The following is a 230,686-nucleotide window of genomic DNA, read 5'->3' on the forward strand; positions in this document are numbered from 1 at the left end:
ATAGGAAGAAATATTATTCATTATAATACTATTGACTCAACTAATAAAGCAGCAAAGTCTTTAGCTATAGAAGGTATAGAAGAAGGTACAGTTATTGTAAGTGAAGAGCAGACCAGTGGTAGGGGAAGACTGGGAAGAAGTTGGATATCACCTAAAAGCTCAGGAATATGGATGAGTATTATACTAAAACCTAATATAAGTCCTATGATGGCCTCAAGGGTTACATTAATAGGTGCAGCAGCGGTTCATAAAGCTTTAGAAGAAATTAATATAGTTGCTAAAATTAAATGGCCTAACGATATAGTATTAAACAATAAAAAACTTTGTGGAATTCTAACGGAAATGAGTGGAGAGATGGATAAACTCAATTATATTGTTATGGGTATAGGATTAAATGTAAATGTAAATGAAGAGGAGTTTTCTGATGAATTAAAGAATATAGCTACATCTTTAAAAATAGAAAAAAATGAGCACATAAATAGAAAAGAACTATTTGGTAAGATATTAAATAATTTTGAAATTTTATATGATGAATTTAAAAACCATGGTAATATAGCATCTACAGTAAATATATGTAGAAAAAATTCTTTACTATTAGGTAAAGAAGTAAGGGTAATCAATGGAATGAAAACAGTTACTGTAAAAGCTTTAGATTTAGATGAAGATGGAGAATTGTTAGTAGAATATGAAGATAAAAGTAAAGGTAAAATAATATCAGGAGAGGTATCTGTAAGAGGACTTTATGGATATGTTTAATTAATAATTATCCATATTTAAGAAGTAATTAGTTAATATAGATAAGTTACCTAGAAAATCAATATATCTAATAGCTACACACTTAAATATTTTAATTCACAACTTAAAACAATGCACAATTCAAAATTCACAATTCACAATTGAGGAGGAAATTAGTTTTAATTAAACTAATTTCTTTAACTAATTTTTTCACTAGCAATACAATTGCTAGTTTTTTTATAAGAAGTGACTAGATTACTTAAGAAAAAAATCAATTCTAAATTTCTCAGCTTATGCTGAGAAATGTCTACAATTGTGCATTGTGAATTCAATAGTGCTAAAGAGTATAAATTATAAATAATTTATACAATTAAGAAATATCTACAATTTTTATCCTTAAATTTTAACTTTTATAGTTTTCTTTAGCTTTTTATAGCTGGTATTAATTTAACTGCTAATAATGAGGATAATAAAATTTTTAAACAGTCACCAGGCAAAAATATTAAACAACCAGCTTTTAATGCGCCTATAAAAGTCATAGATACTTTGTTAATCTTAGTTAATATGATGTACATATATGGCACTCCGAATAAATAAACTAGTATTACTCCTAATATACAAGTCAATAGTATATTAAAAAGTGAAATTTTCTTTTTTGTTATTAATTTTTTACAAAATGTACCTACAACAAATGCACATATAATATAACCTATTAAAAATCCGAAGGTAGGAGAAAATATTATACCTACACCACTTTTTCCACCTGCAAAGATAGGAAGACCTACAAGTCCTAAAACTACATAAACTATTTGGGATAATGCACCTAAATTACCTCCTAGTAAAATACCAGATAAAAGAGTGAATAATAGTTGTAAGGTTATAGGTACAGCGCCTAAGGGAATAGAAATAAAAGCACCTATTGCAGTTAAGGCAGCAAATAATGATACAAGTATAAAGTCTTTAGTTTTAATTTTCATGAAAGCCCTCCTAAGAAATTATTGTAAACATGGAAATAAAATTTGTTTACAATAATATCTTATGAGATTTAAAATAAATAGTCAACAATAAAAAATATATAGGTTTACAATACTAAGAATAAAACTTAATATTTACATCTATACCTTCAGGTACAAGTTCTAAAATTATATAGGAATAATATTTTTCTTTTCTTTTGCTAGTAGGTGAACCAGGATTTATTATTAGTGTCTTATTTTTGGTTGTAACAAAAGGTTTATGGCTATGTCCAAAAATAATTACGTCTAAACTGTCATTCTTAAATATTTCATACACATTATCAATGGCATTTTTCTTAGAACCATGTCCATGGTATATTCCTATTTTATACTTATCTAAAGTTATAATTTGCTTTTCTTTTACCTTAGACCTAGTTTCATCTTTATCATTATTTCCATAGACACCAATAAATCTATGATGTTTTTCAATATAGGGTATAACTTTATTACTAGTATAATCTCCAGCATGAATAACTAAATCAACATCTTTTAGAGATTTTGTTATTAACTTTTCAATTTTATCCATATGTTTGCGTACGTGAGTATCTGAAATCACTGCTATTTTCATACTTTATCTCCACCTAAATGTAAATTGTTTACGTTATGCTAAATAACACTAAAATTTAATTCATAAATTATTTATTTTAATATAAAGAGTATAATAACTTTTAATTGCAGTTATTAAATTTGAATGCAACTTTAAATAAATAATTTTTTTCAAAGAGATATACAAGTTCCAATACTTTCTTAGAACTTGTATACTACTTTAAGAAAAACTATTAAAATGTTGTATAAGTCTATCTCGATAATATTTAAAATAAACAGAGCTATTGGGATTTACTCTTCATAGTTTATTCTATTTATAAATGGCATAATATGTTACCTTTATAACATGGGATAATTTATATATTTTTACTCAAAAGGATAAATCCCTAGAGCATTATAAAACTCAGGGGTTATAAAGTCATTTACCTTAAGACCATTATCTTTTTGAAAGTTATGTACTGCATGTTTAAAATCATCTCCATATTTACCACTAAGATATCCTTTAAAGTATCCCTTTTCTTTTAAAATCTTTTGCATTTTATATACATCAGACCCAATCATACCAGGACGTAATTCTTTAAGCTCTCTAGTTGGACCATCATGAATTATAACTGTAGTACCAATAGGAATATATCCATAGATTTTAGCTACATCTTTATTATGCATTCTTATACAGCCGTGAGAAGAGTTCCAGCCAATAGACCCTTCATCTTTATTTCCGTGTATACCATATTTTCCCCAAGGAATGTTTAGTCCCATCCATCTAGCACCGAAACCTCCGCCCCAAATTCCTTTATTGACTATTTTCCATGTACCTATAGGTGATGGAGTAGAAGATTTTCCTCCTGAGCAGCTAAATTCTTCTACAAATACATCATTTTTAAATATTTGCATCTTATTTGTAGTTAAATCTATTATGATAACATAAGGAGATTTATTAGAATTTTCTGTGGATAAAGCAAATATATTTTTAGGAATAATAATAATAACCGTTAATATTAATATAAGGATAAGATTTTTTTTATTCATAAATTTAACTCCTCTGTAATTTTAGTAATTTAACTATATTCTATGAAGAAAAGCATTTTTTATTTAGAATAAAATTTTTATTTTAAATAAAACATTATTAGAATAGTATTTAGAATTGATTACTGGTATTAAGATAAAGATTAAATGGTAATCTTTAAGGAAAGATTAGTTTTAGTAAAATTTTTTAAAATTATTCCTAATTGTAAATTCCAAATTGAAAAATTGGGAATTATATTCTATTTATATATTTGCCCTTTGTTCTATGAAATTATTTATGGTATGATTTATACACAGACATGGGGGAGAGAAGCAATGTTAATTTTAAATTTTTATTTAGTAACAGTGATGTTTAGTATATTAACACTTATGCTTATATTTTATGCAATTAACTATAACGAAAAATTTTATGATAAAATCCTTAGAATGATGATGAGTAGTGATGATAATAAGGATGAATATAATAAGGATAGCAAGCTAGAAACTATTCTTACTTCTTTAGTATCTGTATATTTTATGATACCTATAATAAATATAATAGCTTCTATAGCCTTATTGACAATGTTGTATAGTAAAAATGAAAAATAGGAGTTACAGTAAAGTATAGCTGTAGCTTTTTTGTCTTATATATCTACTTTCATTGTTATAAAAAATGATTCGAAAGAATTGCTATTTATATATTTTTATATTTGATATAATTAAATTAAGAAACGAGATTATGCTCTATTTCGATTTAGAAATAGAGCATTTTTATAGAAAAGTACTTATGGAGGACAAGTATGAAGGTAGATGTTAAAAATTATAAAATAAACCATAAGAATATAGAGATTAATGGTATAGGTCTTCAAAAGGAAAAATCTCTTCATAGAAGCTTAAAGAATATTTATTGTGGTGAATGTGGAAGAATGGAAGTTATGGTTGAGGGATATATAGTAGATGTAGTAAAAGATAATATACTGTATGAAATTCAAAGTAAAAATTTTTATAATATACAAAATAAATTGAAGGATTTACTTGTAAATAATAAGATAGTTTTAGTTCATCCTATTGCTGCAGAAAAAACTATTATACTATTAAGTGAAGATGGACAAGTTATAAGTAAAAGAAAATCTCCTAAAAAGGGAAAAGTTATAGATTTTTTTGATGAATTAGTATCTATCCCCCATTTAGCTTTAGAAAAAAATTTAGAAATAGAAATTTTACTCACTAAAGAAAAGGAAATAAGGATTAAAGATGGCAAAGGAAGTTTTCGAAGAAGAGGAGTTAGTATAGGAGATAAACTATTAATAGACATAATAGATAAATATAGATTTAAAAGTGAAGAAGATTATTACAGTTTTTTACCTAAGGACTTACCTTCAAAGTTTACTAATAAAGAATTATCATTAAATTTAAACATACCAATTAATAAGATAAGAAAAATGACTTATAGTTTAAAAAAGATGGGATTAATTGAAGAAGTGGGTAAAAGCGGAAGAGAGTTACTTTTTTCAAAACGTAAATAGATATACTACCTTAAAAAATAATGTATAACTAACAATTGTGGGATTAAATATTTTAATTCACAACTTAAGACAATGGAGAATTGAGAATGGAAAATTGACAATTGTGGTGGAAATTAATTCTTTATGAATTAATTTCTTAAATATGTTTTTTTACTAGCAATACAATTGCTAGTTTTAAGAAAGTGCTGTGTAACAATAGAAAAATTAATTCAAAATTTTTTCATTGCTAATCATGAATTTTCAATTATGTAAGGGAGGAATTTTTGATAGTTCATATCTATAATACCGTAGGGGCGAACATTGTTCGCCAGTTTTATATCTAATGGGAAGAGTAATTGATAAAGAAGTGAGAAGTGAAAATTGACAATTATAGTGGAAATTAGTTTTACTAAAACTAGTTTCTTTAATTGTTGTTTTGCTAGTAATTTTATTGATAGCCTTTGCAAAAATAGCCATATATTAATATAATAAGGATTTGTTTAAAAATATCGAATTTTGTAGTATAATATTATTAAAATAAGTGAAATTCTATGTTTTTGTTAATTAATAAACAATATTAATGGAGAATTACTATTGAAATTTCACAGAAATATAATTATACTAAAATTATAAAGATATAATAAAAATAAATAAGTGTATGGAGTGATTATATGGAGAAGCAAGTACTTTCAATTATTAAAGATAATACACTGACTTATGGAATGAAGGTTATATCTCTAGCTAAATTAGCTGAGAATAGTGTAAACATTTTAGATATAAGCGATGACATTAAAAAGTATATGGATGAAGGAATAATTTGTGATTTAGCTGAAGGAAATGCTCCTTATAGACCAAGATATATTGTTCCTAACTATGAAAAATTCATGGAAAATGGAAGTGAGTTTTTAAGAATAAAACCAGCTACAAATATTTGGGAAGCAACTCATAACTTATTAATGTTATATAAAAATGTACCATCTGTAACAACTTTCCCTGTATATGTAGGAAATATTGACACTCTTTTAGAACCTTATATAAAAGATGAAGAAGAAGCGTATAATGCAATAAAATTATTTTTAATGCATATTGATAGAACTGTAACAGATTCTTTCTGCCATGCTAATATTGGTCCTGTAGATACAAAAGCAGCAAGATTAATATTAAAAGCAGAAAGAGAACTTCAAAATTCAACACCAAATATAACTTTAAAGGTTAGCGATGAAACTTCTGAAGAACTTATGACAGAAGCTGTACAAACAGCATTATCTTGTGCAAAACCAAGTTTTGCTAATCATGAAATGTTCACAAAAGACCTTGGAAATTATGGTATAGCAAGTTGTTATAATGGATTAAAAATAGGTGGAGGAAGTTACACTTTAGTTAGATTAAATCTTGCTAAATTAGCACCTAAAGCTAAAGATGCAGAAGATTTTATAAATAATGCACTACCTCATGCAATGAAGCTTATGACAGATCTTATGGATGAAAGAGTAAGATTTATAGTAGAAGAAAGTGGTTTCTTTGAATCAAGTTTCTTAGTAAGAGAAGGATTATTATCAAAAGATAACTTTACTGCTATGTTTGGTATGGTAGGACTTGCAAATGCTGTTAACTACTTTATAAATTCAGACAAGCAAGAAGATAGATTTGGATATTCTGATTATGCAAATGATTTAGGAATGAAAATAATAGAAAAGATGCAAGAAATAGTTGATAATCATAGTAATAAACACTGCTCAGCAAGTGATGGAAAATATCTTTTACATGCACAAGTAGGATTAGACAGTGATGAAGGCGTAGCACCAGGATGTAGAATTCCTATAGGTGAAGAACCAGAAATTTATGAGCATTTAATACAAAGTGCTCCATTCCATAAATTCTTCCCATCAGGAATAGGTGATATATTTAAGTTTGATGAAATGTCTAAGAGAAATCCAAAAGCTATAATTGATGTTATAAAAGGAGCTTTTAAATTAAATATTAGATATATATCTGTTTACTGTGAAGACTGTGATGTTATAAGAATTACAGGTTATTTAGTTAAGAAATCAGATATAGAAAGATTAGAAAAAAATCAGCAAGTATTAAATGATACAGTTGTACTAGGATATGGAGCAGCTAAGAATCAAAAAGTACTAGAGAGAAAATTAAGACATAATGAGTAAAACTGCCATAGTAAATAAAATAATACCTTTTAGTACAGTAGATGGAGAGGGAAATAGAACAGCCATATTTCTTCAAGGTTGTAATTATAACTGCCTCTATTGTCATAATCCTGAAACAATAAATCGCTGTATAAATTGCGGGAAATGCGTAAGCTATTGTGAATATGGTGCTCTTTCTATAATAGATGGAAAAGTCAATTATAATAGAGATAAATGTGTAAACTGTGATAGTTGTATTGCAGTTTGCGAGCACAATAGTAGTCCTAAAGTTAGCGTTATGACTGCTCAGGATATATTAAAGGTATTAAATAAAACTAAATATTTTATATCTGGAATAACTGTATCTGGTGGAGAATGTACATTGCAAAGTGATTTTTTAATTGAGCTTTTTAGAGAGGTTAAAAAATTAGGCTTAACTACATTTTTAGATACTAATGCTTCACTTCCTATATATAATAACTTAGAACTTCTAGAGGTTACTGATAAAACTATGATAGATTTAAAAGCCTTTGATAGCGATGAAAATAAATATCTTACTGGCATGAAAAATGAAACTGTTATAGAAAACATAAATAAATTAGCTAAAATGGATAAAATTTATGAAATAAGAACAGTAGTAGTACCAGAAGTTTTAAATAATGAACGTACTGTAGAAATGGGAAGTAAGCTTATAGCAGAACTAAATCCTAATATAATTTATAAGCTTATAAAGTATAGAGCACTAGGTGTTAGAGAAGATTTAATTAAATCCTATACTCCATCTAATGACTACATGGAAAAGCTAAGAAATATAGCAATAAAAAATAATGTGAAAAATGTAGTGGTAGTTTAGTAGACCAATAAAAACTCCTTTAAGCATAGATTAAAGGAGTTTTTATTGATTTATATAACATTACAATAGAATATTCAAGCAATATAAATACTAGAATTCAGAAAACTACTGTAATAATAATTAAACAGTTACTTGAGGGTATCCTTCTAAAAGTTCATCAAGTTCTTTTGATGCTTCGTTAAAGGCTTGGAGTTTAGAAATTACTTCTTGAGCGTCAAAAGTTAGAGAATATTCACATACTGGACAAGTTAGCCCATTATCAACAATATTATCAAAGTTAGATTCTGTAATAATTATTTCAGTATCGCATATACAAGCAATTTTAAAGCTTAATATTTTATTATACATAATAATTAATCCCCCTTTTTTGACGATATTTTACCATATAAGTAAAAATAAATCAAATAGAGATAAAGGTAAAATAATTTAATATTATTAATAATAAGTATTTTATAGAAGAATTGAAGAATAGATAAAGATGCTATAATTAAATCTAAACAATGTTTTTTATTTATATTTGTTATATTAAAAATAGTAGAATTAAAGGGGTAGAAGTTATATGAAAATATGTAACAATATATTTATTAAGAGTATAAATGATGATTATGCAATGCAACTTGTAGATATTTTAAACAATGATTATGGGTTAAAAAATGCTTTGGATTCAAGTGAAAATAAAATATCCAAATCAGAATTTATAGATTATAATAAACAATGGTGTCAAAATAAAAATGCTGAAATATTCGCTATTATTTTAAATGATATTGCAATAGGAATAATATCATTAAGTCATCAAGATATTAAGGAACAAAAGGCACAAATAGGATATTGGATTAGTAGTAAATATTGGGAGAATGGATATACAAGCTGTGCATTTTCACAAGTATTAAATTTAGCAAGAAAAAAAGGAATAAAATATATATCAGCTACTATAAAAAGCGATAACATAGCTTCTAAAAGCATTTGGATAAAAAATGGAGCAAAAATAGAAGAAACAAATGATAAATTAAATGCACTGATAACATTAAAAAACATAGTTTAATTATTATTTAAGATAGAATAAAGCATAGTTTATGTAGGGGCGAACGATGTTCGCCGGGAAATCTAAATAAGTTATAATTGTCAGATATTAAACAGACGAAATATTAACTATTCATATCTAGAATATTGCCATTCCTTGTGCACCAATTTTTGGTAGTCTTGTATCTTGGAATATTTGTAATAGAACTAAATGTCCATCTTCCTCAATTTCAAATACACTGATTGAGCCTTCACCACCATTTAAAACATAAAAGTTCTGGCCACATAGGTCTATTCCACTATCAATTGGAGATCCTGTTCTATTAGGTGTACTTGGTATACTTTCAACAACAGTCAAAACACCTTCATGATTAATATTATAGCGAGTTATTGTACCGTTACCAGCGTTAGAGGTATAAGCACGATTCTCATTAGGAGTAACTGAAACCCAACAAGTTGCTGATTGATTATTTAGGACAGAACCACTAATAACATTAAGAATACCATTATCTGTAACCTTATATGATGATAATGCATTTGTAGTTACCTCAGTAACTAGCAAAAGATTGTTATTGAGATAAGCTGAGCCAAAAGGACCTATACCATTAGAAGGATTTACAATTGGACCTTCTAGACTTCCATCGCGATTTACTTCATAAACGCTGAGATTATTGGTTACTCCTTCGCTTACAACAAGTTTATCACCGAAAACACTTGAAACAATACATTTTGATTGAGCATTATCTGAACTTAATGGCTTTTGAGAACCACTTATAATACTAAGGTGTCCATCTGATTCAATATGAAAACCAGTAACATTGGCAGGAATTTGAGGCGGATTGCCAGAATTAGTTACATAAAGATTGTGGTTATTTACAGTTAAGCTGTTAGGGAAAACTCCACCGGATGGTACTACAGAAACAAGAGTAAGGCCCCATTCACATATATGAAAGGTACTTATGCTATTACTACCAGCGTTAACTACAAAGAGAAACCGGCCATCAGATGATAAAGTAATTGAACCTTGGGATCCTAGGGGATCTACTTGCTGTAAGCCTGTCCCGCTTCCTCCTGTTTTATAAACTTTTGGACAAGAAAGAGTTCCCATACTATCTCTCATTAAGGCAACAACGCTATTATCTAATTCATTAGTCATAGAAAATACCATACTGATACAGAGTTATCTTCATTATAAAACATTTTATCAATCTCCTTTAAATTATAGCTTAATTTCAAATTTAACTATAATTTATTATATGTATTATTTATAAAATGGCATGTTATTAATTAAAAGATTTATTCATTAAATATTTGTATCAGGTCTTCTGCTTTTATCTATAATTTGAATTAGTAAAGTATAGTTATTGTAAAATACTTTCAGCTTTGCAAACATATTTGCTAATGGAAAACATAACATTTAATAAAAATGTTAGAAGTTTTTAAAAAGTTAATTTATTACTTATAGACTATACTCCTTGATTTATAAAGTTTTATAATATATAATATTATTTGTTAAAATTAATTAGACAGTTCGGAAGCCTCCTGTCTTTAAATAAAACTACGGCAGCAATCTTTTTAATCCTAACATTTTATTAGGATTATTAGAGTTATCTCAAAAGAGTAGAAACGCTGTCCTAATGACAGCGTTATTTTATTTTTTAGAAAGCATATTACATTAAAAGTCTACATAACTTAAACAATTTACAATTTTAAATTAGCTATTAATTTTAATTTATATTAAAAAATAAAGATATGATTTTTATTTTGTTAAAAGTAAATTAAAAAGCTTTACTCATATAAATATTTATAATCTTAATATTGAAATTTGTGAATTGTAAAGTGAAAAGTTGGGAATATTATTTCTAAAGTAAATAGGGATATGAAAAGTTATTGAAATAAATAGCTTTATTAGTATTGCGCCGCAGTTAAGTTTAATGTTAAAAGGCTTTGAAATTATTTAATATTTTTTAGGAGGAAAAAGGTATGGATACTAAAAAACTATTAAAGGTTTCATTGGTGGCAGCAATATATGCAGTTATTACATATGTTTTAGCACCGATATCCTTTGGGGCAATACAATTTAGATTATCAGAGATAATGACTTTGTTAGCATTTATAGATCCGTTATATGTACCAGCACTTACTTTAGGATGCGGTATTGCTAATCTTTTCAGCCCTGCTGGTGTTATAGATGTAATTGTAGGAACTGCAGCAACCTTTATAGCAACTTTTGTTATGAGTAAAAGTAAAAATATGATTATAGCATCATTATATCCTACAATAGTAAACGCGATAATGATAGGAGCTATGCTTTATTATGCGTTTAATTTACCATTAGTTTTATCCGCACTTCAAGTTGGGGTAGGTGAGTTTGTGGTAGTAACTATAATAGGGATACCTGTATTTAAATTACTATTAAAGGACAAAAATTTAAGTGATATATTAAAAATCAGTGAATAAAAGCTAAGACCATAGGATTTTTATCTTATGGTCTTAACTTTTTATATGTAAGATTTTATAGAATTAAAAAATTAAATTTATTTTTACTAGTAGATTATTATGAAGGATTGTATATACTATAAAGTATAGGTTACTTAATATTGAAGTAGATGAGTAAAGTCCAGTATATTTTATAAAATATTTGACAACTATATATTTAAGCTATATAATAATTACTAGTATTTAAAAATAATTTTTGTATATAATATAAATAATGTAAATTAAAAGCAATGAAGAGAAGAGTAAATATGAGAGGTAATTTAAGCGAGTTGACGATGGTGAGAGGTCAATATGAAACTTATGTTGAAGAACATCTTAGAGCTTCTAACCGAAATTGTTATGAAAGTAGGCTTAGACGGAATTAAACCGTTATAAATTAAACAGTATCGAATATAATCTGTACTGTAAAGAGGTCATTTTATGACAATTTGGGTGGTACCGCGGAATAGTTAACCTTTCGTCCCTATTAGGGATGAAGGGTTTTTTTATATTTATATAAAGTTTTAAAGGAGGAAAACTGTATGGAAAAAGTATTAGTAAAACAAATTTACAGAGAAAAAGAAAAATATGGTGATCAAACGATCTCTATAAGTGGTTGGATTAGAACTTTAAGAGCTTCTAAAAATTTTGGCTTTATAGAAGTAAATGATGGAAGTTTCTTTAAAAATATTCAAGTAGTATTTGAGGAAGAATTAGAGAATTTTGTGGAAGTATCAAAGCTTAGCGTAAGCTCTTCAATTACTGTAGAGGGAAAACTTGTATTAACTCCAGAAGCTAAACAACCTTTTGAGTTAAAAGCTACTAAAATTATTGTAGAAGGGGAATCATCCTCAGAATATCCACTGCAAAAGAAAAGACATAGCTTTGAATTCTTAAGAACTATTGCCCATTTAAGACCAAGAAGCAATGCTTTCTCAGCGGTATTTAGAGTACGTTCATTAACTGCTTATGCTATTCATAAGTTTTTCCAAGAAAGAGGATTTGTTTATACTCACACCCCAATAATCACAGGAAGTGACGCTGAAGGTGCAGGAGAAATGTTTAATGTTACAACCTTAGACTTAAATAACGTTCCTAAAAGCGAAGATGGAACAATAAACTTTGGAGAGGATTTCTTTGGAAAACAAACTAATTTAACAGTTAGTGGTCAATTAGAAGCAGAAGCTTATGCATTAGCATTTAGAAATGTTTATACTTTTGGACCAACTTTTAGATCAGAAAATTCAAATACTGCTAGACATGCTGCTGAGTTCTGGATGGTAGAACCTGAAATAGCTTTTGCAGACCTTAAAGATGATATGGAACTTGCAGAAGATATGATAAAATATATCATAAACTTTGTAATGGAAAATGCTCCAGAGGAAATGGAATTCTTCAACAGCTTTATAGATAAAGGATTAAAAGAAAGATTAGAGAATGTAGTAAATTCTGACTTTGCTGCTATAACTTATACTGAAGCTATAGAATTATTAAAGAAAGCAGATAAAGAATTCCAATATAAAGTAGAGTGGGGCGCTGATTTACAAACAGAGCATGAAAGATATATTACAGAAGAAGTATTTAAAAAGCCAGTATTTGTTACTGACTATCCAAAGGAAATCAAATCCTTCTATATGAGAGTAAATGATGACAATAAAACTGTTGCAGCAATGGACTTATTAGTTCCAGGTATAGGTGAAATCATAGGAGGAAGCCAAAGGGAAGAAAGACTAGATATTCTTGAAAAGAGAATGGAAGAACTAGGACTTAAAAAAGAAGATTACTGGTGGTATCTAGAGTTAAGAAAATATGGTGGAACAAAACATGCAGGCTTTGGACTAGGATTTGAAAGAATGATAATGTATGTAACTGGTGTAAGCAATATCAGAGACGTTATACCTTTCCCAAGAACTACAGGAACTGCTGAATTTTAATAAAGTTTCAATATATAAGGGTCAAAACCTATGTTTTGGCCCTTATATATTAAGCATAAAAATGCTAATTTTAATAAGGTAAATTTATTTTTGGTATCTTTCATATTTGAAATAGATTTATAGATAGTAGATTTTACTTGTAATTTTATTATTTTAATTTAATGCATTTAACAGAGCATTAAAGCTATCTTGTTTTATATCTCCGCCGACTTTATACATTTTACTGAATTTTTTATTTTTAATTATGTTTTCTTGCTCTTTGGCTAAATTATTGCCAAGTATAATTATAGGCGAATTGTTTTTTGATGCTAAAGGTCCAGCAGTTAAAGCATCTATTAGTGGATTGCTTTTTGTTACAAATAGGGAATCATAATTTGAATTTGAGTAAAACTTTTGTAGTACTTTTGCATTAGTTTCTTCTCTATTAGCACCATTAAGTCTATTATTTAAAACATTGTTTGTAGTTACAGAATTTACTTTACTTATTACAGCATCAGATATAACACCATTTCCACCTATAAAATAAGAATCTTTTATACTTTTGTCTTTTAACCAATTGTAGATATTAGCTGGTAAAGTATTTTTTTCTGTTAATATAATTGGTTGTTTGTCTGAACCAGCCTTCGAAGCAATAGATAATGCATCAGCTTCTCCATTGCCGCCAGCAATATACACCTTATCTATAGATACATATTTTGATATTTCATTAGCTACATTAAGAGAAGTTTCATATCTATTTACTCCTCCAATTCTATTTAATTTACAATTTGGTAGAACTGATTGAATATACTTATATACTGTATTATCTACAACACCATCTCCGCCAACAATTATAATATTATTGGGTTTTAACCTTTTTAATTCATTTTCAGTTGAACTAGGTATATTATTTTTATTAGCTAATAAGATAGGTGCATCTTTAACTGAAGCTAAAGGAGTAGATGTAACTCCATCAATTATTGAATTTGCACTTGTTATAATTACAGTATCTGCTCCAGCTGACCATCCTTCTTTGCTAATTGATACAGCAGTATCAAATCTATTATTACCTTGAAGTGATTTAACAGGTATTGAAGGTGCAGCAACATTACTTAAATATGCAGTAGATACATATCCAATGCCATTATTATAATTAATTTTTGACCAACCATTGCTTTCAGATAACACTTCTACTTTAGCACCTTTATTTAAAGAGCCAATTACAGAATGATTTGTTCCAGAGCCGCTTCTTACATTTAGAGAATCTGTATTAACTATTTGTATTTTTTGTACAGGCTCTGGCTTAGGTACAGGCTCTGGATTAGGTGCTGAATCTGTATAAAGTGATTTTATGTCATTTTGAAGTTGTTGATTTTTCATGATATCTCTAGCTGAAAAATACATACTACCTTTAATTTCTTTATATTTTCTGTTTAAAGTTATTTGTTGTTTTATTTCTTTAGCTACATTAAGACTATCGCTTCCACCTTGTCTATATATACCTTGTCCTATATATAGATCTACATTGGTGTCTTTTACTTCATTTGACCACCATGAAACTAGTTTTGAATAATCTGCTATGTCAAATCCGATTGTCCAATATATTTGAGGGACAATATAGTCAACAAGGCCTCTTTGTATCCAAGCTCTTGAATCAGCATAACTACTTGAATAACTTTCATTTCCACTTGTATCTGAACCAGTTGGATCGCTAGTTTTATTTCTCCAAATTCCACTTGGGCTTACACCAAATGTAACTTTAGGCTTTACGCTTTTTATAGCGGATTTTACATCGTTTAGTAAAAGATTTACGTTTTCTCTTCTCCAATCACTTTTGTTTTTTCCATTGCTATATTTATTATAAGTAGCATCATCATTCATTCCATCTTTGTAGAAGTAATCATCAAAATGTATTCCATCTACATCATATTTTTTTACTACCTCTAATACTGTATCTACAATATGCTTTCTAGCTTCAGGCAGTCCTGGATTATACATCAATGCATCATAAGCACCATTTTTATATTTTATCACCCAATCAGGATGCAATCTTGCAGGATGAGTAGATGCTAATGAATTAAGATCAGCAGAATCAGTTGTTATTCTATATGGATTAAACCATGCATGAAAGTCCATACCTCTTTTATGAGCTTCATCTATTAAGAATGGAAGTGGATCATATCCAGGATTTTTACCTTGACTTCCAGTTAAGTATTCTGACCATGGGTTTATAGAGGATGAATATATAGCATCTCCCTTAGGTCTTACTTGAACAACAACAGTATTTATACCAATGTTTTTTAGCTTGTCCAATAATTTTATATATTCTTGTTTTTGAGCAGATTCATTATTCCTTGTACTAGGCCAATCAATATTATAAACCGTTGATATCCATACTGCCCTCATTTCCTTAGTATCATTTGCTGCAAATACTTCCATATTAAAGCTTGAAAGTATTATACATAGTGATAAAAATATTACCTTTAATTTATTCATTTTACACCTCCAATAGTAATTATATAGATATACCAAAGAGAGCTATCCTATAAAGAAAGCAAACTAAAATAATTACTTTACATAAATATTGTAGAAAATTTAATTAAATTAGAATGAAATATAGGTAAGATATTTAAAAAACTATATTATTAAATATCTAATTATAGATTTAAAATTTATAATTGTGTTCAAAATTAATTAAGGAAATTAGCTTAATTAAAACTAATTTCCTTAATAATTTCCGCTTTATAATCAATATATATGTAAGTTGCTTAGTTTCAATTTTTCATTGATTAAAGTTGCAGAGCTAAATATTTAATAACATAAGCTACTAAACCATATATTAGAATTTTAGCTATTTTATCTATATATCGATTATTATGTAAAATAATTTAAATTTTTACTTGATATATCTGCATATTTAAATAGTACAATGGAAAATTATAAATTTCAACCAAAATATAGAAAATATTTTAACTCAAGTTGCGTGGATATCTGTTCGATACCTGTTTATATTTACCTATAATATATGGTTATAAAGATAAATATGAAATACTATACAATAAAAGTCAATTATTAAGATCATAAAAATGGAAAATAAAGAAATTAAGAATATATAGAAATTACTTGTTTAGCATATTTTAATTAATTATTTTTATAATTTATTTAGGGATTTTTGTATTAAATTATTTAAAAAAATTGTATTTTGTAATAATTACCTGTAAAAATGTAGTATAATAGTTATTAAGCGATTTATATTAATCTATGTAATTGGAGGAAGGAAATATGTACAATTATAAATCTATTCAAATGCCATTATTAGATATTGATGGCGTTAATGATTTTATATATAAAGAATATAAACCCTCCGAAGAACTTACACCTTATATATGTTGTTATTGGTACTTAAAAACTAATAAAGACATAGATGGAGATTATTATATAAGAGTATTACCAGATGGATGTATTAATTTAGTATTCAGCAATTATAATAAGCCTTTTGATGATAATAGTCTGTTAATAGGATTAAATAAGAAACCATCTTGCTTTACAATAAAAAATCATAGAGAACTTTTTGGAATAAGACTTTATCCTGGTACTAGCGGACTAATTTTTAATTGTCCAGCAAGTGAGTTTTTAGATAAAACAATACCACTAAAATATTTTTGGGGAGATATACTTCTTAAGATTAATGACGAATTATCTAAGAAAATATTTATATATGACAAAATAGAATTAATTGAGGCTTATATAAAAAGTTTACTTATAAATAAAATAAATCTTAAATTGGATTCAGTAGTTCAAAATTCTTTAAATTATATTTATGATGCTAAAGGACAAGTATCTATTAATGAGATTGCCAATAATCTAAATATTAGTAGCAAATCCTTATTTCGTAAATATAATAATTGGATAGGGATAAGCCCCAAATTATTTTGCAGGATAGTAAGATTTCAAAATACTTTAAAAGATATTGCATCTTTAAAGGAAGTGCCTCTTTGTGAATTGGCTTTAGAAAATGGATATTATGATCAACCACATTTTATTAAAGAATTTAAGGAGTTTTATGGTAATTGTCCATCAGAACTCTTTAATAAATATAATTAGGTCTTTTTTTTACAATACAAAATATTATCTTTTGTGATATAAAAATACTTATATAAACAAAATACTTCATTGTTTTAAAAAGTTTTATCATAAAATAAATTTAAAAATTTTGATAAAACATTATTAATAAGGGTTGCAATGAAAGGATCATTAGGAGGGATATATAATGAGCTTAAAAGCTAAATTAGAACAAAAAAAGAAAGAAAGAATAAGAAAAGAAAGATTAAATACTGCTAAAAAACTTGCAGTTGGAACGGTTGCTGGTGTAGTTGGGGGATTAATGCTAGCACCTAAATCAGGAAAAGAAACAAGAGAAAATATAAAAGTAAAAGCTAAAGAAGTTAATGAAAATTTAAAAGTTAAAACTGTTGAAGTAAAGGAAAATGCACTTGAAGCTAAAGATAAAATATCTAAATATATAGCTGAAAAGAAAGTTTGTAAAAAGCCTTGTTGTGAAGAAACAACAGAATCTTGCGAGTGTAGTGAGGAAGTAGAAGAAGTAGCTGAAGAAAAAATAGAAGAATAATTTAAGCTAGGTGATATTAATGTATATTTCAGTTGAAAATTTATTTTTTGTAATACTTAGCTTATTAGGTGCTGTTGCTCTAGTTTTTCTTATAATATTTTTAAATAAAGCTATTAAATTTATAGGTAAAATAGATAGCGTTATTGGGAAAAATGAACACAATATAAATAAGCTGATGAGTTCTTTACCAGAAGCATCAGATAATGTGGTTACATTAACTGAGAATTTAAAGGATGTAAGTGAGGTAGTTACATCAACTACCGCAGATGTTATTGATACTAAAGAAAATATATCAGAATATCTTCAAATTGGTAAAGATGTATTTGCAATAATAAAAGATGTATTCTTAAAATAAAAATAGTAATATAGATATTATTTGAATATTTAAAAGTTACATTTTAAAGCTATGATAAATTTATGTAAATTCATAAACTTATCATAGTTTTTTACTTTTATGTGAAATTAGTACTTAAAGTATATATAGAGAGGTGATACCCCTAAATTAGATTTATTCGTTCATAAAAGTACGTTATTAAATTGTTTAAATTTACACTTATACAATTGAGAATTGACTATTGACAATGGACAATTATGGATACTTCTCTTTTACAAGAGAAGTTTTGGGTTTATCTCTTTTTAAAGTGACATAGTCACCTTTATTGAAAAGCCTATTTGAAGAAACTAATTTGCAAAATTAATTTCAACCATAATTGTCCATTCTCAATTCTCCATTGATTAAAGTTGTGAATTGGAATGCTCACTGGTGTAGTTATATTGAGTTATACATTAAATTTAAGATAAGTATGTTTATAAAGGTATATGAACAAAATTTAAAAAAATAAATTTTGCAAGAAAAATAAAAAAATATTTTAAATAATTAATAATTGGTGATAAAATTAAATATATGCAGATTAATTTTTATAAAAATTTAGTTAAAAATATAATCCTTAATTATAAAGCGTGAACTGTCCATTGAAAATTTAATAGTTCTGATTAAAATACTAAAAAGCATCAATTATTTTCACATATATTAATTTTAGAACTATTATATTCATAGGGTTATTAGGATTTTTTATGGATAAAATATATGTGAATGAAAGAAAAGAGATTATATAATATCTTAAAAATTTATTTATATAAGACTTTATAATTGCTTTCATCATATTTTAAATAGAAATATGATAAAAATTAGTATTAGAATTAAAAAGGGAGTAATAGTGTGAATAATAAGAAAAAGCTTTTAAAAGAATTTATATTTATAACAATTGGACTTATTTTTTTAGCTTCAGGACTATACTTTTTCTTAATGCAAAATAAAATAGCTGCTGGAGGAGTTTCGGGATTAGCTATTATTATTAATAACTATATACCTATGCTAAATGTGGGAATAATAATGCTTGGACTAGATGCAATATTATATATTATAGGCTTCATATTTATAGGGGCAAGTTTTGGGGTTAAATCTATATATTGCAGCTTAACTTTAGCTGGATTAATTTCCACTTTTGAAATCTTTATTCCTATGAAGGGACCAATAGCTAACGATATATTTTTAAATTTAGTTTTCGGGATATTAATAAGTGCCATTGGTATGGCAATAGTGTTTAATCAGAATGCTTCTACAGGTGGTACAGATATTATAGCTAAAATACTTAATAAATATTTACATATAGATATAGGCAAAGGATTATTGATTACTGATTTTATTATAACAGTTTTAGCAATAGCTGCTTTTGGTCCACTTATAGGTATGTATTCATTATTAGGAGTTATTATCAATGGGTTTACAATTGATTACGTTATAGGAGGCTTTAATGTAATTAAAAAAATAGAAATAGTAAGTGAAAAGGGACTAGAAATTCAAAGATTTATAATCGAAGATTTGGAAAGAGGAGCAACTTTATACGATGCGAAAGGAGCCTATACACTTGAGAAAAAAGAAATTATAACTACAGTTTTAGGAAAAAAAGAATTTTTAAGACTTAAGAATTTTATAAAGGAAATTGATCCAAAGGCATTTATTATAACATATCATGTTCATGAAATATTAGGCAATGGGTTTACAGATTTAAGAGAATAATAATATGTATATAGATGAACTACCTAAAGAAGTTATTGTATAAATAATAACTAAGCCATTAAATATTTTAATTCACAACTTTAATCAATGGAGAATTGAAAATGGACAATTGACAATTGTGGTGGAAATTAGTTTTAATCAAACTAATTTCTTTAATTGTCTTTTTACTAGCAATATATTGCTAGTCCTTTATAAGAAGTGACTACGTCACTTCAAAAAAGAAATCAATTGAAAACTTCTCTTATAAAAGAGAAGTATCAATAATTCTCCATCGTCCATTGTCAATTCTCAATTGTATAACATTATTCTAAAAATAAAAAACACAAGCTATTAATTTAGTTAATAGCTTGTACTTTTTATATTATATGTTCAATTATTCTTGAACTGGAGCTCCAACTGGGCAAACGCTAGCGCAAGCACCACACTCGATACAAGTGTTTGGATCTATAACATATAATCCGTCTCCAGCACTTATACAGTTAACTGGGCACTCAGATTCACAAGCTCCGCAGCTAATACAAGCATCAACTATTTTATAAGCCATAACAAAAACCCTCCCTTATTTCTAATTCAACAATATAATAACATAACTTTTAACAATAATAAAGTATTTATACAAATATTTTGAATTAAATCAAAACAAGAAGTAATATTAAGAAAATTAAGAATAATCTTAAGATATTAAATTTTATTTATTATAAACCTCAAAATATTAATATAACATATTTAAATAATTGATTTATATGGATTAAATAGAAAAAATTTCAGAAAACTATTTCAAAATTATATAGATTTATATATATTTATATAAAAAATAGATTTTAAATGTTAATAATGAATAGTAAAATTTGTAATGATAAGTTGTTAATTTATTAGCAATATAGGTAGTAATAAAGAGAAAAAAGTAATATTTTGAAGATTTTACTACATAGTTAAAGTAATCTAAAATTGAAAAGACTTAGCTAAGTGCTTTAAAATAGAAATTAATAATGTTGTAGGAGATGAAATGTATGAGCTTAAAAGGGAAGGTAGCCATAATAACGGGCGGAACTAGAGGAATAGGAAAAAGTATAGCTTTAGAATTGTCGAAAGAAGGTGCCAGTGTAATTTTAAACTATAAAAATGATGATGAGAGTGCAAAAAAAACTTTAGAGGAAATTAAATTAATAGGTGGATATGGCATATTAATAAAAGGTGATATTTCAGATTATAACTTTTGTAAGAGTTTAGTAACCAAAGTTATCGAAGACTTTGGTAAAATTGATATATTAGTTAATAATGCTGCTATCTCTAAAGTTGGGCTCTTTATAGATATGGATGAAAAAGATTATGATTCAATAATGAATACAAATATGAAGGCGATTTTTAATATGTGTAATCATGTGTGTAAATACATGATTACAAAGGAAAGTGGAAATATTATAAATATATCATCTATGTGGGGAAATGTTGGTGCATCCTGTGAAGTAATATATTCTGCTTCTAAAGGTGCAGTAAACTTATTTACTAGGGCATTAGCAAAAGAATTAGCACCTAGTAATATAAGAGTTAATGCCATAGCTCCAGGGATTATAAATACAGAAATGAATTCTTGGATGAGTGAAGAAGAATTAAATTCAATGGTGGATGAAATACCTTTAGGGAGATTAGGAGAAGGAGAAGATGTGGCAAAAGCAGTAGTTTTTCTAGCCAGTGATGGATCTAAATACATAACAGGACAAATTATAAATGTAGATGGTGCAATATTATAAGGTTTATTAAAATTTCATTAAACTTTTATGTGTAAAGAGAAAATATAAAAAAATTATATTATAATTAAATTAGTAGAAAGAGTTATTACTTAAAAAGGGGAAAAATACGACATGGATAATAAAAGTATATTATACACTGCATTAGCAGTAGTTTTAATTATTGTATTAGGGCCTAGTATTTTAAGTGTATTAGGTATTGTAATAAGTGGGATATTTACATTAGTTATGATTTTATTATTAGTTATAGTTTTAGCTGTGGCTTATTGGAGATATAAATTTAATAAATCGCAGAAGGAGTTTAATAAAAACTTTAAGGAAAAAGAGGGATATGCTAATAATAATCCACATAATACTACAAGTTCTCATACATCATATAGCAAGTCAAAGGATAACAATATAGATTATGGTAATTCTACTATTATTGATGTTGAATATGAGGATGCTAAAAAAGAGTCAGATAAATAGCAATAATAGACCACAGTTTTGTGGTCTTGTTTTTAATTTTTAAAATATTATACTATACATAGTTAAGAGAAAAAATAGTTTTATAATTGTTATGTTTTTACGATATTTAGGAGGTGCGATATAATGGCTAGAATTTTAATAGTTGAGGATGAAACTTCTATAAGAAAATTTCTTAAAATAAGTTTAAAGAGAGAGAACTTTGATGTTATAGAAGCAGCAAGTGGAGAGGATGGTATAAAGAAAGCAAGAGAAGAATCACCAGATGTAGTTATTCTAGATATAATGCTTCCGGGAATAGATGGATTTAAAGTCTGTGAAATATTAAAAAAAGAGTATGAAGAGTTAGGTATTATAATGTTAACTGCTCGAGGACAAGATACTGATAGAATAATGGGATTAGAATTTGGAGCAGATCATTATCTAGTAAAACCATTTAACCCTTTAGAACTAATTGCTATAATTAACTCACTACTTAGAAGAATTAAATATAGCAAAAAAAATCATGATGGCAACTATCTATATTCTAGTAATTTTAAAATAGATTTATATAGTAAAAAAATTTATAAAGATGATATAGAAATTGATTTAACACCTAAAGAATATATGCTTATGAAGATTTTTATGGAAAATCCTAATAAAGCCTTTAGTAGGGACGAGCTTTTAGATATGGTGTGGGGATATAATTATATAGGAGAAAATAAAATTATAGATGTTAATATAAGAAGAATAAGAAGTAAAATAGAAGATAATCCATCAGAACCTAAATTTATAGAAACTATTTGGGGAACAGGATATAGATGGAAGGAGAATTAAATTGGTATCTATTAAGAGAAGAATTTCAGGCAGTTATTTACTTATTATATTGTTAACTATAGTTATTGTTGAGGTAATAGTAATAACTGCAATCAAAAGTTATTATTACACAGGACTTAATGATACCTTAAAGAACCAAATAATTATTTCCAGTAATTTTTATAATACTCACCTTTCTTCTGAAGGAGTACGAGCTAATACAGCTCATGATGTAGATTTATTTTGGGAAAATACTAGTGCAGAAGTGCAAATTATTGATAAAAATGGTAAGGTACTAATGGATTCTTTAGGAGTAGATGTAGAAAATATTGATTTGCCAGAAAAATTAATGGATGTTATAGAAGGTAAAGAAAAAATAGTGGTAGAAAAATTAACTATTAATGGAGAGTCATCTATAAGTATGATTACTGCTCTTAATCATAATAATAAAATAGATGGTGCGCTTAGATTTATAGCATCTACTGCTGAAGTTGATAAAACTGTAACTAAAGCATCTAAATATGCACTATTAGTAGGATTATTTGTTATAATAGTTTCAAGTATTGTAAGTTTATTTATATCGAATAGTATTACTAAGCCACTAAAAAAAATAAGTTACGGTGCAGAAAAAATGGCAACAGGAGATTTTAGTGAAAAAATACCTAAGTTCTTTGATGATGAGCTTGGAAAATTAGCAGATACTCTTAATTATATGTCAGATGAAATTATGAAGAATGAAAAGCTTAAAAATGAGTTTATTGCTTCTGTATCTCATGAACTTAGAACGCCATTAACATCTATAAAGGGATGGTCAATTGTGCTGAAAGCTTCAGATTTTCAAGATGAAGAAGAAATAAAGGAAGGGTTAGATATAATAGAGCAGGAAGTAGATAGATTAACTCACTTAGTAGAGGATTTATTAGATTTCTCAAAGCTATTATCAGGAAAAATAACCCTTAAAAAAGAGAATACAAATTTAACAGCATTAATTTTAGCACTATCAAAGCAATTAGCACCAAGAGCTAAAAATGAAAATTTAATATTGAAGGTAAATGTTGATGAAAATTTGACTAATATAATTCTAGATAAAAATAGGATAAAACAAGTTCTTATAAATATTTTAGATAATGCTATTAAATTTACTTCCCCGGGAGGAGAAATTATTTTTAATACCAATGTTATAGAAAATAGTATTATAATGAGTATTAAAGATACAGGAATAGGTATTTCACAGGATGAGATATCTAAAGTTAAGGAAAAATTCTATAAAGGAAAAAATTCTAACTCTAGTAATGGTATAGGATTATCTGTTTGTGATGAAATTATCCAAATGCATAATGGAAGCTTAGATATAAAAAGCAAATTAGGCGAAGGAACAGAAGTTATAATAACCTTGCCATTGTAGATTGATAATGATTGAAGGAGGGGATCATGAAGAGGTTTTTTAAAATATTTATAGTAAGTTTAATTGCGTTAGCTTTAGTAGCTTGTAATTATAATGAATTTGTAGCAACTAATAAAATATCATCTCCTAAAATTGAGCCATCTATATTAGGAAAATGGAAGATTGAAACATATAAATATTTAAATACAGATGCACCAGAAGATGCTTCAATTAAATTATGGGTTAATAAAATGATTACATTTAATAAAGATATAATAATATCTCCAAGCGATACTTTTATTAATCCTAAATACAAGCTAAAAGTGGTAAATTCATTAGAATATATATATAACAAATATAATACTATTCCAGAAAATTTAGGAATAGAAGAAAAAGAAATTCAAGTAGTTACTATTGTATGCTCAAATAATTATTTTATAGAGCTTATATTATTGAATGAGGATAAAGCCATTCTTGAGAAGAATAGTACTTTGTATTATTTATCAAGGATAGGAAGCGATGATAAAGGTATTGTTAATAATCATGAACTTAATAGAGGAGTTACTGTAAGACCTAGTGAAGTAATAACCGCTAATAAATTTAAGAGATATCAAAGTGGTGTTATAATTGGACTTAAATCTTATGTAGAAGAAGAATATAATTATCCTTATGGGGATAAAGAAGAGAAGCCTAAAACTCCTGTTTATAGAACATTATGGATTAGTTATGATGGAAAAGTAAAAGAAATAAAAGAATTACCTTATATATTTTTAGCAAGAAAGAATGGATTTTGGAATGTTGATTCTAAACGGATAAAAGGTGACAATTATTTCTATGATTCAATTTCTGCAGCGCCTATAGGAAAGACTTCAAAAATAAAAACACCTTCACAGGATTTTATTAATAATAGCTCATTTTATACTGAAAAAAGTATAAATTTTATTTCAAATGATTATGTATCCTTAGATGTAAAAGGCGAAGGAAATAAAAAGGATGAAGCTGAGCCGTATCAGTATAGTCTTTTAAATACTATACCAATAGATACGATTTACTCTGGAGAGGATCGTGCTATAACTATTTCAGAGGCTATAGGTGATAAAGGAGTAGATGCTCTTAAAGTAGCAATTCAAGGAAGTACTAAAAATAAAGAAAGCAATAAAAAATTTGAATTAAAGGATGCAGAGCAGTTCAATAGTTTTGGACTTGTAAGAAAGAATGGAAAATGGGTAATGAAGGGACGAGTAAATTTTTCTAATGATAATTTATCTTATAATTATGGAGATTTTGAAATTCCTACACTGATGCCTGAAAGTTTATTAAAATATGATTCTATATTTGCACCTTGGTCTCAAATAAAACAATCAATACCACAGGCTAAAGATATATTTTCATCACCGAACAAAAATATGTCTATTGTAGTTACTGATGAAAGTCTACAAGTTTACCCTATAGCTGGAAATACATTAGAAGAAACTCCTATTAAGGAAATTAAACTAAAAGAAGATGAAACTGTTATAATGGCAGAATGGGCAACTGGTGAGTATGTAGATATGTGGGATGATCAAGTAACTAAATCACTGTCTTTAGAAAAGAAAGCAGAAGAACAAAAGAATGAAAAATAAATTAAAAGACCTATGCTATTGCATTAGGTCTTTTCCTGTTATTAAGGTAAATTATTTTCCTTAGCATGTTTAATTATAATTAAATAAAGAATAACATATCATATAAAGAACAAAAAGTCGTGACAAAGAGTCACGACTTTTTCTTAACTACATCCTGTAGTAGTACCACAATCTTGGCAAACTTTACAAGTACCATTCTTCACTAGTCTAGTGCTTGAGCAGTGAGAACAAACTTCAGAGTATATTCTTTCACCAGCAGTTAGTTTATCGTTAACTACTAAACTACTAGATATTTCACTTTGAGCACTAAAATAGTTTTTTTGGTTTATCATCATTATATCTTCACTATCAGGTTTTACTTGGCAACGAGAAAAATCTCCAAGTTCTATATCTATAACCTTGCTGATTAAATCAGAAATAGAGGTTACATGCTTAATGTATGGATGTTTCTGTACAAAGCCATAAGGTTCATATTTTTGACCTCTTAACATTCTAGCAATATCTTGTGCAGGTACATGATATTGAAGCATAACAGAAATTGACTTTGATAGTGAGTTTAATAATCCAGTAATGATCGTTCCTTCTCTATCTGTTGTTATATAGATTTCTGTTATTGCGCCTTGTTCATTTCTATTAACAGTAGTATATATTTTAACATCCTCTATCTGTGCAGGATGAGTAGTGCCAACTCTTATGCCTTCAGGTTTTTCACGAGTTGAGATATTAGAATTTTTTTGTAACTCTTTAGCTTTTTCTAATAATTGTGCATAAGTTAAATCCTCAAGAGTAAGCTTTCTTTCAGAGTTTAGAGTTGTATTTAATGGTTGACTAGCCTTACATCCATCTCTATATAGTGAAATTCCTTTAACTCCAAGTTTCCAAGAATTAATAACAACCTTCTTAAAATCACCTACTGTTGCATTCTTAGGTAAATTAACTGTTTTAGAAACAGCACCAGAAATCATAGGAGTTATGCTTGCCATCATAAGAACGTGCCCCATAGGTCCTATAAATCTATCTCCACTTCCACATTTGTTTGCAGTATCAAATATAGAAAGATGTTCTTCTCTAAGATGAGGTGCACCTTCAATTTTTCCATCTACGATTTTTTCATACTCTAGACCGTCTTCATCAACTATTTCTTTTCTTAGGATATAATCAATTATATCTTTGATTTCATTTTCTTTATAACCTAGATTTTCAAGAGAGGCTTCTATAACTGGATTTACAATAGTCATAAATCCACCACCAGATAGCTTTTTATATATAAAGTGAGAGAAATAAGGTTCAATAGAAGTGGCTCCACAATCCATTGCAAAGGATATAGTTCCTGTTGGTGCAATAACAGATACTTGAGCATTTCTATAACCATATACTTCTCCAAAGGATATAGCTTTAACCCAAAGCTCTTTTAAGGCTTTGCTTATATAATCTAATCCATTATTAGTCAATATTTCATGATTTATTTCTACAGGGGTATAGTCTAAATCTTCATATTCAGAATCTATAGCTTTAGCCACCCTTGCGTGATTTCTTATAACTCTTAACATATAATTCTTATTTATTTCATACTTCTCAAAAGCTCCTAAATCTTTAGCCATAAGTGCCGAAGTAACATAAGAGCTAGCAGTTAGTATACCTATAATACTAGCAGAAAAACTTCTAGCTTCGTCTGAATCATAGGGGTAACCCATCACCATAAGTAGTGAAGCTAAGTTAGAGATTCCAAGTCCAGTAGCTCTAAATAAATATGTTTTTCTAGCTATGTCTTCTGTAGGAAATTGTCCCCAATGTATAGAAGCTTCTAGGGCTAATTGTACAAGTCTTACTAAATGAATATAACCTTCTAAATCGAAAACTTTATTCTTAACATCATAAAATTTATATACATTTATTGATGCAAGATTACAGGAAGTGTCATCTAAGAAAGCATATTCTCCACAAGGATTTGTAGAGTTTATTCTATTATATTTTGCACCATATAAACCGTCTTCTCCAGCAGGACAAGTATGCCATGCGTTGAAAACATCATCAAACTGAGGTGCTGGATCTGCACATTTCCAAGCAGATAAATTGAAAGAATCCCATAATTCTTTAATTTTAACAGTTTTATTCACAGAATTATCCATTCTTCCTTCAAGTTCAATAGTTTCATCTTCATTTTCTGAAAGATTAATAACTTTTTTCATAAATTCATTACTTAGTCTAACAGAGTTATTTCCGTTTTGCCCTGATACAGTTTCATATGCTTCACCTTCAAAGTTTGCATCATATCCCATTTTACCAAGAGCTCTTACTTTATCTTCTTCTTTAGCTTTCCATTCTATAAACTCAAATATCTCTGGATGGTCAATATCTAAGGCAACCATTTTAGCAGCACGTCTTGTAGTACCACCGGATTTTATAGCACCAGCATTTCTATCAAGACCTTTTAAAAAACTCATAACTCCAGAAGAAATTCCTCCACCAGATAATTTTTCTCCTTTTGCTCTAATGGTAGAATAATTTGTACCTGTACCGGAACCACCTTTAAATAATTTAGTTTCTGTTACATATTGTTGAGAAATAGAATGCTCTCCAAGTAACTTATCTTCTATGGAAAGTATAAAACAGGCAGAAGCTTGAGTACGAGTATAAGCATCTTTACTTTTCACTACTTTAGCTTTTTTTTCATCATAGTAGAAAGTATCTAAACTGTCTGTATCTATATCATAGGCATGTTTTAAGCCTGTATTAAACCATTGTGGAGAATTAGGTGCATACATTTGATTTAAAAAGCAGTATGCAAGTTCATCATATAAAATTTCTTTTTCATCTTCATTATTTATAAGTCCTTCATCAACTAAAGCATCACACCAAAAGTTTACTATTCTATGAACTATCATCTTTAAGCTGTTTTCGTATCCAACTTCATTAGGTACTAATGCTTTTTTAAAATACTTAGAGGCAATTATATCACAAGCATTTTGTGAGTAATCTTTAGGAAACTCTAAATCTTTCATATCAACTAATACTGTATTAGTTTTATAGTCTTTTATAAAAACATCAACCTTTTTCCATTCAAATAAATCGTAAACTGTTAAATCCGTATTTTCCGTTAAGGCTTTTGTGTAATATCTTTTTAAAAATTTCTTAATATCGTCCATAATATAATGCTAGAAAATATATTCCTAGCATGGTCACCTCCTGTATTTAAAATCAACTAAGTCGAAATAACACTATATATAGTTATATAATAGCTTATATGCACTATATGTGGTATTATATACCAAGATTATAATTTAATCAATAAAAATTATTATATAAAAATAAGAGGAAATAATTGAAAGTTTCTGAAAATAGCTGTATCCCTTTATTCTTAACATACTAGCTTTTTTATATAATATTCACTAAAATGATTATATAAGGCATCTTCAAAAAAATAATAGACCAGTATATTAGCACATCTTTGATCTATTATTTTCTTTCAGATGCCTAAAGAATGTAAAAAATAATTATTAAAATATACTAGAATTATTTACTCAAAGATGTGTAATATTAAATTAAGAGAAAATATAAGGAGAGATAAATATGATTAAATCATTTAAGGGAATAAACCCTAATATACATGATAGTTGTTTTATAGCAGAAAATGCAGCTATTATAGGAAATGTAGAAATAGCAGAAAATTCAAATATATGGTATGGTACAGTTTTAAGAGGAGACATGGATTATTTAAAAGTAGGAAAGAATACAAATATACAAGATAATAGCACTGTACATAATGATTATAATACACCGACAAAAATAGGTGATAATGTTACTATAGGTCATAATAGTATTATTCACGGATGTAGTATTGGGAATAATGTTTTAATAGGAATGGGCTCTATTATACTTAATAATTCTGAAATAGGAGAAAATACTATTATAGGAGCAGGAAGTTTAGTAACTCAAGGCAAAAAAATACCATCAGGAGTACTATGCATGGGATCTCCAGCAAAAGTTGTAAGAGAACTAACAAAAGAAGAAATAGAACACATAAAAAAATCTGCAGAAGGATATGTTCAAATGGGAATGGAACACAAGCAGGGATAGTTAATTCACAATGCACATTTCACAATTCACAATTGCAGATAATTCTCAGCGTAGCATGAGAATTTTTCAATCTGAAATAATAAAATCTGAAATAATAAAAGATGTTTTTAATTTTAATGATATGTAATCTTTAGTTATAATAGCTGACTAAAACTTTAATTGAAGATTAGAATAAATTATCAATTTCTTAGCATTAGCTAAGAAATGTCCAGAATTGTGCATTGAGCATTGTGAATTGTGAATTGAAAAAGTAAGGGGGCGTAAAATGATAAAGTTAGATAGTATAAATAAAATGACAAATGAACAGAAATATAGATATATGCTAACTCTTTTAGAAGGTCAATTAAGCAGTGAAAGTGATGTTTTAGCAAATCTTTCAAATGCGTCTGCAATTATTTATGCTCTTGTAGATGAAATTAATTGGAGTGGATTTTACTTTACTAGAGGAGATGAATTAGTTTTAGGACCTTTTCAAGGTAGACCTGCTTGTAACAGAATAGCTTTTGGAAAAGGTGTTTGTGGAACAGCAGCAGAAAATAAAGAAATAAAAAGAATTGAAAATGTACATAACTTTCCAGGTCATATAGCTTGCGACTCTGCTTCTAATTCAGAAATTGTAATACCTATAATTAAAGATGAGATAGTTTATGGTGTTCTTGATATAGATAGTCCGATATTTAATAGATTTACTGAATTAGAAGAAAAGTACTTAGTTAAGTTTGTAGATAAGCTAAATGAATATATACATTGGGAAAAATTTTTGAAGAATTAGGAGATTATATATGATAAAAATTGGAGAAATAAATAAACTAAAAGTTGTAAGGATAGCGGAAATTGGATATTATTTAGATGGAAAAACTGATAATACTTCTGACGATATTTTATTACCAACAAAGAGTGCACTAGGCAATGAACTTCAGGTTGAAGATGAAGTAGAAGCTTTTATATATAGAGATTCTAAAGATAGAATCATTGCTACTATGAAAAATCCTTTAGCACAAATAGGAGAAATTGCTTATTTAGAGGTAGTAGATAATAGCAAAGTAGGTGCTTTTATAAGCATAGGACTTGAAAGGGATGTACTAGTACCTTTTAAGGAAATTAAATATAAGTTAGAAGTAGGAAAAAAATACTTGTTTTATCTATACTTAGATAAAACTAATCGTTTAGCAGCTACCACTAACATAGATAAATATCTTCATGACACAAATAGCTACAATATAGGAGAAGAGGTTGAGGGGACTATATATGGATTCCAAACTAATGAAACAGCTATGATAGCTTTAGAAAACATTTATAGGGGAGTAATACTTAAAAATGAGTATTATAATGATCTTGAAACAGGAGAAACCATTAAAGTTAGGGTGAAAAGATATTATGAAGAAGGTCAAGTTGGTGTAACCTCAAGAAAAAGTAGGTTAGTAGAAAAAGAAGATTTAGAAACTGTTATATTAGATTATTTAAAGAAAAATCATGGTTCAATGAAATTAAATGATAAATCATCACCAGAGGATATAAAAAGCACTTTTAATACAAGCAAAAATGCTTTTAAAAGAGCTCTAGGCGGACTTATGAAGAGAAACCTAATAACACAAGATGAGAGTGGAACAAAGCTAATATAGGCAAAATAATTAATAAAAATCATCATGTGTATCATGATGATTTTTTACTTCCTTGAAGTTTATGAAGAATTATTTATAGAGTATGAGAATCTAAATTTTTTACAAAAGATATAAAAGAGGAATTAAAAATGATTTATTGAAATTATATATAGTTAAGTTTTAGGAAAAATTTTTAAATTTTAAAGAAATCTAATCTAGTAAGTTAATTCTTTCTAGTAATATCAATTGAGGTGAGCAAATGAATTATAAAAAATTAACAATAAATTTATTTAAAGTTTTTAGCTTAATGTTAATATTTATGGTTTCAACCTCTATAGTTGTTTACGCCAATGACAAAGAGGTTAAAATTAATGAATTACATTCCACAGTTAATATTTTAAAGGATGGATCATTAAAGGTTGAAGAAACATTAATGATGGATTTCAGTGGAAAATTTAATGGGGCTTTTAAAGATATTTCTACAGAGGGAACAAATGGCATTAATGATTTAAAAGTTTTTCTTATAGAAGATGAGGTAGAAAAAGAATTTAAATATAGTAAAAAGGCTAAAAATGGAGATAGTTTTCTTTATGAAATAGCAGAAGAAAATAAAAATTTATTTAGGGTTAAATTATATATTCCATCAAAAAATGTAAAGAGAAAAATTAGGCTTAGTTATACATTATCTGACGTAACTACGTTATATAATGATGTTGGAGAGTTATATTATAATTTTTGGGATAAAGGTTATAAAAGTGAGATAGACAGCTTTAATGGAGTAATAGCGCTTCCTAAAGATGTATTAGAGAAAGATATTAATGCATTTTTTGATACAGGGGATGGATTTCCTACAGCTAAAATTGAAAATAATAAAATAATATTTGAAGCAACAGATATTAAAAAAGATATGTATCTCACTGGAAGAGTTTTATTTCCAAAAGATATTTTAATAAGCTCTACTAAAACTGAAAATAAAGATGGATTAGCAGAAATACTACAAAAAGAAGAAAGAAAAAGATTAGACTATGAAAAGAAAGTGGAAACTAATAAAAAGATTAAAAAAGGTGTTGATTTTCTAGTTTATATATTTCTAATTATAGGATTAACGCTTATTATTTTTTATATGAAAATTACAAAAAGAATCATAAAAACCGAAAATCTTAATGAATTTCCAGAAAAATGTAGTCCAGCTATACTGTCAAGATTGTATAATGGAACAGTTACAACTAAAGAGTTTATAACTACCTTATTAGATTTGAATAGAAGAGGATTTATAGAGTTAGAGGACAATACAGTAGGAAAAAACGAGGATTATAAAATAATAGTCTTAGATAAGCCATATGAGAAGCTTTTAGCTCATGAACAGTACCTAATAGATTGGTTGATAGATATAAGTAATTATAATAATGAAATAACTATGAAAGAGATAGAAAGAATGGCCAAAGATAAAGAAAAAGGGATTAATTTTACGGCAAGCTACCTTAAATGGGTAAAAAAAGTAAATGATTTAGTGAAAGATAATAATTATTTTGATAAAAGCAATAGAAAATATGGAGTTTTATATATAACTTTATCTGTTATTGCGTTTATTATATCAATCATATCCTTAATTAATGGAAATATTATAGCCATATTATCACTTATAATTAGTGTAATTATATTTATACTAGGAATAGGTCTAATAATAAGATTAAGCGATTACGGATATAGTGAAAAAATGAAATGGAAAAAAGTAAAAACAAGCTTTGAAGATAAAGACTTAGGTTCAATGGCTATGATGTATCCTTTAGATGAATACCTACCTTATATGATAACTTTAAATGTTAGCAGAAAAAGACTTGAAGAGTTCAGAAAATTTGCATTGACTTCATCAATATATGCTACTAATATATGGCTTATAAATTATCTTAATTTTGATAATTTTACAACCACAAATTCATTTATATACTATGGATCTTATGGTGCCTTTTCCAGTACAGTAGATTATGACGGAGGTAGTTCCGCCGGAGGTGGCGGTGGCTGTAGTGGCGGCGGAGCAGGCGGATTTTAATAATGAAAAATTAAAAATAAGATAAAAATCAATTTTGCTAATCAATTTTTTATAAGAATAAATAGCTATATTATAAGAATTAATCGTTATAATCCATATCTAGATAAAATATAATATATTAAATTGTAAAGAATTTTAATATGAAGAGGAGATAAAATATGAAGGTTACAGCATTATTAGAAAACAAGTCACTATCTTCACAATATGATAGTAAACATGGATTATGTATACACATAAAGACTGAAAAGCATAATATATTATTTGATGTTGGACCTAATAATTTATTTATAAAAAATGCTATAAAATTAAATATAGATATTTCGGAAGTAGATATTGTTGTAATATCACATGGACATAAAGATCATGGTGGAGGACTAAAAGAATTTTTAAAAGTAAATAATAAGGCAAAAATTTATATTCATAAAAATGCCTTTGATAAGTACTATAGTAATGTTTTAGGATTGTTTAAATATTATATAGGTTTAGATAGAACTCTAAGAGAAAGTGATAGGATTATCTTAGTTGACGATTTTTATAAAATAGATGATGAGCTTATTATTTTTAGCAAAATAAGCTCAAATAAGATGCTGCCAACATCAAATAAAAATTTATATGTAAAAGAAGGGAATTTGTTTGTTCATGATAAATTTAATCATGAGCAAAATCTTATAATTACATCTGGTAATAAGAGCTATCTTTTTGCAGGCTGTGCTCATCGTGGAATAGTCAATATATTAGAAGAGGCTGAAGATATTACTAAGAAAAACATAGATTTTGTTATTGGAGGTTTTCATTTGTTTAATCCTATATTTAGTAAATGTGTAAATGTAAAATTGATAAATGACATTGGGAAATATTTAAGTGGGAAGAAATCAATATATTATACATGTCACTGTACTGGGGAAAAGGCATATGAACAATTAAAAGGCATATTGCATGATCAGATTAATTACTTATGCTCTGGTCAGGCGATTTCAATATAATTTAAAGTGGAATTAATAAGTCTTAAAAATAAATAATATTATGAAGTACGTTGATAAACGTAATAAGGAAGCCTAGTTCTAGGCTTCCTTATATTATCTCATTCTTAGTCTTTTTATTAATTTAGCAATTTCATTAAATACTAATGGCACTAAACTTAGTAGAAATACGAATTCCCAATCATTAATTGTAAGCTTATATACTCCAAATAAATTTGCTATTGGAGTAACGGATATTACTATTAATTGAAGTAAAAATCCTAGTATTATAGCACCAATTAAATACATATTTGAAAATAATCCTATTTGGAATATAGATTTAGTTTCGTTCCTCATATTTAATGAGTGAATTAATTGGGTTCCACTTAAAACTGTAAAAGCTAGAGTTTGAGCATGGATTAAAACCTGCTTAGGCATAGCTAATAATGAAACATCTGCACCACCATAAGTTCTAGCGCCATAAACGAAAGCAATTAAGGTTAAGGAACCTATTAGGATTCCGTTAGCTACTAAGCTTAAAGTTGATCCTTTAAATATACTTGATTTAGGATTACGAGGTTTTTTATTCATTACATCTTTATCACCTGGGTCCATACCTAATGCTAATGCAGGGAAAGTATCTGTAATTAAGTTGACCCATAATATATGAGTTGCATTAAGTGGAGTAGCCCATCCTAAAAGTATGGCAAAGAATAGGGAAACAATTTCTCCTGCATTACAAGAAATTAAAAATACTACAGACTTTTTGATATTATTAAATATATTTCTACCTTCTTTTATAGCAGAGACTATGGTAGAGAAGTTATCGTCTGTTAATATCATATCAGAAGCACCTTTAGCCACATCTGTTCCTGTAATACCCATTGCAACTCCTATGTCAGCAGCTTTTAATGAAGGAGCATCATTAACACCGTCACCGGTCATAGATACTATATTTCCTTTTGACTTAAAAGCTTTAACGATTTTAACCTTATGTTCAGGTGAAACTCTTGCAAATACTCGTAAGCTATCTATTTTATTAGACAATTCTTCATCAGGTAATTTATCAAGGTCAGCGCCTGAAATAACTTCAGTGATGTCATTTACAATTTCTAATTCTTTTGCTATAGCAAAAGCAGTATTTTTATGATCACCGGTAATCATTATAGTTTTTATGCCAGACTTTTTACATAGAGCAATAGAATCTTTAACTTCAAGTCTAGGAGGGTCTATCATACCAACTAAACCTACGAAAGTTAAATCATTTTCTAGGTTATTGATTTCAACATTAGTTGAAGGGATAATTTTATAAGCACAACCTAAAACCCTGAGTGCATCATCAGACATATCATAAGCTGATTTTAAGAAAGCATCTTTTAATTCTTCAGTTAAAGGTATTATTTCATTATTTATATAAGCATTAGTACAGATATTTAATAAGTTGTCTGTTGCACCCTTAGTCATAACGTAATATTTATTATCGTATTTGTTTACAGTGGTCATTAATTTTCTATCAGAATCAAAAGGAACTTCATCCATTCTTTTATGTGAAGATTCTAGATCTTCTTTATAGATATTGAACATATTTCCTGCTTCTAACAATGCTATCTCAGTTGGGTCACCAGTTTTTGAATTTTCTCTAGCTGTAGCATCGTTACAAAGTACCATATTTTCTATTAACAACTTGTGTATAGGATTATTTATATTTAATTTATCTATATCATCTAAGATATTATCAGAATAAAATTTTACTACTGTCATTTTATTTTGAGTTAATGTACCAGTTTTATCTGAGCAAATTATATTTACTGATCCTAAGGTTTCAACTGAAGGAAGTTTTCTAATTATAGCATTTTGTTTTATCATTTTTTGAACACCAATAGCAAGCACTATTGTAACTATGGCAGCGAGACCTTCAGGAATTGCTGCTACCGCTAGGCTTATAGAGGTCATAAACATTTCCAGTTTATCCCTACCTTGAAGTAAGCCTATTACAAACATAGCTATACATACACCTATAGCTAAAAATCCTAAAATTTTTCCTAACTCTTCAAGTTTCTTTTGAAGTGGAGTTTGTTCATTTTCACTTTCATCGAGCATTTTTGCTATTTTACCGATTTCAGTGTTCATTCCTGTACCAACGGCTATGCCTATTCCTCTACCATAAGTAGCTAAAGTAGACATGAATGCCATATTTTTTTGATCACCCAAAGAAATATCATCACTAGTTATTAAAATATTTGCATCTTTATCAACAGGAACAGATTCTCCTGTAAGGGCAGATTCCTCGATTTTAAGATTTGCACTTTCAATTAATCTTAAATCACAGGGAATATATCTTCCAGCATCTATAATAATTACATCTCCTGGAACAACCTCCTCAGAAGGTATTTCGTTAAGTTCACCATCCCTTTTAACTATAGCTTTGGGCGTAGAAAGTTGCTTTAGTGCATCTAGTGCTTTTTCAGCTTTGGCTTCTTGAACCATTCCTACTATCGCATTAATTAGTATAACAACTCCAATGATGATAGTATCACTAACTTCTCCTACAACAGCAGATAGTATTGCAGCGGCAATTAATATATAAATTAAGATATCTTGAAGTTGAGAAAAAAACATTTGAATTTTAGTTCTAGGTTTTTTTGTTGCAAATTTATTTAGCCCAAACTGCTTTTTTTTCTCTTCAACTTCTTTGGACGTCAGGCCAGTAATGCTATTGGTTTGAAATTCTTTTAAGACTTCTTCTGAACTTTTGCTAAACCACATTAAAAATCACCTCTAAAATATATTATCCACAAAATATACAAAAATTATTATTGCGGAAGATAATGATAAAAATTGAAATAACTGTTATTACAGAAAATATTATAACATAATATGGTTTTAAATACAATATATAATTGAAAAAAATGTAAATGTTGTTATTTATTTTAAAATACTCTTTAATCCTATAGATTATATATATTAGGATTAAAGAGTATTGAGGCATCTTCAAAAAATACCTAGTTAGTATACTCATCTATTTTGCATCTTTAACTAGCTATTTTCTTTCAGATGCCTTAAATTAATCTATGATATAAAATAAACAATTATTCAAAAATGACTTCAATATAGAGATTTAATATAAAAGTTTAAAATGTACTATGGAAAATAAATTTTTTATAAAAATAGCTTAAATCCTTAGAAATTAAGAATTAATAGTTAAGAATGAAGAATTTAGGATGAAGAATTTAGGATGAAATTCACCTTTAGTGAATTGCTTAAAATAAAATTTATTTAAAAAACTCCAAAGCTTCGGCTGTGGAGTTTTAACCATAATTCTTCATTATTCATTCTTAATTTGCATTCATGGTAAAAATTTTATTATGGAAATTAAAATGGTAGTATCCCATAGAATACTATTCCTAAAATTCCTGAAATAACTATTATTAATATTGGATGAATTTTAGTTTTTATTAGCATTAATCCAATTATAAAGGCTATAATTATACTTTTAAGGTCTATGTAAGAAGTACGTCCAAGAGATAAGAATACAGAAATTATTAAGCCTATAAGTGCAGGTCTCATCCCTAAAAGAGCAGAGGTCAATAAATCTGACTCCTTAAATTTTTGAAAGAAGAAATAAGCTAATGTTACTAAAATAAAGGAAGTAGTTATAACACCTAGAGTAGCAACTATACTTCCTAAAACACCATATACTCTATATCCTACAAAAGTGGCAGAATTTATAGCCACTGGGCCTGGTGTCATTTGAGAAATTCCAATTATATCTATAAATTCAGTGTAACTAATCCAACTATTGTTTGTTACTATTTCTTTTTCAATTAAGGATAACATTGCGTAACCACCACCAAATCCAAAGGTGCCAATCTTTAGAAATGCTAAGTATAATTTAAAAAGTATATGCAATTGTTACACCTTCTTTCTATTTGCAATAATACCATAAATTGCTGATAGTAATATAATTATTACAGGGTTTACATTAAATATAGTAATTGCAAGTATTGTTATAATTATTATTACGATATTTATATAATTTTTATTAAGGGATTTACTAAGGCTTATTACTGCCACTAGAATTAATAAAGGTACTGCAGCATTAATTCCTTTAAATATCAATTCAACAGTGTAGAGATTTCTAAATTTTGCAAAGAACATAGCAATTAGAAGTATTATAAAAAAGGAGGGGAGGGTTACACCAAGTAAGCCTAAAATAGCTCCAGGAAAATTACTTATTTTATAACCTATAAATGTACAACTATTTATGGCTAAAGCACCTGGAAAAGTTTGAGAGATAACGATTATATCTAAAAATTCTTCTTTAGTAAGCCATTTGTGTTTATCTACTACTTCCTTTTCAATTAGAGGAATCATTGCATATCCACCACCGAAAGTAAAGCTTCCAATTTTGAAAAAAGTAATAAACATTTGCAGAAGTTTTTTCATATTATTATCACCACACTTTTAGAATATTTTAGTATATAAAAATATAAATTTTATTTAATGAAAGCAATCTAAATTAAAATCATTATCTTTGTAAACTTACAATAATGAATATTTAATATTTGCAAATTAATAATAAAAAATTCGTAATTTAAGAACTGTGGCTTTATTATACTTTTTTCATTATACTCTTACTATTCTTAATAATCAAACAAATTGAAATTAGCCTTAAAGAATGTAGTATTATTACGATATAATTATTATAGAGAGTAAAGCCTATTCAAAAAATAGTCATTAGGAGGTATTTAAATGGAAATATCTAAATTAAGAGGAACGACTCCAATAAAGACAGAAGGGGTTACTATAAATAAACATAATGACTTTTCTAGAAATTTTAATTTTGCGCGTCAAAAAAAGTCAGAAGAACAATTAAAGCAGATGTTAAAAAATATAAAATCTAAGGGAAGCAAATTAGTGGTAACCAAATGTTATGCTGATGTTAGAGCTTATAAGAGAGAAATAAAAGAATATTTAGAATCTGTACTTGCTTTTATGTATTCCGTTAAAAAAGATATAAGCTTTTGGCAAACTCAATATTTTATTACTGTAGAAACTGTAGATAAAAAACTAGAAGAACTTACAGAAATGTTATTAAGTGAAGAAAAAGAAACCTTGAATATAGCAAGTACTATCGATGAAATAACAGGACTTATTGTAGACGTATATAAATAAAATGAAATGAAAAATTACTAAATAAATTTTTATGTTAAAGAAATAATTTTATTGCTTTAAAAACACATTATAAGTATTAATTCATCAAAAATTAAAATTTATCTTAACTTCTCATTCTTAATTTTAAAAAGTCGTGACATTTAGCCACGACTTTTTGTTATATCCAAGAGTTATAGCTTGCATCTGAAGGCATCCTTAGATCTCCTCTAGGAGAAAGACTTATGGAACCTACCTTAGGACCATCAGGCAAACAAGAACGTTTAAATTGTTGAGTAAAGAATCGTCTTAAGAAAGTATTTAACCATTTCTCAATTTCCTCATTAGAATAAATTTCTTTAAAGGCAGCTTTAGCTAAAAATAATAATTTTTCAGGAGTTGCTCCTTCTTTTATAAAATGGTATAAGAAGAAATCATGAAGCTCATAAGGACCTACTATGTCTTCAGTCTTTTGCGCAATGTTACCTTCTTTATCTTTAGGGAGAAGTTCTGGACTAACAGGTGTATCTAATATATCTATTAAAATTTCAGAAACCTCACCACTTAATTCTTTTTCTGCTACATAGTGTACTAGATATCTAACTAAAGTTTTAGGTATAGAACAGTTTACAGAATACATAGACATGTGATCACCATTATAAGTAGCCCATCCTAATGCAAGCTCAGATAAATCACCTGTACCTATTAAAAGACCATTTTCTTTATTTGCTATATCCATTAATATTTGAGTTCTTTCTCTTGCTTGAACATTTTCATAGGTTACATCATGTTTATCTACATCATGACCAATATCCTTAAAATGTTGAAGGCAAGCATCTACTATATTGATTTCTCTAGTTTGTGTATTTAGATGCTTACAGAGATTTATAGCATTATTATAAGTTCTATCAGTAGTACCGAAGCCAGGCATTGTAATAGTTAGTACATTTTTTCTATCAATGCCTAGCATATCAAAGGTTTTAACAATTACAAGCAATGCTAAAGTAGAGTCAAGTCCTCCAGAAATACCAATAACTGCTTTTTTTAATTTTGTATAAGAAAATCTTTTAGCTAGAGCAGCAGCTTGAATATTAAAAATTTCTTTACATCTTTTTTCTCTTTCAATTTCATCCTTTGGCACAAATGGATGTTTATCAATATAACGGTTGAAGTTTATAATTTCTTTGCTTTTAAATTCAAATTCTATAATTTCTGCATCATATGGGCAAAAGTGAATACTATCTCTAAAACTTACATTTTTTAAACGCTCACTTTTTAATTTATCCACATCTATAATTGATGCAATAATTTCATTATGTCTTTGAAATCTTTCATTTTCACAAAGTGTACTACCATTTTCGCATATCATTAAATGACCACTAAACAATAAATCAGTACTTGATTCAAAAACACCTGATGAAGAATAAATATATGCACTCATACATCTTGCACTTTGATTTGAAATTAAATTTCTTCTATACTCTGCTTTACTTACAAGTTCATTTGAAGAAGATAAATTACATATTATGTTTGCACCTAAAAGGCTTAAATAGCTACTAGGAGGTATGGTAACCCATAAATCTTCGCAGATTTCAAAACCTATTTTTGTATCACCACAAGTAAAAATAAGGTTTGTTCCAAAAGGAATGTTTTCACTAAAGCTTAAAGATATTTTTTCGTTAGTTAAATTTAAACCACTATTAAACCATCTTTTTTCATAGAACTCTGAATAATTAGGTAGATAACTTTTAGGAACTATACCTAGTATTTCACCATTAAGTATTATAACTGCACTATTATATAACAAATTTTTATGCTCTATTGGTGCACCTACAGCAATCAATATATCTTTATGTCTAGAAAATTCGCAAAGGTCTTTTAAAGCTTCTTCGCTTTTATCTAATAGTTGTCTTTGGTAAAATAGATCTCCACAGGTATAAGAGGTAATAGAGAGCTCAGGAAACACTACAAGTTTACAATTCTTTTCTATAGCTTCCTCAATACAATTTTTTATATTTTCTACATTGAAATTTACATCTGCTACATTAGTGATAGGGCAAGCAGATGCAACTTTTAGAAATTCCATAGGATTTCACTACCTTTCATAGTATTTAGGCATTTAAAAATAACTATTCAAAAATTCTAAGCAGTCATTTTTAAAGATGCCTTAATTTATCTTTTAATTTTTTTCTTCTTCATAGTTTTCTTCTTCATTACAGAATAGCCAAAGGAACCTAAAGCTTTAGGATTTAATGCAAAATATTCTCCATGACAATAGGAAATGAGATCTGCCTTTTCAAAATGAATTTTACCTTTTTCGTCAATTAAATCACTATTTACATGTGAACAGACTATTTCAGCTAAAAATAAATCATGAGTACCTAAAGAGGTGATACTTTTAACTCTACATTCAAGAGAAATAGGGCAGTCTTCTATCAATGAGGCAGAAATATTTTCGCATTTTGTCATTGAAAAGTTCATTTCTTTAATTTTATCAATAGTTCTACCTGAACGAACTCCACAAAAATCCACTTCCTTAACTAAATTTTTAGAAGGAAGATTAACTACAAATTCCATGGTTTCTTTTATGTACTCGTAGGATAATCTTTCAGGTCTAATTGCCACTGTAATCATAGGAGGTTTAGTACAAGCTGTTCCAATCCAACCTACTGTAAAAACATTATCTTTACCTTCATTATTCTTACAACTAATTAGTACCACTGGCACTGGATTAAGCATAGCACTTCCTTTAAACATAACTTTTTCCATTAACAGTTCACTTCTCTTTCTGTATATAAAATCTTTTATTTTATAAAATTATCTTTAGTATTACACAGTAGGGGGATATGAATTTACATATAGATAAAGTATCTTAAAAACTAATATATAGCTAATATAGCTACGTTATTAGACAATTCAATTCACAATTCACAATGCAAAATTCACAATTGTGGAAATTTCTCAGTAAAACTGAGAAATTTAGAATAGATTCTCTAAATATATTATTGAGAAAATCTATAATTCATATTCGATTATATCAAATAAGGCATCTGAAAGAAAATAATAAACCAAAGATGTTAGTATATTTTAGGCATATGAAAGAAAATATCTAGTTAAAGATGTGAAATATATTTTGCATCAAAAAAGGAGACAGGTTCTGATCATAGTGAAGCTATGTGAGGGTTCTGACAACACAGTGTGATGGAAAATAGGCTAACATACTGGGCTATTATTTTTTTGAAAATTCCTAAAACATTAGTATAAACTAAATAAGAATATGGTATTATAAATAAAAATTAAATATAATTAATTTTATTTGATAACATTAATATGCAATATTAAAAACACTTTAAAACTATATGGAATAGATCTGATGTATAATTAAAGTTGGAAAAAGTATAAGAAACAGTAACATAAGGAGGAAAATCTACATGAAGATAAATAAAATAAGAGATTTAGTATTAGTAGATATAGATGAAAATAAATCTATGGTAATTGCTTGTGATAGCTGTGGAAGTATAGGAGACAAGCCACAGGATGCATTAAAGGTTCCACCTTTTATAACAGGGAAATATACAGTTAGAGTAGGGCTTCTAGAAGTATTATGTAGTGGTGCAGAAGTAGTTACTGTTATTGATAATGTTTGTGCGGAAATGAAACCTACAGGAGAAGAAATAATAAAGGGAATTAAAAGTGAATTAGAATTGGCGGATATTAGCAATGTTGCCCTTAGTGGAAGTACAGAAGAAAATTTCCCTTGTGTTTCTACAGGATTAGGAATGACTATAATTGGAATCGGGGAAAAGTCTAAACTTAGAGTAAATAATATAAAAGATGATGTTATAATTTATTCTATAGGAATACCTAAAGTTGGAGAAGAGATAAGCTATGAATATGATGAAGATATTTTTCAATATGATGTTCTTTCCTATTTAAAAGAATTAAAAGAAGTTAAGGAAATCGTTCCTGTAGGATCTAAAGGGATATTATATGAAGCAGAAGAACTAGCTAAAAATAATGGTATGCAGTTTATCTTGGAAGAAAATCCCAATATAGATGTAAATAGAAGTTGTGGTCCTGCAACGGTGGCTATAATAGCTTTTGATAAAAATATTGAAGAGAGAATAAAAGCTATTAAGAATTCACATAAAATTGGAATTATAAAAAATTAACTCTGTAACATAAGTTACATACCAAAAACATTTAAGTTGATATAATTTAATCATAGATTGAAATTAAATTAACACACTATAGTAGTTAAGTGATCTTAAAAAAGTAATAAACCAGTATGCTAGAATATTTTTCTTTCATATTTCTAAAATAGATTAACATATTTGAGTTATTATTTTCTTTTAGATTTTTAAATTAATGTGTGCTATGGAGGTATAAGTTATGATTAGAAAAATTGTTCATATAAATGAGGAAAAATGTGATGGTTGCGGCATATGTGTAAATGCATGTCATGAAAGAGCTATAGAAATAGTAAATGGTAAAGCAAAGCTTGTTAGTGATATGTACTGTGATGGACTAGGAGATTGTTTAAATTGCCCTCAAGGTGCTATTGAGATAATTGAAAGAGAAGCAGGAGCTTATGATGATGAAGCGGTGAAAAGAAGAATAGAGGATATAGATAAGGTAAAAAAAGAAACTAAAGAAGAAAGTAAAGCTATGCCTTGTGGATGCCCTGGAACAATGGCAAAGAAAATTGAAAGAAAGGCAGGATTAAATCTAAGTACAAAGGCTTTAAAGAATGATATATGTGACTGTAATTCTAAAGAAGAAAACAGTAGCTTTAATTCAGAATTAAGTCAATGGCCAGTACAATTAAGATTAGTAAATCCTAATGCACCATATTTTGAAGGGGCAAATTTATTAATAGCAGCAGATTGTACTGCATATGCTTATGCAAATTTTCATAGAGACTTTATAAAAGATCATATAACTGTAATAGGTTGTCCTAAATTAGATGATAATGACTATTATAGAGAAAAGTTAGCTGAAATTTTAAAAAGCAACAATATAAAAAGTATAACTGTTGTTAGAATGGAAGTACCTTGTTGCTCAGGTATAGTAAGTTCAGTTAAAAATGCAATGCTTCAATCCCAAACTATAGTACCTTATAGAGAGGTAACAGTGGGGATAAATGGAGAATTAATTTAATTGCTAATTTAAAAATAATAAAGTAAGAAAATAATTAGATATTCAATTATTAATATAATAATAAGTGTGACAAAGATTTTATAAAATGATTTCATAAAACCACCCCATTAATAGTTTATGAAAGTTTAATATAAAAAATTTCTTAAATAAATAAAATTCTTATTTAAATATAAGAATTTTATTTATTTAAATAAGAATATATTACTTTTAACATTTTATAGAAAAATTTATATGATAATTTGAAAATAATTATCAGTAATTTATAAAAGTTAAATAAATTGAAAACTTTATAATTATTGGTAATATTATATAAAATTTCCCTTATAATATTGTTGTAATAATATTTAATTCAAGGGAGATAAAATGGAATTATCAAATCGTAATGTGAAAAGGGAATCTTATTTTGATGGAGGATTACTTCAATTAATAGGATGGAGAATACTAGGAATATTAATAACTGTATTAACTTTAGGAATATGCTATCCTTGGGCAGAATGTATGGTTTATGGTTGGAAAATTAACCATACTGTAATAGAAGGCAGAAGACTAAAATTTACAGGAACTGCTGTAGGTTTATTCGGCAATTGGATAAAATGGCTTCTGTTATCTATTATAACTTTAGGCATATATGGTTTTTGGGTTAGTATTGCTCTAGAGAAATGGAGAGTAAAGCATACTATTTTTGTAGATGGTATTTAGTATTGCTTTATTCAAAATAATTTGGAACTAATCATTAATATTATTAGTTTATCTAAAAGCGTGGTGTTTTCGCGACGCTTTATTGTTTTATAGATAAACCACATAAAAAAGTTAATGTATAACGATAACTACGATACTAAACATTTTAATTAACGACTTAAAATAATGCACAATTAAGGTTGAAATTAATTTCTTTAAATAGATTTTGGGGTAGAAATGACTGTATCACCTTAAAAATAAATTAATTTAAAACTTCTTCCGTAAAGGAGGAAGTATCAATAATTCTCCATTCACAATTGTTAATTTTCAATTGTATAAGGATTCCCCTGAGGGGCAGTATAGTTCGGAACTATATCAGTAAGTTTAACTAATATTTTGAATAGACTAAAACTACTAGTTTCTTTATAAGAAGTGAGTATATCACTTTAAAATAAATCAATTCTAAATTTCTCGGTTTCTGCTAGGAAATGTCCAAAATTTGGTGCATTTATAAATTAGCATTGATAATTTAAATTCTAAAGATTAAAGTTTACAAAAGCTATGTGTGATTAATAGTAATTTGTACTAAAGTATATAGTATAATATAAAAAAAGATTTCACAGAAATGGAAGGGTTAAGAATATGAATGATATTATAGATAAGTTAAATATTAAAAAAATAGAAAATGAAGAGTTGTTTCCCTATGACTTACTGTTGTTAGCAGATCCTTCACCTGGTTTAATAAAGGAATACACATCTAGAGGGGATGTTTATATTGCAGAACTACATAATAGAGTAATTGGAGTATATGTATTAATTAAAACAAGACCTGCTACTATGGAGCTTGTAAATCTTGCTGTAAATGAAAGTTTTCATGGAAAGGGAATAGGAAAGGCGCTAATTAAAGATGCAATAGAAACAGCAAAGAAAGCGGATATGAAAACCTTAGAAGTAGGTACGGGAAACTCCAGTATTTCTCAGTTAGCACTATATCAAAAGTGTGGATTTAGAATAAGAAGTATAGATCATGACTTTTTTATAAAACATTATGATGAGCCTATTATAGAAAATGGAATACAGTGTGTTGATATGGTTAGGTTATCAATAGATTACCATTAAATTATAATGTTATAAAATTTAGGAAAATAAATAAATTGTAAATTAATATTATCATACAAAATTAAGTAGCGGTTTATATTATTAGGAGGTATCTCAAAATGGATTATCAATTTAGGTTAGCAAATAAGTCTGATTTAGATAATATAATTAAAATATTTTCTAATGCAATACAAGATATGAAAGAAAAGGGTATTGATCAATGGGATAGCATATATCCTAATAGTGATATTATTAAAAATGATATAAAAAATAAGCAAATGTATGTGCTTATATATAATAATAGATTAGTTTCAACTATAGTAATCAATGAACAACAAGATCCAGAATACCAAGCTGTTAATTGGACGCAAAGAGAAGGAAATGTATGTGTAATTCATCGCATGTGTGTTGATCCTACAGTACAGGGTAAAGGATTTGGTAAGAGGACAGTTAGTTTTGTTGAAGATAAGGCACTCGAAAATAACTATTCAATAATTCGTCTTGACGCTTTTTCTAAAAATCCTTTTGCTATCCATCTATATGAAGCATTGAATTATAAATGTGTTGGTGAAGTGCAGTTTCGTAAAGGTAAATTTTATTGTTACGAAAAAATATTACATAAGTAAATAAGAATTTTTATTAATTACGATAATATGATGGCAATATATTTTTTATAGGTTTTATTGTCTACATTATCGTAGGGGCGAACATTGTTCGCTAGTTTTACTTATAATATCTCCTTTGTATAAGAGTACACTGATATATCAAATATCAACATATATTAGAACATATCTTAAAATTTATATATTTAAAAAAAGCAAAGAGTTTAGTTCTAAAATTAAAATTACTTTAGAATTAAACTCTATTTTAATATTTATAAAATTCGACATAAAATTTTATAAAATACTGTATTAAACAATGATAGTAAAATAAAACACTAATAATACTTTAAAAAATTAAATAATAATAAAAATTTAAAGAAAATTTTTATTAAATTAAAATTGAAAAAATAAATAAATTATGGTAATCTTTAATAGATAAACCAAAAAGGGGAGATAAAGTTAATGAAAAAAAGTGTTTTAAAAATTTTAAGCTGTGGACTATTAGCTACTTTATTGTTTAATAGCAGTGTAGTTTTTGCAACAGAAGCAAAAAATGAAAATGCTATACAAATGATGATGGAAAGCGAGGCTAATAATAGTCCTGAAGATGTTTTCAATTTTTCAGGAGAATGGGTAGAATCTTCAGTAGAAACTACTACTAAGAGACTATATGGAGGCAATAATACGGGAAGATATGAAACAGCAGTGGCTATTTCTAAGGAAAAATGGGCAAATGGATCAGATACAATAGTACTAGTTACTGGAATGGATTATCCAGATGCACTTAGCGCTACACCATTAGCGGCAAAGCATAATGCTCCAATACTTTTAACTGAAAATAAAAAGTTACCTCAATCTGTAAAAGAAGAGATAAAAAGATTAAGTGCTTCTAATGCAATTATAGTTGGTGGAAATGGTGCTGTATCTAAAGAGGTAGAAACAGAATTAAAAGCCATGGGTGTTGCAACTAGAAGAATTGATGGAAAGGATAGATATAACACAGCGGTAAATATAGCTAAAGAAATTGGTACAGAAAATGGAATAGCTGTTGCTTATGGATTAAATTATGCTGACGCATTATCAATAGCTCCAGTAGCAGGAAAACTTTCAATGCCAATTATATTAACTCCAAGTAATTATATGAATGAAGATGTCAAAAATTTTATAGCTTCAACAGAAATTAATGAAACTGTTATTGTAGGCGGAATTGGAGCTATAAGTTATGAAGTTGCTTCCGCATTCCCAAATCCAATGAGAATAGGTGGACAAAATAGATTTGAAACAAATATAAATGTATTATCTATTTTTGGAAATTGGCTAAGTTATGATGAAATTTATGTAGCAACAGGTATGAACTATCCAGATGCATTATCTGGAAGTGCAGCTGCAGCAATGACAGGTTCACCATTAATCTTAGCAAGTGCATATGAAGTAGATGACAATACTGCTATGTATGCTAATTTTTTAAGGGCTAAAAAGGTTTATGGACTAGGTGGACAAGCAATTTTAAGTAACGAAGTTTTATCATATATTGGAGAAGCAGCTCAATATTTTGATATTGAAAATATAAAATCAAAACCTGTAACTGTTAATAAAGATCAATTTGCTATGTTACCAAGTGCAGTGTTTGTTTTACCAGATGGAAAGACAATTAATGAAGTATTACCTAAAATAGTAGAAATACAATGGCAAACTGAAGATTTAGTTATAGATACTTCTATAGTAGGAGAAAAAATCTATACTGGTGTTGTAAAAGGACATGATATAAACGATGATAAATACAAAGTAGAATTAAAAGTCATAGTAAAATAAATTTTAGTTTAATTGTATAGTAAAAATGGAGAAGTAATAAAAACTTCTCCATTTTTGTTTGTAAAATAGTTAAAAAACAATAATATAAAGTAAATATAAAAGAAATAACCAATAAATGCAGAATTATATATAGTAGTAACAATTTAAATATTGGAGGGATTTCCATGGAAATAGAGGGTATGAAGCTATCTGTTATAGATAAAGAAGATTTAGAAAAAATAGCAGAATTTATGGCAGTAATGAATATGAGAAAAGAAAATCATATAGGATACTGTGGAGATAATAAAGATGAAATATTGGAAATTTTACAGGAAGATTTTTTACCAAATAAAAGCTTAATATTTTTAAGTGATGAAAAAGAAATAGTAGCTGTATTAGGTGTAGATTTAGATATTGACAATGAAACAGCAGAAGTTCATGGACCTTTTGTAGATGTAAGATATGGTGTAAATCTTGCTTTAAAGTTGTGGAATAATATACTACCTTTAATACCTAAGAAAATAAATAAAGCAAATATGTTTTTTAACTATAAAAATTCCTTAGCTATGGAATTTTCCAATAGTTTAGATTTTAATTTTAAAAGTAATCAGTTTATACTATCACTAAATAGAGAGGATAGGATAGAGAAGCTTAGTGATGGAGTAAGGATATTAAAAGAGGATGAAAAAGATGAATTTATAAAGCTTCATGACAGTATTTTCCCTAATACTTACTATAGTGGAGACATGATAGTTAATAAAATAAATTCAAAAAATAAAGTTTATATATACAAAGATAAAGATGAAATTCTAGGATATATATATGTAGAGGTATGTCCAGAAGCTCAACAGGGGAATATAGAATATTTAGGCGTTACTCCTAATTCTAGAGGGCGTGGATTAGGAGTTAAATTATTAAATATTGCAATTGATTTCGTGTTTTCACATGATACTATAATGGAGATAATCCTTTGTGTGAATTGTGATAATGAAGCAATTAAATTATATAAAAAATGCGGATTTAAGGAAAAGAATTTCTTGAAATTTTATCAACTATATTTATAGATGATTAGTAAAGATAGATGTATAAAATTAAATAAAATTTTAATCTATGAAAAATACTAGAAAGCTGTTTAACTTTACATTCTAGTATTTTTTATTTTGCAATTTATTTTAATGATTTAAAGATTTTTAATTACTATTTTTAAAAATGCAATAAAGTATTTGAATTTGACTTATTTAGATATTTAATAGATGAGTAGATAATTATATGTATATCCTATTGGAAAAATAATTTAATAAATGTTAACATTACCATGGAAATTCATATTAATGACAACTCAAAAGATAGGTGATAGAGTTTATGAAAATTGCAATAAATAATTTAGCAAAAACATATGAAAATGTTAAAGCTGTGGACAATTTAAGTATAACAATAGAACAAGGTAAATTTGTTACCATATTAGGGCCTAGTGGTTGTGGAAAGAGTACATTACTTTTTATGATATCAGGTATCTTAGAGCCTACAAAAGGAGAAATTTATTTTAACGATATAAAAATTAATGATGTTTCTATTGAAGATAGAAATATTGGAATGGTATTTCAAAATTACTCTTTATATCCTCATATGACCGTTGCGGAAAATTTAATGTTTCCTTTAAAGATGAAGGGAATAAAGAAAAAACAAGCTTTAGAAAAAGCAAAAGAAATTAGTAAGTTGATTCATGTTGAAGAATTGTTAAATAGGAAACCAAAGGAGCTTTCAGGAGGACAGCAGCAAAGAGTTGCAATTGGAAGAGCAATTATTAAAGAGCCTACAGTTTTACTTATGGATGAACCTTTTTCCAATCTTGATGAAGCATTAAGATTGGAAATGAGAGAAGAGATTAAGTTTCTTCAAAAGAAAACTGGCATAACAACTTTATTTGTAACCCATGATCAAGAGGAAGCGCTCAGTATATCAGATAAGATTTTGCTCATGAATCAAGGAAAATGTATACAATATTCTACTCCTAAAGAGCTTTATGATAATCCAAACTCTATTTTTTCTGCTTCATTTATTGGAAATCCAAAAATCAATTTACTAGAAAAGGATGATTACATAACAAATATCATTAAGAAAGATAAAAATCTTAATGAGGGAATTATAGCTATAAGACCAGAGGATATAGAAGTAAGAAAAATAGAAGAAAATATAAATAAAAAGAATCTTCAAGGAATTATTGAAGATGTACAACCTATGGGAAAGGATATTTACTTAAAAGTAAGAGTTGGAGAAAGTCTACTTTGTGTAATTACTACAAAGCATACGAGCTTTCTTTATAAAGATAGAGTGGCTTTAAATTTTAAGAAAATTCATAATTTAAAGGAGTAAAGTATGAATAGAAATAAAAAAGTTATATTTTACTTACTTCCTAGTCTTATTATAATTTTATTGTTTCAAATATATCCCATAATTAATGTATTATCTATGAGTTTCTATATTAAATTTGATTATATAAAAGATATTGTTTATGAAAAAGGACTGGGAAACTATAAATATGTGCTCACAGATCCGGATTTTTATTTAGCATTAAAAAATACTTTTATATATGTTTTAGTATCAGTGCCATTATCTATAACTATAGCTTTAATTTTTGCATTAATACTTAATAGTAATATAAAATTTAAAGAAGCTTTTAGGAGTGTATATTTTTTACCTTTCGTTACATCCGCTGTAGCCATTTCTATAATTTGGCGATGGATATTTAGCAGTGATTATGGTCTTATGAATAATATTATAGGATTATTTAATATAGCACCTCAGGAATTTTTAAATGAAAGTTTTTGGACAATACCTCTTTTAATATTTTTAAATATTTGGAGAGGCATTGGGTATAAAATAGTTATATTACTAGCGGGACTTCAAAGTATAGATAAAAAGTATCAATATGCAGCAATGATAGATGGAGCATCAAAATGGAAATGTCTTAAGGAAATAACTATACCTTTATTGTCGCCAACTATATTCTTTTTGTCTATAACCTCTGTAATTGGTAGTTTTAAATTATTTGATGAAGTTTTTATACTTTATGATAAAAAGCCTGGACCTTTAAAAAGTGGTATGACTATCGTATATTATATTTTTAATAAATTTTATATGAATTGGCAATTTGCTACAGCGGCGGCTGCTGCATTTGTACTTTTTATAATAATTTTTATATTTACTTTGATACAGCTTTTTGTAGGAAAGAAAAAAGTACATTACTGAGGGGGAGAGTCTATTGAAGGGAAAAAAATTACTTAAGGTGCTTAAATATATTTTTCTATTAACAGGTGCAATATTTATTTTAGTACCTTTTATATGGATGATATTGACTTCATTAAAAGATTTAAGTGAGATATTTTCCAAAGATATAGTTTTATTCCCTAAAAGGTTAAAATGGGAAAATTATATGGAAGTATTTAAGTTAAATCAATTTACGAGGCATCTTTTTAATAGCATAATTGTAACAATTTGCATAACTTTAGGAGAATTATTTACTACAATTTTAGCTGCGTTTGCTTTTTCAAATTTTAAATTTAAAGGTAGAGATTTATTGTTTACATTGCTTTTAAGCACAATGATGATTCCAAGTGAAATCCTTGTAATACCTAACTTTGTTTTATTAAGTAAGTTAGGATGGATAGATACTTACAAAGCATTAATAATTCCTTGGTGCGCAAGTGTATTTGCAATATTTTTTCTTCGTCAGTACTTTTTGGGAATACCGAAGGAGCTTTATTATGCAGCCAAGGTAGATGGATGTAGTGATTTTAAATATCTTTGTACTGTAATGGTACCAATGGCTAAACCAGCTATAATTACTTTAGCTATATTAAAGATAATAAATAGCTGGAATGCTTTTATGTGGCCGCTTGTTGTAACAAATTCAGAAGAAATGAGAACTCTTCCTACAGTACTTGCTAAATTTTCATCAGAAGTAGGGATGGATTATAATTTATTAATGGCAGCGACAACAATAATAATTTTACCTATGATAATTATTTATATACTACTATCTAAATATATTATAAATGGTGTAAGTAGAAGTGGTATAAAAGGTTAATTATATAAAAGGAAAGAAGGGGTTTAGGTGAAGAAAAAATTACTAGCTATAATTTTAGCTGGAATTACAACCTTATCAGTAGTAGCCTGTAATAAGGTTGAAGTTAATAATGATAAGGACACAAAATCAGCAATTTCTACTGAAATTAAGGAGAATGTAGAAATTCAATTTTGGCACTCGATGAAAGGCGAAAATGAAGAGGCATTGAAGAAAATAACAGAAGATTTTGAAAAGGAAAATACAAATATTAAGGTAAAGCTAGTAAATCAAGGTGGATATAGAGATTTATTTGAAAAACTTATGGGAGCGGCAAAGAGTAATACATTGCCTAACATAACTCAAATATATTGCAATAGATTATCTTGGTATATTGATAAAGGTTTAGTAGAAGATTTAAAACCATACATAAATAACAATCAAGTAGGGCTATCTAAGGAAGAAGTAGAGGATATTTATCCTATATTTTTAAGTGATGGTCTCTGGGGAGAGAATCAATATGCGCTTCCTTTTAATAAAAGTCAAATGGTACTTTACTATAATGAAGATATGCTTAAGGAAAAAAATGTAGAGGTCCCAAAAACATGGGATGAATTTAAAAAAGCAGCGGAAAAATTAACTGTAGATAGTGATAAAGATGGAAAACCAGAGGTTTATGGAGTTGCTTTTCCAAATAATATTTCAACAGATATAGCCATTTGGGTTAGACAAGCCGGTGAAGAAGTTATAGATGAAGAGTCAGATAAGATTAATTTTAATAAAGAAGAAACTAAAGAAGCAGTTAATCTTATTAATGATATGATTCAAAGTAAAGTTGCTAGACTTGCTGGAGAGGATAAAAATCCCAATAATACCCTAACACAAGAAAAATCAGCAATGTGTATAGCATCAACTTCAGCAATTCCTTATATTGAAAAATCAATGAGAGGAAATTGGTCTTTAGCGCCATTACCAACTCATAAAGAAGATGCACAGCTTTATTATGGAACTAATGTTGCAACTTTTAATACTGGCAGTGAAGAGGAAAAATTAGCTTCTTGGCTATATGTTAAATATTTAATCAACACAGAAAATACTGCATACTTCTCAATGAAAACTGGTTATATACCAGTTAGGAAATCAGCTTTAGAACTTGATAATTATAAAAAGTTCTTGCAAGAAAATCCACGAAAGGAAATTCCAATGAAAACATTAGATAAAGGATATAGTGGAGCTAGATCAATAGGAGTTATTCCAGCTTTAGATGTATTAGGAGAAGAACTTGAAAAAGTATTTGCCAATGAAAAGTCAGTAGACGAAGCTTTAAAAGATGCACAGGAAAAAGGGGAAAAAGCAATGCAAGAAGCTAGAAGTAACTAATCTTTAAAAACAAAATTAGGTATATTTAAAAAATAATTAGTTAATATAAAATTGAGAATTGACGATTGACAAAGGAGAATTATTGATACTTTTCCTTTATGGGAGAAGTTATAAATTGATTTCTCTTTGAAGTTATGGAGTAACTTCTTATAAAGAACTAGTAGCTGTAGTCTATCCATAGTATTAGTTAAATTTATTGGCGTCGTTCCGAGATATACTGCACCTCAGGGGAACCCTAAAGGGCTTCACTACTGTTCCCCTGAGGTGGAAAATTAGCAATTGTATTGCTAGTAAAAAATCTATTAAAGAAATTGATTTGATTAAAACTAATTTCAACCTTAATTGTCAAATGTCCATTTTTAATTCTCCATTAATTAAAGTTGTGAATTGAAATATTTAAGGATAGTTTATCTATATATGTAAAGGAATATAATGAGAAGTTTAAAAAGTACAAATTAAAACCCTTGTTATTACTAAATTCAAGTCTTAAATTCAGTAATAACAAGGGTTTTTAATAGTCTAAAATAACAAGACTAATTTTTATTTTCTTCTAGTAGATAATTCTATTCTAACTTTTCTTTGATTAATTTTTTTACCAGAGCTTCTCTCAATTATATTATCTACTAAATTGCTTGGTACATCTACAAATGTAAACTTATCTAATATGTCTATACGACCTAATTCTTTAGATTTAACTTCAGCAGTATCATCTAAGAATTTAACTAAATCTCTAGTGGATACACTATCTAATCTTCCAACAGAGAAGAATAATCTAGACATCTCATCATTTTTCATAGTATCGTCTGTGTATTCAAAATTTAGTTCTCTATCAAATAATATTTTAATTAAGGATGCAGCAACATCTTCTGCACCAAATTCATTTATAAGATCTTTAGATATTTGAATAAAGTTTTCATAAGAATTTTCTTCTAATGTCTCTCTTATAGAGTCTAGTATTCCTTCAGATTTTGAAGTAAATATTTCAGCTAAGGTAGGTACTTGTTTTCTTAAAAGTTTACTTTTAGTATCATTTTCTATTTGTCTTATCATAGACATTTCCTTACGAGTGGCAAAGCTATAAGCAGTACCCTCTTTATTTGCCCTTCCTGTTCTTCCTATTCTGTGAATATATGATTCACTATCTTGTGGAAGATCATAATTGATAACATGAGTTATATCTTCAATATCAATACCACGTGCAGCCACGTCTGTTGCAATTAAATAATTTAAATGTCCAGTTTTGAATTTTTTAAGGGTATTTAATCTTTGAGTTTGCTTCATATCACCATGCATTCCTTCTACAATGTATCCCTTACCTTGTAGAGCGTCTACTAACTCATCTACACCTCTTTTAGTCTTACAGAATAATATAGCACTTTTAGGTGCATCTACGTCCAATATTCTGCATAGAACTTCAAATTTATTCTTTGGATTAACTTCAAAATAGTATTGTTCAATTTTAGAAACTGTTAAAGATTTTTTAGCTATAGCAACATGTTTTGCATCAGGCTTCATATAATTTTTAGCTAAATTCTTTATTTGTTTTGGCATTGTAGCAGAGAATAGTAAAGTTTGCCTATCTTCTTTTAAATTACTTATTATAGCTTCAATATCTTCTATAAATCCCATATTTAACATTTCATCTGCTTCATCTAAAACTAAGAACTTAGCATCTTCTAGCTTTAAAGTTCTTCTATTAATATGGTATAAAACTCTTCCAGGAGTTCCAACTACTATATCTACGCCTTTTCTTAATGGAGTTAATTGTTTTTCAACGGATTGACCTCCATATATAGGAAGTATTTTATATTTTTCATATTTATTTATACGGGATAATTCTTCACTAACTTGTATTGCAAGTTCTCTTGTTGGTGCTAATATTATAGCTTGAACCTTTCCATTTGAAGGAGCCATTAAGCTTAAAAGTGGAGCTCCGAAAGCTAACGTCTTACCTGTTCCTGTCTGAGCCTGACCTATCAAATCATATCCTTCTAAGCTAACAGGGATACTTTTAGCTTGTATTTCTGAAGGAACTTCAAATTTTAAGTCATTTATTGCACGTAGTACAGAAGGTTCAAGACCTAAATCGTCAAATTTTATTTTATTCATTAACATTCCTCTTTCTATTATTTGGTTTAAATGTGTGTATATTACATATTCGTTACGTTAAAATACATCTAATAGTAACATAGTATTTCCATAATAGCAATTGATAAACCAAAAAAACATAAGTTATAAAAATATATATATAAAGATACAAAATAAAAAAGAAATAAATAATTTTAATTAAAGGTTAATTTGATTTACAAAAACTAATATATTATAGTATTCTAGAGAGATTATAATAATTTTAAAAAAAGGAGCAAATATGAAAAAGCATATTTTTGATACTTCTGAAATAACACTAATAAATGGAATAAAATTAATTACTATAAAAAGAGATACTCAAATATCTTCAATTCATGTAGGGGTAAATATAGGAGCACTATATGAAAGGGAAGAAGAAAGAGGAATTGCACATTTTATTGAGCACATGCTTTTTAAAGGAACTAAAAACAGAGATAATGAAACTTTAAATAATGAACTTGAAAATTTAGGAGGAGAGTATAATGCTTATACGGATTATAATTGTACCGTATTTAGTAGTACTACTTTAAGTGAAGAAATGGAAAATTCTATGAAGCTTTTAGGAGATTTGGTATCAAACTCCATTTTCCCAAAAGAGCAGATTGAAAAGGAAAGAGGCGTAATTGTTGCGGAAATAAAAAGTGTGAAGGATGATTTAGAAGAGCTTAGCTTTGAAGAAGTTAACAAGGCAGCCTTTACAAATAGCCCTTTAAAATGTGATGTTATAGGTAAGGAAAAATATATAAGAAAAATGACTAGAGAAGCATTAGTTACATTTTATAATACTTACTATGTACCAAATAATTGCTATATAACTGTTGTTTCTAATCATGAGCACGAATATATAAAATCATTGGTAAAAAAATATTTTGGACATTGGAAAGAGAAAGATTTTATAAAACCTCCAGTAAGCTTAGAAAAAAATCTTCATAAAACTAAGATATCCTATAAAAAAGATATTGAGCAAAGTACCATAGTTTATCTCTATTCTTTTGATAATCTTACAGAAGAGGAAGAACTTGCTCTAAGAGTATTAAATCATAAGCTAGGGGAAAGCTCTAACTCGATATTATTTAGGGAATTGAGAGAAGAAAGAGGACTTGCTTATGATATTTATACAATGTTAGATTTAAGCGATAAAATAAAAACTTTATATATATATACTTCTGTGTCAGAAGAACATGTAAAAGAAGCTATAGATACTATAGATAATTGTATTTGTGACATTGTGGAAGAAAAAGTAGTGTTCGATGATAGTACTATAAATCTTATGAAAAAAGTATTTAAAACTGCAGTGGCTTCTACAGTTGAAGATTCAACAGACCTAGGAAACTATGTGCTTCATCAGGCTATGGAAGAAGAATATATTTATCAATTTGTAGAAGACATGAAAAATATGGATAGAATAAGAAAAGAAGATCTTTATAATGTGGCTAGAAAGGTCTTACAAAAACCTACAGTTCATATTTTATTACCTGAAAAGAGTGAAAATGATGAGTAATGTTATAACTAAAATTGAAATTCAAAAGAAAAATAAAGATAGAGTAAATATATATTTAGACGGTGATTTTAGTTTTGCTTGTAGTAGTGAACTTGTTTACTATCATAATCTTAAAAATGGTATGATAGTTGATTTAGAAAAACTTTCCGACATAGTTGAAGAAGACAACTATATAAAGGGAAAAAACTCTGCATTAAAAATCTTAGAAAAGAGCTTTAAAACTGAAAAGGAAATGTATAATAAATTATTACAAAAGGAATATGATATAAAAACTATAAATAGAATTATAGAGTTTTTAAAGAGCTATTCCTTTATAAATGATGATAAGTATGTAGAGCTATATATAAAAGAAAAAATTAAAGCTCAAGGAAAAGGCAAGATAAGATACTCTCTTTTAAATAAAGGAATAGATGAAGAAAAAATAAACTTTTATTTGAATAATATTTCTTCTGAGGAAGAAAGAGATATAGCTTATAAATTAGGAGAAAAGAAATACAAGATATTGTGTAAAAGTGAAAATAATGTACCTAAGCTAAAGAAAAAGTTAGGAGATTATCTTTTGAGAAATGGCTATAACTTTGAGGTAGTGAATGAAGTATTAAATAAAGTGATTAAGGAAGAAGAAGAAAAAGAAGTAATAGAAGAAGTTGAAGACAATTTTGATGAGCTAGTAAATATTGCTTCTAAACGCTTTAATATAATCATAAAATCTGAAAGTGATAGTAAAAAGCAATACAAAAAGCTTCATGATTATTTACTGAGAAGAGGATATAAATATGATGAAATAAAAGAAGTCTTAAAGGAAATTTTCTAGAATTGCCATTAATTGTGAATTGAATTTCCCTAGAAAGATGGTTATATTTAATTTTAAGATTAAAACTAATTTCTTTAATAGATTTTTTTACTAGCAATACAATTATTAGTTTTCACCTCAGGGGAACAGTAGTGAAGTCCCTTAGGGTTCCCCTCAGGTGCAGTATAGTTTGGAGCAACATCCATTGAATTTAATTAGAATAATGGAGATACGTAATATAACTAAAATTTTAGTTAATGTATTAAATATTCAATCATATCATACTGCACCCTCAGGGGTATATTTTAGAATGTAGTTTATACTATTAGTTTTATGTATATACTTTTAGTTTTTTATGTTTTTTAATTTATAGTATACCCCAGCGGTGGAGAGATATAAAAAATTGTGAATTTATATATCCATGTAAGTAAAGGACGGTGAATAAAGTGAAATATAATGTAATTACAATAGGATTAGTTGCTGCATTATTATATCCTATTTTGAAAGGATTTTTATTAAAATATTCCACTTCTGCTTTAAAAGAAACTATTAACTCTGTAATAGGAAGCTTGTCTTTTGTTGCCTCAATTTTTATAGGGGGACATTATATAAATGAAGTTTTTACATTACATAATCAAGGTTCCTTCAATAATATATATAAATATATGCCCAATTTTATAATGAGTTTTGGAGAAAAAAATCCTACAATAATTAGATGGCTAACTGGAATAGCCTTAATTATTATAATTCATAGTATTATTATTTTTATATTTCACCTTATAAATAACATAACTTTATATCCTCTTTTTGATGGTATAGATAATAATTTAAAAAGAAAAAGTAATTTTACTAGAAGAGTTTTTGGTGGAGTATTTCAAATTCCAAAAGGAATATGCTATTCTATTATTTTAGCTTTTTTACTAAGCTTTGCTGCTATGTTAAATAAAAATGAAAATTATTTAAAAGCGCTTAGTGAATCAGAACTTTATACTTATATATCTAATAAGGTGATAACACCAATAACTAATTCTGAGGTTATAAAAAATTTACCTAATGCATTGAATGACTCATTTAAAATAATAGTTGAAGACAAGGAAGGAAAACAAAAGTTACCTTTTAGTAATTATATTAATAAAAATGTCATAGTTTATTATAATGGTGTTACTTTAGAGGATGGTATAAAGTCAAATGAGCAAATTAATAATTTTGCTATAAATTTAGTAAGTCAATATAATATGAACTATGATAAAGCAAAGGCTATATATAAATGGGTTGGTAAAGAGATAGAATATGATGATAATAAAGCACTAAACGTTATAAATAATAATATGAACATAAAATCTGGAGCTATTGAAGCTTTTAACACTAGGCAAGGTGTATGCTTTGATTATGCATGCCTTTTTGTTGCTATGTGTAGAGCAAATGATATAAAAGTGAGAATGGTTATAGGTGAAGGTTTTAATGGAAAACAGTGGGTAAACCATTCTTGGAATGAATTTTATGATGATAGTGAACAGAGATGGATAAAGGTAGACCCTACCTTTTATAGCGGAGGGAACTATTTTGATAACAGTAACTTTGATAGAGATCATAGGGATGCTACTATTGCTGGAGAATGGTAATACAATTGAGAATTGAAAATTGACAATGGACAATTGAGGGGATTTCTCCTTGATGGAGAATTTTTCGATTGATTGTTTTGAAGCTATAAGTAACTTATATAATTGAAAATTGACAATGGACAATTGGGGATACTTCTCCTTGAATGGAGAAGTTTTCAGTTGATTACTTTAAGACTACATGTAACTTATATAATTAAAATTTAATAAATGTGAACCCTTATTAAGTAAGGTTAAAATATAAAAATTAATATTTTTGGGGGCGCTATGAAAAGTGAGGTTAAAAGAAATTTAATTATAGTAATAGCTATAATTGGATTTTTTTCTTTAGGTTTGATCATAGGATTATATAACAATAAGGTAAAAGCTATACATTTTACCACTGATACATCTAGTGAAATTAATGAAAAAGATCAGAAATATAATTTTGTAGATGAGAAACTAGATAAAGAAGAAAACTCTAATACCCCTAAAGAAGAGATAATGGAAGAAACTGAAGTTGATGGAGAAAACATAGAAAAACCTATAGAGAAAAAAACAGTTTATTTAACCTTTGATGATGGACCTACAACTAACATTACACCTCAAGTATTAGATATATTAGATAGATACAATATAAAAGCAACCTTTTTTGTAATAGGGTCTTTAGCAGAAACTAATAAAGAAGTATTAAGAGACGTTGAGATAAGAGGTCATACTATAGGAAACCATACTTATAGTCACGATTATGATTTAATTTATTCATCTGTTAATACATTCATTGAGGACATAGATAAAGCTGATGAAGTATTAGAGGATATACTTACAAACTACGAAAGAGGGCTTTTTAGATTTCCAACTGGGTCCTTTAAAAAATATCAGTTTATTGAAGCGGTTAAAGATAAAGGATATAAACACTATGATTGGAATGCATTAAATGGAGATGCTGAAGCACTTAATGTCCCAGTTAATAAGTTAATTCGTAATATTAAGAAAACAGTAGGTGACAAAAATAAAGTTATTATATTGATGCACGATTCTCAAACAAAGCAAACTACTGTAGATTCCTTACCACAGATAATTGATTACTTAATAGAGGAAGGATATTCTTTTGAAACTTTAAACAACTATGAATGATGATTAAAGTATAGATCATATTACTTATTATAATTATTTTAATGTAATAAAAAATAAGACTTTCCTAACTAGGAAGTCTTATTTTTGTTGTAATAGGTTTCAAGTATTATACTTATAGCCTTTTCACATTCTTTATCGCCATGATTTAAGGCCCAAGCAGTATTGAAGTAGTTTAGAGCTTTATTATTATTATTTAGCATCGCATGACAATAGCCTAAGTTAAAAAAGTAAGAGCTTTCCCTTTTTAATCTTATAGCACAGTGCAGAGTAGCAATAGCTTTTGGGAAATCTTTAAGCTTAATAAAACACACTGCTGTATTATATAGCGAAGCCGCTTCATTCTCTTTCATTTCTACTGCTTTTGTATACATAGAAATTGCCTTTTCATATTTCTTATTATTATAAAGCTCATTTGCTTTATCAAAATAGCTCATTTATAACCCTCCAATAAAATGTTCTTTATTATTTGTAATAATTACCATAAAAAGATTTTTTATACTAGGTTTAAAAAATATTTACATTTTATTTTTATATTTATGTATTTAAATTAAATTAATTAGCATAATTTACGAATATAAAAACTCCAACAAAATATGTTAATCTTTCATTGAAAACAAAGAATTAATAAAGATAACATATATGTTAGAGTTTTGTAACACAAATGCTACTACAACAATTGAAGATTTAAAAGACTTTTTTACTATAATTGATGATACTTACTAAACTAAGAATTATTAATGTCTTATATAAGTCTTTTAAGTAAAAAGTAATAAAATAGGAAATTTATTTACTACTCAAGGGGAAACTTTTTACAATATGTGTAATAATATAAAATAAGAGCTTATATAATTTATAATTAGTAGACAGAGATAACTATTTCGTATAATTAATTATATTTTAGATGATTGCAGAATTGATAATTAAAAAAGTGTGGATAATTTTTTCAAAACAGCAATTTTTTTAGATAAACTTATGTGTACCTAAATGAGGGAATAATAATCTAAGTTGAAATTTTATAAAATTTATTTACAAATCTACAGAAATTTAATTAGGTGAGTATATCATATTCGGAGGTTAGTGAAGTAAAATATACAATAGATATTTTGTAACATCAGTAATATGAATGGTTGTGCTATTCTGAAATCGACTAATTAATTATATTTTACTAGGAGGGAAAAATGAAAGTTAATATTCGTTTAAAATATTTTGCTTTCTATAATACTATTATTTTTTGTAGGATTTATAATTATAGGTTTTGATATCATAAGAAATCCACTAAAAGAAAAGATAACTTTAACACGCTCTCAGATTGAAGTTGTAAACTTAAATTTAAAAAAGATTATATCACTAGAAAACATGATTGACCCCAAAAATTCTAATCCATATGAACAAATAAAAGCTAATAAAATGGAATATGATGAAATTATTCAAATGGGTGAACCAGTTGTAGATTTTTTCATATCAGAATTTAAAAGAGGTAATTTAAATGATGCAAATTATTGGATAACAGCATGGATTTGCAACGAAATCCTTGGAGATAAGAATCCAGTAAAGATTTGGTCAGAGGATAATAATAGTGGATGGAGTTCAGGAGAAGATTGGTTTGAAAAGTATATAGAGATTGAAACGTCACGCACATTATATGAAAAAATAAAATTGATAGCTATAGTTATAGCTATTATAACTATATGTTGTGTCACTTATTTTCATCAAAAGCAAAAATGTGATGGTAGAAAATAGAGGTATTGATTATGAATACATTTTTATAGCATCAATTTGTATTTTTAGATCATTTTATGATTTTTAAAGAGCACGAAAAAGACAAACAAAGTAAATAATTCAACAAATAATAAAGTTTATAGTAAGAAAAAATGAGAAAGTATTTGTAACGTCAAATGGTCAAAAGCATTATACAAAAGAATTTAAAGATACAATAGTAGAGCTTTATATAAAAAGAATACATGGAAGTGTAGTTTATATTAATTATAAAAAAAATGTGAATATTTAGCTGAAAATTTGCGTGAAAAGTCCAATTTTTTGAGCTTAAGGCATTGACATAGATTCACTTTTGCAGAAAAAATTTAAAAAAATTGTTTCATAAATTTTGTAATAGAACTCAATTTAATTATACAAATATATTTATTAAAGTTATAGAATTAATTCGTAAAAATTTACTAAGATATTAGACTGTTATTCAGATTTACATAATCATAGTAGATAGCCTATATATACTTGTAAATTTGAAAAAAAAATATATATATATTTATATAAGTGTATTAACACGAATGGAAAGTAAAATATAGCTCATAATCTTTGCTATTTTATTGATTAGATAATATTTTTAAAACACACTTTAGCTATAGAATATTCATGTTTAATTTTATTGGATAATATATGTTTAATACATATTTATCTAACTAATATTATATAGCATAACAGGTTAAATTATTAAAATAGTATTGACTTTTTATTAGTTATTCTATATAATGTACTAATAATTAAACAGTGATAAAAGCGTTGAAGAAGAGGAGTAGGATTTGGAAGTATTAAGAGAGGAAGGCTCTGCGGCTGAGAGGTCTTCTATATGGAACAATCTGAAGGTAGCTTTGGAGCTTCTTTATCGAATATATTTTTAGTAGATAAAGCCGGTTGTCAAATCGTTAGTTTATATGAGCCTGTAATTTTGCAGGGAAAAAAGGTGGTACCACGAGTTTTTCGTCCTTTTGGGGATGAAAGGCTCTTTTTTATTTTTTTATAAATTTTTACCTTGTGAAGAAACATTTTAATTTTAAATTCATTATGAAAACACAGCTTTTAGGAACAATACCGTAACTCTTTATGGCTCCATTTAGGTGTATTTTCAGTTACGTGAGAAATAAAAATTGATAGGAGGACTTAATATGGAAGATAATAAGAACTTAGCTAAAAATTATGATCCGAAAGACTTTGAAGAAAGATTATATGCATGGTGGCAAGAAAAGAAATTTTTTACTCCAGAAGTAGATAAAAGTAAAAAGCCTTATACAATAGTGATGCCACCACCAAATATAACAGGTCAATTACACTTAGGTCATGCTCTTGATAATACGCTTCAAGATATTCTAATAAGAACTAAGAGAATGCAAGGATATAGTACTCTTTGGCTTCCAGGTGAAGATCATGCCAGTATTGCAACAGAAGTAAGAGTTGAAAATGCACTGCTTAAAAAAGGCCTAAAAAAGAAAGAGATGGGAAGAGAAGCTTTCCTTGAAAAGGTTTGGGAATGGACAGATGAATATAGAGATAGAATAAGAGAACAGCTTAAAAAAATGGGATGTTCAGCAGATTTTACTCGTGAAGCCTTTACTATGGATGAAAACTTAAATAAGGCAGTTAGAGAAGTTTTTGTAAAACTATATAATGATGACCTTATATACAGAGGAAATAGAATTACTAATTGGTGTCCAAAATGTATGACAGCACTTTCAGATGCTGAAATAGAACATGAAGAGCAAGAAGGATTTTTCTGGCACATTAACTATCCTGTAGTAGGTAGTGATGAAAAAGTTGAAATTGCTACTACAAGACCAGAAACATTATTAGGAGATACAGCAGTTGCAGTAAATCCTAAAGATGAAAGATATAGTCATTTAATTGGTAAAATGCTTAAGTTACCATTAGTGGATAGAGAAATACCAATAGTTGAAGATGATTATGTTGATATGGAATTTGGAACAGGAGCAGTTAAAATAACTCCAGCCCATGATCCAAATGACTATCAAGTAGGAAAAAGACACAATCTTCCACAGGTAGTTGTTTTAGAGGAAAATGGAACTATAAGTGAAGGCTATGGAAGATATTCAGGACTTGATAGATATGAAGCTAGAAAGCTTATGGTAGAAGATTTAGAAAAACAAGGATATTTAGTAAAGATAAAGCCTCATAGTCATAACGTTGGAACTCATGATAGATGTAATACAACTGTTGAACCAATGTTATCAAAACAATGGTATGTTAAAATGGAATCTCTTGCAAAGCCAGCTATAGAAGTGGTTAGAGAAAAGAAAACTAAGTTTGTTCCAGAAAGATTTGAAAAAATCTACTTTAACTGGATGGAAAATATTCAAGATTGGTGTATTTCAAGACAGTTATGGTGGGGACATAGAATTCCAGTTTGGTACTGTAAAGATTGTGGTGAGATAATAGTTAAAGTAGATGCACCAGAAAAATGTACTAAATGTAACTCTACAAATTTAGAGCAAGATAAAGATGTTTTAGATACTTGGTTCAGTTCAGCACTATGGCCATTTTCAACATTAGGATGGCCTGAAAATACAGAAGACCTAAAATATTTCTACCCAACTAGTACTTTAGTTACTGGTCCAGATATTATTTTCTTCTGGGTTGCTAGAATGATATTCTCAGGATTATACAATATGGAAGAAGTACCTTTTGATACTGTACTTATTCATGGTATTGTAAGAGACGATCAAGGAAGAAAAATGTCTAAGTCTCTAGACAACGGTGTAGATCCACTAGAAGTAATTGAAAGCTATGGAGCAGATGCACTAAGATTTTCATTAGTTACAGGAAATGCACCAGGAAATGATATAAGATTCTATGAATCAAGAGTTGAAGCTGCTAGAAATTTTGCTAATAAAATTTGGAATGCGTCAAGATTTGTTATGATGAATTTTGATGAAGAATTAATGGAGAAGTTTAAAGATAATAAAAACTATTCAATAGCAGATAAGTGGATATTATCAAGATTAAATGCTGTTATTAAAGAAGTTACTGAAAATATAGAGAAGTTTGAAGTTGGAATAGCACTCCAAAAAGTATATGACTTTATGTGGACAGAATTCTGTGATTGGTATATAGAATTAGTGAAGCCAATATTATATAGTGAAGATGATGAAGCTAAGGGTGTAGTATTAAATGTTTTAAATAAAGTATTAGTTTCAGGATTAAAATTACTTCATCCTGTAATGCCTTTCATTACAGAGGAAATATACACTCATTTAAAAGTAGAATGTGAATCTATAACTATTTCTAACTGGCCAGAATTTACAGAAGAACTTGAAGATAAAGTAGCAGAAGAATATATGAATTATATTATAGATGCTATAAAAAATACTAGAAATGCTAGAAGTGAAATGAATGTACCACCTTCAAGAAAAGCTAAAACCTATATCTATGCTACAGAAGCAATGGAAGCTTTTAAAGAAGGAATAACTTACTTTGAAAAATTAGCTTCAGCAAGTGAAGTTATAATATTATCTTCTAAAGAAGAAGCTCCAGAAAATGTAGTTACTGTGGTTTCCAAAGGTGCAGAAATCTACATGCCACTTTTAGAACTTGTAGATGTAGAAAAAGAGCTTGAAAGATTAAATAAAGAAAAAGCTAAATTAGAATCAGAAATAGATAGAGTTGAGAAGAAACTATCTAATGAAAGATTCGTATCAAAAGCTCCAGCAGAAGTTGTTGAAGAAGAAAAAGCTAAAGGTGAAAAATACAAAGAAATGTATAAGGCTGTACTTGAAAGTATAGAAAACTTAAAATAAGAAAAAGCATGGGAAACCATGCTTTTTTTGAGGAGTATTTTAAGAATATTACATTAAATTGTAGTAAAATTAAAAAATATGTAGATTTACTATTAAATCCATAATATACTATAAGTATACATTTATGATATATAATTACCAATGAAAAGCATACAAATTAGAATATACTTATTACTTAACAAACCTTTCAATACACATCAGACAGATTTTCCTAAAAATATAGATACATAAGATTTATAGTTAATAATTTAATAAGCTTAAGAGCCAATGGTGAAATACCACAGATGATGTCATATAAAATAAAGAAAATAAAATGTTAGGGGGACTATAATCTATGAACAAAAACAAAATTGATGAAGAAAGATTAGATGAAGCTATAAGATTAGCTCAAGGAAATACAAAACATGAAGGAATAGTTTTAAACGAAGAAGAGAAAAAACTTATAAAAGAGCATTTAACAGGCAACATTTCAGATGAGGAATTTATTGAAAAAGTTCGTAAATATGCTATGGAAAAAGAATAATCAATATAATTCTTAAAAAATAATAAATATTATGGGGGCATATATAGAGATGTATAATTTAGAGAAAGATTATAAATCACCTTATTGTTATGAAGGTACTTACGTTTTAAAAAACAATTTAAATATAAGAGATAAGGAAAAACTAGATATAGTTGAAGGGGTTATTTCACTAGACAGAATAACTTTTCTGCAAGAAAATCCTATAAAAGGTAAGTTTGATGTTAATCATCTTATGAAAATTCATAAATTTATTTTTGGCGATATTTATCCCTTTGCAGGAAAGTTTAGAAATGAGGAGATAAGTAAGGGGGGAGAATTTGCGCCAACCTATTATCTGGGCGAAAGCGTAAAGGATTTACTCGGTAAACTAAGTAAAGAAAAATACCTAAAAGGCTTAGATGTAGACAAAATATCTGAGAGGTTAGCTCATTATATGTCGGAATTAAATTTTGCACATCCCTTTAGGGAAGGAAATGGAAGAACTCATAGGGAGTTTATAAGAACATTAGCATTAAAAAATGGATATGAATTAGATTGGGATAAGATAGATAGTAATGAACTTCTAAATGCAACTATAACTGGAACAAGAGAATATAATTTAAATCCATTGACCCAATTGATAAAAGATTGTTTTGTCAACAAAGAGCCGAATAGAAATCTTTCCAAAATACTTAATAAAGAAATAGAATATGAAAGATAGCTTGTAAGCAAATATAAAATCATATATTGAAAAGACTACTTTATTTTTTAAATATAAAGCTTATATTGAGTAAAAATAATATAGGACAAGCGATTATCTTTTATTATAAATTTAAAAATAAAAATTAGTAGCTTTTGCTTTTTATTTTGTAATGATTATATTAAAACAAAGGCTACTAGTTGTTTTAAATATCATTCTAGAATCTCTTACAAGTCGATAAAGTAGGTAAATTTTAATTATGAACTTTATGTTGAAGAAAGCTATAAGCTTCTTTTAATATTTCTTTTTGATTATTATAGGTTAATAAGTTAAGCATGTTTTCGAAGTTCTCCCATTTATATTCATGAATTTCTTTATAATTAATAGTTGCTGTTTCTTTTGATAATTCTGCTAAAAAGAATATTACTTCTTTTTTAATATTTTCATTTATGTTATAGTCTATTTTCATCCTAAATCCATCATGAATATTAATATTTATACCTGCCTCTTCAAGAACCTCTCTTTTTGCAGTTTCCTTTTCAGTTTCTTCAAATTCTACATGTCCTTTCGCAAATCCCCAACGATTAGAAAGCTTACTCTTAACCGCTAGAAATTCTAAATTTTCATCTGTTTTTCTATATACTACTGCACCGCATGATTTTTCAAATTTCATAACATATCCTCCCTGTTAAGTAAATCTATATTTGAAATATTAAAAGTATATTCTGTTTTTATAGATATATTTCCTTTAATAAATAAAAAATATTACTAATTTATTATCTTAGTAATTAACAGCTACATAAGTGCGATAAAATTAAAAGCAAAGAACTTATAATTTTTTGAATTTCTTACTATTTTGTAATCTATAATTAATTTATTTGTAAGATTAAAAAGGTATAATATTAAAAGGACATATTATTTTTAAATTTAATATTTTAAAATATTTTAATTTATTGTATAAATATATGGTTTATATTTGCACATAATTATCTTTTGAGATTTTACTTTAAACCTGTTAAAATTAGTTTTTTTATAAATTTGAAAGTGATTTAGCTAAAAAATTATAAACTTTTTATAAACAAGTTTAATTTTTTTTACTTTATAACTTACAATATTTATAATAAATATAAACTTATTCTATAAAATGGTGGTTTTTAGTAAAGAATGTAAAATTTTTTCTGTAAATTTAAGTCTATTATATTTAAAAAGAAAAATTAGGTATTTTAAAAAAAAATTAGTAAAAAGGGAGGTGTTTTTATTATGAATATAGAAAAAGCTAATAGACTTTTAAAAAAAATGAAGAAATGGAGAAAAGTAGGAAAGTAGATGGTGAGGTTTAACTTTGGGGAAAATAATTGAATTAAAAAATGTAAGAAAACTCTACAGGATGGGTGATGAAAAAATTGTAGCTCTTGATAATATAGATTTAGAAATATATCAAGGGGAAGTAGTATGTCTTTTAGGGACCTCAGGGTCTGGTAAAAGTACCTTACTGAATATGATGGCTGGCTTAGAAAAGCCTTCTAGGGGACAAATAATCATAAAAAATAAGAATATTGAAAAGATGAGTGAAAATCAGCTAGCAGCTTTTAGACAAAAATATATAGGATTTGTGTTTCAATCTTATAATTTATTACCAACTCTTTCTGCACTGGAGAATGTTACTTTACCTTTAATATTTAGGAATATTTCAACTTCAAAACGAAATGAAAGAGCTAAGAAAATGTTAGAAGCTGTAGGGCTAGAAAAGAGGCTTAATCATAAACCATCTCAAATGAGTGGAGGACAACAGCAAAGAGTTAGTATAGCAAGAGCCTTTGTAGGAAATCCCAATATAGTTTTTGCGGACGAGCCTACTGGAAACCTTGATACTAAGACCACTCTAGAAATAATGGAATTAATAACTAAAATGGCTAAAGAGCAAAATCAAACACTAATAATAGTAACTCATGACATTGAAATTTCTTGTTATGCAGATAGGGTCATACATATACGAGATGGAAATGTAGACAAGATAGAAATAAACAAAGACAATACGGGGGATAAAGGAGAAGAATAAAAATGAAAAAAATTATAGGGTTATTACTGGGGATAGTAATGATATTAACTAGTATACCTTTTGAGGTAATGGCAAGTGAACCAACTGAGGATAAAAATGTAATAAGAATTAGTTCATATAACTTAAAAGAAAACAAAAATACTATATATGAGAATAATGAATTTGGAATTTATATTAATTTTGAAGTGAGTGGTAAGATAGAAAAAGATAACGTAAGTATAGCTATTGATGAAGGCTCAGCCTTTATACATAAAGCTAACGATAAAGATAAATGGATAAAACTTGATTCAGAGTGGAAAACAAAGGAATTTAGGTTAAAATATACCGGACAAGGCAATAAGTTACCTATTATAATCAGATACACTCAAGGAGATAAGCAAATGACTACAAAAGATAGCATTGTAATATCAGAAGCTGTATCTAAGAGTACAGAAATAGAAAAAGAAAAAGAAGAAAAACCAGTAGATACAACAAAATATATTCCAAGACTTAATTTAGTAAATAAAAGTATTCCTACTATTTCAGCAGGACAAAGTGAAACAATTACCTTTACTATAAAAAATACCGGTGGATATACTGCAGAAAATATAGTAGTAACTCCTGAATTTGGAGATGGAAGTACTCCATTAACTCTAGAGGATACAAGTGCTACTAGAGTTATAAAAAAGATTTCTTCAGATAAATCCGAAAACATAAGTTTTAAATTGACAGCAAATTCAGATGCAGCTGAGAAAAGTTATCCTATTAAATTAAATTATAGCTTTACAAATGCTTATGATAATCCCTTTACTCATTCTGAAACTGTATATGTAAAAGTAGTAAATAAAAATACTCCTACTACATTAGTAGTTGATAGAGTAGTGACTAATCCAGCTACTATTACTGCAGGGCAGAAGTTTAAAGCTAGTTTTACCATTAAAAATAAAGGAAGTCTTCAAGCTAGAGATGTTAAATATAGCCTTGATGGATTTGCAGAAAGTGGTTTTTCTATAGTAGGGGGTTCTAATAATAAGCATAGTGAGGTACTAGCTGGATATGATCAAACTGTTATAGAATATGATCTTCAAGCATCAAAAAACATCAAAAATGGAAGTCATGCCTTAGAGCTTAAAACTAGTTACAAGGATGCTCAAAATCAGAAGTATGAAGAAAGTCATAAAGTTTTTATAACTGTAGGGGGATCTACTGCAACACTATCTGATTTATCTATACAAAATATCAATTATCCTAGAGAAGGAGTTAGACCAAATCAAGACGTACGAATTACCTTTGATCTTAGAAATCAAAGTAAAGCAAAGGTATCTAATGTAAAGGTTACACTAGATAGTGGAGATCCTGCAATGGTACCTAAAACTGCAAATGTAAAAAAGATAGATAATCTAGATCCAGGAAAAGTAGCTAAATTAGATTTCACTTTCTTTGCTACTTCAGAAGCCACTACTAAAAATTATCCAATAAGTATTAATGTAGAGTTTGATAATCAAGTAGTTGCAGAAGGTGAAGAAGGTAAAAGCAATAAAATAACTCAATATGTAGGTATATTAGTTAATGGAGCAGATTCAAATAAATTAACTCCTAGATTAATAATAGATAAGTATAGTTTTGAACCTAATATAGTAAGAGCAGGAGAAAAATTTGATTTAAACCTTTCTTTCATTAATACAAATGCAAATAAGGCTATAAGCAATGTAAAAATTTTCTTAACTGTTGATGAAAAAACAGAACAAAGTGGAAATGTATTTACTCCAGTAGATAGTAGTAACACTTTTTATATAGAATCTATTCCAGCCAAAGGAAGTATAGAAAAGAAGCTTAAATTTTTTACTGTTCCTGATGCAAAGGCAAAAACCTATACTATAACTGCTAATTTTGAATATCAAGATGAAACAGGAAAAGATATTACTGCAACAGAGCTTATAGGTATACCTGTAGTACAAAAATCAAAACTTGAAATTGGAAATATGGATATTCCAGCAGAAGGTTATGTAGGAATGCCTATACCAATTAGTGTACAATTTTTCAACACTGGTAAAGTACCTCTAAATAACATGATGATAAAGTTAGAAGGAGACTTTACTGCTGAAAATGGAAACTATTATTTAGGAAATTTTGAAATGGGTACTACTGAGAATTATGATGGAACTATTATTCCAAATAAAACAGGACCTTTAAAAGGAAAGTTAATATTCTCTTATGACAATACTGCTGGTGAACATATAGAACAGATACAAGAAATTAATATAAATGTTTTAGAAGGTGCTCCAATGGATCCTAATATGCCAGAGGAAATTCTAGAAGGAAATAAAAAAGGCATGGGAACTGTACTTATTTGGTCTATTAGCACAATAGTAGTTGCTTTAGCTGGATTTATTATTTGGAGGAAAAGAAAGAAAAAGAAAGGTGAAACCTTAGATGAATAGTTTAGATATCGTCAAAATGGGGCTTAAAAATTTATGGCGAAGAAAACTTAGAACATTTCTTACTATACTGGGAGTAATTATAGGTACAAGCTCTATTATTACCATGCTATCCTTAGGATTTGGAATGAGTGAAAGTTTTAAAAATAATATAAGTAAGATGGGAAGCCTTAATACTATTACTGTAATGGAGGATTTTGGCGGAAATGGCCCAGAGGGCAATTTAATGGCTAATAAGAAAAAGGTCTACTTAAATGATGAAGCTATATCAACTATATCAAAAATCGAAGGAGTAGAACTAGCAACAGGAGTAATGGATTTACAGGTGAAATTAACTAAAGGCAGATATAGCACTTATGCAACTATAAGAGGTATGGATACTAAAGCAATGGAAGCCTTTGAATTTAATGCTGAAGAAGGAAGAATTTTAAAGGTTGGCGATACTAATCAACTTGTTTGGGGTGCAGAACTAAAAAACTACTTTTACGATGAAAAAAGTTCAGGATATGGAATGCCGCCAGAAATAAATCCACTAAAAGATCATATAACCATGGAATTTAATATTCGCGATGCAGATGGAAAGCTTAAAAAAATGAAAAAACCTATAAAACTTAATACAGTAGGAATTTTAAAGGGCGGTGACTATGAAAAAGATAGTTGTATATTTACTAGTTTAGAGTATGTTAAAAAGCTTCAAAAGGAGCAGGAAAAATTAGATACTGCCAATAAAAATAAGCCTAAAAGTAAAAATAAATATCAACAAATTTTAGTTAAAGTTGATGATATAAATAAAATTGCAGATATTCAAAAACAAATTAAAGATATGGGATATGGTGCTTTCAGCCTTAATGATATTCTCGATTCTGTAAAAAGTACTACAAATATAATGCAAGCTATATTGGGAGGAATAGGAGCAATATCATTATTGGTAGCTGCTATTGGAATAGCTAACACTATGATAATGTCAATATACGAAAGAACTAGAGAAATAGGTGTAATGAAGGTTATAGGAGCTCAATTAAAAGATATAAGAAGAATATTTTTATTTGAAGCAGGTATGATAGGGTTATCTGGAGGAATCTTCGGAATAGGATTAAGCTATCTATTATCCGTAGTACTAAATATAGTGGGCACAAATCTAAATTTATTTGGAGATATGGGAGAGGGCGCTAAGCTTTCAATAATTCCATTATGGCTTGTAATTACAGCACTGATTTTTAGTACCTTGGTAGGGCTTATATCAGGATTTTATCCTGCAAGAAGAGCCATGAAACTTAGTGCATTAGAAGCTATTAAAACAGAATAAAAATAAATTCCATATGTTATAATGAAAAGTATAAAAATACTTAGGGAAAGGAGCTTGTCAAAACATAGTATATTACAACCCTTAAAGTAATACCTATATTTTTATAAAGTTTTGACAACAACGGTTTTATTATGAAAGTAGAAAGACTTAATAAAGTTTTGAAGGAAATGGAAAAAAGGAATATACCTCAAATCATAGTATGTGATCCACCATCCATATTTTACTTAACAGGGAAGTGGATTAGCCCAGGTGAAAGACTACTTGCTCTTTATTTAAACTTGGAAGGAAATCATAAATTGTTCTTAAATGAATTATTTCCAGTTTATGAGGACTTAGGTATTGAAAAGATATGGTTTAATGACTCACAGGATGGTGTGGAGATAATTTCTAAATATGTTGATAACTCAAAGATAATAGGAATTGATAAAAATTGGCCATCAAGATTTTTGTTAAGACTTATGGAATTTACTGAAGGATGCAAGTTTGTTAATGGCTCTCCTGTCCTTGATATTGTAAGAATGTTAAAAGATGAAGAAGAAAAAGACTTAATGAGAGATGCTTCAAAAACAAATGATATGGCAATGGAAAAAATCATAGGCTTATTATCTGAAGAAAAATATAGTGAGAAGAAGATGGCTCAAATGCTTTTAGATATCTATGTAGATATGGGAGCAGAAGGTTATTCTTTTAATCCTATAGTTGCTTATGGAGCTAATGGTGCGGATCCACATCATGAAGTAGATGGTTCTATGGTAAAAGAAGGAGATAGCATAATCATAGATATAGGATGCTTAAAGAATTCTTATTGCTCAGATATGACAAGAACAGTTTTCTATAAATCTGTATCTGATAAAGCAAAAGAGGTTTACAATATTGTTCTAGAAGCAAATAAAAAAGCTATAGAAACTGTTAAACCAGGAGTAAGATTTTGTGACATAGATGCAGCAGCGAGAAGCCATATAGAGAAAGCTGGCTATGGTAAATATTTCACCCATAGAACAGGCCATTCAATAGGAATAGAGGTTCATGACTTTGGTGATGTATCTTCAATAAATACGGATGTAGTAAAACCGGGAATGATATTTTCAATTGAGCCAGGTATATATTTAACAGGAGAATTCGGGGTAAGGATAGAAGACTTGGTATTAGTAACAGAGGACGGCTGTGAAGTTTTAAATAAATATGATAAAGAATTAAAAGTTATTGGATAAAAAGGTTATGGAGATAGGAATATCTCCATAACCTTTTTTCACAATTAGCCATGAAGTATTATTGTAAATTTAAGGTGTCTAATAAAGAATTATAATTAAAACTCCACCACTAAAGCCTTTAGAGTTTTCTAGAATAAGTTTTATTTTAAGAAGTTCACACTTAGTGAATTTCATCCTAAATTCGTATTCTTAATTATTAATCCTTAATTTTTAAAGATTTTAATGTTTATATAAAATTAAATTAAATTACCATCTCATATCTAGTTTATCAGAATAAAATTGTATTACTTTTTTATATTTCATTATATTCTTATCATTTGAAGTTTCAGCTAAAACTTTTAATAAAATTTCCATGGATTTTTCATACTCTTTTAAATTATACAATGTCATTGCATAAAATACTTTTATTGCACTATTTTTAGGGAATATATTTAATCCATATTCAAACACTTGCCTTGCTTTAACATATCTACCTAAAGCCCTATAATTATTTCCTAAATTTATTATTGCTTCCTGTAAATCTTCATTAGGTAGCCTTCCATATATTGCATTTTCGTAATAATGTATAGCATCTACATCTAAGCCTAAAGCCTCTAGTCCACAAGCACAATGATAATTTATCATAGCATCTTCTGGATGTGCATTTGCTAACTTAACCAACAATTCATTAGATTCTCTTAACTTGCCACTTTTTCTTAAGTTAATTGCTAAATCCAAATCTCTATTCATGTTAATCTCCTTTCTACGGTTTAATAATAAATACTTATTTTGATATATGTTTTTCACCTCTGAAGAACAGCTTATACAATTGAGAATTGAAAATGGACAATTGACAATTGTGGTTGAAATTGGTTTTATCAAACTAATTTCTTTAATAGATTTTTTTGCTAGCAATACAATTGCTAGTTTTTTACATAAAGTTTTAATTTAAGTATTTTTTAATTAACAGCTTCTATTAATTCTAATTTTACAATTTATAATGAACCGTCCCCATATTTAAACCATCAACTATCTGTCCAATATCTGATAATGTAAATCAACTTGGGTTTTCTGGAGAACACTGTTCTCCCCTACAATTGTAAATTATGAATTATACATTTTGAATTTATAAAACCTAATAAAGCATTTATAAATCCTACTTATATAATGTATATTAAAGTATTACAATAATATTTTAATTTGTAATAAATTTTTAAAATTTAAATATATTTTATTATAAAATTAATATAAATTATTAAACATGAATTTTATTTCAATGGAATAAAAAGGAGTTTAATAAGTATTGTAGAAATTACTTTATAAATAGATTTTAATTTGGGGGGATAAATATATGTTTCTAAAAGAATTAACAGAAGCTTTTGGTGTAAGTGGATATGAAAAAGAGATTAGAGGGGTTATAAAAGAAGAAATCAAAAAATATGGTGATGATATTATTACTGATCCATTGGGAAATTTAATTGTATTCAAAAAAGGATATGGGAAAAATAAGAAGAAAATAATGGCTTCTGCTCATATGGATGAAATCGGCTTCCAAGTAATGAAGATTGAGGATAAGGGTACTATAATAGTTAGAGCTTTAGGTGGAATTCCTATAATACCTGCTATAATGAGTAGAGTTAAGTTTAGAAATGGGACAATAGGAGTTATCGCTAATTCTTGTGAGATTGAAAATATTAAAAAAGATATAACAAAGCTATATATAGATATTGGTGCACAATCTAAAGAGGAAGCATCAAAATATATTAAAATTGGAGATGTAGCATCATATATTGGTGAGTTTGTAGAGCTTAAAAATGATAATGTATGTGCAAAAGCATTGGATAATAGAGTAGGCTGTTATATATTAGCGGAAGCTCTTAAAAAAATAGAAAAACCATATAATGATATATACTGTGTATTTTCTACTCAAGAAGAACTTGGCTTAAGAGGTGCTACTGTAGCAGCAAATAGGATAAATCCAGATATAGGTATAGCTTTAGATGGTACTATAGCTAATGATTATCCTAATAGTGATGCGGGAAGTAATGCTTTAGGTGCTGGAACTGCTGTAAAAATATCTGATGGCAGTGTAATTTGTGATGAATACTTAGTTGAAGAAATGATTAAGTGTTGTGTGGAAAATGATATAAAATATCAACGAGATGTTATTTATGCTGGAGGTACCGATGTAGGAGCTATTAATAGATCAAATTTTGGAGTAAGATGTACTGGAATATCTGCACCAATGAGATATGTACATGGGCCAAATGCCTTTGTAAATATGAAGGACATAGAAGCATCTATTGAATTATTAGTTAAATATGTAAATAGGGAATTTAACTTCGAAGAATAAAATAATATTAAAAGATTCTCTACAGGCTTTGAAACATCCTGTAGAGAATTTTTTAGTATTAAATATATTTATTAAACTTTTCATAAAATAAACGTAATTCCTAATAATAAATATTTATAACTTATGATTAAGGTTTACAAGCGATTATTTCTTAATGTATGATAAAAGCATGAAATTAAAATATGGAGGAGAGTTATGGATAACTTAAAGAAAAAGGAAGTAAAAGCTAACTTTAAGCTAGAATTTAAAGATTATAAAGACTTTAATATTCATCATAGCAAAAAATATTTTTATGGAGCTGCCATTTTATATTTTGTTTTATTTATAGCTACAATGCTTTTTAAAATGTTTTCTAATGGTATAGATGCTCAATTATTAAAAGAAATACTTATCATTGCAATACCTACAGGAATTTTACTTGTCAGCTTAATTTTATTAGCTTTTTATTTTCTAATTGTTTTTTATTCAAAAAAGGTTTTTAAAAGCGAAATGCGTTTACAGGAAGAACAAAATTATATTATAAATGATGATGGGATTTTATTAATTAGCAAATCAAGTAATAACAATATAGGTTGGAAAAATATTTTTAAAGTAACGGAATCAAAAAACAGTATGTTTATCTATTTAGGAGATATTAAATCTATGATAATTCCTAAAAGGGCTTTTAGCAGTAATGATGATATAGGTATTTTAAAAGATATAATCAAAAGAAATCTTACAGCAGAAAAAATAAAAATTAAATGAATCTTAGGCTATGAAATGTTAAATAACAAACATTTTATAGCCTTTTTTTAATTAATGGAGAACTTAAAACAATGCAAAATTCACAACTAATGTGGAAATTAGTTTTAATCAAACTAATTTCCCTAATATATCTTGTAGCGGCGAACAGTGTTCGCCACTTTTCCACCTCTAGAGAACAGTTTAATCAATGCATAATTAAGAATGGACAATTGTAGTTGAAATTAATTTTATAAATTAATTTCTTAAAATTGATCTTTTAATAAAAGTGACTGTGTCACTTCAAAAATAAATTAACTTTAAATTTCTCAGCTTTTGCTGAGAAATATCCATAATTATGAATTATGAATTGTGAATTGAGTAAAATATCTTCGACTTAATTATGTATTATTCTAAGTTTTTATACAAAATACCTATAGATGCTACTTAGTATATATAAATATCAAATAGTTAATATCACTACATTTATTGTAAACATATACAAACATTGTTATACTGAGTTCAAAGCACAAAAGGATTGCTAGGAGGGGTATTATGAGTAAAAGTCCAAGAAAAATGTTAAATGAATTTATGTCAGGTGTACAAGCTGTATCAAAAACAAATGGAAAAGAAATGAAAGCTTTCATGAATTTTTTAGGAGAGACAAGTAAAGAAGGCGAAATTGATGTAAAGACTAAGGAGCTTATAAGTGTAGGAATAGCTGTATTTAGTAGATGTGAATACTGTATAGTATTCCATGTATATAATGCACTAAAAGCTGGAGCGACCCCGGAGGAAATTATGGAATCCGCAATAGTAGCCACCGGCTTTGGTGGAGGCCCAGCAGTTGCTTATAGTGTAACTCTTTTAAAAGATTCAATAGATGAATTCAAAAAAGATTTTGAAAAGTAATATACGAGTTTAAAGTAGCTTTAAAAGGGAATTCTATATAGAATTTCCTTTTTTATATTATAGTTTACAGTAAATAAAGTTTGAATTTTATTATATTATAAATTCATTAGGTTGAATATTATGATAATTTACTTTATACTAAAATAAATCACATTTAAAAAAAGAGGTGAAACTAATGAAAATTATAAAGAAAAATGGTAGAGTTGAAAAATTTGAGGTTAATAAAATTAAAAGCACAGTAAGCAAAGCTTCAGATGATGTAAAACAACCGCTAACAGAAGGAGATTTAACATCCCTTTGCAGAGTTATTGAAAGTAAACTTAAAAGTATGAATAGAGACCTAACTTCATCCTATGAAGTCTTTGGATTAATTATAATAATATTAAAGCAAGAAGGCTTTAGTAAAGTGGCAGATGGATACTGTAAAGGAGCCTATTAATAATTCATAATTCACAATTGAGGTTGAAATTACTTTTATCAAACTAATTTCTTTAATAGATTTTTACTAGTAATTTTATTGCTAGTTTTTTATCTCTGGTGAACTTAATCAATTCTATAAAGGTTTATGTCTTAATTCTTAAGCCATAAACTTTTTTTATTATATAAAAGTTAAATATAATTTAATTAGTAACATAGTAAAAAGAGGGGTATTTTAGAGTGATAGAAATCATGGATTCTTGGTTTACAGTTGAGGAAATTGATAGTGAGACATTTGCTATAAGTGAGTATGGGCACTGGGAAAAAGTTCATTCTTATTTATTATTAGGAGAGGAGAAAGCGGCATTAATTGATACTGGATTAGGCATAGATAACATCAAAAGAATAACAGATCAGCTTACATCACTACCAATATTAGTTTTTACAACTCATGTTCATTGGGATCATATTGGAGGTCACAACCAATATGAAGACATATTTGTACATGAAGCAGAAGAAGATTGGCTTATAAATGGAATAAAAAAGCTTTCAATTGAGCAAATAAGGAAAGATGTAGCATGTGATATTACAAAACCTGTACCTAATACTTTTAATCCAGACACATATAGTCCATTTCAAGGAATACCAACAGCTTTGTTACATGATGGAGATAGTATAAATATTGGGAATAGAGAACTAATCATTTATCATACACCGGGACATTCTCCAGGTCACATTTCAATTTTTGATAATAAAAAAGGTTATTTATATACTGGAGATTTATTATATGAAGGAACAATATATGCTCATTATCCAACTACAAATCCAGAAGATTTAATTAATTCTTTAGAGAAGATAACAGAAATTTTAAATGTAAAGAAAATTTATGGAGCACATAATCAATTAGGTTTAGATATAAATATACTTGATGAGGTAAGTAAAGCTGTTAAAGAACTTAGAGAAAAGAATCTCGTAAGACACGGAAGTGGAATACATAAATTTAATGGATTTAGTATTCAGTTCTAGTAGATAGATATTGGACAACGTTAGAAAATTTTTTCTTCGTTGTTTATTTATTTTTTGCAATAAAATATATTTTATTGATACTAATCCTTTAAGCTCTTACATAGATTCCGACAACATTAATGGATAGCTCGTAAATACAAATATTTTATGAATTTACTATAAGTAAAATTTATAGTTTTATAAATTATTATAAGTTTTGATTATAGTAAACCTGTGCTACAATTTTATTAAGAGAGAAAGAAATATTTGAATAACTAAGATATTAATATACGAAGCAATATAGATAAACTTCTCGAAACTTAATGTATACCTCTGAGGTATTTTAATTCACAATACAATTGCTAGTGTTTTATTGCAGATGTGAACAGTGTTTGCCAGTTCTTTTTAATACGTCTTATAGTTTAATATTTATTCAATAATATATGGCGAACACTGTTCGCCGCTACAGTTAATCAATTTTAAATTTCTCAGTTATCACTGAGAAATATCTGAAATTGTGAATTATGAACTGTGAATTTTGAATTTAGTAGTTTTAGTGACAATACTAATAAGTGCTAATTATTTTCAGAGATAGATTGAATCTGAAACTGGTATATCTATATATTATTTAAAAATTAAAAGGATGAAATTTTTTCTAGAAAGAATTTTATAATAAATAAAACATTACTAAATCGTTAAATATCAATAAGAAAGGTTTATGAATAGAGCAAAAATCTATTTTAAGGTGATATAAAAATGATTGATCCAAGACTCATTACTTTTATAACTGTGGCTAAAACTAATAACTTTACCAGAGCAGCTGAAATTTTAAATTTAACTCAACCTGCTGTATATCAGCAAGTTCAATATTTAGAGTCACATTATGGGGTGAAATTTATAAAAAAAGAAGGAAGGTATTTAAGGCTTACGGAAGAAGGAAAAATTCTTCTAGAATACGCTAAAGAAATGTATGCAATATCGCAGAATATGGAAGAGAAACTGAAGGACTCCTCATCTATTATAAGAAGACATCGCATTGGAGCTACTATGACCATTGGTGGTTATGTATTGCCACATATTTTAGGTAAGTATAAAAATGTTAACAACAATGTAAATATAACTTTACATGTGGATAACACAAATATTATTTTAAAGAAGCTTATAGATAGAGAAATTGAATTGGCTATAGTAGAAGGGCCTTTTGATAAAAAGAAATTTAAATTTAGGAAATTTAAAGATGACGAGCTTATTTTGGCTGCTTCGCCCAACCATGATTTTGCAAGAAGAAAATCCGTTGAACTTGAAGAAGTTTTAGAAGGAAATCTATTATTAAGAGAACAAGGGTCAGGTACTAGAGAAATATTTGAAAGTGAATTAATTAGGAGAGGATATAGTCCTGATACTATCAATGCCCATATGGAAGTTGGAAGCATTACTTCTTTGGTATCTTTAGTAGAATATAATGCAGGATATACAATTATATCAAGAGAGGCAATACAAAAGGAGTTGGAACAAGAAACCATTGTAGTTGTTCCAATAAACAACTTTAGTATGCTTAGAGAATTTAACTTTATATATATTGATGAAAAGGAAATGGAGTTTGTAAATGGCTTTATAAACTTTTGTCATGAAATTAATTAAATAACTAAATGTTTTGTGTATTTAACTTATAAATTAGAATTGAAAAACAGTGAAATTTTATATTCTTTCTTTACTATATTGCTTATGTTTAAGAAGAAAGTGGAGGATTTTTTATGAAAGAGTTAATTATAATGTTTTTAAGTTTTTTTAAGATTGGCGCTTTTACCTTTGGAGGAGGATATGCCATGATTCCTTTAATTGAAAGAGAGGTAGTTGAATCAAAAAAATGGATTTCTAAAGAAGAGTTTACAGATATACTTGTAATAGCTCAAAGTTTTCCTGGAGCATTGCCAGTAAATTCATCTTTATTTATAGGATATAAATTAGGGGGCGTTTTAGGTGCAATTCTTGCCCTATTAGGAGTAATATTACCTTCATTTTTAATAATACTCACTATAGCTGTTTTTTTTATGCAATTTAGAGAAAATCCTATAGTAGATAATGTATTTAAAGGAATTACAGGAGCGGTACCTGTGCTAGTATTACTTGCTGTAAAAAGTTTATCCAAGTCTGTAAAAAAGAGTACAATTAATATTCTTATAACAGTGACCTGTGTATTAGCAATCACAATTTTTAATGTTCACCCAGTTATAATGATTTTTATTTCTGCTATTTATGGAATAATTTTTTTAAGAGAGCAGGTGGCTTAATATGGATATGCTTATAAAATTATTTTTAAGTTTTTTTAAAATAGGTGTTTTTGGTTATGGCGGTGGTTATGCCATGCTACCTTTAATTGAAAGAGAAATAGTGACAGCAAATCATTGGTTAAGTTCTTCTCAATTTTTAGATATAATAGGAATTTCACAGATGACACCGGGGCCTATATCAATTAATTCAGCTACTTTTGTTGGGTATACAATTAGTGGCTTTTGGGGAAGCGTCTTTGCCACTCTTGGTGTTGTAGCCTTTCCATTTATACTAGTTTCAATAGCAACTCATTGTGTGTTAAAATTTAAAAATTCCTTGGTTATGAAGTCAGCATTAATGGGGATGAGACCAGCATTAATTGGTCTTATTATAAGTGCTTTTTTATCTCTAGCAAAACAATCTTATTTAGATATTAAATCCATAATAATTGGAGCAATAATATTAATTATTAGTTTAAAATCAAAATTGCATCCTATACTTGTAATTGTTGTAGCTGGAATTTTAGGGATAATACTCTATGGAGTATTTTAAATAATGAACAGATTTAGTAGTAAATCATTAAGGTGAAAATACTTTTGTTAATATAAGAAAGTCAGTAATTTTATTACTGGCTTTTTATTTTTAGATTTTTTACTAGCAAAGTATTGCTAAATTCCACCTTTGGGGAACTTAATCAATTGAGAATTGAAAATGGAAAATTGACAATTGTGGTGGAAATTAATTCTTACAAATTAATTTCTTTAAATAGATTTTTCAATAAAAGTGACTGCGTCACATTTGAAAAGAAATAAATTTAGAACTTCTCTTATAAAAGAGAAGTATAAATAATTCTTAGTTTTTAGGGAAATCTATTTAGAAGAAATTTATATAATCTTTAAGTTAACTTAAAGGTTATAATAAAATTTTATTTAAATTTAAAATATAAGAAAACTATTTATGAGTTAAAATTCAATATCAAATTATGATTTAATCTTATTTTTCCTACTAAATAAAATATCTAATAAAAAATAAATCATTTAATGAAAAATAGAAAATTATGAAAAAATTCATATAAAGCTATTGTCAAATTGTATACAGAAGTGATATATTGTATACATAAGAATTGTATACAATATAGTGAAAATGTATACAAGTAGGTTAGGATATTATTTTATAGGGGGTTAAACTATGAAAAGCGAGGAAAAAATCAGTAATACTATTAATGAAAAACAACATTTTAAAGTATTTGGAATGCCTCTATATTTATTTGCAATATTTGCAATAATAGTAATTGCGGCATCAATGTACGATATTATCCCTAAAGAAATAACAGGAGCTTTTGCAGTAATGTTTATTTTAGGAATAATATTTGGTGAAGTTGGAGATAGAATTCCTATATGGAAGGAGTATGTTGGAGGAGGAGCAATACTTGCTTTTTTAGGTTCAGCTTACTTAGTTTATAAAGGAATTATGCCAGAATCAACTATTGAAAGCATCAAATTCTTTATGGATGATGCAGATTTCTTGAACTTATTTATATCAGTATTAATAACAGGAAGTATCCTTGCTGTTAATAGAAAATTATTAGTTAAAGCTCTTACAGGTTATATACCAGCAATATTAGCAGGTATATTAGGAGCATTTATATTTGGAGCTATAGGAGGACTTATAACAGGCGTTTCACCAATAGAGGTTGCAATGAAGTATGTTTTACCTATAATGGGTGGTGGAACTGGTGCAGGCGCAATACCTATGTCAGAGATATATAAATCTGTTACAGGAGGAGATCCAAAAGAATTTTTATCTTTTGCTTTTCCAATACTAACAATTGCAAATATTATCTCAATATTTATGGGTGCTCTTTTAAATAAATTAGGACATAAAAAACCATCATTAACTGGAAATGGTAGTTTAATAAGAACTAAGGATTTTTCTGCGGAAGAACAAAAATCAAACGTTAAGATTACACATAAAGAAATTGCAGCAGGATTAGTTCTTGCAACAGGTTTTTATATACTAGGAACATTAATGTCTAAAAAAATACTTCCATCTATTGGTGGAGTTCAGATTCATACATTTGCCTATATGGTTTTATTCGTTTCAATATTTAACATATTTAATTTAATACCTGAAGAATTAAAACAAGGTGCTAAAACCCTTCAAAGTTTCTTTGCATCAAAATTTTTGTGGATTATTATGATAGGTGTTGGAGTAGCGTATACTGACCTTGGAGAAATAATTGCAGCATTGACTTTTTCAAATTTAATAATTGCCGGATTTATAGTTATAGGAGCAGTTGTAGGTTCAGCTTTACTTGGAGTATTAGTAGGATTCTACCCAATAGAAACAGCTATAACGGCAGGTTTATGTATGGCTAATAGAGGTGGTTCAGGAGACTTAGCAGTTCTAGGTGCTGCTAAGAGAATGGAACTTATATCTTTTGCTCAAATTTCATCAAGAATTGGTGGAGGAATAATGCTTGTTATTGCAAGCGTAGTATTTGGATTATTTGCATAGAGAAAGCATTTTAAAGGTATAAGTAATCTCTTATACCTTTAATCTTTAATCATAATATAGGGATACAATGTGAAAATTTAATATATACTCTGGAAAATAAGTTTTCTATAAAAACAGCTTAGATCTTTAGAAATTAAGGATTAATAATGAATAATGAAGAATTCAGGAAAAAATTCACTAAAGGTGAATTTCTTAAAATAAAATTTATTTTTAAAAAAACTCCAAAGGCTTTAGCAGTGGAGTTTTAACCATAATTCTTCATCTTTCATCCTTCATTTTTAATCCATAGAAAAGAATTTTTATTATGGAAATTAAAATTATGTATAAGTTAAATTTTTATTGTGGAACCCTATATAAATTATAATAGAGGGAAAGGATGGTAAGTTTTATTATGATGGGTATAGCTGGAAATGAAAAATCAGATGACGTTTTGGTGAAAGTTCAATTAGATGAAGTAGAAGGAATAACTATTGATATAAAAAGCAAAATTAAAAAGATTTTTGGAAGACATATGGAGATTGCTGTGAGAGAAGCATTAAGTGAGTTAAATGTGGAAAATGCTAAGGTTGAAATTGAAGACTTTGGAGCATTGGATTTTGTTATAAAAGCAAGAGTAAAAACAGCAATTAAAAGAGCTAGGGGGAATAAAAATGAATAAAAAATTAAGAAGAAGTATGTTATTTTGCCCTGCAAGTGATCCTAAAATGTTAATGAATGCCCCTATATATGGCGCTGATTGTATAGTATTTGATTTGGAAGATGCAGTAGCTTATAACGAAAAGGATAGTGCAAGAGATTTATTATGTGAAGCTTTAAAAACTATAGATTATAGTAAAAGTGAGGTTTTTGCTAGAGTAAATCCATTATATACTGAATTCGGTAAAAAAGATGTTGAAGAACTGGTTAAGGCTGGATTAAAAAATATAAGACTTCCTATGAGTGAATGCAAAGAGAATATCATAGAGCTCGATGAATTACTTACTAAATTAGAAGATGAAAATAATTTAGAGAAGGGATCAATAAAGATACAAGCTGCTATTGAAACTCCAAAAGGAGTATTAAATGCTCTTGAAATAGCACAGGCTAGTAAGAGAGTTGTAGCTATATCTATTGGAGCGGAGGACTTTACAAGAACTTTAGGTGTTGACAGAACTAAAGCAGCTAGAGAGCTTTTCTTTGCAAGATGTCAAATAGTTTTAGCTGCTAGTGTTGCAGGTGTAGATTCTATTGATACAGTTTATGCAAATTTAGGTGATATGGAAGGGTTTATAGAAGAAGCTAAGGATGCAAAAGGCTTAGGATTTTCAGGAAAATCTTGCATACATCCATCACAGGTAAAACAAGTGCATAAAATCTTTACGCCAACTAAAGAAGAAGTTGAAAAAGCGATGATTATTATTAATGCAGCTAAAGAAGCTGAAGAAAAGGGAATTGGAGTAATTACTGTAGATGGAAAGATGATTGATGTTCCTGTAATTCAAAAGGCGGAAAGAGTAGTTTCATTAGCAAAAGGCGCAGGAATTATATAAGGGGGTAGAACAATGGAACAAGTAGTTAACGCTGTTGGAAGACAATTACCTAAATATATAGAAGGATATGGAGAAGTAAAACCTTATAAAGGAACCTTTGAAATGGGAGTAGAAGGAAGAAAGTATGCACCTATGAAATCACTTTCTACTCCAGGAGTAGAAAAAATACTTCCAAGCATAAAGGAAGCAATAGTTAAAGCTGGAGTTAAAGATGGTATGTTTATATCTTTTCATCATCATTTAAGAAATGGTGATTATATATTAAATATGGTTATGGATGAAATTGCTAACCTTGGAATAAAAGATATAACTATATGTGCTTCTTCATTAACAGGAGCACATGAGCCATTACTTGATCATATAAACAATGGAGTAGTTACAGGACTTCAAACTAGTGGACTCAGAGGAAAGTTAGGTCAAGAAGTTTCATTAAATAATATATTAGGAAAGCCAGTAATATTCAGAACTCACGGCGGAAGGGCTAGAGCTATTGAATCAGGAGAAGTTAAAATTGATGTAGCCTTTATAGCAGCTCCTGCTTGTGATCCTATGGGAAACATGAATGGAAGAGATGGAAAATCTGCTTTTGGTTCTATGGGGTACCCAATGGTAGATGCTAAATATGCAGATAAAGTTGTTGCTATTACTGATAATTTAGTGGATTATCCATTATATCCTGCTAGCATAGATCAAACATTAGTAGATTATGTAGTGATAGTAGATGAGATAGGAGATCCTTCAAAAATTGCTACTGGTGCAACTAGAGTTACAAAAAGTCCTACAGAACTTTTAATAGCTGAGTATGCTGCAGAAGTTTTAATAGCTTCAGCATTAGTTAAAGAAGGTTTTTCATTCCAAGCTGGAAGTGGTGGAGCATCTCTTGCAGTTGCTAGAAATTTAAGAGAGTATATGTTAGAAAATAATATAGTAGGTTCTTTTGCTTCAGGTGGAATAACTTCAACACTTGTAGAATTATTAGAAGAGGGTTTATTTAAGGCATTGCTTGATACTCAAACTTTTGATGCAGCAGCAGCAGCTTCAATGAAGAAAAATCCAAATCATATTGAAATGTCTGCTTCTATGTATGCAAATCCTCACAATAAAGGATGTGTTGCTCATCAACTTGATATAATGATGTTATCAGCAACGGAAATAGATACAAAATTTAATGTAAATGTTATGACAGGTTCTACAGGAATAATAATGGGAGCTCAGGGAGGACATCCTGATACAGCGGCAGGGGCTAAATTGACCGTTGCAGTAGCACCACTTATTAGAAAGAGAATTCCTATAATTGTAGATGACGTTACAACTGTAGTTACACCTGGCGAAAATATAGATGTAGTTGTAACTGAAAGAGGAATAGCTGTTAATCCGAAGAGAACTGATTTAATAGAAGCACTTAAAGATACAAAACTACCTTTAATGTCTATTGAAGAGTTAAAATTACTTGCTGAAAGCTTTACAGGAAAACCAGATAAAATAGACTTTGAAGATGAAGTTATAGGTGTAATAGAGTACAGAGATGGAACAGTAATGGATGTAATAAGGAAAGTAAAAAGATAGTTTATTATTAATAAATAAGCGGGGAGATGGTTTTCTTCTCGCTTTTTATAATATATAATTGCATATGGAGGTGATAACTTTGGAAGAATTCTTAGATAAGATAGATGGAAAAGATGAAAGACCTATAAGAGAGATAGTTTTAGATAATTTAAGAAAAGCTATATTTAATAATAAATTAAAACCTGGAGATAGATTAGTAGAAACTACAATTGCGGAGGCTATGGGGATAAGTAGAACCCCAGTTAGAGAGGCATTAAGACAGCTGGAGCTTGAAGGATTGGCAACGAATGTTCCTAGAAAAGGAACTGTTGTAAACGGTATATCTATGGAAGATGCCCTTGAGATGTATGATATTAGAGAAGTTTTAGAAGGATTGGCAGCAAGGCTTACCTGTAATAATATTTCAAGAAAAAATATAAATACCTTAAAAGAAATTATTAGTAATATGGAAGAATGTATTGGAATTCATAGGCGTGAAGAATTATTCGAAATGAACAATCAGTGGAATGATATGCTGATGATTCAAAGTCAAAATAAAATTCTTACTCAAGATATGAAGGAATTACATGACCACCTTAGAAGATTTAGATTGCTTACATTATATGATGAAGAACTTCAAAAAGAAGCAGTAGAAGAATATAAGACTATTATTAAAGCCATAGAAGTTGGTGATGATAAGAAAGCAGAAGAATATGCTAGAGAACATGTTAGAAGAGCGAAAAAAAGGTTTATAAAAGTGTTTAATAAAAAATCCAATGAAATGGTATGTGTAACTAATAATGCAGAAAATAATATATAAATTAGATAAAAAGTTTTTTAAAAGATGGTAACTTAATGAATTTGTTACCATTTTTTTACTTCGATTTGTTATAATAATATATAGATGCACCACTTTTAAAATTAAGCTATGTATAGATAAACTACCTTAAAACTTAATGTATATTTATATGATATTTTAATTCACAATTCACAATGCAAAATTCACAATTATGGATATTTCTCAGCAGAAACTGAGAAATTTAAAATTGATTTTTAAAGTTACTCAGTAACTTCTTATAAAAAACTAGCAGTTGTAGTTTCTTCATAGTATTAGTTAAATTTATTAGTCTTGTTTTGAGCTATACTGCACCTCAGGGAAACCCCTATACAATTGAAAATTGATGATTGACAATGGAGAATTATTGATACTTCTCTTTTATTGAAAAATCTATTTAAAGAAGTTAATTTGTAAGAATTAATTTCTACACAATTGTCAATTTTCAATTGATTAAGTTCCCCAGGAGTGGAAAACTAGCAACTGTATTGCTAGCAAAAAAATCAGTTTTAATCTAAATTTTGAATTGTTAATTTTGAAATTTGCATTATTTTAAGTTTTGCTACAAAACTCTTATAGCTCTTTATTTTCACTATTTAAATTCTACTTTAAATAAATTTTTAACTTAATATAGCACTGTAAATTTCTATAAATATGGTGTGGAGGGTAAAAGTGAGAGTTTTTTTAATTATTATTTCAATTTTACAGCTACTTATGATAATCTTAAATGGAATTTATGTGTTAAGGAAAATGAATAAAATAGGAAAAGAAGATGGAGAACTTAATTTAATAATAAAAATGTGTTTTAGCTTTTCTATGATAGTTGTGGCATTTTTATTATGGAGAAACAATTTTGAAATATTAAGAAACTATTCATTGCTAATTTTACTAGGAATGTTTTTCTCCGCTATAGGAGATATGATTATGGCCAGTATAATAAAATTAAAAAATAGGTTAATTGGAGGTATGTCATTTTTTTCGCTTGCCCATATTTTTTATATTTTAGCATATCTTAAAGCTATAGCTGCCTATAAGGAAAATTTGAATTATCTAGTTTTTATCTTAATTGGAATGTATATATTTTGCATAATTCTTTGGAGAGTATTTGTATTTAATTCTACCAAGAGTTTAACGCTGAATATGGTGGCATTAGTATATGCGTTAGTTATTTGTACTATGGCAAGCGTAGCAATAAATATATCTCTAATTGTAAGTGGAGCATGGTGGATGACTACTATAGGTGCACTACTCTTTATTCTTTCAGACTTTTTAATAGGGCTATCAGAGATAAAAGAAAAAGGACCTAAAAATCAATCAGTTTGGGTATGGTTAACCTATGTGCCAGCGCAAATGTGCATAATTTATACCTTGGCATTATTGTAACCTTTAATCATTGCATATGAAATACTTTAAATATTTTAGATATAAGAAGATTTAAAAGTTCACAAATAAATATAAATTATTTTAATTGTTTTATATTTATAATAAAATAATCAAATAGTAAAGGGGCTTTTGTAGCAGACTTGTTTTTTATATATAGAAAATAAAATAGCTATTTAATAATTAAAAGAATATTTTTTCATTAGAAAAATAGTGTGCTTTATAATCTTAATATAAGATCATTGATTATAATAATAAAAACTAGAGAACTTCTCTAGTTTTTATTATTATAATTTTCTATAAAAGTAATTTACTAAATTGTAACTAATGTTATGATTAAATAAAGTAAAATTTTCTTTGTGAAGTTTCTTCGCTAAAAGTAAATTTAGTATAATATAAGACATATTTAAAAGATAACTAGTCAGTATGGAAGTATAATTTACGTTATATTATTTTATTAAGCCTCAATGATATAAATGAAAAATCTATGTTCTTATACTACATAAAACATAAGTAAAATCTTTGAACGATTAAATTTTTTATATGTCTTAAAGGAAGGTGTATATATGAGAAAGAAATTTATAACTTTACTAATGACCATTATCATTATATTTAGTAGCACTTATAATGTTTTTGCATTGGAAAAGCCAGAAATTGTTGGTCAATATGCCATTGCTGTAGATTTTGATAGTGGAGAAATTATTTATTATAAAGAAGGGGATAATACAACCTTTCCAGCTTCTATTACGAAGATTATGAGCTCGCTGCTTCTTTGTGAAAATGTGAATATGGATGAAAAATTGATTTTTACTCAAGAAGCAAGTGAAGAAGAACCTACAGCTATTAATGGCGTTTATACATATATAAACGTTGGTGCAGAGATATTAGCATCTGATATTTTAAAAAGTATGATGATAGTTTCAGCAAATGATATGACTACCGCATTAGCTACGAATATACCTAATAAAGATGATGGTGGAAAAGCTTTTGTGGAAATGATGAATGAAAGAGCGAAAGAATTAGGAATGAATAATACTAATTTTGTAACTCCTAATGGTTTAGATGATTATACTGATAAGCATAAAAGTACAGCTTATGATCTTACAAGACTTGCTAGAAAAGCTTTTACTATTGAAAAGTTTTTAGAAGTAGTAAAAACATCTAGTACAGAATTAGCTATAGGGGAAAGAGCACCTTTTAACATAAAGAATACTAATAAATTTGTAAGAGAAGATAGTGAATTTTATGATAAAAGCTGTATAGGAGGAAAAACTGGATATACAGATAAGGCAGGAAGATGCCTTCTTACTGTTTTTGAAAGAGACGGAAGAAAAATTATAGGAGTAGTTTTAAATTCTAAGTTAAATGATGCCGATACTGTAGTTTTTGAGGATATGAAAAAAATAATAGATTATAGCTATGATGTACTACCTACAGTATATAATTACAAAAATAATTCAAATAAAGAAGTTGAGTTAAAGACAGGAAATGTAATTGAAACTTTGCCTGTAGAATACAAATTATTTAAATATTTTGGTCCTAAAAAAACTATAGAAGCACCAATAATAATTTCTAAAGACTTAACTTATTATAATAATGAACCAAATAATAAAGAAGCAAAAATAGAGTTTGATATTACAGGAGATATATTTAAGAGAAAGTCTGAAGAGAGTTTTGGAACAGTTACATTAAAAACAAGGGATGCTTCAAAATCCTCAGAAATAACTACTACCATAACATTATGGAGCATAATTAAAGCAAATCTATTAATATATATATTTATATTAATTATTATTATATTAGTTATTCGTGTATTAATAAATATAAGAAAAAGAAAAAATAGAATGAAAAGAATGGAAAAGATCAAGAGAAGAAAGAAATAATTTAATTCACGATGCACAATGTAAAATTCACAATTATGGATATTTATCAGTAAAAACTGAGAAATTTTAAATTAATTCTGTAGCGCGAACAGTGTTCGCCAGAGGTAGGATTAATTCACAAGATTAGCAATTACATTGCAATTAAAAATCCATTAAAGAAATTATTTTTATCAAAAATAACTTCATCCACAATTGTGAATTGTGAACTGTGAATTGTGCATTGTTTTTTTATATTGCTTATTAAGGAGAGTGTTATAATGGGATTTTTTAAGAGTATATTTAAGAATAATAAAAATATAAGTAGTGATAATTATATAATAAATTTTAAAGATGGAATAAAACTTATTTGGGGAGAAAAAGGAATAGAGATAATAGAAAAATCTAATAAGATTATCATAACTTTAGAAGAAATAAGTAAAGACTTTGTAGAAGGTAAAGAAGGAATTTCACTTGAGCTTTATGAAAAAGATTCACAAAATTGCACTCTCATAATATATAGAAATCCAGAAAATATTTATCTTCATTATGATAATAAAAGCTATTCATACCCTAATACTACTTTTATGGCTTTAATGGAGAGAGTAGAAAGGATTAGAGGGGAAAAAAGTAATAACAAAGAAAAGAGTGAAGAGAAAATCATTCTTTTAGAAGATGCAACTGATGAGGCTAAGGCGGCAATTGAAATGTATAAAAAAATATCCCAAGAGAAAATAGATGGCTATGATAAAGAATTTGGTTCTTTAAAAGAAAGAAAAGATACATTAATGCAATACTATGAAGGGATTAATATGATTATAGGAAACAGCTTTGCTAAAGAAATAAAGCCGCTTATATATGTGCTTAATCATGAAGATAAAGAGGCTTTAGAGTTAACTAAAAAAAGAAAAGAATTAATTAGACTTTCTTATGATGGAAATATTTCTAGAGAAGAATTATACAAACTTTATGATCAATTCATAATAAGATTATGTTTAAATAATTAGGAAAAATTATTTCCTAGAAAATTAAATTGTAAAACCATATACAATGATTTTAGAATGATATATATAATTTATAATATTCATTAAGAATAATTTATTAGAAAAATCATATTATCTTTGTTATTTTTATGTAAATGTTCAAGCTATAATTTATTTATCTATTTTAATAGAAGAAGAGAAAATAGTTAAAATTTAGATTATGTTGCAACAAAAATTAATGTATAATCAAGTATTTTTAGTAGTAATTTTTAATAATAAAATAGCAAGAGGCAATTTTAAAATCAAAATATGTATAAAATATTTTAACAAAATATTAAATTTTATATAGAAAAAAGGAGTGGCTATGGGAAGCTGTAATTTTAAAGTTAGGTTATCACCTAGAGAGGCTTTTGATATTATACAAGATCAAGTGAATGCTGATTTAGTTTATAGTGAATTTAATAGTTTAGATCATGAAAAAGCTACAGGAGTTTTAATTTTTGAAAAATATTTTTTTAGAGTAAGTAATAGAGTGGCACTTGTAGTACTTATAGATAATTTAAAAGGGGATACTGTTGTAAAATCTATTTCTACGGGAAGTTCAGAAGGATTATTTTTAAATTTTGACTGGGGCGCATCAGAAGATTTTGCTTATAGTGTAAAAGATATTATGGAGAAATATATTATTTAAAAATGCTATAAGGAAATGCAAAGCTAGAGAAAAAACATCTAAGAATTTTAGATGTTTTTTTATTTAAAAAAAATTGACTATTAATCTCTATGCGTTATTTTTTATTGCCAATGAATTGTTAGTTCTTTATAAGAAATGACTGCGTTACTTAAAAGAGAATCAATTTTAAATTTCTCGGCTTCTGCTAAGAAAAATCCATAATTGTGAATTTTGCATTATGAATTGAAAAAGTTATGGATTCAATAGTTCTAATTATAATTCTAAAAAAGTATTAATTATTATCACATATATGAATTTTAGAACTGGTGTAAGCATTATATATGTGTAACTTAAAATACATAATATTCATACTATTAATAAAAATAACAAAATTCAAAGTTTATGTGATAATAATCACATACATTTCAAAGAAATATTGTTATTATATTAACGATAACTTAAGGAGGATTATTATATGTTTATGGATGTAATAGAAAAAATAAGTAATGCAGCTTTAAGTAAAAGTAATTTGTTAAAGAAAAGTAAAGGTAAATATTTAGTTAGTTCTGCTTTAGCTGGAGTTTTTGTTGGATTAGGAGTAATTTTAATCTTTACCATTGGAGGAGTTTTAAATGCTGCCAATTCACCCTATACAAAGATAATTATGGGCATTAGCTTTGGTGTAGCATTAAGCTTAGTAGTTATGGCAGGATCAGATCTTTTTACTGGAAACAATATGGTTATGACTATAGGTAGTTTGGAGAAAAAAGTATCCCCAGGGGAAACAATTAAAGTTTGGATTTTTTGTTTTTTAGGAAATTTGATAGGTTCAGTATTAATTGCAATATTATATGCTTATAGTGGACTTGCTACTGGGCCAGTGGCAGAATTTATAGTTAAGGCTTCTGCTGCCAAAATTGCAGCACCTGCACTAGAATTATTTATAAGAGGTATTTTATGTAATATATTAGTTTGCCTTGCTATATGGTGTTCTTTTAGATTAAAAGAAGAAACTTCAAAGTTAATAATGATATTTTGGTGTTTATTTGTATTTATAACATCTGGTTTTGAACATAGTGTAGCAAATATGTCATTACTTGCAATAGGGCTATTAATACCTCATCCAGCATCAATAACAATTAGCGGATATGGATATAACTTATTAATGGTAACTATAGGAAATATGGTAGGGGGTATTGTATTTGTAGCTTTAGCTTACTGGTATATATCAAAAGATAAATAGTAAATTCTATATATAATATTTAAAGCTTAATAATTTATAATATTGATTTATATAATAAATTTTTAACTAGCAGTGTATTGCTAGTTTTTTTATTTATAACAATTAACTTTGCAAGTGTAATAATTATATCTTTAATATAATTATGTGATTTTTTATAGCATAAAATAACTATAAACCTTAGGAAATCAATATGAAAGATAGAAATTAATTAAATTTACTTATTATTATAGATTAAATATGACTCAAGTTAAAATAGAAAAGAAGTTAAATATTTCAAGATGAGAAGGAAATAGGCTTCTTAAAAGCTTCAGAATAACGAATTGATTAAAGGATTACTGATGAATTAGTTAGAATATCAGCAGGTATTGAGAAGGCAAAAGGTATTATAGAGAATATAAAATAAGCCTTAGGTAAAATTTATAATATAGGGGGCTATATATTATGTTGATGGAGAAAGAACGACAGTTACTTGTAGAATATGGACAAAAGCTAATTACTAGTGGATTAACTAAGGGTACTGGAGGAAACCTAAGTATATTCAATAGAGAAGAGAAGCTTATGGTAATTACACCTACAGGAATGGACTATTTTAAAACTAAATCAGAAGATATAGTTGTTATGAATTTAGAAGGAGAAATAGTGGATGGTAATTGTATGCCTTCAAGTGAGTATGAGATGCATAAGATTTTTTATGAAAATAGAGAAGATATAAACGCAATAATTCATACTCATACAATATACGCTACTACATTAGCATGTTTGAATTGGGACCTTCCACCAGTACATTATTTAGTAGCTTTAGCTGGACATAATGTAAGATGTGCAAAATATGCAACTTATGGAACAAAAGAATTAGCAGAAAATGCACTTGAAGCTATGAAAGATAGAAGGGCAGTTATATTAGCAAATCATGGATTATTAGCTGGAGCTAATGATTTATTAAATGCATTTAATATTGCAGAAGAAATAGAATATTGCTCAGAAATATATTGTCGTGTTAAGTCAATAGGTGATCCAGTTATATTACAAAAAGAAGAGATGGATTTAATGGTTGAAAAATTCAAAACCTACGGACAAAAAAGTGAGGATTAATTCAAAATTTACAACTCACAATTAAAGTTAAAATTAATTTCTTTAAATAGTTTTTTGTGAGAAACATAATTGTCAGTTTTCCACCTCTGGGGAACTTAATCAATTAAGAATTGAAAATGGAGAATTGACAATTGTGGTAGAAATTAATTCTTACAAATTAATTTCTTTAAATAGATTTTTTAATAAAAGTGACTGCGTCACTTTAAAAAGAAATAAATTTAGAACTTCTCTTATAAAAGAGAAGTATCAATAATTCTCCATTGTCAATCGTCAATTTTTAATTGTATAAGGGTTCCTCTGAGGTGCAATATAGCTTGGAACAACACTAATAAATTTAACTAATACTATGAAAAAATTACAGCTATCAATTTTTTATAAAAAGCAACTATATTACTTTAAAAACAAATCAATTCTAAATTTCTTAGCCTCTGCTGAGAAATGTCCATAATTGTGAATTTTGCATTATGAATTGTGAATTAAAAAGTTATAAATAAGCCAGCAGTTTTAATTTATAAAACTGCTGGCTTATTTGTGTAGAACTTTATTGGAAGCTATTACATAGTTATATAAAAATAAGAATATATTTTTAGAGGACTAATAAAGAAAAAATGAACCTACAAAAAATAAATTATTCATTTGATACAAATTTAGGAGGTGAGAATTATGATTACAGCCCTTACATTATTAATAATTTTTGCGGTATTTGCTTTAATATGTATTATTTTTAAATTTGTAGGTAGCATAATTTTAATAGCATTGTTATTATTCTTAGTTATAGCAGTTGGTATAGGGTTAATTGGAATGATGGGAGGAGCAGTAGTTGGTATGTTAGCCTTTCTGCCCCAAATTATAATAGCAATAATAATTGTAGCATTAATAGCTTATGCAATAGATAAGAGTAATAAAAAATAGAAGTACCATAATGAATTTTATTTAGATATGTGAAAGAAAATAATAAGTCAAAGATGTTAGTTCTAGTTTATATAGGATAAAGTGCAGCCACCATCCATAGTGATACTATAGATGGTGGCTGATAAAGTAATATGGTATTAAATGATTTAATATACTGACCTGTTATTTTTTGAGATGAATTATTTAATGTAATATTCTAAAACCAAATACTTCTTTTTACATATTATACAGTAAGCACTTTTAGGAGGCTGAAATAAATATACCAGTATATTTACTAGTTATATTTTCAGTATACATTATGTAAAAGAGGTGAAAATGTGGAGATACAATTAGGGATAGTTCATATAATATACTTGGTTATGGTAATAATAATATTGCTATCTTTAGGCTTTAAGAAAAATATTTCTTTAGCTTGTATTATTGGAATTGTACTAATAGCTTTTTCAGCTACAAATTCTATAATTGATTCTATAAAAGTTATATTTGATAGCTTTCTATATGCATATAGGCAACTAGGGGGTACTATATTAATTATTTCTGTAATCAGTGGATTTAGTAAGTTACTTACAGTTACTAAAATTAATACTGTAATAGTTAAACCTTTTGAGAAATTTGTAAAAACACCTTTTGTTGCTTATTGGGGAGTAGGAATATTTTTCATGATAATTTCTTGGTTTTTCTGGCCTTCTCCTGCTGTTGCTTTAATTGGAGTAGTAGTACTTCCTGTTATGATTAAAGCGGGGCTTACTCCGATGTCAGTAGCAATTTGTCTTAATATTTTTGGTAGTGGTCTTTCATTATCAGGAGATTATGTAATTCAAGGAGCACCAAAATTAACTTCTGAAGCAGCAGGTATACCTGTGCAGACAGTTCTTTCTGCTAGTATACCTATAGTAATTGTAATGGGAGTAACTACCACAGTATTGGCTTATTATTATATAAGAAAAGAGCAGAAAGAAAATATTTCCTTAGATATGAATGAAAAAGAAGCAGAAATTATTATCGATGAAGAGAATGAAGAAGTAAGATTGAGTAAAAGAATGAAAAATATTAATGCAGCAATAATAGTTATAGCATATATAATTGATATTTTAATTCTTTATTTTTTAAAACTTCAAGGAAATGAAGCAACGGCCTTAATTGGTGGAACATCAATAGCATTAATTATAATAATTTCTTTAATATCTTACAAAGAAAAAGGTCTTGATAAAATACCAGATTTCTTAGTAGAAGGCTTTAAATTTGGATTTACTGTATTTGGTCCAGTAATTCCTATAGCAGCATTTTTCTATATGGGAACAGGTGGATTTAGATATTTGTTTGGAGAGATTGCTTCAGTAGGTGTTGATGGAATTGTAAGTGATTTAGGTATGGCTTTAGCACAATTAGTACCTATGAATGGTGCAGTGGCATCAGTAACAACTACAATTATAGGAGGAATAACAGGATTAGATGGATCAGGTTTTTCAGGTTTAGGCCTTGTAGGAGCAATTGCAAGACTTTTAGGGACATCTCTTGGGCATGGAATAGACACCTTAGCTGCCTTAGGTCAAGTATCTGCCATATGGGTAGGGGGAGGAGCACTGGTACCTTGGACGATTATACCCTATGCAGTAGTATGTGGAGTAAGTCCATATGAACTTGCAAGAAAAAATATGAAACCTGTTATTATAGGATTATTAATAACTACAATTTTTACGATGTTTTTATTGTAGTTTATATTTATAACCTAACCTTTGTAGTTATATGGAAGGTTAGGTTTTTTTATTTCTGAGTTCAATAGATATAAAGTAGTTAGGAGTTAAAATTATTTATTTTTAGAAGGTTATGTTTTAGAACAATGTTGAAAATGTATCAATTTTTAAGGAAAGCCATTTGGATTTCCTTGTTTCGCTCTTATAAGAAGATTATTTTATAATATTAATAATAAACTATTTTATTATTTTTAATTTTAAATTTAATTCCATTTTCCCAGTTTTCTGCTCTATTAATATCTTGTAAAAAATAATATTTATTATCAAATTTAACAATTATTTGTGAAGGGCTTTCAGAGGCATAAATTTCTGTTCTATAGGGGAAATCGTTTGATTGGTTATTTTTAAAGGGTTTAATTATATTGGGTACTTTGCTTCAAATAGATTCTAATTGTTCTCCAAATAAATAATTCTCTCCACCTCCAGAATTTGCAACATACAATTTCTCATCATATTTGATATATAATTAGTTCCAATATAATGCATATAACTAAACAAAATCAACTTTCTTTTTTAAAATTTGATATTTAGATAAATGTTAAAAAATAAACTTTTCTTGAATAATATGAAGTTTAAAGGTAGAATATTTGCAACATATTTTATTTGACAGCACTGAAGATTAATGTTTATAAAAATACTAAATTGTAAAGGAGTAAGAGATATGAGTAAGGTATTATATATTAAAGCAAACATCAAAAATGATGGAGAATCAAGAACTTTTAAAGTATCAGATAGCTTTGTAGAAGAATACAAGAAGAACAATCCAGAAGATGAGGTAATTATATTAGACTTATATAAAGAAAATATAGACTTTTTAAGACCAGAGGATATAGGAAAAATATTTGGACCTAAAGATGAGGAAAGTAAGAATAATCCAATATTAAAATATGCATATCAATTTGCAGAAGCAGATAAATATATAATTGCAGCACCAATGTGGAACTTAAGCATCCCTGCAATATTAAAAGCTTATATAGACTATGTAAGTGTAACAGGAATAACTTTTAAATATACTGCAGAAGGTCCAATTGGACTTTTAAATAATAAAAAAGCTGTACACATAGTAGCTAGAGGTGGAGAATATGGTAATGCTCCATATGAGATGGGAGACAGATATCTAAGAACTATATTGGGGTTCTTTGGAATTGAACAAATAGAAACTATTGCTATAGAAAGTTTAGACGTTGTTGGTGTAGATATTCAAGAAAAACTTGAAGAAGGAATAAAAGAAGCTAAGAGAGTCGCACAAGAATTTTAGATTTTATGAAGATAAAAGGCAACAGAATTTAATAAAAATGCCTAACAATAAATTTACGATATTATAATAAAACTCAACTTGCTAGTGTTGCGGAAAACCGTACCTTAAAATTAGGTACGGTTTTTGTTTAATATACTATTATAGATATACCATTCTTAAGTTTAATCTATCTCTGAAAATAATTAATACTTATTGGCATCGTCTATAAAATTACTAAATTCAAAATTCACAATTTCTGAGATTTCTCAGGGATAACTGAGAAATCTAGAATCGATTAGCCGTAGCGGCGAACAGTGTTCGCCATATATTATTAAATAAATATTAAACTATAAGACGTATTAAAAAGAACTAGCAAACGCTGTTGGTTCCTGCAATAAAATGCTAGTAATTGTATTGCTAGTTAAAAAAACATTAAAGAAATTATTTTGATAAAAATAATTTCCACCTTAAAACAGTTAATATTAGAAATATTAAAGAGCTATCGTTTGGATAATGTATCCATATGATATATATTTATCCAAGTAATATTATTTAGTACAGCAGGTTAATATAGTTTCTGGATTTTTTTAAGTAAACTTCACTAATTTTTTAGTAGAATTTTATTACTTGTATAACTCTATTAACAATTATGATTTTATCTGTAATAATGCCATAAGCATGAGCTGTATGCTTTAGATTAGAAGAATATCTAGTTATAGATATAGATAATGCACCTAGTGAAATACAAGAATTAGATTGCGTACCAATAATCAAGATTAATTCTAATATAATAAAAGGCTTCGATGTAGATATTATAAATAGCCAGCTAAATATTGAAACAAATAGTTCAGACAATGTCTATTTAGATAATGCGACTACGACTAAGTTAAGCAAAGAAGTTATAGACGCTATAAATCCATATAATAGATAATTTTGCTAATCCATCGTCAATATATTCAATAGGATTGCATAATAGGGATACAATTAATAAGGCAAGAGAACAAGTTTCAAATTCATTAAAATGCAATATTGAAGAAATTTTTTTTACTTCTGGTGGAAGTGAATCTAATAATACAGCTATTAAAGGAGTAGCTATTGCAAATAAGCTTAAAGGAAATCATATAATAATATCAACAATTGAACATTCATCTGTTTTAAATACTTGTAGATATCTTGAAGAAAAAGGGTTTAATGTAACATACTTATCTGTAGATAGTAATGGAATGATTTCATTAGAACAATTAAAGAATAGTATAACATCTAAAACTATATTAATTTCAATTATGTTTGTTAATAATGAAATTGGTACAACTCAAGAGATTGATAAAATTAGCAAAATAGCAAAGGAACATAATATATATTTTCATACAGATGCAGTTCAGGCGATTGGGAAGATAGACATTAATTTAAACAAATTCAAATAGAAAAGATATAATATTTAATATATTTAGGTAATATTAGTTAATTTTATTATAAAATTGTATTGTTATGTATATTTATAATTTACAGGGAGGGAACGGTATTTATGGAATATATAAAAAATTTAATTTTTTATTTATGCATTGGCTATCTTATATTCTTAATAGGTTCAAATACTGGGGGAAACTTATGGTCAGAAAATAAAGCTATTTTAAAAAGAAAAAAAAATGTTATGGTTACTAAAAAAAATATCGTAGGAGATATAGCTTGGATAATCATATGTTTAGTAGCAGGTATTATCGCTATAATTTATTATCCACACGATAGACCTAAGTTAATTATTATAACAATTTTAGGCGTAATATCATTTATTATATCACTTGTAAAAGATATAAAAAAATATAAACAAATAAATGAAAATAAATAATATAAAAAAATTTTTAGAATAGGGTGCTAAAATCAAGTTAAATTTCTTTATATAGTATAAGAGTCAGTTAACTGTATTCAAAAAAATTATATAGGAGGAATTTAATATGCCAGGAGGACCAATAGTAGAAGGAACTGAGGACATTGTATCACAAGACGAAACAAAATATTTATGGGGAGTAGAACAAAAAACGGGATATGGAGTTGCATTAGATTTAATTGTAGCTGCAATAAGTGGAGGCGGACTTATTAAAGTAATTGAAAAACAAGTAGCTAAAGCCGTTGGAGCAGAAATAGCAGCATTTTTATTTGATCATGTTTTCGATCTTATTCCAACAACAAGAATCGTAAACATAGAACTCAACAGATATATAGTAAGAGGTGCTGATGGAAGGCTAAGATTTAAAGTTTATGCAACTTTTCGTAATCTAGATGGTTCTTTTTCAGAGTCAGTTTTATCACAAGAAGGATTAGCAACATATTAATAAAAATAGCCTGAACTTTGTACTGTAATCCCAAAGTTAGACTTTGTTTGGAGCTGTCGCACTAAATAATTAGTGCCAGCTCATTTTTGTATAAAAAAATAAACCTCGAACTCGAGATTTATGCTAAAAAGCAACTTTTAAAAAGAATACTTTTCTGTTCAAGATACGTTACTTTTCAAAACTCTCTTGTTTATTGCAGATATTATACTTAGAACCTAACTCTTATTTTTATGTTAAGGGTTAGACTTTTATGTTAAATTTTCTTAACAAATAGGTAAAATTTTGATTTTAGCTTGTTTTACTTAATATTTGAATTAGTTATATGGGAAATTAAAAATTATCTCTCTACTCCTCAATAAATCATAAAGAATAATTTAATTACAACGTACTTAGTGATTTGAATAGTTTTTCTATTAGGAATATATTTGATTGATATTAAATATATATCATAATTGTAGATTGTGGTAAGAGGGAAGTATTGCAAAGGCGTTATCCGATAATTATGATAAGGTCGTAGTTATAGATCGTAATGAAAAAATCCTGAAAATTTAGGTTTGATTTTAATGGATAAAGAAAAAAATATATAAATTAATTCATTTATCTTTTAAAGCTAATTTTGCATCATAAAACTTAAAACTATCAATATATAGAATAGTTGCCATTAATAAAAGCTTGCTATTTAATTAGTGTGTCTTTAGATAGATTACAAACCTTACTGGCCTTTGTTTTAATTGGGGGAATAAAAATAATATGTGGAAAAATTTTATCGCATTAATATTAATATTGACATTAGTATCATCTTTAATTTTTAGTAGAATATGTTATGGTGAAAGCTATGTAGAAATAAAAGATTTAATATTTAATGCACAGGATTTTGACAAAAAGATTGTAAAAATTAAGGGTGAAGCCATTGATGAAATTATAAAGGACGGAAAAGACTGTCAGATAAATATAAGTGATGGCAAAAATATTATTGAGATATACGGTAAGAGAAAAAAGGCTTTTATAATTGAAACTTTAGGACGCTATGACAAAGTAGGAGATAAGCTAGAAATAGCTGGTGAATTTAATAGAGCATGTGAGGAGCATAATGATGATATGGATATTCACTATAATTCTATAAATGTTGTAGAAAAAGGAAAGGATATGCAGCATGAAGTTAAAAAATATAAGATTTACTCATCTTTAACGCTATTTATATTAACGGCAGCTATCTCTTTTGTAACTTATAGAAAAATAAGATAGTATTTTAAATTAATGCTATAAGCTATTTTAAATGAATTTTTATAATTTAACAAAATATATCTTAAGAAGAATTATTGTAAACATTGAAAAATCTCTGAGAATCTATATGCTTGGGGATTTTTTATTTTAATGAAAAGCTTAATTTGATGTTTACTATTTTATTTTCAAATTTTATGTAGAATATATTTGTATAAAATCATATTTACTACATTACAAATATTATAATACTTATGTAAATTTTATAACATTTGTAAACTATTAAAGAATGCTTATAATATTAATTAACACTTAAGATTGTAAAAGAGATAAATTATGATATCTTTAGTGATTGTAATATAGATAGTAAATAATAACATAACTATGCGATATAAAAGAGTATAAGCAAAATTTAACTATTCGATTAGCTGAAAAGAAGAATTTAAAGAAGATAAAAAATTTAAAATAAGGTCGTAATCATAGAATTTTGTGAAGTGTATATAAAATGGAGGAGAATTTATAAAAGATTTATTTTTAGTTGAGCCTAATAAAAAATATCAAAAGAGTTTTGAAAATTATGCTCTAACATACATAAGAATAAATGCTTATCAGAAATGGAGCTAGTTTATGTTATAGATTGCCTTAAAAATTAATATAAATATAATAAATAGAATTTGGAGTTAAATTAGAAATTTTAAGGGGAGATATTTATGAAAAAGAAACTTTTATTATCAAGTATTATAATTATTATGGCTCTATTTATGTTTACTGGTTGTATTCCTGGAGATGGAGCAGCTACTATCACAAAACCAGCAGGGTTTTTCTCTGGAATTTGGCATGGATGGGTAGCACCAATTTCACTTATAATAGGTATTTTTAATAAGAGTATTAGAGTTTATGAAGTTGTAAATACTGGTTGGTGGTATGATTTTGGGTTTTATATAGCTATTATCAGTGGTTTCGGAGGATTATCCTTATGTAGGAAGAATAAAAAAGATAAATAAAAACTCATACATTTAATCTCTAATATTAATATACCTGTGAAAATAATTGCTTTTTTAGTAGTATAGTTAGAACTTTAAGCAATTGAAAATTGATAATGGATAATTGACAATTATGGTTGAAATTAATTCTTACAAATTAATTTCTTTAATAGATTTTTTAATGAAAGAGAATTATAACTCAATAGTGAACTATAAATTGAAAATTTAACAGTCTCAAATATGATGCCGAGAAATATAGATTATTTTCATATATATTACTTTATCATAATGGGATATAAATGAATTTATTGCTAAGATGAGAAGGGGGATTGGCATGAAGAAAAGATTATCAATAATATCGATAATTTTATTTGTATTTATTGCTTGTGGATATATGATATATAAGCCATACAATAGTAATAGTACTAATGATGTGCAGTTAACTGAAAAGGAAAAGCTAGAAGATTTTCAGTATATGTATACAATACTTGAAGAGAATTATCCATATTTCGAAGTAAATAAGAGATTAAATGGAATAGATTGGTTATCGAAAAAAGATGAACACATTGATAGAATAAAAGCTACTACTAATGATGACACGTATTTTAATGAGTTAAATAGTATATTATCTGAGCTTAAAAATGGACATACAAATACGTTAGATAAATGGTTTTATTCATATGCTAAAGACATTTATGAAAGGGATAAAAAATTTAACAAAGCATGGGTAAAACAATTGAATAATCCAAAGGCAATAAATAGATATTCAAATATGCCAGAATCCAAAGGTAGATTTGAAGGTTCAGAAAATAATATAATAGCAGACAATATTAAAACCCATACTTTTGAAAAGGAGAAGATAGGATATTTAGCTATACATTCTTTTAATACATTTAACATTGAAGAAGATATGAAAACAATTAAACCTTTTCTAGAGTCTATTAAGGATTATAAAGGATTAATAATTGATATAAGGGGCAATGGTGGAGGAGATACTAGATATTGGAATGATAATATAGTACCAATACTTATTAATAATCCAGTGCAATACACTAATTATAGTACATTTAGAGGGGGAGATTTTACAGAGGCATTTGTAAAGTCTAGATATGGAGTAGGATATAAAAAACTTCAACCAATTTCTGATATTACTGGAGGAAAGTTAAAAAATATCCCCCCTGAATTAAGCGAAGACTTTAAATATTATGATGAATCTATAATACCATTAAATCCTAAAAATTCTATAGGATTTAATGGTAAGATTTACTTGCTTATTGATAGCGGTGTTTTTTCTGCAGCTGAGGCATTTTCAGTTTTTGCTAAAAGCACGGGATTTGCTACTTTAGTAGGAGAGACAACAGGTGGAGATGGCATTGGAAGTGATCCAGCAGTATGTACTTTACCGAATAGTGGTTATGTGTTTCGTTTTACAAAAGAGATGGGACTTACCTCAGATGGCACATGTAATTTTGAACATAAGACAGTACCAGATATAAAAGTATCAGCAAAAATAAGGGCAAACTTTAATGAGGATGAAGCAATACAAACAGTATTAAAACTTTTAAAGTAAAAACTATATGACCTTTATATTTTGATAAAAAAATTATAATTATTTAGAAGAACATAGTAGTTATATAGTTCCTTAATGAAAAACTAACTTATATATGATTTTAATTTCCATAATAAAATTTTTATAATGAATTAAAAATTAAGGATGAATAATGAAGAATTGCGGTTAAAACTCCACTGTCAAACCTTTGGAGTTTTTTAAAATAAACTTCATTTTAGAAATTCACTAAAAGTGAATTTTAGCCTAAATTTTTCATTTTTAATTATTAATCCTTAATTTCTAAGGGGTTAATCTGTTTTTATAGAAAATTTATTTTCTAGGGTATATATTAAGTATTCGTATTGTATTCTTATAGCAACTATGTTTATTAATAAAAAATCAGCAAAATAACTATAGGGTGCTTATAGCACCCTATAGTTATTTTGTCGATTTTTCTTACGTTATAGTTTTTTTATAACTTATCATAAATTAATTTATAAGTTATATACTCTAATAGATTTTATGAACGTTATATATTATTTTATAAAGATTACTATATTCATATACCTGTTTTTAAAAGATTATTGACTTCTTCGTCAGAAAGATTTTTATGGTAGAATAGTTTGAAAAATTCTTTAGTATCTTCAGTTATATTTCCTTTATATAAATCTGGATATAGGCAGGATTGAAACCATTTTATTCCCAGCAGCCTATTAATTGATGGTGGCTTATCGAACCAACTAAAGGGCAATGATGGAATTATATATATTTTATTTTCTTTTACTGCAGAAAGTTGTTCCCATGAACCATCATTAAATACATTTGAATCTGCAACGATAACATCCGGTTCCCATGTTATAATCTGTTCCATAGATACAGTATTACGTGCACCATGTTTTACAGGAAAATCAGCTACATTTTTTCCACCAGCATATTTTATAACTTCAGAATGAAGAGAACCTTCAGGATCTGTTTCTAATCCTTTAGGACCTTCTGCATAATAAACTTTTACTTTTTCATCATCTTTAATATTTTTTACAATTTCTTCAGACTCTTTAAGTACTTTTTCACAGTATAGCGCTAGTTTTTCAGCTTCATCTTTTTTATCTAATAAATTTCCAACAAATCTGTAGGCTTCAGGTAATTTATCCATTTTTCCGTCTACAAGAATAAATGGAATATTAGATTGTTTTTGAAATTTTTCTACTCCAGATATAGTTAAGTCGTTTATATCACCCATAGATATTACTATGTCAGGTTTTAGATTAGCTATTTCTTCTATATTGCCAGATTTTTTACCTTGTAGGCTACCTGCTATAGGAAGCTTACCAGTCTCTGGCATAAGGTATTCTAAAGATTTTTCTGAAAGTTTATTATTCCATGCCGCTAGTCTTTCAGGACATAATGAATAAATAAATACAGAACCTAAGGGGCTTGTACAATATATTTTTTCTATTTTAGATGGTATTTCTACTTCTCTTCCTGCTTGATCTGTTATAGTTTTATGGCTATTTAAAGTAGGAGTAGATTTTGAGCTACAGCCATAAAAAGAAAATATTACAATTAAAGATAGTAATAGGCCTGTAAGCTTTTTAAACATGTTATTATTGCTCCTTTCTTTATTCTTATTTGAAGTCAAAGGGTATGCATATATTTTTTTTAAAGTTATCATTTATGGTAGCTTCTACCATTTTTATATTTACTCCATAAATTTCTTTTATAACTTTAGTAGTGATTTCATCAGATGGATCACCAAAGGAAAATCCTCCTTCTTTTTTCATAATAGCAACTTTACTTCCGTACAAAAGAGCATGGTTAGGATTGTGGCATGACATAAGTATAGTTTGATTGTTATTTATACATAATGATTTTATCAATGCTAAAACTTTTATCTGATTTCCATAGTCAAGATTTGATGTTGGTTCATCCATTATTATTATGGAAGCCTCTTGAGCAAGAGCTCTTGCTATCAACACCAATTGTCTTTCACCACCGCTTAGTTCTGTATAAATTTTATTTTTTAAATGAGCTATTTCTAAAATATCTAAAGATTTCTCTGCAATTTCTATATCTATTTTGCTTGGAGATGAAAAGTCTTTTATGTAAACAGCACGTCCCATTAATACTACATCCATTACTGAAAAAGGAAAAGGTGGTGTATGTGCTTGAGGGACATAAGATATACGTTTATATAATTCTTTAGTAGAAAAAGTATTTATATTTTTATTATCTATTAATATTTCTCCAGATTTTAATTTTAAAAGCATTAGCATGGTTTTAAAAAGAGTAGTTTTTCCTACTCCATTAGGACCAAGTATACATAACAATTCACCAGATTTTAAATTAAAAGATAAATCGTTGAAAAGTATGTTATTACTATATCCAAAGGAAACTTTTCTTACTTGTAGCCTCATAACCAACCCTTCTTTGCATTTATTAGTAAGTAAGCGAAAAATGGTATTCCAATTAAAGATGTTAATATACCAAGAGGTACCTCTACAGCAAACATACACCTAGCTAAATCATCTACTAATAGCATATATAAACTACCTATAAAAAAAGAAGCCGGTAGTAAAGATTTATAATTGGGTCCATACATAGATCTAGTTAAATGAGGAATAACCAATCCAACCCATCCAATAACTCCACAATATGAAACTATTGAAGCACTAAGTAAAGTAGAGCATATTATTACAATAATTCTTATTCTATTTGTATTTACTCCTAGAGTTTTTGCTTCATCTTCTGGAAAAGATAATATGTTAATTTTCCATCTTATTAAAAGCAGAGGAACTAATCCTAGAATTATAGGTATTATCATAACTTGTAAATCTTTTAGTGTTATAGAAGATAGCCCACCCATAAGCCAAAAGGTTATAGCAGGAAGTTTATCATAGGGATCGCATATATATTTCACAAGAGACACTGCAGATGTAAACAATCCTTGAATCAACATTCCAGATAAAACTAAAACTAAACTTGGATCATGATGGGGGATTCTTCTACTTATTCTCCAAGAGAGCATAACTGCTATTAAACCAAATATAAATGCTAGAATTTGTATAAAGTGAATATTAAAAGAAAATAGTATACCTATGGCGACGCCAAAACTAGCACCAGCAGATGCTCCTAAAATATCAGGAGATACTAAAGGATTTTTAAACATACCTTGATAAGAGGCACCAGCAGTAGACAAAGCTCCACCAACTAATAAGGCAGCTATAATTCTAGGTAAACGCAAGTTGAAGAATATAGCAATAGCTTTATCATTTAGTGAATATAAATCATATAAGGATATAGAATATCTTCCTATGCAAATTGATAATAAAATTAAAATAGCACCTATAGGCAATAGTAAATACTTTTTTACTTTTTTCATAAACTCATCTCATCTCTAGAATTTTTTATAGAAACATTCCAATTTTTTAATATATCTAATATATGACTTGCAATGTAATTTCTATTATCTAAAGTAACTTTTACTATAGAGATATCTTTTCTATTACGTAATTCATTTAAAAAAGGTGAATCAAATTCTTTTAATACTCCTAATACTATTTTATTGCTATCCAAAACTTTTATTATGGAAGATTTAAAATTTTCTGCATTTTCTTCAAGAAAGCCCACTTCATCCAATACTATTAAGTCACTATTTTCTAAGCTAGTATTTAAAATTTCAACTCCTTTAGTTTCAAAAGTATATAAATTAGGAATTGGCTTTTTCGACTTTGCGCATTTACCAATTATGTTATTTCTTTTTTTATCTTTAAAAGATATCATATCAAAATAAATATTACCTTCATTATCTAGACAGCGCTCTACTTGAAAGCCACCTATTGAAATATTCAATTCATATAATACCTTTTTTATTACGGTACTCTTACCAGTGCCACTGGGAGCTGTAAGAAATAAATTATGCATAGTAAGACTCCTTTTATTTTAGAACTTAAAAGATTATATTATTTAAATCTTTAACATGATTTAAAGTATCTTTATTTTTAATTAATAAAACCTTTAGCTTCTCCACCACATTGCATACCTAATTCTCCACTTTCATTTAGTTTATATTCAAAAGTGCTATTTTCATTCTTTTTAATACACTCTAAAGCTTTATTTATGATTTCATGTTCAACTCTACTGCCACCTACAGTACCGTGAGTTTTACCATTATTGATCCCCTTTTACCAAGGGTGGATCAATAAATATGAGTTATAGTAGCTAAAGCTACGGTATCTCCTTTGTCAACGGTTTCATAAATTTTCTTAGGATGTTTTGTTCCACACATTAACCCTACTTTCTGTATTTTTATTCATAAAATATAGAATAGCTTCTAATACACCACCAGCAATATTTCGTGCTTTATCAGAAATAGTATAACAATTTCTGATTTCATGACATCTAGGATCTACATCGGCTATTTTTAGCCCTTTTTCAATTTTGCTGCCATTTCTTATGATTCCTCTTAATAATCCACTTATTTCTGTTTTAATTTCTATACTATCTACATAAGCTAAAATTTCACCTGAGGAGACAAAATCGCCGATTTCTTTTACATTTTGAATAATTCCACTAGCTGGGCTGTATATAACTCTCTCTTTAGAATATCCTCCAATTTCCCCAGGGACTCCTGTATTTTTCATGGCTTCTCCTTTTAATATAACTCTTCCTAAATTATGACCTCTCATGGTTTCTATAACAGCATGCACATCTTTACCAGCCTCAAAACCAGGTCCGAGAGCTATAGTTATTTCTGCCATATTCATTTTTGTACCTAAGTTCTTCTTTGCTATTATACCGTCTATTAAAATTCTAGGTTTTAACATTTCTATAAATTTACCATGAGGATCTACTGCGATAGGAATTTTATTATTTTGCCAGCATTTTAATATTTCATTAAAACTGCTTACTCTTATAGCAGTAATGTTTTCAATAGTAATTTTACCAGTATATATGGCTTCACTATAACATACATTTCTTCTTATAGAAGTGGGATAATAAGATTCTAAAACTAATATTTTAAAACCGCTTCTATGGAGCTTATGTATAGTTCCAGAAGCTAAATCTCCACCACCCCTAACAATTATAACATTTTTATACATATTTACCCCATCCTCATTGTAAATTTTTGGTTAATATATATTCGTAATCTTTTACCGTATCAACATCTAATAAAGAATAATCACTTTTTAAATCTATAAACAAAACTTCACTAAGATGATTATTTATAATAGCCTTACCCCCTACATCTCCCTGTAAATTAAGTAATTGATCTTTGAATTTTGTTGAGAATATAGTAGGGGAACCAGCCTTAGTTTTGTATCTAGGTACTATTATAGAATTTTTATTTTTCATAAAAGTATCTAATAATAAATTTATAGTATAGGAATCTATTAATGGTTGATCAGCAGTAAAAAACATATATCCATCTGATGCACACGTATTTAAAATACCTAGTTTTATAGACTGGCTTTGTCCTTTATAGGATTTTGTATTTAAAACAGTTAAAATATTTTTATTTTTACCTATATCTAATATTTGTTTTTCTTTACCAACTAAAATTATTTCATTAAAATTGCATTCTTTTATTGCATCTATAACATGCTCAATTATGGGTTTTCCTTTGAATGGTAATAACAATTTATTTTCACCCATTCTAGTGGAATAGCCCGATGCCATTATTACAGCATTTACCATGGCAAACCTCCAATTTAAAGAGATATTAAACTGTATCTTTTTTCTTTTAAGCTTCCTATAATTATTTTATCTATAAATAAGTTAGAGTTTGAATGCAAATGTTTTATTAGTTCATTTGCTAATAAAGTAGTATGTTGATTTTCTACTTTATTTATAAATAATATCTTTTCTCCTACAGAATCTTTAAAAAGTCCTATAGGATGAGTTATTAGTGAACTTATCATTGGAATGGATATTTTTTCACCTAAACTTCCATTACTTATATTTATAAAATGGTCCACTCTATGAACATTAATATCATTTATTATTTTACCTATACATGTTATACCTAATATTCCTATGGTTTTACTAGTATTTTTACATATAACAGGCTCATTTTCTCGCCATCCTTTAATAGGTTTTCTTTTGGAACCATCTGCTTCTATTATAGAGTAGTCAAAATATTTAAATTTGTTATCCAAAAATTCTTTATTTAAACCAACTAGTTTATCATCTTCATTCATAAAACTCCCATATACATATACACCATTTTCCTCATAATCATCATATATAGAGCAATTTTCTTCTCCAATACATATAAAATCATAAGATGTTTTATCAGGAGGATATATCTTTGTGGTAGTTGTTACTAAAACCTTATTACAAGGCCTTAGCTCTTCTGATAAATTTAACATTAGAGAAGTTTTTCCACCAGCTCCAACTATCGATAAAACAGATCCTTTTTTAAAATTTAATATATTTGAAATAAGCATATTTACCTCTTTAAATATAATTTATTTTTTAAATATTAAAGCAATAAATATGCCAAAAAATTTTATGATTTGTTTATCTACAAATTAGTAAAAATTCGACAAGATTTTATAGGATAAATATTGAAAAATCAATATTTGAACAATATAAGAGCTCTGAAAAATATGTCTAAAATAGGAAATGCCACATATTTTAAATATTACATCTATATAATAATAAAAATTATATCTAGACATAATTTGAAAAGCATTGAAATCTCTAGACTTTTTCATTTAACTTGCATTAGACTAAAACAGATAATTGTTGGATGTAAAAAAGTTACATTTATTTGCATCAGGAGAAAAATTATTAAAATGATAATTATTATAATATTGATAAATCGCGTATATTCTAAATTTTCAATGAATTATTAGAAAAATTATCTTATTGATAAGGATTTGAAGTAAATTTTATTTCAATTTTCATATAATTATGATAAAATGGCTTTGTGGGAGTTATTGTAATTTATTGTAGAAAAAATAAATTAATGTTTAAGGAATGATATAAATATGAAGGGTTCTACATTACTAGAAATTCAAGACACAGTGGCTAAATATGCAAATATAATTTCAAATGTAATTAAAGTAGATGTTGAAATTGTAGATAAAAATTTGTGTAGAGTAGCGGGCACTGGTATTTATAAGAATGAAGTAAACAAAGATATATCAAAGGAAGGATATGTATATGATCATGTTATAAAAACTGGGGAAAAACAAATAATAAAAAATCCTGGACAGCATTCTTTCTGTAAAAAGTGTAATCATATAAATAATTGTGTAGAAAAAATGCTTGTTTGTACTCCTATAATTTTGAATAAAGATATTATTGGAGTAATAGGGCTTGTATGTTCAGAGGAGAGTCAAAGAACTCACTTTATAGAAAATTTTGACTCATTTATTCAGGTTTTAGATCAAATATCAGATTTTATAAGCACTAAATCATATGAACACCTTGAGTTTGAGAGAAGTAATATGATGGTAGAATTATTAAATCAAATAATAGACAGTGTAGATAAAGGTGTTTTAGTTACTAAAAACAATGAAATAGTTCATATGAACGTAAGTGCTACGAAACAACTTAAGCTGACTGCTAACAATATAAATAAAAAAATAACAATTTCTTCCACTAGTGAATATATACTTGGAGGCGAAGTATATACTATAATCATAAACGATGAAAGATTTCAACTTATGGGTAGAATTATACCTGTTTTTCCGGTGCTATCTTCCTATGATAGAATATTTGTATTTGAAGAAATAAAACATTTAAAATCTAAAATACATAAAGTTAGTGGGGGAAGAGAAGTTATAAAAGTTGAAGATATTATTGGAAAGTCAAAAGCTATGCTTGAGCTTAAAAATAGAATTAAACAAATTGCTTCTTCAAGATCTACCGTTCTCATAACTGGAGAAAGTGGTACTGGAAAAGAAGTAATTGCAAGAGCTATACATTGTGAAAGTGATAAAAATACTAACCCTTTTATAGCTATAAACTGTGGAGCTATACCAGATGCTCTATTAGAAAGTGAATTATTTGGATATGTAAGAGGAGCTTTTAGTGGGGCTGATCCAAACGGAAGAGTAGGTAAATTTGAATTAGCAAATAAAGGAATAATATTTCTAGATGAGATAGGGGATATGCCTTTAGATCTTCAGGTTAAAATATTAAGAGTACTTCAAGAAAGAAAGCTAGTAAGAATAGGTTCTAATCAACTTATAGATTTAGATATAAGAGTTATAGCAGCCACTAACAAAGATTTAAAAAAACTTATAAAAGAAAATAAATTTAGAGAAGATTTGTATTATAGACTTAATGTTATACCATTAAAAATACCGCCTTTAAGGGAGAGAAAAGAAGATATAGAACTTCTTATGGACATGTTAGTAGAAAAATATAATGAATTACTTGGTAAGTCTGTCTATAAAATTGATAAAGAATGTCTAAATATTTTAACGAATTATCCATGGTATGGAAATGTAAGGGAACTAGAAAATGCTGTAGAATTCATGATAAATATGGCAGATGATAGTGGGATAGTGACTGTTGATATGCTTCCGCCAAACATAGTAGAGAATAAGAATTTTAACTCTTATGGAAATTATATAGATGGAGATATAAGGCCTTTAAAAGATATAGAAAAAGAATGCATTCTAAAAGCTTTAGATATATATGGTCATGATACCAAAGGCAAACAATTAGCAGCGAAGCATTTAGGAATAGGTATAGCTACTCTATATAGAAAATTAGAAGGGATAAAAGAGTTATCAAAATAATAATTTTTTTATATCTATTATCTTATAAATCAATAAAAATACATGCTTTATCGTAATGATAACTAATTATTGTTTTGATAATAAAATTATATACTTTAAAATTATATGAAGATACAAAGCTATTAATAAGCTTTGTATTTTTTTTAATAAAGTATTCATAATTTAGACAAAATCCATTATTTAAAGGAAAGTTAAATATATAAATAAAATTTAATAGACAAAAATTGGCATGGCTATTGCTTATAGTTATTTTCGGAAAGTAAAAATTTTTCAAAAGCAAAGAAGAAAAGAGGTAATAGTAATGTGTAAAAAAATAAAATGGAAAGAAAATACTATGATGCAGAAGGAAAATAAAGCATCTGTTGAATTTTTAGGAGAGGAAGAAATAAAAAAAGCTAGACATTTTCATGAAAGTTTTCCTCAATATACTAAGACGCCTTTAGTAAATTTAGATAATTTAGCAAAGCATATAGGTGTAGGTGGAGTATATGTAAAAGATGAATCTTACCGTTTTGGATTAAATGCTTTTAAAGTATTAGGTGGATCTTTTTCTATGGGTAAATACTTAGCAAAAAAATTAGGAAAAGACATTTCAGAATTGAGCTATGAAAAACTTACATCAGAGGAAATAAAAAAGGAACTTGGGGATATAACATTTATTACAGCTACAGATGGAAATCACGGTCGTGGAGTAGCATGGACTGCAGCACAGTTAAAACAAAAGTCAATAGTGTATATGCCAAAAGGATCTTCATTAACAAGGCTTGAAAATATAAGAAAAGAAGGAGCAGAGGCTTCTATAACTGACATGAATTATGATGATGCAGTAAGACTTGCAGCTTCTGGGGCAGAAAAAAATGGATGGGTCGTGGTTCAAGATACTGCTTGGGAAGGATATGAAGAGATTCCTACTTGGATAATGCAAGGATATGGAACTATGGCATCAGAAGCACTAGAACAATTAAAAGAGCTAAATGTAGATAGACCTACACATATATTTGTACAGGCTGGAGTTGGTTCTTTAGCAGGAGCTGTTCAAGGATATTTTGCTTCAGTATTTAAAGATGAATGTCCAATAACTGTAGTAGTAGAAGCTGATGAGGCAGCTTGCTTATATGAATCAGCAGTAGCTGGAGATGGAAAAGCAAGAGCAGTAACTGGAGATATGCCTACTATAATGGCAGGACTTGCTTGTGGGGAAGCAAATACTATAGGATGGGAAGTACTAAAATCTTACAGTTCAACTTTTGTATCTTGTCCGAATTGGGTTGCAGCTAATGGTATGAGAATATTAGGAAATCCTGTAAAGGAAGATAGAAGAGTAATATCTGGAGAATCAGGAGCAGTAACAACTGGACTCATAAGTGCAATAATGACAAGAGATGACATGAAAGAATTAAGGGAACAATTAAAACTAGATGAAAACTCTAGAATACTATTATTTAGTACAGAAGGAGACACAGATCCAGATAAATATAGACAAATTGTTTGGAATGGAGAATATTCAAAATAAAAAATTCATGGGGGTATAAAAATGGATAATAAAGTGAAAAAAGCAATAGCTCCTGTTGATGAATTGCTTCCACCACAGCAGTTATTTATTTTAGGTTTACAACATGTTTTGGCAATGTGTGCAGGTGCAGTTGCTGTTCCTTTAATAATAGGAAGTGCGTTGAAATTATCTAGTGAACAAGTAATATTTCTTATAAATGCAGATTTGTTTGTGGCAGGTATAGCAACTTTAATACAATCTTTAGGTATAAAGAATTTTATTGGGGCAAAGGTTCCTGTTATTGAAGGAGCAAGTTTTGCATCTGTATCGGCAATGATAGCTATTGCAAATACTTATCCAGGAGATCCTATAACAGGCATTACAACTATTTTTGGAGCTACATTTGTAGCTGGATTATTTTGCTTTATTATGGCACCTTTCTTTGGAAAACTTATAAGGTTTTTCCCTAAAGTAGTAACAGGTACTGTAATAACTATAATAGGAATATCGCTGCTTCCAGTAGCAGTTAAATGGTGTGCAGGCAATGATATAAACTCTCCAACATTCGCTAGTCCTAAAAATATTTTATTAGCTTTATTTGTTCTAATTTTAATCTTGACTATGTATAAATTCTTTAAAGGGATTTTAGGTAATATATCTATATTATTAGGTATAGTTATAGGAACTATCGTTGCTTCAATGTTAAACATGACAGACTTTAGCAGAGTTAGTAGTTCTGGATGGATTAATATAGATCTACCTTTTTATTTTGGATCACTTAAATTTAATTTAACGGCTATAATTTCAATGGTATTAGTTATGTTAGTTACGATGACAGAATCTACAGGAAATATGATAGCTATACATGAAATGGTTGGTAAAGAGATTGATGATAAAAACTTAACTAGAGGGCTTAGAACAGATGGATTTGCCACAATGCTTGCAGGTATATTTAATACCTTCCCACACACTGCTTTTGGACAAAATGTAGGTCTTGTAAATTTAACAGGGGTTAAAAGCCGTTTTGTGGTAGCTGCTTCAGGAATAATTTTGATATTATTGGGATTATTCCCAAAAGCAGGAGCAGTAGTAGCTTCTATACCATATCCTGTCCTTGGAGGAGCTGGAATAGCTATGTTTGGCATGGTGGCTTCAGGTGGAATCTCAAGCCTTGGTAAGGTTGAATTTAATGGAACTAAAAATGGAATGATAGTAGCAGTAAGCCTTGGACTTGCTATGATTCCTTTAGCAGTACCAACTTTTTATGCTAAATTTCCACAATGGGTAGACACTCTTTTCCATAGTGGTATAACAACTGGTAGTTTATCTGCTATACTTCTAAATTTATTCTTTAATGAGCTTGGAAAAAATAAAAATTTACCAATAGAAGATAATAAAGAAGTAGTTAATAAAGATAGTTGTGAAGCATAACAGATTAAAAAAGAAATGAAAATAACACTTTAAAATTATGTTTTATATATAGACATAAAAGGAGATGTAATTTTACAATGGCCACTTTAATAAGAAATGGAATTATTGTTACTTCAGGAGATATTTTTAAAGGAGATATTTATATAGAAAATGGTATCATAACTAAAATAGGCATGAATCTTATTGAAGAAACTGATGAAATAGTTGATGCTAATGGGAAATATGTAATTCCTGGAGGTGTAGATGTTCACACTCACTTAAATTTAGATGTAGGAATAGCTGTGGCCACAGATGACTTTTATACTGGGACTGTAGCAGCTGCGTGCGGTGGCACTACAACTATAGTTGATCACTTAGCATTTGGACCAAAGGGATGCAGCTTACATCATCAAGTAAATTTATACCACAACTATGCTAAAGGTAATGCGGTTATAGATTATGGATTTCATGGAGTTATACAGCATGTAAACGATGCTATATTAGAAGAGCTTCAGGAATTATATAATGAAGGAATCACAAGTAATAAAGTTTATTTAACCTATGACTATAGATTAAGCGATTTAGAAGTATTTAAAGTGCTTAAAAAATCTAAAGAAATTGGCATAATCACAGCTGTACATCCAGAGAATAATGACGTTGTTAATTATCTTAGGGAATATTATTCAAGCAATGATCTTACGGCACCGATATACCACTCAAAGAGCAGACCGGTATGTTGTGAAGGAGAAGCTATAAATAAAATGCTCAATATTGCTAAAATGGCAGGGGATTCTCCTTTGTACATAGTGCATCTTTCCTGTAAGCTAGGATTAGATTATATAAGAATGGCTATGGATAATGGACAAAAGAATATTTTTACAGAAACATGTCCTCAATATCTTTTTTTAGATGAAACTAAATACAATGGTGAAAATAATGAAGGATTAAAATATATTGCTAGTCCTCCTTTAAGAGAAAAGTCTAATCAAGGTGCATTGTGGAAGGGAATTCAAGATGGCTATATACAAGTTATTGCAACAGATCACTGTCCATTTAATTTCAACATAGAAAAACAACTAGGAAAAGATGACTTTACTAAATGTCCAGGTGGAGTACCGGGAATAGAAACTAGAATTCCGCTGATTTTTTCTGAGGGAGTTATGAAGAAAAGAATATCAATAAATAAATTTGTAGATTTAGTAAGTACAAAACCTGCAAAAATATTTGGATTATACCCCAAAAAAGGGACTATTGCAATTGGCTCCGATGGAGATATTGTTATAATTGACCCTAATAAAAAAGTTAAAATTACAAAATCAATGTTACATGAAAATGTCGATTATACTCCTTATGAAGGATTTGAACTTCAAGGGTATCCAATAATAACAATTTCAAGAGGAAAAGTTATAGTAAAAGATAATGACTTTATTGGAGAAAAAGGATATGGACAATTTTTAAAAAGAGAAAAAACAGACTTTCCCAATATTTAAATAAATAGCGATTTTTCTAATTATAAAGAACCTTTTGTAAAATAAAAGGTTCTTGTTTCTAAAATTATCAAAATGATAAGATATATAGGTTATTAAATTGAGTATTAGAATGAATATTTATAACATTTTATAAATTTATTATTAAAACGATAAATTTATCATTTTAATAATAAATTTATGGCTATAATTTTTAAAGATTAACGATTTATAGGCTTTAAAGTATTTGCCATGATTACACTAAATGCCATTAAGATGATTGCTAAAGCAGGCTTTTCTAAAAGAAACACAACTATAATCGGCATTACATTTTCTTTTGGTATTGGTCTTACTACCATGAAGCTTGCTATTGATGCATTTCCGCCATTTTTGTATGGAGTACAACCTCTTATAAGTTCACCGGCTGCTGTATGCTGTATCGTTTTAATTATAGCAAGTATTCTTTTTCCAATGGATAAATAAGATAAAGAATTAGTGAAATCAGTAATGCAGAATGATCAATCTCCAATTAGTAGCTAATTAATATATGAATGGATATTCTTAAATGTATAGGAATTTAGAAATACATAGGAAAAGCTTAGCCTTATGCATCTGGAATCAGAAAGAAATATCTATGAAAAGGCTGCAGAAGTTCTTGTGAAAAAGCAGAAATAATAAAGGATAGTAATTGTATAACATAATTAGGGATATTTCATTATACTATATATGTAAAAAATGGAATATTATTTTTACACTTATTTACAATAGTGATAAAATAATAATTGAATATAGAAATTACTTATAAATATCATACAATAATAATTTAAATTTGTAATCGTTAACTATATTTTAAATAAAAAATTGAGAAGGTGACAAATATTGAATAATGTGATTGGACAAAACATTCCGAGAGTAGATGCTTACGAAAAAGTTACTGGCAGAGTAAAATTTACAGATGATTTGATTTTAAATCAATGTCTTGTGGCAAAAGTGTATCATTCTACCATTGCCAATGGAATTGTAAAGTCAATTGATACCAGTGAAGCAGAAGCCTTAGACGGGGTTGCAAAGGTTGTAACATTTAAAGATGTACCAAAACAAACTTATCCTACTCCAGGTCATCCATGGTCAGTGGAACCTGCTCATCAAGATGTGGCAGATCGTAATATTTTGACAGGAAGAGTCCGTTATTATGGAGATGATATTGCGGCTGTTATTGCAGAGGATGAAGTAATCGCGACTAGGGCTTTAAAATTAATTAAAGTTGAGTACCAAGAATATAAGCCTGAGATACATCCAAGAGAATCTATGAAAGGGAGCAATCCTCCGATTCATGAAGAAAAGCCTGATAATATTCTTGCCAAAAGCGAATATGAAATCGGCAATGTGAAAGAAGCTTTTGAATCGGCGGAAGTGGTTGTAGACGGAACTTATAAAACCCAGGTTGTGCAGCATTGCCATATTGAGAATCCTATCTCATATGCGTATATGGAGAAAGGACGTATTGTGATTGTCAGCTCTACACAGATTCCCCATATTGTAAAAAGGGTTGTAGGACAGGCATTGGGAATTTCATGGGGAAAAGTAAGAGTTATAAAACCTTATATCGGAGGAGGATTCGGTAATAAACAGGATGTGTTATATGAGCCATTGAATGCTTTTTTAACAACCCAGGTAGGCGGCCGTCCTGTAAAATTAGATGTTACAAGAGAGGAAACCTTTGTTTGCACTAGAACAAGACACTCCATAGAATATGATCTTAAAGCAGGAGTAGACAAAGAAGGAGTAATCATTGGCAAAGAAATGCATGCTTATTCCAATCAAGGAGCATATGCTTCTCATGGTCATGCGATTGCTGCCAACGGTGCAACTGCATGGAGACATTTGTATCATGTAGACAATATTAAAGCAACGGCTTATACGGTCTATACCAATACTCCTGTAGGTGGAGCCATGAGAGGATATGGCATTCCACAGATGTGCTTTGCAAGTGAAGCTTTTATAGATGATATTGCTTATAAAATTAATATGGATCCATTAGAGTTCCGTAAGAAGAATTTAATTAAGGGATACTTTAAAGATCCTTATCTTACTCCTATAGCAGCCAATACAAATGGTGTTATGGAATGTATGGATAAGGGAGCTAAGTATATTGATTGGCAGAAAAAACGAGAACAATACCGAAATCAGACAGGGAATATCCGCAGGGGAGTAGGTATGTCGGTGTTTAGTTATAAAACTGGTGTATGGCCTATTTCTCTTGAAATAGCAGGTGCCAGACTGATTATGAATCAAGACGGCAGTGTACAGCTTATGGTTGGAGCTACTGAGATAGGACAGGGTTCAGATACGGTATTTTCACAAATGGTAGCGGAAACTTTGCATATAAATGTGGAAGATGTCCATATCCAATCTGTTCAGGATACGGATGTTACACCATTTGATACAGGTGCTTATGCATCCAGACAGTCGTATGTAACAGGTACCGCAGTAAAACAGTGTGCAGAACAGATGTATGAAAAGATTTTAACTTATGCCAAAACACTTCTGAAAGAAGAATATAACCAATTAGAGGTTGAAGACGGATGGATATTAGGAGATGGGAAAAAGGTATTGTCCTTAGAAGAGTTAGCTATGGAAAGTTACTACAGCCTCAGCAATTCCTCTGTTATTACATCGGAAGTATCTCTTCAGTCGAAAAAGAATGCCATAGCAACCGGATGCTGCTTTGCGGAAGTAGAAGTAGATATTAAGCTTGGAAAAGTAAAGATTATAAAAATAATCAATGTTCATGACAGCGGAGTATTGCTGAATCCTCAGCTTGCTGTTATGCAGATACATGGAGGAATGTCCATGGGAATTGGTTATGGATTAAGCGAGCAATTGCTTGTGGATGAGAAAACAGGCAGAGTCTTAAATGGTACATTGTTAGATTACAAAATGCCAACAACAATGGACTTACCGGACCTGGATGTTGATTTCGTAGAATTAGAAGAACCTACAGGACCTTATGGAAATAAAGCATTGGGAGAACCGCCGGCCATTCCGCCAGCTCCAGCTATTCGTAATGCTGTCTTACATGCAACTGGTGTCAGCCTTCATGAGATTCCTATGTCTCCTCAAAGATTAATTGATGCTTTTACAAAAGCAGGTCTAATATAGAAAGGAGGGAATGTTATGTACGATATTAATCATTATTATAATGTAGCAACAATAAAAGAAGCAGTTTCCCTTCTGAAGGAACATTCCAATGCAAGAATTATTGCAGGAGGAAGTGATGTGCTAATCAAGATTCGGGAAGGAAAAATGGCAGGAACAGATCTGCTCTGTATTCGTGACATCAAGGAACTCCAGGGAGTTACTTTAACAGAAAATAAAGATATTCATATCGGTGCTGCCACTACTTTCAGTCATATTACAAATGATCCGATTATTCAAAAATATATTCCTGTTTTGGGAGAAGCAGTAGATCAAGTTGGCGGACCGCAGGTTCGAAATATTGGAACAATCGGCGGTAATATCTGTAATGGTGCGGTTAGTGCAGATAGTGCTCCCACAGTCTTTTCTTTGGATGCCAAATTAAAGATTGTCAGCAGTGACGGTGAAAGAATTGTACCGGTAAAAGAATTCTATTTAGGACCGGGACGTGTGGACTTGCATCCAGGCGAACTGCTTACGCATATTATTATCCCTAAAGAGAATTACTGGGGATATTGGGGACACTATATTAAATATTCTATGAGAAATGCTATGGATATTGCTACATTAAGCTGTAGTGTTGTAAGCAAGGTAAATCCAGAGACTAATGTTTTAGAGGATGTAAGAATTACCTTTGGAGTTGCAGCGCCTGTTCCTTACCGCTGCCATATGACGGAAGACGCCATCAAAGGAAAAATGATTGAGGAATCTCTTTGTCAAGTAGTAGAAGACACCATTCGCCAAGAGATTAATCCAAGAGATTCATGGAGAGCTTCTAAAGCATTTCGCCTTCAGATTGGTGGAGAGATTGCAAAAAGGGCACTGGTAAAAACAATAGAACTTTCAAGGGGGAATCATCATGAATAAAGAGATGCGGCTGGTAAAATGCATCGTAAATGGAAAAGAAGTAGTCGAATATGTAGACGTGAGGGAATCCTTATTGGATATGCTACGTAACCGTTTAGGACTTACTTCGGTAAAAAAAGGCTGTGAAGTAGGCGAATGCGGTGCCTGCACCGTAATTATCGATGGCGAAACAGTTGATTCTTGTATCTATTTGGCAGTATGGGCGGAAGGTAAGAATATCAGAACATTGGAAGGACTCCTTGGAGAAAATGGGGAATTAACCAGAATTCAAGAGGCATTTATTGAAGAAGGAGCAGTTCAGTGCGGATTCTGCACACCAGGCTTTGTAATGTCAGCTACTGTTTTATTAGAACGAGGAGAAAAACTTTCCAGAGAAGCTATTAAAAAGCATATGGCGGGAAACTTATGCCGCTGTACTGGATATCACAATATTGTATCGGCAGTAGAAAAAGTGATGGAAGAAGGTGGAACTAATCAGAATTAGGGCATGTTTGAAAATCAAGTAGTGCAAGAATTAAAATAAATAAATTTGTAGATTTAGTAAGTACAAAACCTGCAAAAATATTTGGATTATGCCCCAAGAAAGGGACTATTGCAATTGGCTCCGATGGAGACATTGTTATAATTGACCTTAATAAGAAAGTTAAAATTACAAAGTCAATGTTATATGAAAATGTCGATTATACTCCTTATGAAGGGTTTGAACTTCAAGGAGATCCAATAATGACAATTTCAAGAGGAAAAGTTATAGTAAAAGATAATGTATTTATTGGAGAAAAAGGATATGGACAATTTTTAAAAAGAAAAAAAGTAGATTTTTCTACTATTGACTAAATAATAATTTTGTAGTTATAAGGAACCTTTTGTAGATTAAAAAGGTTCTTTTTTTCTTAATTTATCAATATGATAAGATATATTACTAAGTTGGGTATTAGAACGAATATTTACAACATTCGATAAATTTATTATTAAAATGATAAATTTATCATTTTAATAATAAATTTATCCATATAATTTTTCTAAATTAACCATTTATAGGCTTTAAGTTATTTGGCATAGATATTGCTTATTAAATATGGTAAAGGAGGAGGCCAAAAGTTAAAAAGAAAATATAGAAATTTTTCATTTTAAAGATTCTAAATAATTAGTATGTAAATTTAAAATTTAAAACTTAATTATAAAAATTTAGGAGGCGTATTCATGCAAGATATTAAAAAATTAACTGAAAAATTAGGAAATTTCAAATGTGAAAAAATGTATAATAATGATTTCTTCTTAACTTGGGAAAAGACAGATGACGAACTTAATGCTGTATTTACAGTAGCAGATATTTTACGCAAAATGAGAGAAGATAATATATCTACAAAAATATTTGATAGTGGATTAGGTATTTCACTATTCCGTGATAATTCCACAAGAACAAGATTCAGCTTTGCAAGCGCATGTAACTTATTAGGATTAGAAGTTCAAGATCTAGATGAAGGAAAGTCACAAATTGCTCATGGAGAAACAGTACGTGAAACAGCGAATATGATTTCTTTCATGGCTGATGTTATAGGTATCAGAGATGACATGTTTATAGGTAAAGGAAACAAATATATGCATGAAGTATCTGGGGCAGTTCAAGATGGATATAAAGAAGGAGTTTTAGAACAACGTCCTACACTTGTAAATCTTCAATGTGATATAGACCATCCAACTCAATGTATGGCAGATTTACTTCATATAATTCATCATTTTGGAGGAGCAGAAAATCTTAAAGGTAAAAAAATAGCTATGTCTTGGGCATATTCACCATCTTATGGTAAACCACTTTCAGTTCCACAAGGTGTAATTGGATTAATGACAAGAATGGGAATGAAAGTTGTACTTGCTCATCCAGAAGGATATGACTTAATGCCTGAAGTAGAAGAAGTAGCAAGAAAAAATGCTGAAGCAAGCGGCGGTAAATTTATAAAAACTAACTCAATGAAAGAAGCTTTTGAAAATGCAGATATAGTATATCCTAAGAGCTGGGCACCTTTTGAATTTATGGAAAGACGTACAAATTTATATGGAGAAGGTAAATTTGAAGAAATAGATGTACTAGAAAAAGAATTATTACAAGAAAATGCTAAGCATAAAGATTGGGAATGTACAGAAGAAATGATGAAGCTTACTAAAGATGGAAAAGCATTATATTTACACTGCTTACCAGCTGATATCACAGGAGTTAGCTGTAGTGAAGGAGAAGTAGCTGCATCAGTATTTGATCGTTACCGTGAACCACTTTACAAAGAAGCTGGATATAAACCTTATATTATTGCTGCAATGATATTCTTAAGCAAAGTTAAAAATCCAGTTGAAACAATTGATAAACTTTTAAAAGCAAATAATCCAAGATTTTATGGAAAATAATTTATGATATAATAAAAAATTTATTATATCTTTAAGGGGGAAAAGTTTGTATGGGTGACAAGATGCGACCAATTTCATTTGAAAGAATGATTACATGGGTTATAAAAGAACTTAAAGAAAAGGAATCTATTTTTGGAATTCACAAGAATAAATTCTACAAAAATAATACTGGAAAATATATAGAATTATTTGGAGAAAAACTGGCATCTCCACTTGGTCCTGCAGCAGGTCCTAATTCTCAATTAACAGAAAACATAGTTGCATCTTACTTAACAGGGAGCCGTTTTATTGAATTAAAAACAGTGCAAGTTATTGATGGAGAGGATTTACCTGTAGCTAAACCATGTATTCATGCGGAAGATGAATGCTATAATGTGGAATGGTCTACAGAACTAACAGTGCCAGAAGCTTATGATGAGTATATAAAGGCTTGGTTCTTACTTCATGTTTTAATGAAAGAATTAAACTTAAGCAAAGAAAGAGACTTTATGTTTAATATGAGCGTAGGCTATGATTTAGAAGGTATAAAATCTCCTAAAGTTGATGCTTATATAGAAGGAATGAGAAATGCATCCACTACAAAAGTTTGGAAGGAATGCAAAGAAACATTACTTTCTAATATGGATTTATTCTTTAATTTTAGTAAAGAAGATTTGGACAAAATTTCACCAGTAATTTGCCCGTCCATTACTTTATCTACACTACATGGATGTCCACCAGAAGAAATTGAAAAGATTGCAAAGTATCTTTTGGAAGAAAAAAATCTTCATACTTTTATAAAAATGAATCCAACTCTTTTAGGAGAAAAGTTTGTTAGGGATACCTTTGATCAAATGGGATATGATTACGTAGTTCTTAATCCTAAACATTTTGTAAATGACTTGCAATATAAAGATGGAGTATCCATGCTTAAACGTCTAAAAGTTATTGCTAGAGAATTAAAATTAGAAATAGGAGTAAAGCTTACAAATACTCTGCCAGTTAAAATTGAAAATGGCGAATTACCTGGAGAAGAAATGTATATGTCAGGCCGCTCTCTTTTCCCACTAACTATATCTTTAGCAAGCAAATTAGCTTCAGAATTTGATGGAGATTTACAAATATCTTATTCTGGTGGTGCAGATTTCTTTAATGTAGAAAAGATTTTAAAGGCAGGAATTCAACCAATTACTTTTGCAACTACTATTTTAAAACCAGGTGGTTATGAGAGAATAACTCAAATGTCTAAAAAGGTAGAAGATAATCTTAAAGGTGCATTTAAAGGTATAAATACAGAATATTTAAATGAGTTTGCAAGCTCAGCTTTAACTGATAAATATCACCTTAAAGATCTTAGACCTGTAAGTAGCAGAAAGATTTCTTCTGAACTTCCAATTTATGATTGTGCAATAGCACCTTGTACAATAGGATGTCCTATAAATCAACAAATACCTGAATATGTAGCTTTAGTTGGTGAGAAAAGATATGATGAAGCTTTCAACTTAATAGTTAAAGATAATGCTTCACCAGCAATTACAGGAACTATATGCAATCACAATTGTCAATATAAATGTACAAGACTTGATTATGATGAATCAGTTTTAATTAGAGACATGAAAAAAGTAGCAGTTTTGAATGCTGCAGATAAATATATTTCAAATATTAAAAAAGCAGACATAAAGAGTAATAAAAAAGCAGCAGTTATAGGAGCAGGTCCAGCAGGACTATCTGTTGCACTTTTCTTAAGAAGAAATGGTGTAGATGTAACTGTAATGGATAGAAAAGAAAGACCTTATGGTGTTATAGAATATGTTATTCCAGAGTTTAGAATTTCTTCTGAAATGATTAAAAAAGATTTTGAACTTGTTAGAAAACAAGGAGTTAATTTTAAATTTGGTATTGATGGAAATTTAGATGTAGATGCATTAAAGAAAGAATATGATTATGTGGTACTAGCAATAGGTGCTTGGAAACCAGGCAATTTACCATTAAAAGAAGGCGGAGAAAAAGCTGTTGATGCTATTTCATTCCTTGAAAATCACAAAAGTTCTAAAGGAAATATGAATTTAGGAAAGCATGTATGTGTCATCGGTGGTGGTGACGTAGCTATGGATGCAGCACGTGCAGCTAAAAGAACTCCAGGAGTAGAAAAAGTTTCTATAGTTTATAGAAGAACTAAAAAATATATGCCAGCTAGCTTAGAAGAAATAGAGTTAGCTCAATCAGAAGACATATTATTCAAAGAATTATTTTCACCAATATCAATAAAAGATTCTAAACTAATTTGTGAAGAGATGAAATTAGGAGAAAAAGATGCTTCAGGAAGAAGAAGACCTGTAGGTTCTGGCAAAATTGTGGAGATAGAAGCAGATACAGTTATTTCTGCTGTAGGACAGCAAATAGACAGTGATTTACTTAGAAAAAATAAAATAGAATTGGATTCTAAAGGTTTCCCTAAGGTAAACAAAGCTTGTGAGACAAACATTAGTAATGTATATGTTGCTGGAGACATGAAAGAAGGCCCATCTACTATTGTTAAAGCTATAGCTGATGGTAAAGCAGTATCTAAAGATATTTTATTAAAAGAAGGATTAAGTAATGATTTTGATAAAAAAGTCTTTACTGTAAATGAAAAGGAAACATATAACAAGAAAGGTATATTAAAAGCTTCTGATTGTTTAGAAAAAGAATCAGAGAGATGTCTATCTTGTAACAAGGTATGTGAAATTTGTGTAGACGTTTGTCCTAACAGAGCAAATATAGTCGTTAATGTGGATGAAGGTTTCCAATCTTCACATCAAATAATACACTTAGATGGAATGTGCAATGAGTGTGGTAACTGTGGTATATTCTGTCCTTATGAAGGAAATCCATATAAAGATAAAACAACAGTTTTCTGGAGCAAAGAAGATTTTGAAGATAGTACAAACAAAGGATTTTTAATCATAGATAAAGATAAAGGAATCTGCAAAGTTAGAAAAGAAAATGCTGAAGTTGTAGATTATACTGTTGGTGAATTAAATATCATCTCAAATGAAATGGAGAATATGATTAAAACTTTCATAAATAAATATAGCTATATGTCATAAAGAATATTTAGAATTGGGGAGGTAAATCAGATGTTGTTGATTGGAAATGGAAAAGTTATAACTAGAGATAATACTAGACCAATCATAGACGATGGATGTGTTGCTGTTGAGAAAAATAAAATTATTGAAATTGGATCAACTGAAACTCTAAAGAATAAATATAAAGAATACCAATTTATAGATGCAAAAGGCAAACTTATAATGCCAGGATTTATAAATACTCATATGCACTATTATAGTACTTTTGCTAGAGGAATGGCTAATGACAGCCCTCCAGCAAAATCATTCCCTGATATACTTAAAGGTCTTTGGTGGAGATTAGATAAAGCATTGAACTTAGAAGATGTTTACTATAGTGCTATGGTACCTATGGTTGATCAAATAAAAAATGGAGTAACTACTGTATTTGATCATCATGCTAGTGCTCATGCTGTCAAAGGAAGCTTATTTAAAATAGCAGAGGCATCAGAGACAATGGGAATTCGTAGTAATTTGTGTTATGAAACTTCTGATAGAGATGGAGAAAAAATTGCACAAGAAGGCATCGACGAAAATGCAGAATTTATTAAATATTGCAATGGTAAAAATGATGATATGATCAAAGGAATGTTTGGACTTCATGCATCTATGACAATTTCTGAAAGGACTTTAGAAAAATGTGTGGATGCAGCTAAAAGTTTAAACACAGGCTTCCATGTCCATTGTGGAGAAGGTATTGAAGATTTAGAAGATTCAAAAGAAAAGTATGGCAAGGGTGTTATAGAAAGATGGTACGATGCAGGAGTTCTCTGCGATAAAACCATAGCAGTACATTGTATTTATGTTTCAGATGATGAAATGGATATGATTAAAGAAAAGAATTCAATAGTGGTTCATAATCCTGAGTCAAACATGGGAAATGCAGTAGGTGTTTCTCCAGTGCTTAAAATGTATAAAAAGGGAATTTTATTAGGATTAGGAACTGATGGATACACTCCAGATATTACTGAATCTTATAAAGTTGCTAACATTATCCATAAGCATGCTGCTAAAGATTCAACTGTGGCATGGGGTGAAATTCCTGAAATGCTATTTGAAAATAACAGAAAAATCACCGAAAGATTTATTGATGATAAGGTTGGAATTTTAAAAGAAGGTGCACTAGCGGATATAATTGTAGTAGATTATAATCCACCAACACCAATTAATGAAAATAATATTAACAGCCATATATTATTTGGTATCAATGGAAGACATGTTGATACAACTATTATAAATGGTAAGGTTTTAATGGAAGATAGAAAACTTCTTCATGTTGATGAAGAGAGAATTATGGCTAGAAGTAGAGAACTAGCAACTGAAGTTTGGAAAAGATTTTAATTTATAAGATTTTGGAGGGGTTTTAAATGGAAACTATTAAAAAAGAAGAAATATTAAAATTAGCTGAGAAATATAAGGCAGAGATGACAAAATTCTTAAGAGATATGATTAGAATTCCAAGTGAAAGCTGTCAAGAGAAAGAAGTAGTACTTAGAATAAAAGAAGAGATGGAAAAAGTAGGATTTGATAAAGTAGAAATAGATCCTATGGGAAATGTATTAGGATATATAGGTCATGGAAAACATGTTATAGCTATGGATGCTCATATAGATACAGTTGGAATAGGTGATAGAAATCTATGGAATTATGATCCTTATGAAGGATATGAAGATGATGAAATAATAATAGGAAGAGGAGGAACAGACCAAGAAGGCGGAATGGCTTCTATGGTTTATGCTGGAAAGATAATCAAAGATCTTGGACTAGAAGATGATTACACATTAATAGTAACTGGTACTGTTCAAGAAGAAGACTGTGATGGACTATGCTGGCAATATATAATCAATGAAAGCAAAATAAAACCAGAATTTGTTGTAATTACAGAACCAACTTCCTTAAATATATACAGAGGACATAGAGGAAGAATGGAAATAAAAGTTACAACTCATGGTGTTAGCTGTCACGGATCAGCACCAGAAAGAGGAGATAATGCAATATTTAAAATGGGTCCTATACTAAATGAATTAAAAGCTTTACATGAAAACTTAATATATGACGAATTCTTAGGAAAAGGTAGTTTAACTGTATCTGAAATATTCTTCTCATCACCTTCAAGATGTGCTGTTGCAGATGGATGTACTATATCTGTAGACAGAAGACTTACTGATGGTGAAACTTGGGAATATGCAATTCAACAAATTAAGAATTTACCAGCAGTTAAAGCTGCAAATGCTGAAGTTGAAATGTATAGCTATGAAAGACCTTCATATACTGGTTTAGTATATCCAACAGAATGTTTCTTCCCAACTTGGGTATTAAAAGAAGACCACCCAGCATGTGAAACAGCTGTAAAATGCTACAAAGACCTATTCAAGAGTGAACCAAAAGTTGATAAATGGACATTCTCTACAAATGCAGTTTCTATAATGGGTAGATATGGAATACCATGTATCGGATTTGGACCAGGACATGAAGATCAAGCTCATGCTCCTAATGAAAGAACTTGGAAAGATGAATTAGTAAAATGTGCAGCAATGTATGCACTTATTCCAATAACTTATGTAAAAGAATTTGCTAACAAATAGTAGGGGGTATAGGATATGGGGTTAAGTAAATTAGTTATAGCATTAGGTGGAAACGCACTTCAAGAATCTGGAACCCCTGCGACAGCAGAAGCCCAATTAGAAGTAGTTAAAAAGACTTGTGAGTATATAGCAGAGCTTAGTTGCAGAAAATATGAAATTGCAATAGTTCATGGAAATGGTCCACAAGTAGGAAGAATTGTACTTGCATCAGAAGCAGCTGCAAATGTTACACCATCTATGCCTTTTGATGTGTGTGGTGCTATGAGTCAAGGTTATATAGGATATCATATTCAGCAATCTCTTAGAAAAGCTTTAGCTGATAGAAATAAGAATACACAAGTGGCAACAATTGTTACACAAGTAGTAGTTGATAAAGATGACATTGCTTTTAAAAACCCTACTAAACCTATAGGAGCTTTTTATAGTGAAGAAGAAGCTAAAAAACTTCAAGCAGAAAAGGGCTATGTAATGAAAGAAGATTCTGGAAGGGGATGGAGAAGAGTAGTAGCTTCACCAGCACCTAAAAGAATAGTAGAAATTTCATCAGTTAAAGAATTATGGAATTCAACTATATGTATAGCGGCAGGCGGTGGCGGTATTCCAGTTATTGAAAAAGAAGATGGATCATTAGAGGGAGTTGCCGCAGTTATAGATAAAGATCTTGCAGCTGAAAAACTTGCTGAGGATGTTAATGCAGATATTTTAATGATACTTACAGAGGTTGAAAAGGTATCAATAAACTTTAATAAACCTAATCAAGCTGATCTTAATTATATTACTGTAGAGGAAGCTGAAAAATATATGGAAGAGGGACATTTTGCTCCTGGATCAATGCTTCCTAAGGTTAAGGCAGCAGTAATGTTTGCAAAAGCGAACCCAAATCATAAAGCTATAATAACTTCACTTTACAGTGCCGTAGATGCATTAGAAGGTAAGACAGGAACAGTTATCACACTAAATAAATAAGATTAAATTTAATTTGAGAGTTGAAAGTAAAGAATTGAGGGCTAAAAAACTTCTTAACTTTCAGCTCTCAATTTTTAACTATAGTTTATTCTAAAAGTTTCTTTATGAGTAATAGAATATAAATATATTAATTATGGGGTGAGCTCTTATGTCTGAATTTATTTTAAATGGTGAAAGAATCAACATTGAAGAAGATATGAACTTCCTTGAATATTTAAGAGAATATAAAAATTTAACCTCAGTGAAAAACGGTTGTGCAGAAGGAGCTTGTGGTGCTTGTATGATAATTGTAGATGGCAAAGCTATGAGAGCTTGTTTATTTACAACTGTAAAAGCAGATGGAAAAAATATATTAACTGTTGAAGGGCTTTCAGAAAAAGAGAAAGATGTATTTGTTTGGGCTTTTTCAAAAGCTGGTGCAGTTCAATGTGGTTTTTGTATACCGGGGATGATTATAAGTGCAAAGGCACTTTTAGATAAGAATTTAAATCCAAGTAAAAAAGAAATTAAAGCAGCTATTAGAGGAAATGTTTGTAGATGTACTGGATACGTTAAAATAATAAAAGCTATTGAAATGGCAGCAGAAGCGTTTAGAAATGGTGGAATTCTATCTGATGAAAAATATAAAGGTAAAATAGGCGAAAATATTCCGAGGATAGATGCAAAAGATAAAATCTTAGGTACTGGAAAATATGTTGACGATATGAAAGTAGATGGAATGGTTTATGGTTCTGCTTTAAGAACAAAATATCCTAGAGCTTTAGTAAAGAGCATTGACATTTCAGAAGCTTTAAAGCATCCAGAAGTAGAAGTGGTACTTACGGCAGAAGATATACCAGGAAAGAGATTTATAGGACATATATCAAAAGATTGGCCAGCTTTAATAGCAGTAGGAGAAGAAACAAGATATGTTGGAGATTCAGTTGCACTAGTTGCAGCAAAGAGTAAAAAAGCTTTAAAAGAAATATTTAATCTTATAAAAGTAGAGTATGAAGAGTTGAAGCCTTTAAGTACTCCTTCTATGGCAATGGAGGAAAATGCACCTAAAATCCATCCTGATGGAAATATCTTAAGAGTGGAAAAAGTAAAAAGAGGTAATGTGGATGAAGCTATAGCTAATTCTAAATATGTAGTTACAAATCATTATTCTACTCCTTTTACTGAACATGCTTTTTTAGAACCAGAAAGCGCTATAGGTATGCCAGATGGTGACGGAGTTATTATCTATACTGGATCTCAAGGGATATATGATGAACAAAGAGAAATTTCTGAGCTTTTAGGACTTCCTAGCGAAAAAGTAAGAGCTGTAAGTAAATATGTAGGAGGCGGCTTTGGTGGAAAAGAGGATATGAGCGTACAACATCATGCTGCTCTACTTGCTTGGCATATGAAAAAGCCTGTAAAAGTAACTTTAAGCCGTAAGGAAAGTATAATGATTCATCCTAAGAGACACGCTATGGAAATGACTATTACTACTGCTTGTGATGAAGAAGGAAATTTAACAGCATTTAAAGCTGAAATTATAGCAGATACTGGTGCCTATGCATCATTGGGCGGACCTGTACTTCAAAGGGCTTGTACTCACGCAGCAGGACCATATAGATGTTCAAATGTGGAGATTAAAGGTACAGCAGTATATACCAATAATCCTCCAGGTGGAGCTTTTAGAGGTTTTGGTGTAACTCAGTCAGTTTTCGGATCAGAATGTAATTTAAATCTTTTAGCGGAAAAAGTAGGTATATCCCCTTGGGAAATAAGATTTAAGAATGCAGTAGAACCGGGAGATGTATTGCCTAATGGGCAAATTGCAGATAAGGGAACTGCTATAAAAGAAACTATAATGGCTGTAAAAGATGCATATGAAAATAATAAATATGCTGGAATAGCCTGCTGTATGAAAAATGCAGGAATTGGTGTTGGATTACCTGACATTGGTAGATGCAATTTAGTAGTGATAGATGGAAAAGTTCACATAAGAACTAGTGCAGCTTGTATAGGTCAAGGACTTGGAACAATTCTTACACAAATAATTTGTGAAACAACTAATTTGTTACCAGAGCGGATAATTTTAGATTTACCAGATACAATGGTTGCACCGGACTCAGGAACAACTACAGCATCAAGGCAAACGGTATTTACTGGAGAAGCTACAAGAGTGGCGGCATTAAAGCTTAAAGAAAGATTATTAACTAATTCACTAGAAGAGTGTGAAGGGGAAGAATTCTATGGAGAATATAAAGGTATTACAGATCCTATTAATTCGGACAAAGAAAATCCAGTAAGTCACGTGGCTTATGGTTATGCAACACAAGTTGTTATCCTTGATGAAGATGGAAGGGTAGAAAAAGTAGTTGCAGCACACGATGTAGGAAAAGCTATAAATGTTACTAATGTAGAAGGACAAATTGAAGGTGGAGTAGTTATGGGGCTTGGATATGCATTTACAGAGGATTATCCATTAAATAACTCTGTCCCTGCTGCTAAATTTGGAACCTTAGGATTATTTAGAGCTACAGATATACCAGAAATTGAATCCATAATAATTGAAAAGAACACAAATGATTTAGCTTATGGTGCAAAAGGAGTAGGGGAAATCACAACTATACCAACAGCTCCAGCAGCCCAAGGAGCTTACTTAAAGTTTGATGGACAATTTAGAAAAAAACTTCCTTTTGACGATACAGCTTATAGAAAGAAGAAATAATTGTCTGAATGTTTTTTAAAATGGTTATATTTTAGAAAATCTTGAAGATATATCGATTTTTAAGGGAAGCACTTCACTTTGGCTTCCCTTGTTTCAATTTTTATAAAAGTTATGAACTTGTTTCAAGTATATATTGAATGGAATATCATTACTCACTTGTTTTGTAAATATTTCAATAAGTTTTTGTTTATCATTTCAAATAATATTCTTTTCAGTTACCATAGGATTAGCTTATCCCCTATATTATTGAGTAATTTCTTTTTCAAATATTATTTCGTAATCTGTAGGTTTTCCATGAGAATTATAATACATAGGAAGAACTTGCACTAATCTCCATCCATTTTTAGCATATTTATCTATGATTTCATGATGGTCAGCACTAGAAAAAATCCTCCTAGTGTTGTTGGCACATATTTATATTCAGACATAGCTATTCCTACAGTAAATTATAATTTTTCTATTTTAACTTAATTATACCATATTTATGTAATTGAGAATTGACGATTGACAATGGACAATTGTGGATATTTCTCAGCTACCTCTGAGAAATTTAGAATTTATTCTGTAGCGGCGAACAGTGTTCGCCACATAACTAATAATTTATTGCTAGTTAAAAGATCCATTCAAAGAAATTTTTTTGCTAAAAATAATTTCAACCTTAATTGTACATTGTGCATTGTGCATTAATCTAAAAGTCGTGAATTCATATCTCGAACTGTTAATCTATATTCGAGATATACATTAAAATTTAAAGTAGTTTATCTATAAGAGGATTATATTCACATATGAAGAATAAAGAAGATAAATATATAGAAGTTCTCAGAGGTAAATTATACGAAAAAATGTAAAATGGGTAATTGTAAAATAAGGCGAAATAAAGATTATTAAAAAAGATATAGACAAATAGTAATTTTCTAACAGAATATTTGTATTTTAGAAGGAGATGAGTAGGATTGTTTATATATGATTTTAAGACCAGGATACAGATTGTAAAGGGATGGTCAGATGATAAAAAATATTGCGTTACAACACCTGATGGGAAAAAATATTTGTTACGTATTTCAAAAATAGAGCAACAAGAACGCAAGAGGGTTGAATTTGAAATGATGCAGTGTGTGGAGGCTCTCGGTGTGCCTATGTGTAAGCCGATTGCATTTGGCACTTGTGACGAAGGCGTATATTTCTTACAAAGTTGGATTGAAGGAAAGGATTTCGAAGAGGTTCTTACGATGTTAACTGATACAGAACAATATGCTTATGGGATTGAGGCGGGTCAAATACTAAAGCATATTCATACTATTCCAGCGCCTGATACGCAGGAGGAATGGGAGGTACGATTTAATCGTAAAATCGAGCGAAAAATCCAAATGTATAAAGATTGTCCGATAAAATATAAAAACGGACAATCTTTTATTGACTATATAAATACAAACCGTTATTTGCTGAAAAGTCGCCCACAATGCTATCAGCATGGTGACTACCATGTCGGCAATATGATGATTGATTATGATGGCAAACTGCAAATTATTGACTTTGACAGAGATGATTTTGGTGATCCATGGGAGGAATTTGATCGAATTGTTTGGAGTGCACAAAAATCTCCACTTTTTGCTTCTGGCATGGTAAATGGCTATTTTGATGGAAATGTACCAATGGATTTTTGGCGATTGCTTGCATTATACATTTCAAGCAATACTCTATCATCTATACCTTGGGCAATTCCATTTGGGCGAAGTGAAATTGATACGATGATAAATCAAGCCAAAGAAGTTCTTGCGTGGTATGATAATATGCAGAATCCTGTTCCTACTTGGTATAAGGGTTGCATATAATGAGTATAAAAAGAAATCGATAAATTCCAATTTATCGTTGAGGTAATTCGTAATCTTCTTAAAATGTGCATCAAATTCTAATTAAGTTATAGACTACATTGTTTATATATATTCTGTGGATAAACATAGTTATTACAAGGGACTAATATATTATATACTAGATATTTTGAATAAGGAGAAATAAAAATGAAGAAAAAAGCAATGTCTATTTTAGTGTTCATATTTAGTGTTGTTTCGCTACTTATTTCACTTAAATTATTTTGGAATATGGGTGTATTTGCAGATGAATATAATTTAAGTCCTGCAATTGTAAATGGTGGGGAGTTTTGGCTTCTAATGGATTGGCTTAGATTATTGTTGTTATTATTGCTATCACTTATTTCAGGCATAAATATTTTTGGAAAGAGAAAAAAAGAATAGATTATATAAATAAATTAGTAAATATCCTATCATTCAGAAGCTGAGATAGGGTATTTTTATATTCTTTAAATTCATACTTTTTCATTGTTATTCTAAGAAATATTGAGGATAATGCCTATGTTTACTGAAGAGAACTGGACAAAATAACTATAGGGTGCTGATAGCACCCTATTATATAATTGATTTAATTTTTATATATACTTAAATTTAAATTAATCCCAATCGATAAATACTACAGGTTTAATTAAATCTTTTGGTTTCTTATCCATTATATCAAATGCTTCTTCAATTTTATCAAATCCATAATATCTATGGGTGATTAGTTTAGTTGTATCAACACGGTTATATTGTATCATGTTAAGAAGTTTCTCAATTCTTAATGCACCACCAGGGCAAAATCCACCACGAATATCTTTATTACTCATGCCAAGTCCCCAAAGATAAGCAGGCATACTCAATGTATCTTTTACATCGAAGAAATTTACATTGGCAATTATACCGCCTTCTTTTGTCATAGCAATAGCTTGAGCAAAGCTATCTTGATTTCCTCCAGCAATAATAACAGCGTCAACTCCACCTTTTACAAGTCCTAAAATTTGCTGAACAATGTCTCCTTCTTTATAGCTTATAACATCTGTTGCACCATATTCTTTTGCAATTTCAATACAGTTTGGCCTAGTACCTACAACAATAATTCTTCCAGCTCCTTTTAATTTAGCTCCAGCTACTGCCATAAGTCCAACAGGACCGATACCTAATACTACCACTGTATCTCCAAAACCAATTTCTGCAAGTTCTACACCGTGAAATCCTGTAGACATCATATCAACAGTCATAAGCGCTGCTTCTGGTGCCATGCCTTCAGGTAATAAAACTAAATTGGAATCTGCATTGTTTACATGAAAATATTCTGCAAAAACACCATCTTTAGAAGATAAAAACTTAAAGCTTCCCATTAATCCAGTATCATGAGCGTTGTATTTCCCCTGTACACCTAAAGCAAGCCAATCAGGGGTACCTGCAGGAACAACCACAATATCTCCTACTTTAAAACGAGTAACCATACTACCTACTTCTACAATTTCTCCAATAGCTTCATGACCTAATATTAAATCTTTCTTTTCACTAGATCCACCATGTAAAACATGAACATCAGAAGAACAAGGAGCAACTGCGATAGGACGTAAAATTGCATCTAAAGGACCCGCTACAGGCTTTTCCTTTTCTAACCATCCTGGTTGATTTATTGATTTCATTCCAAAACCTTTCATAAAGTGCACCTCCTAAAATTGTATTTTATGTGTATAAACAATAACTTATTTTTTTATATCAAATTATACCATACTTATATTGATATCAATACAATTATAATAGTTTTTATAAAAACATATATATTTTGCAAATTAGAAATGTTCATTTGTAGCTATATAAAGATTAATTAGATAGTGCATGATTGAAGATTATACAATAAAGAAATGTGTTGAAGAAGTAGTATTTACATAATTATACTAAATGTTTGAAAGTTAAATTGAAAATCAATATAATTAAATAGGAGTATATAATAAAAAATTAGTTGAATGTTTATAGAAATAAGGAGAAATGTACATTGGAAATAATAAATATATCACCTGAAAATCGAAAACAAATAAATGATTTTATAAGGTCACAGTGGTTTTCTACTGATATGGTTGTTAGAGGAGAAGTCATTGATATGACAATATTAGATGGTTTTGTTGCCGTAGAAAGTGAAAAAATCATTGGATTAGTAACATATGAAATTATTGGTAATGAGTGTGAAATCATGTCATTAGATAGTTTGAAAGAAGAACAAGGTATTGGAACTGCTCTTGTAAATAGAGTTATAGAAATGGCAACTAAAGAAAAATATACAAAAATAAAATTAATTACAACGAATGATAATATTAATGTCATACGATTCTATCAAAAGCGTGGATTTGATATGGTACATATTTATCACAATGCTTTAGAGATTGCAAGAAAGATAAAACCATCAATACCAACGATTGGAGAATTTAATATACCTATAAAACATGAGATTGAATTTGAAATGAACTTATTATAATTTATTTAGGAAGTGTAATTGACTTCCTAAATAAATTATTAAATAATCAGTAATTTTACAAGAGTTTTTTCTAGTTTTAATATTTTTATATTAAATAACTGCATATTATTTAAGTATATCCTTAAGATCCATTAAATTAGAAATTTCATAATTAGGTTTCATTCCCGTTTTATTTGTAATTTTATCAGGATTAAACCAACAGGTATCTATACCAAAATTTATTCCGCCTTGTATATCGGATGTTAAGCTATCTCCTACCATCAATATCTTACTTTTATCAGTATACTTCATGTTGTTTAAGGTCAGCTCAAATATTTTAGAATCTGGTTTTGATACTTGAACTTCCTCAGATATTACTATATTCTCGAAGTATTTTGCTATAGCAGATTTTCTTATTCTATTATCTTGAACCTCTGTAAGACCATTAGTTATTATAGAAAGTCTATAATTTTTATGTAAACTTTCTATAAGGTTCATACTATCATCATATAGGAAGGATGCAAAAGACAAATGCTTCATATATGATTTTGCAAATTCAACCTCATCAAAGTCAATATTTAATTTATCAGATAATCTTTTAAATCTTTCAACTTTTAATTCTTTTTGGGTAATAAGTCCATCCTCAAATTCTTTCCATATAGCTGTGTTTATATCACTGTATATTTTTAAATGATAATTTTCATCATATTCTATATTAAATTCAACCATAGCATTTTTAAAAGCATCTCTTTCGGATTTTCTAAAATCAAATAAAGTGTCATCTGCATCAAATATTATAATCTCGTATTTCATAATAAACCTCCTCATATATATAAATTAATTTAGATTAAATGTATAGATAGATAGCTACAACCTTAAAGAGTGCACAATTCAAAATTCACAATTAAGGATGAAATTAGTTTTAATCAAACTAATTTCTTTAATATGTTTTTTTGTTGGCAATACAATTGCTAGTTTCCCACCTCTGGAGAACGGTTTAATTAATGGAGAATTAAGAATGGACAATTCAGAATTGCAGCTAAAATTAATTTTATAAATTAATTTCTTTAAATAGATTTTTTAATAAAAGTGACTGTGTCACTTTAAAAATAGATCAATTAAAGCTTCTAATATAAATGAAAAGTATCAATAATTCTCCATTCCCAATCGTCAATTCTCCATTGTATAAGGGGACAGTGTATATTGGAGCAAGATCCATTGAATTTAATAGTTCTAATTGTAACATACAAATTCTTTTATAAAAGAGCTTTAGAATATTGAACAATTCAATTGATTTAAACATTTTTATTTAATTTAAGATCTTTTTGTTTATACTTATTATCAATTCTTGCATTAATTATAAGTCCGATAAGAAATAGTGCTCCTCCAATTACCTTACCTTGAGAAAAAATGCCTAGGTATATATAATCTATAACAGCACTTGCAAGCATTTGGCCTATAAAGCGTAGTATAACTACATATACTGCTGGGACTTTAGGAACTATAATGTTAAACATATAAGTTGTTAAAACTCCTATGAATCCTCCTAAAAAATAGGGGATGGGAATAGACTTTATAGAAGAGTAAGATGGCATGGAGTTTATCATAATAGCGCATAATAAAATAGATGATATGGTAGCCATTAAGTAGTTTATAATAACTCCATTTATCATACCTTCTTTTTGAGCAACTTTTCCATTTAACATCATATTTATAACTATTGTCACTCCAGTTAAGAATGATAAGAATATATACATCATATTATCTCTCCTTACATGATAATCATAACTATTATTCCAAGCGAAATTATTGAAAATCCTAATATTTTTTCTTTCTTAAATTTGTTAACTGGCATTCCAAATAATCCAAAATGCTCTACTAAGCTGGACATTACAAGTTGTCCAAATAAAGTTATTCCTATAGTAAGAGTTAATCCTATTTTAGGGATAGATATATTGTTTAAAAGTATAGTTATAACACTTAGTATACCTGGTAGAAAAAACATAAGCGGTAATTTCTTTAAATTTGAAAGTCTATTTTTCTTTATTATAGATATAATTATAATCAATATAAATCCTATTATATGAAATATTAGAGTACTCATATATGGTCCTGTTATATTGGCTAGCATTCCATTTAAAAAAATCATTATGGCAAGTATGGCACCATTTATAAGTGCTAAGTTCTTATACATACATAAATTCCTCCTACACTTTACAATACTATATAAATAAATTACAATATTTCTATGAACTTGAACATGACATATGTCATGTTAGGAGGATCTTATGAGAAGAATTTCAGACAATAATCTTTTAAACTATTATATTGCTAAACATAATATGGAAAATATTTTTGATAAAGATATGTTAAAGTATGCACAACTTCATTTTTATGAAAAAGATGAATATATACTAGAAGCAGAATCTGAACTTCAGTACTATTATTTACTTGTAGATGGAAAAATTAAAATTTCTTATCTTTTTGAAAATGGGAAGTCCATGTTTTTAAAATTTTATAAAGAGTTTAATACTATAGGAGATTTAGAGCTTTTAAAAAATATACCTATAAAGTGCAATATAGATGCAATAGAGGATACTTATCTGGTAGCAATACCTGCAGATATACTTAGGAAAAAATATTTAAATAATATAAAGTTTTTGCACCATTTAATAGATTCCTTAAGTGAAAAACTTTATGCAACTATTAATAATAGCTCCTACAACTTTGTATATCCCCTTATAAATAGATTATCTAGCTATTTAGTTGAGCATATAACAGATAAAGATTATATAATTTTAAGTTCATCTTTTATAGAAATTGCTCAGTTTTTAGGAACAACCTATAGGCACTTAAACAGAACTTTTAAAGAGCTTGAAACAGAAGGAATTATAAAATGTGAGAATAAAACAATATATATATTAGATGAAGATAGACTTCGAGAATTATCTAAAAATTTGTATATAAAATCTCTATAATATTAGAATGCTGTACAATGTATGATTATGTGAAGTAAGTGTTTTATTGACCTACTATATATAGGGTTCCACAATAAAAATTTAACTTATGCATGATTTTAATTCCCACAACAAAAAATCTTTTCTATGAATGAAAAATTAAGAATGAAAGATGAAGAATTATGGTTAAAACTCCACGGCCCAAGCCTTTGCAGTTTTTTAAAAACAAATTTTATTTTAAGAAATTCACCTTTAGTGAATTTTTTCCTGAATTCTTCATTCTTCATTATTAATCCTTAATTTCTAAGGATTTAAGCTGTTTTTATAGAAAATTTATTTTCCAGAGTATATATTAAGTTTTCACATTGTATCCCTATAACGTATTATATTTAATTTGTGCAAAATGAAGAAATGTAATATAGAACATTATCATTTAGGGAGTAATGTGCTTTTGTAGCATGATAGTTTTCAAAGGAGTATATATTCTAATACTTATATACTTAGAGGAAATAGTTTATGATGATAAATATGATTTGATAAAAGAGAATAGCGTTGCTATTCTCTTTTTAACTGATCCTAACTTTTATTTAAATAGGTTTTAATGCAAGTTATTGGTTTAATACTAATATCTATAGGTATATAAGTATTAAGAAATATTATTGGTAAGCTTTAGTATTTCAGATAGCATAAATACTAAAGGAACATACCAATTGAAGACTCTGTTTCTTTATAAAATTTATATCCTACACTACTATAAAGGGATAATGCTCTTTTGTTTGCGCTCCAAACTTCTAATCTTGACTCTTTAATGTCTAAATCTTTTAAATTTTTAAAAGCTCTTATAAGTAGATTTTTACCAATGCCTCGTTTTCGCCATTCTTTTGAGACAAATAAATCATCTACCCAACCATATTTAGTGTTTACTTCATCTTCTTTCACAACAATAACGATATTACCTACAATTTCACCTTCATGTTTAGCTGCTATACTAAACCACTGATTTTCGCTTCTCAATTTCTTTAAATCATTAACAGAATAACCCCAAGTAAATACTTTATTTTGTTTTTCTACCAATTGCATTAACTCATCTTCATCTATAAATTCGAGTTTGGTAAAGTTAATACCATCAATATCTAAAATTTCAAAGCTATCCTCAGTTATCTCTTTTTTTATTACATGCATACCTTCATCATACTTAAAACCTTCTTTAGAAGAATAATATGCTATGTTCTCATTGTTATCTGAAAAACAACAATGATAGACTCTTACATTTAAATCTTTATTCTTCTCTTTTATGACTCGTGAACGCTTCATTATTTCATCAAAGATTTGATCTTTTAATTCAATCTTATTTGTAACATCTGTCACCATAATATCAATATAAATATTTAATCTAGGTCTTTCATATAAATCTGACTCCATAAAAGGCGAAATAACAGCTTTTCCTACTAAATTATTATCTTTATCATAAGCCTCTAACATATCTTCTCTTTCGCTATCTTTAATTATATACATAGAACGTCACCCCCATTTTTAGCGTTATTTTCTAGAATAATTGTACCTTTGATAGATTACATTTATAAATCTATATAATCCATGAATAGTTTAGAAAATTTTCTATATTATACTAGTTAAAACACTTATTTACAAGGTTTTATGTACACATCTTTATAAGAATAATTGACTAAACGATATAATACTGTGTCAGTAAGTAGAAAGAGCACTTTATATACATATATTTACAAATATCTTTAATTCATTTATAATATAGTAAATACATTAAATACTATGACGGAGATAGTAAGTGTTTATTGAAAGTCACAGAGAATCGGAAATGGTGTGAGCCGATACTAGTAGAAAAACATCTGAAAATCCCTCCTGAGTTGTAACCCGAAATCATTAGAATACTCTATGTTAGTAAGGGATGCCGGATTCCTACCGTTAATAAGGACGCATATGTTGGTATGTCGTAATAGGTGGTATAACGAAATTTAGGCTTTCGTCCTGTTATAGGGACGAGAGTTTTTCTTTTTTGTACCACAAAAATCAAAAGTTACTTTAGGAGGTGATAGCTATGATTGGCGATGACATTAGCGATATTTTTTATATAGATACTGCAATAATTAATTATTTTAGGAGTGATGAATATGAAGTATAACCCAGAAATTCCAAGAGCCCGCTATGACAAATCTGGAAATAGAGAGTGGGAACGACTGGAAAAGGATAGATTAGGAGAACTATTATATCATGTACATCTTGATATACTAAAACGATATATCTCTGATTCAGATAATGTTATTGAACTAGGCGCAGGAGCAGGAAGATTCACAAAAGATATTGTGAATATGTCCAAGTCCTTAGTTACGTCTGATTTATCCCCGGTTCAAATTGAAATCAACAAAAGAAAAATGGAGGAGTTGGGGTTAGTTGATAAAGTTCAGAGTTTCAAAATTTTGGATATAACTAATTTGGAAGGCATCGCAGATAACACTTATGATGTTGTTGTATGTATTGGAGGACCTATTAACTATTTATTCGATAAGGAAGAAAATGCAATAAACGAAATGCTGAGAATACTTAAATCGCAGGGCAAGTTGATTCTTGGGTCAATGTCATTAATAGGTGCATTAGTGTACCATTTTGATGGGGTAATATATGAAAAAGGTATGTTCGGAATTGATGCGACAGAATGGCTATTTACCACTGGGATGTAAGATGAAGAGCATTATCCAGTAGAGAGTAAGCATTATGTACACATGCTGACAAGTAAGGAACTTGATGCTTTGTTCGAAGGAAAACAGGTAAAGATTCTGGAAAAAAGTTCTGCAGGGTTATTTATGCATTCACAAGAAGAAACTTTATCCAAAGCAAAACAAGATAAAGAATTTTGGGAACTCCTTATAAGAAAAGAGATTGAATTTACTAAATTACCAGGGACGTTAGACTGCGGAATGAACATTATTTATGTAATCGAAAAGCTATAGGTATTTTATAATATCTACAACTGGAATGCTCTGAATAAACTGTTGCTTTATCAGAGCATTCTTTTTAATTCATAATATAAAATGAAGATAATTATGATTATCGTATTAAATGATGTACTAATAATTCAATAAATAAGATTTAAAGATATTAATGTATATTTTAATACCGTATAACAGCAAGTTTTACGGTGTTTTATTTTACTATAATAAGCTGTAATATATAGATAAACTACGTTAAAACTTTTAGTATTTTAATTCACAATGTAAAGTGCACAATTAAGATGGAAATTATTTTTAATCAAAATAATTTCTTTAATGGATTTTTTAGCTAGCAATACAATTGCTAGTTTTCCACCTCTGGGGAACTTAATCAATTGAGAATTGAAAATGGAGAATTGACAATTGTGGTGGAAATTAATTTTCACAAATTAATTTCTTTAAGTAAATTTTTCAATAAAAGTTATTGCGTCACTTTGAAAAGAAATAAATTTAGAACTTCTCTTATAGAAAGAGAAGTATCAATAATTCTCCATTGTCAATCGTCAATTCTCAATTGTATAAGGGTTCCCCTGAGGTGCAGTATAGCTCGGAACAATACTAATAAATTTAACTAATACTATGGAGAGGCTACATTTGCTAGTGTTTTATTGTAGGGGCGAATAGTGCTCGCCAGTTTTTTTAAATACGTTCTATAGTTTAAGATATATTTAATAATATATGGCGAACACTGTTCGCCGCTACGGTTATGCAGAAATATTATCAAAGGAGAAGTATTATAATGAAAATTGATCGATTACTAGGTATAATAACAGTCCTTTTAAATAATGATAAAGTAAAATCAAAGGATTTAGCTGAAAAATTTGAAGTATCAATACGTACCATATATAGGGATATAGAAGATTTATGTAAAGCTGGAATACCAATAGTAACCTATCAAGGTGGCAATGGAGGTATTGGTATTTCAGAGGGATATAAGCTTAATAAAAATATGTTCACCATTGAGGAGCTTGAAAATATAATGATAGGCTTAAAAAGTATAGAAAGCATATCACATGATAGTAATGTTAAGTTACTTTTAGAAAAGCTTATGCCAAAGGAAGAGGATACTATATCAGTTAGTAACAACATGTTTATAGATTTATCTTCATTTTATAAAACAAGCCTTTCTCAGAAAATAAGTATATTAAAAAAAGCAATTTATAATAAAAGTAAAGTGACATTTGAATATTTCTCCCCTAAGGGAATATCTAAAAGATGTATAGAACCTTATTTTATTACTTTTAAATGGTCTGCATGGTATGTTTTTGGTTATTGTAAATTACGTAAGGATTTTAGACTTTTTAAGCTTAATAGGATGAATTCTGTTAAAGAAAGTGATATAAAATTTACTACTCGTCACATTCCAACTGAACTAACAGAATTAGATAACTATTTTACTAAAGATGAAAAAGTTATTACTATGCTTATAGATCGATCTATTGAGTATGAAGTGGTTGAGAGTTATGGAGTGAATTCATATGAAATTACTGAGGATAACCGTATTAAATTTGATTTGCATTATACTAATCATGATTTTGCCATAAAGTTTATAATGGGACTAGGTGATAAGGTAGAAGTTTTATCACCTAAATTTATAATAGATCAGCTAAAAGTATCTGCAGGGAATATTTTAAATAAGTATAAATGAACATGACATACAGTTGGCAAGTTCACTGTGATATCATATAGAAAAAAGATAGAGAGGATGTTTTTTATATGACAAAAGATTTACTTATAAAGGCTGGAGAGTTAATGGAGAGAGCAGAAGTGGCTACTATTTCATCCATTGATGAAGACGGCTATCCAAGAACTGCTACAATATCAAATTTAAAGGCAGAAGGAATAAATATTGCATGGTTTTCTACAGGGACAAGCTCTAATAAGACTAAGAATTTTCAAAGGAATTGTAAGGCTAGCATTTGTTATAATGTAGATCGTAATAACATTACATTAAATGGTGATATTACCATTATAGAAGATAAAAATATAAAGGAAGAACTTTGGCAAGACTGGTTTATAGAACATTTCCCACTTGGAATTAATGATCCTGAATACTGCATATTAAAATTTGAAACGAAATATATTCAAGTTTGGATTGACAATATATTCGATGATTTAAGATTTCTTAATTAGCAGTTTTAGAGATATTTTGTTATGAGAAAATCTTTAATAAATTAAATGAAAATTTTATGATTTATTATATAGGAGAAATTTTTTTTCAATAAAATATTTTTCAAAATAAGAATGGGGAATCATATATGGATAAAAAAATGATTGGAATGTGTGGTGCCTATTGTGGAGTATGTGAATGGAAGGAAAAAACAAACTGTCCAGGCTGTCAAGGTTGTGAAAGTAAGCCCTTCTGGGGAGAATGTTCAATTGCAAAATGCTCAATTGATAAGGGATATAATCATTGTGGACATTGTTCACAGCTGCCCTGCGAAGGACTGCAAGAGGTCTTTAATAATGAAGAGCATGGAGATAATGGTGAACGGTTAATTAATTTAAAAAATTGGGCAAGTGGCAAAGAAACTTATCTAAAATTAAGGACACTGAATCCAGATAAATAGTAATTTAAATTGAAAGAAAATTCTAAAAAATATACCATATTAACTAAATATATTGATGTATATTTAGTTAAATATGGTATAATTTTTTAGAAGATAATTTTAATTATGAAACATACATATATGAATTTAGGAAGAGGGTTTATGGAATATTCTAACATATTAAATAAAGATGAAAGTAGAAGTGGTAAAATAGCACCTAAGGGTAAGAGTTCACCAGAAGGACAGTATTGTGCAGTGATACATGAATATATATAACCTTAAAGGAGAGTTTTTAATTCAAAAAAGGGCTAATACAAAGGGATTTTACTAGGTGGATTGAATATACATATGGGACGTTGTACATTGTAAGTATGAAGTAATAGTTTTTACATTGTACATAATTTTGGAGGTACAGAAAGGATGGATTTTATAGAGGAAATCGTTAAGTTCATACCAGATAACCAGCAGGAATATAACGACAAAAAAATAATTTTGAATTATATTGACCAGTATAGAGATAATGTTTTGCTAAGGACAAATGAGATTGCACATATTACAAGTTCAGGATTTCTAATGAATGAATCATTAGATAAAGTATTAATGATTCACCATAATATTCGTGGCGTATGGGCATGGACAGGTGGACATGCTGATGGTGATTCAGATTTATTACATGTAGCTATTAAGGAAGCAGGAGAAGAAACTGGTGTATTAAATATGGCTCCTCTATCTAAAAAAATTGCATCTATTGATATTCTTTCGGTTTTTGGCCATAATAAGAGAGGAAAATATGTCAGTTCTCATCTGCATTTATCAATAGCATATATACTTATATGTAATGAACTTGAGAAATTGGTAGTAAAGCCAGACGAGAATACTGATGTAGAATGGTTTGAAACTCAAATGTTTACAGTAGAACATTTTGATGCACATGATGTTTATTTATATGGCAAACTTATAAAAAGAGCAAAACAATACACTAAATGATGTATGTGTTGTCCATCATGTATTTTCTAAGTTAGCACAATATAATGTTTAAAGGTCTTGTCTGTTTTTATGACAAGGCTTTTTCTATATAAAATATATAAAATCTTTAGCTTATTATTTTAGATACCAACATTAAATAAAAAATATTCTGAAAGGATGGATGCTTGTGAGAAATAAGGTTTTAATAGGTGAGATGGCTAAACTTCATAATATATCCGCACAAACCCTAAGATATTATGATAAAATAGGCCTTTTTAAACCTCAACATATAGATTATGAAAATAAGTATAGATACTATGACATTGAGCAGTTTGCTACCTTGGATTCAATACTATTCTTTAAAAAATTAGGGGTTCCATTAGAGGAAATAAAAGATTATTTCCATGATAGAGATTTAAATTCCATGATAAAGTTATTAAAACATCAGGAAAAAATGATAATAAGAGAAATAGAAACCCTTAATAAACATTTAAATAGTATAAGAAGTAGGGTAGAACTAATTGAAAGTTATCAAAATGATGATAGTGCTTATAAATGCTCTATTAGAGAGCTAAAATCTAGAAAAATATCATATTTTAATTTAGAACATCATATTGACACTATAGATTTTGAGTATGGTTTGAAAGAACTATATAAAATACTTAAAGATGATCTTTCACTCTTTAATGGAGTAATAGCATGTATTACGTCAAAGGAAGATATAGAAAAAGGTAACTATAATCATTGTAAAACCGTAGGATTAATATTTGAGGAAGATATAATAAATGGAGAACATCTAAATATTTTACATAAAGGTAAATATGCCACTATTGCATATAATGGAGATAATGATGAATGTGGAAAATATTATGAAGAATTGATGAGATATATAAAAGATAATAAATTAGAAGTTATAGGTGACGGTATATTAATAACTATAATAGATAGTGCTTTTTCCGATTATAAAGGGGAATATATAAAAGAAATACAAATTCCTATTAAAAACTCTTGACATTATAGCTACTATAACCTTTAAAATAACCTTTAGTTGCAATTTTATTTTAAGGGGAGGTAATAATATGAGCAAGAGAGCAGATTTATTAAATGATGATATAAAAAAGATATTTATTAAATATTTAATTCCAAGTATTGCTGGTATGCTTGGAATATCTTTAAATATACTTTTTGATACTATATTTATTGGCCGTGGAGTAGGAAGTGAGGGATTGGCAGCTCTTAGTATTGCTATTCCAATGTATAATGTACTAGGTGCTGTGGGACTTTTATTAGGAATTGGAGGAGCTACAGCAGCTTCTGTATCTATGGGGCAAAAAGAGTATGATAAGGTTAATGAAATATTTACAACTTCTGTTGTAATAAGTATATTTCTAGGACTTTTATTTACTGTTTTTGGTGTAGTATTCGTTGATAAATTATGTTATTTTTTAGGAGCTACAGAAGAAATATTTCCACTAGTTAAAGATTATTTAGGACTATTAATGATGTTTAGTTTTGCATTTATATTATCTCAAATGCTATCAGTATTTGTTCGGAATGATAGAAATCCAAAGCTTGCTATGTGGAGTGTGCTAATAGGTAATCTTTCAAACGTAGTGCTAGATTATATATTTATAATGAAATTAGGATGGGGAATGAAAGGTGCAATAACAGCTACAGTTTGCTCTCCAACAATAACTTTACTTTTATTAAGTCTTCACTTTATAAAAGGTAATAATACTTTAAAAGTAAAAATTAATAAATTTAAATTAAATATTCATACTATAACTAGAATATTTAAAAATGGTACACCAAGTTTTATAATGGAAATGTCAAATGCAATGATAATATTTGCTTTTAATAATGTTATTTGGGGATTAGTAGGTTCTATAGGGGTTTCTGCCTATAGTATAATAGCTAATATCTCATTAATTTGTGCAGCTATATTTTATGGTATAGCACAAGCAATACAGCCAATAATAAGTATAAATTATGGTGCTAGAAAAGAAAAAAGAGTTTATAAATCTTTGAAATTAGCTATTGTAACAGCAGGAATATTTGGAATAATATTTTATTCTATAGGTTTAATTTTCCCTAAATTTATAGTTTCTTTATTTAATAATGAGAACACTGAATTAATGACTATGGCTGTAAGAGGTATAAAACTTTATTTCATGGCGTTCATATTTATGGGATGCAATATCTCTATGGTTTCCTATTTCCAATCAATTGAAAACGCCAGAGCATCATCTATAGTTTCTATTAGTAGAGGTATTATATTTATTTTAATAGGACTTATGATATTACCTAAAATTTTTGGGATTAATGGTGTATGGTTAACAGTACCTTTTGCTGAAAGCATAAGTTTAATAGTATCATTTATATGTTTTAAGAAATTTAAAAAAAGTTACACATTAAAACAAGCAGAAGTAGTAGAAAAATAAGGTGCTAGATTTATCTAGTACTTTATTTTTAAATATAATATTTGTTAATATTATTTGAAAGAGTTATATCATTATTTTTAATTTATAAGATATATTTTTTAAAAGTAGAATGAGTTTAGTAAAAAGTTATATCATAAAAAATTACTGATAGGGTATTTCTCTACTTTTCATTATGAAAATTTCATAAGTTATTTAATATATTTTTAAAATAGAGAAAAATATTATAATTTGCTACTTGAAAAATATTTTGAATTATGATAACATTTTAAATGTTGAAAAGTAAATAGAATAGATTAGGTTCAATTAAAGTAAATATTTTAATTGATTAAAAGGGAAGTTGGGTGTAAATCCCACGCGATCCCGTCGCTGTAAGAGAGGAATTTTCCTAGTTGTGCCACTGAACTTTTGTTTGGGAAGGGTAGGAAAGTGTTGATTCTTTAGCCAGAAGACCTGCCTATATCTAAACACAGTTAAACTACGAGAGATGGTGAGTGTTATTTTGGAATTGTTAAATATACATAATTGATGTATATTTATATTGGCGTATAACTTCTTAATCCTTGTGGTTGAGAAGTTTTTTTACGTATATTTTAAAATCATAACTTAAAATCTTATTAATATAGCATAGATTGAATTTAAGATTATAAAAATATTTATGATTCAATTAATATATGAGATTTATCTTTGGTAGTAAGTTTTTTAAAATAGAAAGAGTCATAAAATTGTAAAGGGGGATAGACATGAATAATAGTTTTTTACCGTTACCTAACTTTAGAATGGGTTTTTTATGGACACTTTTAAACATTAAAAATAGCATAATTGTGGAGTATGGAGCTATAAGTACAGCCCATTATTTAAATTCCATATATGAAAAATTTAATGTTGATAGAGAAGGAGAAGTTTATTGTTGTCAATTAGATGAATCTCAAGTTATTTCTGGAGACATAGAACCGCTTAAAAAAGGAATTTTAGAAATATATGATGATAGAAAACCCGAGATTATTTTCGTAGCCCCATCAATTCTATGTTCAATTATTGGATTTGATGGAGAAGATTTTCTTCTTAAGATGGATGGTAAACTAGAAGGAAAAGTCATCCCCCTATATTTTGGAAAACCAAAAGGAGATTTTTCTTTAGGTATAAGAGAAGCATTGAAAATGCTCTGTAATAAAATTGTAGAGCCTCCTAAGGAGAAAAAGTATATGACTTATAATGTAATTGGATTTACTCCAGATTACTATAATTTTAATAGTGATTTATTAGAAATAGAAGAAATTATGTTACAGGGCTTTGGAATGAAAATACACACAATATTTACAAATGGAAGTTCTATTGAAAAAATAAAAAAAGCTTCTGAAGCAAGCTTTAACATAGTTGTAAGATCTGAAGGAATAGATGCTTCAAAAATACTAAAGAAAAAATATAATATGGAATATATAACCCCATGCCTTTATGGAACCAGTGGTACTTTGAATTTTATTGAATCCATAGAAAAGTTAACAGGAATAAAATGCAATAGTGATTATTTAGAAAAAAGTAAGATTAAATGTAGAGAAGCTCTTGTAAGATTTAAACATCATACAAGAAAGGTAATAAATAATACTAAGTGTTTAGTTACTGGATATTACGATGTTGTAAATGGAATGAGTAGATTTGTAGAGGAAGAATTAGGGCTTGAAGTAGAATCTGTAGTAATAAACCACAATTTAAAAGGCGAATATATAAAGCTTAATGAGAAGATAGAAAGAAAGCTATATGTAAACCCTACAGAGAGTAAGAAAAACGAACTAATAAATAGTAAGACTAACCTACTATTAGGGGATGGAGAATTTATTTATAGTTTAAATGAAGCATCCTCAAAAATACAAATTAGTAGTCCAAATGTGAAAAAAATACTTATATATGATAGAAAACCACTGGTTGGTTTTAATGGAATGAGATTTATAATGGAAGAAATATTGCAAGGAATAATCTCATAAAATTATTTTAATTAAAAGCTAATAATCTTTAATATTATCATAGATATTAAGTGTGACTTAGTATGTTGATAGCTAAGTCACAATTAGTATTCCCTTCTGATATAATAAAAAAATTTTTTCCCGTGGGTGACCACGGTTTTTTTCTTTATTAAATTTATTTAAGTTTTTCATCAATATATAGGAATTATAATTATTTGAAATTATATCAATATCCTATATAATTTAATAGAAAACATTATTTAATTATATGTACAAAGGGGAATATATTATGAGCATAAAGATGATGCATCATGTCTGCATTCAAACAGAAAAGTATAAAGAATCACTTGAATTTTACACTAAGATTTTAGGATTTGAATTAGTTACAGAAACAGCAAATTTTCATAGCAGAGATTTTAATACTTGGTTGAGATTAGGAACATTTATGATTGAATTGCAAACTGGTAGAAAGGGAGAAAAGTTAAATAGCTGGAGTTCATTAAACGAAGGAATAGTACATATGTGTTTTTTAGTTGATGATATTCAAAAAGAATTTGATAGAATAAAAAAGTTAGGTTATAACAATTTCAAGATTAAAGATGGAAAAGAAATTTATAAAGTTGAAGATGGATATCTATTTAAAATTAAAGCGCCGGAAGGTACTGAAATTGAAATGAGAGATATGGACATATAGATAAAAAACTATATTGAAAATTAACTTTATAATTCAATGTAATTACATACTTGAGTATTTCAATTCACAACTTTAAACAATTGACAATGGACAATGGGAAATTGACAATTATGGTTGAAATTATTTTTAATCAAAATAATTTCTTAAATGTATATTCCACCTCTGGGGAACAGTAGTGAAGTCCTTTAGGGTTCCCCTGAGGTGCAGTATAGCTTGGAGCCAAAATCAGTTAATTTGTATTAAAACTTTAGAGATAAGTAATATAATTATAATACTGTTCAATAAGAGGTATATAGTGTTATTGCCTACTGCACCTTAGGGCTTTAGCAATGCCAATTTACACTTTGTGCCTTATAATTTAATATTTATTCAGCAATATATGGCGAACAGTGTTCGCCGCTACAGTTAATCAATTCTTAATTGTGAATTGATTATATAAACTCATTTATTTCATGTAAATTAGAAATTATAATATGTGGTTTTATTTCTGTAGGATTTTTACTTTGATTTTTGTTTAACCATATAGTCTTCATACCTAAATCTAAGGCTGGCTTAATATCACATTTTAAATTATCACCTACCATAATAGCCTCTTTTTCACATGCATTCATTTTTTTTAAGGCTTTTTTAAATATTTCCTCTCTTGGCTTACATAATTTTAGAGAATAGCTAAAGGTGAAATCATCAATTAATTCATACAAATTTGAAATTTTAAAGCAATCAATCATAACCTCATCGTAATAACAAGTATTAGAAATTACACCAACTTTATATCCTTTTTCTCTTATTTCACTTAGTGTTTCATGAAGGTTTTCTTCAAAGTGGAGTTGTTTTTTATATTCATTATAAAATATATGTATTGCTTCAATACACTGGTTAATTGTAAGATTTACATCATAGGTTTTAAGAAACTCATTTAAAAATCCTTCAATAGGATATTCTATAAGATTTTCTTTTCTTAAATTCATAATGCTCATCCATTTATTATAAAATCCCGTTCTGACTTCTTCAAAGCTTATTTTAGAGTGAAATTTATTTAAATATTGAGTTAATTTGTAAAGTCCGACCATATCTTTCTCTTCATCAGAATCACCGTAATGAAAATGTAAAAGAGTATTTCCCATGTCAAAATATATAACCTTAATATTATTAAACATATACCATCCTCCATGATTTAGTAATTATTATAATAATAACATTTTGCAAATAATTAAAAAACTTCTGTGTTGAAGAAACTATAAATTTAAAAATATAATATTATTTAAAAAAGTATTTTAGTATATAAAGAATAATATTTTATTAATAGCGAAAGATAATTTTGTATAAAGTATATAAGGAGGTATTTAAAATTATGAAGATGAAGAATATAATAATATCAGCTTTAGTTGCTCTTTTTATTGTTTCTATAGGTATTCCTGTAATGGCTAGAGAAAAACATAGAGGACCAATATTTATGGGTGAAGTTTTAGAAGTTAATAAAGATAATCAGGGAAATACTATGGTATTGGCAGAAGGATACATAAAAGGACAGAAGGTATATAAAGAAAAATTAATAGCTATAGTTGGACCAGATACTAAAATTTTAGATTGTGAAGGTAAAGAAGTTAAAGAAGGCAATTTTGCAAAAGGTGATGTTGTGTTTATTAGATTAAGTGAAATAATGACTAGTTCAATTCCACCTCAATCACCAGCTCTAAAAATTCAATCATGTAAGCCAGTTAGTTAATATAAATAAATGGAAAAGAGCTTGCAAAAAATCGAAAGTTTTAATCATTTTACGATTTATTAAAACCGAATAAAAATAATCTTAGTATATTAGAAATGATGGATGAATTGGTAAAAAGCCAAGGTATCCATCATTTTTTATTCAAATTATTTAATTATTACATTAATGCTATATATAGAAATAATATACATAATTTTATAAAATATGATACTATATACATAATAAGTAAAAAATAGTAAATGGAGATGATTTTAATTGTTTGAGAGAAAACTTTGCAAACAAATCTTAAGTAGTATTCTCCTATTGGTAATGCTACTGTCCTTTAATTCACCTATAGTATTTGCAGATGCACTAGAACAATTACCAAGTAATAAATCAACTGCTTCTGTATTTACTACTGAGGATAATTTAACTCAATACAATATTAATGTTAAATTTAATGAGCCTAATAAGACATTTACAGCTACTGAAAGTGTTAAATTTACTAATACTTATGGAAAAAATCTAAAATCACTAGTATTTCATCTATATGCTAATTCTTATGGAAGTGTAGAGACAATGCCTAGTATGGGTATACAAAAGGAAAAGCTTGAAGAAGAAGAGATTGATGATATAAACATAACTAAAGTTACTATTGGAAATAAGGAAATAAAATTTACTCAAGATAACCAAATCTTAAAAATTATACCTTCAGCAGATATAAAACCAAATGAAATTGTAGATATAAAAATAGATTTTACACTTAAATTACCTATGAGCCAAAATAGATTAGGATATTACAATAAAGTTTATTCTGTTACAAATTGGTATCCAATAATATCTATTTATGATAGTGAAACTGATACTTGGGATGAAAATCCCTTCCATCCTGTAGGAGAATCCAATTATAGTGATATAGCAAATTATAAAGCTTCTATAAATGTTCCAGGCAATATGGAATTGGCTTCTACTGGTATAACTAATTCAAGCAAAAAAGAAAAAGATGGTACTAAAACTTATGATATTATAGCTGAAAAAGTTAGAGATTTTGTATTTATTATGAGTCCAGAATTTAAAGTTATTACTAAAGAAGTAGACGATATAACAGTTAATAGCTTTTATATTTATGATGGAAATGAAAATACTACTAAAAATGCTGAAGAATTACTAAATTTAACTATAGATGCATTAAGTTTCTTTGGTAAAAACTTTGGTAAGTATCCATATAAGGAATTTGATACTGTGGAAACCTATGTACAGGGATTTGCTATGGAGTATCCTCAATTAATTCAAATGGGGAAATATAATGTTAATTCTGCGTTTACAGAAGAATCAATGGTTCATGAAGTAGCACATCAATGGTGGTATGTAACTGTAGGTAACAATGAATTTAAAAATCCTTTTTTAGATGAATCATTAACAGCTTTTTCTACTGCATATTATTTTGAAAAAACTCAAGGTAAATATTCACAGCATGGTATAGCACTTAGTTTAAGAGATAGGATAGATTATTTTAAAGATATTTCAAGTCCGATAAATTCATCTGTAAATGAAATAAATCCAAGAGAATGGGGCAAAACAGTTTATGGCATGGGTGCATTAGTATTTGAAAATCTTAGACAAAAGGTAGGAGAAGAAAAATTTTTAGAGATAATAAGAACTTATTATAGTGAAAATACATTAAAAAATGCTACCTTGGATTCACTTTTAGATGTAATTGAAAGAATTGGTGGACAAGCAGCAAAGGAACAAGTGTTATCGAATATCAATTCTAAAGATTTTTATCCTGAAAATCTTAAATTAAATGAAACTGAATTAGCTGAACTTGGGGAAATGAAGAAAGAAGGAAGCAAAGAAAGAAGAGAGGGGGCTAAACAATATATTAATTACTTAAGAAAAGAAGGAAAAGATAATTTTGGAGCATTTCTTGTACAAGCTTTAGATAATTATGATGTATATTTAGTAAAGCCTTCAAAATCAAACATAGCTAAAGAAGATATGGGTAAGCTTAACGCAATGATAAATACATTAAAAATGACTCTAGAAGATGGCTTTGGATTAAATGTTATAATCAAAGAAGACAAAGATATGACAGAGAATGAGCTTAAAGAAAAGAGTTTAGTATTTATTGGAGATAATAATGAAAATACAGCACTTAACCTTATTATAGACAAGCTTCCTATAGATTTTTCAAAAGAAGAAATTAAATTCAATGATGCTACTATAAAAAATAATAACATATCAGGAATGTTAGTTTCTAACACTTCAAAAAATAAAAACAATAATGTTTTAATTTTCTTAGGAATAGATAAACTTGAAAGTTTTAATTTATTAAATGGTGCTGATTTTTATGATAAACAATTTATTTTAAACTTTAATGACAAAACTTTAAAGGGAAATTATGATAAATAAAATTTAAAGATAAAGATATGTATTTTCTATAATGTTATTATAGGATACATATCTTTATTTTATTAAGAAATATCTATAGGTTTAATATATATTTGTATATTAAAGTATTTATTATAATAAATTAAAGATATAAGCTAAAAGATTATAATATAGAGGTGGATTTTATTGATTAGCACAATAATAATGGCTTTTGTTTCTTTTATTAGTACCAACATTGATGACATATTTATACTTATGATATTTTTTTCAGAAACAAGTGATGTTATGAAGACTCATCACATAGTTATTGGACAATATTTAGGGATTGGAGCATTAATTATAATAAGTATTATAGGATCATTAGGAGTATCTATAATTCCATATGAATATATAGGTATTCTTGGATTTGTACCAATGTATTTAGGGATAAAGGCATATGTGGATTATAAGAAAAAAAGTAAAAGCGAGGAAAATATAGCCTATCGACAAGTTAAAGACATTGAGAATAATAAATTTGAAGAAATAACTAATACTGAAATTAGGGAGCAGAAAACTTTCAGTAGAAGATTTATTAATTCAGCTGTTATAAAAGTGTTTAGTGTAACTTTTGCTAATGGTGGAGATAATATTGGAATCTATATACCTCTTTTTACAAGGATGGATTTAGTAAATATTATAGTAACAGTAATAATTTTTATGTTCTTGATAGGAATATGGTGTTTTATTGCTCTAAAACTTTCAAAGCATCTACTTGTGCAAAAATTTATTGAAAAATATAGGCATATTTTTGTTCCAATAATATTTATAATGTTAGGAATTTTTATTTTAATAGATAGTAAAACTTTAGCTTTTATTTATAAAAAGATATTTTAATATAACTATCTAGCTTGATATTTAGTTATAGATTGATGAATTTTATACTATCACTTACAGATATTAGGCCACTTAATTGTATGTTATTTAATAAGATGACATACAATTTTTTTATTTAGTAGGATAGTTCAATAGAGTTTACATATTAAAAGATGCCATAAAATGTACATAGCTTTATTCATAAAAATGTATCATAGTATAATACATACTGTGATTTAACTTAAGAAGTTTTCATCAAAATATGGAAAGAGAAAAATAATTTAGAGTTATTATATAAAAAATAATTTAAATAAAACTTTGAACTTTTTGATGATAAAAACAGTTATATAATGTGGGGGAAGATAAGAGAAAGGAGGTTTCACTTTGAGTGATGAAAAGTTGATAAAAGAAGCACAAAATGGAAATAAAAGTGCATTAAATAAACTAATTTTAAATAATTATAATATTTTATCAGGATATGTTTTAAAGCTAACAGGAAATGCAGATGAAGCCTCTGATATTATAAATGACACTGTGGTAAAGGTTGTATTGAATATAAAAAAATATAAACCTACTGGAAAGTTTTCTACTTGGATGATTACTATTGCAACTAATATTTATAGAGATAGTTTAAAAAAGAAAAAAAGATTTGTATCTATTGAAAATTATGAGGAAATCTCAAAAGTAGATATAGAAGAAGAAATTATAGCTAAATTGAATTATGAAAATATATTAATGTTATTAAAAGAACTTCCTAAGGAAAAAAGAGCAGTGTTTATATTAAAGCATTATTATAACTATAAATATGAAGAGATAAGTGAGATTTTAAAGTGTCCTATAGGTACAGTAAGATCTAGACTTCATTATTCTGTTAAATATTTAATGAAAAGATTGGAAGGAGGTAATAATCAATGACTAGAAAAAAATTAGAAGAAAATATTATAGATAAATATTATAATGAGGAATTTGATAATAAAGTCATAGAAGACAACGCACTAGAAGTAATGGAATTGGAGCAAAAATTAAAAAAACTAACTTCAACTATAAAAATAGCAGATGATGAAAAAATAAATGTAAACATACTAGAAAATATTTTAAAAGGTGAAGAAATAAAAAATAGAAAAAAAGAAAAATGGGAGCTATTAATATTCTTGTGTACTTGCATATCAATTATATCTATAGGAGTATTTACCTCTATAATCCTTCCAAATTTATTTGAAATTTATTTGATCTTAGCAGTAATTGTATCACCCATTATACTAGTATTTATATCCATTAAACAAATAAAAGGAAGTGAATCTAATGGATAATAAAATTATTTATATATTTCTTTTTATAATACTTATTATACAAGGAACATGGGTTTTTAGAGATGCAAGAAAAAGAGGAAATAAATATTATTGGTTTTGGGGCCTATTATGTTCTTTTAACATTCCCACAAATTTAATGCTCTATTTAATAGTAAGAAAGAGAATTGAAAAGAAGAAAATAGAAAAAAATAATTAATTTTTGATTTTAAAATTGAAATATTATTTAGCTAAAATATACTAGTATATAAAATAAATATGCAAATTAATGCTTATCCAAGTTGGATAAGCATTAATTCGTTGTCTATAGATTTATAAGGTTATAAATTGAAAATTTATATAAAAAATATTGAAGAAGTTATTATTAAAATTACATAGCAAAATTTAGGAAGAAAAACTATTAAGTTATAAGTATAATTTAAATATAAGAAAGCCTTTAAGCATTTTAATGATTTCTTAAAGGAAAATGTATATTGTAAATTATATATTGAATGGGGAGAATAATAATGGAAAAGATGATAAATTCTATAGGAAATAGGGAAATAAAAATTATAAAAGCTGGTATAGAACATTATAATGAGATATCTTTCTTAGGGAAGAAAACCTTTGATGAAACTTTTGGACATTTATTTAAGCCAGAAGTATTAGATAGATATCTACAGGCAACATTTAATTCTGAGAAAATCAAATCAAGTTTGAGCAAAGAAAATAATCATTTTTTTATAGTATATTTGGATAATAATCCTGTTGGATATGCTAAGATAAAAGAAAATTCTTTCTATGACGAGATAGATGACGAAAATCAATTACAGTTACAAAAAATATATATATTATCACAATACCATGGGCTCGGTATAGGACTTGAATTTATGAAAACTTGTAAAAAGTTTTTTAAAAAATTTTCTCCTGCTACAGTTTGGTTAACTGTGCTTGAAAGTAATATAAAGGCTATAAATTACTATAAAAAATGCGATTTTAGAGAAACAGGGAAATATCATTACAGCTTTGAAGATTCAAATTTTACATATGATGTTATGAAGTTAAAAGTATAAATTATTTAGACTACGAAAGAATATATCTAATAAAAGTGAGGTGGAGTGATGAATAGTAAAAAAATAGCAGGTGAAAAGGCAGTTGAATTTATTAAAGATAACATGATTGTAGGACTTGGAACCGGATCAACTGTGTACTATACAATTGTAAAATTATCTGAAAGAGTAAAAGAAGGACTAAATATTAAGGCGGTTTCTACCTCTAATTCCACTACTAAGCTTGCTGAATCATTAGGAATACCTATAATATCTCTTAATAAAGTAGATTATGTTGATTTGACCATAGACGGTGCAGATGAGGTTGATGATCTGTTAAATGGAATAAAAGGAGGGGGAGGCGCATTATTATATGAAAAATTAGTTGCCAACTCATCAAAAAAGGTGATATGGGTAGTTGATAAAAGTAAAATGGTAAAGTCTTTAGGTAAATTTCACCTTCCTATAGAGGTAGTTCCATTTGCATATCGGCAAATTTTTAATAAATTAAAGGAGTTAGGTCTAAGCCCTGTTATTAGAAAAAATGATAATGGTTATTATGTTACTGATGGACAGCATTATATAATAGATTTATTTATACAAAAGATAGAAGATCCTTATAAATTAGAAAAAACCATAAAAATGATTTCTGGAGTTGTGGATACAGGATTATTTCTTGATATTGCTGATATGGTTATAGTAGGAAGAGAAAATACAGTTGAAATTATAAATAAATACAATTAAAAAATATAGGTATAATTATAAATTTAAATAGATATATTTAATATAGTTTAGTGTATAATAATCTTAAACAATTAATGTATTGAGAGAATAAAATTTATAATTAGGTGTCTAAAGTAAAATATCTAGTGAAAGATGTTATCAATATTCTATGTAAGATAAGGGAATAGCTTATATTCATAAGATGACTATAAACAGGCTATGATAACATAGAGTGATATAAAATAGATTATTATACTCACAAGTTATTTTTATAAGATGCCTTGAGGGTATGAAGATATCTAAACAATAACATGTATTATATTTGGAGGTGCATTTATGTTAAATTTTGTTTACAGCATACCGACTGAAATATTTTTTGGTGAAGGAAAGATAAAGGTCTTAGGTAAGGAAATAAAGAAGTATGGAAATAAAGTTCTTTTAGTTTATGGTGGAGGAAGCATAAAAAAAACAGGACTATACGATAAAATTACTAATATATTAAAAGAAAATAATATAGACTTTCTAGAACTTGCAGGGGTAGAACCCAATCCTCGTATTACCAGTGTAAGAGAGGGGATCAAGCTTTGTAGAGAAAATAATGTAGATTTCATCCTTGCAATAGGAGGAGGCAGTGTAATAGATTGTTCTAAATTTATTGCAGGTGGATATTATTATGATGGAGATCCATGGGATTTCTTTATTGGTAAGGGAGATATTACAAAAGCATTGCCATTAGCTTCAATACTTACTTTATCTGCAACTGGTTCTGAAATGAATAGGGGAGGAGTTATAAGTAATCTTGAAACTAACCAAAAGCTTGCAGCAGGACATCCAGCTCTTTCACCTAAATTTTCAATTTTGGATCCAACTTATACTTACACTGTGCCAAAAAATCAAACAGCAGCAGGGGCAGTAGATATTATGAGCCATATATTTGAAGTTTATTTTACTCCAACAAAAACTGCATTTCTTCAAAATAGAATGGCAGAAGGATTATTAAAAACAGTTTTTCATTATGGACCAATAGCATTTAATGAACCAGAAAACTATGAAGCACGAGCAAATTTAATGTGGGCATCAAGTCTTGCTATTAACGGTTTATTGAGTTATGGAAAGGATACAAACTGGTCAGTACACGACATGGAACATGAACTAAGTGCGTTTTATGATATAACTCATGGAGTAGGATTAGGTATATTAACTCCTGTGTGGATGGAATATATTTTAAATGAGGATACTGTAGATGATATTGCTGAGTATGGAATAAATGTATGGAATTTAGAAGCTGATAAAGATAAATATAAAACTGCTAAGGAAGCTATAAATAAAACAAGAGATTTCATAAAATCTTTAGGTATCCCTATGACTTTAAGAGAAGTGGGAATAGGAAAAGATAAATTAGAAATTATGGCTAAGCAATGCGCAGGGGACGGAAAAGTAGGAAATTATCCGCCTCTAACTTCAGAAGATATATTAGAAATATATAAAAGAGCACTATAATATTATAATGGAAATCAGTAATTACTGCTTCTTAATTTTTACTACTAAAAGATAACTATAAAAATTGAAAAGCTAACAAATAAAAGGCTATTGATGTTGTATCAATAGCCTTTTATTGTAAGAGGATTTTAGAATAAGTTGTAGAATATGGAATATGATAAATGAATATATATATTTATTTACAAAATACATGCAAATAATACAAATTTTTTGGAATACAAAGAATTGATGACAATGGAAATCTTAATTAGGCATGAGGTGTTAAAAATTGATTGATAAAGCTAAAAATTATTATGATTATTTTTTTTCAGAAGAATACCATTCTCTTTCTATAGAAGAGAAAAGATGTAATTTAGCCTTAAGTGCTTTTGATGGGGCTATTTGGGAATGGAATTTAAATACCGATGAATTTTATTTAAGTAGCAAAGGCGATCAGTTATTAGGAATAGAAGGTAGTTCACAATCTATAAATAGTATAAACTCTTTGTCTAAGTTTGTGCATCCGGAAGATTTGTATCCCCTTTTTATTTGCTTTCTTGAAAAAATAAAAATTTCTAATGATAAAGAATTTTCCCATGAATATAGAATAATACAGAAAGATGAAAATATTAAATGGGTTAGATGTAGTGGAAAAATATACAGAAGTAAAAAAGAGAATATAAACTTAGCATCAGGATTTATAATAGAAATAACAGAACAAAAAAAACAACAATTAGCTTTAGTAGAAAATCAAATAAAAAATAGATTAACTATTGCTGGATCATTAGATAGTATTTGTGAGGTGGATTTAAAGAAAAAAATTATGAATTTTAGTTCATCTATAAATAATATACTTGGAGATGATAAGGCAAATGAAAAGATAAAATACTATAGGCATTGGATGGAATATATATATGATGAAGATAAGGAAAGCTATTGTAAAGGTATTAAAGAATTTTTAAATAGTAATGAAGTTTATTATGCTGATCAGTATAGAATACTAAATGCAAATAACGAGATTGTTTGGCTAGAAACTAGAAGTAAAGCTACTTTTGATGAATTAGGTAATAAAGATTACTTATATGTATCAATCAAAGATATAACCAAAGAGAAATTTGAAAAAAGCAAATATGGAAGATTACAATATAATGATGATCTTACAGGGTTGCCTAATAGATTTTTTTTACGAGAAGCATTAATAAAAAAAGAAATAGATGCTTCTTTAAAAAAGAAAGAGAAGATTGCATTAATATCTGTAGATATAGATGGTTTTAAACATATAAACGATACCTTTGGGCATAATTATGGTGATGAACTTCTACGTCAAGTTGCTGAAAGATTAAAATTAATGGTTGGAGAAGATGATATACTTTGTAGATTTAGTGGTGACGAATTTTCCTTTCTCATTGAACACATAAAAGGATATATAGATTTAGAGAATAGAGCTAAACAAATTATAAAGTTATTTAATTCTCCTGTTAAGATATTTGACAATGAAGTTTTTATAAGTGTAAGTATAGGCATGGCACTTTATCCTGATCACGGCGAAATACTTTCTGATTTAGTTTATAAAGCTGATATGGCTATGTATAAAGCAAAAAGTTTAGGAAAAAATCAGCATTATTTATTTGAATTTAATGATTTAGAAAAAGTAAATAGAATATTTTCTATAGAAAAAGATTTAAGTGAAGCATTAAATAAGAATGAAATGTATTTAGTATTTCAACCTAAAATTAGCGCTGATAATGAAGAAATGGTGGGTCTAGAGGCATTGATTCGATGGAAACATTTAGAAAAAGGCTTTATATCTCCTGTGGAATTTATTCCTATTGCTGAATATACTAAGACAATAATACCAATAGGAAGGTTTGTTTTTGATGAAGCTTGCAAAAAATGCAGAGAACTTTTAGATATGGGATATGATAATTTTAAAATATCCGTAAATCTTTCTAAGGTACAACTTGAAGATAAAAATCTGACTAATAATTTTATAAATATATTAAAAAAATATAATTTAGATCCTAAATATATAGAATTAGAAATAACAGAAAGTGTTATAATTGACGTATTGGAGAAAAATTTAGATGTTTTAGATAAGCTTCATAAATATGGTATGAGTATTTCACTAGATGATTTTGGTACAGGATTATCACCATTAAAGTATTTAAAGCTTTTAAATTTAGATTGTTTAAAAATAGATAAAAGCTTTATAGATGATATAGGAATTAATAAAAAAAGTGAGCATATTATTGATGGACTTATAAAACTTGCACATAGCTTAAAGCTTTCAGTAATAGCTGAAGGGGTGGAAACGGAAGAACAGATTAAGTATTTAAAGGCTAATAACTGTGATATTATACAGGGATATTATTATGCTAAACCTATGATATTTGAAGAAACAGTTAAATTTTTAAAGAACAAATAATTAAGTTAGTTTTTAATACTTAACCTTTTTTATAGATTTATATAATTCTAAACTTATTAGATAGAAGTAATATATTTGAGATACAGTTTAAATATATTAAAAATATTATTAGTTGAAAAATTTTAGGTATATTATAACAAATAGAACCATGATTTTATCATGGTTCTATTTGTTATATTTTTTTCATAGAAATTCTTTATTTATACCTTAAATAAATTTCTACAAAAATAAAAAAATGATGTGTAAATATATGTTATTTAATTATCAAAAATTGTATATTAAAGAAACTAATGTTATAATTTACATAATAATGGGTATGGGGTATAGATAAAAGTTATAATAAAATATAGATAAACTATCTGAAAAGTTGATTTATGACTGAATAGAGCTACACATTGAAGCAATTGAGAATTGAGAATTGACAATTATGGTTGAAATTAATTCTATATGAATCAATTTCTTAAACTAATTTTTACTAGTAATATATTGCTAGGTTTCACCTCTGGGGAACAGTTTAATCAATGGAGAATTGAGAATGGATAATGCACAATTATGGTTGAAATTAATTTTATAAATTAATTTCTTTAAATAGATTTTTAATAAAAGTAACTTTGGAACTTAAAAAATAAATTAATCTAAAACTTCTTCCATAAAGAAGAAGTGTCAGTAATTCTCCATCCTCAATAGTCAATTTTTAATTGTATAAGGGTTCCCCTGAGGTGCAGTATGTTTAGAAACAACACCTATTTATTTAACTAAAATAAAAGAAATAAGTAATATAGCTAAATTTACTGGATAAAAAGTGATTATATCACTTCAAAAATAAATAATTTTATATTTCTCAGCTTCTGTTGAGAAATATCCATAATTGTTAATTGTGAACTGTGAATTGTGTATTCAACAGTTTCAGCTATGATACTAAGAAATATCAATTATTTATATATATTAATTTTAGAACTAGTATATCTATATGTATGTAATAACTTAAAATATTGCCCTAAATGTAAATTATTTAAGGGGGAAAATATATGAGTAAAAAAAGTATTTGGTCATTTAAATTTAATACTGCAGCATTAGTTCTTATACCGGCAGCAGTAGGTATTAACTATATTGGTAAAAGTTTTGCAGAGATATTAAAACTTCCACTATGGTTAGATGCGATAGGAACATTGCTTGCTAGTATGCTTGCAGGTCCAATAATAGGAGGAATTTGTGGGGTAGTTAACAATGTAATTTATGGACTAACCATGAATCCAATATCTTTTGTTTATGCATTTACTAGTTTGGGAATAGGAATTACAGTAGGGGTTTTAGCCCATAAAGGATGGCTAGATACATTACCAAAAGCGGTGTTTACAGGTCTTATAGTTGCATTAGTTTCAACAGTTATATCTACTCCATTGAATATAATTTTTTGGGGTGGACAAACCGGAAATATTTGGGGAGATAGCGTATTTGCAGTATTAACAGCAAATAAAAGTCCATTATGGTTAGCATCTTTTTTAGATGAGTTAGTTGTGGATATTCCAGATAAAATTGCTACGGTGATTGTTGCTTACGGAATATTTAAAAATTTACCTAAAAAACTCACAATTCTTTATAAAAATGATAATAATATAGAGACTTTATAATATAGAAAAAACTTAATTTAAACTTTTTAAATTCATAATTTCTTTTAATACAGGATGCACAATTTATAATTAAGTTAATTGGCAAAGGACTTAAGAAAAGTTAAATTGTAAATTGTGCATTGCTCTAAACTGTAAGGAGGCTTATATAATGAAGAGTTTAGCACTATATTCAGAACAGAACACCATAATACATAAAATAAATCCAATAAATAAGATTATGTATATAGTAGTATCAATTCTTATACCAATAATAATTCCTACAGTAACTATGGGGTTAATATGTTTAGCTATTAGTATTTTTATATTATTAGTTGGTAAAGTTTTTAAAAAAGTTATTCCTCTTTTAGGCGTTAGTTCAATTTTATTATTTTCAATTATTTTAATTCAAGGGTTATTTAAAGCTGATAATATAACACCTGCTTTTTCTGTAGGAAATTTTACCTTTTATAGAGAAGGGTTATTTTATGCTTTAAGGATTTGTATAAGAGTTATAAATATATTATGTGGATTTTCAATATTAATACTTACTACTAGGCCTTCGGATTTAATTGAAGAATTAGTTAGAAAAGGACTATCTCCTAAAATAGGTTATGTACTGAGTTCTGTACTTCAAATTATTCCTGAAATGAGCTCTACTATGGGAACTATAACAGATGCTCAAAGATCTAGGGGGATGGAGACAGAAGGAAAGCTTTTAACAAGAATAAAAGCTTTTTTTCCATTAATAGGACCTGTAGTTATGAATTCCTTAATTGTTACTAGAGAAAGAGCCATGGCTTTAGAAGTGAGAGGGTTTAATTCGAAGATAAAGAAAAGTTTCTTAAATGAAAGCCAGAGTTCAAGTTATGATAGTGGAATTAAGTGGTTTTTAATATTATCTATAGTTTTAGCATTAATTTGGAGGGTTATATTATGGAGAAGATAGTTGTAGATAGCTTAAAATACAGATACCCTTTAAATGAGGATTTGGCTTTAAAGAATATTTCCTTTAAAGTAGAAAAAGGAGAATTTATAGGTATAGTAGGAGAAAATGGCTCAGGAAAATCCACACTTTGCCAAGCTTTAGTAGGACTCGTACCTCATTTTTATCGTGGAGCCTATGGTGGAAAGGTAATAATCGATGGAATGGAGATTAAAGAAAGCAATATTAGTGATATATGTTTAAAGGTTGGAATTGTATTTCAAAATCCATTTACTCAAATTACTGGTTCTAAGCTTACACTCTATGAAGAAATAGCCTTTGGACTTGAAAATATGGGAATTAAAAGAGAAGAAATGGTAGAGAGAATAGACTATGCTTTAAAGCTTTTAGATATATATAAATATAAGGATAAAAATCCTTTTGATTTATCTGGAGGACAAATGCAAAGAATGGCAATTGCTAGTATCATAGCAATGAAGCCCGAAATAATTATATTAGACGAACCTACCTCACAGCTTGATCCACAAGGCTCAGAAGAGGTGTTTAGAGCAGTTCAGAATTTAAGCAAAGAAGATATGACAGTAATAATGGTAGAACATAAGATAGAGAAAATAGCTAAATATTCTAATAAGGTATTACTTCTTCATGATGGGAAAATTATAGATTTTGATGTACCAGAAAAGATATTTTCAAGAGATGATTTATTAGATTATGGAGTAAATTATCCATCCTTTACTAAAATTTGTAGAGAATTAAATATTAAAAGTAGTAAAACAGAACTATATCCAATAACTCTAGAAGAAGCTTATGATTTGGTGGTGAAGAGCAATGAAAAAAATTATAGTTAATAATTTGAACTTTTCCTATAAAAAAGGTGAGAAAATTTTAAAAAATATTAATTTAGATTTTGATTCAACTGCTACTGCTATAGTGGGACAAAATGGTGCAGGCAAAACAACTTTTGTAAAGCTCCTGAAGGGATTATTAAAGCCTTGTAGTGGAGATATATTTATTCATAATATGAATACTAAAGAAATTACAGTGGCAGAGCTATCAAAGCATATAGGATTAGTTTTTCAAAATCCTAATGATCAAATTTTTAAGAATAAAATAATAGATGAAGTTATGTTTGGTCCGTTAAATATAGGATTACCTAAAGATAAGGCTATGGAAAATTCTATGAATGCACTAGAAATGGTAGGGTTAGGAAATAAATTAAATGATAATCCCTATGATTTGGGATTATCTGATAGAAAATTAATATCTATTGCTTCTATTATAGCAATGAACACCGATATTATAATCTTGGATGAACCTACTATTGCTCAAGATTATAAAGGAAGAGAAAAGATAAAGCAGATTATAGAGAAGTTAAAAGAACAAAGAAAATTAGTAATAACGATAATTCATGATATGGACTTTGTTGCAGAATGCTTTGAAAGAACTATAGTTTTTAACAAAGGACAAATACTTCTAGATGGAAATACAAGAGATGTATTTTCAAAAGAAGAGATAATAAATAAGGCTTATTTAGAAGCACCTCACATAACTCAACTTTGTAAGAAACTAGGATATAACCATACTTTTTTAACAGTAGATGAGTTTATTGAGACATATAAAAGAGTATATAGATAAAATATAGAGATTAAGAATTAAGTATGAAAGATGAAGAATTAAGGAGGAAATTAGTTTTATCAAACTAATTTCTTTAACTGATTTTAAACTAACAATACAATTGTTAGTTTTTTAGTAGGGGCGAACATTGTTCGCCAGTTCTTTTTGTATATCTAGTATCATCAAATTCTGCCACTATGATTATATGAATATGATTTGATATAATAATATAGTTATCAATTTTAGTATTAGGATAATATTTCAAAATATTGTTTATTGAAATATCAACTATCTGTCCAATATCTGATAATGGGAACAGATTTAAGTTTTCTGGCGAACAATGTTCGCCCCTACAGTTAGACAATTGAGAATGGAAAATTGACAACTGTGGTGGAAATTAATTTTACAAATTAATTTCTTTAAATAGATTTTTTAATAGAGGTGACTACGTAACTTCAAAGATAAATCAATTATAATTTCTCAGCTATTGCTGAGAAATGTCCAAAATTGTGAATTTTGCATTGTGAATTGTGAATTGAAAAAGTTATGAGTTGAATATTTCTAAATTATAATACTAAAAAATCAATTGTTTTTGTATATTTAATTTCAACAAAAAAACCCTGAGTAATCAGGATTTTTTTTATTCATATGCTATTTTCATAAGATACTCTGTAATATTACTACTTTTATCTTCATCAGCAAGGACTACAAGGTAATCTCCACCTAAAATATAGGTATCTCCTTTAGGAATAATTTCAACTCCACTTCTTTGTATTCCAACTAAAAGGCAATTTTCTGGCCATTGAATATCTTTAATCTTTTTCTTGTCTAAGTAGGAACATATAGAAACAGGAATTTCTAATATTGTTTTCTTCGCTTCATTTATTGGAAAATTATCATTTTTTTCTTTACTTAACAATCTGTGTAAGAGAGTTTCATAAATAGGTTTTGAACCTAAAAAGTCTGCAACTAAATATCCTATTATAGATACTATAGATAAAGATAATAAGTGGCTTAAAGATCCGGTCATTTCAGTAATTAATACTGCACCAGTAATAGGGGCACGGACTATTGCAGTTAAGTATCCTGCCATAGCTAATATCATAAAATTATGTATATAATCAGGAGAAGTCAACCCTAAGTTTACTAAAATATTTCCATATATACATCCTATAATTGCACCTATTACTAAGAGTGGAAGGAATATTCCACCTGGTGCACCGGAACCAAAACTTATCATAGTAAATAAAAATTTAACTATTAGAAGTATGAATAAAATTTTTAATGTAGGATTTTTTTCAATTATAGACATTACAAGGCTATGACCTCCACCTAATACTTGAGGAAGTATTAACCCTAATATTCCAGCTATCACAAAGGGAATTATAATTCTAAATTGAGGCGGTAGCCATTTCTGACTATTATATAAATTTAAGGCTTTTACAAGAAGTGAGTTAAATATTACTCCTCCTATACCAATAATTACACCTAGGATAATTAGATAACCATAACTACTTAGAGGTAATGAAGATAAATTGTCAAATTTAAAGGCGGTGTTAAAGCCAAAAAATAGTTTAGAAGTAAAATCTGCAGTTATAGATGCTGTCATTGTACTTAATAATATTAATGGAGAGAAGCTTTTGTGTACTTCTTCTAAAGAAAATATAACACCTGCTAAAGGAGCATTAAAAGCAGCAGCAAGTCCAGCACTAGCACCACTAGTGATTAGATATCTTTCTTCATTGTGATCAGAATTTAATCCTTTTGAAACACCTTGACCTATAGCAGCTCCTATCTGTATAGATGGACCTTCTCTACCTAAGGAAAGCCCTCCTAAAATAGAAAGTGCACCTCCTACAAATTTTGATATAGCAACTTTTAACCAATTCATTTTTAATGGCCCGAGAACTGTACCTTCAACTTGGGGGATACCGCTACCACTAATCATAGGTTCTTTTTTTACTATAAAACCTACTATTAATGCTAGGGCTATAAGAAGAATAAACCAGAGTGGAATAAACCAATAATTTGTTCTTTGAAACTTATAGATATTTTGGCTTAAATGTTCCATTTTTTCTAAAGTAAATCTGTAAAGTACTGCAATAAGTCCAGAAAAAGCTCCTACTAAAATTGATTTTAGAATAAGCTTTTGTTTAAAATTTTGCCAATGAGATAAAGCTTTAAGGGTATTGCTATCTTTACTCAAAATATCACCTTCTTTAATTTTAAAAAATTAAGCCCATAACTATTATAAGAATTAAACGGAGAATTTTCAAATTAAAGTTATATAATGAGAAAATTGAAAGGTATAAATATTATATTTATACCAGATAAGATTATATATTAATTATAATTTTTCAGTTAAATGCTTCCAATATCTGATAGGCATATGCTGACGTTGAAGTTTTAAATTTTCACGACTACTGATGGATGTAGAGTTAAAATAATTTTTCCATAGAGTTTCATATTCTCCTTCATCTTTTGCATTTAGAAATACTTTTCCATCTTCTTTTGTCAACACATCTATACTCCAAGTGTCATTTTTATTTATAATAGCTAAATTTCTTTTAAGGTCATGGATTATAAAATTTTCATTAGAAAACCTTGAAGAGAAGTGAGGAGCAATTAATGTTAAAATATTATGATCAGGCTCAATAGCTGAGTAATAATGGTTATCTCCTATTTTTTTAAATCTTACAAAACCCAACATACTATGTCTTTCAACGTTAACTCTTCTTACAATCTTAACAATTTCCATTACAATTTCATTATGAAGATGAAGTTCAATTTCATTTCCCAATTTAAAGCCTAATCTAATATATTTATAAAGTAAAGTATAAGTATTAGAATAGCTACTTAAAAAACAATAAATTATGTTTTTTATCACTTCATAAGAAAAATTTTTATTCATGGATTTATAAACCTTATTAGCTTTTTCATAGTTAGTAGATATATTTATAAATTCATCTATTAAATTTGGCTCATAGTTTGCTTCAGTAATAATTAAATTAGGTTTTTTATTATTATAATAACTTTCATAAATGGAGGTTAAATACCCTTCAAAACTTCCATCAAAAATATAAACAATCATAGAACACCTCTTATATTCAATTGAGAATTGACTATTGACAATGGACAATTGTGGATATTTCTCAGCAGAAACTGAGAAATTTAGAATTGATTAAATGTAGCGGCGAACAGTGTTCGTCATATAATTAAAGAAATTATTTTGTCTAAAATAATTTCAACCTTAATTGTCAATTGTCAATTCTCAATTGTATTAAATCTCTCCTGTAATCGCTTTAACTTTATCCTCTTTTTTATATATGGTAGGAACAGTAGAGAAGAAAGAAAGTTGTTCATAATTGGAGTTTGTTGTCTTAAGTTTTTCTTCTTTTATTAATAATCTATTTTCTATTTTGTCTCTATCAAATCCTACATCACCATAGTACTTTCCTCTACAGGTTATAAAATATTGAGCTCTCTTTAATACTACACCTAATTTTTTTATATCATCGAAACTTAAAAAGGACACTTTTCTAGTTAATACAATTCTTTTTGCAGATCTCACTCCTATACCTGGGATTCTAAGCAATAATTCATATGATGCAGTATTAATTTCCACAGGAAATTTATCTATGTTATTAAGAGCGTACGTAATTTTAGGATCTAGTTTTTCGTGAAAATTAGGATTAGTTTCATTTAAAAGCTCGGAGGCTTTAAATCCATAGAATCTTAAAAGCCAGTCAGCTTGATATAATCTATTTTCTCTAAGTAGTGGAGGATTTTTTATATCTGGTAGCTTAGGACTATTGTTAACAGGTACATAAGCAGAATAATATACTCTTTTTAAAGAGTACTTGTTATAAAGCCCTTCACATAATTTTAATATATCAAAATCACTTTCTTTGGTTGCACCTACAATAAGTTGTGTACTTTGACCTCCAGGAACAAAGGAAGGGGCAGATTTAAAGCGTTTTTTATTATCTACTGAATGAATTATTTGATTTTTTATAAAATCCATAGGTTTTAGTATATTTTCTTTAGATTTCTGAGGTGCCAATAATTTTAGTCCTTGAGAGGAGGGAAGTTCAATGTTAATACTCATTCTATCTACATATTTTCCAGCTTCTTCAATTAAAGCATCATCAGCACCAGGAATAGCTTTAACGTGAATATATCCATTAAATTTATATTCAAGTCTTAAACTTTTAACAACTTTTAATAATAGTTCCATAGTATAATTAGCATTTTGTATTATTGCAGAACTTAAAAATAATCCTTCTATATAATTTCTTTGATAAAAGTTTATAGTTAAATCGATGATCTCCTGGGGAGTAAAAAAGGCTCTAGGAACATCGTTACTTATTCTATTTATGCAATAAACGCAATCATAAATGCAATAGTTAGTTAGGAGTATTTTTAGAAGAGAAATACATCTACCATCTGATGCAAAGCTATGACATATACCACTAACACTAGCATTACCTATACCATCTTTAGTATTTTTTCTATTGCTTCCACTAGAAGAACAGGAGACATCATATTTTGCAGCATCTGATAATATTTTAAGTTTATCCATTATATTCATAATACTATTTCCCCTTAATTAAAATAATACACTGTAAATTGACAAAGTTGTGAACTCAATAGTTCTAATATTTTCACATATTTATTGATTTTTTAAGCTTATATATTTACATTTGAATCAATTATAGCACATATGTTCGCATGGTTGTAGGGGGAAAGTATATAAAATTATTATAAATATTATAGTTATCAATCTAAAAATAGAAGAAGATACCTCAATTCATAACTTAAAATAATGCGCAGTTCACAATTCATAATTCACAATGCGGTGGAAATTAGTTTTGATCAAACTAATTTCTTTAATGAATTTTTCATTAGCAATACAATTGCTAGTTTTTATAAGAAGTTACTTCGTAACTTCAAAAATAAATTAATTCTAAATTTTTCAGCCTATGCTGAGAAATTTCCACAATTGTGAATTTTGCATTGTGAATTGGACAGTCCTAATTATAATAAAAATATAATTTATTATAATAGACACATTAATTTGTTAACTAGTTATTTTAAAATATGTCTAATGTTGCAAATATAAAATTAGGTTATAATATTTAGATAGGAATAAAACATAACGAGGTGTTAAGATTTTGAGTATTAATGCACAAAGTATAAAACAATTGACAGATTTAGGTACATTTAATAGAGGGTTAAGTTGCTATAGACAAGGACGAGTTTTTAATTTTGATATTAAAAATGGATATAATAGTATGTTGGATGAAGAAATACAATATATAAAAGCTAATGTAGAGTCTAGTTCTTATTATAATAGTTATGTTGTAGAAATAGCTTTAAGAGAAAATTTTAAAAGGCTTTCTTGTAATTGTACTTGTCTTGCTTTTAATGATTATGGTCATCAAAAAGCTTGTAAACACGTTGTAGCTGTATTATTAAACTATTCCCAAATGGCCATAGAATTAAAAGAAAAAAACTCAAGAGAAAATTTTATTGAAAATTTAATAGAAAACTATAAAAGTAATTTTGAAGATAATAAAAACTCAAAGCAAGAGCTTTCTATAGACATTATATATTATCCTATAGATAAATATGAAAAATATAGTTCTATAGAACTTAAATTAGGAGTAAATAAAAAATATGTGATTAAGAATATGAAATCTTTTTTAGAGGCTATAGATAAAAAGCAATGTTTAGAGTATGGAAAAGGGTTTACATTAAATCTTGATGAACAATATTTTAATGATAATGACATGAAACTTATTAATTTGTTACTTGAGATTCACGAGTTAAATAATATTATTGAAGCTAATAGTTATTCTTCAGTTAATTTTAAAATGTTAAAAGGCAAAAAAGCTTATTTAACAGATATGCATGTTAAAAGGTTTTTTACAATATTTAAAGGTAAAACAATAAATACAATTAATGAATTTGGAACTATTAAGAATATAAAAGTAGAAGATGAGATGTTCCCTTTAAATTTTAATATTGAAAGCAAGGATAATAAAATTTATTTATCACACAGTAATAAATTTAATGTATTAACTAAAGATGGAGGTATAGTCTACTATAAGGATAAAATATATATACTCACAGAAGAACAAATAAAACTTTGTAAACCTATCTTTGATGAGATGAGAAAACGTAGAGAGAATCAATTGATTTTTTCTATGGAGCAAGGAGAAAATATAGCAAATTATATAATACCAGCATTAAAAAATAGTGGAGCTAGAGTAAAAATAGATAAAAATATACAGAACAATTTTTATGAAGAAAATTTAAATACTAAAATTTATTTAGATAAAGTTGATGAAAATATAAGCGCTAAAATTTCTTTTGATTATGGGGATGTAAGTATAAATCCTATTAAAAATAATTTAGATAAAATTTCAAACAAAATATTGATAAGAGATTTGAAAGAGGAAACAAAAGTTATAAATAATATAAATAATTGTGGATTTGTAGAAGATAATGAGACCTTTATCTTAAAAGATCAAGACAAAATTATTGATTTTATTTTAGATAAAGTTTATGAACTTCAAAATTTTGGAGAGGTTTACTATTCCGATAGCTTTAAAAATATGAAAATTTACACGTCATCAAATTATAAAGCTGCTATAAGATTAAATAATGATGATCTTTTAGAGTTTAGCTTTGACATAGATGGGATTAATAAAAGCGAACTTAAAGATATATTTAAATCTTTAAAAGAAAAGAAAAAATATCATAAGCTTAAAAATGGTGATTTTGTATCTTTAGAGGAAAAAGAATTAAAAAATGTAGCTAATATAATTGATTATTTAGATATAAAAGATTCACAACTTAATAAGGAGAATATAATATTATCTAAATATAATGCACTTTATTTAGATGAAAATATAAAACAGAGCAATATAGAATTTATAGAAAGAAATAAAGATTTTAGAGAACTTATTAACAATATAAAGGACATAAAAGAGCTAGATTATACACTTCCATATAATTTACATAATATCATGAGACCTTATCAAATTTTTGGATTTAAGTGGCTAAAGACTCTTGCAACTTATGGTTTTGGAGGAATATTAGCAGATGAGATGGGACTTGGAAAAACTCTTCAGACCATTGCTTTTTTAGCTTCAGAAAAGAATGGGACACCATCTTTAGTAATTGCACCTTCATCATTAGTATATAATTGGAAAAGTGAATTTGAAAAATTTGCACCAGAGGTTAAAGTAACGGTTGTATCAGGAAATAAATCTACAAGAGAAGAACTTATTAAGGATTTAAACGAAAATGATGTAGTAATAACTTCTTATCCATTAATTAGAAGGGATATAGAAGAATATAAAAATTTTAAGTTTAATTATTGTATATTGGATGAGGCTCAACAAATAAAAAATCCATCATCTATAAATGCTTCTTCTGTAAAAGAGATAAGAGCAAAGGGGTATTTTGCTCTTAGTGGTACACCAATAGAAAACTCATTAACGGAACTATGGTCAATTTTTGATTTTATTATGCCAGGATATTTATTATCCCATTCAAAATTTACAAAAAAATATGAACTACCAATAGTAAAATATAATGATAGTAATTCTTTAGAGTCTTTAAACAGACGTATTAAACCCTTTATTTTAAAGAGATTTAAAAAGGATGTTATTAAAGAATTACCCCCTAAAATTGAACATAGATTAGTAGTTGAAATGACAGAAGAGCAGAAAAAAATATATGGAGCTTATTTAGCTCAATTTAAAGATGAAATGGAAGAAGAAATTAATAATAATGGTTTTAATAAAAGTAAGATAAAGATATTTTCACTATTGACTAGATTAAGACAAATATGTTGTGATCCCTCTGTATTTATAGAAAACTATGAGGGAAGTAGCGGAAAAATTGAGGCATTAGAAAGTTTAGTTGAAGAAGGTATAAATGGAAATCATAAAATACTAATATTTTCTCAATTTACCTCTGTACTTAAAAATATAGGTAAAAGATTAAATAGAAATGAAATAAACTACATGTATTTAGATGGTAGTACTAAAATAGAGGATAGACTTAAAATGGTAAATGAATTTAATGAAGGAACTACTCAAGTATTTTTAATTTCCATAAAAGCAGGAGGAACAGGGCTTAACCTAACTTCAGCAGACTTAGTTATACACTTTGATCCATGGTGGAATCCTGCAGTAGAAGATCAGGCAACAGATAGAGCTCATAGAATAGGGCAAAAGAAAACAGTAGAGGTTATAAAGCTTATTGCTAAGGGAACTATAGAAGAAAAAATATTTCATCTTCAAAAAAAGAAAAAAGAAATGATTGATAATGTAATATCAGATGAATTTAAAGATGAAAATATAATAAATAAAATGAGTAAAGAAGAGATAGAAGATTTATTTTCCATTAATTAGAATAAGAGAGTGATAATAAATCTACAGATAAGCTACCTAAAAAGTTAATTTATAGCTATACTATTGAGTAGTTAAATTCACAACTTAGTCAATGGAGAATTGGTGATGGACAATTGTGGTTGAAATTAATTTTACAAATTAATTTCTTTAATAGATTTTTTAATAAAAGTGACTGTGTCACTTTAAAAAGAAATGAATTATTGATACTTCTCCCATAAAGGAGAAGTATCAATAATTCTCAATTGTCAATTTTTCATTCTTAATTATAGAAGGGTGCAGTATAGCTTGGAACAACACCAATAAATTTAACTAATACTATGGAGAAGCTACAGCTGCTAGTTTCTTTATAAGAAGTGACAGTGTTACTTCAAAAGAGAATCAATTCTAAATTTCTCAGTTATTGCTATAAAATATCCAAAATTTATATCATATAAAGAAGAAATAGATATTTAATAAGTAAAATTAAGAGTGTGAGTAGGTTTCACACTCTTAATTTTATTTATATATATTTATGAGTAAAATTTAAGAGTTTTATCAAAATTAGTACAATTATTACATTTAAAGGTCAAAATAGGCAACAACTCTATTATTTGCATGAGAAAAATATTATATTAAAATTGGAAAATCATACGAAATAACAATTATATACAATAACGTTTAATAATTTACTTTTATTATATATATAATTTGAAGTTATATGGTGATTAAAAGAGAAGGAGACTTTCAAGAATGATTAAGCGGTTAAAATTTATTTTGCAATTAAACATGGAAAATAAAAAGAATTATTTAATAGCACTTATATTCATGCTATTTATAGGGTATCAAATGTATGCTTTTAATGGCGAAGAAATAGGAGTCTTTAGAACAGGTTATGACTTTTTTATATATGTATTAAGCGATTATTTTAGTATAACCTTTGTTTTTACGGCCGGATATATATTTTATATTTTCAACTTAAGAAAAAGTGAACGATTAAAAAGATGTTTAATTTTAAAATACAACAGTAGATTAAATTATTATAAAAATTTTATAATAATTATCTTTGTATCAAGCCTTATATTTATAGGAGCTATAGTAATGATTTGTACTATTTTTACAGTTATAAAATTGCCATTTAACAATGAGTGGAGTGAGTTTTTTAAGAATTATTTCAATGTTTATAATGACAATAATTTATTAACTATGATGGAAAAGATTTTACCTAGTACGGCAATATTATTAAATATATTATTTTTATTTTTATACTTTAACCTTATAGGAATGATAATTTTTGTGGTTAGTACATTATTTAATCAAGGTTTTATAACTACTATATTAGCTTATAGCCCAAGTGTTTTAAGTCAAGCGGTTGAGATAAAAGGACTAGTTAAATATAACAGTTATGCTGTACATTATAATACAGCAATTACATGGCATAACTTTGCAACAGTAGATGAAAAACCTACCATAATGTTTTCTTTAGTTTACTGGATAATTTTAAATTTGATTTTTATATTAATAGGTATATATATTTTTAAAACTAAGGAAGTAAAATCTGAAGAAAGAGAGATAAATATACTTTAAAGCATAATTAATTTAAAGTATATTTAAAAAATACTATTAAGCTAGCAAGATAAAATAACATAAATTAATCTTTAATCCCCATAAAAGCCAAGTTGAACAGCAATCGTGTTCAACTTGGTTTTTTACATATTTCAATGTATTTTGATTAATTATCGCTGAAGTAGTATTATATAAATATAGATTGGCTACTTTCAAATTTAATCTTATATATTTATATACTTATGTTATTAATTATTTGGGATTTTACCCTATATAATTGAGAATTGACTATTGACAATGGACAATTATGGATACTTCTCTTTTGTAAGAGAAGTTTTAAATTTATTCTTTTTAAAAGTGACAGGGTCACTTGCATTGAAAAGTCTATTAAAAAAATTAATTTGCAAGAATTAATTTTAACTATAATTGTCAATTGTCCATCGTCAATTCTCCATTGATATATAGTTGTTTAGGAGGGAATTTATGAAAATTAAAGTCTTAGGATCAGGAGGATGTGTTGCACTTCCACTGCCTACTTGCCAATGTAAAGTTTGCAATGAAGCTAGAAACAAATGGGTACCCTTTTCAAGAAGTGGGTGCTCAATATTTATTGAAGATATAAAAACTATTATAGATACTCCGGAGGATAGTGTTTATCAAATTAATAGAGAAAATATAAGTGAAGTTAAAAATATATTATATAGTCACTGGGACCCGGATCATACATTAGGTATGAGAGTTATAGAGCATTTAAAGTTAAGATGGCTTGAGTTTTTAGTTGATAATAAATCTGCTGATAATAAAATATCTCTTTATGGACTTTATGACGTTATTGAAGATTTAAAACAAATAAGAAATAAATATGGCTCTTATCTAGGGTATTATGAAAATACAGGATTGATTGAAATTAAGAGTTTAAATGAACATGAATCTATAACTATAGATAATATAAAAATAAGTTTTATCCCAGTAAAAACTCCTGATACATCTACAATATTTGTTTTTGAAGAGGGAGAAAGAAAACTTATATATGCTCCTTGTGACATAAAACCTTTTCCAAAAGATGAAGAAACCCTTTATAACGCTGAATATATGATTTTAGGTAATGTTATACCGGATGAACCACTAAAGGGTGGATATTTTATACCAAAAGATAATATATTAAAACAAACTCTTTTTACTATGGATGAAGTTATAGAAATTAAGAATAAGTACAATATAAAAGAAGTAATAATAACTCATATTGAGGAGGATTGGGGAAAATCTTATAGTGATTATATTAAATTAGAAGAAAAGTATAGAGAACAGAATATAAAATTTGCCTATGATGGTATGGAAATCAATTTGTGAGGAGATGCTAAATGAGGTTAGAATATACAAGTTTTAGAGAAAATTTACCAGTAGAAGTTGAGCTAGTAAATATCAAAGAATATCCTATACATTGGCATAAACACCTTGAGATACTTTTTGTATTGAAAGGAACTATTAATGTAACTATTGAATCAGAAACCTATGAAGTGGAAGAAAGAGAAATTGAAATTATAAATACAGAAGAAGCTCATAGGATTTATAGTGATGATGAAGAAAACAAAGTATTAATGTTTCATATAGACTTAAAATTTTTTGAACAATTTTATGAAGATATAAAAAACATGTTCTTTTACGTTAATTCATCTGACGTGGGAGTTCAAAATGAAGAAAAATATGAAGTGATACGAAATTATTTATCTATAGTGCTTTGTGAAGTAGTACAAAAGCAGGATGATTATGATGAAATGATAGAAGAAACATTAATTGAACTTTTATATCATCTTATAAATAATTTCCACTATTTAATGTACGAGAAAGAAGAACTTAAGGACAATGAAGAACAACTTGAAAGATATCACAGAATAGTTAAATACATTTATCATAATTATAATAATAAGATAAGTCTTCAAGATATTGCAAAGAAGGAATTTTTAAGTACGCATTATCTTTCACATGAAATTAAAAATACTATGGGATTGAGTTTTAAAGAGTTCGTTAACTTGACTAGAGTTGAGGAATCTATAAAGCTTTTATTAGATACAGATATGACAATTTCCGATATATCTGAAGAAGTAGGATTTTCTCATAGTAGATATTATAATAAGCATTTTAAAAAACATTATAAACTCACCCCTAAACAGTACAGAAAGAAATATAAAGTAGATGAAAAGGATCTTGAAAAAATAAAAAAAATAGATTATTTAGATATAAAAGAAGCTATAGATTATGTATCTGAATATCTAGATGATTATGAAAGATTTAATTATGAGGAAAAAATAATAAGACTTCAAATAGATGCAGCTGAATCAAAGGGAAATTTTAATCATGATTATAAAGAAGTGATTTACCTAGGGTATGGTTATGATCTTTTAAAAGAAAATCATAGAAAATATATAAAAAATATTCAAGATAATATAGGATTTGAATATGGGAAAATTACAAAACTATTTTCAAAGCACTTAGGAATATTTGAAAACAGTGAGTTTATAAATTTTATGTATATAAAGCAAATAGTAGACTTTCTTTTAAGTATGCAGCTAAGACCTTTTATTGTAATTGAAAATAAAAACTTTGAAGATGATAATTTAATATATATATTAAAATATTTTATAAAATTTTTTACAGAAGAGTATGGAGCTTACGAATTTAAAAAGTGGAAGTTTCAGCTTCACAAATCTATAGAAGGTGAGCTAAAGGAACAAATTATAGAACTATTTACAGAACAATATAGCCTCCAACTTATAGATGAGTCTTATGCAGAAAGCAAAACCGTAAATCCCATATATGATACCTCTTATATGCTCCCATATATAATAAACAAGGCAACTTTAGAGACAGAATCCAAAGATTTTATAAAAGCGGTAGATGTAATACAAAAGGATATAAATATAGACAATCAGCTTTTTATAGGTGATAGTGGAATTATAAATAGCTTTGGAATTAAAAAACCATCTTATTTTGCTTACTATCTTTTAAGTCAATTAGGTGATACTTTAGTATGTAAAGGTGAAGGATATATTGTAACATCTAAGGGAGATAATTTACAAATCCTTTTATACACTCATAGTGAAGATCTAGGGAATCTTATTGAACTTGAAGAACTTAGAAAAAAAAGAGGTAGTAAAAATGTTAAAGAAAAGAAATATTTCTTAAATATAACGAATCTGTATCATGATTATAGAGTTACTATGTATGAAATTAGTGAAAAGAAAGGGTCAGCCTTTAATTATTGGTTGAATTTAGGAAAACCACAATTTATTGAAGAAGATGAAATTGAACTTTTAAGTAAAGCAGCCTTTCCTAGTATAAAATTTAAATATGCTAAAAAAAGTACAGTATTTCACTTAGCTCCTAATATAGATGGCTATGGTGCAACACTAATTTTACTCAAAAAAGTACAAAAGCACCCTTTTTAGGGTGCTTTTATACTTTTTTGAAGAATAAAGTTTAACGCAAAGTCCTTAAAAATGTACTTTTTATAGAGCAAATAGGTGAGTGCATATATTTTTTTGTACTATTATAATAGTAGTATAGGAAGTAGAGACGTTTTTTAGAAGGGTATTAGTACAAAAAGCATTGATGAAAGAGAGTGATAATTTAAGAAATGAAAGATAAAGAAATAAAATTAACATTTAATACTATTAATACGAGGTGGATAGCATGGGATTGGACAATAGAATTTTTTCTGACGGAAAGGTAGGTCGGTTATTACTTAAATTTGCATTGCCTACAGTAATATCGATGTTCGTTGCAGAACTTTATAATATGGTAGATACTTTTTATGTAGGCAGATATGTAGGGGCTAATGCTATAGGTGCGTTAACAATAGCATTCCCAATTCAAAGACTACTTTCATCAATAGCATTATTAATTGCAGTTGGAGCTTCTACTGCGGTAGCGAGATTTTTAGGAGAAGAAAATTATGATGATTTAAAGAAAACTATAAACAATGCCTTTATATTAACTTTAATATCTCTTACAGTAATACCACTTATAATTTTTACATTTAAATCATCTATTATAACAAAGTTAGGTGCAAGTAATACTATTTTTCCATATGCAAATCAATATATAAGTATCATATTATTTGGTGGAATATTCCAGGCATTTACATTTGTACCTTGCTATATAATGACAGCCTTAGGAAATAATAAGATAACAATGATTGCAACATCAATAGGAGCTATATGTAACGTAATTATAGACTATGTATTAGTTGTAATATTCCCAATGGGTGTTATGGGAGCGGCAATAGCAACAGTAACATCACAAATAATATCATTTATATTTGTAGTTTATAAGTTTTCAAGAGTTAAAAGTGCATTAAGATTAAAACTAAGCTTTAACTTAAACAGCGCTATAAGTAAAACTATAATGGCAATAGGATTTTCAACCTTTATGATTGAGATATCGGATGCAGTGGTTGCTGTATTATTAAATAACATACTGGCATCAGAAGGTGGAGATGCAGCAGTTATAATTGTAGGAGTTGTAACAAGAATTTCAATGTTCTTATATATAACAGTAATAGGAATAAGTTCTGCTATGCAGCCAATTGCAGCATTTAATTATGGAGCTAAAAATTATAAGAGATTAAAAGAAATAGTTAAAAAAGCTATTATTGGAGTGGTAGTAACTTCTATAATACTTTGGGTAGGAATGTTGATATTTGCAGAACCTATAATAGGAAGTTTCTTAAAAGAGAAAGACTTATTACCACAGGCTGTTAAGGCATTTAGAATATGTATATCAGTATTCCCTACAATAGGACTTTACTATGTATCAATATACTTTTACCAATCAATTGAAGAAGCAAGAACAAGTTTTATACTTTCAATATATAGACAGTTAATATTATTTATACCTATAGTAATACTTCTAGTAAAATCATTAGGAGTAACAGGAGCTTGGATTACTTATCCAATAACTGATATAATTTCAGCGGTAACTGGATATTATTATATTAGAAAAGCAATAGCTTTGGTAGATGAAGAAAGAGAAGCTCATATAAAATCTAAAGAGATAGAATCTCTAAATTTCTATTAATAATTTAATATTACAAATTAAGGTGTCTTAAAAAAACTAGTCAATGTTTTGGTTATTTTATTTCAGATGCCTAAAATGTGCAATCTATAGTTAGAGTATGTATTTTAATTCTTCCTTTGCAATGTTTGTTTAATATTTAGTAATTTAGCACCTACTAAATATTAACTTAAAATATACTACTGACTATAGTTGCACTTTTTTTATGTACAGACAAATATTGTACAATTGAGAATTGACAATTGACAATGGAGAATTATTGATACTTCTCTTTTATAAGAGAAGTTTTTAATTGATTTCTTTTTTGAAGTGACGTAGTCACTTCTTATAAAAACTATTAAAGAAATTAATTTCAATCACAATCATCAATTTCAATTGATAAAGTTCCCAAGAAGTGAAAAAATAGCAATTATATTTCTAATAAGAAATTTATCTAAAGGAATTAATTTATAAAGTATAGAATTAAATAAAGAATATCTTATAATTAGAGCAAAGGAGTTATATAAAAAAATATGGACAGTGTTTTAAAATATATAGGAATGAGAAATATTAAAACAGCATTAGCAGTAACTTTAAGTGTGGCTACTTCGGAGCTTTTACACTTAGAATATCCATTTTTTACAGCTATTGCTGCTGTTCTTGCAATGCAAGGATCTTTTATTAGAGGTTATGAAGTAGGACGGGATAGATTATTAGGAACGATAGTAGGTGCGATAATTGGACTTATTTCAGCTTTAATTGCACCAGGAAACTTAGTTATGATTTTTATAGGCATAGTAACAGTAATATTTTTACTGAATGTGCTAAAATGGCAGAATTCTTCTTATGTAGGATGTTTAATGTTTTGTGCTATAATGTTAAATTTAAATGGAGATAGTCCGTACATATATGCATTTTATAGAACTCTAGATACTTTTATTGGAATAATAATAGCTTCTTTAGTAAACTATTTTATATGTCCTCCTAAGCATATAGAATTAATAAAGAAACAGTGTATAGAACTTATAGATGAGACTATTAATATAGTAAGTGAAGATACATATTATGATGGTGAAATAGAATTAATTTCTATTGAAAATAAAATAAAGACTTTAGAAAAATATTTAGAGCTTTATTTATCAGAACATGAACTTTTAAAAAAAGAAAAGAAAAATGTTAAACATATTGAAAGTGTTTTAGAACATAGTAAAAGCATACTTTACAATATTAAAATACTCATGAGTTTATCTGTGGATGATTCCACTGATGTAATAGCAACTGAAGACAATAAAAGTTATATATCAGAAAATATTGGTGTTAACTTAAATGAAGTTGTCTATAAGCATCACATAAATAACATTATAAAAAATAAGAACAATTTAGCTTCTTTAAAAGTGGAATTTAAATAGGATATGTAAATCAGATATAGTAAAAATAATAATAGTTTAATATAAAAACCAGCAGATACTCTGCTGGTTTAAAGTTACATATAGGTAAATAATATCATATATATAGGTATAAATATTAGACTAAAGGCAGTAGAAAGTGTAGAGATAGCTGTAGCATACTTACAATCTCCATTATAATTTTTTGAAACAATAGCTACTTGAGTCATCACAGGAAGGGCGGCTTCAATTATAAATACCTTCTTCATAAGTAAAGGCAAGTCCACAAATTGGAGAATAGAAATCATTATTAAAGGTGATATAATAAACCTTCCAATTAATATTACAATAGTACTTAAATCTAACTTTAAATCCTTTAGCTTAAGCTCGCTAAGAGTAATTCCCATAAATAAAGTAGAAAGTGGCGTAGTTAGGTTTCCCATATATTTGCAACTATCTAATATAGCCTTAGGAAGTTTTATATTTAATAGTATACAAAACATAGAAAATATGAAAGCAATAAGTGGTGGAGAAAATATATTTTTTAAATTATCTTTGTTTATAAAAGAATTTGTTAAAAAACCACCATCTTTTTTAATCCCATAAACTCCTATGGTCCAAAATGTTAAGGTATTTATTATATAGTATAAAAGTACATAGGTTATTACATTTTCACCAAATAATGATGTGCATATAGGTACTCCTAAAAATATAGTATTAGAAAGAGAAAACATAACACTAAAAGTACCACGTTTATTCTTATCAATTTTTAAAAGCTTGATAAATATAAAGCTTAATAGATAGTTTATAAGCATCGTTGCTAAAGGTACTAATAAACCTATAAGTGATTGAGAAAGTGTTTCTTTTGTAAAGTTAGTTACTACATTAGAAATCATAAAAGCTGGTAGAGATATCTTTATTACTAATTTAGAGAATAAGTTCGATACTTCATTATTAAACCATTGCTTTTTAGTAAGATAAAATCCTAATCCCATCATTATAAAAATGGTAAAAACGCTTTGAAGTGCATCAAGAATAACCATTAAAAACCCTTCTTTCTATAATGCATGTTAAAAAATAACTAGTCAGTGTATAAAATAAAATACCACATGTAATTTAGTTAATCATTTTCTTTTCTAAGTCTAAATATGGATTATAGTCATCTTTTAATTATAATGGAAAACACAGAATTATGAAATAATTTCATTGTAAGAATATGTTGAAGAAGTAAATCCTATTTTTAACAATATTATACTGAACTGTTGAAAATAGTGTTATAATTGAGGTATAGTACAGACAGCATACTAGAAAGGTTTGTGACTATTTAATAGAAAAAATAAATATATCTTATGTAGGGGAGAACAGTGTTCTTCAGAGAATTTGAATGGAATTTCATTATCATATATTGGACTAATAGTTGATAATGATGATTGTTGTATCTTTTATGCTTCTTTTCTTAATGAATCTAATATAGAGCAGGTTTTGAAAGTAATAGAAGATAAAACTAATGAATATATTTCAAAAATAAATTCAAAGGAAATCTGTTTTAATATATATGGGGAAAACTCAAAAGTAATCAACTTGGTAAGAACGTTAGGGTTTAACATAGATATGGAGGGATTTCATCTTGAATATGTTGGTAAAGATGTACCTATGATAAATGATTGCAAACTGATTAATAAAGGATTTAATGGTAGTATGTTAAAAGAATTTATCGATTTATTTGATAGTTCATATTATCAGTTGAATAAAGATAATGGATGGAAAATAGATAGTCATGCTATATATGCAGAAGAATTTCATAATAAACTTATTCAATTAGATAAATTAAATCAAGTATGTTCATTTTGGTTAGATAATGAACTAGTAGGTGCATATATATTTGACGGAAATTATATAACGGATATCGTTGTTAAGCCAAGCTTTCAAAACAAAGGATATGGAAGTTATATATTAGCACATTGCATTAGAAATATGATAAAAAATAAATCTGTTAAAAACATAAGACTTCGAGTTGCAAAATCAAATATTAGTGCTAAAAGGTTATATGAAAAAAATAATTTTATTGAGATTGCTTGCTTTGCAGAACATACATATAAATAATTTCTAAATATAAGGAGATGTTAAAGATTTTATAGTGTAGACTATTATAATCAAGGGGGAGAGAACTTTGAAAGCAAAATTGAAAGTTCGGCTATTAATACATTGAATATAATTACAGAACTTATAAAGAGAATTGGTATAGGAAATTTATAAACTAGAAATTGCATATATATTTTCGATATCAGATATTGATAGAGAATTTGAGATTTTAATAAATAGTGTTTTAAAATAAATATTAATTATTGGAGGGATTGAAATTGAATATTTATTTGACTGTTTTAAGCGGAATATTAATAATTATTTTAATATTAGAAAAGACATCTAATTCTAAGACTGCTTTAAAAAGAAAAATTGAGCAATTAGAAAATGAAATTTTATTGCTAAAAAAGGGAGAAGATAAAGATTTAGATGGTGAAATCAGAAATTTATTAAATGAAGATAAATATGTGAAAGCAGTAAAATTAGTGAGAGAAACATTAGATTTTGATTTATTACATGCAAAAAAGTATGTAGATGATATAAAAGCTAATAATAATTTATACACAAACTAAGTGATGTAAAAGTTAGATATAAGGTTAAAAAATCAAATATTTTATTAAAATACCGTATTATTCAGTAATGAATTTTACGGTATTTTTTAATAAAAATATAATTTTATATTAAGCTTAAGTAACTAACTTATAATGCTATTTTTGTTACCATAAGAAGAAGGAGAAAAGTATTTTCAAGGGAATATATTAAGAAAAGCGGTTTGAATATACTATAATGCATAGAAATAGTAAAAGATAATATGATGTTTTAATGTGAAATATAATTAAATTAAGTCCAGAATCTGTATATATTGTATGACTGTTAAGATAAATATTATAGTATAGCTTAATACTTACATTATAATATTTAAAATCTGAAAGAATGAATATGATAATACTGATATGTAAGGAGAAATAAAATGAAAACAATATTTGAAAACAATATTATTAGATTAAGGGAAGCTAATTTAGAAGATGCAAAAGAATTATTAAGTATAACTAATGATGAAGAAGTTATGAAATATTATGGAATGGAACCATATAAAAACATAAAAGAAGCAGAAGATGAAATTAATTGGTTTATAAGTCTTTCAAAAGAAGGGAAAGGGGCAAGATGGGTCATAGCAGATAAAGATACCAATAAATATATTGGAGATATTGGTGTTTTTAATTTTGATAAAAATCATAATAGAATTGAAATTGGATTTAAGCTTAAAAGGGAGTATTGGAATAAAGGGATAATGACTGAATGTATAAAAAAGACCTTAGAATTTGGTTTTATTGATAGAAATTATAATAGAATTGAAGCATTAGTTGATAAAAGAAACATAGGTTGTAAAAAAACTTTAGAAAATAACGGATTTAAATTAGAAGGATTATTAAGAGAATATGAATTTGAAAATGGTGATTATGTTGATTTAGAAATGTATTCAATTTTAAAGCGTGAATATATTAAATAATTATATATGATTAGTATATTGAAAAAGAATTTTAAATTTATTCGTATATTTAAAGAGAGGGTAAAGTAAATGCTTTATAAAATAAGAGATATTTATTAAAAAAGCCTCACCAATCAAATAGGAGCTTAGAATTATAAATAATAGGGTACATAAGGAGAAGTATATGAGAAATAGATTAGGGATGTCAGGAAGTACAATTTTTTCAAATCCAGAATTATATTCGGAATTATTCATAGAGGGTATTGATTATATTGAAATTGGAGAATTCCCTAATGAAGAGGCACTAAATAAATTTTTAGGAATAAATAAAGTAAAAGGGCTTTCATTTGGGATTCATTCACCATTATTACGCGATGGGAGTAAATATGATTTACTTGAAAAAGTAAATATGAGCCTAGTGATGCATGGGACATGCTAGAAGTTGAAGCGAAAAGAATGGCAGATTTAGGTGCAGAATATCTTTTAGTTCACTTTCCATATTTTAAGGATGAGGTATCACTTAATACTAATCAGTTAATTGAAGAGGGATTAAAGAAATTAAGTTATATACAAGAAAAGTATGATATTAAGCTAATATGTGAGCCAAAGCTTGGATTAAATCGTTCTGGAGCAGGCATAAAATACCTTCAAAACTTTCCAATAGAAATATGGGAAAAATATAATATACAGATATGTATAGACATTGGTGATTATCTTATTGCTACAGGAGATAAAATTTTAGATTATTTAGAAAAGTGGAAGGATTTTATAATAGAAGTTCATTTACACAATATTCATTATGAAGGAGAGGATTATGTTTGGATACCAGTTCATCCAGATCAAGAGCATAATGGATACAGTCATAAAGTTGAACACATAATAAGATTTTTAGCACAATGTAAGGATGTATCCTTTATTTTTGAACATACACCAGAAACTAATCCAAGTAAAAAGGTTGTGGAAGAAGGATTAAAGTGGGTAAGAGAGATTATAAGTTAAGATATATGAGAAATTTGAGTAGGACATAAATTATAATGACAATTGTTTTTTAGGAGTGAAGTAATAATGAATATATGTGTTTTAATGGGCAGTATGAGAAAGAATGGCAATACTGAAATGCTAATACGACCATTTGTAGAACAACTGAAATCTCAAGATGTAGAAGTTCAATACATATGGCTTTGTGATAAACATATTGAGCCTTGTAAAAGTTGCTTTGTTTGTCAAGATATCGATGATAAGCCAGGTTGTCCTATAAAAGATGAAATGGAACAAATTTATAAATCAGTTTTGGAAGCAAACTGCATAGTTTTTGCTACTCCAATTTACTCTTGGTCCTGTACAGCACCAATGAAGGTAGTTATGGACAGGCTTTTCTGTATGAATAAATTCTATGGAAATACTAAAAAGCATTATGGATTATGGGAAAACAAAAAGTGTGCAATTATAGCTACCTGTGGTTATGAGATAGAAAGCGGTGCAGATTTATTTGAAGAAGTATTAAAGCGACTTTCAATACATTCACATCTTGATTATTTAGGAATGTTAGCAGTTAGAGACATTAATGGGATTATTGATTTTCAAACTGAAGAAGTTATTGAAGATGCTAGAGATTTTGCATTAAAAATTTATAATAAATGTGAATGATATAATGGTGTAATTTTCTTGGGGCAATTATACATTATAAGATTATAAGAAGTAACTTAAAGTACAAGGGGGGCAAATAATATGAAATATAATAATCAAAGTGTACCAACATTAGAAGAAGCAATGATAATTTTAAAGGAAGCGGAAAAGTTAAATCCTGGTGGTTGGGTCAAGCATTCAATGTATGTGGCTGAGGGGGCGAAACTAATTGCAGAACAAGCAGATAATCTAGATTCAGAATTAGCATATATTTTAGGGCTATTGCATGATATAGGAAGAAGAGAAGGGGTACATGGCATGAGGCATGGACTAGATGGATACAATTATGCAATTAGAAATGGATATGATTTAGTAGCAAGAACTTGTTTAAGTCATACAGCCTTTAAATATAACAATGAAGTTATTATTGTAGGAAAATGGGATGGTACAGAAGAAGAATATAATTTTGTAAAAGAATATTTATCAAAAACAGAGGAGACAGATTATGATAAATTAATTAAACTATGCGATTATTTATCATTACCGGAAGGATTTTGTTTAATTGAAAAAAGACTTGTAGATATAGCATTACGAGGTGGAATTAACGAATATACAATACCAAGATGGAAATCAACCTTTGAAAATCAACGTTATTTTGAAGATAAAATTGGTAAATCAATCTATAGTATATTACCTAATGTAGCGGAAAATACATTTAAATAATATTCCGTTAGATACTACTGCGTAATAACTAGAAAAGCGAATAATTTCTTAAGATACCGTATTATTCAGAAATGAATGTACGGTATTTTTGCGTTATTATTTAAAATAGTTTACGACTTTATATTCAGTTTAATAAGTAGTTATAGACCATGATAGATGTTATATTTGTTGCAATAAAAAGAAAAGTATTTCCTAAGAAATATATTACGAATGAAAAGATATTTAGATATGACATAAATTTTACAAAATCAATACAGTATTATTCATTAAAGATATTATTACTTTATATTATTACGCAAATTGATTAAAAAGCGACTTAACTTTTAAAATTTGAACAACGAACGATGTTCTTTGAAAATTGAATAATACGGTATTAGAAGAATCATGAATATTATCAAGAGAACTAATTTGCAGATAATTTAAAGTTAAAGCCTTCACTACGTTTAAGTATAAGAAATAAATTATGTTATTATCTAAATGATTCAGATTGTAATGGGTATGAATTATTGTAGTTAAAATTAAATAAATAAATTTGCAAGACATTGGTATTTATTTATACATTCTTGTTGGAAGACTTAAGTTTGAAGGATACTTGTAGTGTACTTTATTTACTAGAATATCACTTAAGTTAATAATTTTAAACAGAAAAATAATTAATAGACAAAAAGAAGGTAGCTCAATATCTACCTCTTTTACTTTTGTTAAAATTATAAAAATTTTTATCAATATTAAATATATAACCTTATATTATGCATAATTAAAAGGAACTTTATTAATTTAGAGCCACGTTAAAGAAAATCTCATTATACACAATACATTTCTTAAATCTTTTGAGAGATTTAATTTGCCAAGCATCATCTTTGAATATTTTAACATATTCTTCTTTTGAGCGGATAAATCTCCCCTTATCAAGAAATTTCATTGCAAAGTTACTTAATTGAGAATCTTTAAAGAAGCATGGCTCAATTATTATAATTTCACCAGTGGGTTTTAAGACTCTTCTAAATTCGTTTAAGTAATTTGTTATATCATCTTTGTTGATATGATGTAGTACTGCAATAATTATAATATAATCTATAGAATTAGAGGAAGCAGGTAAATTAATTCCATCAAAAGAATTAAACTTATATGGATAAAACATCTTTTTAGCGTAGTTAATCCTTTTTTTATCATAATCTACTCCTAAGTAATCTTTAGGATTAAACATTATGCTATTAGATCCTATTCCGCATCCAAAGTCTAATATACTTTTGTTTGTGAAATTATAATCAGCAAGTATAAATTTAAGTTTATTTTCTATGTATTTTTCAGTAAACCACTTCGGTCTAACAAAATAATGATAGAGTTTAGGTGATAACTCCAGTTTAATCACATCCTTTTTAGTTCATTTATTAAGTAGTATTTCTATTTATAAGTTATTTTATCTAATGAAATGAAATGTAACCATGGAATAAAATGATAATTACAAAATCACAATTTTATAAATTTCTTTGTCTGTAGATAGCAATTTAGAATTCCAAATTTCTATAGTCAAAACTGCAAACTCTAAAATTGTATGCTTAATCAAAAAAACAAATAATTTACTTAAATACGGTATTATTCAGAAATGAATTTTGGGGTATTTTTGTTTCGCAATTCAAATAGTTTATGACTTTATAGTAATTTTTAATAAGTAGATTATAGTATTATGTTAGGCACTAGTTTTGTTGAAATGAGAAGGAGAACAATATTCTCTAGAGAATATATTATAAATGAAAAAAGTTAAATATGATATTATATATTAAAACTAAAAGATAATTTTATATGAAAGTGAGCTGGTTATTTTGAATTATAGATTACTTGAAAAATCAGAACTTAAACTATTAAGTGAAATTGATAGAAAAGAAATAGTAAATGAAGTTTATTATTTTAAAAATAATAAACTTGAAATAGTAAATGAATTTTATAATATTGAAAGCTGGATTTTAGAAGAATTACAAGATTATATTAATAGATTAGAAGATATATATGATAGAAATGGAACTATATATGGTGCATTTGATAATAATACAATTGTAGGATTAGGAGCTTTAGAAAGTAAATTTATTGGCAAAAATAATGACCAACTTAAACTTGATATGCTTTATATAAGTAGTAATTACCGTAAAAAAGGTATAGGCAAAAATTTAGTAAATTTATTGTGTGAAAAGGCAAAAGATTTAGGAGCTAAAAGTCTTTATATATCAGCAACACCATTTAAAAATACAATAAACTTTTATTTTGCTGTAGGTTCAAAATTAACAAATGAAATAAATAAAGAGTTATATGAATTAGAACCATATGATATACATATGGTATTAGAATTATAATTATTTCATAATTATTTTCTATATGTTTATAAACATATTGTTCAAATTATTAGTATTATGGTCTTTGAGGGCTTAAAAGACCGTTATGCCATTGAAGGAGAAAATCAATTAACGAGAAAGAAATTTTATGTACTGAATATTTGGTTCATATTACCTTTTCCTATAATTATTTTATCTGAAACTATTTTTAGATTTATCCCATGGACTTATAGAATTATAGAAAAAACGCTATTTACAGAAGTTTTTTATTTTGTAACTTGTGGAGTTACTACATTTATTCTAAAAAAGAAGTCTAAAATTAACCAAGACTAATGAGCATAATCAGTAGTTATAGATAATGTATCTGTTTCTTATTTATATAACAACAATAAAAACTGAATAATTCCTTAAGATATCGTATTATTCATAAATGAATTTTACGGTATTTTTGCATTACAATCCAAACATTTTACACTTTATATTAACTTTAACAAATAACTTATATCAGTATTTTAAATGATCCTTGTTAGGATATATGAGAAATAAATAGAAATTTAAATGTCTGTACTATTTGTATAAAACAATCTATTAAAATACATTGTATATTTTAATAGGAAAATAACATTCTTAAAACTAAATAATAGGATATTATAAGTTGGGAATTTTTACAAAAATATAAAAAATATGTTGTAATTTTCTTATCAGATGAATTGTATTAATTAAGTGATATAAAGGAAAAATTTTTGTAATGAAACATTTATCTAAGAATATTGTAGCAATGATTATTTTTTATATTTTTAACACATTTATATTTTCTATAATTGGTCAGTTTATTTTTGTATGGGATGATTTTACAATATCATATCATATGTTTACATACACTGCATTGATGACACTGTGTGGAGTTATTGTGATATGTACTTATATTGTAAGTGAGAAATTAAAAGAAGTTAAAGATATGTTTAAGAAAACAAATACCTCACAATCTTAGTATAATTTTCGCATAATTAATTTCACGTTAAAATGTATTGAATATCAACGAGATGAGTAGAATGATTTAAATTTCACGTTGTAATATGTTGTGATAAAGGAGTGAAAAGCAGACATGTATTGTAATGGATGTGGGAAGAAAGTTAATCAAAGTATGTCATTTTGTTCTAATTGTGGACAAAAATTAAATTTAAAGGAGGATTTTAAAACAGATGGTGAATTCTCCTTAGGAGTAACTACCGAGGAATTACAACTATTTGTTGGAAGAGAAAATGTGGATTATTACATGTCAAAGTGGAGATTCAATAGGTATAGCGAAAATAATAATTCTTCAGGTTGGAATTGGGCAGCTTTTTTATTTCCTCTTCATTGGATGGGTTATAGAAAAATGTATGTGTATGTAATTGTAACTATGTTAATTTCTTTATTCTTATACCTTATAACTCCTAAACCATTGGTACCATTAATAGCATTGGTTGTAAGCATATTTGGAGGAGTATATGGGAATAAGCTATACTATAATCATGCGATAAAAAAAATTACTAAAATTAAAGAAAATGAAGCTAATGATAAGTATGTAAATTCAAGAATAGTAGATTGTGGTGGAACAAATATTATAATTGTATTTGTATTTATATTGGTTCAAATAATTAATATATTTATTTTTCATGTAATTATATATACACTTCAATAAAGTTCATATATAAGAATTATTGCCTTATTTAAAATGAGGAGAATTTATTATGGAGAGTGAAGACTCATTAATTTACGTCCAATGTATTATAATAATCATATTTACAATTATTTATACAAGAAAAGCTTACTTTAAAGATATAAAAATTGAATTTAAAAATATTAATAAATCTGCGAAAGGTGCATTAATAGCAATTTTAACTTCAATAATTATGACTTCACTATATAATAAATATTTTATAAATGCTTTATAAATACTTTTCCTATAAATAAAATAGACTATATGAAAGAATGGATAATTTTTTCAAAGAGCGTAATAAAGATATAGATGAATGTTAGCATTTATGATAAGAGTAGATCATAGAGGATTTGCAATCAACACAATAAAAAAATTAGTAATAGTATCCAGATAGTTAGAGTAAAGGAAATATTATTTTATAGCTATATATATTTAAAATAATAAATTTATTTCCTGTAGGGGAGAACAGTGTTCTCCCGAAAATCCAAATCCGATTCCATTATCAGATATTGGACAGTCAGTTCACATTTCAATAAATATTATTTCATTATAAAATAGGTTTTGATAGTCATCAATACATTAAAAATAGTAGGTGAAATCGTGCAGTTTAAAAGTTAAGATAATGATGTGTCAATAAGTCTATATTAGGTAAAAGGAGGTTTCCTGTGGAGATAAAATATACAGTAAATTTACCAACAGAAAGGGAACTGTTTTCTTTATATGAGTGTCTTGGGTGGAATGATTTTTTACAATTAAGTCAAGAACAATTGCTAAAAGCAATGGAACAAAGTTGGTATTCAGTCTATGCATATCACCAAGAAAAACTCATTGGTACTGGTAGAATAGTTTCCGATGGTATTATAAATGCATATCTATGTGGATTAGGGGTAGACCCCAATTATAGAAACAAGGGAATTGGAGCTGAGATTAGTAAGAGATTAGTGGAATATTGTAAAAGCAGCAATCTACATATACAATTTTTTTGTGAAGAAAAATTACTTCCTTATTATGAAAATGTGGGTTTTGAAGTTTTTGCAATTGGAATGAAAGCAAAGTAAATTTAAGAACATAAGAGAACATTGCAAATAAATGCAAATTTACATTAAAAGATAAGATTAAATTTAAGCATTAACTAAAAATATATTTTGGCTTAAAAGGAATTAAACCACTATGGGATAAATTTATCCTTATAGTGGTTCTTATTGTTTATGGAAGACTTTCTTATAATAGTGTTACAAATAAATACTATAATTAGAGGTGTAAATATGAATTCAAATATTAGACCAGTATGGGCTGAAATAGATTTAGATGCAATTGCATATAACATGAAGCAACTTAAAAGTTTATTAAAGGATAAAGAAATAATAGCAGTAATAAAGGCAGATGCATATGGACATGGAGCTATTGATGTAGTTCCTGTATTATTAGAAAATGGAGCTGCAAGATTAGCTGTAGCAGTTATAACAGAAGCTATGGAACTTAGACATGCAGAAGTTGTTGCACCAATAATAATCTTAGGATACACACCTATAGATTTTGCAAAGGAAATAATAGAAAATAATATAGAGCAAACAGTATATAGTCTAAGCTATGCAAAAGAATTATCAAAGGAAGCAATAAAAAGAGGGAAAAAAGCTAAGATTCATATTGCAGTTGATACAGGAATGGGTAGATTAGGATTTTTACCTAATGAAGAAAGTTTTAAAGAGGTTTTAGAAATATGCTCCTTGGAAGGGCTTATAATAGAAGGCATATTCACTCATTTTGCAAGTTCTGATGAAGAGGATAAGAGATATACTTATGAGCAGTTTAGAAAGCTACAAGAATTTTCTAATAGACTTTCTCTTAAGGGAATAAACATACCACTGAAACATGCAGCTAATAGTGGGGCTATAGTAGATTTACCAGAGACTTACTTAGATGGAGTTAGAGCTGGTATATTATTATATGGATATTATCCATCTCGTGATGTAGACATGAAGAAAATAACTTTAAAGCCTTCTCTTACTTTAAAAACTAAAGTTGCACATGTTAAAAAAGTAGAGAAGGATATGTATATAAGCTATGGAAGAACCTTTAAAACAGAAAGAGAAAGCATAATTGCTACTTTACCGATAGGTTATGCAGATGGATATTCAAGGCTTTTAAGCGGAAAGGCTAAGGTCATAATAAATGGTAGGTTAGCAAAAATAGTAGGAAGAATATGTATGGATCAATGTATGATAGATGTAACTGATATAGGAGAAGTCAAAATAGGGGATGAAGTTATACTTCTTGGACAAGATGGAAATTTAAATATTGATGCAGATTATATAGCAGAGCTTATGGAGACTATTAATTATGAAGTGATTTGTATGATTAAACATAGAGTTCCTAGGGTATATATTAAAAATGGAGAGATTATAAAGATTAGAAATTATTTTTAATTTTTAATCTTTATTCAAATCCTTAATTTAGATATACTATTTTTAAATTGTTAATGTTATAAAAGATTTTAACAATAGATAGTTTAGTGATACAATAAGAAAAAGATGTATAAGAGAGGAGAGAGGTAGATGAGTTTTACTAAGATTACCGTTAGATATGGAGAGACTGATGCTATGGGGGTAGTACATCATGCCAATTATTATTTATATTTTGAAGTGGCTAGAGAGGATTTAATTAAGGAATTAGGAATTTCGTATAAGGAACTAGAAGAAAGTGGAGTTATGCTGCCACTTGTAGAAACTCAATGTAAATATATGGAGGCTGCTAAATATGATGATAATTTAGTAGTAGAGGCTACTATTAGCCAATTAACGCCAGTTAAGGTTAAAGTTGCTTATGTTATTCGAAGAGAAGAGGATAATAAAATATTAGCTAAAGGAAGTACTCTTCAAACCTTTGTAGATAGGAAAACTTTCAGAATAATTAATTTAAAAAATTTCAATAAAGGGCTATGGGATAATCTTATGAGTAATTATCAGTGTCAGTAGCTTATACAATTGAGAATTGACGATTGACAATGGAAAATTGTTGATACTTCTCTTTTATAAGAGAAGTTCTAAATTTATATACTTTAAAAGTGAGGAAGTCACTTTTATTAAAAATCTATTAAAGAAATTAGGTTGTAAATTATAATATTTAAAGACATAGGTATATTGGAATATACATAATTTTACCTATAGATTAAAATATCTTAAAATGTTAATATGAAAAATTCCTCCTTAGAGAGATGATTAAATTGTAATTAATCATCAACCTAAGGAGGAATTTTTAGAGTATTTATTAATTAAAATTACTATTTAGTGTAATTATCGAAGTAACCTTGAATGTATATAATAGGTGTACCTTTATCTCCACTTCCTGAAGTTAAATCAGAAAGAGAACCAATAAGGTCAGTAAGTCTTCTAGGAGTAGTACCTTGTGATTCCATAGCACCTACAAGATCTGACTCTTTATTTTTAATATATTCAGAGATAGCTTTTTTAAGTTCTTCTCCTTTTAAATCAGCAAAATTATTATCAGCAAGATATTTTAATTTAACTTCGTTAGGTGTACCTTCAAGTCCTTTAGTATAAGCTGGTGATACAACAGGATCAGCTAGTTCCCAAATTTTTCCTACTGGATCTTTAAATGCACCATCACCATAAACCATGACTTCAACAGTTTTTCCAGTCTTTTCTTTTAGTGCAGCTTGTATACTATCAACAACAGGTTGGCAGTCACGAGGGAAAAGTTTAACACTTTCTTCTGTAGCTTTATTTGAACCTAAAAGACCATAGTTTTCATTATAACCACTACCATCTATTGATGTTGATAAAATATCATCTAGGCTATAAATTTTTTCTCCACCATTAGCTTTTAAAATTCTTTTAGTTCTAAATCTTGTATGAATATCGCAAGTAAGAACATTTTTTGTATAATCTAAAATTGTTTTTGAATTATTTGAGAATATTATTTCGCACTCAGTACCATATTCTTCAATTAAAGATTTATAATAATCAATATAGTCAACACCAGTAAAAGGATGTTTGTTATATCCAAAATGATCACGGAATTGTTTTTCAGTTAAAACATCTGTCCAAGGATTCACACCTTTTTCATCAAGCATATCTATATCTACTAAATGGTTACCTACTTCATCAGATGGATAGCTAAACATTAATACAATTTTTTTAGCTCCTTTTGCAATACCACGTAAGCAAATTGCAAAACGGTTACGGCTTAAAATTGGGAATATAACGCCAACAGTATCATCACCAAATTTTGCACTTACATCTTTTGCAATTGCATCAATGCTTGCATAGTTTCCTTGAGCACGAGCGACTACAGATTCAGTTACAGTAACCACATCTTTATCATTAATAGAAAAACCTTCTACTTCTGAAGCTTTTAATACACTGTCTACAACAATATCTGCTATATTGTCTCCTTTATTTATAATTGGGGCACGAAGGCCTCTAACAACAGTTCCAACTACTCTTTCCATTTAAAATCTCTCCTTAAGCATTATTTATTTTCGATTGAAAATGTACTTTACCCTTTTACTATATACTATTTTTATGATATAAGTAAAGTAAATAGATATTATATTAGATATAAGGAGAGCTTATATGATAAACAAATTAGATTTATACAAAATTTTCTGTCAAGTAGCTGAATGTGAAAGTTTTTCTAAAGCTTCTAAAATACTTTATATGACACAACCAGCTGTAAGTCAAGCAATTATGCAACTTGAAAAAGAACTAGATATAAGACTTTTCACTAGAACACCTAAAGGAGTTAATCTTACCAAGGAAGGACAACTGTTATATGAATATACAAGTTCCGCTATTAATTTAATTAGTGTAGGAGAAAAAAAATTAGAAGAAGTTAAAAATTTAATGGTTGGAGATTTACAGATAGGTGTTGGAGATACTATTTCACGATATTTTTTATTACCTTTTTTAGAAAAGTTTCATAGTAAATATCCAAATATTAAGCTGAAAATAATCAATCGTACAACTTTAGAACTTTGTGATATGCTAAAGTCAGGGGAAATTGACATTGCAATTGGTAATTTACCTATTAAAGACTCTTCTTTAGAGATAAGAAAATGTATAGATATTAAAGATGTTTTTGTTTGTGGAGAAAAATATAAAGAAAAATTATCTGAACCTATAAGTCTTGAAGAGTTAGCTGAGCTACCACTTATATTACTTGAAACTAATTCAAATTCAAGACTGTATGTAGAAAAGTATATGTTATCAAAAGGGATCAAAATGAAACCAGAAATTGAACTTGGTTCTCATGAATTATTATTAGAATTTGCAAAAATAAATTTAGGTATATCCTGTGTTATTAAAGAATTTTCGCAAGAATATTTAAAAAATGGTCTATTATATGAAGTAAGATTAACTGAGGAAATACCTAAGAGAAGTATAGGAATCTGCTTTTTAAAAAATATATCCTTATCACCTTCTTCAACAAAATTTGTTGAAATATTAGAAAGTGAATAGATTTAAAAGAGTAAATATTAAAGAAGCTATAAAGTTATGCTAGGTAAAAATTATTGATGTATTTCTAGAACATAGGGCTTACCGTGTAGGACAGGCCCTATGTTATGCTTTGTTTAGTTATTGTGTTGCTTTTTATATATAATAAAAATTATAAATACTATTATAGTTATTAAAGCTGACAATAATATAAATATATTATTAATTAGAAAAGTCTTTATTGATTTATCTTTATAGTTATTTTGTTTTGCGTCTCTATCTTGTATGCTTATATTGGTTGCATTAGCGGATTGTTTTTTATCTTCATCAATCTTTTTTTGTGCTTCAAAGTACATTCCTTCATTTATGTATTGTTGGTAACGAAGTACCATTTCATATGGTTCGCTTATAAGTTCTAAAGTTTTATAATCTTCAGATGTGCATTTAAATATCCAAGTATCATTAATTTTATTATCATCTAATAGAGCTGATACAATGACGTCTCCAATTTTAGACTTATCCTCTGTTCCATAATATTTATCGAATTTTTTACTTGAATTTCTGTTTCTTCAATACTTCCCATCATAATGGTTTAATGTTATATAAGTTAGTATCAATATCAGTAATTTTACCTATAAAAAGTGCCTTTTGTTCACCTAACATAATTGATTCAGGTATATCTCCTGCAAAAACATTTGTACTTATAGATAATAATAAAATAAGAATGATAACAGTAACTTTTTTAATCATCCGAAACCTCCTAAAAATATTCCTGATATATAATTGAAACATTAATAAAAGACCTCTATTTTACATATATGTAACTAATTATAATACAAAATACCAATTTCTTTATTTATATGAAAATATGTTTATTTAGTAAATATAATCTTTGAATTATATATTTTAAATAGTAGATTTATGAAATAGTAGTTGGATAGAAAGGACAATTTTTCTATATTAGTTATACCTATAGATATGACATGAACTATTTGATAAATAAATAATATTTTGATTTAAAAAATGTTATTATATATGAGGAATAAAAAGTAAAAATAAATTTAATTAAGTGAAATTTAGTTTAAAAACATATTTATCTCATTTTAACATTTATTAAATTTATTTACTCACCCTTTATAGATAATGGCAATATTAGAGTAAATAGCTATTAGATAAAATATATTTAAGATTCTTATAAGTAACTAAAATTTTAGGAGGGAAACAAAATGAAAAGAGTAACAAAAAATTTATCTCTTATCTTAATTTTATCTCTATCCATAGTTCTTTTGGCAGCTTGTGGTAAGAAGGAAGAATCTAAGGGAGAGACAACAGTAAAAACAATTTCTACAAGTGATCTTAAAGATAAAATTGGTAAAGATGATTGGGTTATTGTAGATACAAGAGAAAGCGATGCCTTCAATGGTTGGAAGTTTGATGAGGTCACAAGAGGTGGTCATGTAAAAGGAGCTACAGACTTTTCAGCTTCTTGGTTAAAGGTTGACTTTCAGGATAAGGAAAAAATATTAGATGAAGCTTTGAAAACAAAGGAAATCTCAAATGAAAAAAATATTGTTCTTTATGATGCTAATGGTAAAGATGCTAATGAAGTAGCAGATTATTTAGCTAAAAAGGGATATGAGAATTTATATACTTATGATGTTAAAGAGTGGGCTAAGGACTCAAGTCTTGAAATGGAATCTTATCCAAACTATGAAATGGTAGTTCCAATATCTTGGGTAAAAGATTTAGTAGAAGGAAAGAAACCTGAAACTTACAATGGTAATGACTTTAAAATATTTGAAGTTAGCTGGGGTGATGAGACAAAATCACCAGATTATTTAAAAGCTGGTCATATAAAAGGTGCAGTACATATAAACACTGATGAAGTTGAAGAGGGACCACTTTGGAATCGCATTTCAGATGATAAACTTATAAAATTTGCAGAAGGTAAGGGAATTACAGTAGATACAACCGCTGTATTATACGGACCAGATTCAACTGCAGCTTATAGAGTTGCTGCTATATTAAAGTATTTAGGTGTTAAAGATGTTAGAGTAATAAATGGTGGAACTGAAAAGTGGAAAGCAGCAGGATATGAACTAGAAAAAGAATCAAATAAAGCCACTCCAGTAGATTCTTTCGGAGTAACTACACCAGCAAATAAAGAGTATATTATTGATATGCCAGAAGCTAAAGAGATATTAGCAGATAAACAAGGAAGCAAATTAGTAGATATAAGAGCTTGGGAAGAGCATACAGGTAAAATCTCAGGTTATGATTATATTAAGCCAACAGGACGTCCAGCTGGAGCTGTTTGGGGACATGCAGGTACAGACTCATCAAGCCTACAGGACTATAGAAATTTAGATAATACAATGCGTAATAAAGATGAAATTCTAGCTATGTGGAAAGAATGGGGAATTACCCCTGATCAAAGATTATCCTTTTTCTGTGGAACAGGATGGAGAGCAGCAGAAGTATTAGTGTATGCTGATGTGATGGGACTAAAAGATATTTCTCTTTATGATGGTGGCTGGAATGAATGGAGTGGAAACACCGGAAATCCAGCAGGACCTGTAGAAACAGGAGAACCTAAAAAACAACAATAATTAATAGAAATTTTATAAGGTATGAAATATGAAGTTTAAAAAAATTTTCAAATGGACAAGTACAATTATTCAATTAATTTTAGTGATTTTTGTATTAACTATTCATTATCTATCTGATGAAAAGATGGGGGTAATGCGATCATTAACTTATAGAAATAGTGTATATGATAAATTATCCTTAAGACTAAAGATAATTTATGGGTTAATTTTATTGCTGATAATTTTAGTAATTTTAAGTGTTAAAGCTTATAAAAAATTTAATAAGTTTAAGTATTCCATTGGAGTTATAGCAATCACTTTATGTTTAATTCTCTTTGGAGTAATCTTTAATTCACAAGTTTTATTATCTTACTATGTAATTTTAATAGGATTTTCAATAGTATTGGTCATAGAACTATTAAAGATTATATTTCTTTAAACTTTACTATAGAGCTGTATTTTGCTGAGTTTCTTTTGAAGCTCAGCCTTTTCTTTTGAATTAAGAAATAAATTACATTATCTTTACAATTTGGATATAGATATATCACTCCTAAATTTAATCTATCTCTGAAAATAATTAACACTTATTGGTGTCGTCCCTAAAACTACTAAATTCAAAATTCACAGTTCACAATTCCGGATATTTCTCAGTGGTAACTGAGAAATTTAGAATTGATTAACCGTAGCGGCGAACAGTGTTCACCATATATTATTGAATAAATATTAAACTATAAGACGTATTAAAAAGAACTGGCGAACACTGTTCGCCGCTACAATAAAACACTAGCAATTATATTGCTAGCTAAAAAATCCATTAAAGAAATTTTTTGATTAAAAATAATTTCCACCTTAATTGTACATTTTGCATTGTGAATTAAAATATTATAGAGATATACATTAAGTTTTAAGGTAGTTTATCTATAAGATAATCTCTTCTGTTAATAACAATAAATAACAAGTATATATGTTTATTTTCTATATATTTTTTGAACAATACTTGGTAAATCATTGTATTGTATTTCCTGCCAATAAGTGACACCACGGAATGGTGCGACATATAACTCTAAATAAGCATTTTCTCGTAGCTCTTTGCTTGCAGTAAATGTTAGAGATTTCACATTACCTTTATTATCATATGAATCTAGGATATATTCATATCTATTATTATCATTTAGAAATGTACTTTTATTATTTATAACAGTATAGTAAATACTTTTGCCTGCTGGGTTTTCTGGTGTTAATTTATCTGGATTAAGAAATAAAATTGAGAAAGAAACTATCATAAGTATTATTAAGCATATAATAGAAAAAAACTTTTTCATTAAAATCCCCCTTTCTATTTTTTAAGCTATTATGTCAGTCTTAGTAAGTTTAGTGATTGTAAGATAAGAAAATGTACTTATGAAAATTAAGTTCATTAAAATAAATGTAGCATTTTCCACAATAGTTAAGCTTTCTTGGCTTAAAACTCCCATACCAATTGTGAAAAATGAATATGGGAAAAACATACCAAACTTCATGACATATATTCCTAACCCTATAAAAGTAGCACAAACACAAATACCAATAGGCGCTGCAAAACTGCGGATACGGATAGATATCCAAAGTTGTATTGAGCCTATAGATATAGATGCTAACCAACCACGAAACATCCAACCAAAAAGTTCTTTTGGAAGTGGTGATGAAAATCCAAAAAGTTTTCCAAAAAGAAGATAAAAGCTAATAAAAAAGGTTTGTACTAAAAAAGTTAAGAATCCAACTATTAATAATTTAGATATAAATATACTTGAGATTGACACAGGAGCTGTCATTACTGTATTCCAATTTTTATTCATATGTTCTAGTCTACAGACATAAGCACAAAGAATAGAAATAAGGATAGGGAGAAAGAATTCACCATAAAATAGACTTACTTGTGTCCAAAGACTATACCATTCATTTTGCAAAATCCCCTGATTAAAATAGAAATTTGCTCCTCCAATCAATATACTGACAATTGGAAGTATAATTAGGATAAGCCATATATGAGAATGGTGAAGTTTAAGTAATTCAGCCTTAATACATTTTTTAATCATTTAAAATCCCTCCGTTATATTTCTTGTTTAGAAACATGAGCGTTTCCAGCAATATAAAAAACTATTCCCATTAATAAAACTATAGCTATAATTTTAGGGTCAATAGTACGTATTATGTATTCAGCTGACGTACCATTATATATATAGGTTACAGGGGATAACTCTGTGTAATAAGACCAAATAAAGATACGACGTAAAGATGTTGGGAAAAGTGCTGCTGACATTCCTAAAAATCCACCAATCATTCCTAAACATAGAGCAAAAGCTTGATTTTTAATGGAGAAAGATATCCATTGCTGCAATGCAAGTATAGCCATATTGGTAAGCATAGTAGATATTATAAATCTTATTAATAATGCAATAGGCATAGAGCTTGGTACGTTTTTTACTATACCAAAGATTGAGATAGCAAGAACTTGAATAATAACTCCATAACATAGTAGTATGGCAGAACATAAATATTTGGATGCATAGATGTGACTAATTTTCTTACTTGTGGATAATAAGAGTTTCCATGTATTTCCTTTATGCTCCATATCACAAATACGAGAAGCTACAATTGCTGAAATAATTGGTAAAAATAGTCCATTCATAGAAGATATAACTGCAATGATTGCTTCCCATTTTATACTTTCTGGATTACGACTCATGGACATACTTATAGCCATAAATGCCCATAATATTTCTGCACCGATGAATATGGTAATCATAGATAATATACGTTTCCGACGTAATTTATAAAATTCTAATATAATTGTTCTCATTATAGGCTTTGTTCCTTTCCTGTTAATTCTAAAAATACACTTTCTAAATTCCTTTTATGCTCTTCAATACGGAAAACATCTATACCAGACTCAATCAAAAGTTTGTTTACTTTTGCTATCTCATTATCTTTCATATCTCCTAAAGTCAGAGAATGATTATTAACAACTGGTGAAAACCCTTTATATTGAAGCAAATTTGCTGCTACTTCATTATTTTGTGTTTTAATAGATATATGAGGCTTGCTCATATTTTTTAATAAGTCCATGCTGCCTTGAAATAAAAGCTCGCCATGGTTTATGATGCCAACAGATGTAGCTATTTGCTCAATTTCCGATAGCAAGTGACTAGAAATCAAGACAGTAATTCCATATTGTTGTGGCAGGCATTTAATAAGTTCACGAATTTCTCCTATACCAGCAGGATCAAGGCCATTTGTGGGTTCGTCTAATATAAGCAGTTTAGGAAAATTGATTAATGCCATTGCAATGCCAAGACGCTGTTTCATACCTAATGAATATTGTGATACTTTTTTATCCTTCTGATTTTCTAATCGAACAATTTGTAAAGCTTTGTGAAGATTTTTATCTGGCGCACCACAGAGATGTTGCATAATACGCATGTTTTCCATTCCGGTAAGATGCCCATAATAAGAAGGAGACTCAATGAGAGAACCTGTATTACTTAAAATATAGTGACGATTTTTAGCAAGTTCTTTTCCAAAAATTCTAATATTACCATTAGTAGGCTTTACAAGACCTAATAACATTTTGAGAGTAGTTGATTTTCCAGCTCCATTAGGACCGACAAAGCCATAGACATCACCTTCGTAAATTGTTAAATTGACATTGTTTACTCCATAGATTTTATCGTAGTATTTTGAAAGATTATGTGTTGATACAATTGTGTTCATTTTTTTCACTCCTTTTATTTTTAAAAATTTTCTCTAGGAGTAGTGTAGCACCAAAACCTTTCTTTCCACTTACAAGAACCTTACGACAACCTTAAATTTATGTAATGAGAAGAAGTTTATTAGAAGTTACAGAATTTGTATTATATAATAAAGTTGGGTGATGAAATATGGAAGATTTAAAATATAGAAAGATACTCATTATTGATGATGAGAGTGAAATAAGAAATATGGTAGAAATTTTTTTACGTAAAGAAGGATTTTCACGAATATATCATGCATCAAATTGTAAAGAAGCTTTAATGCTATGCCAGACTGAGAAGCCTGATATTGCTATTCTAGATGTGATGTTACCAGATGGTGATGGTTTTTCTTTGCTGTCCTCCATACGTAAATTTTCACATTTACCTGTTCTCTTTTTATCAGCAAGGGGAGAGGATGAAGATCGTTTGTTAGGACTGGGCTTAGGAGCAGATGATTACATTGTGAAACCTTTTTTACCTAGAGAGCTTATGCTTAGGCTTATGGCTATATTAAGACGGGTTTATAACTCATCAATTAAGGAGAGCGTACCTATTTTTACTGTTGGTGATTGTATTGTGGATTTGGAAAGTGCAATGGTACGCAGCGAAAAAGGTGAACAACCATTGACTGCTAAAGAACATGCTTTACTTTTAAAACTCTATGAAAATAAAGGACGTATTACTACAAGTGATGCTCTATGTCAATCTGTATGGGGAGATGATTATTTCGGTTATGAAAACACTTTAATGGTTCACATAAGGCGTATTAGAGAAAAGATTGAGTCAGAACCATCTAAGCCTAAATACCTAATTACTATTAGAGGACTTGGATATAAACTCATAGTAGAGGAAAAAGAAATATGAATGGCGCTTATAAAATTTTAAGGCATTTCATAAGAGCAACTATATTCATATCTATTGCCTTGGTAATTTTAAATTTTATTATGCTTGGAACACTGATATTTAAAGGAATGAATGAACCACAAGGACAATCGCCTCTTAATACAGTTAAAGTGGTTTCAGAAGGATTAAGTAATAATGGATTAAGTTATAACTTGGATAATGAAGTTAAAAAACTATTAGAAGAAAAAAAGGCTTGGGCTATGCTAATAAATAAAGAAGGCAATGTAATATGGAATGAGAGAATGCCAAAGGAGGTTCCTAATACTTATTCCATTACAGATGTAGCACAATTTTCACGGAATTATTTAATGGACTATCCTGTCTATGTATGGGAACATAGCGATGAACTTCTTGTTGTTGGATACCCAAAAGAGAGCTTAGCTAAATATTACTTCGATTTTTCTGTAGATTGGATAAGTTCTTTGCCTTTAAGGTTGTTATCTTTAATAATAATAAACATTCTTTTAGCATTGTTATTGTCACTTTTAATTGGTTCCCGTTTAATAAAATCCATAAAATCTATTATTGCCGGTATTCATGCTCTAACAGAAGAAAAGCCTGTAGATATTGAACCTAATGGAGTCTTAAGTGACCTTGCAGAAAGTGTTAATTATACTTCTAAACTTTTAGAGGAAAAAAATATTGCATTAAAGGCAAGAGATGAAGCACGGTTCAATTGGATTGCAGGTATATCTCATGATATACGAACACCGCTTTCAATAATGCTTGGCTATGCAAGTAGCCTTGAGGAAAATGAAGTTATCACTTTGGAACAGCGCCAGCAGGCAGGTATTATTCGTCATCAAGGGGAAAAATTACGCTCTCTTGTGGTAGATTTAAATATGGTATCAATGTTAGAGTATGATATGCAGCCGCTAAATAAAAAGATGCTTAAATTGTCCTCACTTGCAAGACAAGTAGCATCAGAGTTTTTAAATAATGGATTAGAGGAAAAATATACTATAGAATTAGATGTTTCAGAAGAATATATAAAAATAAATGGAGATGAGAAATTATTAATTCGTGCAATAACCAATCTTGTTCAAAATAGCATTATTCATAATAAAGAAGGCTGCAGAATATTATTGCACTCAATTCTGGATACTGATAAAAAAACTTGTCGTTTTATTGTATCTGATAATGGAAAGGGGATACCTCAGAGTGAAATTCCAAATTTGTTGGAATTACCATACTCTTCTAAAAGAAAGAGCTTCATTCATAATGGACATGGGTTAGGATTACCTATGGTCTCAAGGATTATTAAAGCTCATAATGGCAAATTTATACTTGAAAGTCAAGAGGGGGAAGGGTTTAAGGCAATAATTATTCTCCCCGTTATAGAGCGTTAAATTATATATTTTTAGAACTATAACCTATTAATATAAAATAATAGAAATTAAAAAGTATATGTAAATATTAATATTCTTAGCTTATATGGCTTAGAGAGGAGATGTCACTATAAACAATCATTATAGAGGATCTAAAATATATATTATAGGTTCAGTGGCAAGTGGAAAAACTACAATGGCGAAAAAACTATCAGAGCAATTCAATGTTCCATGGCATGAATTAGATAATGTAGTTCATTTAAGGTTACCAAGCGGTGATGTAAGAAGATCTCCAGAAGAAAGAGATTCTGAATTTAATAAAATTATTAATTCTGAGAAATGGATTATTGAAGGTGTTTTCCGTCAATGTTTTAAAGATGGATTTAATAAAGCAGACACTATTATTTTACTAGATACACCATCATTCAAACGAAAATATCGTATTGCGAAGCGTTGGATTCGCCAAAATTTAAAACTAGAAAAGTCTAATTATATTCCAACTATGAAAATGCTTTTTTCTATGTATAAATGGAGTAGTGATTTTGAAAAATCTAAAGATAATATTCTACAGATGCTTGAATCTTATGAAGATAAAGTAATCATACTTAAGGATAATACAGACCTAAAGCTTTCTTGAAAAATTGAAAATTAAGAATGAAAAATACGAATTATGGTTAAAACTCCACCGTCAAAGCCCTTGGAGTTTTTTAGAATAGAAGGGCTCAATAGCTGATTATAATTAAATAAAATTAAGTGTAAGTAGATTATGTGAGACAAAATTTACTTACACTTTTTTTATAATCATTTATATAATATAAATATAATTTAGCTATTTTTTATTTTTATAAAGGCACTGTTTAAGGCAGAATCTACATTTCCATTGTTCTTTCCTCCGCCTTGGGCTAGAAACTCACTTCCACCACCTCTACCATCAATTAAGGTGATAGTATCTTTAAGAAGATTATTCATATTTATATTTTTTACATCTTTTGATTTTGCAAATATTAAATTAGCTTTTTCAGAAGATTTAATAGCAATTAAGGCAATGGTTTTAGAATTATCTGTAATTTTTGAAACTAATTTACTTACATATTTCATATCCTCATTATCATAGATTTCTTTAACGATAGAAATATCCCCTATTTTTTCAGCAGAGTCTATGATTTCACGGGTTTTATAATTAGTAAGTTCAATTAGGGATTTTTTATTTTCTTCTATAGTATTTTTTAGCTCTTCATGTAAGTTTTTTATACCCTTTATAGCTTCTTCTTCATTGGTATTTAAATATCTACATATAAGATTCATATAGTGATCTTTTTTTAGATAGTCTTCAACAGCTCTATTTCCTGTTAAGAATTCTAGTCTAGTTGCCTTTTTATGTTTTTCCCATCTTTTTATTTTGATTACTTGAAGTTCTAGCGTTGAGGAAGGGTGAACGCCGCAACAAGCATTTATATCTAAATCTTCTATTTTAACTACCCTTATTTGTTCATCTGTTTTTGGAAGATCTCTTCTTAGATTTAATTTTTTTAGTTCCTTTTTATTTGGTAGTAAAAACTCTACCTTTAAATTGTTATGAATAATTTCATTTGCCATAGCTTCAGCTTTTCTAATGGTTTCTTCATCTAAAATACCTTCTATGTCCACTGTGCTAACGAATTGTCCTAAATGAAATCCACAGGTGTTGGCATTGAAAAATTTAAAAAAACAGCCAGAAAGTACGTGTTGACCTAAGTGCTGTTGCATACCATCAAATCTTCTTACCCAATCTATAGAACATTTAACTCTATGTATTTTTATAGGTTTCTTTTCAGTGACATGATATATAACTCCATTTTCTTCATATACATCTATAATATTTAAGTTTTCTATTAAACCTAAATCGCAAGGCTGACCACCACCACCAGGAAAAAAAGCTGTTTTATCTAGCACAATATGAAATTTGTCATCAATTTCTTTAACTTCTATAACCTCTGCTACAAAATCTTTAATATATTGATTTTCATAATAAAGCCTTTCCATTTGACATTCTCCTTTATTAAACACTTATACAATTGAAAATTGACTATTGACAATTATGGATACTTCTCTCATAAGAGAGAAGTTTTAAATTTCTTTTAAAATTAACGAAGTCACTTTTATTGAAAAGCCTATTAAAGAAATTAATTCGGAGAGAATTAATTTCAACTATAATTGTCAATTGCCCACTTTTAATTGTTAATTTCTTTAAGTTTCAAACCGAAATATCTAAAAGAATAGATACTCAGTTATATATTAAATTTTAAAATGATTTATCTATATTGTATATGCAAAACTGAATTAATTAAAGTATATATAAAGAAAAGAATAAGTTGAAAAATTTATTATAAGGATTTTATAGAATATACATTTAAATCTATTGCTTATGCAAAAAAAATTGACAGTTAATTCTGAAAAATGCTAAAATAGCTTTATTAATGAGATGAATTCATAGATTTATAGAAAATGAGAAGTTTTAAATTAGTTATCATATAAAATGAACTAGCTATAAAGTAAATTATGTATAATAAAAGTAAATTTTATTATATGGTTATGGATTTATGAGTAAAGGGGGAATATAAGGACTATGATAAATAAAAAAGTCTTAGATAAGATTAATATAAATATTGATAATTATTTAAACGACCTTGTGGAAAAAGAGAGCTTTAGTGGAGCTATATTAGTTTCTATAAAAGGTGAAAAAACAATTAGCAAAGGATATGGTATGGCAAATTATGAATTAGATGTTTTAAATACATCTAAAACAAAATTTCGTATTGGTTCTGTAACAAAGCAGTTTACAGCAGTAGCAATAATGCAACTTTTTGAGAAAGGAAAATTAAGTTTAGATGATACATTAGATAAATATATTCCAGATTATCCTAAAGGAGATAAGGTAACCGTTCATCATTTGTTGACCCATACATCAGGAATATTTAATTATACTAATATTGAAGGTTCTATTGAAAATACTATAAGGAAAAAGCATAGTTTAGAGATGCTGATTAACGAGTTTAAACATGTTCCATATGATTTTGAACCAGGAACGAAATACTCTTATTCAAATTCTGGATATGCTTTACTAGGATATATAATTGAAAAAGTATCTAATAAAAGCTATGAAGAATACTTACAGGAGAATATCTTTAATAAACTTTTAATGGTTGATACTGGATATGATGATTATTATAAAATAATTAAAAATAGGGCTAGTGGCTATGAATTAAAGGGTGAAGAAAAAAGTCTTACAAATTGTGAGTTTATAGATATGAGTATACCTCATGCTGCAGGAGCCTTATATTCTACAGTTGAAGATTTTTATATTTGGAATAGGGCATTAATTGGAGGAAAGATTGTTAGCAAAGAATTATTAAAGAAAATAACTGATAAACATATTAAGGTTAAAGAAAATGATTATTATGGATATGGAGTACATTTAATTTCTGAAGAACTTGGAGGCAAAGTCAGAGAAAGGGTAGACCATAGCGGGATAATACCTGGATTTCTTGCATCAAATGAAGTTTTCCCAGAGGAAGATGTTCAAATTATTATGATAACAAATGTTCCAAGTGAGCATTTTTTTAAGAGAGTGTCTAAGATAAGAACAATTATTTTCGAAGAAATATAGTAAAGTAATTGTTAAATTTAATTTGTAATTAAGGAAATGAAAGGAGAGTAGTTGATATTATTCTCCTTTTTATAATAGTCTAGATAAATTGATATAATGGAATATTTGTATATATAAAATAAGATTATCTATAATAATCTTATTTTAATTATTTATATTAAGCAGGGATTACTTAAAAATCAATTATTTATTTTGTATAAAAATATTTTTAAGGTTTATGGATAATTTAAAATTTGAGCTTGTATCTTTATAGAACTTTTATGGTTTAAATTAATATAATCTTTAATAAGTCCTTATAGCACCGTGATAGGTGCTTTTTGTTGTAGAGAAATAGAAATATTAGCATCTTAAATGTAAAATTAAAATTTTATTTAAAGATAGGGTTACAAAGGTACTATTACATTCTCTTTATATAGTGTAAAACAAATTTAAAATTAAGGAGAGGATGTTATGTTATTACAAAAGGGTAGTAGAGGAGAAGAAGTAAGAAAACTTCAACAAAAACTTATTTCACTTGGTTATAGTGTTGGCCAATATGGAGCTGACGGAGTATTTGGACAAGGTACTTATGATGCGGTAATTAAATTTCAAAGAGCCAACGGACTATCGGCAGATGGGATAGTAGGACAAGCAACTTGGAATGCACTTAATAATTCTTCCGGTAATAATTCTTCTGGTGGAGAACTATTAAAAATGGGATCAAGAGGAGATAAAGTAAGAGAACTACAGCAAAAATTAATAAATAAAGGATATAGCGTAGGTCAATATGGAGCTGATGGAGTATTTGGACAAGGTACTCATGATGCGGTGATAAAATTCCAAAGAGCCAACGGATTATCAGCAGATGGAATAGTAGGACCAGCAACTTGGAAGGCATTAAATAGTTCTTCAAATTCGAATGATGATGTAGTTGTAGGTGGATCAGGTGTTAGTAAATTTATTGAAGTAGCAAAACAAGAACTTAAAAAAGGATTTAAAGAAACTAATGGGAACAATATAAATCCTTATGGCGAATGGTATGGAATGAATGGTCAACCTTGGTGTGCTATGTTTGTGTCTTGGTGCGCTAATAAAGCTGGAATACTTGGAAGTATTGTACCAAGGTATGCTCTTTGTTCAGATGGAGTAAATTGGTATAAAGCTCGTGGAAGATACAAGACAAGAATTTCAGGATACAATCCAAAACCAGGCGATGTTATTTTCTTTAAAAATTCATCAGGTTCTTATTATCATACTGGTATTGTAGTAGAATATTTACCTTCTGAAGGAGCAATTCGTACTATTGAAGGAAATTCTAGCGATGCTGTAAAAATGAACTATTATAAGCTTAATAAAACTATTATAGATGGCTATGGAGCAAATTAAATTCAGAAAGCTTTAAAAGAAGTACAAAGTATTACAGTAGCTGTATAGAAATAGCTTATATAGTTATTTATCCTTAAGAAGTTTTAACAGTTTTACTAAAAATATATTTTAAAAATTAAGGGCTATTCAAAATACTTTTGAATAGTCCTTAATCTTTTTATAAAAAGAAGGTGAAAAGTATTTGCTAGGGAATATATTAAAAATAAAGGAATTTTTAATATTATACTTTAATGGAGGAAATTAAAAATATGATTAAAGAAATTGAAAATCGTAGAAGTATTAGAAATTACATTGATAAATCTGTTGAAGACGAAAAAATAATTCAGATACTTAACAGTGCAAGACTTGCGCCCTCTGGTAGCAACACGCAGCCATGGCATTTCATTGTGGTAAAATCTGAATCTACTAGAAAAAGATTAGCTGAAGTATCCCATAATCAAAAATGGATGCTTTCTGCTCCAGTTTTTATTGTATGTGTTGCCGATATACGCTCTAGAATGGGAGAAGATATAGATATAGTACTAAATGAAGATAGTCCACAAATGGAGCTGAAACAGATAATCAGAGATACATCAATTTCTATAGAACATATGTTACTTGAAGCTACTAGTTTAGGATTAGCCACCTGTTGGGTTGGGTGGTTTATTCAAGAAGAGATTAGACCAATACTAAATATACCATCTGATAAGTATGTAGTAGGTGTTATAACTGTTGGATATACAAATGAAACTCCAAAAGCTCGTCCACGAAAGAAACTTGAAGAAATAATACACTATGAAGTTTGGTAAAAATTTATGCAAAAGTAAATTTTTTAACTTACAATAAGATTAAAGTATGTAGGAAAATATATAAAGGTTAAATAGAACATGTCATCTAATATGATTATTGAGGAAATAAAAAACATTTATATAATAGGAATAGCTAAAAAGTAGGGGGACTAGTTATGATAGAAACAAAACGTCTTTATATAATTGATGCTACTGAAGAAGATATTGAAACTATCATCAGATTGGAAAGCCATAGGGATAATAGAGACTTTCTTTGGATTGGTACTTACGAAGAACACAAGGCAGAAATTGAAGATAAAAATCACTTGCTTTTTGTGTTTAGACAAAAAGTGGATAACTCAATTATTGGATATGCTCTAATTAGATTAGATTTTAAATCAGAAATTTTTGAACTAAGAAGAATTGCTATTTCTCACAAAGGAGTAGGATACGGAAAAGAAGCTATGATTGCATTACTAAAATATGCATTTGAAGATAGAAATATTAATCGCTTTTGGTTGGATGTGTATCCAGATAATTTGATAGGGATTAGGCTTTATGAAGGACTTGGAATGCATCGAGATGGAGTTCTAAGACAAAGCTATAAATCTAAACGTGGTTATTTAGATCAAATTATATATTCAATGCTAAAAAATGAATATTACGAAAGTAGTTATATTAGTTTCTCATCGAATTAAGTATTAGATTTACTAAATAAACAAACTAAGTAGAATACTTATTTAGATTGAATTATATTCTTCTTAAATTGTTACACAATGGTAAAAAATATTAATGTATATCATAAATAATCAGAGTGATTATGGAAGAAATGATAAAATGCATCTTAAAAGAAATATATTTTAACGTATATGAAAATAATGTAGAAATAATTAATTTAGTGAGAAAATTAGGTTTTAAAACGAATATGACAGAATACCATCTTGAATTTATTAGTAAAGAATTATCTTAATTAAATTATAAATATACAATAATGAACAATAGTTAGATAACGTAAACTAAGAATAATATTTAGTACATTAATGGAGATTGGTTATGAGTAGTAAAACCAAAAAAAAAGATTTTAATTGACTCTGTAATTTTTGCTATTATACTTGTAGTTTTTATGCTTTATATTTCTAATAGTTCCCAAGGATTAGAGTTTAGAAGTGGAAAGTATTATTACAAAATGGATATTTTAAATGAAAACAGTATAAGAATTTTAAAATGGAATGTGGCAATATCTAAAAATAACATTAAAAATAATATTATTGAAAATGATTTTAATAAGGAAACACTTAGGAGCTTTAGAGATAATGTTATTGAGATTGGGTTTAAAAGATTTTCCTTATTTTTATTTCTACTATATTTAATTTTTATTTTAAAAATTTTTATAAATTTACGAAGAGATAGTCAATTATATAAAAGAGAAAACAATAAAAAATCTTTGCAGCCATTTGTTACAATCACTATGAGTTTTCTAGTTTACAAGATTATTATTTCCTCTATTGAGCTAAATCAGTTATGTAAAGATGTAGTTTATTATTTTAATTTGATTAAATAGATTACAAATTATCTATGGTATATATGTTTCATTGGTAGCATGATTAAAGTCTTACATAGCTAATAAGCTTAGATTATCAAAAGCTTTTCAATAAGATTAAAGAGCTATGGAATACAGCTGTATAACTTGCTTATTGAGGTAAGATTACATTTAAGAGTGATGAATATTTGACAGACTAAAATCTTCTATAAATTAATATACATTCTAGAATGAGCATAATCTTTATCTAGAGATGTTATAAGTTATGTTAGTTTTAAAATATTTATTAAAAAATTATATAATTGGAGGGGAATATGATTAGATTAGAAAAGATGAATGAATTTGATTTTGATAACTACATTAATAACGCTATTAAGGATTATGCTGCTGAAAAAATTAAAGCGGGTACTTGGGCTCAAGAGGAAGCAGAAAACCTATCTAAAGAAACTTTTGCTAGATTACTTCCAAAGGGTATTTATAGTGAAAATCAATATCTTTTTTCTATAATAGATGCTGATAAACAGATAAAGGTTGGATACCTATGGTTTCAATGTTACGAAAAATTAATTGGAAAAGAAGCCTTTATATATGACTTCATTGTTTTTAAAGAATTTCGTAGTAAAGGATATGGCAGTCAAGCACTTAAATCTCTTGATGATGTAGTTAAAGGACTTGGTATTAATAAAATTTCATTACATGTATTTGCACATAACAAAAGGGCTTTATCATTATATGAAAAGACAGGATTTATTGCTACTGATATAAATATGTCTAAAAATATTTAATAGGTAGCTTTAATGAGCAGTAAATTATTATAAGAATTTATTAATACTAATATAAAAAGTAAATATAAATTGAGATACCGTATTATTCATAAGTGAATTTGCGGTGTTTTTTATTTTGTGATAGGAATGGCTTATTAAGCAAGCTAATTCACTTTTGAAAGTATATTAGATGTCTTTTTACTGGAATGTGGAGGAACTTGAAGTGTTAAAGAGAATGTATTATAGACATAAGTTTAGGGAGATATAAATATTAGATTATATAAATTAAATTATTATAAATAGAGGAGAGGGTAATTTTGAAAAACAATTATAAAATTATTTCAATAATACAGTGGACATTTAATATTATTACCGCGATTATAGTTATTTTATATTTTTTACATTTTGTTGAAAGGAATATTGCTTTTCTATTTTTAGGTGTAAGTAATATTATTAATGGAGTAGATCGAATTAATATTATAAAGAGAACAAATTTAAAAGAAAATAAGAATTATTATAAGACTACTGGAGTAAGTTGGATTATTTTGGGCGTCCTAATTACATTTTTATCTGTTTCTGAATTGTTAAATTAGCTGTTGTTAAATTAGCTGTTGTTAAGTTATAGGATGATTATATTACAATATAACTATCAACTTTTAAGATAAGGATTAGAGGGATAATATTTTTTTAAGAATATAATTCATAATTATTATATTTTGCGAAGAGTGCATTATAATAGGAGGCCATAATATGGAATTTATTAATTTGTTAATTAGTGCAATTATTCAAGTTATATTATTTTTAATTTTGCCATTTATTTGGTGGCTTACAAGAGATAAAAAACAGTCAAACTTTTTAAAGTATTTAGGTATAAAAAAGCCAATTGTAAAAGACAAAAGTAGATATATATTAACTTTTATATTCACCATATTTATTTTATCTTTCTCAGCATTTATAATTGTGCCATTATTTATAGACAGTTCTAATATGGCAACTTCACAGTTCAAAGGAAAAGGTATTTCTGCTCTTTTTCCCGCTCTAATTTATGCCTTTTTACAAACAGGACTTTCTGAGGAACTTTTTTTTAGAGGATTTTTAACAAAAAGATTTATAAAAAGATTTGGATTTAAAATTGGAAATTCTATTCAAGCATTATTATTTGGACTAATGCATGGAATTATGTTTATGAAATTATCGGGAACATTAGGAGCTGTAATAGTTACTTTAATCACTGCTATGGCAGGTTGGCTGATGGGAGTGATTAATGAAAAACAATCAGAAGGATCTATAATTTCAAGCTGGTTACTTCATGGTTGTGCTAATACTCTAGCATCACTCATGGCAATGTTTAACATAATTTAATTATATAGAAAATAGTAACTTTTCAGGAGTGAGTATTTTATGTTAGGTCATTTAGGATTTTCATATATAGGTCTTATATATTTATTGATGCTATTTATTCCTAATATTATTTGGAGTAAAAATCAGCCAATAAATTACGATACTACTGAAGAAAATAAAATATTATTATTATTTGAACGTGTAGGTCAAGTATGTTGTACGTTCAGTGTATTGATTTTTAATGATTTTAATATTACTTCATTTTCAATATGGACTTTATGGCTTATTATATCATTTTTACTGATGATACTTTATGAGATTTGTTGGATTAGATATTTTATTAATGAACATACAGAATATAATTTTTATCGTAGTTTTTATGGAATTCCGATACCTCTTGCAAGTTTGCCTGTCATAGCTTTTTTATTATTAGGTATTTATGGGAAAGTTATTTGGTTGATTGCCTCTGATATTATACTTGGTATAGGGCATTTAGGTATACACGTTCAGCATTTGAAAAGAATAAAATAAGAATAAAAACAGGTAGTCTAATTGCCAGTGGAAATTAGACTACCTGTTTTTAATGTATATATTTTTTTATATTAATAATGGTTATTTACTATAAATTCCATTAATGTTAATATTTAATTATTGGTTAATATGGAGAAGGGAGGATGTTTTTATGATAATTAAATTACAGAAAAAAATTATGAGGTGATTATTTTATAGATTTCTCTATTCATTTAACCATGTGAATTGAGTATAGTTTTATATTATTTATCACCTTAGAAGGAGATTGTTATGTACTATACTTATTTAAAAGATTCTCATGTTGAAGAGATAGCTACTATTATTTCAACTAATTATAAAAATGCGAGGGTAGCATTACCTATTCTATCTGATAAATATGAAAATATTGAAATTCACATAAAGGAAATTAAAGAATATGTAGATAACAACAATTTTGTTGTAGCTATAGAATCTGGTAAAGTTGCTGGATTTATAAATGGAATTAGCATTAATGAGTTTAAAGGAACAGCAAAAGGAGTATTATCATTACCTTCACTTCATGGAATAGCTGATGAATATGATAAAAAGTATTTATATAGTGAACTCTATAGAAGAGCTTCTGATTTGTGGGTTAATTCAGGCTGTTATACACATGCTGTAATGTTGTACGTTAATGATAAAAATGTAACTGATTCTTGGGTGATGAATGGATTTGGTATGTTGGTTATTGACGCTGTACGTCCTCTTGAAGAAATAGCTATGCCAAATATAGATAATAACATGTTGATAAAAAAGGCTGATATAACAGACCTTATTAATATGGAACATCTTTTTAAAGGAATAGACAAACATCTTTTATCATCACCAATATATTTATATAATTATATTAGTGAAAATTATATAGATGAATATAGAGATTGGCTTAAAACAGAAGGTAACAATTTATGGATTGCAGAGGTTAATAGCAAAATTATAGGTTATTTAAAAACAAATACAACTGAAATTAATATGGATGAATTAGATGATGGTTATACAATGGCGATAAATGGAGCTTATGTATTACCAGAATATAGAGGACAGCATATAATGTCAAGATTATTAAATGTAGCAACTGATTGGGCTATTGAAAAGGGCTTGAAACGCTGTTCTACAGATTTTGAATCTGCTAATATTGAAGGAAGACGCTTCTGGCTTAAACATTTTACCCCATATTGTTATTCAATGATTAGAAGAATTGATGAAAGAAACCATTTAAATTCAATTAATATTGGAGATAAATGATATGGGCGAAATTATAATTGAAACGGAACGTTTATATATAAAACCTTGGTCATTAGATTATACTGATGAGTTGTATAACTTAATGTCAGACAAGCGAGTTCATATATGCACTGGGGACACTGTTTGGACTAAAGAAAGAACTAAGGGATATATCCAATTTAATATTAGTAGAGAAAGTTTATCATTAGATAACTTTCATGGAGCAGTTATATTAAAAGAAAGTAATAAAATTATAGGATTAACAGGCTTGAATCCATATTTGTTGAAGCAACCAGAAATTGAATGGCAATTAGGGGTGGATTTTTGGAATAAAGGATATGCTACTGAAATTGGAAAAGCTATTATAGAAACTGCTTTTAAAAATAGTAATGTAAGAAAAATATATGGTATGGCTAATCCTAAAAATATTGGGTCTATGAGGGTTATGAAGAAAATTGGAATGACTTGTCTTGGAATTAGAGATTTCAGGAGTGAGCAGTATATATTTTATGAAATATTACGCTAAATTAAATAGATTTATAATGTGAATGTACTATATGCTATAGAAATATAGCGGTGAAAAACTGAAAAGTCTGAAAAAAGTGAAAATAACTATAGTTAAAATTGGAGGCAGACGTGGAGATTGTAAAGCAGATGAAGAAAAATCTTATACAAATATTAATTAAGCTATTTATATAGGGGGACAGAAGATGACAAACAGAATATATTTTGAAAAGTTTCTTTCAGAAGATGACTTTCAATATTTCTTTAAATTAGTTTCAAATGAAAAAATAATGGCAATGAATTATGGAAGAGTATTTTCATTAGAAGAAGGAAAAAAATGCTATGAAGGTTTGTTAGAGAAGAGTAGAAAGCACGAAGATTTTGGAGGATTTAAAGTTTTTGAAAAATCCACCAATACTTTCATAGGTTTAGGTTCACTTTTAATAAGTGATGATTTTACAGAGGTAGAAGTTGAATATTTATTGCTTCCTGAGTACTGGGGAAAGGGATATGGAAGTGAAATCGTAGACAATTTATTAAATAAAGCTAAAGAAACAAAGAGTATACAACGGGCTACAGCAATAATAGACCCTAATAATATAGCGTCGAAAAAGATATTATTGAAAAATGGTTTTATGTCATGCAAGCTATATGAAATTGATGATGGTTCGCCAGCAGAAATGTTTAGCAAAAAAATAATGCATCCTGCAATATGAAACTTTTAAGTAAATTATAAGTTTAAAAATACTTATGAAATTATGTTTTTTAAACATAATGGACTATAAATAGAATAATTATTTAAAACGCCGTATTATCCAAAATGAATTATACGGTATTTTTATGTTGTAATGTAAAAGTAAAAGAGATATAAAATTAGGCTGTAATTTGATTATATTACAACTTACATATTAAAATTTTAAAATACAAACAATGTTATTTGAAAACTAAACATAAGGTGATTACAAAATATTACGTAGTAAGGGTGTATTTGGGACAATTAAGTTATAACAGTAATAAATCTCAAACTAATGAATTTTAGATTATTTTAATATATGATATAATCTATAGTTAATATAAAACTTTAGGAGGAAATAGAAATGGAGTTTGTAAGAATAAATTCTAGTGATAATAATTATTTTGATGATGTAATGAATATATATAAAGTGAGTTTTCCTATATTTGAGCAAAGAACTATAAAAGATCAAATGGACGTTTTAAAAGATGATAAATATAATTGCACGGCTGTTTGTGAAAATAATAAATTAGTTGGAATATTATTATATTGGGATTTAGATAACTGTAAATACATTGAACACTTAGCAATATTGCCCAGCTTACGAGGAAAAAACTATGGTTCTAGAATTTTAAAAGATTTTTGCGAGAATAATAAAACTATGGTTTTAGAAATAGACCCACCAGTAGATGATATATCGATTAAAAGATTAGAATTTTATTCTAACTTAGGATTTAAGCTGCAAGAATTTGAACATATTCATCCACCTTACAGAAAAGAGTATAAAGGTCATAAATTAAAGATTATGAGTTTTAATAGAAATCTATCTGAGGATGAATACAATGAATTTAACGTATTTTTAAAAGAAAGAATTATGAAATACTCAGAGTATAATGATTAAATACTATTGATTTATAGTTATTAATTAATTCATAATTTTAATATTTAACATAACAACTGAAAAAATGAGTAGTTTATAAAAAACCGTATTATTCAAATTTGAATAATACGGTTTTTTACGTAATTAATTAAATATATTGAGGAATAATTAATAGAAATATTCTTTAGAAATTGAATAATAAGGTATTAAAAACATTTATTCTTAAAAATATGGTATAATTTCCATATAATTAACTCTCCATTATAAAAGTAGGAAAATTTTAATATAAAGATACTTTAAAGTAAGTCACTGATAATAATAACAAAATAATTATAATATAGAATTTAAGAGGTGAGATAAGAATGAAAATTATAGATGACATTACTGATTTTATATTTTTACAAGATGAAATAGAAAAAGCAAATATTATTTTTATTCCAGGGGGTTCACATCCTGAATTAGGAGAGTATTCTGCTGAATTGTGGAAACAAGGATTTGCACCTCTTGTAATGCCATCAGGTGGAGTGAGTATTAAAACAGGAAAATTTAATGGAGTAAAATCAAGAAAAGAAATATACAACAAAGACTATAAGACAGATTGTGAGTTTTTAGCCGATGTTTTAATGATAAATGGTGTTTCAAAAAAACGATTTTATGGGAAGATACATCATCATTCACAAAAGAAAATGCAGTATTTTCACGTAGGGTTGCAGATGAAAATAATTTAGATATTAAAAAAGCTATTATTTGTTGTAAGTCTTTTTCATGCTCGACGCTCACTTATGTGTTATCAATTGGCTTTTCCAGATACAAAATTTTATATTCATCCCATACCATATTATCAAGGTAATATTCTTATATCAAAGGAAAATTGGTACAAAACAGACATTGGTATTAAACGTGTATTAGGAGAATTAGAGCGCTGTGGAAATCAATTTAATAATGAAATTTTGAAATTAAAGGAAATTTTATAGCTATAATTATTTAGCAATATAATTAAAGGATATATGAAAATATATGAATTTAAAACACAAAAATAATGTTATTTAAAGATTTAAAAGTGTGATATAATTTTTTCTGATTAAATTTTAAAAATAAAGTAAGAGATATTGGAGAATTAAAATGAAAGTATCAATAATTATTGGACAGTTTCCAATAACATTTAATATTAAAGAAAATTTAAACAAGATAAAGCAGATATTGGATGAAGCAAATGAAGATGATTTAATTATTCTCCCAGAGGGTGCACTATCTGGTTATGATGATGATATTTCTTTTCTTAAATATATCGATTTACAAACGTTGAATTATGCAATGAATCAATTAAAAAGTGAAGCTATAACAAGAAAAGTACATATTATTTTTGGCTCTTGTATATATCAAGATTCAAGTTGGTTCAATGCTGCAATTTTTTATTCATATAATAATGATGATTTCATATATGAAAAGGTGAATTTAGCAACTCATGAAAGAAATGTTTTTAAAGCAGGTGATGAATTACCAGTTTTTGATATAATAATTAATAATCAACATTTAAAATTGGGAATACAACTTTGTAGAGAGATACGTTATCCTGAGCAATGGAAAGCATTAGCTTTAAATAATGCTCAAGTATTTGTATATTTGACAAATGCTACTTCAGGAGATCATCTTTCAGTTTGGAGAAGTCACTTAATAAGTAGAGCAGCAGAAAATCAAAGATTTGTAATTAGTTCTAATAATGCTAGTAAGAATCAACAGTGTCCTACTATGCTAATTTCTCCTAAGGGACAAGTAATTGAAGAAGTGATTTCAAGTGATTTGGAGATAATTAAAAAAACTATAGATATTGATGAGATATCAAATTGGTACTTAAGCCAATGTAGAAGTGATATTGTTAAAATAGTTTCAAATACATAATAATTACAAAGTATATTTTATTTTAAAACACTGTATTATTCAGAAATGGATTTTACAGTATTTTTTATTGCGTAATTTAAAATATTTCGCACTTTATATTGATTTTATAAGTAGCTTATAGCAGCAGATTAATTACTATTTTTGTTAAAATAAGAAGGAGAACAGTACTTTCTAGGGAATATATTATGAATGAAAAAATTAAATATGGCATAAATGTAAAATGTTACAATTAAAAATGATTTATATAATTGGAGAAGTAGAATGAATAATGATTTAAAAACATATTTAGAAAATATGAAGAAGCCTTGGAGTGTATTATACTATAGATTGGTTTGGGAACAACTATCACAAGTAACTAATTGTAAAGTCCTCGATTTTGGAAGTGGATTGGGAATTACTGCAAATTATTTAGCAAAGAATAACGATGTAGTAGCAATAGAACCAGATGCTAATATGATAGATATGAGAATATGTGACAATGATTATGAACAGATTATTGGTAATATAGAACAATTAAAAGAGCAAGATGATAATTCCTTTGATGTTGTAATATGCCACAATGTTTTTGAGTATGCGAAAGAACGAAAAGAAATATTTAGAGAATTCTGCCGGGTTCTTAAACCAAATCGGATAATATCTATAGTAAAACATAATCATGTAGGAAGAATCATGCAAAAATTGTTTTTGAAAACAATGTGGATGAAGCAATATCTCTACTTGATGGGGAAGCAGCTAAGGTTATGAATTTTGGACAAGTGGATTATTATGATGTAAATGATGTTAGAGAGTGGATAGGTAATTTAGACGTTAATATTGAAAAGGTTCTTGGAATTAGAACGTTTTTGCTTTGCAACAAAATAATGAAATTAAGTATGATCCAATGTGGCAAGAAAAAATGTTTGAAGCTGAAATGAAAGTTTCTGAAATAGATGAGTATATAAATATATCTTTTTATAATCACATCTTGTTAAGAAAATTAAGTTGAATATAACATGTCTAATTAATTAAAGTATCAAAATAAGATAGTTAAATAATAGTGATAATCTATTATTTTTTAAAGGAACTCAATAAGAGTTCCTTTAAATTGCTTTATTTATAAAGCATTAAATATGACTTAAAGCAAAATACATATAATAAAGCTTATTTTATCTTAGTACATAATTTAAACTTAAATAAATATAATACAATAAATTATAACACTTCCGTATTTACCCTTTTTAGAATTTTTTAACTATATAAAATAAAAATATTATTTATAGAAAAATATAGAGTAAAGTATATTTATCAGTTAATAAGAAATTCATATTATTTATATCCTGACGAATTAGAAGCGTAAGCATTTAAGGTATGTTTAGTTAGTGAATCTATATGTGTTACTAAAAGTAGGGCAATAACTAAAAAACAAATATATTTTTAAATTTTAGTAGTTTTATTTTCTATATTAATCCTTTAGTTACCTTTTATTGAATTATAAGTAAGTATATAGTGTTAAGTTTTTTATAGTAAGTAAAAAAATTATTAACTCACTTTAAAAGTTTATTAATATATGTGAAGGATAAATATATCGTATATGGAACTATTATACATAAATGATTTATAATTGAAATAACTGATAGAAAATATACTTATTTTCATCAGATGATTTAATTAAGAGAGGTGAATTAGTATTATTTTATACTTAAAATCTATTGTAATATAGAATTTTAATTTAAAGGAGATGATAAAATGAAATACGCATTAGTAGTAAATAAAGTTACATCGGATATTAATCTAAATGTAAAGTTAATATTAGAATCTATTAAGGAAGCAAAAAGCAATGGTGCTGAATTTATAATATTCCCAGAATCTGCTATTGCAGGATTTAATAATCGTGATATACCTGAATACGATTTTAAGTTAGCTTTTAGTGAAAGTTCAAACATTATTCAATCTATATGTAAATCTGCAAAGGAAAATCAAATATATGTTTCACTAGGTTTTTTGAAGAAGATAACAATTCTATATATGATAGTACAATATGTATTGATGATTCTGGAGAGATAATATGTAAATATAGAAGAATAACAAAGGGATGGCACGGTAATGAAGCTGATAAAGAAATATATAAAGAAGGAGAAGAAATTAAGACATTTTACATTAAAAACAACAAATATGGTTATTTAATTTGTGGAGATTTATTTGATGATAAGTTGGTTCATAAGATTAGAGAGGAAAATATTGATATATTAGTATTTCCATTTGCAAGATCTTTTTATAATGGACATGTTTCTCAAGAAAGATGGGACGTAGAAGAAATGCCATCTTATATAGAGCAAATTACTAAGTGTAATGCATTAACATTGATGACTAATTATATTGAGCATTCAAAGAGTACTGAATATTATTACTTTGGAGGTGCCTATGCAGTAGATAAATTAGGAAAAGTTATAGCTAAAAAAGAAATTGGAGATGAAGGTATATTATATATTGATATATAAGCAATATAGTAAAAGTTAATTTATAGGTCAATAAGTTATAGAAAAAGTTGCTAAAATTCCGAATATACCAAATATATGGTATCAACTTGGAATTTTTCTTAAAGAAACTGATGAGTTAGTAGGGGATATAGGGATTCATTTTATAGACTCAGATAACTTACAGGCAGAAATAGGATTTACATTATCTTTAGAGCAACAATGCAAAGGATACGCTACTGAAGCTATTATTGCTGTAATAGATTACTTATTTAATAATTTAAAAAAGCATAGAATAATTGTTTCAGTTGACCCTAGAAATATAAAATCTATAGCATTGCTTGAAAGAATTCAAATGAGAAAAGAGGCACATTTGAAAAAAAACTTTTGGTTTGATAATCAATGGGCAGATGATGCAATATATGCAATCTTAAAAGAGGAATGTATTAATCAAAAAGCAAAGAGTAATGGTAAATAAAATGTAGTAATTTTATATTATTACATACTATTTTTATAAGGCATAACAACTAGAACATTCAAAAATTTGATATTTAAAACATGTTATAGTTAAGAACATATTTTCAAGTGCTAAGACACAATAGTAATTTTATATGTAGTAAAGATTATCTACATTATATAAAGAAGAAATGGGGATGTATTATGCTAATAGATGAGAAGATTGTAGAATGTGAATTTGAATACACAAAGTGCTTTTCAGAGTTTTATGAAAATGAAGATATAATTAGATTTCGTGATAATCAATTGAGTGATATGTATTATCATAATTATACATATATAAAAAAAGCAATGAGTGAAATTGAGGTGAAACGTATTATACAAGATGAAATTTCACTGAGGTTATCTGAAAAAAGTAAATTCTGTAATATTCTTTTAAATTCTAATGTTAACAGTTCTTTGGCGTCCACTATTAAATACAATGCTGAAATATCAACAAATGGATATTATTCCTTTGATATTTCTTATTTTTTAAGACTAAATGCTTTATCTGGTTGCATAATAAAGAAGGTCAACAATGAAGAAATGGTAGATGATATTTTATTTTGTGACTTGCAACATGATGAGAAAAATCTTGGGAAAGATTTTTGTACAAGGAGATGTTACAGACGTGGTAAAGTATATGTTTCTAACAAAGGGGTAAATTCTTACATTTGTTATCATAAGGGAGATATAATTGGAAATTGCGATTTGTTTATGTATAATGGGATTGCGAAAATCGAAGATTTTGCTGTTAACCCCATATATCAGCGTAAAGGATACGGAACAACCATTTTGAAATCTCTAATTGATATAGCAATAAAAGGGAATTCCCATACTATTTATCTGGTTACCGATGAGGATGATACTGCAAAGGAAATGTATAAAAAAATTGGATTCGATAAAATAGGTGAAAGAGCTGATTTATTTTTTCAACTATAATAAACTTATGAAAGATGAGCCTAAGTTTATTATAGTTAAGACACAAATTTTTTATTTAATACAACAATTGAAAAGAAGAACAATTTATAAAAACACCGTATTATTCAAGTTGGAATTTTATGGTGTTTTTGTTTCGTAATTTGATTAAAAAGCGACGTAAATCTTAAAATTTAAAGCACAAACAATGTTCTTTGAAAATTGAATAATACGGTATAAAAAGTAAAGTTGACCCAAAGGTATAGGAAATTAATGCAATAAAGTGGTAAATATGATAGACTTTTCTTATGAGTTAAGACAAAATTGTAAAAAATGGTGAACTTAAGATTATTTATAATAAGCTGTTGAAAGTAGAGGGAAAAAAATATGTTTGTTGATTATCATAATAGTATCGTGAATCTTGCTTGCTCTATCTTAGAATATTTTGGTGCTGAGAGTGAACATAGTACACTAAAAGAAGTGGATGAGCTTTTGAAATATCAATATAAAAATGTAGTTATCTTGCTATTGGATGGATTAGGGGTTGATACATTACAATATCATTTA

The 230,686-nt window shown here is 27.8% G+C and carries 208 protein-coding genes, 3 pseudogenes, 1 riboswitch and 2 other annotated features (2 of these 214 running past the window's edge); of the genes and pseudogenes, 164 read left to right on the forward strand and 47 right to left on the reverse strand.

Annotated elements, in window-relative coordinates:
• A protein-coding gene (locus ACWPW7_RS07160; protein ID WP_454052945.1) for a biotin--[acetyl-CoA-carboxylase] ligase crosses the window boundary here: on the forward strand, positions 1 to 756 show its 3' portion. It extends 231 nt beyond the left edge of the window; the window shows 756 of its 987 coding nt (coding positions 232–987); the start codon falls outside the window, past its left edge; its stop codon occupies positions 754 to 756.
• 401 nt (positions 757 to 1,157) lie between these two features.
• On the opposite strand, the gene ACWPW7_RS07165 is transcribed toward ACWPW7_RS07160, so the two are convergent.
• The 3 genes from ACWPW7_RS07165 to ACWPW7_RS07175 form a co-directional block, all read right to left on the reverse strand.
• A complete protein-coding gene (locus ACWPW7_RS07165) occupies positions 1,158 to 1,712 on the reverse strand; it encodes a biotin transporter BioY (RefSeq protein WP_454052946.1) in 555 nt (184 codons plus the stop codon).
• A gap of 112 nt (positions 1,713 to 1,824) precedes the next feature.
• Positions 1,825 to 2,316: a metallophosphoesterase family protein gene (locus ACWPW7_RS07170; protein WP_291561671.1), complete on the reverse strand. Its 492-nt coding sequence runs from the start codon at positions 2,314 to 2,316 to the stop codon at positions 1,825 to 1,827.
• 344 nt (positions 2,317 to 2,660) lie between these two features.
• Positions 2,661 to 3,323: a L,D-transpeptidase family protein gene (locus ACWPW7_RS07175; RefSeq protein WP_454052947.1), complete on the reverse strand. Its 663-nt coding sequence runs from the start codon at positions 3,321 to 3,323 to the stop codon at positions 2,661 to 2,663.
• Between the two features lie 312 nt (positions 3,324 to 3,635).
• Between ACWPW7_RS07175 and ACWPW7_RS07180 the strand changes: the two genes are divergently transcribed.
• From ACWPW7_RS07180 to ACWPW7_RS07195, 4 genes are all read left to right on the forward strand, one after another.
• The gene (locus tag ACWPW7_RS07180) at positions 3,636 to 3,908 is read left to right on the forward strand and encodes a hypothetical protein (protein ID WP_291561666.1); all 273 of its coding nucleotides are present in this window, start codon (positions 3,636 to 3,638) and stop codon (positions 3,906 to 3,908) included.
• Positions 3,909 to 4,099: 191 nt separating this feature from the next.
• Positions 4,100 to 4,825 carry a hypothetical protein gene (locus ACWPW7_RS07185; RefSeq protein ID WP_454052948.1) on the forward strand — a complete coding sequence of 242 codons (726 nt, stop codon included), beginning with the start codon at positions 4,100 to 4,102 and terminating at the stop codon, positions 4,823 to 4,825.
• Between the two features lie 650 nt (positions 4,826 to 5,475).
• Positions 5,476 to 6,969: a YjjI family glycine radical enzyme gene (locus ACWPW7_RS07190; RefSeq protein ID WP_454052949.1), complete on the forward strand. Its 1,494-nt coding sequence runs from the start codon at positions 5,476 to 5,478 to the stop codon at positions 6,967 to 6,969.
• Positions 6,962 to 7,801 carry a YjjW family glycine radical enzyme activase gene (locus ACWPW7_RS07195; RefSeq protein ID WP_454052950.1) on the forward strand — a complete coding sequence of 280 codons (840 nt, stop codon included), beginning with the start codon at positions 6,962 to 6,964 and terminating at the stop codon, positions 7,799 to 7,801. Before ACWPW7_RS07190 ends, ACWPW7_RS07195 begins: the two co-directional genes overlap by 8 nt.
• A gap of 120 nt (positions 7,802 to 7,921) precedes the next feature.
• Here the strand turns inward: ACWPW7_RS07195 and ACWPW7_RS07200 are convergent, their stop codons facing one another.
• A complete protein-coding gene (locus tag ACWPW7_RS07200) occupies positions 7,922 to 8,149 on the reverse strand; it encodes a hypothetical protein (RefSeq protein WP_454052951.1) in 228 nt (75 codons plus the stop codon).
• Between the two features lie 211 nt (positions 8,150 to 8,360).
• On the opposite strand from ACWPW7_RS07200, the gene ACWPW7_RS07205 reads away from it, so the two are divergent.
• Positions 8,361 to 8,843, forward strand: coding sequence for a GNAT family N-acetyltransferase (locus ACWPW7_RS07205; protein ID WP_454052952.1), 483 nt, complete (start codon positions 8,361 to 8,363; stop codon positions 8,841 to 8,843).
• Positions 8,844 to 8,960: 117 nt separating this feature from the next.
• On the opposite strand, the gene ACWPW7_RS07210 is transcribed toward ACWPW7_RS07205, so the two are convergent.
• Positions 8,961 to 9,989: a lactonase family protein gene (locus ACWPW7_RS07210; protein WP_454052953.1), complete on the reverse strand. Its 1,029-nt coding sequence runs from the start codon at positions 9,987 to 9,989 to the stop codon at positions 8,961 to 8,963.
• An 815-nt stretch (positions 9,990 to 10,804) separates the two neighbouring features.
• Between ACWPW7_RS07210 and ACWPW7_RS07215 the strand changes: the two genes are divergently transcribed.
• Positions 10,805 to 11,281, forward strand: a complete 477-nt coding sequence (locus tag ACWPW7_RS07215) for a QueT transporter family protein (protein ID WP_454052954.1) — start codon at positions 10,805 to 10,807, stop codon at positions 11,279 to 11,281.
• A 260-nt stretch (positions 11,282 to 11,541) separates the two neighbouring features.
• Positions 11,542 to 11,788: a binding site (T-box leader), on the forward strand.
• 53 nt (positions 11,789 to 11,841) lie between these two features.
• Complete coding sequence (gene asnS / locus ACWPW7_RS07220; protein ID WP_454052955.1) at positions 11,842 to 13,233, forward strand: asparagine--tRNA ligase; 1,392 nt, start codon at positions 11,842 to 11,844, stop codon at positions 13,231 to 13,233.
• 153 nt (positions 13,234 to 13,386) lie between these two features.
• On the opposite strand, the gene ACWPW7_RS07225 is transcribed toward asnS, so the two are convergent.
• Positions 13,387 to 15,708, reverse strand: coding sequence for a family 10 glycosylhydrolase (locus ACWPW7_RS07225; RefSeq protein WP_454052956.1), 2,322 nt, complete (start codon positions 15,706 to 15,708; stop codon positions 13,387 to 13,389).
• Positions 15,709 to 16,494: 786 nt separating this feature from the next.
• On the opposite strand from ACWPW7_RS07225, the gene ACWPW7_RS07230 reads away from it, so the two are divergent.
• The 4 genes from ACWPW7_RS07230 to ACWPW7_RS07245 all read left to right on the forward strand — a co-directional run bounded on the left by ACWPW7_RS07230 (position 16,495) and on the right by ACWPW7_RS07245 (position 19,922).
• Positions 16,495 to 17,316: a DUF6597 domain-containing transcriptional factor gene (locus tag ACWPW7_RS07230; protein ID WP_454052957.1), complete on the forward strand. Its 822-nt coding sequence runs from the start codon at positions 16,495 to 16,497 to the stop codon at positions 17,314 to 17,316.
• A gap of 166 nt (positions 17,317 to 17,482) precedes the next feature.
• Entirely contained in the window at positions 17,483 to 17,842 is a 360-nt protein-coding gene (locus ACWPW7_RS07235; protein ID WP_039636575.1) for a YtxH domain-containing protein, read from the forward strand.
• 19 nt (positions 17,843 to 17,861) lie between these two features.
• Complete coding sequence (locus ACWPW7_RS07240) at positions 17,862 to 18,197, forward strand: hypothetical protein (protein WP_454052958.1); 336 nt, start codon at positions 17,862 to 17,864, stop codon at positions 18,195 to 18,197.
• 864 nt (positions 18,198 to 19,061) lie between these two features.
• A complete protein-coding gene (locus ACWPW7_RS07245) occupies positions 19,062 to 19,922 on the forward strand; it encodes a YitT family protein (RefSeq protein WP_454052959.1) in 861 nt (286 codons plus the stop codon).
• 373 nt (positions 19,923 to 20,295) lie between these two features.
• Here the strand turns inward: ACWPW7_RS07245 and ACWPW7_RS07250 are convergent, their stop codons facing one another.
• A complete protein-coding gene (locus ACWPW7_RS07250) occupies positions 20,296 to 20,466 on the reverse strand; it encodes a DUF362 domain-containing protein (RefSeq protein WP_039636582.1) in 171 nt (56 codons plus the stop codon).
• Positions 20,467 to 20,932: 466 nt separating this feature from the next.
• On the opposite strand from ACWPW7_RS07250, the gene ymfI reads away from it, so the two are divergent.
• The 5 genes from ymfI (at position 20,933) to ACWPW7_RS07275 (ending at position 25,936) form a co-directional block, all read left to right on the forward strand.
• A complete protein-coding gene (gene ymfI, locus ACWPW7_RS07255; RefSeq protein ID WP_454052960.1) occupies positions 20,933 to 21,673 on the forward strand; it encodes an elongation factor P 5-aminopentanone reductase in 741 nt (246 codons plus the stop codon).
• A 111-nt stretch (positions 21,674 to 21,784) separates the two neighbouring features.
• Positions 21,785 to 22,138 carry a hypothetical protein gene (locus tag ACWPW7_RS07260; RefSeq protein ID WP_454052961.1) on the forward strand — a complete coding sequence of 118 codons (354 nt, stop codon included), beginning with the start codon at positions 21,785 to 21,787 and terminating at the stop codon, positions 22,136 to 22,138.
• Positions 22,139 to 22,261: 123 nt separating this feature from the next.
• Positions 22,262 to 22,951 (forward strand): response regulator transcription factor, encoded by a 690-nt coding sequence (locus tag ACWPW7_RS07265; RefSeq protein WP_454052962.1) that lies wholly within the window; start codon positions 22,262 to 22,264, stop codon positions 22,949 to 22,951.
• Position 22,952: 1 nt separating this feature from the next.
• A complete protein-coding gene (locus ACWPW7_RS07270) occupies positions 22,953 to 24,335 on the forward strand; it encodes an ATP-binding protein (protein ID WP_454052963.1) in 1,383 nt (460 codons plus the stop codon).
• A 26-nt stretch (positions 24,336 to 24,361) separates the two neighbouring features.
• On the forward strand, positions 24,362 to 25,936 hold the full coding sequence (locus ACWPW7_RS07275) for a hypothetical protein (RefSeq protein ID WP_454052964.1): 1,575 nt from the start codon (positions 24,362 to 24,364) through the stop codon (positions 25,934 to 25,936).
• Between the two features lie 143 nt (positions 25,937 to 26,079).
• On the opposite strand, the gene ACWPW7_RS07280 is transcribed toward ACWPW7_RS07275, so the two are convergent.
• On the reverse strand, positions 26,080 to 29,082 hold the full coding sequence (locus ACWPW7_RS07280; RefSeq protein ID WP_454052965.1) for a vitamin B12-dependent ribonucleotide reductase: 3,003 nt from the start codon (positions 29,080 to 29,082) through the stop codon (positions 26,080 to 26,082).
• 424 nt (positions 29,083 to 29,506) lie between these two features.
• On the opposite strand from ACWPW7_RS07280, the gene ACWPW7_RS07285 reads away from it, so the two are divergent.
• From ACWPW7_RS07285 to ACWPW7_RS07305, 5 genes are all read left to right on the forward strand, one after another.
• Positions 29,507 to 30,013 (forward strand): gamma carbonic anhydrase family protein, encoded by a 507-nt coding sequence (locus tag ACWPW7_RS07285; RefSeq protein WP_454052966.1) that lies wholly within the window; start codon positions 29,507 to 29,509, stop codon positions 30,011 to 30,013.
• Positions 30,014 to 30,278: 265 nt separating this feature from the next.
• The gene (locus tag ACWPW7_RS07290; protein ID WP_454052967.1) at positions 30,279 to 30,785 is read left to right on the forward strand and encodes a GAF domain-containing protein; all 507 of its coding nucleotides are present in this window, start codon (positions 30,279 to 30,281) and stop codon (positions 30,783 to 30,785) included.
• Positions 30,786 to 30,795: 10 nt separating this feature from the next.
• On the forward strand, positions 30,796 to 31,635 hold the full coding sequence (locus ACWPW7_RS07295) for a CvfB family protein (RefSeq protein WP_454052968.1): 840 nt from the start codon (positions 30,796 to 30,798) through the stop codon (positions 31,633 to 31,635).
• A 238-nt stretch (positions 31,636 to 31,873) separates the two neighbouring features.
• On the forward strand, positions 31,874 to 33,664 hold the full coding sequence (locus tag ACWPW7_RS07300; RefSeq protein ID WP_454052969.1) for a DUF2207 family protein: 1,791 nt from the start codon (positions 31,874 to 31,876) through the stop codon (positions 33,662 to 33,664).
• A 158-nt stretch (positions 33,665 to 33,822) separates the two neighbouring features.
• The gene (locus tag ACWPW7_RS07305) at positions 33,823 to 34,647 is read left to right on the forward strand and encodes an MBL fold metallo-hydrolase (RefSeq protein ID WP_454052970.1); all 825 of its coding nucleotides are present in this window, start codon (positions 33,823 to 33,825) and stop codon (positions 34,645 to 34,647) included.
• A 93-nt stretch (positions 34,648 to 34,740) separates the two neighbouring features.
• Here ACWPW7_RS07305 and ACWPW7_RS07310 read toward each other — a convergent pair whose 3' ends face one another.
• The 3 genes from ACWPW7_RS07310 to ACWPW7_RS07320 all read right to left on the reverse strand — a co-directional run bounded on the left by ACWPW7_RS07310 (position 34,741) and on the right by ACWPW7_RS07320 (position 39,069).
• Positions 34,741 to 37,389, reverse strand: coding sequence for a cation-translocating P-type ATPase (locus ACWPW7_RS07310; RefSeq protein WP_454052971.1), 2,649 nt, complete (start codon positions 37,387 to 37,389; stop codon positions 34,741 to 34,743).
• Positions 37,390 to 37,995: 606 nt separating this feature from the next.
• Positions 37,996 to 38,532, reverse strand: coding sequence for a chromate transporter (locus tag ACWPW7_RS07315; RefSeq protein WP_454052972.1), 537 nt, complete (start codon positions 38,530 to 38,532; stop codon positions 37,996 to 37,998).
• Between the two features lie 3 nt (positions 38,533 to 38,535).
• Positions 38,536 to 39,069 (reverse strand): chromate transporter, encoded by a 534-nt coding sequence (locus ACWPW7_RS07320; protein ID WP_454052973.1) that lies wholly within the window; start codon positions 39,067 to 39,069, stop codon positions 38,536 to 38,538.
• A gap of 306 nt (positions 39,070 to 39,375) precedes the next feature.
• On the opposite strand from ACWPW7_RS07320, the gene ACWPW7_RS07325 reads away from it, so the two are divergent.
• Complete coding sequence (locus ACWPW7_RS07325) at positions 39,376 to 39,798, forward strand: YaaR family protein (protein WP_454052974.1); 423 nt, start codon at positions 39,376 to 39,378, stop codon at positions 39,796 to 39,798.
• Positions 39,799 to 39,955: 157 nt separating this feature from the next.
• On the opposite strand, the gene ACWPW7_RS07330 is transcribed toward ACWPW7_RS07325, so the two are convergent.
• On the reverse strand, positions 39,956 to 41,860 hold the full coding sequence (locus tag ACWPW7_RS07330) for an NAD(+) synthase (RefSeq protein ID WP_454052975.1): 1,905 nt from the start codon (positions 41,858 to 41,860) through the stop codon (positions 39,956 to 39,958).
• An 86-nt stretch (positions 41,861 to 41,946) separates the two neighbouring features.
• Positions 41,947 to 42,543: a flavin reductase family protein gene (locus ACWPW7_RS07335; protein WP_454052976.1), complete on the reverse strand. Its 597-nt coding sequence runs from the start codon at positions 42,541 to 42,543 to the stop codon at positions 41,947 to 41,949.
• Between the two features lie 662 nt (positions 42,544 to 43,205).
• On the opposite strand from ACWPW7_RS07335, the gene ACWPW7_RS07340 reads away from it, so the two are divergent.
• From ACWPW7_RS07340 to ACWPW7_RS07390, 11 genes are all read left to right on the forward strand, one after another.
• Positions 43,206 to 43,946, forward strand: coding sequence for an AIR synthase related protein (locus ACWPW7_RS07340; protein WP_454052977.1), 741 nt, complete (start codon positions 43,206 to 43,208; stop codon positions 43,944 to 43,946).
• Between the two features lie 220 nt (positions 43,947 to 44,166).
• Positions 44,167 to 44,934 (forward strand): ATP-binding protein, encoded by a 768-nt coding sequence (locus ACWPW7_RS07345; protein ID WP_454052978.1) that lies wholly within the window; start codon positions 44,167 to 44,169, stop codon positions 44,932 to 44,934.
• A gap of 363 nt (positions 44,935 to 45,297) precedes the next feature.
• Complete coding sequence (locus ACWPW7_RS07350; protein WP_291561549.1) at positions 45,298 to 45,633, forward strand: DUF898 family protein; 336 nt, start codon at positions 45,298 to 45,300, stop codon at positions 45,631 to 45,633.
• A gap of 621 nt (positions 45,634 to 46,254) precedes the next feature.
• On the forward strand, positions 46,255 to 46,731 hold the full coding sequence (locus ACWPW7_RS07355) for a GNAT family N-acetyltransferase (RefSeq protein WP_454052979.1): 477 nt from the start codon (positions 46,255 to 46,257) through the stop codon (positions 46,729 to 46,731).
• A 98-nt stretch (positions 46,732 to 46,829) separates the two neighbouring features.
• Positions 46,830 to 47,336 carry a GNAT family N-acetyltransferase gene (locus ACWPW7_RS07360; RefSeq protein WP_454052980.1) on the forward strand — a complete coding sequence of 169 codons (507 nt, stop codon included), beginning with the start codon at positions 46,830 to 46,832 and terminating at the stop codon, positions 47,334 to 47,336.
• 438 nt (positions 47,337 to 47,774) lie between these two features.
• A complete protein-coding gene (locus ACWPW7_RS07365) occupies positions 47,775 to 49,124 on the forward strand; it encodes a cell wall-binding repeat-containing protein (RefSeq protein WP_454052981.1) in 1,350 nt (449 codons plus the stop codon).
• Positions 49,125 to 49,288: 164 nt separating this feature from the next.
• The gene (locus ACWPW7_RS07370; RefSeq protein WP_454052982.1) at positions 49,289 to 50,167 is read left to right on the forward strand and encodes a GNAT family N-acetyltransferase; all 879 of its coding nucleotides are present in this window, start codon (positions 49,289 to 49,291) and stop codon (positions 50,165 to 50,167) included.
• A 298-nt stretch (positions 50,168 to 50,465) separates the two neighbouring features.
• Positions 50,466 to 51,476: an ABC transporter ATP-binding protein gene (locus ACWPW7_RS07375; RefSeq protein ID WP_454052983.1), complete on the forward strand. Its 1,011-nt coding sequence runs from the start codon at positions 50,466 to 50,468 to the stop codon at positions 51,474 to 51,476.
• A 3-nt stretch (positions 51,477 to 51,479) separates the two neighbouring features.
• On the forward strand, positions 51,480 to 52,352 hold the full coding sequence (locus ACWPW7_RS07380) for a carbohydrate ABC transporter permease (protein WP_454052984.1): 873 nt from the start codon (positions 51,480 to 51,482) through the stop codon (positions 52,350 to 52,352).
• Positions 52,353 to 52,365: 13 nt separating this feature from the next.
• Positions 52,366 to 53,190, forward strand: a complete 825-nt coding sequence (locus ACWPW7_RS07385; protein WP_454052985.1) for a carbohydrate ABC transporter permease — start codon at positions 52,366 to 52,368, stop codon at positions 53,188 to 53,190.
• A gap of 27 nt (positions 53,191 to 53,217) precedes the next feature.
• Positions 53,218 to 54,546, forward strand: coding sequence for an ABC transporter substrate-binding protein (locus ACWPW7_RS07390; protein WP_454052986.1), 1,329 nt, complete (start codon positions 53,218 to 53,220; stop codon positions 54,544 to 54,546).
• 540 nt (positions 54,547 to 55,086) lie between these two features.
• Here ACWPW7_RS07390 and ACWPW7_RS07395 read toward each other — a convergent pair.
• Positions 55,087 to 56,655, reverse strand: a complete 1,569-nt coding sequence (locus ACWPW7_RS07395) for a DEAD/DEAH box helicase (protein WP_039636638.1) — start codon at positions 56,653 to 56,655, stop codon at positions 55,087 to 55,089.
• A 259-nt stretch (positions 56,656 to 56,914) separates the two neighbouring features.
• Between ACWPW7_RS07395 and ACWPW7_RS07400 the strand changes: the two genes are divergently transcribed.
• From ACWPW7_RS07400 to ACWPW7_RS07415, 4 genes are all read left to right on the forward strand, one after another.
• Entirely contained in the window at positions 56,915 to 58,174 is a 1,260-nt protein-coding gene (locus ACWPW7_RS07400; RefSeq protein ID WP_454052987.1) for a M16 family metallopeptidase, read from the forward strand.
• On the forward strand, positions 58,167 to 58,988 hold the full coding sequence (recX, locus tag ACWPW7_RS07405; protein WP_454052988.1) for a recombination regulator RecX: 822 nt from the start codon (positions 58,167 to 58,169) through the stop codon (positions 58,986 to 58,988). The genes ACWPW7_RS07400 and recX overlap by 8 nt, the downstream gene beginning before the upstream one ends.
• 425 nt (positions 58,989 to 59,413) lie before the next feature.
• A complete protein-coding gene (locus tag ACWPW7_RS07410; protein WP_291561521.1) occupies positions 59,414 to 60,589 on the forward strand; it encodes a transglutaminase-like domain-containing protein in 1,176 nt (391 codons plus the stop codon).
• Positions 60,590 to 60,853: 264 nt separating this feature from the next.
• Positions 60,854 to 61,702 (forward strand): polysaccharide deacetylase family protein, encoded by an 849-nt coding sequence (locus tag ACWPW7_RS07415; RefSeq protein ID WP_454052989.1) that lies wholly within the window; start codon positions 60,854 to 60,856, stop codon positions 61,700 to 61,702.
• Positions 61,703 to 61,770: 68 nt separating this feature from the next.
• Here the strand turns inward: ACWPW7_RS07415 and ACWPW7_RS07420 are convergent, their stop codons facing one another.
• Positions 61,771 to 62,136: a tetratricopeptide repeat protein gene (locus ACWPW7_RS07420; protein WP_291561514.1), complete on the reverse strand. Its 366-nt coding sequence runs from the start codon at positions 62,134 to 62,136 to the stop codon at positions 61,771 to 61,773.
• Between the two features lie 772 nt (positions 62,137 to 62,908).
• Between ACWPW7_RS07420 and ACWPW7_RS07425 the strand changes: the two genes are divergently transcribed.
• From ACWPW7_RS07425 to ACWPW7_RS07440, 4 genes are all read left to right on the forward strand, one after another.
• Positions 62,909 to 63,442, forward strand: coding sequence for a hypothetical protein (locus tag ACWPW7_RS07425; RefSeq protein ID WP_454052990.1), 534 nt, complete (start codon positions 62,909 to 62,911; stop codon positions 63,440 to 63,442).
• A 768-nt stretch (positions 63,443 to 64,210) separates the two neighbouring features.
• Positions 64,211 to 64,428, forward strand: a binding site (T-box leader).
• 174 nt (positions 64,429 to 64,602) lie between these two features.
• Complete coding sequence (locus tag ACWPW7_RS07430) at positions 64,603 to 67,245, forward strand: valine--tRNA ligase (protein WP_454052991.1); 2,643 nt, start codon at positions 64,603 to 64,605, stop codon at positions 67,243 to 67,245.
• Positions 67,246 to 67,579: 334 nt separating this feature from the next.
• Entirely contained in the window at positions 67,580 to 67,768 is a 189-nt protein-coding gene (locus ACWPW7_RS07435) for a hypothetical protein (protein WP_454052992.1), read from the forward strand.
• Positions 67,769 to 67,817: 49 nt separating this feature from the next.
• On the forward strand, positions 67,818 to 68,468 hold the full coding sequence (locus tag ACWPW7_RS07440) for a Fic/DOC family protein (RefSeq protein ID WP_454052993.1): 651 nt from the start codon (positions 67,818 to 67,820) through the stop codon (positions 68,466 to 68,468).
• 232 nt (positions 68,469 to 68,700) lie between these two features.
• On the opposite strand, the gene ACWPW7_RS07445 is transcribed toward ACWPW7_RS07440, so the two are convergent.
• A complete protein-coding gene (locus ACWPW7_RS07445) occupies positions 68,701 to 69,120 on the reverse strand; it encodes a bis(5'-nucleosyl)-tetraphosphatase (protein WP_454052994.1) in 420 nt (139 codons plus the stop codon).
• A gap of 669 nt (positions 69,121 to 69,789) precedes the next feature.
• Here ACWPW7_RS07445 and ACWPW7_RS07450 point away from each other — a divergent pair.
• The 4 genes from ACWPW7_RS07450 (at position 69,790) to ACWPW7_RS07465 (ending at position 75,440) form a co-directional block, all read left to right on the forward strand.
• Positions 69,790 to 70,506 carry an ABC transporter ATP-binding protein gene (locus ACWPW7_RS07450; protein ID WP_454052995.1) on the forward strand — a complete coding sequence of 239 codons (717 nt, stop codon included), beginning with the start codon at positions 69,790 to 69,792 and terminating at the stop codon, positions 70,504 to 70,506.
• Between the two features lie 2 nt (positions 70,507 to 70,508).
• Positions 70,509 to 72,926, forward strand: coding sequence for a COG1361 S-layer family protein (locus tag ACWPW7_RS07455; protein WP_454052996.1), 2,418 nt, complete (start codon positions 70,509 to 70,511; stop codon positions 72,924 to 72,926).
• Positions 72,919 to 74,229, forward strand: a complete 1,311-nt coding sequence (locus ACWPW7_RS07460; RefSeq protein ID WP_454052997.1) for an ABC transporter permease — start codon at positions 72,919 to 72,921, stop codon at positions 74,227 to 74,229. Before ACWPW7_RS07455 ends, ACWPW7_RS07460 begins: the two co-directional genes overlap by 8 nt.
• A gap of 131 nt (positions 74,230 to 74,360) precedes the next feature.
• Positions 74,361 to 75,440: a M24 family metallopeptidase gene (locus ACWPW7_RS07465; RefSeq protein ID WP_454052998.1), complete on the forward strand. Its 1,080-nt coding sequence runs from the start codon at positions 74,361 to 74,363 to the stop codon at positions 75,438 to 75,440.
• Positions 75,441 to 75,686: 246 nt separating this feature from the next.
• Here ACWPW7_RS07465 and ACWPW7_RS07470 read toward each other — a convergent pair whose 3' ends face one another.
• A complete protein-coding gene (locus ACWPW7_RS07470; RefSeq protein ID WP_454052999.1) occupies positions 75,687 to 76,169 on the reverse strand; it encodes a tetratricopeptide repeat protein in 483 nt (160 codons plus the stop codon).
• Positions 76,170 to 76,770: 601 nt separating this feature from the next.
• Here ACWPW7_RS07470 and ACWPW7_RS07475 point away from each other — a divergent pair.
• The 28 genes from ACWPW7_RS07475 (at position 76,771) to ACWPW7_RS07610 (ending at position 106,757) form a co-directional block, all read left to right on the forward strand.
• Entirely contained in the window at positions 76,771 to 77,772 is a 1,002-nt protein-coding gene (locus ACWPW7_RS07475; protein ID WP_454053000.1) for a M42 family metallopeptidase, read from the forward strand.
• Between the two features lie 195 nt (positions 77,773 to 77,967).
• On the forward strand, positions 77,968 to 78,516 hold the full coding sequence (locus ACWPW7_RS07480) for a YcxB family protein (RefSeq protein ID WP_454053001.1): 549 nt from the start codon (positions 77,968 to 77,970) through the stop codon (positions 78,514 to 78,516).
• A 531-nt stretch (positions 78,517 to 79,047) separates the two neighbouring features.
• Positions 79,048 to 79,404, forward strand: a complete 357-nt coding sequence (locus ACWPW7_RS07485; protein WP_454053002.1) for a carboxymuconolactone decarboxylase family protein — start codon at positions 79,048 to 79,050, stop codon at positions 79,402 to 79,404.
• A 175-nt stretch (positions 79,405 to 79,579) separates the two neighbouring features.
• Positions 79,580 to 79,843, forward strand: coding sequence for an ATP cone domain-containing protein (locus ACWPW7_RS07490; protein ID WP_291561478.1), 264 nt, complete (start codon positions 79,580 to 79,582; stop codon positions 79,841 to 79,843).
• Between the two features lie 218 nt (positions 79,844 to 80,061).
• On the forward strand, positions 80,062 to 80,847 hold the full coding sequence (locus ACWPW7_RS07495) for an MBL fold metallo-hydrolase (protein ID WP_454053003.1): 786 nt from the start codon (positions 80,062 to 80,064) through the stop codon (positions 80,845 to 80,847).
• A gap of 735 nt (positions 80,848 to 81,582) precedes the next feature.
• A complete protein-coding gene (locus ACWPW7_RS07500; protein WP_454053004.1) occupies positions 81,583 to 82,467 on the forward strand; it encodes a LysR family transcriptional regulator in 885 nt (294 codons plus the stop codon).
• A gap of 113 nt (positions 82,468 to 82,580) precedes the next feature.
• Complete coding sequence (locus tag ACWPW7_RS07505; RefSeq protein WP_291566660.1) at positions 82,581 to 83,117, forward strand: chromate transporter; 537 nt, start codon at positions 82,581 to 82,583, stop codon at positions 83,115 to 83,117.
• A gap of 1 nt (position 83,118) precedes the next feature.
• The gene (locus ACWPW7_RS07510; protein ID WP_454053005.1) at positions 83,119 to 83,649 is read left to right on the forward strand and encodes a chromate transporter; all 531 of its coding nucleotides are present in this window, start codon (positions 83,119 to 83,121) and stop codon (positions 83,647 to 83,649) included.
• A gap of 636 nt (positions 83,650 to 84,285) precedes the next feature.
• Positions 84,286 to 85,614 (forward strand): citrate/sodium symporter CitS, encoded by a 1,329-nt coding sequence (citS, locus tag ACWPW7_RS07515; RefSeq protein ID WP_454053006.1) that lies wholly within the window; start codon positions 84,286 to 84,288, stop codon positions 85,612 to 85,614.
• Positions 85,615 to 85,990: 376 nt separating this feature from the next.
• Positions 85,991 to 86,272, forward strand: coding sequence for a citrate lyase acyl carrier protein (gene citD, locus ACWPW7_RS07520; protein WP_291566667.1), 282 nt, complete (start codon positions 85,991 to 85,993; stop codon positions 86,270 to 86,272).
• Positions 86,265 to 87,143: an HpcH/HpaI aldolase/citrate lyase family protein gene (locus ACWPW7_RS07525; RefSeq protein WP_291566669.1), complete on the forward strand. Its 879-nt coding sequence runs from the start codon at positions 86,265 to 86,267 to the stop codon at positions 87,141 to 87,143. The genes citD and ACWPW7_RS07525 overlap by 8 nt, the downstream gene beginning before the upstream one ends.
• A gap of 12 nt (positions 87,144 to 87,155) precedes the next feature.
• Positions 87,156 to 88,709 carry a citrate lyase subunit alpha gene (gene citF / locus ACWPW7_RS07530; protein ID WP_454053007.1) on the forward strand — a complete coding sequence of 518 codons (1,554 nt, stop codon included), beginning with the start codon at positions 87,156 to 87,158 and terminating at the stop codon, positions 88,707 to 88,709.
• Between the two features lie 79 nt (positions 88,710 to 88,788).
• Positions 88,789 to 89,508 carry a GntR family transcriptional regulator gene (locus tag ACWPW7_RS07535; RefSeq protein WP_291566673.1) on the forward strand — a complete coding sequence of 240 codons (720 nt, stop codon included), beginning with the start codon at positions 88,789 to 88,791 and terminating at the stop codon, positions 89,506 to 89,508.
• 687 nt (positions 89,509 to 90,195) lie between these two features.
• Entirely contained in the window at positions 90,196 to 90,906 is a 711-nt protein-coding gene (locus ACWPW7_RS07540; protein WP_454053008.1) for a lysoplasmalogenase, read from the forward strand.
• Positions 90,907 to 91,469: 563 nt separating this feature from the next.
• Positions 91,470 to 92,786, forward strand: coding sequence for a D-alanyl-D-alanine carboxypeptidase family protein (locus ACWPW7_RS07545; protein WP_454053009.1), 1,317 nt, complete (start codon positions 91,470 to 91,472; stop codon positions 92,784 to 92,786).
• A gap of 257 nt (positions 92,787 to 93,043) precedes the next feature.
• Positions 93,044 to 93,769, forward strand: a complete 726-nt coding sequence (locus tag ACWPW7_RS07550) for a hypothetical protein (protein ID WP_454053010.1) — start codon at positions 93,044 to 93,046, stop codon at positions 93,767 to 93,769.
• A gap of 340 nt (positions 93,770 to 94,109) precedes the next feature.
• Positions 94,110 to 94,436: a DUF6054 family protein gene (locus ACWPW7_RS07555; protein WP_312580219.1), complete on the forward strand. Its 327-nt coding sequence runs from the start codon at positions 94,110 to 94,112 to the stop codon at positions 94,434 to 94,436.
• Between the two features lie 454 nt (positions 94,437 to 94,890).
• Positions 94,891 to 95,658 carry a formate/nitrite transporter family protein gene (locus ACWPW7_RS07560; RefSeq protein WP_454053011.1) on the forward strand — a complete coding sequence of 256 codons (768 nt, stop codon included), beginning with the start codon at positions 94,891 to 94,893 and terminating at the stop codon, positions 95,656 to 95,658.
• Between the two features lie 441 nt (positions 95,659 to 96,099).
• Positions 96,100 to 96,750 carry an L-fuculose-phosphate aldolase gene (locus tag ACWPW7_RS07565; protein WP_454053012.1) on the forward strand — a complete coding sequence of 217 codons (651 nt, stop codon included), beginning with the start codon at positions 96,100 to 96,102 and terminating at the stop codon, positions 96,748 to 96,750.
• A gap of 663 nt (positions 96,751 to 97,413) precedes the next feature.
• Positions 97,414 to 97,662: a hypothetical protein gene (locus ACWPW7_RS07570; RefSeq protein ID WP_291559654.1), complete on the forward strand. Its 249-nt coding sequence runs from the start codon at positions 97,414 to 97,416 to the stop codon at positions 97,660 to 97,662.
• Positions 97,663 to 97,979: 317 nt separating this feature from the next.
• Complete coding sequence (locus ACWPW7_RS07575; RefSeq protein ID WP_454053013.1) at positions 97,980 to 99,377, forward strand: hypothetical protein; 1,398 nt, start codon at positions 97,980 to 97,982, stop codon at positions 99,375 to 99,377.
• A gap of 700 nt (positions 99,378 to 100,077) precedes the next feature.
• Positions 100,078 to 100,674 carry an FMN-dependent NADH-azoreductase gene (locus ACWPW7_RS07580; protein ID WP_454053014.1) on the forward strand — a complete coding sequence of 199 codons (597 nt, stop codon included), beginning with the start codon at positions 100,078 to 100,080 and terminating at the stop codon, positions 100,672 to 100,674.
• Positions 100,675 to 101,576: 902 nt separating this feature from the next.
• Entirely contained in the window at positions 101,577 to 102,077 is a 501-nt protein-coding gene (locus ACWPW7_RS07585; protein ID WP_454055481.1) for a cysteine desulfurase family protein, read from the forward strand.
• Between the two features lie 101 nt (positions 102,078 to 102,178).
• Entirely contained in the window at positions 102,179 to 102,499 is a 321-nt protein-coding gene (locus tag ACWPW7_RS07590; RefSeq protein ID WP_454053015.1) for a hypothetical protein, read from the forward strand.
• 106 nt (positions 102,500 to 102,605) lie between these two features.
• A complete protein-coding gene (locus tag ACWPW7_RS07595; RefSeq protein ID WP_454053016.1) occupies positions 102,606 to 102,983 on the forward strand; it encodes a hypothetical protein in 378 nt (125 codons plus the stop codon).
• Positions 102,984 to 103,733: 750 nt separating this feature from the next.
• A complete protein-coding gene (locus ACWPW7_RS07600; protein WP_454053017.1) occupies positions 103,734 to 104,228 on the forward strand; it encodes a hypothetical protein in 495 nt (164 codons plus the stop codon).
• A 686-nt stretch (positions 104,229 to 104,914) separates the two neighbouring features.
• A complete protein-coding gene (locus ACWPW7_RS07605) occupies positions 104,915 to 105,208 on the forward strand; it encodes a hypothetical protein (protein ID WP_454053018.1) in 294 nt (97 codons plus the stop codon).
• Positions 105,209 to 105,521: 313 nt separating this feature from the next.
• On the forward strand, positions 105,522 to 106,757 hold the full coding sequence (locus tag ACWPW7_RS07610) for a S41 family peptidase (RefSeq protein ID WP_454053019.1): 1,236 nt from the start codon (positions 105,522 to 105,524) through the stop codon (positions 106,755 to 106,757).
• Positions 106,758 to 107,295: 538 nt separating this feature from the next.
• Here the strand turns inward: ACWPW7_RS07610 and ACWPW7_RS07615 are convergent.
• The 8 genes from ACWPW7_RS07615 to yqeC all read right to left on the reverse strand — a co-directional run bounded on the left by ACWPW7_RS07615 (position 107,296) and on the right by yqeC (position 113,182).
• Positions 107,296 to 108,336: an ABC transporter substrate-binding protein gene (locus ACWPW7_RS07615; protein WP_454053020.1), complete on the reverse strand. Its 1,041-nt coding sequence runs from the start codon at positions 108,334 to 108,336 to the stop codon at positions 107,296 to 107,298.
• 25 nt (positions 108,337 to 108,361) lie between these two features.
• A complete protein-coding gene (locus tag ACWPW7_RS07620; RefSeq protein WP_454053021.1) occupies positions 108,362 to 109,150 on the reverse strand; it encodes an ABC transporter ATP-binding protein in 789 nt (262 codons plus the stop codon).
• The gene (locus tag ACWPW7_RS07625; protein WP_454053022.1) at positions 109,147 to 110,115 is read right to left on the reverse strand and encodes a FecCD family ABC transporter permease; all 969 of its coding nucleotides are present in this window, start codon (positions 110,113 to 110,115) and stop codon (positions 109,147 to 109,149) included. Before ACWPW7_RS07625 ends, ACWPW7_RS07620 begins: the two co-directional genes overlap by 4 nt.
• Complete coding sequence (locus tag ACWPW7_RS07630; RefSeq protein WP_454053023.1) at positions 110,112 to 110,657, reverse strand: nucleoside-triphosphatase; 546 nt, start codon at positions 110,655 to 110,657, stop codon at positions 110,112 to 110,114. The genes ACWPW7_RS07625 and ACWPW7_RS07630 overlap by 4 nt, the downstream gene beginning before the upstream one ends.
• A 77-nt stretch (positions 110,658 to 110,734) precedes the next feature.
• The gene (locus ACWPW7_RS07635; protein WP_454055482.1) at positions 110,735 to 110,911 is read right to left on the reverse strand and encodes an XdhC family protein; all 177 of its coding nucleotides are present in this window, start codon (positions 110,909 to 110,911) and stop codon (positions 110,735 to 110,737) included.
• Positions 110,912 to 110,998: 87 nt separating this feature from the next.
• On the reverse strand, positions 110,999 to 111,835 hold the full coding sequence (gene yqeB, locus ACWPW7_RS07640; protein ID WP_454053024.1) for a selenium-dependent molybdenum cofactor biosynthesis protein YqeB: 837 nt from the start codon (positions 111,833 to 111,835) through the stop codon (positions 110,999 to 111,001).
• 13 nt (positions 111,836 to 111,848) lie between these two features.
• Positions 111,849 to 112,430 (reverse strand): molybdenum cofactor cytidylyltransferase, encoded by a 582-nt coding sequence (gene mocA, locus ACWPW7_RS07645; RefSeq protein ID WP_454053025.1) that lies wholly within the window; start codon positions 112,428 to 112,430, stop codon positions 111,849 to 111,851.
• Between the two features lie 14 nt (positions 112,431 to 112,444).
• On the reverse strand, positions 112,445 to 113,182 hold the full coding sequence (gene yqeC, locus ACWPW7_RS07650; protein WP_454053026.1) for a selenium cofactor biosynthesis protein YqeC: 738 nt from the start codon (positions 113,180 to 113,182) through the stop codon (positions 112,445 to 112,447).
• Positions 113,183 to 113,728: 546 nt separating this feature from the next.
• Here yqeC and ACWPW7_RS07655 point away from each other — a divergent pair.
• From ACWPW7_RS07655 to hydA, 4 genes are all read left to right on the forward strand, one after another.
• Positions 113,729 to 115,492, forward strand: coding sequence for a sigma-54 interaction domain-containing protein (locus ACWPW7_RS07655; RefSeq protein WP_454053027.1), 1,764 nt, complete (start codon positions 113,729 to 113,731; stop codon positions 115,490 to 115,492).
• Positions 115,493 to 115,793: 301 nt separating this feature from the next.
• The gene (gene dpaL / locus ACWPW7_RS07660) at positions 115,794 to 117,005 is read left to right on the forward strand and encodes a diaminopropionate ammonia-lyase (RefSeq protein ID WP_454053028.1); all 1,212 of its coding nucleotides are present in this window, start codon (positions 115,794 to 115,796) and stop codon (positions 117,003 to 117,005) included.
• Between the two features lie 21 nt (positions 117,006 to 117,026).
• A complete protein-coding gene (locus ACWPW7_RS07665) occupies positions 117,027 to 118,415 on the forward strand; it encodes a nucleobase:cation symporter-2 family protein (protein WP_454053029.1) in 1,389 nt (462 codons plus the stop codon).
• A 77-nt stretch (positions 118,416 to 118,492) separates the two neighbouring features.
• On the forward strand, positions 118,493 to 119,884 hold the full coding sequence (gene hydA / locus ACWPW7_RS07670) for a dihydropyrimidinase (RefSeq protein ID WP_454053030.1): 1,392 nt from the start codon (positions 118,493 to 118,495) through the stop codon (positions 119,882 to 119,884).
• Positions 119,885 to 120,081: 197 nt separating this feature from the next.
• On the opposite strand, the gene ACWPW7_RS07675 is transcribed toward hydA, so the two are convergent.
• On the reverse strand, positions 120,082 to 120,219 hold the full coding sequence (locus ACWPW7_RS07675) for a hypothetical protein (protein ID WP_454053031.1): 138 nt from the start codon (positions 120,217 to 120,219) through the stop codon (positions 120,082 to 120,084).
• Between the two features lie 529 nt (positions 120,220 to 120,748).
• Here ACWPW7_RS07675 and xdhA point away from each other — a divergent pair.
• From xdhA to xdh, 10 genes and pseudogenes are all read left to right on the forward strand, one after another.
• Positions 120,749 to 123,022 (forward strand): xanthine dehydrogenase subunit XdhA, encoded by a 2,274-nt coding sequence (gene xdhA / locus ACWPW7_RS07680; protein WP_454055483.1) that lies wholly within the window; start codon positions 120,749 to 120,751, stop codon positions 123,020 to 123,022.
• Between the two features lie 15 nt (positions 123,023 to 123,037).
• Positions 123,038 to 123,925, forward strand: coding sequence for a xanthine dehydrogenase subunit XdhB (gene xdhB, locus ACWPW7_RS07685; RefSeq protein ID WP_454053032.1), 888 nt, complete (start codon positions 123,038 to 123,040; stop codon positions 123,923 to 123,925).
• Positions 123,918 to 124,409, forward strand: a complete 492-nt coding sequence (xdhC, locus tag ACWPW7_RS07690; RefSeq protein ID WP_454053033.1) for a xanthine dehydrogenase subunit XdhC — start codon at positions 123,918 to 123,920, stop codon at positions 124,407 to 124,409. Before xdhB ends, xdhC begins: the two co-directional genes overlap by 8 nt.
• A gap of 26 nt (positions 124,410 to 124,435) precedes the next feature.
• Positions 124,436 to 124,759: pseudogene (locus ACWPW7_RS07695) on the forward strand (amidohydrolase family protein); the annotation flags it as partial.
• A gap of 366 nt (positions 124,760 to 125,125) precedes the next feature.
• A complete protein-coding gene (gene ygeW / locus ACWPW7_RS07700; protein ID WP_454053034.1) occupies positions 125,126 to 126,322 on the forward strand; it encodes a knotted carbamoyltransferase YgeW in 1,197 nt (398 codons plus the stop codon).
• 50 nt (positions 126,323 to 126,372) lie between these two features.
• Positions 126,373 to 129,390 (forward strand): putative selenate reductase subunit YgfK, encoded by a 3,018-nt coding sequence (gene ygfK / locus ACWPW7_RS07705; protein WP_454053035.1) that lies wholly within the window; start codon positions 126,373 to 126,375, stop codon positions 129,388 to 129,390.
• A gap of 30 nt (positions 129,391 to 129,420) precedes the next feature.
• Complete coding sequence (ssnA, locus tag ACWPW7_RS07710; protein ID WP_454053036.1) at positions 129,421 to 130,749, forward strand: putative aminohydrolase SsnA; 1,329 nt, start codon at positions 129,421 to 129,423, stop codon at positions 130,747 to 130,749.
• A 26-nt stretch (positions 130,750 to 130,775) separates the two neighbouring features.
• A complete protein-coding gene (locus tag ACWPW7_RS07715) occupies positions 130,776 to 131,993 on the forward strand; it encodes a YgeY family selenium metabolism-linked hydrolase (protein WP_454053037.1) in 1,218 nt (405 codons plus the stop codon).
• A 15-nt stretch (positions 131,994 to 132,008) separates the two neighbouring features.
• Complete coding sequence (arcC, locus tag ACWPW7_RS07720; protein ID WP_454053038.1) at positions 132,009 to 132,959, forward strand: carbamate kinase; 951 nt, start codon at positions 132,009 to 132,011, stop codon at positions 132,957 to 132,959.
• A 148-nt stretch (positions 132,960 to 133,107) separates the two neighbouring features.
• Entirely contained in the window at positions 133,108 to 135,663 is a 2,556-nt protein-coding gene (xdh, locus tag ACWPW7_RS07725) for a selenium-dependent xanthine dehydrogenase (protein WP_454053039.1), read from the forward strand.
• 243 nt (positions 135,664 to 135,906) lie between these two features.
• On the opposite strand, the gene ACWPW7_RS07730 is transcribed toward xdh, so the two are convergent.
• Entirely contained in the window at positions 135,907 to 135,990 is an 84-nt protein-coding gene (locus ACWPW7_RS07730; protein ID WP_454055484.1) for a hypothetical protein, read from the reverse strand.
• 626 nt (positions 135,991 to 136,616) lie between these two features.
• On the opposite strand from ACWPW7_RS07730, the gene ACWPW7_RS07735 reads away from it, so the two are divergent.
• Both ACWPW7_RS07735 and ACWPW7_RS07740 read left to right on the forward strand, forming a co-directional pair.
• The gene (locus tag ACWPW7_RS07735; protein WP_454053040.1) at positions 136,617 to 137,495 is read left to right on the forward strand and encodes an aminoglycoside phosphotransferase family protein; all 879 of its coding nucleotides are present in this window, start codon (positions 136,617 to 136,619) and stop codon (positions 137,493 to 137,495) included.
• Between the two features lie 186 nt (positions 137,496 to 137,681).
• A complete protein-coding gene (locus ACWPW7_RS07740; protein ID WP_454053041.1) occupies positions 137,682 to 137,915 on the forward strand; it encodes a hypothetical protein in 234 nt (77 codons plus the stop codon).
• A gap of 212 nt (positions 137,916 to 138,127) precedes the next feature.
• On the opposite strand, the gene ACWPW7_RS07745 is transcribed toward ACWPW7_RS07740, so the two are convergent.
• Entirely contained in the window at positions 138,128 to 139,186 is a 1,059-nt protein-coding gene (locus tag ACWPW7_RS07745) for an NAD(P)-dependent alcohol dehydrogenase (RefSeq protein ID WP_454053042.1), read from the reverse strand.
• A 302-nt stretch (positions 139,187 to 139,488) separates the two neighbouring features.
• On the opposite strand from ACWPW7_RS07745, the gene ACWPW7_RS07750 reads away from it, so the two are divergent.
• Positions 139,489 to 139,998: a GNAT family N-acetyltransferase gene (locus ACWPW7_RS07750; RefSeq protein WP_454053043.1), complete on the forward strand. Its 510-nt coding sequence runs from the start codon at positions 139,489 to 139,491 to the stop codon at positions 139,996 to 139,998.
• Positions 139,999 to 140,103: 105 nt separating this feature from the next.
• On the opposite strand, the gene ACWPW7_RS07755 is transcribed toward ACWPW7_RS07750, so the two are convergent.
• From ACWPW7_RS07755 to ACWPW7_RS07765, 3 genes are all read right to left on the reverse strand, one after another.
• Positions 140,104 to 140,790, reverse strand: a complete 687-nt coding sequence (locus ACWPW7_RS07755) for a YjjG family noncanonical pyrimidine nucleotidase (RefSeq protein ID WP_454053044.1) — start codon at positions 140,788 to 140,790, stop codon at positions 140,104 to 140,106.
• 482 nt (positions 140,791 to 141,272) lie between these two features.
• Positions 141,273 to 141,737, reverse strand: a complete 465-nt coding sequence (locus ACWPW7_RS07760) for a DMT family transporter (RefSeq protein WP_454053045.1) — start codon at positions 141,735 to 141,737, stop codon at positions 141,273 to 141,275.
• Positions 141,738 to 141,748: 11 nt separating this feature from the next.
• The gene (locus ACWPW7_RS07765) at positions 141,749 to 142,171 is read right to left on the reverse strand and encodes a DMT family transporter (protein ID WP_454053046.1); all 423 of its coding nucleotides are present in this window, start codon (positions 142,169 to 142,171) and stop codon (positions 141,749 to 141,751) included.
• A 94-nt stretch (positions 142,172 to 142,265) separates the two neighbouring features.
• On the opposite strand from ACWPW7_RS07765, the gene ACWPW7_RS07770 reads away from it, so the two are divergent.
• Positions 142,266 to 142,955 carry a Crp/Fnr family transcriptional regulator gene (locus tag ACWPW7_RS07770; protein ID WP_454053047.1) on the forward strand — a complete coding sequence of 230 codons (690 nt, stop codon included), beginning with the start codon at positions 142,266 to 142,268 and terminating at the stop codon, positions 142,953 to 142,955.
• A 672-nt stretch (positions 142,956 to 143,627) separates the two neighbouring features.
• Here ACWPW7_RS07770 and ACWPW7_RS07775 read toward each other — a convergent pair.
• On the reverse strand, positions 143,628 to 144,449 hold the full coding sequence (locus tag ACWPW7_RS07775) for a GNAT family N-acetyltransferase (RefSeq protein WP_454053048.1): 822 nt from the start codon (positions 144,447 to 144,449) through the stop codon (positions 143,628 to 143,630).
• A 632-nt stretch (positions 144,450 to 145,081) separates the two neighbouring features.
• Between ACWPW7_RS07775 and ACWPW7_RS07780 the strand changes: the two genes are divergently transcribed.
• From ACWPW7_RS07780 to ACWPW7_RS07825, 10 genes are all read left to right on the forward strand, one after another.
• On the forward strand, positions 145,082 to 145,648 hold the full coding sequence (locus ACWPW7_RS07780) for a class I SAM-dependent methyltransferase (RefSeq protein ID WP_454053049.1): 567 nt from the start codon (positions 145,082 to 145,084) through the stop codon (positions 145,646 to 145,648).
• Positions 145,649 to 145,771: 123 nt separating this feature from the next.
• The gene (locus ACWPW7_RS07785; RefSeq protein WP_454053050.1) at positions 145,772 to 145,918 is read left to right on the forward strand and encodes a hypothetical protein; all 147 of its coding nucleotides are present in this window, start codon (positions 145,772 to 145,774) and stop codon (positions 145,916 to 145,918) included.
• A 778-nt stretch (positions 145,919 to 146,696) separates the two neighbouring features.
• Positions 146,697 to 147,605: a helix-turn-helix transcriptional regulator gene (locus tag ACWPW7_RS07790; RefSeq protein ID WP_454053051.1), complete on the forward strand. Its 909-nt coding sequence runs from the start codon at positions 146,697 to 146,699 to the stop codon at positions 147,603 to 147,605.
• 68 nt (positions 147,606 to 147,673) lie between these two features.
• Complete coding sequence (locus ACWPW7_RS07795) at positions 147,674 to 148,090, forward strand: pyridoxamine 5'-phosphate oxidase family protein (RefSeq protein WP_454053052.1); 417 nt, start codon at positions 147,674 to 147,676, stop codon at positions 148,088 to 148,090.
• 125 nt (positions 148,091 to 148,215) lie between these two features.
• Positions 148,216 to 148,527, forward strand: a complete 312-nt coding sequence (locus tag ACWPW7_RS07800) for a DUF3795 domain-containing protein (RefSeq protein ID WP_454053053.1) — start codon at positions 148,216 to 148,218, stop codon at positions 148,525 to 148,527.
• A 399-nt stretch (positions 148,528 to 148,926) separates the two neighbouring features.
• A complete protein-coding gene (locus ACWPW7_RS07805; protein WP_454053054.1) occupies positions 148,927 to 149,493 on the forward strand; it encodes an NUDIX hydrolase in 567 nt (188 codons plus the stop codon).
• 166 nt (positions 149,494 to 149,659) lie between these two features.
• Entirely contained in the window at positions 149,660 to 150,484 is an 825-nt protein-coding gene (locus tag ACWPW7_RS07810; RefSeq protein ID WP_454053055.1) for a MerR family transcriptional regulator, read from the forward strand.
• 67 nt (positions 150,485 to 150,551) lie between these two features.
• A complete protein-coding gene (locus tag ACWPW7_RS07815; protein ID WP_454053056.1) occupies positions 150,552 to 151,913 on the forward strand; it encodes an MATE family efflux transporter in 1,362 nt (453 codons plus the stop codon).
• 278 nt (positions 151,914 to 152,191) lie between these two features.
• A riboswitch (cobalamin riboswitch) is annotated at positions 152,192 to 152,386 on the forward strand.
• 267 nt (positions 152,387 to 152,653) lie between these two features.
• Positions 152,654 to 153,892 (forward strand): nitrogenase component 1, encoded by a 1,239-nt coding sequence (locus ACWPW7_RS07820; RefSeq protein WP_454053057.1) that lies wholly within the window; start codon positions 152,654 to 152,656, stop codon positions 153,890 to 153,892.
• A 268-nt stretch (positions 153,893 to 154,160) separates the two neighbouring features.
• The gene (locus tag ACWPW7_RS07825; protein WP_454053058.1) at positions 154,161 to 154,565 is read left to right on the forward strand and encodes a VOC family protein; all 405 of its coding nucleotides are present in this window, start codon (positions 154,161 to 154,163) and stop codon (positions 154,563 to 154,565) included.
• Between the two features lie 431 nt (positions 154,566 to 154,996).
• On the opposite strand, the gene ACWPW7_RS07830 is transcribed toward ACWPW7_RS07825, so the two are convergent.
• Positions 154,997 to 155,722 (reverse strand): HAD family hydrolase, encoded by a 726-nt coding sequence (locus ACWPW7_RS07830; RefSeq protein WP_454053059.1) that lies wholly within the window; start codon positions 155,720 to 155,722, stop codon positions 154,997 to 154,999.
• Positions 155,723 to 155,916: 194 nt separating this feature from the next.
• Here ACWPW7_RS07830 and ACWPW7_RS07835 point away from each other — a divergent pair, with 194 nt between their 5' ends.
• The 14 genes from ACWPW7_RS07835 to ACWPW7_RS07900 all read left to right on the forward strand — a co-directional run bounded on the left by ACWPW7_RS07835 (position 155,917) and on the right by ACWPW7_RS07900 (position 170,663).
• Positions 155,917 to 156,291 (forward strand): hypothetical protein, encoded by a 375-nt coding sequence (locus ACWPW7_RS07835; protein WP_039636775.1) that lies wholly within the window; start codon positions 155,917 to 155,919, stop codon positions 156,289 to 156,291.
• A 255-nt stretch (positions 156,292 to 156,546) separates the two neighbouring features.
• A complete protein-coding gene (locus ACWPW7_RS07840; RefSeq protein WP_454053060.1) occupies positions 156,547 to 158,682 on the forward strand; it encodes a M1 family metallopeptidase in 2,136 nt (711 codons plus the stop codon).
• A gap of 165 nt (positions 158,683 to 158,847) precedes the next feature.
• Positions 158,848 to 159,534, forward strand: a complete 687-nt coding sequence (locus tag ACWPW7_RS07845) for a cadmium resistance transporter (RefSeq protein ID WP_454053061.1) — start codon at positions 158,848 to 158,850, stop codon at positions 159,532 to 159,534.
• 363 nt (positions 159,535 to 159,897) lie between these two features.
• Positions 159,898 to 160,428 carry an RNA polymerase sigma factor SigY gene (sigY, locus tag ACWPW7_RS07850; RefSeq protein ID WP_454053062.1) on the forward strand — a complete coding sequence of 177 codons (531 nt, stop codon included), beginning with the start codon at positions 159,898 to 159,900 and terminating at the stop codon, positions 160,426 to 160,428.
• Positions 160,425 to 160,823: a hypothetical protein gene (locus tag ACWPW7_RS07855; protein ID WP_454053063.1), complete on the forward strand. Its 399-nt coding sequence runs from the start codon at positions 160,425 to 160,427 to the stop codon at positions 160,821 to 160,823. Before sigY ends, ACWPW7_RS07855 begins: the two co-directional genes overlap by 4 nt.
• Positions 160,816 to 161,019: a sigmaY antisigma factor component gene (locus ACWPW7_RS07860; protein ID WP_454053064.1), complete on the forward strand. Its 204-nt coding sequence runs from the start codon at positions 160,816 to 160,818 to the stop codon at positions 161,017 to 161,019. Before ACWPW7_RS07855 ends, ACWPW7_RS07860 begins: the two co-directional genes overlap by 8 nt.
• A 307-nt stretch (positions 161,020 to 161,326) precedes the next feature.
• Positions 161,327 to 161,872 (forward strand): GNAT family N-acetyltransferase, encoded by a 546-nt coding sequence (locus ACWPW7_RS07865; protein WP_454053065.1) that lies wholly within the window; start codon positions 161,327 to 161,329, stop codon positions 161,870 to 161,872.
• A gap of 48 nt (positions 161,873 to 161,920) precedes the next feature.
• Entirely contained in the window at positions 161,921 to 162,592 is a 672-nt protein-coding gene (rpiA, locus tag ACWPW7_RS07870) for a ribose-5-phosphate isomerase RpiA (protein WP_454053066.1), read from the forward strand.
• Between the two features lie 315 nt (positions 162,593 to 162,907).
• A complete protein-coding gene (locus tag ACWPW7_RS07875) occupies positions 162,908 to 164,071 on the forward strand; it encodes an iron-containing alcohol dehydrogenase (RefSeq protein WP_454053067.1) in 1,164 nt (387 codons plus the stop codon).
• A gap of 268 nt (positions 164,072 to 164,339) precedes the next feature.
• Positions 164,340 to 166,475 carry a sensor domain-containing protein gene (locus ACWPW7_RS07880; protein WP_454053068.1) on the forward strand — a complete coding sequence of 712 codons (2,136 nt, stop codon included), beginning with the start codon at positions 164,340 to 164,342 and terminating at the stop codon, positions 166,473 to 166,475.
• A gap of 1,028 nt (positions 166,476 to 167,503) precedes the next feature.
• The gene (locus tag ACWPW7_RS07885) at positions 167,504 to 168,106 is read left to right on the forward strand and encodes an ECF transporter S component (RefSeq protein WP_454053069.1); all 603 of its coding nucleotides are present in this window, start codon (positions 167,504 to 167,506) and stop codon (positions 168,104 to 168,106) included.
• Between the two features lie 148 nt (positions 168,107 to 168,254).
• On the forward strand, positions 168,255 to 169,031 hold the full coding sequence (locus ACWPW7_RS07890; protein WP_454053070.1) for an energy-coupling factor transporter transmembrane component T family protein: 777 nt from the start codon (positions 168,255 to 168,257) through the stop codon (positions 169,029 to 169,031).
• On the forward strand, positions 169,019 to 169,876 hold the full coding sequence (locus tag ACWPW7_RS07895; RefSeq protein ID WP_454053071.1) for an energy-coupling factor ABC transporter ATP-binding protein: 858 nt from the start codon (positions 169,019 to 169,021) through the stop codon (positions 169,874 to 169,876). Before ACWPW7_RS07890 ends, ACWPW7_RS07895 begins: the two co-directional genes overlap by 13 nt.
• On the forward strand, positions 169,857 to 170,663 hold the full coding sequence (locus ACWPW7_RS07900) for an energy-coupling factor ABC transporter ATP-binding protein (RefSeq protein ID WP_454053072.1): 807 nt from the start codon (positions 169,857 to 169,859) through the stop codon (positions 170,661 to 170,663). The genes ACWPW7_RS07895 and ACWPW7_RS07900 overlap by 20 nt, the downstream gene beginning before the upstream one ends.
• 103 nt (positions 170,664 to 170,766) lie before the next feature.
• Here ACWPW7_RS07900 and ACWPW7_RS07905 read toward each other — a convergent pair whose 3' ends face one another.
• The 4 genes from ACWPW7_RS07905 to ACWPW7_RS07920 form a co-directional block, all read right to left on the reverse strand.
• Positions 170,767 to 171,006: a hypothetical protein gene (locus tag ACWPW7_RS07905; RefSeq protein ID WP_454053073.1), complete on the reverse strand. Its 240-nt coding sequence runs from the start codon at positions 171,004 to 171,006 to the stop codon at positions 170,767 to 170,769.
• Positions 171,007 to 171,282: 276 nt separating this feature from the next.
• A complete protein-coding gene (locus ACWPW7_RS07910) occupies positions 171,283 to 172,848 on the reverse strand; it encodes a chloride channel protein (RefSeq protein WP_454053074.1) in 1,566 nt (521 codons plus the stop codon).
• 141 nt (positions 172,849 to 172,989) lie between these two features.
• Positions 172,990 to 173,733 carry a TIGR03915 family putative DNA repair protein gene (locus ACWPW7_RS07915; RefSeq protein WP_454053075.1) on the reverse strand — a complete coding sequence of 248 codons (744 nt, stop codon included), beginning with the start codon at positions 173,731 to 173,733 and terminating at the stop codon, positions 172,990 to 172,992.
• A gap of 189 nt (positions 173,734 to 173,922) precedes the next feature.
• Positions 173,923 to 175,233, reverse strand: coding sequence for a putative DNA modification/repair radical SAM protein (locus ACWPW7_RS07920; RefSeq protein WP_454053076.1), 1,311 nt, complete (start codon positions 175,231 to 175,233; stop codon positions 173,923 to 173,925).
• A 1,102-nt stretch (positions 175,234 to 176,335) separates the two neighbouring features.
• On the opposite strand from ACWPW7_RS07920, the gene ACWPW7_RS07925 reads away from it, so the two are divergent.
• From ACWPW7_RS07925 to ACWPW7_RS07950, 6 genes are all read left to right on the forward strand, one after another.
• The gene (locus ACWPW7_RS07925) at positions 176,336 to 179,071 is read left to right on the forward strand and encodes a DEAD/DEAH box helicase (RefSeq protein WP_454055485.1); all 2,736 of its coding nucleotides are present in this window, start codon (positions 176,336 to 176,338) and stop codon (positions 179,069 to 179,071) included.
• A gap of 729 nt (positions 179,072 to 179,800) precedes the next feature.
• Positions 179,801 to 180,634 carry a hypothetical protein gene (locus ACWPW7_RS07930; RefSeq protein ID WP_454053077.1) on the forward strand — a complete coding sequence of 278 codons (834 nt, stop codon included), beginning with the start codon at positions 179,801 to 179,803 and terminating at the stop codon, positions 180,632 to 180,634.
• Between the two features lie 462 nt (positions 180,635 to 181,096).
• Positions 181,097 to 181,963: an MBL fold metallo-hydrolase gene (locus tag ACWPW7_RS07935; protein WP_454053078.1), complete on the forward strand. Its 867-nt coding sequence runs from the start codon at positions 181,097 to 181,099 to the stop codon at positions 181,961 to 181,963.
• 11 nt (positions 181,964 to 181,974) lie between these two features.
• Positions 181,975 to 184,059 (forward strand): helix-turn-helix domain-containing protein, encoded by a 2,085-nt coding sequence (locus ACWPW7_RS07940; RefSeq protein WP_454053079.1) that lies wholly within the window; start codon positions 181,975 to 181,977, stop codon positions 184,057 to 184,059.
• A 244-nt stretch (positions 184,060 to 184,303) separates the two neighbouring features.
• Positions 184,304 to 185,689: an MATE family efflux transporter gene (locus ACWPW7_RS07945; RefSeq protein ID WP_291563917.1), complete on the forward strand. Its 1,386-nt coding sequence runs from the start codon at positions 184,304 to 184,306 to the stop codon at positions 185,687 to 185,689.
• Between the two features lie 509 nt (positions 185,690 to 186,198).
• On the forward strand, positions 186,199 to 187,074 hold the full coding sequence (locus ACWPW7_RS07950) for an FUSC family protein (protein WP_454053080.1): 876 nt from the start codon (positions 186,199 to 186,201) through the stop codon (positions 187,072 to 187,074).
• A 74-nt stretch (positions 187,075 to 187,148) separates the two neighbouring features.
• Here ACWPW7_RS07950 and ACWPW7_RS07955 read toward each other — a convergent pair whose 3' ends face one another.
• Positions 187,149 to 188,093: an AEC family transporter gene (locus tag ACWPW7_RS07955; protein ID WP_454053081.1), complete on the reverse strand. Its 945-nt coding sequence runs from the start codon at positions 188,091 to 188,093 to the stop codon at positions 187,149 to 187,151.
• A gap of 337 nt (positions 188,094 to 188,430) precedes the next feature.
• On the opposite strand from ACWPW7_RS07955, the gene ACWPW7_RS07960 reads away from it, so the two are divergent.
• The 7 genes from ACWPW7_RS07960 (at position 188,431) to ACWPW7_RS07990 (ending at position 192,970) form a co-directional block, all read left to right on the forward strand.
• On the forward strand, positions 188,431 to 189,153 hold the full coding sequence (locus tag ACWPW7_RS07960; RefSeq protein ID WP_454053082.1) for a GNAT family N-acetyltransferase: 723 nt from the start codon (positions 188,431 to 188,433) through the stop codon (positions 189,151 to 189,153).
• 257 nt (positions 189,154 to 189,410) lie between these two features.
• Positions 189,411 to 189,704: a hypothetical protein gene (locus ACWPW7_RS07965; RefSeq protein WP_454053083.1), complete on the forward strand. Its 294-nt coding sequence runs from the start codon at positions 189,411 to 189,413 to the stop codon at positions 189,702 to 189,704.
• A 398-nt stretch (positions 189,705 to 190,102) separates the two neighbouring features.
• A complete protein-coding gene (locus ACWPW7_RS07970) occupies positions 190,103 to 190,642 on the forward strand; it encodes a GNAT family N-acetyltransferase (RefSeq protein ID WP_454053084.1) in 540 nt (179 codons plus the stop codon).
• A gap of 163 nt (positions 190,643 to 190,805) precedes the next feature.
• Entirely contained in the window at positions 190,806 to 191,060 is a 255-nt protein-coding gene (locus tag ACWPW7_RS07975) for a hypothetical protein (protein ID WP_454053085.1), read from the forward strand.
• A complete protein-coding gene (locus tag ACWPW7_RS07980) occupies positions 191,054 to 191,620 on the forward strand; it encodes a TIM barrel protein (RefSeq protein ID WP_454053086.1) in 567 nt (188 codons plus the stop codon). Before ACWPW7_RS07975 ends, ACWPW7_RS07980 begins: the two co-directional genes overlap by 7 nt.
• A 66-nt stretch (positions 191,621 to 191,686) precedes the next feature.
• The gene (locus ACWPW7_RS07985) at positions 191,687 to 192,268 is read left to right on the forward strand and encodes a flavodoxin family protein (RefSeq protein ID WP_454053087.1); all 582 of its coding nucleotides are present in this window, start codon (positions 191,687 to 191,689) and stop codon (positions 192,266 to 192,268) included.
• A gap of 81 nt (positions 192,269 to 192,349) precedes the next feature.
• Positions 192,350 to 192,970 carry an HD domain-containing protein gene (locus ACWPW7_RS07990; protein ID WP_454053088.1) on the forward strand — a complete coding sequence of 207 codons (621 nt, stop codon included), beginning with the start codon at positions 192,350 to 192,352 and terminating at the stop codon, positions 192,968 to 192,970.
• A 772-nt stretch (positions 192,971 to 193,742) separates the two neighbouring features.
• On the opposite strand, the gene ACWPW7_RS07995 is transcribed toward ACWPW7_RS07990, so the two are convergent.
• Entirely contained in the window at positions 193,743 to 194,342 is a 600-nt protein-coding gene (locus tag ACWPW7_RS07995; RefSeq protein ID WP_454053089.1) for a class I SAM-dependent methyltransferase, read from the reverse strand.
• Between the two features lie 451 nt (positions 194,343 to 194,793).
• On the opposite strand from ACWPW7_RS07995, the gene ACWPW7_RS08000 reads away from it, so the two are divergent.
• The 7 genes from ACWPW7_RS08000 to ACWPW7_RS08030 all read left to right on the forward strand — a co-directional run bounded on the left by ACWPW7_RS08000 (position 194,794) and on the right by ACWPW7_RS08030 (position 199,974).
• The gene (locus ACWPW7_RS08000) at positions 194,794 to 195,318 is read left to right on the forward strand and encodes a GNAT family N-acetyltransferase (protein ID WP_454053090.1); all 525 of its coding nucleotides are present in this window, start codon (positions 194,794 to 194,796) and stop codon (positions 195,316 to 195,318) included.
• 727 nt (positions 195,319 to 196,045) lie between these two features.
• Entirely contained in the window at positions 196,046 to 196,288 is a 243-nt protein-coding gene (locus tag ACWPW7_RS08005) for a hypothetical protein (RefSeq protein ID WP_454053091.1), read from the forward strand.
• A 114-nt stretch (positions 196,289 to 196,402) separates the two neighbouring features.
• Positions 196,403 to 196,981, forward strand: coding sequence for a DUF2628 domain-containing protein (locus ACWPW7_RS08010; RefSeq protein WP_454053092.1), 579 nt, complete (start codon positions 196,403 to 196,405; stop codon positions 196,979 to 196,981).
• A gap of 49 nt (positions 196,982 to 197,030) precedes the next feature.
• Positions 197,031 to 197,234, forward strand: coding sequence for a hypothetical protein (locus ACWPW7_RS08015; RefSeq protein ID WP_454053093.1), 204 nt, complete (start codon positions 197,031 to 197,033; stop codon positions 197,232 to 197,234).
• Positions 197,235 to 197,664: 430 nt separating this feature from the next.
• Positions 197,665 to 198,057: a GNAT family N-acetyltransferase gene (locus ACWPW7_RS08020; protein WP_454053094.1), complete on the forward strand. Its 393-nt coding sequence runs from the start codon at positions 197,665 to 197,667 to the stop codon at positions 198,055 to 198,057.
• A gap of 207 nt (positions 198,058 to 198,264) precedes the next feature.
• Positions 198,265 to 199,425: an alanine racemase gene (gene alr / locus ACWPW7_RS08025; RefSeq protein WP_454053095.1), complete on the forward strand. Its 1,161-nt coding sequence runs from the start codon at positions 198,265 to 198,267 to the stop codon at positions 199,423 to 199,425.
• 129 nt (positions 199,426 to 199,554) lie between these two features.
• A complete protein-coding gene (locus ACWPW7_RS08030; RefSeq protein WP_454053096.1) occupies positions 199,555 to 199,974 on the forward strand; it encodes an acyl-CoA thioesterase in 420 nt (139 codons plus the stop codon).
• A gap of 305 nt (positions 199,975 to 200,279) precedes the next feature.
• On the opposite strand, the gene ACWPW7_RS08035 is transcribed toward ACWPW7_RS08030, so the two are convergent.
• Entirely contained in the window at positions 200,280 to 201,470 is a 1,191-nt protein-coding gene (locus ACWPW7_RS08035) for a coenzyme F420-0:L-glutamate ligase (RefSeq protein ID WP_291563958.1), read from the reverse strand.
• Between the two features lie 124 nt (positions 201,471 to 201,594).
• Here ACWPW7_RS08035 and ACWPW7_RS08040 point away from each other — a divergent pair, with 124 nt between their 5' ends.
• On the forward strand, positions 201,595 to 202,479 hold the full coding sequence (locus ACWPW7_RS08040) for a LysR family transcriptional regulator (RefSeq protein WP_454053097.1): 885 nt from the start codon (positions 201,595 to 201,597) through the stop codon (positions 202,477 to 202,479).
• 113 nt (positions 202,480 to 202,592) lie between these two features.
• On the opposite strand, the gene ACWPW7_RS08045 is transcribed toward ACWPW7_RS08040, so the two are convergent.
• On the reverse strand, positions 202,593 to 202,847 hold the full coding sequence (locus ACWPW7_RS08045; protein ID WP_454053098.1) for a hypothetical protein: 255 nt from the start codon (positions 202,845 to 202,847) through the stop codon (positions 202,593 to 202,595).
• 190 nt (positions 202,848 to 203,037) lie between these two features.
• Entirely contained in the window at positions 203,038 to 203,205 is a 168-nt protein-coding gene (locus tag ACWPW7_RS08050; RefSeq protein ID WP_454053099.1) for a hypothetical protein, read from the reverse strand.
• Positions 203,206 to 203,681: 476 nt separating this feature from the next.
• On the opposite strand from ACWPW7_RS08050, the gene ACWPW7_RS08055 reads away from it, so the two are divergent.
• Both ACWPW7_RS08055 and ACWPW7_RS08060 read left to right on the forward strand, forming a co-directional pair.
• On the forward strand, positions 203,682 to 205,064 hold the full coding sequence (locus tag ACWPW7_RS08055; RefSeq protein WP_454053100.1) for a rhodanese-like domain-containing protein: 1,383 nt from the start codon (positions 203,682 to 203,684) through the stop codon (positions 205,062 to 205,064).
• A 28-nt stretch (positions 205,065 to 205,092) separates the two neighbouring features.
• The gene (locus ACWPW7_RS08060) at positions 205,093 to 205,482 is read left to right on the forward strand and encodes a hypothetical protein (protein ID WP_454053101.1); all 390 of its coding nucleotides are present in this window, start codon (positions 205,093 to 205,095) and stop codon (positions 205,480 to 205,482) included.
• 529 nt (positions 205,483 to 206,011) lie between these two features.
• Here the strand turns inward: ACWPW7_RS08060 and ACWPW7_RS08065 are convergent.
• The 4 genes from ACWPW7_RS08065 to ACWPW7_RS08080 are packed head-to-tail and all read right to left on the reverse strand — an operon-like array spanning position 206,012 to position 208,793.
• On the reverse strand, positions 206,012 to 206,365 hold the full coding sequence (locus tag ACWPW7_RS08065) for a YxeA family protein (protein WP_454053102.1): 354 nt from the start codon (positions 206,363 to 206,365) through the stop codon (positions 206,012 to 206,014).
• A 21-nt stretch (positions 206,366 to 206,386) separates the two neighbouring features.
• Positions 206,387 to 207,118: an ABC transporter permease gene (locus ACWPW7_RS08070; RefSeq protein ID WP_454053103.1), complete on the reverse strand. Its 732-nt coding sequence runs from the start codon at positions 207,116 to 207,118 to the stop codon at positions 206,387 to 206,389.
• Positions 207,119 to 207,132: 14 nt separating this feature from the next.
• On the reverse strand, positions 207,133 to 207,882 hold the full coding sequence (locus tag ACWPW7_RS08075) for an ABC transporter permease (protein ID WP_454053104.1): 750 nt from the start codon (positions 207,880 to 207,882) through the stop codon (positions 207,133 to 207,135).
• Positions 207,882 to 208,793, reverse strand: coding sequence for an ABC transporter ATP-binding protein (locus ACWPW7_RS08080; RefSeq protein ID WP_454053105.1), 912 nt, complete (start codon positions 208,791 to 208,793; stop codon positions 207,882 to 207,884). The genes ACWPW7_RS08075 and ACWPW7_RS08080 overlap by 1 nt, the downstream gene beginning before the upstream one ends.
• A 167-nt stretch (positions 208,794 to 208,960) precedes the next feature.
• On the opposite strand from ACWPW7_RS08080, the gene ACWPW7_RS08085 reads away from it, so the two are divergent.
• From ACWPW7_RS08085 to ACWPW7_RS08095, 3 genes are all read left to right on the forward strand, one after another.
• Positions 208,961 to 209,677, forward strand: coding sequence for a response regulator transcription factor (locus ACWPW7_RS08085; RefSeq protein ID WP_454053106.1), 717 nt, complete (start codon positions 208,961 to 208,963; stop codon positions 209,675 to 209,677).
• The gene (locus tag ACWPW7_RS08090) at positions 209,674 to 211,065 is read left to right on the forward strand and encodes a sensor histidine kinase (RefSeq protein ID WP_454053107.1); all 1,392 of its coding nucleotides are present in this window, start codon (positions 209,674 to 209,676) and stop codon (positions 211,063 to 211,065) included. Before ACWPW7_RS08085 ends, ACWPW7_RS08090 begins: the two co-directional genes overlap by 4 nt.
• A 154-nt stretch (positions 211,066 to 211,219) precedes the next feature.
• Positions 211,220 to 211,681 carry a hypothetical protein gene (locus ACWPW7_RS08095; RefSeq protein WP_454053108.1) on the forward strand — a complete coding sequence of 154 codons (462 nt, stop codon included), beginning with the start codon at positions 211,220 to 211,222 and terminating at the stop codon, positions 211,679 to 211,681.
• 188 nt (positions 211,682 to 211,869) lie between these two features.
• Here the strand turns inward: ACWPW7_RS08095 and ACWPW7_RS08100 are convergent, their stop codons facing one another.
• On the reverse strand, positions 211,870 to 213,066 hold the full coding sequence (locus tag ACWPW7_RS08100; protein WP_454053109.1) for an alanyl-tRNA editing protein: 1,197 nt from the start codon (positions 213,064 to 213,066) through the stop codon (positions 211,870 to 211,872).
• Between the two features lie 583 nt (positions 213,067 to 213,649).
• Here ACWPW7_RS08100 and ACWPW7_RS08105 point away from each other — a divergent pair.
• The 22 genes and pseudogenes from ACWPW7_RS08105 to ACWPW7_RS08210 all read left to right on the forward strand — a co-directional run.
• Positions 213,650 to 214,690 (forward strand): serine hydrolase domain-containing protein, encoded by a 1,041-nt coding sequence (locus ACWPW7_RS08105; protein WP_454053110.1) that lies wholly within the window; start codon positions 213,650 to 213,652, stop codon positions 214,688 to 214,690.
• A gap of 450 nt (positions 214,691 to 215,140) precedes the next feature.
• Positions 215,141 to 216,055 (forward strand): peptidoglycan-binding protein, encoded by a 915-nt coding sequence (locus ACWPW7_RS08110; RefSeq protein WP_454053111.1) that lies wholly within the window; start codon positions 215,141 to 215,143, stop codon positions 216,053 to 216,055.
• A 248-nt stretch (positions 216,056 to 216,303) separates the two neighbouring features.
• Entirely contained in the window at positions 216,304 to 216,843 is a 540-nt protein-coding gene (locus ACWPW7_RS08115; RefSeq protein ID WP_454053112.1) for a nitroreductase family protein, read from the forward strand.
• A 155-nt stretch (positions 216,844 to 216,998) separates the two neighbouring features.
• Positions 216,999 to 217,520, forward strand: a complete 522-nt coding sequence (locus ACWPW7_RS08120; RefSeq protein ID WP_454053113.1) for a GNAT family N-acetyltransferase — start codon at positions 216,999 to 217,001, stop codon at positions 217,518 to 217,520.
• Between the two features lie 425 nt (positions 217,521 to 217,945).
• The gene (locus tag ACWPW7_RS08125; protein WP_454053114.1) at positions 217,946 to 218,383 is read left to right on the forward strand and encodes a hypothetical protein; all 438 of its coding nucleotides are present in this window, start codon (positions 217,946 to 217,948) and stop codon (positions 218,381 to 218,383) included.
• 293 nt (positions 218,384 to 218,676) lie between these two features.
• A complete protein-coding gene (locus tag ACWPW7_RS08130; RefSeq protein ID WP_454053115.1) occupies positions 218,677 to 219,147 on the forward strand; it encodes a GNAT family N-acetyltransferase in 471 nt (156 codons plus the stop codon).
• Positions 219,148 to 219,443: 296 nt separating this feature from the next.
• Complete coding sequence (locus tag ACWPW7_RS08135; protein ID WP_454053116.1) at positions 219,444 to 219,719, forward strand: hypothetical protein; 276 nt, start codon at positions 219,444 to 219,446, stop codon at positions 219,717 to 219,719.
• 157 nt (positions 219,720 to 219,876) lie between these two features.
• Positions 219,877 to 220,488, forward strand: coding sequence for a CPBP family intramembrane glutamic endopeptidase (locus tag ACWPW7_RS08140; RefSeq protein WP_454053117.1), 612 nt, complete (start codon positions 219,877 to 219,879; stop codon positions 220,486 to 220,488).
• Positions 220,489 to 220,527: 39 nt separating this feature from the next.
• Positions 220,528 to 220,998 carry a hypothetical protein gene (locus ACWPW7_RS08145; RefSeq protein WP_454053118.1) on the forward strand — a complete coding sequence of 157 codons (471 nt, stop codon included), beginning with the start codon at positions 220,528 to 220,530 and terminating at the stop codon, positions 220,996 to 220,998.
• Between the two features lie 270 nt (positions 220,999 to 221,268).
• Positions 221,269 to 222,258: a GNAT family N-acetyltransferase gene (locus ACWPW7_RS08150; RefSeq protein ID WP_454053119.1), complete on the forward strand. Its 990-nt coding sequence runs from the start codon at positions 221,269 to 221,271 to the stop codon at positions 222,256 to 222,258.
• Between the two features lies 1 nt (position 222,259).
• Complete coding sequence (locus ACWPW7_RS08155; RefSeq protein WP_454053120.1) at positions 222,260 to 222,763, forward strand: GNAT family N-acetyltransferase; 504 nt, start codon at positions 222,260 to 222,262, stop codon at positions 222,761 to 222,763.
• A gap of 184 nt (positions 222,764 to 222,947) precedes the next feature.
• A complete protein-coding gene (locus tag ACWPW7_RS08160; RefSeq protein ID WP_454053121.1) occupies positions 222,948 to 223,457 on the forward strand; it encodes a GNAT family N-acetyltransferase in 510 nt (169 codons plus the stop codon).
• A gap of 381 nt (positions 223,458 to 223,838) precedes the next feature.
• A complete protein-coding gene (locus ACWPW7_RS08165) occupies positions 223,839 to 224,375 on the forward strand; it encodes a GNAT family N-acetyltransferase (RefSeq protein WP_454053122.1) in 537 nt (178 codons plus the stop codon).
• A 341-nt stretch (positions 224,376 to 224,716) separates the two neighbouring features.
• Positions 224,717 to 225,082 carry a hypothetical protein gene (locus tag ACWPW7_RS08170; protein WP_454053123.1) on the forward strand — a complete coding sequence of 122 codons (366 nt, stop codon included), beginning with the start codon at positions 224,717 to 224,719 and terminating at the stop codon, positions 225,080 to 225,082.
• Between the two features lie 54 nt (positions 225,083 to 225,136).
• Positions 225,137 to 225,328: a hypothetical protein gene (locus tag ACWPW7_RS08175; RefSeq protein ID WP_454053124.1), complete on the forward strand. Its 192-nt coding sequence runs from the start codon at positions 225,137 to 225,139 to the stop codon at positions 225,326 to 225,328.
• A 148-nt stretch (positions 225,329 to 225,476) separates the two neighbouring features.
• Positions 225,477 to 226,253, forward strand: a complete 777-nt coding sequence (locus ACWPW7_RS08180; protein WP_454053125.1) for a carbon-nitrogen hydrolase family protein — start codon at positions 225,477 to 225,479, stop codon at positions 226,251 to 226,253.
• Positions 226,254 to 226,514: 261 nt separating this feature from the next.
• On the forward strand, positions 226,515 to 226,997 hold the full coding sequence (locus tag ACWPW7_RS08185) for a class I SAM-dependent methyltransferase (RefSeq protein ID WP_454053126.1): 483 nt from the start codon (positions 226,515 to 226,517) through the stop codon (positions 226,995 to 226,997).
• Complete coding sequence (locus ACWPW7_RS08190) at positions 226,994 to 227,167, forward strand: hypothetical protein (RefSeq protein WP_454053127.1); 174 nt, start codon at positions 226,994 to 226,996, stop codon at positions 227,165 to 227,167. Before ACWPW7_RS08185 ends, ACWPW7_RS08190 begins: the two co-directional genes overlap by 4 nt.
• 811 nt (positions 227,168 to 227,978) lie before the next feature.
• Positions 227,979 to 228,730: pseudogene (locus tag ACWPW7_RS08195) on the forward strand (carbon-nitrogen hydrolase family protein).
• 34 nt (positions 228,731 to 228,764) lie between these two features.
• Positions 228,765 to 229,184, forward strand: a pseudogene (locus ACWPW7_RS08200) (GNAT family N-acetyltransferase); the annotation flags it as partial.
• A 182-nt stretch (positions 229,185 to 229,366) separates the two neighbouring features.
• Positions 229,367 to 230,143 carry a GNAT family N-acetyltransferase gene (locus tag ACWPW7_RS08205; protein ID WP_454053128.1) on the forward strand — a complete coding sequence of 259 codons (777 nt, stop codon included), beginning with the start codon at positions 229,367 to 229,369 and terminating at the stop codon, positions 230,141 to 230,143.
• Between the two features lie 363 nt (positions 230,144 to 230,506).
• Positions 230,507 to 230,686, forward strand: partial view of an alkaline phosphatase family protein gene (locus ACWPW7_RS08210; protein WP_454053129.1) — the start only. It continues 915 nt past the right edge of the window; the window shows 180 of its 1,095 coding nt (coding positions 1–180); it begins with the start codon at positions 230,507 to 230,509; its stop codon lies beyond the right edge, outside the window.

The sequence above is a fragment of the Clostridium sp. Marseille-Q7071 genome (assembly GCF_965112025.1).

Coding starts and splice junctions, on each gene's coding strand:
- ACWPW7_RS07165 (WP_454052946.1), bottom strand. CDS start 1,712: ATGAAAATTAAAACTAAAGACTTTATACTTGTATCATTATTTGCTGCC.
- ACWPW7_RS07170 (WP_291561671.1), bottom strand. CDS start 2,316: ATGAAAATAGCAGTGATTTCAGATACTCACGTACGCAAACATATGGAT.
- ACWPW7_RS07175 (WP_454052947.1), bottom strand. CDS start 3,323: ATGAATAAAAAAAATCTTATCCTTATATTAATATTAACGGTTATTATT.
- ACWPW7_RS07180 (WP_291561666.1), top strand. CDS start 3,636: ATGTTAATTTTAAATTTTTATTTAGTAACAGTGATGTTTAGTATATTA.
- ACWPW7_RS07185 (WP_454052948.1), top strand. CDS start 4,100: ATGAAGGTAGATGTTAAAAATTATAAAATAAACCATAAGAATATAGAG.
- ACWPW7_RS07190 (WP_454052949.1), top strand. CDS start 5,476: ATGGAGAAGCAAGTACTTTCAATTATTAAAGATAATACACTGACTTAT.
- ACWPW7_RS07195 (WP_454052950.1), top strand. CDS start 6,962: ATGAGTAAAACTGCCATAGTAAATAAAATAATACCTTTTAGTACAGTA.
- ACWPW7_RS07200 (WP_454052951.1), bottom strand. CDS start 8,149: ATGTATAATAAAATATTAAGCTTTAAAATTGCTTGTATATGCGATACT.
- ACWPW7_RS07205 (WP_454052952.1), top strand. CDS start 8,361: ATGAAAATATGTAACAATATATTTATTAAGAGTATAAATGATGATTAT.
- ACWPW7_RS07210 (WP_454052953.1), bottom strand. CDS start 9,989: ATGGTATTTTCTATGACTAATGAATTAGATAATAGCGTTGTTGCCTTA.
- ACWPW7_RS07215 (WP_454052954.1), top strand. CDS start 10,805: ATGGATACTAAAAAACTATTAAAGGTTTCATTGGTGGCAGCAATATAT.
- asnS (WP_454052955.1), top strand. CDS start 11,842: ATGGAAAAAGTATTAGTAAAACAAATTTACAGAGAAAAAGAAAAATAT.
- ACWPW7_RS07225 (WP_454052956.1), bottom strand. CDS start 15,708: ATGAATAAATTAAAGGTAATATTTTTATCACTATGTATAATACTTTCA.
- ACWPW7_RS07230 (WP_454052957.1), top strand. CDS start 16,495: ATGTACAATTATAAATCTATTCAAATGCCATTATTAGATATTGATGGC.
- ACWPW7_RS07235 (WP_039636575.1), top strand. CDS start 17,483: ATGAGCTTAAAAGCTAAATTAGAACAAAAAAAGAAAGAAAGAATAAGA.
- ACWPW7_RS07240 (WP_454052958.1), top strand. CDS start 17,862: ATGTATATTTCAGTTGAAAATTTATTTTTTGTAATACTTAGCTTATTA.
- ACWPW7_RS07250 (WP_039636582.1), bottom strand. CDS start 20,466: ATGGCTTATAAAATAGTTGATGCTTGTATTAGCTGCGGAGCTTGTGAA.
- ymfI (WP_454052960.1), top strand. CDS start 20,933: ATGAGCTTAAAAGGGAAGGTAGCCATAATAACGGGCGGAACTAGAGGA.
- ACWPW7_RS07260 (WP_454052961.1), top strand. CDS start 21,785: ATGGATAATAAAAGTATATTATACACTGCATTAGCAGTAGTTTTAATT.
- ACWPW7_RS07265 (WP_454052962.1), top strand. CDS start 22,262: ATGGCTAGAATTTTAATAGTTGAGGATGAAACTTCTATAAGAAAATTT.
- ACWPW7_RS07275 (WP_454052964.1), top strand. CDS start 24,362: ATGAAGAGGTTTTTTAAAATATTTATAGTAAGTTTAATTGCGTTAGCT.
- ACWPW7_RS07280 (WP_454052965.1), bottom strand. CDS start 29,082: ATGGACGATATTAAGAAATTTTTAAAAAGATATTACACAAAAGCCTTA.
- ACWPW7_RS07285 (WP_454052966.1), top strand. CDS start 29,507: ATGATTAAATCATTTAAGGGAATAAACCCTAATATACATGATAGTTGT.
- ACWPW7_RS07290 (WP_454052967.1), top strand. CDS start 30,279: ATGATAAAGTTAGATAGTATAAATAAAATGACAAATGAACAGAAATAT.
- ACWPW7_RS07295 (WP_454052968.1), top strand. CDS start 30,796: ATGATAAAAATTGGAGAAATAAATAAACTAAAAGTTGTAAGGATAGCG.
- ACWPW7_RS07300 (WP_454052969.1), top strand. CDS start 31,874: ATGAATTATAAAAAATTAACAATAAATTTATTTAAAGTTTTTAGCTTA.
- ACWPW7_RS07305 (WP_454052970.1), top strand. CDS start 33,823: ATGAAGGTTACAGCATTATTAGAAAACAAGTCACTATCTTCACAATAT.
- ACWPW7_RS07310 (WP_454052971.1), bottom strand. CDS start 37,389: ATGTGGTTTAGCAAAAGTTCAGAAGAAGTCTTAAAAGAATTTCAAACC.
- ACWPW7_RS07320 (WP_454052973.1), bottom strand. CDS start 39,069: ATGAAAAAACTTCTGCAAATGTTTATTACTTTTTTCAAAATTGGAAGC.
- ACWPW7_RS07325 (WP_454052974.1), top strand. CDS start 39,376: ATGGAAATATCTAAATTAAGAGGAACGACTCCAATAAAGACAGAAGGG.
- ACWPW7_RS07330 (WP_454052975.1), bottom strand. CDS start 41,860: ATGGAATTTCTAAAAGTTGCATCTGCTTGCCCTATCACTAATGTAGCA.
- ACWPW7_RS07335 (WP_454052976.1), bottom strand. CDS start 42,543: ATGGAAAAAGTTATGTTTAAAGGAAGTGCTATGCTTAATCCAGTGCCA.
- ACWPW7_RS07340 (WP_454052977.1), top strand. CDS start 43,206: ATGAAGATAAATAAAATAAGAGATTTAGTATTAGTAGATATAGATGAA.
- ACWPW7_RS07345 (WP_454052978.1), top strand. CDS start 44,167: ATGATTAGAAAAATTGTTCATATAAATGAGGAAAAATGTGATGGTTGC.
- ACWPW7_RS07350 (WP_291561549.1), top strand. CDS start 45,298: ATGGAATTATCAAATCGTAATGTGAAAAGGGAATCTTATTTTGATGGA.
- ACWPW7_RS07355 (WP_454052979.1), top strand. CDS start 46,255: ATGAATGATATTATAGATAAGTTAAATATTAAAAAAATAGAAAATGAA.
- ACWPW7_RS07360 (WP_454052980.1), top strand. CDS start 46,830: ATGGATTATCAATTTAGGTTAGCAAATAAGTCTGATTTAGATAATATA.
- ACWPW7_RS07365 (WP_454052981.1), top strand. CDS start 47,775: ATGAAAAAAAGTGTTTTAAAAATTTTAAGCTGTGGACTATTAGCTACT.
- ACWPW7_RS07370 (WP_454052982.1), top strand. CDS start 49,289: ATGGAAATAGAGGGTATGAAGCTATCTGTTATAGATAAAGAAGATTTA.
- ACWPW7_RS07375 (WP_454052983.1), top strand. CDS start 50,466: ATGAAAATTGCAATAAATAATTTAGCAAAAACATATGAAAATGTTAAA.
- ACWPW7_RS07380 (WP_454052984.1), top strand. CDS start 51,480: ATGAATAGAAATAAAAAAGTTATATTTTACTTACTTCCTAGTCTTATT.
- ACWPW7_RS07395 (WP_039636638.1), bottom strand. CDS start 56,655: ATGAATAAAATAAAATTTGACGATTTAGGTCTTGAACCTTCTGTACTA.
- ACWPW7_RS07400 (WP_454052987.1), top strand. CDS start 56,915: ATGAAAAAGCATATTTTTGATACTTCTGAAATAACACTAATAAATGGA.
- recX (WP_454052988.1), top strand. CDS start 58,167: ATGAGTAATGTTATAACTAAAATTGAAATTCAAAAGAAAAATAAAGAT.
- ACWPW7_RS07415 (WP_454052989.1), top strand. CDS start 60,854: ATGAAAAGTGAGGTTAAAAGAAATTTAATTATAGTAATAGCTATAATT.
- ACWPW7_RS07420 (WP_291561514.1), bottom strand. CDS start 62,136: ATGAGCTATTTTGATAAAGCAAATGAGCTTTATAATAATAAGAAATAT.
- ACWPW7_RS07430 (WP_454052991.1), top strand. CDS start 64,603: ATGGAAGATAATAAGAACTTAGCTAAAAATTATGATCCGAAAGACTTT.
- ACWPW7_RS07435 (WP_454052992.1), top strand. CDS start 67,580: ATGAACAAAAACAAAATTGATGAAGAAAGATTAGATGAAGCTATAAGA.
- ACWPW7_RS07440 (WP_454052993.1), top strand. CDS start 67,818: ATGTATAATTTAGAGAAAGATTATAAATCACCTTATTGTTATGAAGGT.
- ACWPW7_RS07445 (WP_454052994.1), bottom strand. CDS start 69,120: ATGAAATTTGAAAAATCATGCGGTGCAGTAGTATATAGAAAAACAGAT.
- ACWPW7_RS07455 (WP_454052996.1), top strand. CDS start 70,509: ATGAAAAAAATTATAGGGTTATTACTGGGGATAGTAATGATATTAACT.
- ACWPW7_RS07460 (WP_454052997.1), top strand. CDS start 72,919: ATGAATAGTTTAGATATCGTCAAAATGGGGCTTAAAAATTTATGGCGA.
- ACWPW7_RS07465 (WP_454052998.1), top strand. CDS start 74,361: ATGAAAGTAGAAAGACTTAATAAAGTTTTGAAGGAAATGGAAAAAAGG.
- ACWPW7_RS07470 (WP_454052999.1), bottom strand. CDS start 76,169: ATGAATAGAGATTTGGATTTAGCAATTAACTTAAGAAAAAGTGGCAAG.
- ACWPW7_RS07475 (WP_454053000.1), top strand. CDS start 76,771: ATGTTTCTAAAAGAATTAACAGAAGCTTTTGGTGTAAGTGGATATGAA.
- ACWPW7_RS07480 (WP_454053001.1), top strand. CDS start 77,968: ATGGATAACTTAAAGAAAAAGGAAGTAAAAGCTAACTTTAAGCTAGAA.
- ACWPW7_RS07485 (WP_454053002.1), top strand. CDS start 79,048: ATGAGTAAAAGTCCAAGAAAAATGTTAAATGAATTTATGTCAGGTGTA.
- ACWPW7_RS07490 (WP_291561478.1), top strand. CDS start 79,580: ATGAAAATTATAAAGAAAAATGGTAGAGTTGAAAAATTTGAGGTTAAT.
- ACWPW7_RS07500 (WP_454053004.1), top strand. CDS start 81,583: ATGATTGATCCAAGACTCATTACTTTTATAACTGTGGCTAAAACTAAT.
- ACWPW7_RS07505 (WP_291566660.1), top strand. CDS start 82,581: ATGAAAGAGTTAATTATAATGTTTTTAAGTTTTTTTAAGATTGGCGCT.
- ACWPW7_RS07510 (WP_454053005.1), top strand. CDS start 83,119: ATGGATATGCTTATAAAATTATTTTTAAGTTTTTTTAAAATAGGTGTT.
- citS (WP_454053006.1), top strand. CDS start 84,286: ATGAAAAGCGAGGAAAAAATCAGTAATACTATTAATGAAAAACAACAT.
- citD (WP_291566667.1), top strand. CDS start 85,991: ATGGTAAGTTTTATTATGATGGGTATAGCTGGAAATGAAAAATCAGAT.
- ACWPW7_RS07525 (WP_291566669.1), top strand. CDS start 86,265: ATGAATAAAAAATTAAGAAGAAGTATGTTATTTTGCCCTGCAAGTGAT.
- citF (WP_454053007.1), top strand. CDS start 87,156: ATGGAACAAGTAGTTAACGCTGTTGGAAGACAATTACCTAAATATATA.
- ACWPW7_RS07545 (WP_454053009.1), top strand. CDS start 91,470: ATGAGAAAGAAATTTATAACTTTACTAATGACCATTATCATTATATTT.
- ACWPW7_RS07550 (WP_454053010.1), top strand. CDS start 93,044: ATGGGATTTTTTAAGAGTATATTTAAGAATAATAAAAATATAAGTAGT.
- ACWPW7_RS07555 (WP_312580219.1), top strand. CDS start 94,110: ATGGGAAGCTGTAATTTTAAAGTTAGGTTATCACCTAGAGAGGCTTTT.
- ACWPW7_RS07560 (WP_454053011.1), top strand. CDS start 94,891: ATGTTTATGGATGTAATAGAAAAAATAAGTAATGCAGCTTTAAGTAAA.
- ACWPW7_RS07565 (WP_454053012.1), top strand. CDS start 96,100: ATGTTGATGGAGAAAGAACGACAGTTACTTGTAGAATATGGACAAAAG.
- ACWPW7_RS07570 (WP_291559654.1), top strand. CDS start 97,414: ATGATTACAGCCCTTACATTATTAATAATTTTTGCGGTATTTGCTTTA.
- ACWPW7_RS07580 (WP_454053014.1), top strand. CDS start 100,078: ATGAGTAAGGTATTATATATTAAAGCAAACATCAAAAATGATGGAGAA.
- ACWPW7_RS07590 (WP_454053015.1), top strand. CDS start 102,179: ATGGAATATATAAAAAATTTAATTTTTTATTTATGCATTGGCTATCTT.
- ACWPW7_RS07595 (WP_454053016.1), top strand. CDS start 102,606: ATGCCAGGAGGACCAATAGTAGAAGGAACTGAGGACATTGTATCACAA.
- ACWPW7_RS07600 (WP_454053017.1), top strand. CDS start 103,734: ATGTGGAAAAATTTTATCGCATTAATATTAATATTGACATTAGTATCA.
- ACWPW7_RS07605 (WP_454053018.1), top strand. CDS start 104,915: ATGAAAAAGAAACTTTTATTATCAAGTATTATAATTATTATGGCTCTA.
- ACWPW7_RS07610 (WP_454053019.1), top strand. CDS start 105,522: ATGAAGAAAAGATTATCAATAATATCGATAATTTTATTTGTATTTATT.
- ACWPW7_RS07615 (WP_454053020.1), bottom strand. CDS start 108,336: ATGTTTAAAAAGCTTACAGGCCTATTACTATCTTTAATTGTAATATTT.
- ACWPW7_RS07620 (WP_454053021.1), bottom strand. CDS start 109,150: ATGAGGCTACAAGTAAGAAAAGTTTCCTTTGGATATAGTAATAACATA.
- ACWPW7_RS07625 (WP_454053022.1), bottom strand. CDS start 110,115: ATGAAAAAAGTAAAAAAGTATTTACTATTGCCTATAGGTGCTATTTTA.
- ACWPW7_RS07630 (WP_454053023.1), bottom strand. CDS start 110,657: ATGCATAATTTATTTCTTACAGCTCCCAGTGGCACTGGTAAGAGTACC.
- yqeB (WP_454053024.1), bottom strand. CDS start 111,835: ATGTATAAAAATGTTATAATTGTTAGGGGTGGTGGAGATTTAGCTTCT.
- mocA (WP_454053025.1), bottom strand. CDS start 112,430: ATGGTAAATGCTGTAATAATGGCATCGGGCTATTCCACTAGAATGGGT.
- yqeC (WP_454053026.1), bottom strand. CDS start 113,182: ATGCTTATTTCAAATATATTAAATTTTAAAAAAGGATCTGTTTTATCG.
- ACWPW7_RS07655 (WP_454053027.1), top strand. CDS start 113,729: ATGAAGGGTTCTACATTACTAGAAATTCAAGACACAGTGGCTAAATAT.
- dpaL (WP_454053028.1), top strand. CDS start 115,794: ATGTGTAAAAAAATAAAATGGAAAGAAAATACTATGATGCAGAAGGAA.
- ACWPW7_RS07665 (WP_454053029.1), top strand. CDS start 117,027: ATGGATAATAAAGTGAAAAAAGCAATAGCTCCTGTTGATGAATTGCTT.
- hydA (WP_454053030.1), top strand. CDS start 118,493: ATGGCCACTTTAATAAGAAATGGAATTATTGTTACTTCAGGAGATATT.
- ACWPW7_RS07675 (WP_454053031.1), bottom strand. CDS start 120,219: ATGGTAGTAAGACCAATACCAAAAGAAAATGTAATGCCGATTATAGTT.
- xdhB (WP_454053032.1), top strand. CDS start 123,038: ATGTACGATATTAATCATTATTATAATGTAGCAACAATAAAAGAAGCA.
- xdhC (WP_454053033.1), top strand. CDS start 123,918: ATGAATAAAGAGATGCGGCTGGTAAAATGCATCGTAAATGGAAAAGAA.
- ygeW (WP_454053034.1), top strand. CDS start 125,126: ATGCAAGATATTAAAAAATTAACTGAAAAATTAGGAAATTTCAAATGT.
- ygfK (WP_454053035.1), top strand. CDS start 126,373: ATGGGTGACAAGATGCGACCAATTTCATTTGAAAGAATGATTACATGG.
- ssnA (WP_454053036.1), top strand. CDS start 129,421: ATGTTGTTGATTGGAAATGGAAAAGTTATAACTAGAGATAATACTAGA.
- ACWPW7_RS07715 (WP_454053037.1), top strand. CDS start 130,776: ATGGAAACTATTAAAAAAGAAGAAATATTAAAATTAGCTGAGAAATAT.
- arcC (WP_454053038.1), top strand. CDS start 132,009: ATGGGGTTAAGTAAATTAGTTATAGCATTAGGTGGAAACGCACTTCAA.
- xdh (WP_454053039.1), top strand. CDS start 133,108: ATGTCTGAATTTATTTTAAATGGTGAAAGAATCAACATTGAAGAAGAT.
- ACWPW7_RS07740 (WP_454053041.1), top strand. CDS start 137,682: ATGAAGAAAAAAGCAATGTCTATTTTAGTGTTCATATTTAGTGTTGTT.
- ACWPW7_RS07745 (WP_454053042.1), bottom strand. CDS start 139,186: ATGAAAGGTTTTGGAATGAAATCAATAAATCAACCAGGATGGTTAGAA.
- ACWPW7_RS07755 (WP_454053044.1), bottom strand. CDS start 140,790: ATGAAATACGAGATTATAATATTTGATGCAGATGACACTTTATTTGAT.
- ACWPW7_RS07760 (WP_454053045.1), bottom strand. CDS start 141,737: ATGATGTATATATTCTTATCATTCTTAACTGGAGTGACAATAGTTATA.
- ACWPW7_RS07765 (WP_454053046.1), bottom strand. CDS start 142,171: ATGTATAAGAACTTAGCACTTATAAATGGTGCCATACTTGCCATAATG.
- ACWPW7_RS07770 (WP_454053047.1), top strand. CDS start 142,266: ATGAGAAGAATTTCAGACAATAATCTTTTAAACTATTATATTGCTAAA.
- ACWPW7_RS07775 (WP_454053048.1), bottom strand. CDS start 144,449: ATGTATATAATTAAAGATAGCGAAAGAGAAGATATGTTAGAGGCTTAT.
- ACWPW7_RS07780 (WP_454053049.1), top strand. CDS start 145,082: ATGAAGTATAACCCAGAAATTCCAAGAGCCCGCTATGACAAATCTGGA.
- ACWPW7_RS07785 (WP_454053050.1), top strand. CDS start 145,772: ATGCATTCACAAGAAGAAACTTTATCCAAAGCAAAACAAGATAAAGAA.
- ACWPW7_RS07790 (WP_454053051.1), top strand. CDS start 146,697: ATGAAAATTGATCGATTACTAGGTATAATAACAGTCCTTTTAAATAAT.
- ACWPW7_RS07795 (WP_454053052.1), top strand. CDS start 147,674: ATGACAAAAGATTTACTTATAAAGGCTGGAGAGTTAATGGAGAGAGCA.
- ACWPW7_RS07800 (WP_454053053.1), top strand. CDS start 148,216: ATGGATAAAAAAATGATTGGAATGTGTGGTGCCTATTGTGGAGTATGT.
- ACWPW7_RS07805 (WP_454053054.1), top strand. CDS start 148,927: ATGGATTTTATAGAGGAAATCGTTAAGTTCATACCAGATAACCAGCAG.
- ACWPW7_RS07815 (WP_454053056.1), top strand. CDS start 150,552: ATGAGCAAGAGAGCAGATTTATTAAATGATGATATAAAAAAGATATTT.
- ACWPW7_RS07820 (WP_454053057.1), top strand. CDS start 152,654: ATGAATAATAGTTTTTTACCGTTACCTAACTTTAGAATGGGTTTTTTA.
- ACWPW7_RS07825 (WP_454053058.1), top strand. CDS start 154,161: ATGAGCATAAAGATGATGCATCATGTCTGCATTCAAACAGAAAAGTAT.
- ACWPW7_RS07830 (WP_454053059.1), bottom strand. CDS start 155,722: ATGTTTAATAATATTAAGGTTATATATTTTGACATGGGAAATACTCTT.
- ACWPW7_RS07835 (WP_039636775.1), top strand. CDS start 155,917: ATGAAGATGAAGAATATAATAATATCAGCTTTAGTTGCTCTTTTTATT.
- ACWPW7_RS07855 (WP_454053063.1), top strand. CDS start 160,425: ATGACTAGAAAAAAATTAGAAGAAAATATTATAGATAAATATTATAAT.
- ACWPW7_RS07860 (WP_454053064.1), top strand. CDS start 160,816: ATGGATAATAAAATTATTTATATATTTCTTTTTATAATACTTATTATA.
- ACWPW7_RS07865 (WP_454053065.1), top strand. CDS start 161,327: ATGGAAAAGATGATAAATTCTATAGGAAATAGGGAAATAAAAATTATA.
- rpiA (WP_454053066.1), top strand. CDS start 161,921: ATGAATAGTAAAAAAATAGCAGGTGAAAAGGCAGTTGAATTTATTAAA.
- ACWPW7_RS07875 (WP_454053067.1), top strand. CDS start 162,908: ATGTTAAATTTTGTTTACAGCATACCGACTGAAATATTTTTTGGTGAA.
- ACWPW7_RS07885 (WP_454053069.1), top strand. CDS start 167,504: ATGAGTAAAAAAAGTATTTGGTCATTTAAATTTAATACTGCAGCATTA.
- ACWPW7_RS07890 (WP_454053070.1), top strand. CDS start 168,255: ATGAAGAGTTTAGCACTATATTCAGAACAGAACACCATAATACATAAA.
- ACWPW7_RS07895 (WP_454053071.1), top strand. CDS start 169,019: ATGGAGAAGATAGTTGTAGATAGCTTAAAATACAGATACCCTTTAAAT.
- ACWPW7_RS07900 (WP_454053072.1), top strand. CDS start 169,857: ATGAAAAAAATTATAGTTAATAATTTGAACTTTTCCTATAAAAAAGGT.
- ACWPW7_RS07915 (WP_454053075.1), bottom strand. CDS start 173,733: ATGATTGTTTATATTTTTGATGGAAGTTTTGAAGGGTATTTAACCTCC.
- ACWPW7_RS07920 (WP_454053076.1), bottom strand. CDS start 175,233: ATGAATATAATGGATAAACTTAAAATATTATCAGATGCTGCAAAATAT.
- ACWPW7_RS07925 (WP_454055485.1), top strand. CDS start 176,336: ATGAAATCTTTTTTAGAGGCTATAGATAAAAAGCAATGTTTAGAGTAT.
- ACWPW7_RS07930 (WP_454053077.1), top strand. CDS start 179,801: ATGATTAAGCGGTTAAAATTTATTTTGCAATTAAACATGGAAAATAAA.
- ACWPW7_RS07935 (WP_454053078.1), top strand. CDS start 181,097: ATGAAAATTAAAGTCTTAGGATCAGGAGGATGTGTTGCACTTCCACTG.
- ACWPW7_RS07940 (WP_454053079.1), top strand. CDS start 181,975: ATGAGGTTAGAATATACAAGTTTTAGAGAAAATTTACCAGTAGAAGTT.
- ACWPW7_RS07945 (WP_291563917.1), top strand. CDS start 184,304: ATGGGATTGGACAATAGAATTTTTTCTGACGGAAAGGTAGGTCGGTTA.
- ACWPW7_RS07950 (WP_454053080.1), top strand. CDS start 186,199: ATGGACAGTGTTTTAAAATATATAGGAATGAGAAATATTAAAACAGCA.
- ACWPW7_RS07955 (WP_454053081.1), bottom strand. CDS start 188,093: ATGGTTATTCTTGATGCACTTCAAAGCGTTTTTACCATTTTTATAATG.
- ACWPW7_RS07970 (WP_454053084.1), top strand. CDS start 190,103: ATGAAAACAATATTTGAAAACAATATTATTAGATTAAGGGAAGCTAAT.
- ACWPW7_RS07975 (WP_454053085.1), top strand. CDS start 190,806: ATGAGAAATAGATTAGGGATGTCAGGAAGTACAATTTTTTCAAATCCA.
- ACWPW7_RS07980 (WP_454053086.1), top strand. CDS start 191,054: ATGCTAGAAGTTGAAGCGAAAAGAATGGCAGATTTAGGTGCAGAATAT.
- ACWPW7_RS07985 (WP_454053087.1), top strand. CDS start 191,687: ATGAATATATGTGTTTTAATGGGCAGTATGAGAAAGAATGGCAATACT.
- ACWPW7_RS07990 (WP_454053088.1), top strand. CDS start 192,350: ATGAAATATAATAATCAAAGTGTACCAACATTAGAAGAAGCAATGATA.
- ACWPW7_RS08005 (WP_454053091.1), top strand. CDS start 196,046: ATGAAACATTTATCTAAGAATATTGTAGCAATGATTATTTTTTATATT.
- ACWPW7_RS08010 (WP_454053092.1), top strand. CDS start 196,403: ATGTATTGTAATGGATGTGGGAAGAAAGTTAATCAAAGTATGTCATTT.
- ACWPW7_RS08015 (WP_454053093.1), top strand. CDS start 197,031: ATGGAGAGTGAAGACTCATTAATTTACGTCCAATGTATTATAATAATC.
- alr (WP_454053095.1), top strand. CDS start 198,265: ATGAATTCAAATATTAGACCAGTATGGGCTGAAATAGATTTAGATGCA.
- ACWPW7_RS08030 (WP_454053096.1), top strand. CDS start 199,555: ATGAGTTTTACTAAGATTACCGTTAGATATGGAGAGACTGATGCTATG.
- ACWPW7_RS08035 (WP_291563958.1), bottom strand. CDS start 201,470: ATGGAAAGAGTAGTTGGAACTGTTGTTAGAGGCCTTCGTGCCCCAATT.
- ACWPW7_RS08040 (WP_454053097.1), top strand. CDS start 201,595: ATGATAAACAAATTAGATTTATACAAAATTTTCTGTCAAGTAGCTGAA.
- ACWPW7_RS08045 (WP_454053098.1), bottom strand. CDS start 202,847: ATGGTACTTCGTTACCAACAATACATAAATGAAGGAATGTACTTTGAA.
- ACWPW7_RS08050 (WP_454053099.1), bottom strand. CDS start 203,205: ATGATTAAAAAAGTTACTGTTATCATTCTTATTTTATTATTATCTATA.
- ACWPW7_RS08055 (WP_454053100.1), top strand. CDS start 203,682: ATGAAAAGAGTAACAAAAAATTTATCTCTTATCTTAATTTTATCTCTA.
- ACWPW7_RS08060 (WP_454053101.1), top strand. CDS start 205,093: ATGAAGTTTAAAAAAATTTTCAAATGGACAAGTACAATTATTCAATTA.
- ACWPW7_RS08065 (WP_454053102.1), bottom strand. CDS start 206,365: ATGAAAAAGTTTTTTTCTATTATATGCTTAATAATACTTATGATAGTT.
- ACWPW7_RS08070 (WP_454053103.1), bottom strand. CDS start 207,118: ATGATTAAAAAATGTATTAAGGCTGAATTACTTAAACTTCACCATTCT.
- ACWPW7_RS08075 (WP_454053104.1), bottom strand. CDS start 207,882: ATGAGAACAATTATATTAGAATTTTATAAATTACGTCGGAAACGTATA.
- ACWPW7_RS08080 (WP_454053105.1), bottom strand. CDS start 208,793: ATGAACACAATTGTATCAACACATAATCTTTCAAAATACTACGATAAA.
- ACWPW7_RS08085 (WP_454053106.1), top strand. CDS start 208,961: ATGGAAGATTTAAAATATAGAAAGATACTCATTATTGATGATGAGAGT.
- ACWPW7_RS08090 (WP_454053107.1), top strand. CDS start 209,674: ATGAATGGCGCTTATAAAATTTTAAGGCATTTCATAAGAGCAACTATA.
- ACWPW7_RS08100 (WP_454053109.1), bottom strand. CDS start 213,066: ATGGAAAGGCTTTATTATGAAAATCAATATATTAAAGATTTTGTAGCA.
- ACWPW7_RS08105 (WP_454053110.1), top strand. CDS start 213,650: ATGATAAATAAAAAAGTCTTAGATAAGATTAATATAAATATTGATAAT.
- ACWPW7_RS08110 (WP_454053111.1), top strand. CDS start 215,141: ATGTTATTACAAAAGGGTAGTAGAGGAGAAGAAGTAAGAAAACTTCAA.
- ACWPW7_RS08115 (WP_454053112.1), top strand. CDS start 216,304: ATGATTAAAGAAATTGAAAATCGTAGAAGTATTAGAAATTACATTGAT.
- ACWPW7_RS08120 (WP_454053113.1), top strand. CDS start 216,999: ATGATAGAAACAAAACGTCTTTATATAATTGATGCTACTGAAGAAGAT.
- ACWPW7_RS08125 (WP_454053114.1), top strand. CDS start 217,946: ATGCTTTATATTTCTAATAGTTCCCAAGGATTAGAGTTTAGAAGTGGA.
- ACWPW7_RS08130 (WP_454053115.1), top strand. CDS start 218,677: ATGATTAGATTAGAAAAGATGAATGAATTTGATTTTGATAACTACATT.
- ACWPW7_RS08140 (WP_454053117.1), top strand. CDS start 219,877: ATGGAATTTATTAATTTGTTAATTAGTGCAATTATTCAAGTTATATTA.
- ACWPW7_RS08145 (WP_454053118.1), top strand. CDS start 220,528: ATGTTAGGTCATTTAGGATTTTCATATATAGGTCTTATATATTTATTG.
- ACWPW7_RS08150 (WP_454053119.1), top strand. CDS start 221,269: ATGTACTATACTTATTTAAAAGATTCTCATGTTGAAGAGATAGCTACT.
- ACWPW7_RS08155 (WP_454053120.1), top strand. CDS start 222,260: ATGGGCGAAATTATAATTGAAACGGAACGTTTATATATAAAACCTTGG.
- ACWPW7_RS08160 (WP_454053121.1), top strand. CDS start 222,948: ATGACAAACAGAATATATTTTGAAAAGTTTCTTTCAGAAGATGACTTT.
- ACWPW7_RS08165 (WP_454053122.1), top strand. CDS start 223,839: ATGGAGTTTGTAAGAATAAATTCTAGTGATAATAATTATTTTGATGAT.
- ACWPW7_RS08170 (WP_454053123.1), top strand. CDS start 224,717: ATGAAAATTATAGATGACATTACTGATTTTATATTTTTACAAGATGAA.
- ACWPW7_RS08175 (WP_454053124.1), top strand. CDS start 225,137: ATGTGTTATCAATTGGCTTTTCCAGATACAAAATTTTATATTCATCCC.
- ACWPW7_RS08180 (WP_454053125.1), top strand. CDS start 225,477: ATGAAAGTATCAATAATTATTGGACAGTTTCCAATAACATTTAATATT.
- ACWPW7_RS08185 (WP_454053126.1), top strand. CDS start 226,515: ATGAATAATGATTTAAAAACATATTTAGAAAATATGAAGAAGCCTTGG.
- ACWPW7_RS08190 (WP_454053127.1), top strand. CDS start 226,994: ATGAATTTTGGACAAGTGGATTATTATGATGTAAATGATGTTAGAGAG.
- ACWPW7_RS08205 (WP_454053128.1), top strand. CDS start 229,367: ATGCTAATAGATGAGAAGATTGTAGAATGTGAATTTGAATACACAAAG.